Annotated in this window: 216 protein-coding genes, 6 tRNA genes and 4 pseudogenes (1 of these 226 cut by a window edge); 64 read left to right on the top strand and 162 right to left on the bottom strand. The window is 58.1% G+C overall.

All coding sequences use genetic code 11. The features are described 5' to 3' along the window. The 3 genes in view from qcrA to ctaE are tightly spaced (at most 39 nt apart) and all read right to left on the bottom strand, a layout consistent with a single transcriptional unit that may run on beyond the window. Positions 1 to 1,053: the 5' portion of a cytochrome bc1 complex Rieske iron-sulfur subunit gene (gene qcrA, locus FB472_RS01135; RefSeq protein ID WP_141989293.1), read on the bottom strand. 24 nt of this gene lie to the left of the window's left edge; 1,053 of the gene's 1,077 nt are visible here — the first part of the coding sequence; it begins with the start codon at positions 1,051 to 1,053; its stop codon lies off the left edge, out of view. Positions 1,054 to 1,092: 39 nt separating this feature from the next. After that, a complete protein-coding gene (qcrC, locus tag FB472_RS01130) occupies positions 1,093 to 1,902 on the bottom strand; it encodes a cytochrome bc1 complex diheme cytochrome c subunit (RefSeq protein ID WP_141989292.1) in 810 nt (269 codons plus the stop codon). 17 nt (positions 1,903 to 1,919) lie between these two features. Further along, positions 1,920 to 2,555, bottom strand: coding sequence for an aa3-type cytochrome oxidase subunit III (gene ctaE, locus FB472_RS01125; protein ID WP_141989291.1), 636 nt, complete (start codon positions 2,553 to 2,555; stop codon positions 1,920 to 1,922). A 77-nt stretch (positions 2,556 to 2,632) separates the two neighbouring features. Between ctaE and trpD the strand changes: the two genes are divergently transcribed. Continuing rightward, positions 2,633 to 3,685 carry an anthranilate phosphoribosyltransferase gene (gene trpD, locus FB472_RS01120; protein WP_141989290.1) on the top strand — a complete coding sequence of 351 codons (1,053 nt, stop codon included), beginning with the start codon at positions 2,633 to 2,635 and terminating at the stop codon, positions 3,683 to 3,685. Here trpD and FB472_RS01115 read toward each other — a convergent pair. Together FB472_RS01115 and FB472_RS01110 are read right to left on the bottom strand one after the other, a co-directional pair. Further along, positions 3,682 to 4,275, bottom strand: a pseudogene (locus FB472_RS01115) (FGGY-family carbohydrate kinase); the annotation flags it as partial. The gene trpD and the pseudogene FB472_RS01115 sit on opposite strands and share 4 nt — an antisense overlap. Before the next feature lie 190 nt (positions 4,276 to 4,465). Beyond that, positions 4,466 to 4,837 carry a YchJ family protein gene (locus tag FB472_RS01110; protein WP_035898093.1) on the bottom strand — a complete coding sequence of 124 codons (372 nt, stop codon included), beginning with the start codon at positions 4,835 to 4,837 and terminating at the stop codon, positions 4,466 to 4,468. A 109-nt stretch (positions 4,838 to 4,946) separates the two neighbouring features. Between FB472_RS01110 and FB472_RS01105 the strand changes: the two genes are divergently transcribed. Further along, complete coding sequence (locus FB472_RS01105) at positions 4,947 to 5,882, top strand: universal stress protein (RefSeq protein ID WP_141989289.1); 936 nt, start codon at positions 4,947 to 4,949, stop codon at positions 5,880 to 5,882. Here the strand turns inward: FB472_RS01105 and FB472_RS01100 are convergent. The 3 genes from FB472_RS01100 to FB472_RS01090 form a co-directional block, all read right to left on the bottom strand. After that, on the bottom strand, positions 5,879 to 6,187 hold the full coding sequence (locus tag FB472_RS01100) for a transcriptional regulator (RefSeq protein ID WP_141989288.1): 309 nt from the start codon (positions 6,185 to 6,187) through the stop codon (positions 5,879 to 5,881). The genes FB472_RS01105 and FB472_RS01100 overlap by 4 nt on opposite strands. After that, positions 6,184 to 7,083, bottom strand: coding sequence for a hypothetical protein (locus FB472_RS01095; RefSeq protein ID WP_141989287.1), 900 nt, complete (start codon positions 7,081 to 7,083; stop codon positions 6,184 to 6,186). The genes FB472_RS01100 and FB472_RS01095 overlap by 4 nt, the downstream gene beginning before the upstream one ends. Positions 7,084 to 7,204: 121 nt before the next feature. After that, complete coding sequence (locus FB472_RS01090) at positions 7,205 to 7,423, bottom strand: hypothetical protein (RefSeq protein ID WP_141989286.1); 219 nt, start codon at positions 7,421 to 7,423, stop codon at positions 7,205 to 7,207. A gap of 116 nt (positions 7,424 to 7,539) precedes the next feature. On the opposite strand from FB472_RS01090, the gene FB472_RS01085 reads away from it, so the two are divergent. Together FB472_RS01085 and FB472_RS14275 are read left to right on the top strand one after the other, a co-directional pair. Then, on the top strand, positions 7,540 to 8,208 hold the full coding sequence (locus tag FB472_RS01085) for an SDR family oxidoreductase (RefSeq protein ID WP_141989285.1): 669 nt from the start codon (positions 7,540 to 7,542) through the stop codon (positions 8,206 to 8,208). 136 nt (positions 8,209 to 8,344) lie between these two features. After that, a complete protein-coding gene (locus tag FB472_RS14275; protein WP_246078003.1) occupies positions 8,345 to 9,550 on the top strand; it encodes an FAD-dependent oxidoreductase in 1,206 nt (401 codons plus the stop codon). Positions 9,551 to 9,684: 134 nt separating this feature from the next. Here FB472_RS14275 and FB472_RS01075 read toward each other — a convergent pair whose 3' ends face one another. Then, entirely contained in the window at positions 9,685 to 10,137 is a 453-nt protein-coding gene (locus tag FB472_RS01075; RefSeq protein ID WP_141989283.1) for an NUDIX hydrolase, read from the bottom strand. Positions 10,138 to 10,147: 10 nt separating this feature from the next. Then, positions 10,148 to 10,924, bottom strand: a complete 777-nt coding sequence (locus FB472_RS01070) for an SDR family oxidoreductase (RefSeq protein ID WP_141989282.1) — start codon at positions 10,922 to 10,924, stop codon at positions 10,148 to 10,150. A gap of 54 nt (positions 10,925 to 10,978) precedes the next feature. Between FB472_RS01070 and FB472_RS01065 the strand changes: the two genes are divergently transcribed. The 4 genes from FB472_RS01065 (at position 10,979) to FB472_RS01050 (ending at position 13,812) form a co-directional block, all read left to right on the top strand. Beyond that, entirely contained in the window at positions 10,979 to 11,635 is a 657-nt protein-coding gene (locus FB472_RS01065; protein WP_246078002.1) for an NfeD family protein, read from the top strand. Then, positions 11,632 to 12,546 (top strand): SPFH domain-containing protein, encoded by a 915-nt coding sequence (locus FB472_RS01060; RefSeq protein ID WP_141989281.1) that lies wholly within the window; start codon positions 11,632 to 11,634, stop codon positions 12,544 to 12,546. The genes FB472_RS01065 and FB472_RS01060 overlap by 4 nt, the downstream gene beginning before the upstream one ends. Then, complete coding sequence (locus tag FB472_RS01055; RefSeq protein WP_141989280.1) at positions 12,521 to 13,303, top strand: glycerophosphodiester phosphodiesterase family protein; 783 nt, start codon at positions 12,521 to 12,523, stop codon at positions 13,301 to 13,303. The genes FB472_RS01060 and FB472_RS01055 overlap by 26 nt, the downstream gene beginning before the upstream one ends. Before the next feature lie 143 nt (positions 13,304 to 13,446). Beyond that, positions 13,447 to 13,812 (top strand): RNA polymerase-binding protein RbpA, encoded by a 366-nt coding sequence (locus tag FB472_RS01050; protein ID WP_021810229.1) that lies wholly within the window; start codon positions 13,447 to 13,449, stop codon positions 13,810 to 13,812. Here the strand turns inward: FB472_RS01050 and FB472_RS01045 are convergent. The 11 genes from FB472_RS01045 to FB472_RS00990 form a co-directional block, all read right to left on the bottom strand. Beyond that, a complete protein-coding gene (locus FB472_RS01045) occupies positions 13,809 to 14,534 on the bottom strand; it encodes a polyprenol monophosphomannose synthase (protein WP_141989279.1) in 726 nt (241 codons plus the stop codon). The two genes, FB472_RS01050 and FB472_RS01045, sit on opposite strands and share 4 nt — an antisense overlap. Continuing rightward, positions 14,527 to 16,092 carry an apolipoprotein N-acyltransferase gene (lnt, locus tag FB472_RS01040; RefSeq protein WP_141991401.1) on the bottom strand — a complete coding sequence of 522 codons (1,566 nt, stop codon included), beginning with the start codon at positions 16,090 to 16,092 and terminating at the stop codon, positions 14,527 to 14,529. The genes FB472_RS01045 and lnt overlap by 8 nt, the downstream gene beginning before the upstream one ends. Before the next feature lie 12 nt (positions 16,093 to 16,104). Next, complete coding sequence (locus FB472_RS01035) at positions 16,105 to 18,537, bottom strand: DEAD/DEAH box helicase (protein ID WP_141989278.1); 2,433 nt, start codon at positions 18,535 to 18,537, stop codon at positions 16,105 to 16,107. Positions 18,538 to 18,577: 40 nt separating this feature from the next. Continuing rightward, on the bottom strand, positions 18,578 to 19,336 hold the full coding sequence (gene tatC, locus FB472_RS01030) for a twin-arginine translocase subunit TatC (protein WP_021810233.1): 759 nt from the start codon (positions 19,334 to 19,336) through the stop codon (positions 18,578 to 18,580). 51 nt (positions 19,337 to 19,387) lie between these two features. Beyond that, on the bottom strand, positions 19,388 to 19,660 hold the full coding sequence (tatA, locus tag FB472_RS01025) for a Sec-independent protein translocase subunit TatA (RefSeq protein WP_141989277.1): 273 nt from the start codon (positions 19,658 to 19,660) through the stop codon (positions 19,388 to 19,390). Between the two features lie 449 nt (positions 19,661 to 20,109). After that, a complete protein-coding gene (locus FB472_RS01015; protein ID WP_141989275.1) occupies positions 20,110 to 20,457 on the bottom strand; it encodes a hypothetical protein in 348 nt (115 codons plus the stop codon). Then, complete coding sequence (locus FB472_RS01010; RefSeq protein ID WP_141989274.1) at positions 20,454 to 21,449, bottom strand: helix-turn-helix transcriptional regulator; 996 nt, start codon at positions 21,447 to 21,449, stop codon at positions 20,454 to 20,456. The genes FB472_RS01015 and FB472_RS01010 overlap by 4 nt, the downstream gene beginning before the upstream one ends. Beyond that, positions 21,442 to 22,425 carry a helix-turn-helix transcriptional regulator gene (locus FB472_RS01005; RefSeq protein ID WP_141989273.1) on the bottom strand — a complete coding sequence of 328 codons (984 nt, stop codon included), beginning with the start codon at positions 22,423 to 22,425 and terminating at the stop codon, positions 21,442 to 21,444. The genes FB472_RS01010 and FB472_RS01005 overlap by 8 nt, the downstream gene beginning before the upstream one ends. A 48-nt stretch (positions 22,426 to 22,473) precedes the next feature. Continuing rightward, positions 22,474 to 23,475 carry an FKBP-type peptidyl-prolyl cis-trans isomerase gene (locus FB472_RS01000; RefSeq protein WP_246078001.1) on the bottom strand — a complete coding sequence of 334 codons (1,002 nt, stop codon included), beginning with the start codon at positions 23,473 to 23,475 and terminating at the stop codon, positions 22,474 to 22,476. Between the two features lie 10 nt (positions 23,476 to 23,485). Further along, positions 23,486 to 24,472, bottom strand: coding sequence for a tRNA (adenine-N1)-methyltransferase (locus FB472_RS00995; RefSeq protein WP_141989272.1), 987 nt, complete (start codon positions 24,470 to 24,472; stop codon positions 23,486 to 23,488). Continuing rightward, positions 24,469 to 25,140, bottom strand: coding sequence for an HAD family hydrolase (locus FB472_RS00990; RefSeq protein WP_215730360.1), 672 nt, complete (start codon positions 25,138 to 25,140; stop codon positions 24,469 to 24,471). Before FB472_RS00990 ends, FB472_RS00995 begins: the two co-directional genes overlap by 4 nt. A 65-nt stretch (positions 25,141 to 25,205) precedes the next feature. Between FB472_RS00990 and FB472_RS00985 the strand changes: the two genes are divergently transcribed. After that, positions 25,206 to 26,156, top strand: coding sequence for a proteasome assembly chaperone family protein (locus tag FB472_RS00985; RefSeq protein ID WP_141989271.1), 951 nt, complete (start codon positions 25,206 to 25,208; stop codon positions 26,154 to 26,156). 53 nt (positions 26,157 to 26,209) lie between these two features. Here the strand turns inward: FB472_RS00985 and FB472_RS00980 are convergent, their stop codons facing one another. Both FB472_RS00980 and FB472_RS00975 read right to left on the bottom strand, forming a co-directional pair. Continuing rightward, entirely contained in the window at positions 26,210 to 27,061 is an 852-nt protein-coding gene (locus FB472_RS00980; RefSeq protein ID WP_141989270.1) for an undecaprenyl-diphosphate phosphatase, read from the bottom strand. 24 nt (positions 27,062 to 27,085) lie between these two features. Then, complete coding sequence (locus FB472_RS00975; RefSeq protein ID WP_141989269.1) at positions 27,086 to 28,417, bottom strand: M20/M25/M40 family metallo-hydrolase; 1,332 nt, start codon at positions 28,415 to 28,417, stop codon at positions 27,086 to 27,088. Between the two features lie 152 nt (positions 28,418 to 28,569). Between FB472_RS00975 and FB472_RS00970 the strand changes: the two genes are divergently transcribed. The 3 genes from FB472_RS00970 to FB472_RS00960 all read left to right on the top strand — a co-directional run bounded on the left by FB472_RS00970 (position 28,570) and on the right by FB472_RS00960 (position 31,163). Then, a tRNA-Leu gene (locus FB472_RS00970) sits at positions 28,570 to 28,653 on the top strand. Between the two features lie 206 nt (positions 28,654 to 28,859). Continuing rightward, a complete protein-coding gene (locus FB472_RS00965) occupies positions 28,860 to 29,426 on the top strand; it encodes a PadR family transcriptional regulator (protein ID WP_141989268.1) in 567 nt (188 codons plus the stop codon). A gap of 36 nt (positions 29,427 to 29,462) precedes the next feature. After that, complete coding sequence (locus FB472_RS00960) at positions 29,463 to 31,163, top strand: ABC1 kinase family protein (protein ID WP_141989267.1); 1,701 nt, start codon at positions 29,463 to 29,465, stop codon at positions 31,161 to 31,163. A gap of 41 nt (positions 31,164 to 31,204) precedes the next feature. On the opposite strand, the gene FB472_RS00955 is transcribed toward FB472_RS00960, so the two are convergent. From FB472_RS00955 to FB472_RS00945, 3 genes are all read right to left on the bottom strand, one after another. Further along, positions 31,205 to 31,921 carry an endonuclease/exonuclease/phosphatase family protein gene (locus tag FB472_RS00955; RefSeq protein WP_141991398.1) on the bottom strand — a complete coding sequence of 239 codons (717 nt, stop codon included), beginning with the start codon at positions 31,919 to 31,921 and terminating at the stop codon, positions 31,205 to 31,207. 38 nt (positions 31,922 to 31,959) lie between these two features. Continuing rightward, a complete protein-coding gene (locus tag FB472_RS00950; RefSeq protein ID WP_425467197.1) occupies positions 31,960 to 33,228 on the bottom strand; it encodes an APC family permease in 1,269 nt (422 codons plus the stop codon). Between the two features lie 99 nt (positions 33,229 to 33,327). Next, positions 33,328 to 34,281: a J domain-containing protein gene (locus FB472_RS00945; RefSeq protein ID WP_141989266.1), complete on the bottom strand. Its 954-nt coding sequence runs from the start codon at positions 34,279 to 34,281 to the stop codon at positions 33,328 to 33,330. 122 nt (positions 34,282 to 34,403) lie between these two features. Here FB472_RS00945 and FB472_RS00940 point away from each other — a divergent pair, with 122 nt between their 5' ends. Continuing rightward, entirely contained in the window at positions 34,404 to 34,901 is a 498-nt protein-coding gene (locus tag FB472_RS00940) for a glutathione peroxidase (RefSeq protein WP_141989265.1), read from the top strand. Then, a complete protein-coding gene (locus FB472_RS00935; RefSeq protein WP_141989264.1) occupies positions 34,898 to 35,182 on the top strand; it encodes a GNAT family N-acetyltransferase in 285 nt (94 codons plus the stop codon). The genes FB472_RS00940 and FB472_RS00935 overlap by 4 nt, the downstream gene beginning before the upstream one ends. A 21-nt stretch (positions 35,183 to 35,203) precedes the next feature. Here the strand turns inward: FB472_RS00935 and FB472_RS00930 are convergent, their stop codons facing one another. The 3 genes from FB472_RS00930 to FB472_RS00920 are packed head-to-tail and all read right to left on the bottom strand — an operon-like array spanning position 35,204 to position 37,900. Then, positions 35,204 to 35,524 (bottom strand): hypothetical protein, encoded by a 321-nt coding sequence (locus FB472_RS00930; protein ID WP_141989263.1) that lies wholly within the window; start codon positions 35,522 to 35,524, stop codon positions 35,204 to 35,206. A gap of 49 nt (positions 35,525 to 35,573) precedes the next feature. Further along, complete coding sequence (locus FB472_RS00925) at positions 35,574 to 37,145, bottom strand: transporter (RefSeq protein ID WP_141989262.1); 1,572 nt, start codon at positions 37,143 to 37,145, stop codon at positions 35,574 to 35,576. Next, the gene (locus FB472_RS00920) at positions 37,127 to 37,900 is read right to left on the bottom strand and encodes an ABC transporter ATP-binding protein (protein WP_141989261.1); all 774 of its coding nucleotides are present in this window, start codon (positions 37,898 to 37,900) and stop codon (positions 37,127 to 37,129) included. The genes FB472_RS00925 and FB472_RS00920 overlap by 19 nt, the downstream gene beginning before the upstream one ends. A 126-nt stretch (positions 37,901 to 38,026) precedes the next feature. On the opposite strand from FB472_RS00920, the pseudogene FB472_RS00915 reads away from it, so the two are divergent. Both FB472_RS00915 and FB472_RS00910 read left to right on the top strand, forming a co-directional pair. Next, positions 38,027 to 38,488, top strand: a pseudogene (locus FB472_RS00915) (RNase H family protein); the annotation flags it as partial. Positions 38,489 to 38,614: 126 nt separating this feature from the next. Then, entirely contained in the window at positions 38,615 to 39,367 is a 753-nt protein-coding gene (locus tag FB472_RS00910) for a ZIP family metal transporter (protein WP_141989259.1), read from the top strand. A 20-nt stretch (positions 39,368 to 39,387) separates the two neighbouring features. Here the strand turns inward: FB472_RS00910 and FB472_RS00905 are convergent, their stop codons facing one another. From FB472_RS00905 to FB472_RS00890, 4 genes are all read right to left on the bottom strand, one after another. Continuing rightward, positions 39,388 to 40,686: a M18 family aminopeptidase gene (locus FB472_RS00905; RefSeq protein WP_141989258.1), complete on the bottom strand. Its 1,299-nt coding sequence runs from the start codon at positions 40,684 to 40,686 to the stop codon at positions 39,388 to 39,390. A gap of 53 nt (positions 40,687 to 40,739) precedes the next feature. Further along, positions 40,740 to 42,059: a GNAT family N-acetyltransferase gene (locus FB472_RS00900; RefSeq protein WP_141989257.1), complete on the bottom strand. Its 1,320-nt coding sequence runs from the start codon at positions 42,057 to 42,059 to the stop codon at positions 40,740 to 40,742. A gap of 21 nt (positions 42,060 to 42,080) precedes the next feature. After that, complete coding sequence (locus FB472_RS00895; protein ID WP_246077999.1) at positions 42,081 to 42,680, bottom strand: DarT ssDNA thymidine ADP-ribosyltransferase family protein; 600 nt, start codon at positions 42,678 to 42,680, stop codon at positions 42,081 to 42,083. Positions 42,681 to 43,032: 352 nt separating this feature from the next. Continuing rightward, entirely contained in the window at positions 43,033 to 43,395 is a 363-nt protein-coding gene (locus FB472_RS00890; RefSeq protein WP_215730458.1) for a DUF5997 family protein, read from the bottom strand. Between the two features lie 37 nt (positions 43,396 to 43,432). On the opposite strand from FB472_RS00890, the gene FB472_RS00885 reads away from it, so the two are divergent. Continuing rightward, a complete protein-coding gene (locus FB472_RS00885; RefSeq protein ID WP_141989254.1) occupies positions 43,433 to 44,152 on the top strand; it encodes a LysR family transcriptional regulator substrate-binding protein in 720 nt (239 codons plus the stop codon). Here the strand turns inward: FB472_RS00885 and FB472_RS00880 are convergent, their stop codons facing one another. The 3 genes from FB472_RS00880 to FB472_RS00870 all read right to left on the bottom strand — a co-directional run bounded on the left by FB472_RS00880 (position 44,153) and on the right by FB472_RS00870 (position 46,898). Continuing rightward, entirely contained in the window at positions 44,153 to 44,875 is a 723-nt protein-coding gene (locus FB472_RS00880) for an SGNH/GDSL hydrolase family protein (RefSeq protein WP_141989253.1), read from the bottom strand. A gap of 152 nt (positions 44,876 to 45,027) precedes the next feature. Next, positions 45,028 to 45,879, bottom strand: coding sequence for an ABC transporter permease (locus FB472_RS00875; RefSeq protein WP_141989252.1), 852 nt, complete (start codon positions 45,877 to 45,879; stop codon positions 45,028 to 45,030). Further along, the gene (locus FB472_RS00870) at positions 45,876 to 46,898 is read right to left on the bottom strand and encodes a daunorubicin resistance protein DrrA family ABC transporter ATP-binding protein (protein WP_035898279.1); all 1,023 of its coding nucleotides are present in this window, start codon (positions 46,896 to 46,898) and stop codon (positions 45,876 to 45,878) included. The genes FB472_RS00875 and FB472_RS00870 overlap by 4 nt, the downstream gene beginning before the upstream one ends. A 225-nt stretch (positions 46,899 to 47,123) precedes the next feature. Here FB472_RS00870 and FB472_RS00865 point away from each other — a divergent pair, with 225 nt between their 5' ends. The 4 genes from FB472_RS00865 to FB472_RS00850 all read left to right on the top strand — a co-directional run bounded on the left by FB472_RS00865 (position 47,124) and on the right by FB472_RS00850 (position 53,241). Further along, positions 47,124 to 47,798 (top strand): hypothetical protein, encoded by a 675-nt coding sequence (locus tag FB472_RS00865; RefSeq protein WP_246077998.1) that lies wholly within the window; start codon positions 47,124 to 47,126, stop codon positions 47,796 to 47,798. 38 nt (positions 47,799 to 47,836) lie between these two features. Beyond that, the gene (locus tag FB472_RS00860) at positions 47,837 to 49,411 is read left to right on the top strand and encodes a DNA polymerase Y family protein (RefSeq protein WP_246077997.1); all 1,575 of its coding nucleotides are present in this window, start codon (positions 47,837 to 47,839) and stop codon (positions 49,409 to 49,411) included. A 27-nt stretch (positions 49,412 to 49,438) separates the two neighbouring features. Then, positions 49,439 to 52,882, top strand: coding sequence for an error-prone DNA polymerase (locus tag FB472_RS00855; protein WP_141989249.1), 3,444 nt, complete (start codon positions 49,439 to 49,441; stop codon positions 52,880 to 52,882). A gap of 155 nt (positions 52,883 to 53,037) precedes the next feature. Next, positions 53,038 to 53,241 (top strand): cold-shock protein, encoded by a 204-nt coding sequence (locus tag FB472_RS00850; protein ID WP_009772173.1) that lies wholly within the window; start codon positions 53,038 to 53,040, stop codon positions 53,239 to 53,241. An 83-nt stretch (positions 53,242 to 53,324) separates the two neighbouring features. Here FB472_RS00850 and FB472_RS00845 read toward each other — a convergent pair whose 3' ends face one another. The 3 genes from FB472_RS00845 to FB472_RS00835 all read right to left on the bottom strand — a co-directional run bounded on the left by FB472_RS00845 (position 53,325) and on the right by FB472_RS00835 (position 56,786). After that, positions 53,325 to 55,094 (bottom strand): DEAD/DEAH box helicase, encoded by a 1,770-nt coding sequence (locus tag FB472_RS00845; protein WP_141989248.1) that lies wholly within the window; start codon positions 55,092 to 55,094, stop codon positions 53,325 to 53,327. 83 nt (positions 55,095 to 55,177) lie between these two features. Then, entirely contained in the window at positions 55,178 to 56,425 is a 1,248-nt protein-coding gene (dinB, locus tag FB472_RS00840; RefSeq protein WP_141989247.1) for a DNA polymerase IV, read from the bottom strand. 103 nt (positions 56,426 to 56,528) lie between these two features. Next, positions 56,529 to 56,786, bottom strand: coding sequence for a GlsB/YeaQ/YmgE family stress response membrane protein (locus FB472_RS00835; protein ID WP_141989246.1), 258 nt, complete (start codon positions 56,784 to 56,786; stop codon positions 56,529 to 56,531). 157 nt (positions 56,787 to 56,943) lie between these two features. Here FB472_RS00835 and FB472_RS00830 point away from each other — a divergent pair, with 157 nt between their 5' ends. After that, positions 56,944 to 57,705: an SGNH/GDSL hydrolase family protein gene (locus FB472_RS00830; RefSeq protein WP_141989245.1), complete on the top strand. Its 762-nt coding sequence runs from the start codon at positions 56,944 to 56,946 to the stop codon at positions 57,703 to 57,705. 72 nt (positions 57,706 to 57,777) lie between these two features. Here the strand turns inward: FB472_RS00830 and FB472_RS00825 are convergent, their stop codons facing one another. The 3 genes from FB472_RS00825 to FB472_RS00815 all read right to left on the bottom strand — a co-directional run bounded on the left by FB472_RS00825 (position 57,778) and on the right by FB472_RS00815 (position 61,060). Beyond that, positions 57,778 to 58,884, bottom strand: a complete 1,107-nt coding sequence (locus FB472_RS00825) for a fatty acid desaturase family protein (protein WP_141989244.1) — start codon at positions 58,882 to 58,884, stop codon at positions 57,778 to 57,780. A gap of 110 nt (positions 58,885 to 58,994) precedes the next feature. After that, on the bottom strand, positions 58,995 to 60,221 hold the full coding sequence (locus FB472_RS00820; RefSeq protein ID WP_141989243.1) for a D-alanyl-D-alanine carboxypeptidase family protein: 1,227 nt from the start codon (positions 60,219 to 60,221) through the stop codon (positions 58,995 to 58,997). Positions 60,222 to 60,256: 35 nt separating this feature from the next. Continuing rightward, the gene (locus FB472_RS00815) at positions 60,257 to 61,060 is read right to left on the bottom strand and encodes a TrmH family RNA methyltransferase (RefSeq protein WP_141991396.1); all 804 of its coding nucleotides are present in this window, start codon (positions 61,058 to 61,060) and stop codon (positions 60,257 to 60,259) included. Positions 61,061 to 61,141: 81 nt separating this feature from the next. On the opposite strand from FB472_RS00815, the gene FB472_RS00810 reads away from it, so the two are divergent. Beyond that, positions 61,142 to 61,972: a Sir2 family NAD-dependent protein deacetylase gene (locus tag FB472_RS00810; RefSeq protein WP_141989242.1), complete on the top strand. Its 831-nt coding sequence runs from the start codon at positions 61,142 to 61,144 to the stop codon at positions 61,970 to 61,972. A gap of 14 nt (positions 61,973 to 61,986) precedes the next feature. After that, on the top strand, positions 61,987 to 62,619 hold the full coding sequence (locus tag FB472_RS00805) for a histidine phosphatase family protein (RefSeq protein WP_141989241.1): 633 nt from the start codon (positions 61,987 to 61,989) through the stop codon (positions 62,617 to 62,619). A 25-nt stretch (positions 62,620 to 62,644) separates the two neighbouring features. Here the strand turns inward: FB472_RS00805 and FB472_RS00800 are convergent, their stop codons facing one another. Both FB472_RS00800 and FB472_RS00795 read right to left on the bottom strand, forming a co-directional pair. Continuing rightward, entirely contained in the window at positions 62,645 to 63,733 is a 1,089-nt protein-coding gene (locus tag FB472_RS00800) for a glycosyltransferase family 4 protein (protein WP_141989240.1), read from the bottom strand. Further along, entirely contained in the window at positions 63,730 to 64,641 is a 912-nt protein-coding gene (locus FB472_RS00795) for an alpha/beta fold hydrolase (RefSeq protein ID WP_141989239.1), read from the bottom strand. Before FB472_RS00795 ends, FB472_RS00800 begins: the two co-directional genes overlap by 4 nt. A 130-nt stretch (positions 64,642 to 64,771) precedes the next feature. Here FB472_RS00795 and FB472_RS00790 point away from each other — a divergent pair, with 130 nt between their 5' ends. Then, positions 64,772 to 65,470 (top strand): 3'-5' exonuclease, encoded by a 699-nt coding sequence (locus FB472_RS00790; RefSeq protein ID WP_141989238.1) that lies wholly within the window; start codon positions 64,772 to 64,774, stop codon positions 65,468 to 65,470. A 60-nt stretch (positions 65,471 to 65,530) separates the two neighbouring features. Here FB472_RS00790 and FB472_RS00785 read toward each other — a convergent pair whose 3' ends face one another. Continuing rightward, entirely contained in the window at positions 65,531 to 65,782 is a 252-nt protein-coding gene (locus FB472_RS00785; protein ID WP_035898171.1) for a type B 50S ribosomal protein L31, read from the bottom strand. A 73-nt stretch (positions 65,783 to 65,855) separates the two neighbouring features. Next, complete coding sequence (locus FB472_RS00780; RefSeq protein WP_141989237.1) at positions 65,856 to 66,638, bottom strand: ABC transporter ATP-binding protein; 783 nt, start codon at positions 66,636 to 66,638, stop codon at positions 65,856 to 65,858. A gap of 138 nt (positions 66,639 to 66,776) precedes the next feature. Between FB472_RS00780 and serB the strand changes: the two genes are divergently transcribed. Continuing rightward, positions 66,777 to 67,421 (top strand): phosphoserine phosphatase SerB, encoded by a 645-nt coding sequence (serB, locus tag FB472_RS00775; protein WP_141989236.1) that lies wholly within the window; start codon positions 66,777 to 66,779, stop codon positions 67,419 to 67,421. An 11-nt stretch (positions 67,422 to 67,432) separates the two neighbouring features. Here serB and FB472_RS00770 read toward each other — a convergent pair whose 3' ends face one another. Continuing rightward, on the bottom strand, positions 67,433 to 68,155 hold the full coding sequence (locus FB472_RS00770; protein WP_141989235.1) for a beta-ketoacyl-ACP reductase: 723 nt from the start codon (positions 68,153 to 68,155) through the stop codon (positions 67,433 to 67,435). A 73-nt stretch (positions 68,156 to 68,228) separates the two neighbouring features. On the opposite strand from FB472_RS00770, the gene FB472_RS00765 reads away from it, so the two are divergent. After that, positions 68,229 to 68,531, top strand: a complete 303-nt coding sequence (locus FB472_RS00765) for a DUF3099 domain-containing protein (protein ID WP_141989234.1) — start codon at positions 68,229 to 68,231, stop codon at positions 68,529 to 68,531. Positions 68,532 to 68,766: 235 nt separating this feature from the next. Continuing rightward, entirely contained in the window at positions 68,767 to 69,603 is an 837-nt protein-coding gene (locus FB472_RS00755) for an SURF1 family cytochrome oxidase biogenesis protein (RefSeq protein WP_141989232.1), read from the top strand. Between the two features lie 10 nt (positions 69,604 to 69,613). Here the strand turns inward: FB472_RS00755 and FB472_RS00750 are convergent, their stop codons facing one another. From FB472_RS00750 to sufB, 6 genes are all read right to left on the bottom strand, one after another. Continuing rightward, complete coding sequence (locus tag FB472_RS00750; protein ID WP_141989231.1) at positions 69,614 to 71,212, bottom strand: ABC-F family ATP-binding cassette domain-containing protein; 1,599 nt, start codon at positions 71,210 to 71,212, stop codon at positions 69,614 to 69,616. Between the two features lie 146 nt (positions 71,213 to 71,358). Continuing rightward, entirely contained in the window at positions 71,359 to 71,688 is a 330-nt protein-coding gene (locus FB472_RS00745; RefSeq protein WP_021810290.1) for a metal-sulfur cluster assembly factor, read from the bottom strand. Between the two features lie 4 nt (positions 71,689 to 71,692). Next, complete coding sequence (gene sufC / locus FB472_RS00740; RefSeq protein WP_021810291.1) at positions 71,693 to 72,457, bottom strand: Fe-S cluster assembly ATPase SufC; 765 nt, start codon at positions 72,455 to 72,457, stop codon at positions 71,693 to 71,695. 36 nt (positions 72,458 to 72,493) lie between these two features. Then, positions 72,494 to 72,829, bottom strand: coding sequence for a non-heme iron oxygenase ferredoxin subunit (locus FB472_RS00735; protein WP_021810292.1), 336 nt, complete (start codon positions 72,827 to 72,829; stop codon positions 72,494 to 72,496). After that, positions 72,826 to 74,013, bottom strand: a complete 1,188-nt coding sequence (sufD, locus tag FB472_RS00730; RefSeq protein ID WP_141989230.1) for a Fe-S cluster assembly protein SufD — start codon at positions 74,011 to 74,013, stop codon at positions 72,826 to 72,828. The genes FB472_RS00735 and sufD overlap by 4 nt, the downstream gene beginning before the upstream one ends. Then, complete coding sequence (gene sufB / locus FB472_RS00725) at positions 74,014 to 75,432, bottom strand: Fe-S cluster assembly protein SufB (protein ID WP_141989229.1); 1,419 nt, start codon at positions 75,430 to 75,432, stop codon at positions 74,014 to 74,016. A gap of 247 nt (positions 75,433 to 75,679) precedes the next feature. On the opposite strand from sufB, the gene FB472_RS00720 reads away from it, so the two are divergent. Continuing rightward, positions 75,680 to 76,621, top strand: a complete 942-nt coding sequence (locus tag FB472_RS00720; RefSeq protein WP_141989228.1) for a COX15/CtaA family protein — start codon at positions 75,680 to 75,682, stop codon at positions 76,619 to 76,621. A gap of 14 nt (positions 76,622 to 76,635) precedes the next feature. Here the strand turns inward: FB472_RS00720 and FB472_RS00715 are convergent, their stop codons facing one another. Further along, complete coding sequence (locus FB472_RS00715; RefSeq protein WP_141989227.1) at positions 76,636 to 77,556, bottom strand: heme o synthase; 921 nt, start codon at positions 77,554 to 77,556, stop codon at positions 76,636 to 76,638. Between the two features lie 244 nt (positions 77,557 to 77,800). Here FB472_RS00715 and tkt point away from each other — a divergent pair, with 244 nt between their 5' ends. The 6 genes from tkt to pgl are packed head-to-tail and all read left to right on the top strand — an operon-like array spanning position 77,801 to position 85,973. After that, complete coding sequence (gene tkt / locus FB472_RS00710) at positions 77,801 to 79,894, top strand: transketolase (protein WP_141989226.1); 2,094 nt, start codon at positions 77,801 to 77,803, stop codon at positions 79,892 to 79,894. A 23-nt stretch (positions 79,895 to 79,917) separates the two neighbouring features. Further along, on the top strand, positions 79,918 to 81,030 hold the full coding sequence (gene tal, locus FB472_RS00705; protein WP_141989225.1) for a transaldolase: 1,113 nt from the start codon (positions 79,918 to 79,920) through the stop codon (positions 81,028 to 81,030). Beyond that, positions 81,027 to 82,625, top strand: a complete 1,599-nt coding sequence (locus tag FB472_RS00700) for a glucose-6-phosphate isomerase (protein WP_141989224.1) — start codon at positions 81,027 to 81,029, stop codon at positions 82,623 to 82,625. The genes tal and FB472_RS00700 overlap by 4 nt, the downstream gene beginning before the upstream one ends. 35 nt (positions 82,626 to 82,660) lie before the next feature. Beyond that, positions 82,661 to 84,202 carry a glucose-6-phosphate dehydrogenase gene (gene zwf / locus FB472_RS00695; protein WP_141989223.1) on the top strand — a complete coding sequence of 514 codons (1,542 nt, stop codon included), beginning with the start codon at positions 82,661 to 82,663 and terminating at the stop codon, positions 84,200 to 84,202. Further along, positions 84,199 to 85,170 (top strand): glucose-6-phosphate dehydrogenase assembly protein OpcA, encoded by a 972-nt coding sequence (locus FB472_RS00690; protein WP_141989222.1) that lies wholly within the window; start codon positions 84,199 to 84,201, stop codon positions 85,168 to 85,170. The genes zwf and FB472_RS00690 overlap by 4 nt, the downstream gene beginning before the upstream one ends. Further along, complete coding sequence (gene pgl / locus FB472_RS00685; RefSeq protein WP_141989221.1) at positions 85,170 to 85,973, top strand: 6-phosphogluconolactonase; 804 nt, start codon at positions 85,170 to 85,172, stop codon at positions 85,971 to 85,973. The genes FB472_RS00690 and pgl overlap by 1 nt, the downstream gene beginning before the upstream one ends. Before the next feature lie 84 nt (positions 85,974 to 86,057). Here the strand turns inward: pgl and FB472_RS00680 are convergent, their stop codons facing one another. From FB472_RS00680 to uvrA, 10 genes are all read right to left on the bottom strand, one after another. Then, positions 86,058 to 86,420, bottom strand: coding sequence for an RNA polymerase-binding protein RbpA (locus FB472_RS00680; protein ID WP_141989220.1), 363 nt, complete (start codon positions 86,418 to 86,420; stop codon positions 86,058 to 86,060). 32 nt (positions 86,421 to 86,452) lie between these two features. After that, positions 86,453 to 86,701, bottom strand: coding sequence for a preprotein translocase subunit SecG (gene secG, locus FB472_RS00675; RefSeq protein ID WP_010202547.1), 249 nt, complete (start codon positions 86,699 to 86,701; stop codon positions 86,453 to 86,455). Between the two features lie 46 nt (positions 86,702 to 86,747). Continuing rightward, entirely contained in the window at positions 86,748 to 87,545 is a 798-nt protein-coding gene (gene tpiA / locus FB472_RS00670; protein WP_141989219.1) for a triose-phosphate isomerase, read from the bottom strand. Beyond that, the gene (locus FB472_RS00665) at positions 87,533 to 88,750 is read right to left on the bottom strand and encodes a phosphoglycerate kinase (protein ID WP_141989218.1); all 1,218 of its coding nucleotides are present in this window, start codon (positions 88,748 to 88,750) and stop codon (positions 87,533 to 87,535) included. Before FB472_RS00665 ends, tpiA begins: the two co-directional genes overlap by 13 nt. Positions 88,751 to 88,760: 10 nt before the next feature. Continuing rightward, positions 88,761 to 89,765 carry a type I glyceraldehyde-3-phosphate dehydrogenase gene (gap, locus tag FB472_RS00660; RefSeq protein WP_021810306.1) on the bottom strand — a complete coding sequence of 335 codons (1,005 nt, stop codon included), beginning with the start codon at positions 89,763 to 89,765 and terminating at the stop codon, positions 88,761 to 88,763. 108 nt (positions 89,766 to 89,873) lie between these two features. Then, the gene (locus FB472_RS00655; RefSeq protein ID WP_141989217.1) at positions 89,874 to 90,500 is read right to left on the bottom strand and encodes a superoxide dismutase; all 627 of its coding nucleotides are present in this window, start codon (positions 90,498 to 90,500) and stop codon (positions 89,874 to 89,876) included. A 108-nt stretch (positions 90,501 to 90,608) separates the two neighbouring features. Continuing rightward, positions 90,609 to 91,589 (bottom strand): DNA-binding protein WhiA, encoded by a 981-nt coding sequence (gene whiA / locus FB472_RS00650; RefSeq protein WP_141989216.1) that lies wholly within the window; start codon positions 91,587 to 91,589, stop codon positions 90,609 to 90,611. Positions 91,590 to 91,634: 45 nt separating this feature from the next. Further along, positions 91,635 to 92,510, bottom strand: coding sequence for an RNase adapter RapZ (gene rapZ / locus FB472_RS00645; RefSeq protein ID WP_141989215.1), 876 nt, complete (start codon positions 92,508 to 92,510; stop codon positions 91,635 to 91,637). Between the two features lie 12 nt (positions 92,511 to 92,522). Continuing rightward, entirely contained in the window at positions 92,523 to 94,451 is a 1,929-nt protein-coding gene (gene uvrC, locus FB472_RS00640; protein WP_141989214.1) for an excinuclease ABC subunit UvrC, read from the bottom strand. Positions 94,452 to 94,521: 70 nt separating this feature from the next. After that, on the bottom strand, positions 94,522 to 97,395 hold the full coding sequence (gene uvrA, locus FB472_RS00635; protein WP_141989213.1) for an excinuclease ABC subunit UvrA: 2,874 nt from the start codon (positions 97,393 to 97,395) through the stop codon (positions 94,522 to 94,524). An 82-nt stretch (positions 97,396 to 97,477) separates the two neighbouring features. Between uvrA and FB472_RS00630 the strand changes: the two genes are divergently transcribed. Beyond that, positions 97,478 to 98,515, top strand: coding sequence for a glycosyltransferase (locus tag FB472_RS00630; protein ID WP_246077996.1), 1,038 nt, complete (start codon positions 97,478 to 97,480; stop codon positions 98,513 to 98,515). Between the two features lie 10 nt (positions 98,516 to 98,525). Here the strand turns inward: FB472_RS00630 and uvrB are convergent, their stop codons facing one another. Then, positions 98,526 to 100,598 (bottom strand): excinuclease ABC subunit UvrB, encoded by a 2,073-nt coding sequence (gene uvrB / locus FB472_RS00625; protein ID WP_141989211.1) that lies wholly within the window; start codon positions 100,596 to 100,598, stop codon positions 98,526 to 98,528. 34 nt (positions 100,599 to 100,632) lie between these two features. Further along, the gene (coaE, locus tag FB472_RS00620; protein ID WP_021810315.1) at positions 100,633 to 101,250 is read right to left on the bottom strand and encodes a dephospho-CoA kinase; all 618 of its coding nucleotides are present in this window, start codon (positions 101,248 to 101,250) and stop codon (positions 100,633 to 100,635) included. 39 nt (positions 101,251 to 101,289) lie between these two features. Here coaE and FB472_RS00615 point away from each other — a divergent pair, with 39 nt between their 5' ends. Then, positions 101,290 to 101,913 carry a DUF4126 domain-containing protein gene (locus FB472_RS00615; RefSeq protein WP_141989210.1) on the top strand — a complete coding sequence of 208 codons (624 nt, stop codon included), beginning with the start codon at positions 101,290 to 101,292 and terminating at the stop codon, positions 101,911 to 101,913. A 53-nt stretch (positions 101,914 to 101,966) separates the two neighbouring features. Here the strand turns inward: FB472_RS00615 and rpsA are convergent, their stop codons facing one another. From rpsA to polA, 3 genes are all read right to left on the bottom strand, one after another. Then, positions 101,967 to 103,430 carry a 30S ribosomal protein S1 gene (gene rpsA / locus FB472_RS00610; RefSeq protein WP_021810317.1) on the bottom strand — a complete coding sequence of 488 codons (1,464 nt, stop codon included), beginning with the start codon at positions 103,428 to 103,430 and terminating at the stop codon, positions 101,967 to 101,969. Between the two features lie 197 nt (positions 103,431 to 103,627). After that, complete coding sequence (locus FB472_RS00605) at positions 103,628 to 103,894, bottom strand: HPr family phosphocarrier protein (RefSeq protein WP_141989209.1); 267 nt, start codon at positions 103,892 to 103,894, stop codon at positions 103,628 to 103,630. Positions 103,895 to 103,943: 49 nt separating this feature from the next. Next, a complete protein-coding gene (gene polA, locus FB472_RS00600; RefSeq protein WP_141989208.1) occupies positions 103,944 to 106,610 on the bottom strand; it encodes a DNA polymerase I in 2,667 nt (888 codons plus the stop codon). A 59-nt stretch (positions 106,611 to 106,669) separates the two neighbouring features. On the opposite strand from polA, the gene FB472_RS00595 reads away from it, so the two are divergent. Next, complete coding sequence (locus tag FB472_RS00595; RefSeq protein WP_141989207.1) at positions 106,670 to 107,101, top strand: hotdog fold thioesterase; 432 nt, start codon at positions 106,670 to 106,672, stop codon at positions 107,099 to 107,101. A gap of 20 nt (positions 107,102 to 107,121) precedes the next feature. Here FB472_RS00595 and FB472_RS00590 read toward each other — a convergent pair whose 3' ends face one another. Further along, on the bottom strand, positions 107,122 to 107,727 hold the full coding sequence (locus tag FB472_RS00590; RefSeq protein WP_141989206.1) for an ANTAR domain-containing response regulator: 606 nt from the start codon (positions 107,725 to 107,727) through the stop codon (positions 107,122 to 107,124). Between the two features lie 39 nt (positions 107,728 to 107,766). On the opposite strand from FB472_RS00590, the gene FB472_RS00585 reads away from it, so the two are divergent. After that, a tRNA-Leu gene (locus FB472_RS00585) sits at positions 107,767 to 107,849 on the top strand. A gap of 78 nt (positions 107,850 to 107,927) precedes the next feature. Here FB472_RS00585 and pyk read toward each other — a convergent pair. The 44 genes from pyk to FB472_RS00365 form a co-directional block, all read right to left on the bottom strand. Next, positions 107,928 to 109,379, bottom strand: coding sequence for a pyruvate kinase (gene pyk, locus FB472_RS00580; protein ID WP_141989205.1), 1,452 nt, complete (start codon positions 109,377 to 109,379; stop codon positions 107,928 to 107,930). A gap of 52 nt (positions 109,380 to 109,431) precedes the next feature. Then, entirely contained in the window at positions 109,432 to 110,889 is a 1,458-nt protein-coding gene (locus FB472_RS00575; RefSeq protein WP_141989204.1) for a glutamate synthase subunit beta, read from the bottom strand. Continuing rightward, complete coding sequence (gene gltB / locus FB472_RS00570) at positions 110,882 to 115,456, bottom strand: glutamate synthase large subunit (RefSeq protein ID WP_141989203.1); 4,575 nt, start codon at positions 115,454 to 115,456, stop codon at positions 110,882 to 110,884. Before gltB ends, FB472_RS00575 begins: the two co-directional genes overlap by 8 nt. 104 nt (positions 115,457 to 115,560) lie before the next feature. Further along, positions 115,561 to 116,610 carry a prolipoprotein diacylglyceryl transferase gene (gene lgt, locus FB472_RS00565; protein WP_215730456.1) on the bottom strand — a complete coding sequence of 350 codons (1,050 nt, stop codon included), beginning with the start codon at positions 116,608 to 116,610 and terminating at the stop codon, positions 115,561 to 115,563. A 33-nt stretch (positions 116,611 to 116,643) separates the two neighbouring features. Further along, positions 116,644 to 117,426: a tryptophan synthase subunit alpha gene (gene trpA, locus FB472_RS00560; protein WP_141989202.1), complete on the bottom strand. Its 783-nt coding sequence runs from the start codon at positions 117,424 to 117,426 to the stop codon at positions 116,644 to 116,646. Then, on the bottom strand, positions 117,426 to 118,649 hold the full coding sequence (gene trpB / locus FB472_RS00555; protein ID WP_021810794.1) for a tryptophan synthase subunit beta: 1,224 nt from the start codon (positions 118,647 to 118,649) through the stop codon (positions 117,426 to 117,428). The genes trpA and trpB overlap by 1 nt, the downstream gene beginning before the upstream one ends. After that, positions 118,649 to 119,419, bottom strand: a complete 771-nt coding sequence (gene trpC / locus FB472_RS00550; RefSeq protein WP_141989201.1) for an indole-3-glycerol phosphate synthase TrpC — start codon at positions 119,417 to 119,419, stop codon at positions 118,649 to 118,651. The genes trpB and trpC overlap by 1 nt, the downstream gene beginning before the upstream one ends. 1 nt (position 119,420) lies before the next feature. Then, complete coding sequence (locus FB472_RS00545) at positions 119,421 to 119,651, bottom strand: DUF6704 family protein (RefSeq protein WP_141989200.1); 231 nt, start codon at positions 119,649 to 119,651, stop codon at positions 119,421 to 119,423. Between the two features lie 59 nt (positions 119,652 to 119,710). Beyond that, on the bottom strand, positions 119,711 to 120,280 hold the full coding sequence (locus tag FB472_RS00540) for a Trp biosynthesis-associated membrane protein (protein WP_141989199.1): 570 nt from the start codon (positions 120,278 to 120,280) through the stop codon (positions 119,711 to 119,713). After that, positions 120,277 to 121,803, bottom strand: coding sequence for an anthranilate synthase component I (locus FB472_RS00535; RefSeq protein WP_141989198.1), 1,527 nt, complete (start codon positions 121,801 to 121,803; stop codon positions 120,277 to 120,279). Before FB472_RS00535 ends, FB472_RS00540 begins: the two co-directional genes overlap by 4 nt. Next, a complete protein-coding gene (gene hisI, locus FB472_RS00530) occupies positions 121,796 to 122,173 on the bottom strand; it encodes a phosphoribosyl-AMP cyclohydrolase (RefSeq protein ID WP_141989197.1) in 378 nt (125 codons plus the stop codon). Before hisI ends, FB472_RS00535 begins: the two co-directional genes overlap by 8 nt. Beyond that, a complete protein-coding gene (gene hisF, locus FB472_RS00525) occupies positions 122,170 to 122,922 on the bottom strand; it encodes an imidazole glycerol phosphate synthase subunit HisF (protein ID WP_021810788.1) in 753 nt (250 codons plus the stop codon). Before hisF ends, hisI begins: the two co-directional genes overlap by 4 nt. 2 nt (positions 122,923 to 122,924) lie before the next feature. Further along, a complete protein-coding gene (gene hisG, locus FB472_RS00520; RefSeq protein WP_035898708.1) occupies positions 122,925 to 123,767 on the bottom strand; it encodes an ATP phosphoribosyltransferase in 843 nt (280 codons plus the stop codon). 43 nt (positions 123,768 to 123,810) lie between these two features. Next, positions 123,811 to 124,074, bottom strand: a complete 264-nt coding sequence (locus FB472_RS00515) for a phosphoribosyl-ATP diphosphatase (protein WP_021810786.1) — start codon at positions 124,072 to 124,074, stop codon at positions 123,811 to 123,813. A gap of 59 nt (positions 124,075 to 124,133) precedes the next feature. Further along, positions 124,134 to 124,508, bottom strand: a complete 375-nt coding sequence (locus FB472_RS00510; protein WP_021810785.1) for an FKBP-type peptidyl-prolyl cis-trans isomerase — start codon at positions 124,506 to 124,508, stop codon at positions 124,134 to 124,136. A gap of 36 nt (positions 124,509 to 124,544) precedes the next feature. Beyond that, positions 124,545 to 125,207: a ribulose-phosphate 3-epimerase gene (gene rpe, locus FB472_RS00505; RefSeq protein ID WP_141989196.1), complete on the bottom strand. Its 663-nt coding sequence runs from the start codon at positions 125,205 to 125,207 to the stop codon at positions 124,545 to 124,547. 13 nt (positions 125,208 to 125,220) lie between these two features. Next, positions 125,221 to 126,585 (bottom strand): RsmB/NOP family class I SAM-dependent RNA methyltransferase, encoded by a 1,365-nt coding sequence (locus FB472_RS00500; protein WP_141989195.1) that lies wholly within the window; start codon positions 126,583 to 126,585, stop codon positions 125,221 to 125,223. Next, a complete protein-coding gene (gene fmt / locus FB472_RS00495) occupies positions 126,582 to 127,502 on the bottom strand; it encodes a methionyl-tRNA formyltransferase (RefSeq protein WP_141991394.1) in 921 nt (306 codons plus the stop codon). Before fmt ends, FB472_RS00500 begins: the two co-directional genes overlap by 4 nt. 54 nt (positions 127,503 to 127,556) lie before the next feature. Next, positions 127,557 to 129,563: a primosomal protein N' family DNA-binding protein gene (locus tag FB472_RS00490; protein WP_141989194.1), complete on the bottom strand. Its 2,007-nt coding sequence runs from the start codon at positions 129,561 to 129,563 to the stop codon at positions 127,557 to 127,559. Positions 129,564 to 129,565: 2 nt separating this feature from the next. Beyond that, positions 129,566 to 130,762 (bottom strand): methionine adenosyltransferase, encoded by a 1,197-nt coding sequence (gene metK / locus FB472_RS00485; RefSeq protein ID WP_021809642.1) that lies wholly within the window; start codon positions 130,760 to 130,762, stop codon positions 129,566 to 129,568. Between the two features lie 29 nt (positions 130,763 to 130,791). Then, the gene (coaBC, locus tag FB472_RS00480) at positions 130,792 to 131,991 is read right to left on the bottom strand and encodes a bifunctional phosphopantothenoylcysteine decarboxylase/phosphopantothenate--cysteine ligase CoaBC (protein WP_141989193.1); all 1,200 of its coding nucleotides are present in this window, start codon (positions 131,989 to 131,991) and stop codon (positions 130,792 to 130,794) included. A gap of 11 nt (positions 131,992 to 132,002) precedes the next feature. Further along, positions 132,003 to 132,263, bottom strand: coding sequence for a DNA-directed RNA polymerase subunit omega (gene rpoZ / locus FB472_RS00475; protein ID WP_010202629.1), 261 nt, complete (start codon positions 132,261 to 132,263; stop codon positions 132,003 to 132,005). Further along, positions 132,256 to 133,185 (bottom strand): guanylate kinase, encoded by a 930-nt coding sequence (gene gmk / locus FB472_RS00470; protein ID WP_141989192.1) that lies wholly within the window; start codon positions 133,183 to 133,185, stop codon positions 132,256 to 132,258. Before gmk ends, rpoZ begins: the two co-directional genes overlap by 8 nt. Then, entirely contained in the window at positions 133,185 to 134,027 is an 843-nt protein-coding gene (gene pyrF / locus FB472_RS00465) for an orotidine-5'-phosphate decarboxylase (RefSeq protein ID WP_141989191.1), read from the bottom strand. The genes gmk and pyrF overlap by 1 nt, the downstream gene beginning before the upstream one ends. Then, complete coding sequence (gene carB / locus FB472_RS00460; RefSeq protein WP_141989190.1) at positions 134,020 to 137,334, bottom strand: carbamoyl-phosphate synthase large subunit; 3,315 nt, start codon at positions 137,332 to 137,334, stop codon at positions 134,020 to 134,022. The genes pyrF and carB overlap by 8 nt, the downstream gene beginning before the upstream one ends. After that, positions 137,334 to 138,473: a glutamine-hydrolyzing carbamoyl-phosphate synthase small subunit gene (gene carA / locus FB472_RS00455; RefSeq protein WP_141989189.1), complete on the bottom strand. Its 1,140-nt coding sequence runs from the start codon at positions 138,471 to 138,473 to the stop codon at positions 137,334 to 137,336. Before carA ends, carB begins: the two co-directional genes overlap by 1 nt. Beyond that, complete coding sequence (locus FB472_RS00450) at positions 138,473 to 138,964, bottom strand: PH-like domain-containing protein (protein WP_141989188.1); 492 nt, start codon at positions 138,962 to 138,964, stop codon at positions 138,473 to 138,475. Before FB472_RS00450 ends, carA begins: the two co-directional genes overlap by 1 nt. Beyond that, the gene (locus FB472_RS00445) at positions 138,957 to 140,282 is read right to left on the bottom strand and encodes a dihydroorotase (protein WP_141989187.1); all 1,326 of its coding nucleotides are present in this window, start codon (positions 140,280 to 140,282) and stop codon (positions 138,957 to 138,959) included. Before FB472_RS00445 ends, FB472_RS00450 begins: the two co-directional genes overlap by 8 nt. A 58-nt stretch (positions 140,283 to 140,340) precedes the next feature. Continuing rightward, entirely contained in the window at positions 140,341 to 141,288 is a 948-nt protein-coding gene (locus tag FB472_RS00440; protein WP_141989186.1) for an aspartate carbamoyltransferase catalytic subunit, read from the bottom strand. Beyond that, positions 141,285 to 141,812 carry a bifunctional pyr operon transcriptional regulator/uracil phosphoribosyltransferase PyrR gene (pyrR, locus tag FB472_RS00435; RefSeq protein WP_141989185.1) on the bottom strand — a complete coding sequence of 176 codons (528 nt, stop codon included), beginning with the start codon at positions 141,810 to 141,812 and terminating at the stop codon, positions 141,285 to 141,287. Before pyrR ends, FB472_RS00440 begins: the two co-directional genes overlap by 4 nt. A 94-nt stretch (positions 141,813 to 141,906) precedes the next feature. Further along, positions 141,907 to 142,320 (bottom strand): transcription antitermination factor NusB, encoded by a 414-nt coding sequence (gene nusB / locus FB472_RS00430; protein ID WP_141989184.1) that lies wholly within the window; start codon positions 142,318 to 142,320, stop codon positions 141,907 to 141,909. After that, a complete protein-coding gene (efp, locus tag FB472_RS00425; RefSeq protein ID WP_021809653.1) occupies positions 142,321 to 142,884 on the bottom strand; it encodes an elongation factor P in 564 nt (187 codons plus the stop codon). A gap of 71 nt (positions 142,885 to 142,955) precedes the next feature. Beyond that, positions 142,956 to 143,411, bottom strand: coding sequence for a type II 3-dehydroquinate dehydratase (locus FB472_RS00420; protein ID WP_141989183.1), 456 nt, complete (start codon positions 143,409 to 143,411; stop codon positions 142,956 to 142,958). Positions 143,412 to 143,438: 27 nt separating this feature from the next. Next, on the bottom strand, positions 143,439 to 144,518 hold the full coding sequence (gene aroB / locus FB472_RS00415; RefSeq protein WP_021809655.1) for a 3-dehydroquinate synthase: 1,080 nt from the start codon (positions 144,516 to 144,518) through the stop codon (positions 143,439 to 143,441). Further along, positions 144,515 to 145,024 (bottom strand): shikimate kinase, encoded by a 510-nt coding sequence (locus tag FB472_RS00410; protein WP_141989182.1) that lies wholly within the window; start codon positions 145,022 to 145,024, stop codon positions 144,515 to 144,517. Before FB472_RS00410 ends, aroB begins: the two co-directional genes overlap by 4 nt. Next, positions 145,014 to 146,219, bottom strand: coding sequence for a chorismate synthase (aroC, locus tag FB472_RS00405; protein ID WP_141989181.1), 1,206 nt, complete (start codon positions 146,217 to 146,219; stop codon positions 145,014 to 145,016). Before aroC ends, FB472_RS00410 begins: the two co-directional genes overlap by 11 nt. 67 nt (positions 146,220 to 146,286) lie before the next feature. Beyond that, positions 146,287 to 147,174, bottom strand: a complete 888-nt coding sequence (locus tag FB472_RS00400; RefSeq protein ID WP_281283031.1) for a shikimate dehydrogenase — start codon at positions 147,172 to 147,174, stop codon at positions 146,287 to 146,289. Continuing rightward, on the bottom strand, positions 147,171 to 148,586 hold the full coding sequence (gene mltG, locus FB472_RS00395; protein WP_141989179.1) for an endolytic transglycosylase MltG: 1,416 nt from the start codon (positions 148,584 to 148,586) through the stop codon (positions 147,171 to 147,173). The genes FB472_RS00400 and mltG overlap by 4 nt, the downstream gene beginning before the upstream one ends. Before the next feature lie 3 nt (positions 148,587 to 148,589). Then, positions 148,590 to 149,051, bottom strand: a complete 462-nt coding sequence (gene ruvX, locus FB472_RS00390; protein ID WP_141989178.1) for a Holliday junction resolvase RuvX — start codon at positions 149,049 to 149,051, stop codon at positions 148,590 to 148,592. A 3-nt stretch (positions 149,052 to 149,054) separates the two neighbouring features. Then, on the bottom strand, positions 149,055 to 151,709 hold the full coding sequence (alaS, locus tag FB472_RS00385; RefSeq protein WP_141989177.1) for an alanine--tRNA ligase: 2,655 nt from the start codon (positions 151,707 to 151,709) through the stop codon (positions 149,055 to 149,057). A gap of 46 nt (positions 151,710 to 151,755) precedes the next feature. Then, positions 151,756 to 151,983: a hypothetical protein gene (locus FB472_RS00380; protein ID WP_141989176.1), complete on the bottom strand. Its 228-nt coding sequence runs from the start codon at positions 151,981 to 151,983 to the stop codon at positions 151,756 to 151,758. A 69-nt stretch (positions 151,984 to 152,052) separates the two neighbouring features. Further along, positions 152,053 to 152,415, bottom strand: a complete 363-nt coding sequence (locus FB472_RS00375; protein WP_141989175.1) for a DUF948 domain-containing protein — start codon at positions 152,413 to 152,415, stop codon at positions 152,053 to 152,055. Positions 152,416 to 152,528: 113 nt separating this feature from the next. Next, complete coding sequence (rpsD, locus tag FB472_RS00370) at positions 152,529 to 153,158, bottom strand: 30S ribosomal protein S4 (protein ID WP_035897798.1); 630 nt, start codon at positions 153,156 to 153,158, stop codon at positions 152,529 to 152,531. Between the two features lie 252 nt (positions 153,159 to 153,410). After that, positions 153,411 to 154,742 (bottom strand): replication-associated recombination protein A, encoded by a 1,332-nt coding sequence (locus FB472_RS00365; protein ID WP_141989174.1) that lies wholly within the window; start codon positions 154,740 to 154,742, stop codon positions 153,411 to 153,413. A 152-nt stretch (positions 154,743 to 154,894) separates the two neighbouring features. On the opposite strand from FB472_RS00365, the gene FB472_RS00360 reads away from it, so the two are divergent. The 3 genes from FB472_RS00360 (at position 154,895) to FB472_RS00350 (ending at position 157,674) form a co-directional block, all read left to right on the top strand. Then, on the top strand, positions 154,895 to 155,689 hold the full coding sequence (locus tag FB472_RS00360; RefSeq protein WP_141989173.1) for a peptidylprolyl isomerase: 795 nt from the start codon (positions 154,895 to 154,897) through the stop codon (positions 155,687 to 155,689). An 85-nt stretch (positions 155,690 to 155,774) separates the two neighbouring features. After that, positions 155,775 to 157,004, top strand: a complete 1,230-nt coding sequence (locus tag FB472_RS00355; protein WP_141989172.1) for a DUF349 domain-containing protein — start codon at positions 155,775 to 155,777, stop codon at positions 157,002 to 157,004. An 82-nt stretch (positions 157,005 to 157,086) separates the two neighbouring features. After that, a complete protein-coding gene (locus FB472_RS00350) occupies positions 157,087 to 157,674 on the top strand; it encodes a hypothetical protein (protein ID WP_141989171.1) in 588 nt (195 codons plus the stop codon). Here the strand turns inward: FB472_RS00350 and FB472_RS00345 are convergent. The 26 genes from FB472_RS00345 to FB472_RS00220 all read right to left on the bottom strand — a co-directional run bounded on the left by FB472_RS00345 (position 157,671) and on the right by FB472_RS00220 (position 183,757). Further along, positions 157,671 to 159,917 (bottom strand): RelA/SpoT family protein, encoded by a 2,247-nt coding sequence (locus FB472_RS00345; protein ID WP_141989170.1) that lies wholly within the window; start codon positions 159,915 to 159,917, stop codon positions 157,671 to 157,673. The two genes, FB472_RS00350 and FB472_RS00345, sit on opposite strands and share 4 nt — an antisense overlap. 112 nt (positions 159,918 to 160,029) lie before the next feature. After that, positions 160,030 to 161,046, bottom strand: a complete 1,017-nt coding sequence (gene secF, locus FB472_RS00340) for a protein translocase subunit SecF (RefSeq protein WP_141989169.1) — start codon at positions 161,044 to 161,046, stop codon at positions 160,030 to 160,032. Continuing rightward, positions 161,046 to 162,791, bottom strand: coding sequence for a protein translocase subunit SecD (gene secD, locus FB472_RS00335; RefSeq protein WP_141989168.1), 1,746 nt, complete (start codon positions 162,789 to 162,791; stop codon positions 161,046 to 161,048). The genes secF and secD overlap by 1 nt, the downstream gene beginning before the upstream one ends. Positions 162,792 to 162,882: 91 nt before the next feature. Further along, positions 162,883 to 163,320 (bottom strand): preprotein translocase subunit YajC, encoded by a 438-nt coding sequence (locus tag FB472_RS00330; protein WP_141989167.1) that lies wholly within the window; start codon positions 163,318 to 163,320, stop codon positions 162,883 to 162,885. Between the two features lie 64 nt (positions 163,321 to 163,384). After that, positions 163,385 to 164,416 (bottom strand): Holliday junction branch migration DNA helicase RuvB, encoded by a 1,032-nt coding sequence (gene ruvB / locus FB472_RS00325; RefSeq protein WP_141989166.1) that lies wholly within the window; start codon positions 164,414 to 164,416, stop codon positions 163,385 to 163,387. Beyond that, positions 164,413 to 165,033, bottom strand: coding sequence for a Holliday junction branch migration protein RuvA (gene ruvA, locus FB472_RS00320; protein ID WP_141989165.1), 621 nt, complete (start codon positions 165,031 to 165,033; stop codon positions 164,413 to 164,415). The genes ruvB and ruvA overlap by 4 nt, the downstream gene beginning before the upstream one ends. Continuing rightward, positions 165,030 to 165,635 (bottom strand): crossover junction endodeoxyribonuclease RuvC, encoded by a 606-nt coding sequence (gene ruvC / locus FB472_RS00315; protein WP_141989164.1) that lies wholly within the window; start codon positions 165,633 to 165,635, stop codon positions 165,030 to 165,032. Before ruvC ends, ruvA begins: the two co-directional genes overlap by 4 nt. Positions 165,636 to 165,638: 3 nt before the next feature. After that, positions 165,639 to 166,397, bottom strand: coding sequence for a YebC/PmpR family DNA-binding transcriptional regulator (locus tag FB472_RS00310; RefSeq protein WP_021809676.1), 759 nt, complete (start codon positions 166,395 to 166,397; stop codon positions 165,639 to 165,641). Between the two features lie 50 nt (positions 166,398 to 166,447). After that, positions 166,448 to 167,062 (bottom strand): hypothetical protein, encoded by a 615-nt coding sequence (locus tag FB472_RS00305; protein WP_141989163.1) that lies wholly within the window; start codon positions 167,060 to 167,062, stop codon positions 166,448 to 166,450. 18 nt (positions 167,063 to 167,080) lie between these two features. Beyond that, a complete protein-coding gene (pdxT, locus tag FB472_RS00300) occupies positions 167,081 to 167,695 on the bottom strand; it encodes a pyridoxal 5'-phosphate synthase glutaminase subunit PdxT (protein ID WP_141989162.1) in 615 nt (204 codons plus the stop codon). Next, the gene (pdxS, locus tag FB472_RS00295) at positions 167,685 to 168,587 is read right to left on the bottom strand and encodes a pyridoxal 5'-phosphate synthase lyase subunit PdxS (protein ID WP_141989161.1); all 903 of its coding nucleotides are present in this window, start codon (positions 168,585 to 168,587) and stop codon (positions 167,685 to 167,687) included. Before pdxS ends, pdxT begins: the two co-directional genes overlap by 11 nt. A 50-nt stretch (positions 168,588 to 168,637) precedes the next feature. Then, positions 168,638 to 169,201 (bottom strand): HIT family protein, encoded by a 564-nt coding sequence (locus tag FB472_RS00290; protein WP_141989160.1) that lies wholly within the window; start codon positions 169,199 to 169,201, stop codon positions 168,638 to 168,640. 3 nt (positions 169,202 to 169,204) lie between these two features. Further along, entirely contained in the window at positions 169,205 to 171,166 is a 1,962-nt protein-coding gene (thrS, locus tag FB472_RS00285; protein ID WP_141989159.1) for a threonine--tRNA ligase, read from the bottom strand. Further along, on the bottom strand, positions 171,163 to 171,810 hold the full coding sequence (locus FB472_RS00280) for a hypothetical protein (protein ID WP_141989158.1): 648 nt from the start codon (positions 171,808 to 171,810) through the stop codon (positions 171,163 to 171,165). The genes thrS and FB472_RS00280 overlap by 4 nt, the downstream gene beginning before the upstream one ends. A gap of 353 nt (positions 171,811 to 172,163) precedes the next feature. Further along, a complete protein-coding gene (locus FB472_RS14265) occupies positions 172,164 to 172,514 on the bottom strand; it encodes a glycosyltransferase family 2 protein (protein ID WP_246077994.1) in 351 nt (116 codons plus the stop codon). 451 nt (positions 172,515 to 172,965) lie between these two features. After that, positions 172,966 to 173,289, bottom strand: a complete 324-nt coding sequence (locus tag FB472_RS00270) for a hypothetical protein (RefSeq protein WP_021809687.1) — start codon at positions 173,287 to 173,289, stop codon at positions 172,966 to 172,968. A 196-nt stretch (positions 173,290 to 173,485) separates the two neighbouring features. After that, on the bottom strand, positions 173,486 to 174,973 hold the full coding sequence (locus tag FB472_RS00265) for an NAD-dependent succinate-semialdehyde dehydrogenase (RefSeq protein ID WP_141989157.1): 1,488 nt from the start codon (positions 174,971 to 174,973) through the stop codon (positions 173,486 to 173,488). Next, positions 174,970 to 176,163 carry an iron-containing alcohol dehydrogenase family protein gene (locus FB472_RS00260; protein ID WP_021809689.1) on the bottom strand — a complete coding sequence of 398 codons (1,194 nt, stop codon included), beginning with the start codon at positions 176,161 to 176,163 and terminating at the stop codon, positions 174,970 to 174,972. The genes FB472_RS00265 and FB472_RS00260 overlap by 4 nt, the downstream gene beginning before the upstream one ends. Then, positions 176,160 to 177,113, bottom strand: a complete 954-nt coding sequence (locus FB472_RS00255) for an NAD(P)-dependent oxidoreductase (RefSeq protein WP_084528236.1) — start codon at positions 177,111 to 177,113, stop codon at positions 176,160 to 176,162. Before FB472_RS00255 ends, FB472_RS00260 begins: the two co-directional genes overlap by 4 nt. Beyond that, positions 177,110 to 178,618, bottom strand: a complete 1,509-nt coding sequence (locus tag FB472_RS00250) for an aldehyde dehydrogenase (protein WP_141989156.1) — start codon at positions 178,616 to 178,618, stop codon at positions 177,110 to 177,112. Before FB472_RS00250 ends, FB472_RS00255 begins: the two co-directional genes overlap by 4 nt. A gap of 31 nt (positions 178,619 to 178,649) precedes the next feature. After that, the gene (locus FB472_RS00245) at positions 178,650 to 179,756 is read right to left on the bottom strand and encodes a mandelate racemase/muconate lactonizing enzyme family protein (protein WP_021809692.1); all 1,107 of its coding nucleotides are present in this window, start codon (positions 179,754 to 179,756) and stop codon (positions 178,650 to 178,652) included. 3 nt (positions 179,757 to 179,759) lie between these two features. Beyond that, entirely contained in the window at positions 179,760 to 180,269 is a 510-nt protein-coding gene (fae, locus tag FB472_RS00240) for a formaldehyde-activating enzyme (protein WP_021809693.1), read from the bottom strand. Next, positions 180,269 to 181,201, bottom strand: a complete 933-nt coding sequence (locus FB472_RS00235) for a glycine betaine ABC transporter substrate-binding protein (RefSeq protein WP_021809694.1) — start codon at positions 181,199 to 181,201, stop codon at positions 180,269 to 180,271. Before FB472_RS00235 ends, fae begins: the two co-directional genes overlap by 1 nt. A gap of 66 nt (positions 181,202 to 181,267) precedes the next feature. Further along, positions 181,268 to 182,059 carry an ABC transporter permease gene (locus tag FB472_RS00230; protein ID WP_035897772.1) on the bottom strand — a complete coding sequence of 264 codons (792 nt, stop codon included), beginning with the start codon at positions 182,057 to 182,059 and terminating at the stop codon, positions 181,268 to 181,270. Next, positions 182,056 to 183,099: an ABC transporter ATP-binding protein gene (locus FB472_RS00225; protein WP_021809696.1), complete on the bottom strand. Its 1,044-nt coding sequence runs from the start codon at positions 183,097 to 183,099 to the stop codon at positions 182,056 to 182,058. The genes FB472_RS00230 and FB472_RS00225 overlap by 4 nt, the downstream gene beginning before the upstream one ends. Then, positions 183,092 to 183,757, bottom strand: a complete 666-nt coding sequence (locus FB472_RS00220; protein WP_141989154.1) for an ABC transporter permease — start codon at positions 183,755 to 183,757, stop codon at positions 183,092 to 183,094. The genes FB472_RS00225 and FB472_RS00220 overlap by 8 nt, the downstream gene beginning before the upstream one ends. A 130-nt stretch (positions 183,758 to 183,887) precedes the next feature. On the opposite strand from FB472_RS00220, the gene FB472_RS00215 reads away from it, so the two are divergent. From FB472_RS00215 to FB472_RS00185, 6 genes and pseudogenes are all read left to right on the top strand, one after another. Further along, positions 183,888 to 184,751 carry an IclR family transcriptional regulator gene (locus FB472_RS00215; RefSeq protein ID WP_141989153.1) on the top strand — a complete coding sequence of 288 codons (864 nt, stop codon included), beginning with the start codon at positions 183,888 to 183,890 and terminating at the stop codon, positions 184,749 to 184,751. Positions 184,752 to 185,005: 254 nt separating this feature from the next. Continuing rightward, positions 185,006 to 186,316, top strand: a complete 1,311-nt coding sequence (locus FB472_RS00210; RefSeq protein WP_170192002.1) for a tyrosine-type recombinase/integrase — start codon at positions 185,006 to 185,008, stop codon at positions 186,314 to 186,316. 70 nt (positions 186,317 to 186,386) lie between these two features. After that, positions 186,387 to 186,770: a hypothetical protein gene (locus FB472_RS00205; RefSeq protein ID WP_141989151.1), complete on the top strand. Its 384-nt coding sequence runs from the start codon at positions 186,387 to 186,389 to the stop codon at positions 186,768 to 186,770. A gap of 86 nt (positions 186,771 to 186,856) precedes the next feature. Then, positions 186,857 to 187,753, top strand: coding sequence for a restriction endonuclease (locus tag FB472_RS00200; RefSeq protein ID WP_141989150.1), 897 nt, complete (start codon positions 186,857 to 186,859; stop codon positions 187,751 to 187,753). A 324-nt stretch (positions 187,754 to 188,077) separates the two neighbouring features. Beyond that, positions 188,078 to 189,231: pseudogene (locus tag FB472_RS00195) on the top strand (IS3 family transposase). Between the two features lie 816 nt (positions 189,232 to 190,047). Then, the gene (locus FB472_RS00185; protein ID WP_141989149.1) at positions 190,048 to 190,476 is read left to right on the top strand and encodes a hypothetical protein; all 429 of its coding nucleotides are present in this window, start codon (positions 190,048 to 190,050) and stop codon (positions 190,474 to 190,476) included. A 1,354-nt stretch (positions 190,477 to 191,830) separates the two neighbouring features. On the opposite strand, the gene FB472_RS00180 is transcribed toward FB472_RS00185, so the two are convergent. Further along, complete coding sequence (locus FB472_RS00180) at positions 191,831 to 192,922, bottom strand: hypothetical protein (RefSeq protein ID WP_141989148.1); 1,092 nt, start codon at positions 192,920 to 192,922, stop codon at positions 191,831 to 191,833. Next, a complete protein-coding gene (locus FB472_RS00175) occupies positions 192,922 to 193,935 on the bottom strand; it encodes a helix-turn-helix domain-containing protein (protein ID WP_141989147.1) in 1,014 nt (337 codons plus the stop codon). The genes FB472_RS00180 and FB472_RS00175 overlap by 1 nt, the downstream gene beginning before the upstream one ends. A gap of 138 nt (positions 193,936 to 194,073) precedes the next feature. On the opposite strand from FB472_RS00175, the gene FB472_RS00170 reads away from it, so the two are divergent. The 4 genes from FB472_RS00170 to FB472_RS00155 all read left to right on the top strand — a co-directional run bounded on the left by FB472_RS00170 (position 194,074) and on the right by FB472_RS00155 (position 197,251). Continuing rightward, entirely contained in the window at positions 194,074 to 194,895 is an 822-nt protein-coding gene (locus FB472_RS00170; protein WP_141989146.1) for a P-loop NTPase family protein, read from the top strand. Next, positions 194,892 to 195,749, top strand: a complete 858-nt coding sequence (locus FB472_RS00165; RefSeq protein ID WP_141989145.1) for a DNA-processing protein DprA — start codon at positions 194,892 to 194,894, stop codon at positions 195,747 to 195,749. The genes FB472_RS00170 and FB472_RS00165 overlap by 4 nt, the downstream gene beginning before the upstream one ends. Positions 195,750 to 195,895: 146 nt before the next feature. Next, positions 195,896 to 196,711: an abortive infection family protein gene (locus tag FB472_RS00160; protein ID WP_141989144.1), complete on the top strand. Its 816-nt coding sequence runs from the start codon at positions 195,896 to 195,898 to the stop codon at positions 196,709 to 196,711. Between the two features lie 324 nt (positions 196,712 to 197,035). Further along, on the top strand, positions 197,036 to 197,251 hold the full coding sequence (locus FB472_RS00155; RefSeq protein WP_141989143.1) for a hypothetical protein: 216 nt from the start codon (positions 197,036 to 197,038) through the stop codon (positions 197,249 to 197,251). Between the two features lie 607 nt (positions 197,252 to 197,858). Here the strand turns inward: FB472_RS00155 and FB472_RS00150 are convergent. The 5 genes from FB472_RS00150 to FB472_RS00140 all read right to left on the bottom strand — a co-directional run bounded on the left by FB472_RS00150 (position 197,859) and on the right by FB472_RS00140 (position 201,954). Beyond that, positions 197,859 to 198,200, bottom strand: coding sequence for a hypothetical protein (locus FB472_RS00150; RefSeq protein WP_141989142.1), 342 nt, complete (start codon positions 198,198 to 198,200; stop codon positions 197,859 to 197,861). A gap of 439 nt (positions 198,201 to 198,639) precedes the next feature. Continuing rightward, entirely contained in the window at positions 198,640 to 199,344 is a 705-nt protein-coding gene (locus FB472_RS14600) for an HNH endonuclease (protein ID WP_425467192.1), read from the bottom strand. Between the two features lie 704 nt (positions 199,345 to 200,048). Beyond that, positions 200,049 to 200,180: a hypothetical protein gene (locus tag FB472_RS14465; RefSeq protein ID WP_281283026.1), complete on the bottom strand. Its 132-nt coding sequence runs from the start codon at positions 200,178 to 200,180 to the stop codon at positions 200,049 to 200,051. A 140-nt stretch (positions 200,181 to 200,320) separates the two neighbouring features. Then, on the bottom strand, positions 200,321 to 201,634 hold the full coding sequence (locus FB472_RS00145; RefSeq protein WP_141989141.1) for a type II toxin-antitoxin system HipA family toxin: 1,314 nt from the start codon (positions 201,632 to 201,634) through the stop codon (positions 200,321 to 200,323). Then, the gene (locus FB472_RS00140; protein ID WP_141991393.1) at positions 201,634 to 201,954 is read right to left on the bottom strand and encodes a helix-turn-helix domain-containing protein; all 321 of its coding nucleotides are present in this window, start codon (positions 201,952 to 201,954) and stop codon (positions 201,634 to 201,636) included. The genes FB472_RS00145 and FB472_RS00140 overlap by 1 nt, the downstream gene beginning before the upstream one ends. A gap of 388 nt (positions 201,955 to 202,342) precedes the next feature. On the opposite strand from FB472_RS00140, the pseudogene tmk reads away from it, so the two are divergent. Then, positions 202,343 to 202,846 (top strand): annotated as a pseudogene (gene tmk, locus FB472_RS00135) (dTMP kinase); the annotation flags it as partial. Positions 202,847 to 203,038: 192 nt separating this feature from the next. On the opposite strand, the gene FB472_RS00130 reads toward tmk, so the two are convergent. From FB472_RS00130 to FB472_RS00105, 5 genes are all read right to left on the bottom strand, one after another. Beyond that, positions 203,039 to 203,338: a helix-turn-helix domain-containing protein gene (locus tag FB472_RS00130; protein WP_246077993.1), complete on the bottom strand. Its 300-nt coding sequence runs from the start codon at positions 203,336 to 203,338 to the stop codon at positions 203,039 to 203,041. A gap of 2,555 nt (positions 203,339 to 205,893) precedes the next feature. After that, positions 205,894 to 209,013 (bottom strand): type I restriction endonuclease subunit R, encoded by a 3,120-nt coding sequence (locus FB472_RS00125; protein WP_141989139.1) that lies wholly within the window; start codon positions 209,011 to 209,013, stop codon positions 205,894 to 205,896. Continuing rightward, complete coding sequence (locus FB472_RS00120; RefSeq protein WP_141989138.1) at positions 209,013 to 210,329, bottom strand: restriction endonuclease subunit S; 1,317 nt, start codon at positions 210,327 to 210,329, stop codon at positions 209,013 to 209,015. The genes FB472_RS00125 and FB472_RS00120 overlap by 1 nt, the downstream gene beginning before the upstream one ends. Then, positions 210,326 to 212,281, bottom strand: a complete 1,956-nt coding sequence (locus FB472_RS00115) for a type I restriction-modification system subunit M (RefSeq protein ID WP_141989137.1) — start codon at positions 212,279 to 212,281, stop codon at positions 210,326 to 210,328. Before FB472_RS00115 ends, FB472_RS00120 begins: the two co-directional genes overlap by 4 nt. A 524-nt stretch (positions 212,282 to 212,805) precedes the next feature. Further along, complete coding sequence (locus tag FB472_RS00105) at positions 212,806 to 213,336, bottom strand: helix-turn-helix domain-containing protein (RefSeq protein ID WP_141989136.1); 531 nt, start codon at positions 213,334 to 213,336, stop codon at positions 212,806 to 212,808. Between the two features lie 67 nt (positions 213,337 to 213,403). Here FB472_RS00105 and FB472_RS00100 point away from each other — a divergent pair, with 67 nt between their 5' ends. Further along, positions 213,404 to 213,622 (top strand): helix-turn-helix domain-containing protein, encoded by a 219-nt coding sequence (locus FB472_RS00100; RefSeq protein ID WP_141989135.1) that lies wholly within the window; start codon positions 213,404 to 213,406, stop codon positions 213,620 to 213,622. Between the two features lie 95 nt (positions 213,623 to 213,717). Here FB472_RS00100 and FB472_RS00095 read toward each other — a convergent pair whose 3' ends face one another. From FB472_RS00095 to FB472_RS00075, 5 genes are all read right to left on the bottom strand, one after another. Next, entirely contained in the window at positions 213,718 to 214,314 is a 597-nt protein-coding gene (locus FB472_RS00095) for a DUF6036 family nucleotidyltransferase (RefSeq protein WP_141989134.1), read from the bottom strand. Next, positions 214,311 to 214,721 carry a hypothetical protein gene (locus FB472_RS00090; protein WP_141989133.1) on the bottom strand — a complete coding sequence of 137 codons (411 nt, stop codon included), beginning with the start codon at positions 214,719 to 214,721 and terminating at the stop codon, positions 214,311 to 214,313. Before FB472_RS00090 ends, FB472_RS00095 begins: the two co-directional genes overlap by 4 nt. 267 nt (positions 214,722 to 214,988) lie before the next feature. Beyond that, positions 214,989 to 215,060, bottom strand: a tRNA-Val gene (locus FB472_RS00085). Between the two features lie 29 nt (positions 215,061 to 215,089). Beyond that, positions 215,090 to 215,160: transfer RNA gene (locus FB472_RS00080), tRNA-Cys, on the bottom strand. A gap of 40 nt (positions 215,161 to 215,200) precedes the next feature. Beyond that, positions 215,201 to 215,272, bottom strand: a tRNA-Gly gene (locus tag FB472_RS00075). A 116-nt stretch (positions 215,273 to 215,388) separates the two neighbouring features. Here FB472_RS00075 and FB472_RS00070 point away from each other — a divergent pair. Then, positions 215,389 to 215,461 (top strand) — tRNA-Val (locus FB472_RS00070). A 519-nt stretch (positions 215,462 to 215,980) separates the two neighbouring features. Next, positions 215,981 to 216,385, top strand: a complete 405-nt coding sequence (locus FB472_RS00065; protein WP_141989132.1) for a hypothetical protein — start codon at positions 215,981 to 215,983, stop codon at positions 216,383 to 216,385. Between the two features lie 61 nt (positions 216,386 to 216,446). Here FB472_RS00065 and FB472_RS00060 read toward each other — a convergent pair whose 3' ends face one another. Together FB472_RS00060 and FB472_RS00055 are read right to left on the bottom strand one after the other, a co-directional pair. Beyond that, complete coding sequence (locus FB472_RS00060; protein WP_141989131.1) at positions 216,447 to 217,415, bottom strand: bile acid:sodium symporter; 969 nt, start codon at positions 217,413 to 217,415, stop codon at positions 216,447 to 216,449. Next, positions 217,412 to 219,154, bottom strand: coding sequence for an AMP-binding protein (locus FB472_RS00055; protein WP_141989130.1), 1,743 nt, complete (start codon positions 219,152 to 219,154; stop codon positions 217,412 to 217,414). The genes FB472_RS00060 and FB472_RS00055 overlap by 4 nt, the downstream gene beginning before the upstream one ends. Positions 219,155 to 219,317: 163 nt before the next feature. On the opposite strand from FB472_RS00055, the gene FB472_RS13935 reads away from it, so the two are divergent. Continuing rightward, positions 219,318 to 219,491 (top strand): hypothetical protein, encoded by a 174-nt coding sequence (locus FB472_RS13935; protein WP_021809703.1) that lies wholly within the window; start codon positions 219,318 to 219,320, stop codon positions 219,489 to 219,491. Positions 219,492 to 219,729: 238 nt separating this feature from the next. After that, the gene (locus tag FB472_RS00050; protein ID WP_141989129.1) at positions 219,730 to 220,560 is read left to right on the top strand and encodes an EI24 domain-containing protein; all 831 of its coding nucleotides are present in this window, start codon (positions 219,730 to 219,732) and stop codon (positions 220,558 to 220,560) included. Here the strand turns inward: FB472_RS00050 and FB472_RS00045 are convergent. Together FB472_RS00045 and zapE are read right to left on the bottom strand one after the other, a co-directional pair. Then, positions 220,483 to 221,547, bottom strand: a complete 1,065-nt coding sequence (locus FB472_RS00045) for an ammonium transporter (protein ID WP_246077991.1) — start codon at positions 221,545 to 221,547, stop codon at positions 220,483 to 220,485. The two genes, FB472_RS00050 and FB472_RS00045, sit on opposite strands and share 78 nt — an antisense overlap. A gap of 104 nt (positions 221,548 to 221,651) precedes the next feature. Then, positions 221,652 to 222,662 carry a cell division protein ZapE gene (zapE, locus tag FB472_RS00040; protein ID WP_141989127.1) on the bottom strand — a complete coding sequence of 337 codons (1,011 nt, stop codon included), beginning with the start codon at positions 222,660 to 222,662 and terminating at the stop codon, positions 221,652 to 221,654. Between the two features lie 140 nt (positions 222,663 to 222,802). Here zapE and FB472_RS00035 point away from each other — a divergent pair, with 140 nt between their 5' ends. Together FB472_RS00035 and FB472_RS00030 are read left to right on the top strand one after the other, a co-directional pair. Next, complete coding sequence (locus FB472_RS00035; RefSeq protein ID WP_141989126.1) at positions 222,803 to 223,702, top strand: sulfurtransferase; 900 nt, start codon at positions 222,803 to 222,805, stop codon at positions 223,700 to 223,702. A gap of 9 nt (positions 223,703 to 223,711) precedes the next feature. Next, positions 223,712 to 224,149, top strand: coding sequence for a SufE family protein (locus FB472_RS00030; RefSeq protein WP_141989125.1), 438 nt, complete (start codon positions 223,712 to 223,714; stop codon positions 224,147 to 224,149). Here FB472_RS00030 and FB472_RS00025 read toward each other — a convergent pair. Beyond that, positions 224,142 to 225,356, bottom strand: a complete 1,215-nt coding sequence (locus FB472_RS00025; RefSeq protein WP_141989124.1) for an alpha/beta hydrolase family protein — start codon at positions 225,354 to 225,356, stop codon at positions 224,142 to 224,144. The two genes, FB472_RS00030 and FB472_RS00025, sit on opposite strands and share 8 nt — an antisense overlap. 79 nt (positions 225,357 to 225,435) lie before the next feature. On the opposite strand from FB472_RS00025, the gene FB472_RS00020 reads away from it, so the two are divergent. The 4 genes from FB472_RS00020 to FB472_RS00005 all read left to right on the top strand — a co-directional run bounded on the left by FB472_RS00020 (position 225,436) and on the right by FB472_RS00005 (position 230,681). Further along, entirely contained in the window at positions 225,436 to 226,032 is a 597-nt protein-coding gene (locus tag FB472_RS00020) for a DUF3000 domain-containing protein (protein WP_141989123.1), read from the top strand. Continuing rightward, the gene (locus FB472_RS00015) at positions 226,025 to 227,281 is read left to right on the top strand and encodes an HRDC domain-containing protein (protein WP_141989122.1); all 1,257 of its coding nucleotides are present in this window, start codon (positions 226,025 to 226,027) and stop codon (positions 227,279 to 227,281) included. Before FB472_RS00020 ends, FB472_RS00015 begins: the two co-directional genes overlap by 8 nt. 77 nt (positions 227,282 to 227,358) lie before the next feature. After that, the gene (locus FB472_RS00010; RefSeq protein ID WP_141989121.1) at positions 227,359 to 228,555 is read left to right on the top strand and encodes a thiolase family protein; all 1,197 of its coding nucleotides are present in this window, start codon (positions 227,359 to 227,361) and stop codon (positions 228,553 to 228,555) included. Positions 228,556 to 228,557: 2 nt separating this feature from the next. Next, positions 228,558 to 230,681 (top strand): 3-hydroxyacyl-CoA dehydrogenase NAD-binding domain-containing protein, encoded by a 2,124-nt coding sequence (locus FB472_RS00005; RefSeq protein ID WP_141989120.1) that lies wholly within the window; start codon positions 228,558 to 228,560, stop codon positions 230,679 to 230,681. The last annotated feature ends 5 nt before the right edge of the window (positions 230,682 to 230,686 follow it).

Here is a 230,686-nt window from a genome sequence, read left to right as displayed (position 1 = left end):
CGGTCCGACGGGCTCCATGAAGTCGCTGGTAGCGATGAGGTAGCCCTCTGAGTCGACCGAAATCGGCAATTGAGGAAGTGGACGTTTTGCGGGTCCAAAGATCACCGCTGCTTCGCGCTTGATGTCGAACTGCGACTGATGGCACGGGCACAGCAGGTGGTGGGTCTGTTGCTCATAGAGAGCAACCGGGCAACCCACGTGGGTACAAATTTTGGAGTAAGCGACAATTCCATCGTAGCTCCAGTTTTCGCGGCCTTCAGAAATTTCCAACTCTTGTGGCTTGAGGCGCACGAGAAGAACAGCAGCTTTCGCTTTCTCTTCGATGCGGTGCTCAGAGTCGTTGAGACCTTCGGGAATCACTTGGAAAGCGGAGCCGAGGGTAAGGTCGGAAGCCTTAATCGGGGTACCGCTGGGGTCGCGGGTGAGGCGCATACCAGGTTCCCAAAATGTGTACTTAAGGAGGCCAACCGGGTCTTCGGCGGGCGCGAGGTCGCGGAAGAGGGCGATTGCCGGCAGCGGGGTAACAACTAGAGCCCCGATGAGGGTGTTGCGCAGGAGCGTACGACGGCCGAAACCAGATTCTTTGTTTCCGAGCGTGAACACCTCGATTGCCTTGGCGCGGGTCTCTTCACTGCCGCGGGTACCGTGACGCTGCTCAACGAGGTCGTGACCTTCCATGAGCGATTTAGCCCAATGGACAGCACCGATACCAATGCCGAGCAATCCGAGCGAAATTCCGAGACCGAGGAATAGCGTGTTGTTGCGCACCGATTGCATGTTTCCCGGCTCAATCGGGAACACGATGTAGGCAACGACAGCCAGCACGCTTCCGATGATGGAAACGAAGAACAGCGCGGACACACGTCGTTCTTGCTGCTTATCGACTTTGGGGTCGAGATCCGTCACGCGTGGGCGGTACGGCGGGAACCCGGGGTTGAGTAGTTCGGCGGTTGGGACGACAGCGGTACCGGCACTGTGTGCAGGTGCTCTATTCTGCGCGACGTCCGTACCCGCAGCCGTGCTGCCGGCGGTATCGCCGTGGTCGTCTGCCATTCTTATCCCTTCAACCGTCCGCTGTGTAGCGGCCGCTAACTAGTTTGACTTAGCCGTGAGCCAGACCGTGATCGCCACGAGCGCGCCCAGACCGAAAATCCAGATGAACAAGCCCTCGGAGACGGGCCCGAGTGAACCGAGGGTGAATCCACCTACGGAAGGTGTCTCGTCCAGGTACTTGAGGTACGTGATGATGTCGGCCTTCTCTTCAGGAGAGAGGTTTGCGTCATTGAATACTGGCATGTTTTGTGGCCCCGTCAGCATTGCCTCGTAGGCGTGCTTGGGAGTGACTCCGGAAAGTCCCGGCGCGTACTTTCCCTCGGTGAGTGCACCACCGGCACCCGCTACGTTGTGACACATTGCACAATTGACGCGGAAGAGCTCGGCTCCGTTGGAAACATCGCCCTCACCCGTGAGGTACATGTCAGCAGGAATTGCAGGACCGGGACCCTTTGAGGCGACGAATACGGAAAGCGCCTGAATCTGCTCTTCTGTGAACTGCACGGGCTTCTTCTCGCCCTGTGGCCCCGAGTAGGCCAGCGGCATACGACCGGTGCCCACTTGGAAGTCGGTGGATGCTGCTCCCACGCCAATCAGCATGGGCCCCTGGGTACTGCCCTCAAGGTTGAGCCCGTGACATGTCGCACAGTTTGCGGCGAAAAGTTTTCCGCCTTCTTCGACAAGAGCTTCAGCGGAGACGCTAGTCTCTGCTGTTGCGCTCGAGGTGAACAGCGCATACGCGCCGCCCGTTCCCACAAGTCCGACGACCAGTAGTGCCACAGTCGCGAGAGGATGGCGTCGCCCCGCAGATCGTGAACTGCGTGACGCGCGGACTGCCTTTGTTGCCATTACGTCTATTCCGTTTCTTATTGGAGCAGGTAGATGATTGCGAAGAGGCCGATCCAGACCGCGTCGACGAAGTGCCAGTAGTAAGAAACGACGATCGCGCTGGTCGCCTCTTTGTGGCCGAAGTTTTTGACAGCGAATCCGCGACCGATCACGAGAAGGAAGGCGATAAGCCCGCCGGCAACGTGGAGTCCGTGGAATCCGGTTGTGATGTAGAACGCTGAACCGTACGAGTCACTCGAGAGACTCACGTTCTCGGAGACCAAAACCGCGTACTCGTAAACCTGGCCCGTGACGAAGACCGCGCCCATTCCGAAGGTCAGGAAGAACCATTCCGTCATTCCCCACTTCCAAAACTGCAGGAGCTTGCCGGTGCGGTTGACTTGCATCCGTTCGGCGGCAAAGACACCAAACTGGCACGTCACTGACGAGAGCACGAGGATAACCGTGATCGTCGTCGCGAATGGCACGTTAAGCTTTTCGGTCTGCTCAGCCCACAGGCCCGGCGAAGTGGATCTGAGAGTAAAGTAAATGGCGAAAAGCCCGGCGAAGAACATCACCTCGCTTCCCAGCCACACGATGGTACCGACCGCAACAGAGTTCGGTCGTTGGACAGACTGGGCTCCGAGTGAGCGGTTGAGGGCAGCTGTGGACACATGTCTATTATGGCCGATATCTTTGGGTTCTTTTTTCAATCCCCGGCCATTCGCTCAGCATCGGTAGAATTTCCCTTATGGTCAACCCAACTTGGCAGGATATTCTCAGTTCGCTCGTCGCCGGAAACGATTTGTCGATCAGCCAAGCCGAATGGGCAATGAATTCTGTGATGAAAGGGGAGGCAACCTCTGCACAACTTGCGGGGATGCTTATTGCCCTGCGCATCAAGGGTGAAACAGTTGATGAGATTGTCGGCTTTCGCGACGCAGCACTAGCCAGTGCTGTGCCGTTGTCGGTCGATCCGATGGCACTCGACATTGTTGGCACCGGTGGTGACCCCTACGGCGCAGTACTCAATATCTCTTCCGCTGCGTCGATCATTGCTGCGGCGGGCGATGTGCCGGTGATCAAGCATGGCAATCGTGCGGCGAGTAGCAAGAGCGGAGCATCCGATGTTCTCAGTGCACTTGGCCTGAATCTTGAACTCACCCCTGATCGTGTCGCTGAGGTATTGGATGAAGTCGGGATCACTTTCGTGTACGCCGCCCTCTTCCACCCTGGGTTTGCGCACGCGGGGCCGACACGTCGCGAACTGGCGATACCCACTCTGTTCAATATTCTGGGGCCACTCTGCAACCCCGCTCGTCCTCAGGCGTCCGCGGTCGGCGTCGGTAGTCGCGAGCGCGTCAGTCTTCTCGTTGGCGTATTTCAGACGCGTGGAGCCACGGCTCTCGTTTACCGCGGCGACGATGGCATCGACAAGCTCACTACTACGGGGCACAGTCACGTGTGGGAAGTGTCGCGCGGCTTCGTGACAGAGCATGACCTTGATCCGCTGGAACTCGGGATCCCGCGCGCTCCGATTGAGGCGCTGCTGGGCAAAGACCCCGAACACAACGCACAGGTCATCCGCTCGGTCCTCGGCGGAGAAAAAACTCCCGCACGCGATGTCGTGTTGCTCAATGCCGCCGCTGGACTCGCAGCATTTGACCTCGCGAAAGATCCCGAACAGAGCCAACGACCGCTACTGGCACGGCTCCGGGAGCAGCTTGATCGCGCAGAAGACCTCGTTGATTCGGGTTCTGCCAGCGCGAAGCTCGATGAGTGGGTCGCTGCCACCAACCGTTAGTTGGTGTCGTCGTCAACCCAGTCGAGGAATTTGGAGATCGCTGTCTTCCAATTGCGGAGCAGCCGTTCATGCTCTGAGGTCTCCATTTGCGGCTCCCACCGGTCGAACCACGGGCAGGTTGAGGATGTCGGCCTGAAACTGCATGAGCGCAGAATTGACCACCATCGCGCCATCGACGCGAAGTTCGGTCATCGCTACTTCGGCATCCGAGTTGGCGGCGTCGATGACATCGCTGGTCTGGAAGGCAGTAGCTTCGAGCGTGGCGTGAGCAGTATGACCCTTGTTGGCGAAACGGGTGAGTCCGAGAATGGCTCCACGGGCATCTGGTCGCCAGTGGGGGGCAAAGAGCCCGGAGAACGCGGGTACAAAGTAGACACCGCCATTGTCGTCGACGGATGCTGCCAGAAGTTTCCGGTGCCGTACGTGTTTTTCGATTCGCCAACCTCGAAGGCAGCTTGACCAAACGCGGCAGCCTGCTGATCGCCCAGGATTCCGGCGGCGGGAACTTCTCGCAGCAGACTCGAAGTTGAGACTGTGCCGTAGGCCTCAGAGGAGCTGCGGATTTCCGGCGAGCTAGCGTTCGGAACCCCCGACACGTGACTGCTGCGGAATCTCACCGGCGGCACGACCCCAGATTATTGCGGTCTCGCGCTGGTTGGTGATGCCGACGGCGGCGATGCTGTGGCGGGTCACGTTTGCTTTGGAGAGCGCTTGCCCGATTGAGAGTATTTACTTCACCGGTTCTCCTTGGTTCTGATTCTTTGACCGTAGGCCTGTTGCTTAGGCCGCGTTCACATACAGCCAAGAGCCATTCTCCCGGACGAAACTGCTGTTCTCGTGTTGCTGATCGGCGATGCCACCGCTTCGGTAATGGGCGCGGAACTCGACGGTCCCGCGCGTATCCAGCATGCTTCCGCCGGTGTGCGCAACGATGTCTAGCCGGCACCAGCGCACCTCCGGATCGAGTTCAAGCACGGGCGGGCGAGTTGACCGATGCCACGTCTTCAGCAGGTACGCGGTGTCGCCGACGGAGTAGGCGCTATACCGCGAGCGCATGAGACGTTCAGCGGTGGGAGCGGCTGCGTCGCCGCGGTGAAAACGTCCGCAGCAGTCGTCGTAGCTTTCACCGGACTGGCAGGGGCACGCAGGCATGGTCTCAGCGTAGCCAATCGTGCGGGTGATCGTCTTTGATGGGGTCGGTCAAGTGGGTACGAGAATTCAAACATTGGTGTCCGGTCAGCAGCCGCTCTATGCTGAGGGCATGAACGGTACTGCTCGTAGGAGCCCACTCGTCGTTGTCGGCGTCGACGGATCGAATTCCTCATTGCTAGCACTGGGGTTCGCCAAGGAGTATGCACACAAACTGCATGGTCGCCTTCGCGCTGTTTCCACCTGGACCTATCCCATCTCCTATAACCCGCTGCCGGTGTCATGGTCGCCAGAGGAGGAGACCAGGTCTCAACTCAGACAAGCATCTCAGGAGGTTTTCGGAGACACCCTGCCCAACTGGTACGAATCGGTGGTTCGGGAAGGGTCCGCTGCCAGCAATCTCATCGCTGAGAGTCGCGCAGCCGACGTGCTCATTGTTGGGAGTCGAGGCCACGGCGGTTTCGCGGGCCTCCTATTGGGCTCCGTCAGCTCGCAGTGTGCGTCGCACTCACGCTGCCCTGTAATAGTCATCCACTCTGCTGACAGTGACCCGAATTACGCGAATGAAGCGGGGCAGACCGGGCTGCTCGAGTCGGCGCGCGACCGCCCTGTCGTGGTCGGGCACGATGGGTCCGCGAATGCGGATGACGCACTGGAGTGGGCGCTGAGCACAGCAGCCCAGCTGGGTGCGTCGGTCGAGGTCGTACGCACGTGGAACCTTGACCGCATCCCACCCCAATTCACCGAGGAGCATGGCTACGTACCGTCGTTCGATGAAGTAACGGCACGGGTGCGGCGCGATCTAGTGGCAGAAACTCGTGGTCTCATCGAGAGGCACCCCACCGTCGAGGTCACCCTTCGCGCGGCTTTGGCACGACCCGCAGGGGAGTTGATCGCAAGCTCACAGCGAGCCCTGATGGTAGTGGTCGGTTCGCGAGGACGTGGTGGGTTCGCCGGACTTATTCTGGGCTCAGTAAGCACCGAGTGCGTCGCACACGCCATGAGCCCCATCGTTGTCGTGCCAGCAGCTTCGCGCAGCGAAAGCTAGGTACCCGCGGGCGGGATTTCGGTAATCGCTCGGAGGGCCAGCAAATGCTGCTGATAGGCGCGGTAACCCTCTGCAGTCGCAGCGACCCAGGTCTTGGGCCTGCTGGCTGCATAGCTTTTTGTGACGGTCACGTACCCGCATTCTGCGAGATAGGCGATTGCTTTACTGAGCGTGGAGTCACCAACTTCGAGCAGAGATTTTGCTGTACTGAAATCGACTTCGTTTGTTCGTCCGAGGGCGGCCATCAATGACAGGCGAATAGGCGTGAAGAAGGCTTCATTGAGTTGATGCCGTGGATGAATCATGGGCGGGACTTGCCGCCGGGCGGGAGCACTGAAGCTGCAAGCATGAGAAGGAAAATTGCGACGCCGATAGCAATCGTGCTCGTGATCGTCAAAAAGTTCACGTGGGGTGCAAGAACCGAGACTCCAAACATAGCGCTCACAGTTAGTCCAAAGGCTATCCACTGAGCAGCACCCCACTCATATCCTGTTCTAGTCAAGCCCCAGATAGTTTGCGCGCCCAAGACGGAGACGACTACCCAAACCATCGCGATGATTGTTGCGATCGAAAAAGGAACTGGGAGCGTGCTTGATGACACCAGAGCACCGCTCGCCACTCCGATTCCCACAGTGTTCCACCGCACCGAATTGCGCAGGGCGGGTCTTGGCGTCGTGGCTGCTCCCTCTTCGCGCAAACGGCCCAAGAGTCGCGCGATGTGGGAGGCGGCGAGCACGGCGAACAGCACGATCGGCAGAAGTGGATTTACCCACCAGGGGTATTGCGTACCCGTAATGCGCAACGCTAATAAAGCAATAAAAGCAGCGACGAGGAGCGCATACGCGATCGTGGATCTACGCGTCGGACGCGTGCGAATACTGAAGTGTTCGCGTGCGCCGACGACGAGTGAGCTGTATAGCAAGACCGGGAATACAAGCAGTCCGGTCTGTGTGAAATTGAACGTGTCGGTGGTGTCGTCCGTAGTGGAGAGCGCAGGGAAGGTGGCGAGGAATACGCCGATGTAGCTCGACATGAGCGCAGCACCCCACAGTGAGAGCCAAGAAGATCCACGGGAGGGTGCGCGGCGCTTCATCTGATCCTGGACGTTGTGTTGGGCCTTGAGTTGCTCAGCCGCATCTTCCGGCGAAGGAGTTGGTGTGTTGGCGAATCTCGAGCCAGTCTTGTTACCGTCGCTTTCCATTTGGAAAGCGTAACATCCCGACGAACGGAAGCCGCAGCCAGCTTCTCTCGCACAGGCTGAACTAGATGCCTCAAGGCGCCGAATTCGGTTGTGTCAATAGGCTGGTCTGTGTGCATAGGCTCTATCCAAAGAAAACTTGCTCAGACGAGTAGAACGCCAGCGTGTAGGAGCACCAGACCACCGCTTCAATAACTGCGTCTCCGGCAGCGGGCAGCCCAATGCGCGTCTTGGTGGGGGAGAGCCAGGCGAAACACCGAATCCACGGCAGCACGCTTGCCTCCACGCTCACGCGTTGAGCCGCCACACAGCGAGCAGTCGCATTGTAACGATTGAGTGACATTTTGGCGCACTGGATCTGGATTTTCGAGTCGACATAGTGCGTCGCACATTCTCGCTCTCAGGCTAAAGCGCCGTTCACGATTCTCGTGAACGGCGAAGCTACTCGAAAGGATAATCATGAATCGCTTCCCAGATCGCGTTGTTCTCATCGCTGGTGGGGGATCCGGCCTCGGCCGTGCGGCCGCCGTGCGGCTCGCACGGGAGGGCGCAAAGCTCACACTCGTCGATATCTCCGAAACGGTTGCACGGTTCGGCCGCATCGACGGCTTCTTCAACAATGCTGGCATCGAAGGCAAGCAGAACCGCACTGAAGATTTCACCGCTGACGAGTTCGACAAGGTCGTCGCCATCAACTTGCGCGGTGTCTTCCTCGGGCTAGAAAAAGTTTTGAAAGTGATGCGCGAGCAGGGATCAGGCATGGTCGTGAACACGGCCAGTGTCGGCGGCATCCGTGGCATTGGCAACAAGTCAGGATATGCGGCCGCAAAGCATGGCGTGGTGGGATTGACCCGAAATTCTGGCATCGAATATGCGGAGCACGGCATCCGAATCAACGCGATTGCGCCCGGTGCTATTTGGACTCCCATGGTGGAGAACTCAATGAAGCAGCTCGACGCTAAGGATCCTCGCGGAGCCGCAGAGCAATTCATTCAGGGAAACCCCACCAAGCGGTTCGGTGAGGCTCCGGGGATCGCTGCGGTTGTTGCGTTCCTCCTGAGCGATGATGCGAGTTACGTCAACGCCGTAGTCCTGCCAATCGATGGTGGGCAGTCCTACAAGTACTGAGATGCTGCAGGGGGAGTGGGCAGGTGAGAGGACTGCATGGTAAATTTCCCTCATGCCTCCGGGGGATCGTTCACTGCCTAGCTTGTCCCGTCGAGATGTGCTGACGTTAACGACCGCTCTTGGCTTGGGAGGGCTCATGACTGCGTGCGGCTCCGGGGGCAACCCCGCCACCCGGCCTACCGTGCCGCGCGTGATGGTTGATGTTGTGCCCGATCCGATCGGTGTTCAGATTACGAGGTGGAGAGCAGATCCGTTCGCCCGGGGCTCGTATTCATTCCTGGCTGGTGGTGCTCAGCCGAGTGACCGAGAACTGCTGGCAGCGCCGACCGGTGGCAGGCTATTTTTTGCGGGCGAGGCAACGGACCGTGATTACCCTGCAACAGTGCACGGTGCCTTGCTATCGGGGGAGCGCGCTGCTGCTCAGATTCTGGCGCAGGGTGCGGCTTCGGCTGTTGTCGTTGGAGCAGGCGCGGCGGGTCTGGCTGCTGCTCGCCAGTTGGCGGTATCAGGGGTGGATGTGCGGGTGTTGGAAGCACGAGACCGCGTGGGTGGCCGTGTCTGGACTGACAGCAGCCTGGGGGTTCCGGTGGACCTTGGAGCATCGTGGATTCACGGGGTAAGCGGCAACCCGCTTACGACCCTCGCGAACGACATCGATGCGCCTCGGGTGCATACCGACTACGAGAATCGTGTGGTCAGGGATTCGTATGGCTACGGGGTCAACCCAACCGATTTTCCGGATGCTTTTGTGGAGGTCACGTCGATCGAACACGAATTCGCTGCGGATATTGGCGAGCTCTCGCCTGAGGCCACACACGAGGGTAGTGCGTTCGGTGGTGGGGATGTGTTGCTCCCCGACGGGTACCTTCCGGTGCTAGACGAGTTGATCGTTGGTTTCACGGTCGAGACTGGTGTGGCGGTCGACAGTGTGGACACCACCACAAGTTTTGCTGCGGTGAGCACCGCGACGAAATCATTTACAGCCGATGTCGTTCTCATCACGGTCCCTTTGGGTGTTCTCAAGGAGGGTTCGATCACCTTCACACCGCCGCTAAACGCGGAACGACGGGGTGCGATCGACCGCCTAGGAATGGGACTGCTCAACAAGGTTGTTCTTCAGTTTGATGAAATTTTTTGGGAACCTGCCGTGGATCTACTGGGCTATGTTGGCCCCGAGCGAGGTCTGTTTTCTGAATGGGTCAATGTCGCTAAATACACGGGGGAGCCAATCCTGATCGGCTTCAACGCTTCGAGTGTTGCTGAGAAACTCGAAACGCTGACGGATGACGAGATCGTTTCAGAGGCCATGATGGTCCTGCGAAATATGTATGAAGCGCGCTGAGGAGGGCGGAATCCTTCTGCGCGATCAAGAGCCAAGGCTCCAGCCCCCTCAAGCTGACATAATGTGCATTATCGGATATCTCGATGGTGTTTGAAAGAGGTCAGCTGCTGAACAGTCAGGCAGCGGACGAGTCATTAGTTCATCTGCTCGAGCTGCGCGGCAATCACACGGCCAAGCTCAGTCGGCTCAAAACGGTCGGCGGTTGCGGCGAGCTCGTCAAGTGTCCACCAGCGGTGCTCAAGAACTTCGACACGCTCATCGTCGGTCCACAGTGCGTCCGACGGCTCAAACGCATCCGTTATCGCCGTATAGAACTCGGCGTGACCAGTGTCATGGTCGGCAGCATCCCACTCAACCACGAAGTCGTGTGACCACACAGGTTGACCGAGATCCGCCAGCGCGCGGCCCGTCTCTTCCTCAAGTTCACGCACGGCAGCCGCATGATGCGACTCCCCCGCATCCACGCCGCCACCGGGCGTCAACCAGCGCGCTACGCCGCTCGTATCGGGCGCCTTTGTGAGAAAGAGAAGGAAGCGCTGCTCGCGATCGAACAGCAGCACACGGCTGGTAGCTCGGTTCACCGGCATCCGCTGCTCGCTATTTGCCGAGAAAGTCTGAGACGTCGCCAACGTAGCGGGTGTTGTTCTCGGGGATCGGATCGACGGCGGCGGAAGCAACTTCGGCCGCAAACTCACCCACGTTATATAGGCGGCCGGCAGCCTCCTTGCGCGCTTCGATTGCACCGGGGTTAGCCCGCTGCAGCAGGGTCGCCGTGATCGTTCCCTCGATCATGTCCCCCGAGACAACAACAAAGCTGATGCCCTTAGCTTCTAACTCCGGGATCAACTCGCGCAGAGCATCCTCACCAGCACGCTTGCTGAGAGCGACCGGAATGTACTCGGGCATCGTCTCAACGGTGCGGATGAAGTGGGCTTGGTGACTCGTCACAAACACAACACGCGAACCTTCATGCAGCAGTGGCAGCATCGCCGTCAAAAAATTGACCTGGGCATCACGGTTGAGCTGCATGGCGTAGTCCTCAGCCATGCCACCTTCCATGCCACCGGATGCGTTGAGAACCAGAATCTCGAGGCCACCGAATTCAGCTTGTACCGTCTCGAACAGCGCAGCGACCGAATCGCTATCGGTGAGGTCAGCACCAATAGCGATCGCCGAACCAGCTGTCTCAGTGAGCTGAGCCACCAATTTGAGGGCGCGTGCCTCCTTATTGCGGTAGTTGATCGCAACCCGTGCTCCGGCCTGCGCGAAGTAGGCGGCCGTGTCGGCACCAATCCCCCGTGATGAGCCGGTTATGAGCGCGCGGGCGCCGTCGAGTGAGTGGGCTGTCAGTGGGTTCAAAGTTTCGCTATTCACGCTACGACTTTAGCTGCCGAACTCACGCTGCGCAGAGATGTAAGTGCTAGCGTCGTGAGTGAAGATTTGTTGAACAGCGCAACGATGAAGGGCGCCGGCATAATGCTCGTTGATCTCACCCAGTACCTGTGGATTCTGTGGCTTGCTCTTGTCGTGATCTTCATCGTGATCGAAGTGTTGACGCTTGAGTTCACCTTCCTCATGATCGCCGCAGGAACACTGATCGGTGGCCTCGGGACAAATCTTCTTGGAGGACCGTGGTGGCTGCAGATCGCCCTCGCCGCGACAATATCGGGACTGCTCATTTTCACCCTCCGGCCAGTGCTTCTGATGAATCTTGAAAAGGGCGCGGACCCGGCAAAAAGCAATATCGATGCACTCTATGACCTCGGCGGACGAGTCACCGGCGCCTTCGTAGACGGAGTGGGTGAAGTCAAACTAGACAACGGTGAAACCTGGACGGCTCGTATTCATGACCGCTCCCCCGAATCCACTATTTCTCTCGGAATACGGGTTTCCGTCACGGCAATCGAAGGCGCCACCGCCGTTGTGGTGCCAGCCACAACCAGCACACCGGTGCCCGATCCACTGTCAGAAAGCGACGCGGCGACCGCAGCCCCCGGAACGACACCTCCCAAGGTACGCACCACTAAACCACGCACCACTAAACCTCGCGCGACCAATCCGTCGCCGAGAAAGGAAAAAAAGTGATTGATCCCGCTGGCTTCATAGGCCAGATTTTCGTGGTGGTACTCCTTGTAGTGCTCGCCATCTTCGTCGTTGCAACTCTGTTCCGCGCGATTCGCATTGTTCCGCAGGCACGCGCCGGTGTAGTCGAGCGCCTCGGCAAGTACCGTAAGACACTCCAGCCTGGGCTCAACATTCTCGTGCCCTTCATCGACCGGATGCTCCCACTCATCGATTTGCGCGAGCAGGTTGTTTCGTTTCCACCGCAGCCTGTCATCACCGAAGACAACCTGGTGGTATCGATCGACACCGTAGTTTTCTTTCAAGTGACTGATGCCCGAGCGGCAACCTACGAAATAGGCAACTATTTGGGAGCGGTAGAACAGCTGACCACAACAACATTGCGAAACGTTGTCGGCGGATTGAACCTTGAAGAAGCCCTCACCAGTCGCGACAACATCAATACGCAGTTGCGCGTAGTGCTCGATGAAGCGACAGGTAAGTGGGGCATTCGCGTGGGACGTGTCGAGCTTAAGGCGATCGACCCGCCCGTCTCCATCCAAGACTCCATGGAAAAGCAGATGCGCGCTGAGCGTGACCGTCGCGCGCAGATTCTTACTGCTGAGGGAACCAAACAGGCGGCGATTCTAGAGGCCGAAGGTTCGCGCCAGGCGGCGATCCTTGAAGCCGAAGGTCAGGCTAAAGCGGCGGTACTTCGTGCCGACGGTGAAGCTGCTGCGATCAAGACAGTGTTCGCGGCTATCCATGAGGGTGATCCAGACCCGAAGCTGCTTGCTTATCAATACCTGCAGACCCTGCCTAAGATTGCCAACGGTGATTCCAACAAGATGTGGATCATCCCGTCTGAACTGACGGAAGCGCTTAAAGGGATTGGTGAAGGATTCTTTAGTGGCAAGGGACCAGCCGGGCGCTAGCGCCAACTCTTCGTACCTCTCTACCGCACACCCCCGCGTGCTCGCGCACCGGGGGCTTGCAAAGGAGGCACCGGAAAATACGATGCTCGCTTTCGCGACAGCAGTAGCTGCTGGGGCTCAGTACATCGAGACAGACGTGCACTCAAGCCTTGACGGTGTGGCGGTCGTCGCGCACGACCCCAGTCTCGTGCGCGTCGCCGGCCGTGATCTCAAGGTTGAACAATTGACGATGGCCGAGCTGCGGAGAATCAACCTCGGCGATGGGCAAGGATTCTGCTCGCTGTCTGAAGCTTTAGACGCGTTTCCGGAGACGCGATTCAATATTGACGTGAAATCTGCTGGAGCAGTTGCCCCCACCGTTCATTCCATCCGAGATCTTTCGGCTACGGAACGTGTGTTGGTGACGTCGTTTGACGAAAAACGCCGTGCCGCCACAGCCCAAGAACTTCCCGGTGTCGCGAGTTCTGCATCAGCCAGGCGTTTTCTGGTGGCGTTGCTCGGAGCGAAGACAGGCGTATCCCCCGCGATGCGTCGAGCACTCAGCGGTCTCGTTGCCATTCAAGTACCCGAGAAAGCGCTAGGGTTGCGGGTGACCACTCAACGGGTAATTCAGCGTGTACACAATCTCGGACTCGAGATGCATGTGTGGACGATCAACGAACCGCAGCGAATGCGTCAATTGCTCGATCTTGGAGTCGACGGAATCGTCACAGATCGAGCAGACTTAGCCCTCGAAGTTGTGGCTTCGCGCTCCTGACCAGGTGATGCGAAATCCACAGCTAAGCAGCGGAATCGTTGTTAAAGACTGACAACTCGCTGTGAACACTGCGCGCTTGGAAGCATTCGTTCAGCAAGAGGGTTTATTACTTGTAGAAACCGCGAAATGAAGGAGGCCACACGATGGCAGATCGCAGCTTGCGCGGCATGAGACTGGGAACCCAGAGCCTACAGAGCGAAGAGGGTGTCGAGTTCTCACCGCGGAAAAAGAGCACGTATAGGGCAGCAGACGGCAACACGTTTGACGTGATGTTTTCGTCGGACGCCGAAATTCCTCAGCAGTGGCATGACGCCAAGACTGGTCAGGAAGGAACTCTCCTCGATAGCGAAGGCGAACTTGTCGAGCTTGATGAAGTCGATGTGAAGGTGCCCCGCAGCCATTGGGACATGCTTCTCGAACGACGCACGCGCCCCGAACTAGAAGAACTTCTTCAGGAGCGACTTGATTTTTTGCGGGCCCGACGCGGTCAGCAAAAGATCGGCGCCTAACGACGTACTGATTTCAGGGTCGCCGATAGCCCCCAGCCGGTGACCCTGAGCAGTGCCTCCGCAACAATCCCCGCATGCATTTTTGAACGGCCTGTGGAACGCTCGACGAAAGTGATCGGATGCTCAACCACACGGTAGCCCGCACGCTCCAAGTTCCAGGCCAGCTCCACTTGGAAGCAGTAGCCCTGCGACGAGACCCCCTCCAGGCCGAGCTCTCGTAGTGCGCTAGCCCTGAAGACTCGGTAGCCCGCAGTAAGGTCTCGGATACCTGAACCGAGGATTGCACGTGCGTAGGCGTTACCCGCTCGCGAAACACTGTGTCGAAACCACGGCCAATTCTTCACCGATCCGCCATCGACCCACCGCGACCCAATCACAAGATCGTTTCCCGCCTTGGCAAGCTTGATCATGGCGGGAAGATCTGAAGGATCATGCGACCCATCCGCGTCGATCTCGACGATATAGTCGTAGCCTCGTTCGAGAGCGAGCGTAAAACCGGCGAGATATGCCATGCCCAAGCCGTCCTTTTTCGGGCGATGAAGCACCGAAACACCGGGGTCTGCTGACGCAAGTTCATCCGCACGCTCGCCCGTGCCATCAGGACTGGAATCATCGACGACCAACACATGCGCGCGCGGCACAGCCTGCCTGAGCCGACCGACTATGGCGGCAATGTTCTCGATCTCGTTGTAAGTGGGCACAACCACGACGACGTTAGGCACGTTTTCTCCGACCGGCTAACGCTGCCACGATTAGCGCGCCGAGACCCACTCCAGACACTAGCCACTCCAACTCGCGCCCCCACACAACGGCGGGGGTGATCGTGCGGGACAACGGCACGTCTTCAATCATTGCCGCTGCGGTGTACCAGGGCAGCTCGACGATTGTGTTCCCGTCCGGAGTGATGATGGCGCTCAGGCCGACAGTTGAAATGTTAACGACACTCCGGCCGAGTTCAAGCGCACGAATCCGTGCGATAGCCAATTGCTGAGCGCTCTCGTCAGTGCGCCCAAAGTCTGCGTTGTTCGACGACGCGATGATGATCTGTGCGCCCTGCTCGATGGACTCAGTGAGTATCTGATCGTCCACGATGTCGAAACAGATATTGACGCCGACCGTTACGCCGTCTACACCGAAGACCATGTCCGTGGTGCCGATGCTGTAGTCGCGAGCGATGAGCCCGATGAGGTCCGGGGCAAACTGTGCCCAGAATTCGCGATTGGGAACATATTCGCCAAACGGAATAGGGTGGCGCTTGTCGTAGATGTCGACCACTCCCTCCCCCGGCATCCACAAAAGCTGGCTGTTGTAGACATTGCCGTCGCGTTCGGTGATGTCACCAGAGATCAGTGGTGCCCCCGCACGCTCCGTTACATAGTCAAATGCAGAAGCAGCGAAACTGTTACTCAACGGTGAAAGGTCCGTGCCACCCTCAGGCCACACCACGAGATCAAGATCTTCACCATAGAGCGGTTCCGTCGCCGTTAGTTGAGCGTCAAGTAGATCACCACGATCGCGCTTATCAAAATAGGCTGCTTTGCCATTTCCTTGCACGGCACCAACCCTGAGTGTGCCGTCAGCCACAACATTCCACGCCGGAACGGTGACGAGGAGGGTGAAGACGGCCACCGGAACCACAGCGGTGCGCAGCGCCCGCGATGCATGCTGCGATCGCTCATCGAGTGGAAGCTCTCGGTAGCGCGACCAAGAATATTCGATTGCCACCAGAGCAAGGGCGACGACGAGCACCATCACGAAGCTGACGCCCGAAATTCCCAGCCACGCGAAAAGCTCCGAAAGAGGGCTCTGAGACTGTGAGAGCGCGACACGACCCCAGGCGAAACCGCCGTAGGGCCACACGCTTGCCCAGGCTTCTCGTGCGGTCCAGAGGCCCGCTACGACAAATGCCAGCCCGATCGTGGAACCCCAGCCGACTCCGAAGGCGCGCGGCAACCAACGATAGGCAAGAGTGATCGCGAGCGTTCCCAGAGCGAAGAACAGTGCCTGAAGAATCGACAGCGCAGACATCGGGACCGGCCCCAAGAAGAGCGAAGCCCACTGAATATGGGTGAAATAGAATGCGGCACCAGCAAGAAAACCAACGAGCAGCGCGCCGCCAACGCTCCGGCCCCGCGCCGCGACAAGTACCAAAGCAATGCCGAGGAAGGTCAGCGGCCAGACATCTTTGTCCGGGAATCCAGCATCCAACACCGGCCCCGAAGCAAGTGCGACGGCAATTGCCGCCCAGAGGGGCAGCACAGCAACAGGCTTGTGGGGCATCACTTGACGAGCCTAAGCGACAGAACTGTATGCGACGATTCCGCGTCGGATGGCATCGAGCGCTTTCCGCGCGGTGCGGCCGATATCACCATCGGCGACAACAGATAGCTGGTCGAGGAGATCGATGGCTTGCTTCGTTGAGCGCACAAAGTCGCCAGCAGCCATTTCAGCGAGATCGAGGACCGAATCAAGGCTGGCACCGTTTGCCCAGCGGTACATTGAGAGTGAAAGCCCGGTTGCGAGCGGTTGGCTACCGGGAAGACGGTTGTCTCGTTCAAGATCATCGAGCTTCGCCCACAGTGTGGAGGTCTTATCGAATGCTTCGCGGAACGGCCCGCGCGGGAGATAGCGCTCGCTCGAATCGCCTTCGTCGCGACGCGGTTCATAAACGAGGGTCGTTGCCATCGCCGCCAATGACGCCGCATCGAGATCCTTCCAGAAGCCGTGACGAAGGCTCTCGGTGACGAGCAAGTCACGCTCACCATAGATGCGTCGAAGCATTCGGCCGTGCTCATTGAGTGTCATCTCACCATTCGAGCCCGGCTCGATGTACTTGAGTTGAGTCAACACATCCGTCACTCGATCAAAAACCTTTGCCACCGCACCTGTGCGGTTCTGAATTTGGCGACTCAGCTGGTCTGTCTCTCGCTTGAGACGCCACCAGCGCTCAGCCCAGCGTGCGTGAGACTCACGTTCTGGGCAGGCATGACAATCATGTTTTCGCATCTGGCGACGCAGGTCTGCAAGCTTGCGCTGGCGACGCTCACGCTCAGCCCTCTGACTCGGGTCATTCCTCGGCTGGGACTTCTTCTCAAGATCATTGAGCTCACGCCGGATGCGAGAATACTCCGCAAAGTCACCCAGATGACACTGCATCGATTTTTCGTAGCCCTCGAGCGAGTTCTTCTGAGAACGCACTTTGCGCGCCAAGTCGACAACTGCGCGATCCGCCTGGAACTGCGCGAAGCTCGACTCCAAAATTTCACGCGTGTGCTCCCTGCCGAAAAGTTCGATCAGATTGACTGCCATATTGTACGTCGGCTTAAAGCTTGAATTGAGCGGGTATGTTCGGCGCGACGCAAGCGATGCGACCGCCTGCGGGTCGAGGCCATCAACCCACTGGATTACCGAATGACCCTCGATATCGATACCTCGGCGACCCGCACGCCCAGTGAGCTGCGTGTACTCCCCCGGCGTGATCGGAACGCGTGCTTCACCATTGAACTTCTCGAGCTTCTCCAGCACTACGGTTCGGGCTGGCATATTGATGCCCAGCGCAAGAGTTTCCGTCGCGAATACGGCTTTCACGAGCTTCCTTTGGAAGAGCTCCTCCACGACCTCCTTAAAGGCGGGCAGGAGACCTGCGTGATGCGCCGCAACACCACGCTCTAAACCACTGAGCCATTCCCAATACCCTAGGACGGCAAGGTCTTCGTCGAGCAGAGTGCGACAACGCGCTTCCACGATTTCGCGGATCTCATCACGCTCCTGCACCGTCGTCAGGCGAACTCCGGCACGGAGAACCTGATTTACTGCCTGATCGCACCCCATACGACTGAAAATGAAGAAAATTGCCGGCACCAGATTTTTTGAACTGAGCATCGCGACGACGTCCGCGCGATCCATTCTGCTGCGGGCAGGTCGGCCGCCACGCGAGTCGTAGCGTGCGCCGTTCTTACGATTGCGAACGCTCTGGCTTCGACCACCGAATCGGGCCATTTGCACCAGCTCGGGATTCACCCGGTTCGTTGCGGCGAGCCCAGAGGAGTCAAAAAGGTCTACGAGCTTGCTGGCGACCAGAACATGCTGCTCCAGCGGAACCGGCCGCTCCTCTGAGACGATCACTTCAGTATCACCGCGAACTGCCTGGAGCCAATCGCCAAACTCCTCCGCGTTCGATACCGTCGCGCTGAGAGAGACCATGCGAACATCCTCCGGAAGGTGGATGATCACCTCTTCCCACACCGCACCTCGAAAGCGGTCGCCCAGGAAGTGAACCTCATCCATGACGACCGTACTGAGGTTTCGCAACAACTCTGACGAGGCGTACAGCATGTTTCGCAGCACTTCGGTCGTCATTACGACGATTCGCGCGCTCGCATTGACGTTGGTATCCCCGGTTAGCAAGCCGACATTTTCAGGACCATACTCAGCGACCAATTCTTGAAACTTCTGGTTGCTGAGTGCCTTCATCGGGGCGGTATAGAAAACTTTTGGGCCCGCGAGTTGCATGGCGCGGAAGATCGCAAATTCGGCAATGATCGTCTTGCCTGCACCGGTCGGCGCTGCAACGAGGACACTCTTGTCGTCTTCCACCACATGACAAGCCGATATCTGGAACTCGTCAAGATCAAATCGCTGGCTAGCACGAAAAGCCTCAAGAACGGGGTATCCGCGACGTTTCTTCGCAGCAGCGAAACGTTGAGCGGGAGACAGATCAGTCATTGAGTACAGCCTAAGCGGTGACGGCATTCGCAGGGGCCTCCTAAACGTCAGCGCCCAGCTCGGCCTCAACCTTCGCAGCGCGTTTAGCGGCTCGTCGGTCGTGGAGCCACGCGATAAGCGCGGCAATGAAATAGAGCACAATCATCGGGATTGCGAGCAAAAACATGGAGATCACGTCTGCCGCCGGAGTGGCGATCGCAGTAAAAACCGTGATCGTCAGAATCGCAATTCGCCAGCCCTTGAGAATCGCCTCGGCAGACAGTACGCCTACAAGGTTCAACAGAACGACAAACACGGGAACAACGAAGGCGATCCCCACCGCGAGCAATAGTTTCACGATGAAGTCGTAGTAGTATTTTGCGTTGAGATTCGAAAGATCCTGATCGCCGGCAAATCCCAGCATCAGAGTGATGATGTTGGGCATGACATACCAGCCCGCGGCACAGCCCGCCAGAAAAAGCGGAATCGCTGTCGCGAGAAACCCGACCGCATACTGCTTTTCTTTGCGCACGAGCCCCGGTACCAGAAACGCCCAGACCTGATAAAGCCAGATCGGACTTGCCGCAACGATCGCTACCGTGAACGCGATCTGCACTCGAATATCGAATGCCTGAGTAACGGCGTCGTAATTCAGTGCCGCTCCACGCCCCGTTGACTCCGCAATATTGGTAATCGGCGCACGGAGTGCACTGATGAAGAAATCAGCAAAGATGAAGCCAGCGATCGCCGTGACCAGAATTGCGATCGCCGAAATAAATAGTCTCTTCTTTAGCTCTACTAGATGTGCGCCAAGCGACATCCGCTCGTCACCCTTGGACCGCCACCTCTCGGCGCGAACTGCCATACCCGGTTAGGGCTTAGGAGGCGTAGTGCTGTTCGAATCCGCCGAATCCGTTGAGCCTGTCGTTCCGGTCGTCCCCGTCGCATCCGTCGCATCCGTCGAGTCGTTGGTTGCGGAGTCAGGGCTGTTCTCGTCTTTCATAGTCTTGACCTCGCTGCGGAAGATGCGCATTGACTGGCCAAGACTGCGGGCAAGCCCAGGAAGCTTCGGTGCACCAAAAAGCAGAAGGATGACAACCAAGAGAATGATCAGGTGCCAACCACTGAGAGCGTTGCCGAACATGGAAACTTCCTTAAAGATCGAAGGTCACGTTCACCAAGCATATCCGGCTTCGCTTTGAATTGCCGGACAGTCTTCAGCTAGTTTCTCGCTGGGCGGTCGCTCACGAACTCAACAGGGAACCAGCGGTGAGGGTGTTTGCCAAAACCCACGAGTACGTAATCTGAACGATCGGCATGCTTCGGGTGATAGAGGACCACGGCGCACTTTTTGAGCAATTCAGCGTCTCCGGCACTGACAAGAGCTTTCACCGCAAGGCGCTCGATGCCCGAGTTGTCGACGTAGCGAACCGAGATACGGGGCCTCCGCCGGCCACGATGATAAACAGTGCTCGTTCCCCGAGTTTCGGCTCCTGTCGTGAGCAAAAGTGTGCGTATCGCTCGCCTGCGCAAACGGGTAGCGACCCAGAGCAGGGTGAGAAACAAGAGACCAACTGCGAGCAACCATCCCACCTACGACCAGCTTTCAGGCCACTGTGCGGTGTGCGCATCGTGCGTGATAATTCGTTTCGCTCGAGCGATGCGACGCTCATGACGCTCGTTTTTTAGCCCAGCGCGGCGGCGCTGTTGAGCGTCGTAGTGAGCGCGAATTTCACTCATCTCTGCCAATACCGCCCTGTGTGGCGCACTCGGCGCCGCCCCGTCTATGTCTAGCGCCGTCATCTTGTCGGCGAGTGCAGAAAGGTCGTGAATAATCGCGATCGCTTGTCGGAAGAGTCTGAATGCAAAAAATATAAGCACGACCAGCAGAGCGAGCACGAGACCAACCCAAATGAGCAGCCAACCCCACCACTGGATCACAACGTTCCCTCCGAGGTTTCTGTATACCGATCTGCCCCGCACTGGGCCCACTGTGCTACCGCGTCACGAGCTTCCGCAGGCGCGACTACCGTCACAACTCCCGGGAGTCCCACAATGAGACGCTTGAGACCATGAAAGTGTGGCACGCGCACCGTCGTTCGTACCCGATCCCCCGCAACCGCTCGTTGAGCACTGCGGGCTATGTAGTCTCCCAACAGTGGGATAGCGCTCTCGACAACATCGATCGTAACCTCGATGTCTTCGGGAGACTCATCAAAGAGGGTCTCGGGGAGGTCCACATCAGCCGCGGTGTGCGTGATTGATTCCGAGGTCATAGCGGGGCTCGAGATGCGATCGAGTCGGAATGTGCGCACATCTGCGCGAGAGTGACACCAGCCTCGGACATACCAATCCGCGTCCACCGATTCAACGCGTAACGGGTCGATTCGGCGACGTTCAGACTCGCCTCGCGAATTTCTATAGTCGAACTCGATCTGCGTTCCGGCGGCCACAGACTCACGAATTAGCGCCAGAGTTTCATCGAGGGCACTCGACTCAACACCCATTGCGGTTGGCTGAGCGGATGCACCGCGCGAAAGCTTTGACATTAACGTTGCGATGGCAACACGATCAGCATGCTCTGGCAGCCCCGACAGGTACTGCAGCCCCGCAATCAGAGCGGATGCTTCGCGAGCAGAAAACCGCGGAGAGTCATCAATCGCCACCATGTGGGTGAGCACAATCTGGTCATTGTCTTCGAAATCATCCCATGCGATATCGAAAAGATCACTGTCTTGATAGGTGGCCGTTTCACCGGGGATTCCGGAGACAGCGATCAGACGCACGGCATCCCGGATCTGCTGCTCAGGAACACCAAAATGAGCAGCCGCTTCAGCCACGCTGACACGGTCACGATCCATCAAATAGGGAACGAGGGCGAGTAAATAGACCAGCTTGTCTTGTGCCCGCAATGGGTGAATTTTCTTAGCCATGGTCGGCCGCCGTTCTGGTCAAACGGGCAACAACGGCCTGTCGGAGCGCCGGAGGGGAAACCACAAGGACCTCGGGTCCGAAGCTGGCAAGCTCGTCAGCAAAGATGTTGAAATCGGTAAAATGTAGTTCAAGCTGCGTGGACGGATTAGTTGCGGTCCCCCGGCGTTTGCTCAGACGGGTTGCCGCATCAGTGCCGGGTTCAACACGGACAATAGCGACATTGGTCTGCCACACCTCATCAAGCTCAGCCAAAGCGCGCGCCGCAGCATCCACCGTGGATTCACTACACGGGTTCTTGCTCGCCCGTACCGGCCCGACAATGCGACGCAGTAGGAACGTTGTGAACCGCTCCACGGTGGGATTCTTCGCGTAAAGATGCCAACGGCCTTGATGCTGCACAAGTGCCAGCGGCGCAACGGTGCGTGGGGTTGAGGTCTGCTCCCCCGGCTTCAAATAATCGAACGTGACGTAGACGCTCTTATCGAGGGCTGAGCGCAGCGGCTCAAATGACTGCTCGCGTACGCGCAGTTGCGGGGCATAGCTCAGAACTGGCTCGGCGGTAGCAATCCCCAACGAACGCAGCTTCACGATCGCACGACGAGACTCCTCAGAGAGCGAACCCTCGCGCCACACCATCGCGGCCAACCCGAGAAGGGTCGATTCCTCGGCTGAGAAGCTGATGTCCTCGGGAAGCTCATAGTCGGCCCGCGGGATGCGATAACGCAAATTGTGGTTGTTCCCGGCCTGTTCAGGCGACTCAATTGTTTCTAGTGGTACACCGAGCTCGCGGATATCATCCTTATCGCGCTCAAATTGACGTTCGAGGTTTGAATTATCGCCAGAATGCACGAAACGTTGACGGTACCCCTGCACTGTCGAGAGGATCTCGCTCTTGGTCAGGCCACCCTCAGAAGACAGCAGGGCAAGAACCAAGCTAAACAGTCGTTCCTCGTTGGGAACTTTGGCTACTGGCACGAGTCAAATCCTATGTCTCTGACACCCGGCCGTGTCGTGATGGAAAAATTACTGCTCTTGGATTCCAAGAATGTCGAGAACAAAGACCAGAGTTGAGCCGCTGGCCACGCCCTCTGGCTCAGTTCCTGGGGCGAATCCAACATCCGGAGGAAGCACAACAAGCACCTGTGAACCCACAGTCTGACCGATCAGAGCTTCGGCAAGACCGGGAGGAAGTCCACGTTCAGACTTCTCACTGCTCGCCGCGGGATAGGTTCCGGGAACACCACCGTCTTCCCAGCTGTTGGTGAATGTCATCTCGGCATCCCACTCGATGGCGCTAACGTGCATCACCACCAGATCGTCTTCTGCGACAGTCTGGCCTGAGCCAGCCTTAAGCTTCGCAATTGTGAGCTCTGTGGGCGCGTCCGTGCCGGGGAAAGTGAACCCTGGCTGACCATTGGGCGCAAGCACTACGGCGGGGAGTCCCGCGGGGGCAACCTGATCGGCGCCATTGGCTTTGCCGGGGAAAAGGGACTCGACGTCACTGATCATCACGATTGTGTCCTCGTCGTTTAGCGGGAGCTGATTCTGGGCGATATTGTCGGCACCCAAGATTTCGCCAGCCGTGCCGACTGTCGTGATCCGTGATCCGACAGTGGCACACTGCGCAATCTCGCCGAAGCGGGGCGCACCTTCAGCAACAGAGACGCGCAAGCCGTCGGTATCGTGACCAGTAGAAATAACCTGTTCGCCGGTTTCACCGTTATAAATGGTGATCTGAAGCGTGGCGATATGACCATTACCGACCTGCTCACCGTCACCCGTGGAGATCGCCTCGCTCTCAACCCCATCGGCAATCATTGGAGTGGGGAACTCAGCCGCAGGATCGGCGCTGAAACCACCTTCCGAACTCACGAGCGCAGAGTTGGCACCGGGGGTATAAATGGGAGAACATGCGGCCACAGCGAACGGTCCGTTCGCGCATGCGCTCAACGAGACAACGATTCCGGCGCTCAAGGCCGCGATGGCAAGCTTCTGCACAAACACTCTTTTCTTCGACACAGACATCGCCAACACTCTACCGGTCTGAAGACGCGGCCTCTGCCGCAGCTTTCGCTTCACGGGCAGTTTTTCGCAAGCGCTTGGAGCTTGCGCTGCGCTCCCCCAATGCACCCGGGGTCCAGATTTCGACATCTTCGTCGCTGAAGTCGGTTTTGGATGCCCGACGCTTCAGTTCGGGCAAGACCGAACCGGGCGCCAAACGGCGTGCCGTCATCAAAAAGCCAGTGTGCGCAACCATGCGATGATCGGGACGAACCGCGAGGCCCTCGACGTGCCACCCGCGCACAATCGTTTCGTTCGAATCAGGCTCCGTAAACAAGCCGGTCGCACGGATCGCCTCGGCCACACGAGATAGCTGGGTAACGGTGGCAATGTAGCAGAGCAGGACCCCGCCGGGAGTGAGCGCGACCGCACACTCTTCGATGCACTCCCACGGCGCAAGCATGTCGAGTACTACCCGATCCACAGAACCCGCCTCAACCAATATCGGCAGCTGCTCCTGAAGATCTCCGACGGTAACTGACCAGTTGGCCGGTCTGTCACCGAGGAATGCCTCAACGTTCGACTGGGCAATCTCAGAGAACTCATCGCGGCGCTCAAAGGAACTTAGTCGGCCGCTTGCCCCAATAGCGCGCAGCAGCCACAACGACAGCGCTCCCGAACCGACGCCGGCCTCGACTACGTGAGCGCCGGGAAATATATCTGCCTGTCCAATGATTTGAGCGGCATCCTTGGGGTAGATGATTGCGGCCCCGCGTGGCATCGACATCACGAAGTCGGTGAGCAGTGGGCGCATCGCCAGATATTCGACGCCATTGGAACAGGTCACGACACTGGCATCCGGAAGACCAATGATTACCTCGTGGCTGAGCACCCCGCGATGAGTGTGAAACGCTCCCCCAGGCTCAAGCGTGACCGTGTTCAGTCGGCCTTTGGGGCCGGTGAGTTGAACCCGATCACCGATGCGGAAGGGACCGCTCTGTCGTCGAAATACGTCGCTCATCGAATAGCTACCTTTGCGTGGAGTTCTGACAGGTGTTGGAGCGTTCGGCCTTCAAGAGTGGGCCAGAGGGCATGAGTCTGGTCCGCCGGGATGTCAACCATAAACGGCACCCCCACAACGGTCGCGCCGGCCGAGAACGCCGATGCTGCACCGGGAGGTGAGTCTTCGATGGCAACACACTCCGCGATTGAGACGCCGAGTGCATTAGCGCCCTTCAGGTATGCCTCAGGGTGGGGTTTCGGATGCTCGACATCATCACCACATACGACAGCATCGAATCCAATGAATCCAAGGTTGTCGACCACGTGATGAGCCATCCGGGCAATCGACATCGTCACGAGTGCAGTGTGTATCCCCGCTTGGCGAATCTCGACCAGTAATTCGCGGGCGCCCGGGCGCCAGGGGATTCCAAACTCTTGGAGTTGGCTCATGACACGGTCAGTCAGGCGATCAACGATTGTGTGAGCATCCAGATCAACACCTTTGCTTTGCATCGCGCGCGCAGAAGTGAGAAGGCCGCTGCCAACCACTGCCAGTGCATCGTCGTGGGTCCATTCACCGCCGAAGGATTCAACAATCTCGGCTTCCGCTGACATCCAATAGGGTTCTGAGTTAATGAGGGTGCCATCCATGTCCCAAAGAACGGCAGCCGGAGTGGAGTGAGTCACAACGCACCATCGTAGTTCTATCCTTGAGGTAGTGACATTCGCAGTACTCGACCCCAAGGAGACCAGTGACTAACACCCCATTCGCGAACGGACGGCTTTTGGTCGTCGCCTTCGAGGGGTGGAACGACGCCGGAGAGGCGGCCAGTGGTGCCGTCAGATCGCTCAAGGAACAGCTAGACGTCTACCCCATCGCCGAAGTCGACCCAGAAGAATACTTTGACTACCAGTTCAATAGGCCCATCGTTGAATATGATGATGACGGCAACCGCTCATTGACCTGGCCGTCGGTCACCATCTATGGCCCTGCACGCCCGAACACGGCACGCCCGAACACAGAGCGCCGCGAGAGCATTGCCGCCGACGCTGAGTTGCAGCTGAGCGCCAACAATCAGTCAAACATCTACCTCCTCTTAGGGACCGAGCCGTCGCGATCGTGGAAAGCTTTCACACGGGACATTCTTGAAACCATTGTGGACAATGGCATCACCTCGATCGTGTTTCTCGGAGCGATGTTGGCCGATGTTCCCCACACTCGACCGATTTCAGTATTTACCTCAAGTGAGAATCCTGAGGTACGCACTGCACTCGACATCGAACGCAGCAGTTACGAGGGCCCCGTTGGGATACTTTCGGTGCTCGGTCAGGCGGCCGAGTCGGCCGGAATTTCTACGATGTCGATTTGGGCATCCGTACCTCACTATGTGCACACTGCGCCATCGCCCAAGGCGACTCTGGCAATCGTTGACAAGCTTGAAGAGATTGTGGATGTCGTGATTCCCCGCGGCGACTTAGTGAGCGACGCAAGCGACTGGGAAACGGGGATCGACGCCCTCGCCGGCGAAGACGACGACATGTCGTCCTACATCGAGCAACTGGAACGGGCACGTGACACCGTGGACTCCCCCGAAGCAAGTGGCGAAGCGATCGCCCAAGAGTTTGAGAAGTACCTCCGCCGGGACGATGACAAGCCCGATCAGGGTTCCGCCGGCGACGAGCCCTGGCGTGGCAAAGACTGAACAACACCCCAGAACATATGTCGTGACTTGCGGGAGCTAGGGGCCGTTACAAGCTAGGTCGGCTGGATGACGTTCGTTGCGAGCAAGACGTAGAGCACTGCACCCAACAGCACGCGATAGATCACAAACGGCAAGAATGAGCGCTTCTCGATGTAGCGCATCAACGCAGCGATAACCGCGTAACCGACAACGAAAGCGATGACCGTGGCTACCGCGGTCTGTGCATAAGTGAAGGCCTGATTGGGCTCACCGAAGCTGTTAACGAGTTCGTATAGTCCGCTGCCAAACACCGCAGGTACGGCCAACAAGAATCCAAAACGTGCCGCAGCAGGCCGTGTGTAACCGAGAGCGAGACCGGCCGTCATCGTAGCTCCTGATCGTGACACCCCGGGCACAAGTGCAAGCATTTGCGCCAGACCGATCGCGATACCGTGCCCGTAACTCATCTGTTCAATCGAACGCATGCGCTTTCCGAGATAGTCGGCAATTCCCAGAATGATGCCGAACACGATCAGCACGGTCGCCACCAACCAGAGCGAGCGGAACGTGGACCGAATGTACTCTTGGGCAAAATAGCCGACCAAGACGATAGGGATCGTGCCGATGATCACAAGCCACCCGAGCCGGACATCCGGATCATTGCGGCCTATCGGCTCAGGGCCTGCCGCCGTTGACTTCTGAAACTGCCTAAACCACCGGCCCAGAATCCGGGCAATGTCCTTGCGGAAGTAGAGCACCACCGCCAGTTCGGTACCAATCTGCGTAATCGCAGTGAAAGTTGCACCCGGGTCGCTCGCGGAGGGCAAAAATTCGCCCATGATGCGCAAGTGAGCGCTTGAAGATATTGGCAAGAACTCAGTGAGGCCCTGAACAAGCCCCAAAATTATGGCCTCGATAAAACCCATTGAGCGCTCCCGGTCAGCGGAAAATTAGTACTTGAGAAGCAGGTCTCCCAAGACCCGCCTGCCAAAGACTAGTGCGTCCAGTGGCACGCGTTCGTCCACGCCGTGGAACATGCCGGGAAAATCAATCTCGGGCGGCAACTGCAGGGGTGCGAAGCCGTAGCCGGTGATGTCGAGCAGCTTGAGTGCCTTGTTGTCGGTGCCGCCAGACATGAGGTACGGCAGTACCGGGGCCCCGGGGTCGAAAACACCGAGGCTGCCGATCATCGCATCGACCAGCGGACCGTCAAAGCTTGTCTCTAGGCCGATATCACGATGCATGATCTCGATCTCGATCTCCTCCGGCAGCAGCGCCCGCACCTGGGCGAGAACATCATCCTCTTCGCCAGGAAGCGTGCGGATGTCGATGAGAGCCTCAGCGACGTCAGGAATCACGTTGTGCTTGTAGCCGGCTTTCACTAGCGTCGGGTTGCTCGTTGTGCGCAACGTCGCTTGGAGGAAGCCCGAGGCGGTTCCGGTAGCGAGAATGAGTTCGTCAGGCCCGACGAGCTCTGGGTCAATCTTGAGGATGCGAGAGAGCTCAGAGATCAGGAGAGTCGTTGTCTCTGTGAGTCGTACTGGCCATTCCTGTCGGCCCAAAATCGCCACTGCTTCAGCGAGTTTGGTGACAGCGTTGTTGCTGATTACTCTCGAGCCGTGCGCCGCCATGCCACGTGCGGTGAGTTTGATCCACACCAGGGCCTTCTCGCCAGTCTGCAACAGGTAGGCGCGCTGGCCCTGGAGGTCGACCGAGTAGCCACCGACCTCACTGATCGCTTCCGTGGCGCCCGCGAAGACGTCTGCGTGCTTATCGACCATGAAATGCGAACCGAACTCGCCGCCGTTCTCCTCATCAGCGAAGAACGCGATGATGAGGTCGCGCGCTGGACGCTTTCCTGCACCCAAAATATCGCCAAGAGCAGTGATGATCATGGCATCCATGTTCTTCATGTCTACGGCGCCGCGGCCCCACAGGAGGCCGTCGCGAATGATGCCGCCGAAAGGATCAACCGACCAATTTTTGGGATCTGCTGGCACGACATCCGTGTGACCATGCAGGATCAGTGCTGGACGTTCCTTCGCATGCGGCGCTGAGGACTCCGTGTCGTAGCTGCCCTCCACACGGGCAACAACGGTGGTGCGGCCGGTCGCGGCATCAAAATATTGGGTGGTCAGACCCATCTCCTCGAGCAGTGCGCCCAAATACTCGGCAGCATCAGTCTCGCCGTTAGAGCGACCCTCACCGTAGTTTGTGGTGTCAAAGCGAATGAGATCTTGGGCGATGTGAGCGGTGCGCTCGAGGGAGGGCTCAGAAGTCATAAGCCCACGCTAGCCGTCTGACCGGGAAATTTCTGGATGCCACGGATTACTGGCAGCGACCGCACGCACCGAGATCGGCGCTTTCGTGTTTTCCCCTTCGAATTTGGTGCTACTCTCTTATTTCGGCGGTGCTTTTGTAGCGCCGCCGATGCGCGCGGATGGCGGAATTGGTAGACGCGCTAGCTTGAGGTGCTAGTGCCCGTTAGGGCGTGGGGGTTCAAGTCCCCCTTCGCGCACAGCGATGATTCGGACATATGAATCGGTAGTTGAGAGATGAGGTCGGCAGGTCGTTTTTACGACAGCCGGCCTTTTTTCGTGGGATTTCCCAGAAATTAGCTCTGCTGTCTGTTCGCTGGGTATCTCGCTGATCGATTACTAACGATGTATCGTTGAGTATCGGCAGGGCCGCTCGTGCCCCGCACCCACAGAGTGGAGGATCAGCATGAACAACGCATTCGGAACCAGTGGACGAAACTCTCGCCGCCCGTTCGCAGACGCATTCGACAACGCAGGCCAAGGCCTCTGGGACTCTTTTGACAAGATGCGCTCAGACCTCGAACGACGGGTAGCCCCGCGGATGGGACGAGGCGATGTTCGCGTCGCCATTCTCCATCTTCTCGCCGAAGAATCCATGCACGGCTACCAAATCATTCACGAAATTGAGAAGCGCAGCAACGGCGCGTGGAAACCGAGTCCCGGTTCGGTCTACCCCACTCTGCAGTTGCTCGCAGACGAAGGTCTCATCGAAGCTCATCAAGCGGAAGGTAAAAAGACTTACACCCTCACCGAAAAAGGGCACGAGGAAGCTAAATCTAACCGTCCCGCCCCATGGGAAGATTCTGCTTCGCGTGACTCCTCACGTCCCACCGCACTCCCCCGCGCAGCCGCAAAACTCGCCGAAGCTGTGGTGCCGATCATGCGCAACGGTAACGCTGAGCAACTTGACGAGGCCATCAGCATCATCGATGATGCGCGGCGTAAGCTGTACGCAATCCTCGCCCAGGACTAAGCGGATGAGCCGCCCCGTCGGCACTAGGGAGAATTGATGTCCGACACCCGACAGCTGCGTGCCCGCTATCGACGGATTCTGCGCTTCGCTGCCCGGTATATGGTCCTTGAATGGTGGTTCGAGCTTGTGCTGCCCCGTTTCGGGCTCGAGCGCATTGCCGCACGACGTCGGCTTGGTCGCGCTGCCCACATCGCTCGACACTTCCATACCCTAGCGATCGATCTCGGCGGGCTCATGATTAAGGTCGGACAGTTTATGTCGTCGCGCCTTGACGTGCTTCCTGTCGAAATCACCAGTGAGCTTGAAGGTTTGCAGGATGAGGTTCCGGCGGTCGATTTTGTTCTCATCCGGGAGAGCGCCGAGCGCGAACTCGGTCTGACCCTTGAGCGCGCTTTCGAATTCTTCGATCCGTCACCGATCGCTGCAGCATCCTTTGGTCAGGTCCACAGAGCCCGACTCACTCCAGCTGACGCTGCTGACGTCGGATTTAGCGATGTCGTCGTCAAAGTTCAACGACCAGGAATTTCGGACATCATCGACGTCGATCTCGCGGCGCTGCGGAAGGTCTCGCGCTGGCTCAGCCGCGTGCGATTTATCTCCCGCCGCGTCGACCTTCCGGCGCTGCTAGAAGAGTTCGCAATCATCAGCCTGCGCGAGATCGACTACCTCAACGAGGGCAGTAACGCCGAGCGTTTCTCGACGAATTTTGCCGGTGATCCTCGCGTCCAGGCGCCCGCCGTTGTTTGGGAGCGCACGACGCGACGAATCCTTACCCTCGCAGACGCGACGGCAATCAAAATCAACGATAAGCGGCGACTGGAGGCTGCAGGGATCGACCCCGCAGCTGTCGCGGATGAGCTCTCACGCGCCATGTTTGAACAATTGTTCATGCACCGCTTCTTCCATGCCGACCCCCACCCCGGCAATATTTTCGTCACGCCGTCGGACCCCAACCGGGCTGACACCTCTACCCCGGACTGGACACTCACTTTCATTGACTTTGGGATGATGGGTGAAGTTCCCGAGAACCTGAGCCGTGGACTGCAGCGACTTATTATTGCCGCCGCCGCGCGGGACGCCCCCGGTCTCGTAGCCAGCGTGCGCGACATGGGGGTGCTGCTTCGCTCTGCCGAAACTGCACCCCTCGAACGCGCGATGGGGGAACTGTTTGATCGCTTTGGCGGTATGGGCTTTACCGAACTTCAGCAGGTCGACCCCCAAGAGTTCAGAGCCTTTGGCAACGAATTCAGCGAAGTTGTGCGCACCATGCCGTTCCAGCTTCCCGAAAACTTTCTGCTCATCATCCGTGCAGTTTCGGTGACGTCGGGAGTTGCTAGCAATCTCGACTCCGGGTACAACGTTTGGACAGCAATCGAACCCTTCGCACAGCGTCTCGCTAGGGACGAGGGTGGCGGTACTGCACGAGAGTTTGCCAAGCAAGCATTATCGTCTGCGGGATTGCTGCTTCGCCTGCCGCAACAGCTAGAGAGCGTGGCGACGCTCATGCAGCGCGGCCAGCTCGCCGTGGAGACACCGGGAGCAGACAAGCGGCTCCGCATGATCGAACAGCTTGTTCGCCGAACACTCTCCGCAGTTCTCTTTGTCGGGCTCCTTCTTGGCGGAATCCTGTTACACCCCACGGAGCCGATCTTGGGTCTTGTGCTGATGATCAGCGCGGCAGCCCCCTTGGCTCATGCCCTATTTGCCGGGCTGTTCAGCCGGACTCGCTTGTTTTAGCTTCGAACGCTCGCTGGCTGACAGCCGGCAGCGCAGGCCCGTCAGCTCGCGAGAGGATCGGCTGACAGCGTCGAATGGTGAAAATTCGTGGTGCCGTATTCTGCCGTCACCAGAATAGGCAAATGGTCGGAAGACCCACGAGTGAGCGTTTCGACACCCTCAATTGTGAAACCCTGCGACGTAACAAAATCAAAATGACCTCGAAAAAATTTGTAGTTTGTGTACGTTCTGCGATCGCTGAGCGATAGGTCGTATCCAGTCTTCTTGACCCGCTGGCTTAGTCCATCTTTGAACAGCGGGTAGTTGTAGTCGCCCACCATGAGAATCGGTGAACCCAACCCCAAGGTCTGCAAGCGTTCGTGGGCCGCCTTAATCTGGTTGCGACGCAACGAGTTGAGCGCGGTGAGCGGAGCAGCGTGAAAAGACGCAAGTACCAACTCGTGTCCGGAGTCACGATCGACTAGTCGCGAGCCAACCAGTCGTTCCGTGGTTGGTGTGAAGACTCGATCGTGAAGCGACTTCTTGAGCTCAAAAGATTGACTGGCGGTCTGCTCGAAGCGATCGCGTCGATAGTAGACCGCGAGCCCCAGCCGGTTGTTTTTGGTTGAATCGGCTAAGTGCAGGTCACCAATCGCCGTCGGAAGCTCAGCGGCTTCAACTTCTTGAAGGCACAGCGCATCGACGTCCGGGGTTTGTGCAAGAGCGGCCAACTCGGTCGCGGCTCTATTTTTGCGGAGGTTGTAGCTAATTACACGAATCACGAATCCAAATACCTCTTCCTTAAGAGAGAACAAGCCTATGCGCCGTTGTCGGAAAGTGTGTGCGATTGTCGATTAGACAACAAACGCACAGGGATTCCTAGGATCAGGATGAACACCCCAGCCACAACCCCGGCAACCGGAACCGTGACGATCAGCACCAAGCATCCGGTGGCCCCAAGCACATTAACAAATCTTGGCACTCGTCGCTGTGCCGCAGGTTGTGTGAACGCCGAGATGTTTGCCACGAAGTAGTACAACAAAACCCCAAACGACGAGAAAGCGATCGCTCCCCGAAGGTCAGCAACCAGCACAACCACAATCACGGTTGCGGCGAGCACCAGCTCTGCACGGTATGGCACCGCATAGCGGGGATGCACGGCGCCAAGCCAGCGGGGAACATCGCTGTTCCGCGACATCGCGAATGTTGTGCGGCCAATTCCCGCCATGAGTGCGAGAAGAGCGCCCAGCGAGGCGACACCGGCGGTAATCGCCACGAGACCGGATGCCGCACCCCAGCCAGCAGCATCCAACACGTCGGCGATGGGAGCTCGTGAACGTGCCAAACCATCGGCGCCCAACACGGAGAGCATCATGATGCCCAGCGCCAGGTAGAGTGCCGCGGTGAGGGCCAGAGCGATCATGATCGCTCGAGGGATCGTACGGCGAGGATTAATGACCTCTTCGCCCAGGGTGGCAACCCGCGCGTAACCGGCGAATGCGAAGAACAGCACTCCCGCGGATTGAAGAATTCCGTAAAGACCGGTGTCTCCACCAATGACGACAGGGTGCGAAGAAGTCGATCCAGAGCTGATCGCGATGATCAGAACCGCGACGAGCACAGCAACAACGAACAACACAATCAATTTCGTCGCCAGCGCAGTACGTTTCACCCCGAGAAGATTCACAATCGTCAGGCCAACAACGGCGGCAATGGCGAAGGGCTTGTCCCAACCATCAGGGGCAACATACGCGGCAAATACGAGCGCCATTGCAGCGCAACTGGCTGTCTTGCCAACAAGAAACGACCAGCCAGCGAAGTAGCCCCACCACGGGCCCAATTGTGCTCGACCGTAAGCGTAGGTGCCCCCGGCAACCGGATGCACCGCCGCCAGTTGTGCAGACGCTGCGGCGTTACACCACGCAACGACCGCAGCAATCGCGAGACCGATGATTAGGCTGACACCAGCGGCTTGGGCGGCAGGCACAAAAGCGGCAAACACGCCAGCGCCAATCATTGATCCAAGACCGATCATGGTCGCATCGAACGTATTCAGCCGCCGAGAGAGCATCGGGCCGGTCTTCACCTGTCCAGCGTACTCGCCGCTCGACTGCGCCGTGGCAGAGAACAGCACTCCTAGGTGAACGCTGCCCGACACCCGGAAGAACTTTCTTCACGACACCTGCTATTCGACGAAGGCGATTCCGCTGCTGAGCCGCGTGCGAACATCGAAGAGTTCATTGCCGCCGATGTGGCGGTTGCGAGTTGCTTCTGGTCCGGTGCGCAAAAAGTGCGCCAGCACACTCTGGCGGACAACGACCGCAGGCGTCCCCCGAACAGTGCCGAGCGATTCTTGTGGTTGTGCCAGGGCGTCGTCAGGAACAATGATCACGAGACAGGTGAACGCGACCTTGAGCTGACGGCTGAGTGCTTTGGCTCGCGATGCCAGCTCATGCATGGGCTTCTCTGGTTGAATATCGGGACCAGTGAGTTCACCACGACGCACCTTCACGGGCCCGCCAAAATCTTCCGAAAGCATGGCAAAAAGCCCGGTAGGACCCAGTGCTACATGATCAATTTTGCGATCGGGCGTGCCCGTAGCGACATCGTGCCATACAGTAAACCCAATTCCGAGCGTGCTCACCGTGCGTGCTGTGGCTTCTTCGGCGAGAGCATCAGCCAGTGTTCGGCGAATCTCGCGCGGTGCATCGCGGACGAGAGTCGGATCGTAGGGATCGTCCAGACTGACACCGCGGCCAACCCACTCGCGCATGCTGTCGAGAAAACGCTCCCGACGCCATCCACCCGGATGTCCGTACGCTCGGGCGCGAGGGCGGGAGTCTTCACGATTTTTGGAGGAACCCCGAGCAGCGAACGGCGAGCCAGCTGAACGGGCCGAGCTCGAACCTAGATCACTCGAACCTGAAGCAAAACCCGCATCGTAGCGGCGTCGTTTTTCCGTGGTACCGACGCGCTCCCAAGCATGCTGGACCGCAGCGAAACGCGCAGGATCTCCCCCCGTATCAGGATGGGTCTCACGAAGCGCCCGACGGAACGCCTTCTTCAGCTCCGCATCGGTAGCCGTGGCCGCTACGCCGAGAACCGTATAGGCGCTCGAAGACAAGGGGCTATCGGGCATGAACTCGCTTTCGCTGGGTGGCAGAGGCACTGATCGGGTGAAAGATCAACACTACCGAACCTCGCTGACAACATTCCGGAGGTCGTCGGCGAGTGCTCAGGATGTGGGCGTAGCGTGGCGACGTGACTGAACTCCGCGACATCCCACTGACCACTATTGATGGCAACGAAACCTCTCTCGCAGATTTTCGGGACAAGGTTGTTCTGATCGTGAACGTAGCTTCACGATGCGGGCTCGCACCCCAGTATGAGCAGCTCGAACAGCTGCAAAAAACCTATGGAGACCGTGGGTTTGCTGTCTTGGGCTTCCCGAGCAATCAGTTCTTACAAGAGCTGAGCACCGAGGGTGCAATTGCGAAATACTGCTCGACGACGTGGGGTGTCACCTTCCCCATGTTTGAAAAAGTAAAAATTAACGGCAGGTCCACACACCCCCTGTACGCAGAACTGAAGAAGACGCCGGATAGCGCGGGCAAAGCGGGTCGTGTCGCGTGGAACTTTGAGAAGTTTTTGGTGTTGCCCAACAACGAGGTGAAGCGTTTTCGGCCGACGACGGTTCCGGATGATCCCGCTATCGTTAGCGCCATCGAATCTGCTCTCCCGGATAGGGTGAGCAGATGACGACACAATTAGTTCACGAAGCCGATTCGAATCGTTATGTGATGAATGTTGACGGCAGTCTTGTTGCCGTGGCGGACTATCGCTCAAATGACACGTCGATTTCGTTCACCCACACCTTTACAGAGCCGGCGCAGCGGGGCAAAGGCTACGCGGCGGAACTGATCACGTTCGCAATCGATGATGTCGAATCGAGCTCCACGAAAAAAGTGATTCCGGTGTGCTGGTATGTCGCCGAGTGGTTCGAAGCTCATCCGGAACGCGCGGAGCTGCTCTCTCGATAACAACTCACAGCGCCGCTTACCTCACAGCGCCGCCCAGCTCGCCGCCGCAATCGTAACAACTGAACCCAGCCCAACGAACGCGATCATGAGGAAACACGCAGCGATAATTCGCAACCGTCGCCTGTGGCTGGCCACGGTGAACCTCACGATGAACATTGCGGCGTAGAGGCCAACAATCGCCGCAATAGAACCCCAGGCCAGGCCGTGTGGGGCCACTGTTTCGAGCACTATAAGTACAGCGATCGCGATACCAGAGAAAAGCCCACCGATAATGAGCCAACTTGTACCTGAGGCTGTAGTCAGCGCTGGCTGGTTGCTAAGCCGAGTGGGATCGTAACTCATATTGCGACGCTACCCCGTTTAGCTGTGCACAGTGTCAGGGCGCGAATTGCTACTTCTGTCGCTGAAGCTGAACAAGCAATTCGGCGCCATGGTCATCAAGAATTTTTCCGCCCCAGTGCACACCAATGGCCAATAATCCCGCGCCCTTCCCTGCCCCGATGACCAGCGCCAACCAGCCGAGTATGGGTTGGTCGGTGGCAAAGCTGAGCAGGGCTAGAACCATCTCCGGCAGAGCCAAAATGGCGAGTGCCGACCAGGATGCGACCATCGACAGCATCAGGGTAAACCCTCCGCCCGGCCGTGACTTGAACGGATTGTCGCCGGGTGCGGGCACTGAGAAAGCGAAGCGTCCCGAAATCAGAGACGAGAGCGCAAAACCTGTCAACAGTAGCCCAAGAGAAATCCCTAAGAGCCCGGCGAGGCGCTCCCAACTGTCGCTCACCCAGATACTGGCCACGGTCAGAATGATCGTAGTTGGTAGAGCAAAAACTGATAACGCTAACACTCTCCCCCAACGATCATCTCGGCCGCTGACACCTGTCTGCAGATGCAAAGTAAAGGCAGTGTTGTCATAGGAAACGTCCGTGTAGATCGACATTCCGAGGAGCACCGCGACGATCGGGCCGACAAAGAGCAACCCGGTGAGGTCTCCGCTGGCACCACTGTAGAAAAAAACCAGCGCCGGCACTAGGGGGATACTGATCAACGATTGGGTGTAGCGCGGGTCCCGAGCCCAGTAGGTGAGTGCGCGTGCCGCCACAGCACCACTCGGAGTGCCGGGGAAGACTGTGAACCATCCGAGGCCACGGTGAGACCCACCGGCTGAGGTCGTGCGGCCGGGTCGTTCAAGCGCGCGATCTAGAGCCCAACGCCAAACCAATACTGAGATGGCGAGTGTCGCAAGCCCAATGAGGGCGTGCAGCGCCGCGTGGCCGGGGTTCCCGAGAGCGAGATCACCGGGGACGGCCCAAATGGCTCCTAGAGGAGTCCATGCCACTACCCCCGCGACTGTCGGGAACAGGTCAGAGAATTCACGGAATAGGGAAGAGACTCCCAAAATTGCTGGCCCCAACAGGACCAGCGGGATTATCACGAGCACGGTTTTCGCTTCACGCGCACGACGACCGCTGGAGACCCGCGCTGTCAGTGCTGCCAGCATCCGGGAACCAACGATGCAGGTAGCTGCTCCTACCGCGCCACACGCAATAGCAACGACGGCGATTAGCGGAGTTTGCCACCACACGAGACCGGTAGCGATGGCGATGAGCGTTGTTACAACACCGGGAACACCGAGAAGCCCGCTGACGCCGAGAGCGAGAACGAGGGTGTTGATGGGGATGGGGAACGTGGCAAGTTTGGAGGGTTCGACAGTCTCGTCAACGCCCGAACTGAGCAACGGCAACACTGTCCACCCGAGCACGAGCACAGCACCCCCGAGGACGCTTATGCTCCGACCAACTTCGGTGGGGATAAAACTAATGCTGAAGAGCCCTGCGATAACCAAAACGAGAAGAATTAGCGCGTAGAAGACACCCAGAATCACGGCGACTGCCTGCCAAGGACTTCGCGTGAGTCCGTTGATGAGGAGCCTAAAACGCAACCTTACGAGATGCGCAACCATTCTGGGCCCTTTCCGTGACGTCGTCCACCGACCAGCTCGACAAAGCGGTCTTCGAGACTTGAATCTCCCCGTACGTCGTCGGTAGTCCCGGATGCCAGAACACGTCCGTCCGCGATGACGGCGACGTGGTCGCACATGCGTTGCACGAGATCCATCGCATGACTCGAGACGATCACTGTTCCACCGGACTCAACGAACCCGTGCAAGATGTTACGGATGTTTGCGCCCGAAACCGGATCAACCGACTCAAAGGGTTCGTCGAGTACGAGCACTTGAGGCGCGTGGATGAGAGCACAAGCAAGCGCAATTTTCTTTGTCATTCCGGCCGAATAGTCGACAACCAGTGTTCCGCTGGCGGCCTCAAGATCAAATAAATCGAGAAGATCGGCGGCACGTTCTGCAACCACCGACCGTTCCATACCGCTCAGTAAGCCAGCATAGGTGACCAGTTGCAGCCCGGTGAGCCGGTCAAACAGTCGCACCCCGTCGCTCAATACGCCGATATGTCTCTTAGATTCGACGAGATTCGTCCAGACATCGAGGCCGTGAACCGAAACGGTCCCAGCGTCGGGTCGAAGGAGGCCCGTTGCCATGGACAATGTTGTGGTCTTTCCTGCCCCATTCGGGCCCACAAGGCCGAAAAACGAACCGCTCGGAACAACGAGGTCAACGGAGTTGACGGCAAGTTTCTCGCCGAACCGTTTGGTGAGTCCACTGATTTCGAGGGCGGGGGATGAAACTTTGATATTTGGCACAGTCCCAGCCTAAAACCGATTTGTGCTCAGTGAGTGCAGGTCGTCAGAATTTGTGATGACTGGCAGCTACTAGAGTCGAAGTGCATCATGCATCAGGCGCTATGCACGCACCACCGAAGGGTTGACATGACGATTATTGCCGCTGCTGACGGGTCTGCATTGGGAAATCCTGGTCCCGCGGGTTGGGCCTGGTACATCGATGAAGACACCTGGGCTGCAGGTGGATGGGACCATGCCACAAACAATCAGGGCGAGCTCATGGCGGTACTTCAGCTGTTTCGATCCACGGCACACAGTGACGAAGACCTGCTTATTTTGTGCGACAGCCAATACGTGATCAATTCTGTGACCAAGTGGATGCCGGGCTGGAAAAGAAAAGGGTGGCGTAAGGGTGACGGCAAGCCAGTGATGAATGTCGATCTCCTGAGGCAGATCGACGAGGCGACCATCGGGAGACACTATCGATTCGAGTGGGTACGAGGCCACGTCGGTCATCCTCTCAACGAAGCGGCAGACGTCCGTGCGCGCGCTGCAGCGGAAGCTTTTCAGCGAGGTCGCGTTTGTCCGGCAGGGCCGGGCTATCCCGGCGGATCTGTCGGTGATGTCAGCCGTGGTGCGACACACTTAAATGGAGCAGCCGATGGAGCCACTCCCCTGTTCTAGTTCCGCTTTTCACTAGCCGATCTGGCTCACCGCTGCCGAAAGGACTGAAAAATGCCCGACTTTCTTCTTGCCGGTGGTGCTGCGTTCGCATCGGGGAGCATGCTCGTTGTCGGGGCACTGGTCTCGTGGTTTGTGAGAGTCCCCGCATCCGTTACTGCCGGAATCATGGCATTCGGAGCCGGGGTGCTGCTGTCAACGCTCGCCTATGAGCTCGTGCAAGAAGCCAATGATGGTGGCGGTGTTCTGGCGACCATCGCAGGCTGCCTTGCCGGGGCCATACTTTATGTCATCGCAGACGCCGTTCTTGCGCGATATGGCGCACAGCACCGCAAGCGCTCGACAGCAGTGCAATCTTCTGAAGAGGAGAAGCAGGGGAGCGGAACAGCGATTGCAATTGGCGCGCTATTCGATGGTATCCCTGAGTCTTTGGTGCTTGGTCTCAGCGTCGTAGCCACGGGGGGCGTGAGCATGCCACTTCTCGTCGCTTTCGGACTCTCGAATCTTCCCGAAGGGCTCTCCGCTACGGCGGGGATGAAGCAATCGGGCCGCTCGGCTCGATACGTATTCGCTGTCTGGGGTGGCATCGCGATCGCGAGCGGTATTGCAGCGATGATCGGCACTGTCGCCCTAACAAGTGCGAGTGGGCCTGCCGTGGCTTTTGTCACCACGATCGCCGCCGGAGCAATTCTTGCAATGCTGTCGAACACGATGATTCCTGAAGCGTTTGCACGCGATCGAACGATCACTGGGTTGATTGTTACCGTGGGTTTTTTGACTGCGTTCGCGCTTCACGAGCTCGCATAGTCTTCAGCCTGAGAGATGCTCTACGCTGGCGAAAAGAATGCGGCGATTGCACTGCTGAGTGCAATCGGGTCGGCTACCCCGCACAGTTCACGCGCGGAATGCATCGATAGCAGTGGCAAACCAACATCGATAGTGCGGATGCCCAGACGTGTTGCGGTGATGGGACCAATCGTCGAGCCACAGGGCATGTCGTTGTTGGAGACAAACTCTTGGTACTCAACACCCGCTTGGCGACAGGCTCGAGCCCACTCGGCGGCGCCCACACCGTCGGTTGCGTAGCGTTGGTTGGCATTGATTTTGAGCAGTGGTCCGCCGCCTAGCCAAGGCCTATTCGCAGGGTCGTGTCGGTCTGGATAATTCGGATGCGCAGCATGACCTGCATCAGACGAAAGGCACCACGACTCGGCGACTGCCCGCATCCGATCAGTATCGGATCCTCCGAGACCAGCACCAATGCGTGCAAGAAGATCAGCCAAAAAGGGCCCGGCCGCACCGGAGCGCGTCGCCGACCCCACTTCTTCATGATCGAAAGCTACGAATACTGGAATGTGGTCAAGCTTGGTCGTCAGACCGATGAGGGCGACAAGTCCGGCATGAACCGACGACAGGTTATCGAGCCTGCCAGAAGCAAACAGCTTCTCGTCCAGTCCGAACACCGCAGGTGCGGCAGTATCGGCAACGACGATGTCGTAGCCGTCAACGTCTGCAGCAGCGCGTTTCACTGAGTCGGAAGATAATAACGATGCCAGGTGCTGAAGCAGATCTGCATCGCCTGCCTCACCCAGGCCAAGAACCGGGTTCATATGCATCTGACGTTTGAGCGTCAACCCATCGTTGACCTTGCGGTCGAGATGCACTGCGAGTTGCGGAAAGCGCAACAACGGACCTGTGCGAACTAGCGCTGTAGTGCCATCGCTGAAGGCGATTCGTCCTGCCAGCTCAAGCTCGCGATCGAGCCAAGAATTAAGCAGTGGGCCACCGTACACTTCTACGCCGGCCTGCAACATCCCTTCGCTGCCCGTGGTCGGCTTTGGTTTGAGCTTGAAGCTCGGGGAATCGGTATGCGCACCCAAAATGCGGAACGCCGTCGTTGCCGTTGCTTTTGTTGGCTGGATCCACGCTGCAATCGCGCCGTCCCGAATAACGAAGTACTTTGCTGCCTTGCGGGTTCGAGCGCCGTTCCAATCGTCAGCTTCCTGCAATTCGTTAAATCCAGCACTGCGAAGTCGGCGTGCTGCCTCCTCCACCGCATGGAACGATGATGGGGATGCGGTAACAAAGTGGGCAAGATCATGAACGTGGTTGAGAGCGGCAGTCATAGCTCAATTCTCGCACTGTTCGGTGAGCACCAAACCGACCGAGTCTGTTCTTGTTAGAACCACACACTCAGCCACGGGGTAGTTGGTGAATGGAAAACTCGTTCAAGAGTGACGGCGGCGTTGGCAGTGTTTTCTCGGACCTGACCGGAGGCCACAAGAGAACTTACGGTCACTCCCCCGAGGTAGAGAGAACTCAGCGCGCTAACCGAGAGCTCCACCACCGCTGCTTCTGCAGGAAAATCATCGATGCTAGTGACATGGGGTAACCCTGCTTTGTCCGTCTCCAACAGAAAATTGCCCTGAGCAAATCCCAAGCCGTCAGTGACCGCAAAACCGATCACGGCAGAACCTGAATAGTGTCGCGCGCTAAGAGCAACAGGGACATCGAGAATACGCAGCCACAGATGATCGACCGGGGTGGCGGTTACGGCGCGCCTGTCCGACAACTGCCACAAAAGTGGTTCATCAACAGAGCGAAGTTCTGCCCTGACTTCTCGCACCAGATCCACTTCGAGCACATAGCGCCAGAGGGCTGTGTAGGCGTCAGCATTTTCCGCGAGAAGGTAATCGACTGTCAGCTTATGATTTGTTAGATCGATTCCTCCACCAGTCACTCGGTAGACCACAAAACCACGAGGTGTGCCATTGTCATCGTCGTACCTGACGATGCGGGTCTTCTTCGTGTACTCCTCGTCGCCGGGCACCAACCCCGAAATCTGGTCCCATCGCATCGACCAAACTTTTATCTGTCCCGGGGTAAACCTGCGGATGCGTTCAAAGATTTCGGGAGCCTGATCGATGAATTCATCGGCCGAAACATGTTGAACCGTGCCAACACGTTCAGAGGATAAGAAAGTCGCGCGCTGTGTATCGATTGAGAGGTCGGAGGCGAATACAGCAGGGCCAAAACCAAAACGGGCATAAATTGTTGATTCGGAAACCGTGAGTATTGCCATCGGTAGCCCCATGTCTGCGGCCGAACGCAACTCACCCTCAAGGAGGGAACGCGCGATACCTCGACGCCGGTGAGTGGGAGAGACCGTGACGGAGCTAATTGCCCACGCGTCGATACTGAGACCGCCGGGAACCGTCAACTGCTCCGCCCATGAGCTGGTTGTTGCTACGGGGATGTTTGGTGCCGTCAAGCTTTCGTCCCACACACCAACCGTGCGCCGATACGTTACTCCGGCAAAGTTCGAATCGACCTGCTCGTTCGACAGTGTCGGACCGTGAAAACCACGAGAATCCGCCTGAAGCCAGTTGGCGAAAGCCGCCCGGTTAGAAACGTCAACTAGCCCATAGTGCAATCTATTTTTAGCGAGAGATGCCGCCGATGTCTCATCGACCGGGTGCTGAGCGAAATCGTTCGTCATGCACCAACGTTACCGCGAACTCTACTGAATGAACCATGGCGGATAGACTGCCACTTTCGTTGGAAACGAGGCTGCATCGAGCAATCGTTTCACGCGATCCCGCGATCGGTCGCTTGCGACACCGACGAGTTGAACTTCGTCGAACGCGAATGATCCGTGGATCAGAACCTCGGCATCGTCGGTGAGTTCGTCAGCGCGCAGGTTTCCCAACATGCGCGTCTTAGTGTCATCGTCTTCGGCGAACCTGGTGAGACTTGCTGCCGCGTCGCCGTCGGCAAGAACGGCGTTGTCCCCGAGTGCTCGAATAGTCGTGACCAAGAACACAAAATCTGTCGCCGAAGCAGTGCGCGCAGCATCTGACCATCGGGGCGTGACTGCGCCATCACGAAGTTCACGCCAGGCATTCGATTCGGGAACAAGGCTGAAAGGCACGTAGCGATCGACTGCCTCCCCCGTGCTGAGCGACGCGGTTCCGCGAAGCTCCCGAGTAAGGGGTGAACTGACATCCAAGATCGGAGTCTCAATCTGGGCTGCCGCTACGAGCTGACCTGTGCGCAGGATGTTCTCGAGATTACTGATGTGCGTGACGTGATAAACCCGCTGGTCGGCCAGTACCGGCACTTTGTTAGCTGACGCTCGTGGCGCTCCAGGAACACGCTTCGCACGCGACGTGGACGTAGCACGTGTTAGTGGCTTGGCAGGGGCAGCCTTAGGGAAACAGGAATCGCATAATTGACCGTCGAAACCGTGGATGCACTCAGTGCCACTCATTGGGTCCTCTCTTCGGAGTTCAGAAATGACCCCCGTATCCAAGGTACGGCAATTATTGACGCTGTACTGCCCAATGCTGGCACCTTCACTCGAGGCCACAGCGCAGGTGGACGGGTCTAATACACGCTCAACGTTGCATCTACGCGCGGCCGCGGTCTCACGTGCGCGTTTATCATCTTCAACGGCGCCAGAGAATCTGGCGCTACTTACCGGCTGCTTTCGTGGCGCGCTCCGATTTGATTCGTGCGTTTTCTTCATTGACTGCGGCGTGTACCGAACGTTCTGCAACAAGCCACTGAGGCATCTCAACAAGCAAAGATTTGATCTCTGCGGTAGTCATCACGTCAGGCGCTCCTGCACGCGCCAACCCTGAAGTGGAGACTCCCAGTTTTTGTGCCACGACCTGTCGAGGATGCGGGCCTTCACGTCGAAGCTGTGCCAACCATTCAGGCTGAGACTCCAACAGGGTTGCTAGTTCCTCCCGACTGATTTCAGAATCACGAAAATCCTGGGGGGTTGCTGGAAGGTAAATACCAAGTTTCTTGGCTGCTGTCGCGGGCTTCATGGTCTGAACTGGCACGACCCAAGACTAACCTGAACACATGCCTTCCTCATTCACTGTCGCCTTTGTTCTCGGCGCGACGCCGGGAAAATGGGCGCGGGTGTGGAATGAACGCCTCGTCGATGTCCCGCTCAACCTTGTCGCGTGCGAGCAAGAGGAAGCGCTCACTATGCTGCGCAGTGGTGCCGCGGATGCGGCGCTCATCCGACTCCCCATCGATCGCGATCTAGACAGTAATCGACCGCTTGCCGCAATTCCCCTCTATACAGAACGGGCAGTGGTAGTTCTCCCCAAAGGGCACGCTCTTGAGAGAAGCGACTCGGTGTCGATTGCGCAGCTAAACGATGAGAACACCCTTGCAGGCGACTGGCGGGAAGCGACCGAACTTGTTGCGGCGAATGTTGGGGTGGCGGTAATGCCGCAATCGGTAGCACGGGCGCTCATGCGCCGAGACGTTACAGCAGAGTTGGTGGATGGTGGCCCAGAATGGCAGGTCGCTCTTACGTGGCGCGATGGATCGGTGGATCCCCACGTCGAAGAATTCATTGGCATTGTTCGTGGGCGTACAGCCCGGAGTTCCCGGGGTACGGCAACCGGCGGAGAGTCAGGGCTCACCGTGACAGAAGCCGCTCCCGCTAAGGCAATCGGAAAGAAGAAAACCCGACAGGAGCGAACTGCACCGCTCGGTAAAACCTCGCAGGGAAAAGTGCGACGCCCAGCGCGTGCGGGCAAACGCCAGTCACAGAAACGTGGGAAGTAACTAAACGTCGCCGCGAGGGTGGGGGCGCCCTTGTAGTCCTTGCGCAATATCGGGCGCGATTTGTTCCGCCCACACGCGATAACTTTCCCGCCCCTGTACCGCCTCTGCGTCTTGTGGTTGTGGCGCAAAGTGAATTTGGTGAACACGGTCTTGTCGGTGTGTCAGCTTCTCAATCTCGCCGTTGTACGCAGTCGTCAGCCTCAAGAGATGGTGCCGATAGGCTCCGATGAAATGAGACATTTTAGGCGCCGTGCAGTTGACGATAAAGAGTTGAGTGTTCGGCTCAGCGTTTGCGAGCACAGAATCAACGAGTTCGCTCATTCCGCGCCCCCACCTTCGAGAGGGTAGGAAGCAGAGCAGGTCAAAGGTCCCCAGGGACAGCACCACCGCATCCAGTCCCTTCAGAGCTTCAGGCGTCAATCGAGACTTCGCCATTGTGGTGGTCATGCGTGGACAGGCAAGGGTGGCGACCTCAACGCCACGACCGGTGAGACTCGCGATCGAGCGAGCAAGCGAGCCACCAAGTGCGAGAGCATTCGAAGCAACCCCGTACCCGACAACGATGCCTGACCCAGACACAAGAACTTTCAACGGGTCGGGTCCACCAACGACAATGGGAGATCCTGACTCCGGAATGGGAAGCCCCCGCCACGAACGTGGAGACGTGTATAGCCACAGAAGCATGAACGGCTTCATGACGACATGTCCAAGGGCGGCGAACATCTCTCGAACTCCGTTTCGGGCAATATCGGAGGCGTCGCCCGGTGTAGTACGACGAGGGAACCCCGCGGGAGGGTCGCCCTAACTGCGGATTATAACACCGCGATCATCGCTTTTCCATAAAAGAAATCAGCACAAGTACTGCCCTCTTGTTTCTACCGCGTGCTGATGCTCGCAAATTTTCGCACTGCCAGCGGAACAAAAATCGCAAGAATCAGGACGATTCCGATGAGCACCGTAAGCACCGGATGCTGCTGTGACCAGACTTCTGACTGCGCCGACCCGGCCGGGGCGTTACCAAAAAGCTCGCGAGCAGCTTGAACGAGAGCGGAGACCGGGTTGAGTTCGGCAAAAACTCGCAGTGGCCCCGGTAGCGTTTCCGCCGGCACGAATGCGTTCGAGATAAATGTCAGGGGAAAGAGAACCAAGAACGAAACGTTATTGATGACTTCAGGGCTGCGCACGCTCATACCGATGAAGGCCATTACCCAAGAGAGTGCGTAAGCGAAGAGTAAAAGAAGAGCGATCGCTGCGAGAGCCTCCAGTGGGCTCGAGTTGATACGCCACCCCACAATGAGACCCGTGGTCATCATCACGACCATCGAAATCGAGTTGATGAGAAGATCGCCGTTAGTGCGCCCCACTAACACGGCAGATGAGCTCATCGGCAGCGTGCGAAAGCGGTCAATGATGCCATCTTTGAGATCTTGAGCCATTGCTGAGCCGGAATAGGTGGAGCCGAAGACAACGGTCTGCGCAAAGATGCCCGCCATGATGAACTCGGTGTAGGTACTGCCAGGAATATCGATCACCCCGGCATAAACGTAAGTAAATAACAGCACAAACATGATGGGCTGCAGTGTCGTGAACACCAAGATATCGGGAACCCGTTTGATCTTGATGAGGTTGCGGCGAGTGGTGATCCAGCCATCATTGAGCCACGCCATGAATGGTGACGATGACGGTGCGGACGTCTGCCGCATCGTCTCGTGAACGGAAGTCGTCATTGCTGTGCCTTCTGTGCCGATGCTGTTTTCTTGGATGATGATGAGCCGTTATTCTCGGCGTCATCGATACTTGCGGTGTGCCCCGTGAGTGTCAAAAACACGTCGTCAAGTGTTGGTCTGCGCATTCCGGCGTCATAAAGCTGCACACCTCGATTAGCGAACTCGCTGAGAATAAGCTGCAGAGCGGCGGGAGCGTCTTCTGCGTTAACCGTTAGTCCGCGACCGTCAAGGCTCACGGCAGGTTCAGTTGTGCCGAAACGCGTGAGAATTTCACGGGCGACAGCCGAGTCATCCTTAGAAACAAGGCTCACCTCCACCCGCTGCCCGCCGATCGAGGCTTTGAGTTCATCGGAGGTGCCTTTAGCGATGACTTTGCCGTCATCGATCACCGAGATGCTGTCGGCAAGCTGGTCGGCCTCTTCGAGGTACTGGGTAGTGAGAAGAACTGTTGTGCCCTCCCCCACCAGCGTGGTGATGATTTCCCACATTCCGATGCGGCTGCGCGGATCAAGACCAGTAGTGGGTTCATCGAGAAAAAGAACCGGGGGTCGCATCACCAGGGCGCCAGCGAGGTCAATACGTCGTCGCATACCACCAGAAAAACCCTTAACCGGACGATTTTGCGCCTCAGTGAGGTCGAAGATGGTGATGAGTTCACGGGCACGTTCACGCGACTGCCGCGCGCCCAAGTGATAGAGGCGCCCAACCATGTCGAGATTTTCAAAGCCGGTGAGATTTTCATCTACAGCAGCGTATTGACCAGACACCCCAATCATTGGTCGGATGCGCTCGGGCGACGCGATCACATCGATTCCATCAATTGTGGCACTGCCCGAATCGGGGCGGACAAGGGTGGTGAGCACTTTGACCGTTGTCGTCTTTCCTGCGCCATTGGGACCAAGAAGGGCTGTGACGGTGCCTTGAGGAACGACAAGATCGAGGCCATCGAGAGCATGCACGACAGCGGCCCCTTTGGGCGTGTAAGTCTTCTTGAGGTCCACGGTTTCGATAAAAGTCACGAGGTAAAGGTAAAGCATGCGTGCGACATCGCAAAGACACGCCGACGGATGTCACACGCAATTGACACAATCGAACATATGTTCGAATATAGACAAGTGTCCCCTGTCTCCACTCAAGCCTCTTCAGCAGCCGCTGAAGCGCTACCGAGCGTGCCTTCGACCCAGAAGAGGCAGGCTGGGGCAGCCGCCGACCGGGTAGCCGAACTACAATCTCGCATCAGTCAAATGCAGTCGCGAACGCTGAACGCAAAACTGATCCCCACCCATCCCGCTATCGGGCAGCTTTTACCCGGTGGTGGTTTGCAACAGGGCAACGTTTACTCCATCGACAAATCCATGATGTTGCTAATGGCGCTGCTCGCACCACCATCGGCAGCAGGATCATGGTGCGCCGTTATTGGGGTGCCGGAGTTCGGCATAGAAGCTGCTGCACGGTTCGGGGTTGACCTTGAACGATTGGTACTGGTTCCCCGTCCGGGTGATCAGTGGCTGGCGGTTACTGCCGCGATCGCGGATGTGGTCGAGGTGGTGGTCATGCGGCCGCCTGCGCGCGCATCAGATTCTGCGGTGGCCAGGCTGGCTTCACGGCTCCGGCAGCGCAAATCCACCTTGCTCATGATGGGTTCCTGGCCCCAAAGCGAGGCAATGGTGTCCTTGGGCGAAAGCCGATGGCATGGCATCGGTGCGGGTCACGGGCACCTGGCAGCCCGCGAGGTAACAGTCATCGTCACGAGCAAGAGTACTTCCCGACCTCGCAGTGCACGATTGTGGCTGCCCGACTCGTCAGAAAATGTTCGGGCCTACGGCGATCATGAGAGAGCCAAACCTGAGCTGACTGTACTGCCTGAGCTAACTGCGCTTCCCGAAATAGTTGTGCAGGCTCAGCGGGTGTCGGCGTGACCTCGGCATCGCACTCTGGGGCGCGTCCACTACCGCACTTGCCTCCCCCCGAGTCCCTCCCCCGCATACTTGTGCTGTGGTGCCCCGATTGGCCGGTAGTTGCCGCCAGGCAGTACGAAAAGCTATCGGATGATGCACCCTTGGTGCTCACCGAAAAGGGTCTTATTTTTGCGGCCTCCGCCTCTGCCAGAGCCGAGGGCATAACTCGCGGGTTGAGGTTGCGAGAGGCTCAGTCAAGATTTCCCGCAGTTATTGACCGGGTTTACGATTCTGCTCTCGATAGTCGCGCATTCGAACCGATCATTACTGCAGTAGAAGAGCTGATTCCGGGTGTCCAACTTCTTCGCCCCGGAATGTGCGCTGTGCGAGTGCGTGGCGCCGCACAATATTACGGCGGTGAAAAAGCTGCAGCCCTAACAATCATTGATCGAGTTAACGAGATCGCTGCTCCGAATGCGCGGGTGGGAATTGCTGATGCCCTTTTTACTGCGGTGCATGCTGCGCGCAGCACGGTGGGTGCGAATCTGCGGTCTCGCTCTGCACATGCACGAATCGTTCCCGGTGGGAGCTCTGCAGAGTTTTTGGCACCATTACCGATCGCCTTGCTTGATGAGCCGCAGATCGTGAGGCTGCTGATAAAACTGGGCGTCTCTACTCTGGGCGATTTTTCCCAACTGCAGTACACCGATGTGCGCACTCGCTTCGGGGAACTCGGTGCCCGACTACATTCCTTAGCGAGGGGTCGTGATCCTCAGGCCTTTATCGCACGTACCCCTCCGCGTGATCTCGACGTGGTCATCGATTTTGAGCCTGCGTTAGATCGAGTCGATCAGGTTGCGTTTGGTGTTCGAAGCCGAGTCGATGATTTTATTGAGGCACTGGTTCGTGCTCAGCTGGTTGCTACGGCGATTCGCATCGAGCTTGATTCTGAGTCTGGTGAGACTGCAGAACGGGTGTGGTTGCATCCACGATCATTTTCCCCCACCGATGTTGTCGATCGGGTCCGTTGGCAAGTGCAGGGTTCCCACTTGGTCGAAGCAGGGTTGAGCTCGGCAATCAGCCGTGTGCGCATTGTGCCCGAAACGGTAGATGCAATTGGCAATCACGAAACGGGATTATGGGGGTCGGGGCTTGAGCCCCGCATTCACCACGGTCTCTCGCGAGTGCAGAGCATGCTCGGGCACGGCGCAGTGCTCGTTCCCAGCGTGCAGGGTGGGCGCACACTGCAGTCACGACAGCAGCTCACTGCGTGGGGGGATCGCAGCATCGGCGAGCGTTCTGCAGAGCGTCCATGGCCCGGCGCACTTCCGGCTCCCCTGCCGGGAACAGTTTTTTCATCACGCCATGCTGTGCACGTTTTCGCCCACGATGGCAGCCCGATTTCGGTGGATGACCGCGGACACGTTGCTGCAGCGCCGGCACGCTTCGCAACCAGCGATTCACGCTCGCGCACGCTCACAGCATGGGCAGGGCCGTGGCCCATCACTGAACGCTGGTGGCAATCGGAGTCATCCGGCACATCGTGGCGTTTTCAAGCCGTCGATGACACCGGATGTGCCTGGTTGCTGGTGCTCGATGGTGGCGGCTGGTGGGCCGAAGCGAGATACGACTAATGGACATTCGACGAGCGGGTGAGCGTCATGGCCTGGTCTAATCCGCCGATTCCATGGCACCAGTTGGAGCGCACCCTGTCGGGCTTCGGCTCGGTAACGCCCATGGGTGAGGCTGGTGATGGTCGCGCTAGGTCACTAGTGTCGAGCAAACGCGCTCCCTATGTTGCACCGAGCCAGCCTCCGAATGCCCCGGAGACAGCGTTAGCATCCGCTGATGAGGTCGTGCCCTATGCCGAGCTGCATGCTCACTCAAGTTTTAGTTTTCTTGATGGTGCGAGCATGCCAGAAAAGCTGGCAGAAGAGGCCTCTCGTTTGGGGCTTACCGCTCTGGCTCTCACCGACCATGACGGGTTGTACGGCATTGTGCGCATGGCCGAGGCTGCTGCCGAGTTAGGCCTCTCTACTCTGTTTGGGGCGGAGCTTTCTTTAGGGCTTACCGGGCCACAGTCGGGTAACGCCGACCCCGAGGGTGACCACCTGCTTGTGCTTGCTCGTAAAGAGGAGGGATATCACCGGCTGGCACTGGCTATTACGCGTGCCCAGCTCGCGGGCGGAGAAAAGGGACGCCCGCAGTACGACCTACACAATTTGGCGGAGCTGGCAGGGGGTCACTGGTTTGTGCTCACGGGATGCCGCAAAGGAGCAGTGCGTCGAGCTCTCTGTGGTGCACAATCCAATTCAGCACCCACCCATGAAGCGATGATCGCGGCCGGCCATGCGCTCGATCAACTCTGTAAAAATTTTGGCAACGAGTCGGTGATTGTTGAGCTTTTTGATCAGGGCCATCCCCTTGACTCTGCGTGCAACGATGCCCTGTACTCTCTTGCTACCCAGCGCGGACTACGCGTGGTTGCTACCTCTAATGCGCACTATGCAACACCGCACCAACATCATTTGCATTCGGCTATCTCTGCCGTGCGTGCCCGGCGCAGTCTCGACGAGATGGATGGCTGGCTCCCCGCGGCAGGCACAGCGCACTTGAGGTCGGGGGCTGAGATGGCTGCCCGCTTTGCGCGTTATTCCGGTGCAGTGGCCGCGACGGTTGACGTGGCGAAGGAGGCTGCGTTCGAGCTGCGACAGGCGAAACCAGCTCTTCCTGATCAGGAGGTTCCCGCGGGTCATACACCGGCGAGTTGGCTCCGTGAATTGACGTGGGCGGGAGTCGCTGACCGTGCGATCGAACTCTCTGACGTGAATCGGGCGCGCATCCAGCGGGAGCTTGACGTAATCGAGGAGAAGAGTTTTGCCGGCTATTTTTTGATCGTGCACGACATTGTGTCGTTTGCTCGCGGCCGTGGAATCTTGTGCCAGGGTCGCGGATCGGCGGCAAGCTCGGTGGTCTGTTACCTCCTCAAGATCACAGCGGTTGATCCGATTCGGTACAAGCTCCCCTTTGAACGGTTCATTTCGGCGATGCGAGAGGAAGAGCCCGATATCGATGTTGATTTCGATTCGGAGCGTCGCGAGGAGGTCATCCAGTACGTCTTTGAACGGTACGGCCGCGAAAATGCTGCTCAGGTGGCCAACGTCATTCAATACCGTCCCCGATTTGCCGTGCGAGATATGGCAAAAGCACTGGGCTACAGCGCGGGTCAGCAAGATGCGTGGTCGAAGCAAATGGAGCGGTGGGGTTCTGAGATTTCAGGTATTGACCACGACATCCCCGATGCTGTGGTGCAGCTCGCGCAACAGGTGATGAAGTTTCCCCGTCACTTAGGTATCCACTCGGGCGGAATGGTTCTGACTCAGCGCCCGGTGGGTGAGGTGGTGCCGATTGAGCATGCGCGCAAAGAGAAGCGCACGGTGGTGCAGTGGGATAAAGATGACTGTGCGTGGATGGGGTTGGTCAAGTTTGACCTGCTCGGCCTCGGCATGCTTTCGGCGTTGCAGTACAGCTTTGATCTGGTTGATGTGGCGCTGGGCGAACGCTGGGATCTCGCAACGATCCCCGCCGAAGAGCAGGGAGTCTATGACCAACTGTGTCGAGCAGATGCTGTTGGTGTTTTTCAGGTAGAAAGTCGCGCCCAAATGGGGCTGCTGCCGCGCCTGCAACCGCGCGAGTTCTACCACTTGGTGGTCGAGATTGCGCTGGTGCGTCCCGGCCCCATCCAGGGCGGAGCCGTGCACCCCTATGTGCGCCGCAAGATGGGCGCTGAGCCGATCACCTATCTGCACCCGAATCTGGTCGAGCCCCTTGAACGCACACTCGGCGTGCCGATCTTTCAAGAGCAGTTGATGCAGATCGCTGTGGCCGTGGGTGGGTGCTCTGCAGATGATGCCGATTTGCTCCGGCGCGCTATGGGCTCTAAGCGAGGAATTGAGCGCATCGACAAGCTACGGTCAAAGCTCTATGCGGGAATGGCCACCAATGGAATTGTGGGTACAGATGCTGACCGCATCTACGAAAGCATTCAGGCTTTTGCCGGTTTTGGGTTTGCGGAAAGCCATGCACTGAGCTTTGGTCTGCTCGTGTATGCCAGTGCGTGGATTCGGCTGCACTACCCGGCGGCGTTTCTTGCAGCTTTGCTGCGTGCTCAACCGATGGGGTTTTATTCTCCGCAGTCTCTGGTGGCGGATGCCCGACGACACGGCGTGCAGGTGCGGGGTCCAGATATCCAGCGTTCAGCAATTTTTGCTGGGCTTGAGCAGCTTTCTCAGAGCACAGCCCCCACCGGCAACGATCACTGTCGCGATCATGAGCAACCTCCCGTGGGCCTGTTTGATCGTTCTGCCCATTTTGATACTGACGATCACCGCAGGGATGGTGCGTTCGCTGTGCGCCTTGGTCTGGACGAGGTAAAGGGCATTGGCACTGCGGTCGCGGAGAAAATTGTGGCGGAACGCGAGTCCGGTGATTTCGTTTCGATGAATGACCTCGTTCGTCGTGTGGGGCTCACCACAAAACAGTTGGAAACGTTAGCTGCAGCAGGTGCTTTCGAGAGTTTGGGGCTCACACGTCGAGAGGCACTGTGGAATGCGGGCAATGCGGCTCATGACCGTGAAGAGTATTTGCCGAACAGCATGGTGGTTGTTCAGCCACCGCTATTTTCGTTGGCAACCGAAGTTGATGATCTGATGGCTGATCTGTGGACAACAGGAATTTCTCCAGAGAGTCATCCGATAGCTCATCTGCGAGACGCACTGAATAGCCGCGGTGTGCTCTCTGCTGCTGATCTCATTGTTGCCGAGTCAGGGCGTCGTATTGAAATTGCTGGGGTGGTCACCCATCGGCAACGCCCCGCTACCGCCAGCGGGATCACTTTTCTGAATATCGAGGATGAGACCGGTCTCATCAACGTAATCTGCAGTGTTGGCGTGTGGGGGAGGTACCGACGGATTGCGCGCGACAGCTCTGCCCTCATTGTTCGAGGCATTCTGGAGAGATCTGCGGAGGGCGTGATTAACGTGATCGCCGATCGTTTCGAACCGTTTTCTGGGCTCCCCCGCACTCACTCACGTGATTTCCAGTAGGAACTATTTCATTACCGTTATGTGAATTTTTCGAAATGGATGGTACATGCAGCCCTGTACTGCTATAGCCTTATGGAATCGTTCATGTTCTATACAAGGCATGGATGCGGCCTCGACTGTCGGGGCCTGAAAGAACGCTCCTGGAGGAGTTTTAAATGGCACTAGGTACCGTCAAGTGGTTCAACGCAGAAAAGGGCTTTGGCTTCATCGCCCCCGAGGATGGAAGTCCTGATGTGTTCGCCCACTACTCAGCCATCGCAACAAATGGCTACAAGTCGCTCGACGAAAACCAAAAGGTTGAGTTTGACATCACACAGGGTCCCAAGGGACCCCAGGCGGAGAACATCCGCCCCATCTGATCTTGATAGTTCAGTAACGAAAACGCCCCGGTCCGATACCGGGGCGTTTTCTTGTTAACCGAAGCTAGTTTTGGTGCCCGCTGTTAGGAGTGCATGCTCTTGCTGAGGTAGTCGATACGGGTCTGCAACTGAGTTACTGTCGCCTGCGCCACAGCGGGACCACCACACACACGGCGGAGTTCGGCGTGGATGAGCCCGTGTGGTTCGTTCTGAAGCTTTGCGCGGCGGCCTACCAAGTTATTAAGCAGTGTTCGCTGTTCTTTAAGCGTGCGGTACAGCGGCTGTGGCTGGTCGGCCTTCGGCCTGCCTTCAGCGCGACGGGACTGACGCTTCTGGCGCTGCAACAACAATTCGCGCACCTGTTCGGGCTCCAAGATGCCGGGCAGGCCAATGAAATCAAGTTCCTCATCGCTGCCCGTTTCGGCGGCAAAGCCGAACTCATTGCCGTCAAAGAGCACCCGATCAAAGTTTGCATCTGACTCGAGGGCCTGCCAGATGAATTCATCGGCCAGTTCGTCGCTGGTTTTCTCTTCACGATTCTCACTATCGAGCAGGTTGTCGTCCAGAAGCTCATCCTCGGCGCTCTCACGATCAAGTGCATGATCACGTTCCTGTTCAAGCTTCTCGGCAAGAAGCATCAGCGACGGCACACTGGGCAAAAAGATCGAGGCTGTTTCACCACGACGACGCACCCGTACAAAACGACCAACTGCTTGCGCGAAATACAGCGGTGTGGATGCCGAGGTTGCGTACACACCGACGGCGAGTCGGGGAACGTCTACACCCTCTGACACCATCCGCACGGCCACCATCCACCGGCTGTCATCCGTGGCAAACTTCTCGATGCGCGCCGACGATTCTTTCTCGTCAGAGAGCACGATCGTTGCCGACTCCCCCGTAATTTCTTTGATGAGAGCGGCATATGCTCGGGCGGCCAGCTGATCGGTGGCGATAACGAGTCCGCCGGCATCCGGGATGGAATGCCGCACCTCGCTGAGTCGACGGTCGGCAGCTCTGAGTACTGACGGCATCCATTCGCCCTGTGGGTCCAGTGCTGTTCGCCACGCCTGTGAGGTGACGTCTTTGGTGTCGCCCTCACCGAGGCGCGCCTCCATTTCGTCGCCCATTTTTGTGCGCCAGCGCATCTTGCCCGCGTAGACCATAAACATGACGGGGCGAACGACGCCGTCGGAGAGCGCGCGACCGTAGCCATAGCTGTAGTCAGTGACCGAGGTGCGGATGCCCTCGCTGTCGGGAGCGTAAGTGACGAACGGTATCGGAGCGGTGTCGCTGCGAAACGGGGTCCCGGTGAGCGAAAGCCGACGTGTTGCGCGACCGAAAGCTTGATGAATTGCGTCACCCCAACTGAGGGAATCTCCCCCGTGGTGAACTTCATCGAGAATTACGAGCGTGCGGGCCGAATCAGTGATTTTTTGGTGAAGAGCCGCCTTCATAGCGACCTGCGCATAGGTGACGGCAAGGCCGTTAAATCGACGGCCTCCCCAGGCGTCACCGTTCGAGAATCCTGGGTTAAGTCGCAGTCCGACCCGCGCTGCCGCGTCGGCCCACTGTCGTTTGAGGTGGTCGGTGGGGGCGACGACCGTTACCCGATCGACGACACGTCGGGCAATAAGCTCCACCGCGAGACGCAGGGCGAACGTAGTTTTGCCCGCACCGGGGGTAGCGGCGGCGAGAAAGTCTTGTGGCTCCCGTTCGAAGTACAGGTCGAGGGCTTCAGCCTGCCAGGCACGCAGTTTAGCGGCGGTCCCTCTGGCTGCTCGCTCCGGATACGACGGTGAGAGATGTTCTGCCGCAAACGTGCCCACGGTGGGGCTAGGCAATGGAGTACTCACTTGATAAGACTTTACCGTTTCTCACTGACAGTGTCGGTTCGGGGGCGGAGTTTCGTAGCGGTGGCGTAGCTGAGCTGCGCCACCTAGTCGCGCTGTCCTAATCGTGGTCGCTCGGAACGTTCCGCACCCAACAGGCGCGCCGGACCGATTGCGCCCCGGCCGAAGCGTGCCGACGCTGCCTCCATCGCCTCTTCGGCGTCTCGCCAGCCATCGGTCGTGTCCCACAGACTTATCATCGTGCCGCCGGGCTCCACGAGTTGTTCGCCCCGCACCCCGACCAGGCGTACTGGGCGACCTTCTGCCACAAAATCGTCGTAGATTGCTCGCACAGTTTCGTACAGGGTGCGGCCAAGATCGGTGGGCTCGGGAAGTGTGCGTGAACGGGTCACCGTGCTGAAGTCTTCGAACCGTAATTTCAGAACCACGGTGCGAGCGAGCATGCTGGCGGCCCGCAGCCGGATCGCAACTTTCGCTGAGAGTCTTAACAACTCCCGGCGAATCTCGTCGGAGTCAAGAACATCGTACTCGAAGGTCGTCTCGTGCCCCATACTTTTCTCAGCCGGACGCTCGTGAACCTCGCGCGGGTCGTTGCCCCACGCCAAATTATGAAGCTTGACGGCCCCGGCTTCCCCCACCGCTCGAGTCAAAGTGGTGCGATCGGCATGGGCAATATCGGCGATCGTGGAGAAACCTCTCTGTTGGAGGGTTTCGGCAGTTTTGCCGCCGACTCCCCACAGCGCCGATATCGGCAGGGGGTGAAGAAATTCGGTGGTCTTATCAGCGGGTATTACCAGCAGCCCATCTGGCTTTGACAGGCCCGAGGCAACCTTGGCTACATATTTGGATGCTGCAGCACCCACTGAGCACACCAAACCAGTCTCGGCGAGCACCCGCGCGCGCAGAAGCGTTGCCACCTGCATGGGCGAGCCATAGATAGCGCGGGCGCCAGCGACATCCAGAAATGCCTCATCAATGCCGAGCCGCTCAACCTTGGGGGTGAGTTCATCACAGATCTCAAATACTCTGGTCGAGAAGTACTGGTAGCGCTCGAAGTGGGGTTCGAGCACGATTGCTCGTGGGCAACGGCGGAGTGCCAGCGCCATCGGCATGGCTGAGTTCACGCCATACTTACGTGCTTCGTAGGTGGCCGCGGTCACCACGGAGCGCGTTGAATTGTGGCCAACGATTACCGGTTTGCCCACGAGCTCAGGATGATCGAGAAGTTCGACCGAGGCGAAGAAGGCGTCCATGTCGACGTGCAGGATGGTGGCGGTACTGTCGTCGACGTCTGGTGCGGAAACATACCGCGTCAGCCCGTCTTGTTTACCCATGCCCTTATTGTCTCAGGTGCCTCCGACGTTAGAGACGCCGGCACCCGCGTTAATAGCAAAGGGCGACCCACCGAAGTGCGCCGCCCTTATTGCCGCAAAGGAGTTATCGTTTTGATCCTCGTGTGACCAGTCCGTAGATGAACAGGACGAGAACTGCGCCGCCGATTGCGACTAACCAGGTTTCGATGGAGAAGAAGTTTTTGAGGCCTACGTCGAAGAGCTCGCCTCCGATAAATCCACCGACAAGTGCTCCAACGACACCGAGGAGGAGTGTTGCGATCCAACCGCCAGCTTGGCGTCCAGGCAAGATTGCCTTAGCGATGGCTCCGGCGATTAGTCCCAGTACAATCCAACCAATGATTCCCGTTGTGTGTTCTCCAAACGGTTGATAAGAGGTTTCCTGTGTGAAAACCGTTAATTATATGATCACGTAACCCGTACAGGGGTCAAAGACATTCAGGTTTCTTACAGCAAACGCTCGGGTTGGTTAGACTGCAAATCTGAGGCAAGCTAGGCAAATGCAAGAACTTTATCCGTGGACCCGATATGTAGCGATCGGTGACTCATTTACCGAGGGAATTGGCGACCCCGAGCCCGACTCCCCCGGCGGAAACCGAGGCTGGGCGGATCGCGTTGCAGAGGTTCTCGGTCATTCCACAGAGGGCTTCGCTTATGCAAACCTAGCCATCCGTGGACGGCTGTTAAGCCAGGTGCACAGCGAGCAGCTTGAGCCGGCTCTGGAGCTGAGGCCCGATCTCATTAGCGTCTCGGCGGGAGGCAATGACATCATCCGTCCCGGCTCGAACCCTGACGAGGTCGCCCACCGGGTCGAGGCGCTTGTGGCAGAACTGCGCAGGGACGATGCGACCGTTGTTCTGTTTACCGGACCTGATATCGGCATGACACCGGTGCTTAACCGAATGCGCGGCAAGGTAGCGATCTATAACGAAAATATCCGCGCGATTGCGCAACGCCACGATGCGGTGGTCGCTGACATGTGGTCGTTGCGAGAATTGTCCGATTCACGCATGTGGGCACCGGATCGCCTCCACTTCTCGGCGATCGGCCACCACACCGTTGCCCGCATGGTGCTGAAGTCCTTGAACGTTTCCAACGAGCTCGAACCTTTTCGGCCCGAACCTTTACCGCCCCGTCGCTGGCGGGAGGCGAGGGTTGAAGACATCGGCTGGGCTCGTGAGCACCTCATGCCTTGGGTACTTCGCCGAGTTCGCCATCAGTCATCCGGTGATAACGTTTCGCCGAAACGCCCGGGGTTCTGAGTACGACAGCAAACGCTGAAGGGCCCCCACCAGATCTGGTGGGGGCCCTTCAGCGTTGATTACCAACGGTTGTTAGCCGGCGTAGCCCGCGCGTCCTGCCGCTGGGCAATCGAAGGGATCGCCATCAGCGCCGAGACCGACTTCGTTGAGGTGACGAATCACGATGCCGTACGACGTGAAAAGACTTACTTCGGTGTACTTGATGTTCTTCGTCTTGCAATATTCCTTGACCATTTCGGCTGCACGACGCAAATGAGGTCGCGGCATGGTCGGGAACAGGTGGTGCTCGATCTGGTAGTTGAGGCCACCCATGAAATGGTTCATGAAATGACCGCTGCGGATGTTGCGACTCGTGAGCACCTGGCGACGAAGGTAATCGACCTTCGAGTCCTTCGGCAGCATCGGCATTCCCTTGTGGTTGGGAGCGAAGGAAGCACCCATGTAGAGGCCGAAGACACCCATCTGAACGGCAAGGAAGGCGAATCCCATTCCTACGGGCAAGAACGTGAAGACAACGGCGAGATAGCCCACATTTCGTAGCAGCAGGAGCACGATTTCTAGTGAACGCTTCTCAACCTTCTTCTTCGGGTTGAAGACCTCTTGGAACGCGTGCGAATGAAGGTTGAAGCCCTCTAGGAGAAGAGCGGGAAAAAATAGGTAGCCCTGGCGGTGGGCCATGAACTTAGTGATTCCTTTAAGACCCGTTGCCTTGTCCTTCTGAAAAATAATGAAGTCGGTTTCGATGTCGGGGTCTTTATCGACGGTGTTGGGGTTTGCGTGGTGACGCGAGTGCTTGTTCATCCACCAGGCGTAGCTAATGCCAACGACGAGATCCGCCAGAATGCGGCCAAGGGTGTCGTTGAGCTTGCTTGAATCAAACACCTGACGGTGAGCCAACTCGTGAGTGATGAAGGCGTACTGAGTAAAAAGGACACCCATGGCTGCGGCAATGAGCAGCACGTACCAGGTTCCCGCGAGCAACGCGAAGCCAAACCATGCTGCGGTCATGGCGAGGGTAATAGCCACGAAGGTGATGACGTAAAAACTTCGACTGCGTCGGAGAAGGCCAGCTTCACGAACGGTGCGCAGCAGTGCAGCAAATTCACTAATGGGATTGCCGATGCCGCGCGGACCAGTTTTGATCACACGTGCGGAATCGGCCGAGAGGGAACTGCTCACGGGGCCTCAGAACTTTTGAATGACTTCCCAGCCATGTCAAACTCGAGCGGCTGCTCTGGATGCGATCCACCCTATCGCGAGAGGCTGGGAGCCCCGTGTCTATTAAGGCTCTAAAACAAACTCTGTGGGTTTGTGAGTCTCCACCAAGGCCCAGGGTCACCAATTTCGTCACTAAACTCCAGCGGAATTTTCAGTGAGTCCGTGCCGATGCGAACGCGAACAACGCCCGCGCTATCACCGGCTTCGGTCAGAGAAACCGGATCGGCATCCACCGTCACTGTGATGGTGTCCTCCCCCCACACCACACGGGTTACCGTTTCAGAAACTACTGCGCTGGTATCGTCGCCCCACGGCGTGTCGTACTCCGCAAACTCCTCTCCGGCACTGGCAAGAGTCACCGTCGAATAGCCAGCGATCGCATCCGCAATGAGTGATCGGATCGCACGTGCGATCGCCGGATGATCGGGCCCACCAACCACAGCCCCGACGAGAGTTTTCATCTCGCCACCAACTTCGACATCGGTGGAGAAGAGAAGGCATGCCCAATCGTCATCGAGCGTGCCCGTCTTGATACCGTCAACGCCGTCAATTCCCAGCAATTGGTTGCGATTACTCACTGTTCCTAGGCCGGGAACTTCTGCCGACGGTGTTGACACAATTGCGGCGACGACCGGGCTATCGACGACAAGGCGAGCAAGTTTTGTCAGATCTCGGGCTGTACTTCGGTTGGTTTCTTGAATTCCGGATGCCTCAGTCAGTACCGTATCGTCGAGTTCGTTGGCGCTCAGCCACGCGTTCGCCGCAGCCACAAATACCTCGTCGGAACCGTAAGCCCACCGCGCGAGGGACTGGGCGTAGTTGTTGGCAGAGGCGAGCAGTACGACGTTCATGACATCGCGCTGCGACAGAGTTTGTCCGTCAAAAACCGGCCACACGAGGCCGAACCGCGCCTGTTGTGTGGAGTAGTAGTCGAGATCGGCTGGCCCGAACGTGATCGTGGGGCCCGCTTCATCCACCCCTAGCGGCTTCGCGTCGAGCACCACAAGAGCCGTGATGACCTTGGTGATCGAAGCGATAGGGAGGGCCTCCTCGCTGCCGGCGTGAGCCAACACACCTGGCCGTTCGATAGCGGCGATCGCTGAAGCTCCGTAGTTCGGAAAAGCGAGTTGCGGCGCTGGGAGTTGCGGCGCCACTGGCGTAATAACAGTTGCCGCCACTTCGCCGAGCGGTGCCAGTAGCGTCAGCGGAAGGTAGAAGGTCGCGGCCAGTGCTACCCCGACCCCCGCGAACACGGCGATGCGTCGACGACGAAAGATTTGGCGTTGAGTCAGCGGCACCGCATAACGCTAACAGTTTGATCGTCGCCAAGCGGCTAACGAACACGAAGGGTGTACATACCAACCGCACTCGCCGCTGCCACATTTAGCGAGTCAACGCCGTGCATCATCGGTATTCTCACGACGCTATCAGCCACGTCAATCGTTTGACTCGAGAGCCCGTCACCCTCCGTTCCGAGAATGAGGGCAACGCGTTCCGGAGCCTGTGCCGCGAACGTGTCGAGATCGACGGAGTCATCACTCAGTGCGAGCGCTGCGAGGTGAAAACCGGCCGCTTTCAGCTGCTGGGCGTCCGCCGGCCAGTGCGGAATCCTCGTCCAAGGCACCTGAAGAACGGTGCCCATACTCACGCGAACACTGCGCCGGTAGAGCGGATCGGCGCAGCGCGGACTGATCAGAACAGCATCTGCTCCAAGCGCAGCAGCGGAACGGAACACCGCACCCACATTTGTGTGATCAACAATGTCCTCCAGGATCACGATCCGACGAGCATCCTCTATCAGCTCCGAAACCGGGCGCAATGGTGGTCGATGCATCGATGCCAGTGCCCCACGGTGAAGGTTGAACCCCGTGAGCTGTTCAAGCAATCCTGATTCCCCCACATACACGGGAGTGTCGCTTGACCCTAATAACTCTGCGACATTATCGAGCCACTGTTCGAGCACAAGAACGGCCCGCGGAACGTGTCCAGCCCGAAGAGCCCGGGCAATAACTTTCGAGGACTCCGCAATGTACAGACCGCCCTCCGGCTCGGTGCGCCGCCTCAGGGCCACATCGGTGAGGTTAGCGAAGTCGCTCAATCGCGGATCGGAGAGATCGGTCACCCGAAAGACATTCACCATGTTTTCCCAAATTCATCAATTCATGGACACAAGCACGCACTCGGCAATTGTGCTGCCGACAGTGTCTACGCTTAAGGAGTGCAGACACCCAACAACGGCAGTGAACTCGACCGTGCTGCAGAGCTCCTCGACGGCAAGCTCATCAGTGTGCTGACCGGTGCTGGGATCAGCACCGACTCCGGCATACCTGATTATCGCGGGGAGGGTGCATCAGTGCGTAATCCTATGACGTTTCAACAGTTTCAGAGCAGTGAAAGCTTCCGTCAACGGTACTGGGCTGGCAGCCACCTGGGGTGGAAAAGATTTGCGGCCTCCGCACCGAATGGTGGACATAGCGCACTGGCCGAATTCGAGCGGCGTGGACTGAGCAACGGGATCATTACTCAGAACGTTGACGGGCTGCACTTGAGGGCAGGATCCAAGCGTGTCGTGGATGTGCACGGCAGCATCGACCGAGCCCGGTGCCTTCAGTGCGGCCAATATTTCGCCCGCACCCCACTGGCTCACAAGATCGCTGCACTGAATCCCTGGCTCGAAGAGTCTGATTCGCACACGCTCAATCCCGATGGCGATGCAGAAGTTCACGATATCGACTCGTTTGTGATCCCCGAATGCACGGTGTGCGCCGGCATGCTGAAGCCGGATGTCGTGTTCTTTGGCGAATTTGTACCAACCCGAAAATTTCAACTCGCTTCGTCACTCGTGGATCAATCGGAAGCACTCATCGTTGCAGGCTCATCGCTCGTGGTGAACTCTGGCATCCGCCTCGTTGAACGAGCGCTGCGCAAGAATATACCGCTGATCATCATTAACCGTGGCGAAACGAAGGCTGATCGGCGGGCCGACCTTAAGCTTGACGGTGGAGCATCCGCAATTTTGGAAGGGTTGCTCGATCGTCTTCCCCGCTGATCGAATGGAGCTGTGTGTTCATTTACCTGGTGCGTCACGGTGAAACCGATTGGAACCGTGAACGACGTGTTCAGGGTTCCACCGACATCCCACTCAATGAGACCGGGCGTGAACAAGCGGCAAACACTGGCAGGTTACTTGCGCGTCGACACTGGGACGGGATCTTCACAAGCCCGCTCTCCCGCGCACGGCAGACGGCTGAGATCATCGCGGCAGAAGTCGGGCTGTCGGCACCAATCGCTGTTCCCGCGCTCGCAGAGCGCAACTACGGTGAAGCCGAGGGACGCACGGGCACTGAGCTTGACGCTCTTTATCCCGGCAATATAAACGTTCCGGGTCGTGAATCCCGCGATTCAGTGGTCGCGCGCGTGGTGCCGGCACTGGTGGAACTAGCCGAAGCGCACCATGGGGAGTTCATAATCGTCGTGGTCCACGGTGGGGTTATTGCCTCGGTTTTAGCGGCAGTGTCGCCCGAAAGGCCGCGAGCTCCAATCGTCAATGGCTCGGTGCATAGCTTTCGCCATGATGATGGGGCACTCCAACTGATCAATTTTGATGACCCAATCGAAGTGGAGTCAGAGATCACGGGTGCTGCGACCTTCGATGCTCAGAATCCCATCGCGCATCGAGAAGCGTCTGGTCTTTAGCCTCTCGGCGCCGCGCGAGTCGCGGCTACCTTCTGGCGCGAGATTTGCGGCGCTCTACGACGGCATCCGTGAGCACGTCCAATAGTCCGGCGGCACCCTTCGCCCAAGTGAATTCCTCGGATCGGGTGCGTGCGGCTGTTGAGCGCGACTGCCACACTGCGGGATCTGCGAGTGTTTTCACCTCACGGGCAAGTGCGGCGGGATCATCCGGATCGAAAAATCCCCCCGCAGGGCCTGATATTTCTCGAAAAATCGGGATGTCACTCAGCAACACCGGAGTGCCCAGCACCATCGCCTCAACCTGCGGAAGACCGAACCCTTCATCGCGCGATGCGCTCACCAGCGCGGTCGCCCGTGACAGAGTTTCGGTGTACACCTCATCGCTGGCTCCATCGTGAAAGATCAGGCTTGACTCGGGTGCCAGCGCGGTCAATCGAGCCCTCACCGCATCATCGGCTCGACTCATAAGGTGCAGCGTATAACCGGGGAGATCATGAAGCGCTCGCGCGATCAACTCAACGTTCTTATAGGGCATATAGGAGCCCATGTACACGAGTTCGCGCGACGTGGGCACCGTGCGAACGGTGTACCGAGCTGGGCTGTCGGTGCCCAGACTGACCACGGAGATCGGCTTCGTCGTCAGCCGATGCTCGCGCATTTGATCGCGAGTCGTATGCGCGTCAGTGACATGCGCATCAGCCCTGTTGAGCAGCCCACGCTGGAATGCCCACGTGAGGTGGTAGATGCGCCACATCACTCGAACTGCCCACGGAAGGTTGTGAGGAGGCGCGGGATGCTTGTAATAGATGAGATCGTGCACGGTAGTAACGAGAGCGTATTTGCGCCCGTACGGCCCCATGGTTTGCATGGGGGTGAACACGACGTCGGGATTGAGCTTATTCACCTGAAACGCAACGAAAGGCTCACTGGCAGCGGTTGGCGACGTTGCCAGCTCCCAGGGGAGGTCAGGCAGCAGGTCAAGTTGTCGCCTATCAGAAATGAGCATGGTCACCGGGTGCAGTTTGCTCAGTTCTTCGACGAGCCGCGATCCATAGCGGCTAATGCCATCGTGTCTGCCGATGCGTGTGTAGCGGCAATCAAAAACGATCTTCATGTGGCCGGCTCCGTAACGGTCCCCGCGTTGAGGAACCCGACTATTAGCTCGGCCGCTTCTCGCGGCCGTTCATAGTGAATCAGATGCCCGACGTTGTCGAAAAGTTCGAGTCTGGCTTGGGCGAAAAGAGCGACGAGACGCTGCTGCGCCGGCACCGGGCTGATCGGATCGTTTCGTGCCCCGATGAGCAGCGTCGGCACGGCAATCTGCTCGGCGAACATGCTCACATCCGACCCAATGGATGCTTCGAAACCCTCAAGGAGACTATCCCGGTTCGCGTAGCTACTGAAATGTGCATGGTGCTGTTGATGAATCCAGCGGCGAAGCTCAGAATCGTGAGTTTTCACCATTGCAAGGCTCATCACCCGCACCACAAGCCAGTTGCTCAGCAGCGGTGCGCCAAGTGCATGGGGAAGCGCTCGCGCAAGTCGGTAAAACCCGAGGGTGATTTTGCTGAGGATCGCATTGGGGCCCGCGAGTGCCGGAGCGGCGATCGGGTTGACCAGGATGATCTGGGGCGTAGAGAGCCCGCCGGCAATGGCTGCCGAAACCACAATTGACCCAAAGGAGTGGCCGAGCAAGACTGCGCGACCGCTGAGCCCCAACGCCCCCACGAATGCTTGCAACCACATCGCGTACCCGCTGATGTCGTGCGCGTGGCCGTTGAGAGGCGCAGATTCACCGAATCCCGGAATATCAGGACTAACGATGCGGATGCCGCGGATATGTGCACACACCGCGTCGAGGCCGTGGTGGTCGCCTCGAAACCCGTGAACAAGCACGAGCACTGTTTCCGCTTCGGCGGGACCGTATTCCCAGTACTGCGTTGGGGCCCCGAGAACGTCAATGGTTGAACGTCTCGCCGGGTTGTCCGTGAGCAGTGCTCCGTACGGGGATGCGGGTCTCATTCGGTCAATTCTAGGCAGTCATTTCCCTGTTGCTGACATCCGTCTGGCCGCGTTGCGGACGCGCGGTTCTTACTCGACAGTGTCCGCGAGCCGCGTTACGGCTGTCAGTGCGTCGGCCTACGCTAAGTTCATGGGCATCTCGGGCACGTTAGCAACTTTCGATCTTGAAACTACCGGCGTCGACGTCGAAACTAGCCGCATTGTTTCTGCGTGTATTGCATTCGTCGATCCGTCGGGTGCAGTCGTATCGCGTTGGGATTGGCTGGCCGACCCTGGGGTGGAGATTCCGGCGGGGGCAGCAGCTATTCATGGGATATCGACCGAACGAGCTCGTGCTGAGGGTCGCCAAGCCGCGATTGTTGTGGCAGAAATTGTGCAAACCCTCAAGGTAACCTGTGCCCTTGGTATGCCGTTGGTCGTTTATAACGCACCCTACGATCTTTCGCTCCTTGATCGGGAATGCCGCAGGCACTCGATTAATAGCCTTGTGGAGCCTTACGTCGTAATTGACCCCCTGGTGATTGACAAGGCTGTTGATCGTTATCGCCGCGGGAAGCGGACTCTTGAGGTGACGGCAGGCCTCTACGGCGTGTCCCTTGATGACGCCCACGATGCAGGCTCTGATGCAATTGCTGCCGCCCGGGTGGCCCATGCGCTTGTGGCGAAGTACACCGACGAGCTCAGCATTCCATTCGCCGAGCTCCATGATCGCCAACGGCAGTGGTACGCCGACCAGGCGGCCAGCTTTCAGGACTACATGAGGTCATCGAAAGGCGATCACAACTTTGTCGCAAACAGTGAATGGCCCGTGCGATCGTTTCCTCAGTAGCGGGTTAATGAGTGATGGCGACCGGGCAACCGGTCGCCATCACTAAAAAAGTGGTTGTTGCTAGTTGCCGAAGCCCTTGTAACGGTTCTTGAACTTCTCTACGCGACCAGCAGAGTCCATGATGCGCTGCTTACCCGTGTAGAACGGGTGTGACTCAGAAGAAATCTCGACGTCGATCACCGGGTAGGTATTGCCATCTTCCCACTCGATCGTCTTCTGGCTCGTCACCGTTGAACGAGTAAGGAACGTGGTGCCCGACGCGAGGTCGCGAAAAACGATGGGCATGTACGTGGGGTGAGTCTCGGACTTCATTGGATTTCCCTGGGTTCTGGAGTAAAAAAGACAAAGGCGGTCACGCGGACCGACACACAAGCCTAGCAGAGGTTCACGCGGCTCGTGCAGTGTAGCGACCCGCGTTCTTGCTGATCACTAGTTCCAGCCCAAAAGCCTCGCTCAAATTTTCTGAGGTTACGACTTCGTCGATCATGCCGGCGCTGTGCACGGTGCCCTTTGTCATCACCAGCGCGTGCGTAAACCCGGGCGGAATCTCTTCTACATGGTGAGTGACCATGACAATTGCCGGGGCGCTCTCCGACTGCGCATACCCACTCAGCAACTGAACAAGCTCCTCTCGAGCCCCGAGGTCGAGACTTGCCGCCGGCTCATCCAGCAACAAGAGTTCTGGGTCGGTCATGACTGAACGAGCAATCTGAACGCGCTTCTGTTCACCGTCGCTGAGATCCCCGAATCGACGTTCCTCTAGAGGTAAGAGGCTCCACTCTGCGAGCACACGACGCGCGCGACGCAGGTCAACCTTCTCGTACTGCTCGTTCCAGCGGCCAGTAACCGAATATGCCGCGGTAAGAACAACGTCGATGACCCTCTCGTTGTTCGGCACTCGGCGGGCAAGTGCTGTAGAAGAAAACCCGATCCTCGGTCGAACGTCGAAAACATCGGCCGAACCAAGTGTGCTCTCAAGCACAACAACCTCACCGGAACTGGGGTGGATCTGTGCCGCCGCTAACTGCAACAGCGTTGTCTTGCCTGCGCCGTTGGGGCCCAAGATAACCCACCGATCCGATGCTTGCGCGCTCCACGAAATCGAGTCGAGAATCGTGGAACCGTTGCGAGTAACGGATACGTCGGTAAAGGTGAGAACACTAGCCATGATCACCTATCCTATTCGCTCAAGCCACAGCGCGTGTGCTCCCTTTGACGACCCCGATAGCTTGAGGACCCCGATAGTCTGGCGTGTGGCGTGGTGTGATGTGGATTGACCACGGTAGTCGCCGTCACAGGAAAGGTTATGCCGTTGTCAACGTTCCTCGTTGTGCTCGATGTTGATTCCACTCTGATCGAGAACGAAGCAATTGAGTTGCTTGCGGCTCACGCGGGCTCTGAACCCGAAGTCGCCGAGATCACCGCTAAGGCAATGAATGGCGAGCTCGACTTCGAGCAGAGCTTGCGCGCGCGGGTCGCAACACTTGAAGGCCTTCCCGAAAGGGTTTTGGGCGAGAGTGGGCGCCAGATCCGCGTGACGCGCGGAGCGGAAGAAATGATTGCCACCGTCGTCGCAGCCGGCGGGCGTGTCGGTGCCGTGTCCGGCGGGTTTCACGAACTCCTCGATCCCGTGGCCCGCAAACTCGGGTTGAGTTACGCCCGAGCCAATCGACTCGAGGTCGTCAATGGGATACTGACGGGCAAGCTGATCGGAGCCATCATCGATTCCCGGGCCAAGGCTGATGCGCTTCGCGAGTGGGCCAACGACTCCGGCACTCCCCTGTCTGGCACTATCGCCGTGGGTGACGGTGCCAACGACCTGCTCATGATGAAAGCAGCCGCGCTCTCGGTCGGAATAACCGCTAAACCGATCGTTCGAGCCAACGCTGATGTACACATCGACACGCGAGACTTGAGCGCCCTGTTGCCGTTGCTCGGGCTTCGGGGCTAGCGAGCTGAGGGTCAGTGGCCCATCCCGAGACCGCCGTCAACGGGGATTACGGCACCGGAAATGTAGGCGGCATCGTCACTCGCCAGCCACACTATTGCCTTCGCGACTTCCGCGGGCTGCGCAAACCGACTGGCGGGGATTTGCTTGAGGTATGCATTCTGTTGCTCGGCGGGGAGGGCAGCGGTCATGTCGGTCTCTATGAAGCCGGGGGCGACGACGTTTGCCGTGATACCGCGACTCCCCAGCTCGCGGGTGAGCGAACGGGCTAGTCCAATGAGACCACTCTTCGAAGCGGAGTAGTTGACCTGCCCGGCAGATCCAAGGAGGCCAACAACGCTCGAGACCAAAATTATGCGGCCGAAGCGCGCCTTCATCATGCCTTTCGACGCCCTCTTGACAACACGGAAAGCGCCGGAAAGATTGGTATCGACCACTTGCGTGAAATCATCGTCGCTCATTCGCATAAGCAACATGTCTCGGGTAATTCCTGCGTTTGCCACAACAACTTCAATGGGCCCAAGCTTGGACTCGACCTCCGTAAAAGCGGCATCGACGCTGACTGGTTCGGTGACGTCCGCGATAACTGTGAGGGTGCCTTCTGGACCGGAACCCGAGCGCGCAGTGACGGCGACCTTATACCCCTGCGCCACAAACTCTTCCGCGATGGCCCGGCCAATACCGCGGTTGCCTCCGGTGACTAAAACGATCCGTGATTCGGGTGCTGTGCGACTCATAGTTCCCAGCATATAGTCGTAAACAGCGGCGTAGTCTTTAGTGAAACGATCCCTAGGCGACCTGAGAAAGCCCATGAATAGTCCTGAGTCCATCACGTCTCTCCCCGAACGGCCTCAAGATGAGCGCCGCCGGCGTGAAGTCAACTACCTGATCGCGATGAGCATCCGTGTTATCTGTGTAATCCTCTGTCTCTTCGTCACAGGGTGGTGGCTCGTGTTGCCTATCTTGGGCGCAATTGTATTGCCCTGGGTTGCGGTCGTTCTCGCGAGCGTTACGACGCAACGACCGGGCATGCTGAACGCACCGGAACAACTAGCTGTGGGCTCGATTAGCTCCCCCACTGTGCCTAGGCGCCCTGATAGGCCCAATTGGTGATTGGCGAGAGCGGTCCGGCGGCATCACGGTGCTCGCGAGCAGGCTGTTTAGCGGATGCTCGATGGAACGTCAATTGGCGCAATCCCCGCATTCATGGCCCGGATCGGGTCAAAATTTGGGTGGCGTGTGACGATCACGTTGACTATCTCAGTGAATACCTCAGAACCCGGGCATTTCCCGTGATCGTTAGTGATTGGGAAATTCCGGCCACGATCGTCCCGGACGGAAACACGCAATGAAAAAGTGGCGTTTTGCTTTCTCGCGGCGGTGGTTTGGCTATTTGGCGCTCGTTCTCGCTTTCGCGATCGGCTGCGTATTTCTCTCTCAGTGGCAGTTCGACCGCAGAGAGGAGGCTGCTACCGAGGTCGCGCGTATCAGCGAGAATTGGCAGGCCGAGCCTCAGCAGCTCGAAAGTGTTATGCCGGATCTCGAGAACTTTGATGACGATAACAAGTGGATGCCGGTCACCATCAGTGGGGAGTACCTGGCCTCCAAACAACTCCTTGTTCGCGGCCGCCCCTACTCAGGGCAACCCGGATTCGAAGTACTGGTACCGTTTCAGCTCAACAGCGGCCGTGTAATCGTGGTGGATCGCGGCTGGGTCCCAGCGGGAAACAGCCAAGATGCTCCGGATGCGGTGCCCGCTCCCCCAACAGGTCAAATCGACGCCGTGGTGCGCCTCAAACCGAGCGAGCCGACCGTTCAGGGGCGCTCCGCCCCGGATGGTCAAGTGGCGACCATACATCTACCCACCGTTGAACAGATGCTCGATAGGCCAACCTACGTTGGCGGATTTGGCCTGTTGGCGTCGGAATCGCCCGGCGTGGCTGACATGCCAATCGCCTATCCGAAACCTCTGCTCGATGAGGGTGCACACCTGTCGTACGCGTTCCAGTGGGTCGCGTTTGGGGTGCTCGCATTTATTGGGCTCGGATGGGCAATCCGGCAGGAATACCGACTGATCAATGAAGCCGATCCCGTCGAGCGGAAGCGTGCCGAAAAACGCAAGCGCAAAACCGAAGAACGCGGTCCTACCGATGCGCAAATCGAAGACGCCATTATCGACGCGTAGCTGTTCCTAGCTATGACAGCGAAATGAGTTCTGCGTAATCCTTGTTCCAATGGTCTTCAATGCCGTCAGGGAGAATCAGAACTCGTTCAGGATTGAGAGCCTCTACGGCGCCCTCATCGTGGCTTACCAGTACAACGGCTCCCTTGTAGTTTGCCAGTGCACCTAAGATCTCTTCCCGGCTTGCGGGGTCCAAGTTGTTTGTCGGCTCATCGAGCAGAAGCACGTTCGCGCCACTCACTACGATCATTGCCAAAGCGAGTCGAGTCTTCTCCCCACCGGACAGAACACCCGCAGGCTTTGCTGAGTCGTCACCGGTGAAGAGGAACGAACCAAGCACTCGACGCGCCTCCATCTCAGTAATGTGCGGCGACGAAGAGACCATGTTTTCAAGCACAGAACGCTTGACATCAATGGTTTCGTGTTCTTGGGCGTAGTATCCAACGCGGAGTCCGTGGCCAGGTTCGATGCGCCCAGTATCCGGCTCATCGACGCCAGCAAGCATGCGTAAAAGGGTGGTCTTTCCGGCACCGTTGAATCCCAGAATCACCACTTTGGAACCACGATCGATTGCAAGGTCTACCGAGGTGAATATCTCCAACGAACCGTAGCTCTTGCTGAGATTGTGGCCCATGAGAGGCGTTCGCCCACACGGGGCGGGTTCGGGAAAGCGCAGAGCCGCCACCCGGTCGGTCGTTCGCACATCGTCAAGACCGGCAAGCAGCTTTTCTGCGCGTGCCACCATCTGGTGAGCTGACGCGGCTTTCGACGCCTTCGCGCCAAATCTCGCGGCCTGTGCCTGCAGCGTGCTGGCCTTCTTCTCTGCGTTTGCACGCTCCTTTTTGCGGCGCTCTTCATCAGACTGGCGCTGGCGCAGGTAGTGCTTCCAGCCCATGTTGTACTGATCAATCTGCTGACGGTTGCCGTCCAGATAGAAGACCTTATTCACGGTATCTTCAACAAGTTCGACATCGTGACTGATGACGATAAGGCCACCGGAGAAGTTCTTCAAGAATTCTCGTAGCCACACCACCGAATCGGCATCGAGGTGGTTTGTCGGCTCGTCGAGGAGCATCGTGTCAGCGCCTGAGAACAGGATTCGCGCAAGTTCGATGCGGCGACGTTGACCACCGGATAGCGTCGACAGTGGTTGGTCGAGGATGCGGTCTGGCAGACTCAGATTGCTAGCAATCGATGCCGCTTCGGCTTCGGCTGCGTACCCGCCCAGTGAAAGAAAACGGTCGTCCAACTTGCTGTAGCGATCCATCGCGGCGGTGCTGACGGCAGGATCGCTGCTTCCCATCTCGTCTTGAGCTTGGCGCATCTTCAGAACGATGCTCCCCAAGCCGCGAGCATCGAGAATGCGGGTGCGAGCGAGGTCCTCCGGGTTTCCTGAGCGGGGGTCTTGCGGCAGGTAGCCGATTTCGCCGGTGCGCTCGATAGCCCCGCCTGTTGCTTCAAGCTCACCAGCAAGCGTTTTGGTGAGGGTAGTCTTTCCCGCGCCGTTGCGCCCGACCAAGCCGATTTTATCGCCGCGATCTACACGGAAGTTGACATCCTGCATCAGCATGCGTTCGCCAACGCGCAACTCGAGATCATGCACAGCAAGCACGTCAAAACATCCAAATCTTGGGGTAGGGGTTTACGGGCAACATCACCAACCAGCTAGTCTACTTCCTAGCGTTGGCTGCTCGGCCCCAATGCGGTGACACGTTCAGGCATCCCGCACAGCGACGACGCTAAAGGGCGCGAGATATCCTAAATGGAGAAGCCGAGCGCACGCATCATGTCGCGACCGTCATCGGTAATTTTTTCTGGCCCCCACGGTGGCATCCACACCCAGTTGATACGGAATGCTTCTACAACATTGTCGAGACACTGAGCGATCTGCTCTTCGATCACGTCGGTCAGCGGGCATCCCGCTGATGTGAGAGTCATGCTGATGATGAGCGCATTGTTCTCGGGATCCCAGCTCAGGTCGTAGATAAGACCGAGATCCACAATGTTGACGCCGAGCTCGGGGTCGATGACATCTTTTAGCGCCTCTTCAACTTCATCGAAGAGGGCGGGGGCCAGAACTGTAGACATACGCTTAGGCTACGCTCGTGTCGGTCAAAAATCGATCGTAGCCTTCGTTTTCTAGGCGATCTGCGAGTTCAGGACCACCCTGTTCAGCGATACGACCGTCGACGAAAACGTGAACGAAATCGGGCTTGATGTAGCGCAAAATACGGGTGTAGTGGGTGATCAAAAGCAGCCCGAGACCGGTCGACTCGTGCGCACGGTTTACGCCCTCAGAGACGATTTTGAGAGCATCAACGTCGAGCCCTGAGTCGGTCTCGTCCAAAATTGCGAAGCGCGGCTTCAGAAGCTCAAGCTGCAGGATTTCGTTGCGCTTCTTCTCGCCACCAGAGAAACCCTCATTCACGTTCCGGTCGGAGAAAGATTTTTCCATCCGCAGTGCCTTCATCGACGCGTTTACCTCTTTGATCCACGGGCGAAGTGCGGGTGCCTCGCCACTCAGCGCGGTCTTGGCGGTGCGGAGGAAGTCTGCAACCTTGACCCCGGGAATCTCCACGGGATACTGCATTGCCAAAAAGAGCCCAGCGCGTGCACGCTCGTCAATGCTCATATCGAGCACCTCTTCGCCGTCGAGCGTCACAGACCCACTCTCGACGTGGTACTTCGGGTGACCGGCAATTGTGTAAGCGAGAGTGGACTTACCCGAACCATTGGGGCCCATGATGGCGTGGATCTCACCCTGGTCGATCGTAAGGTCAACTCCGTTGAGGATGCTCTTGGTTCCTTGCTCGGTTTCAACGCTAACGTGCAAGTCTTTGACTGCGAGTACTGACATGTGTTTCTTTCCTTAATGGTCTCGGGAGGAGGGCGTTTAGCCCTCGATAGCGACGGTGAGTTCGGGATCGATGTGAACCCCACCATCGTCGTCGATCTTCACTACAAAGACCGGTACAGGTTCGTAGGCTGGCAGGCTCAATGGTTTTCCCGTGTCGAGGGAGAATCGCGAACCGTGTGCCCAGCATTCGATTGCTCCGTCTTCGACGAAACCCTCTGAGAGGGAAATATCTCCATGGGTGCAGGTGTCGCCGATCGCGTGCACCGCCCCGGCAGAGTCCTTAACAATCGCAATTGCGGTGCCATCGAGTTCGACCCGGTGCGCCTTGTTCGGCTCCAGTTCCTCGATTGCGCAAACTCGCTGGGCGGTCACGAGAGGGTCCCTTCGAGCTCGGATTCAATAGCGGCGTGGAGACGTGCTTCGAGCTTTTCATCCCCGACCTTGTGAACGATCTCCGCGAGGAATCCGATCACGACGAGACGACGTGCCTCCGATTCTGAGATGCCGCGTGCCTGCAGGTAGAAGAGCTGTTCATCGTCGAAACGTCCGGTAGCACTTGCGTGCCCGGCTCCTTGGATATCACCGGTTTCGATCTCCAAGTTTGGAATCGAATCTGCTCGGGTACCTTCGGTGAGCACCAGGTTGCGGTTCTGCTCATAGCTGTCGGTTCCGGTGCCGCCGCTGCCAATGAGAACGTCGCCGACCCACACCGTGCGCGCTCCGTCACCCTGAAGTGCGCCCTTATAGTTGACTCGACCGCGCGTGTGCGCTGCTTTGTGGTGAAGGTACACGCGCTGCTCGAGATGCTGGCCCTTGTCTGCAAAGTACAGACCGTTCAGCTCGCCGTCTGACCCTTCTCCTGAGAGATGCACAGACGGGTTCACACGCACCACTTTGCCACCGAGTGACACGATCGTGTGCTTCAGGTTGGCGTCGCGCCCGACCTGAACGAAATGGCTTGCCAAGTGAACGGCCTCGTCGTCCCAGTCCTGAACGCTGACAACGTTGAGGCTCGCGCCCTCCTCCACGACGATCTCAACGTTCTCGCTGAGAAGAGCGGCACCCGCCGAATCAATGATGATAGTGCTGTTGCTGTGCGGTTGCGCCGTAATTACGGTGTGCGCGCCGCGGGCGCCACTCCCCAAATCAGTGCGATTCAAGCGCAGAGTTACGTGCTCCTCGCCGGACACCGTGATCGCTAGCGCATGCTCAAAACTCGACCACGCATTTGCGGATGCGCGGTCTTCTGGCGCGCCCGCCGACGCAATTTTCTTGTCGTCACGCGGTACCCACTCAATCAGGATGCCGTCGGGGACCTCAGCTTCGAAAGGATATTGCGTGCCGTCAAGCGCATCGTCGAGCAAAACCGTAATGAGCTTTATTGGTGTGAGTTTCCAGTCGGCCTCGATGCCAGTGATCGGAGCAAAATCAGCGTGGTCAAAAGACTTGGGGCGAGCTGAGCGCGTTTGAACGGGAACGAAGTTCTTGTCTTCGGCATCCCATCCACCATCGCCGTGAGCTTTGAGTCCATGTTGTTCTGGTGTGACAAGGGTCATTTAGCCGACGGATCCTTCCATGCTCAGTTCGATGAGCTTATTGAGTTCGAAGGCATACTCCATAGGCAGTTCACGCGCGATGGGCTCAATGAATCCTCGAACAATCATTGCCATCGCTTCGTCTTCTTCCATTCCGCGTGATTGCAGGTAGAAGAGCTGCTCTGCACTGACCTTGGAGACGGTAGCTTCGTGACCGAGTTGAACGTCATCCACCCGAATGTCGATGGACGGGTAAGTGTCAGACCGCGAAATTGTGTCAACCAAGAGAGCGTCACATCGGACAGTGTTCGCAGAGTGGTGAGCCTTCTCATCAACCCGCACTTCCCCGCGATAACCGGCACGGCCACCACCACGCGCAACTGACTTGGAGACGATCGACGACGTCGTGTATGGCGCCATATGGATCATTTTTGCGCCGGCATCTTGGTGCTGACCAGGTCCCGCAAAGGCCACAGAGAGTGTCTCACCCTTGGCGTGCTCGCCGACGAGGTAGATAGACGGATACTTCATCGTGACCTTGGAACCGATGTTTCCGTCGATCCACTCCATGGTCGCGCCCTCGTGCGCGATTGCGCGCTTCGTTACCAAGTTATAAACGTTATTCGACCAGTTTTGAATCGTCGTGTAGCGAACTCGCGCGTTCTTCTTCACGATGATCTCGACGACGGCGGAGTGAAGCGAGTCGGACTTGTAAATGGGTGCCGTGCACCCCTCGATGTAGTGCACGTACGAGCCCTCATCAGCAATGATCAGGGTGCGCTCAAATTGCCCCATGTTCTCAGTGTTGATGCGAAAGTACGCCTGCAGAGGAATTTCGACGTGAACGCCCTTAGGAACGTAAACAAAGGATCCACCCGACCAGACGGCGGTGTTCAACGCGGCGAACTTGTTGTCGCCAGCGGGAATCACCGAGCCGAAGTATTCGTCGAAGAACTCTGGGTGCTCACGAAGTGCCGTATCGGTGTCCATGAAGATGACGCCCTGAGCCTCAAGCTCGGCGTTGATGGAGTGAAAGACAACCTCAGATTCGTACTGAGCGGCCACACCAGACACGAGACGATTGCGCTCCGCCTCCGGAATCCCCAACTTCTCGTAGGTATCGCGAATGTCGGCCGGAAGGTCTTCCCACGTCTGAGCCTGCTTCTCAGTGGAACGGACGAAGTACTTAATGTTGTCGAAGTCGATGCCCGAGAGATCTGCGCCCCACTTCGGCATCGGCTTGCGGCCGAATAACTCCAACCCTTTGAGACGCTTCTTCAGCATTGACTCGGGTTCATTTTTCAAAGTTGAGATGTCACGGACAACCTCTTCGTTGATTCCTCGTCGTGCGGAGGCTCCCGCAACGTCGGAGTCAGCCCAGCCAAACTCATACTGGCCCAAGCCATTGAGTTCTGGGCGATCAATCAGCACATCAGACATCGGTACCTCGTTTCTTGCCCCTATCAACCAAGGTGGCTGCTTGGGAATTCCGCCGCACAGAACATTGCCGGGATTGTTTCGTGAGGTTCACATGCGCGGTGGCGAAAAAACTGCGCCGGCGAACTTAGACTGAAACAGGACAAGCAAGGTTTTATCTCGCTGTCATCATTGACTTCCCGGCATGGGCTGTGTTCCTGAACACAGATCATTCTACAGACTGAAGCCCGAAATAACAGGAGGTGCGGCTGTGAACGCCGTTATCGCACGATTGCCCTACTACGTAAGCACACGGGTGCGTTTTTTTGCCGTGACATCTTTAGTGCTTCAGATTGTGATCGTCGCCACCGGCGGTGCGGTACGGCTCACCGGATCAGGCCTCGGATGCCCGACGTGGCCCCTCTGCACCGATGCTTCCCTCATCGCGACCCCGGAGATGGGACTGCACGGCGTCATCGAATTCGGCAACCGTTTGTTGTCGATCATCGTCGGTTTTGTTGCGATTCTGATGGTTGTGATGCTGATCCGCCTCCGCCGTGAACGTCGCGATCTGATGACACTCGCACTCGTGGTGTTGGGCGGAACGGTACTGCAAGGACTCATCGGAGGGCTCTCGGTGCGAGTGCAACTCGACCCGAATATTGTCGGCGTTCACTTTGCGATCTCTGCGATCCTCGTCGCGGTCAGTGCTGCACTCGTCTACAAGGTGTGGACTGGCTCCAGCAGCGACCGGCTAGAAGTCTCGCAGCCAATCGTTATTCTGACCCACGTGACAAGCTTCCTCGTCGCTGTGACAGTCGTTGCCGGAATTCTCACCACCGGAGCCGGCCCGCATTCCGGCGACGATGGCTCAGCGCGAAATGGTCTCGATGCCAGCATCCTGCAGCACGTTCATAGCTGGCCAGGTTACGCACTTGTCGCAGCGACTCTTGTTCTGGTCATTTCGCTTGCCCTGAAGGGACACCGCAGAATCATGAATTTTGCGATTCTGCTGCTCACCCTTGAGGTCGTTCAAGCAGTCGTTGGGATCATTCAGTCACGCACGGGGCTGCCGATCTTGCTCGTCGGCATCCACATGGTTCTTGCGTGCGCCATCGCTGCAGCGATGGTGGTTGTCGTGCTCTCCCTCCGCTCGCCCGCCCCGCAAACAAACGACGTCGTTGCGGACGAACGCGAACTAGCACATCGGTAAATCGTCGAGCGGGCCTAGAACGGAAGCAGTGGGTCTAAGCCGACTGCGAGAAAAACAAGCGTCAAGTAACTGATTGAGCTGTGGAACACGCGCATTGCCTTGACTTCCCCGTGACGGATCGCGGTCGAGTAAAGCCGGTGGGACTCAATGATGAACCATGCGCCACTGCCGGCAGCAACGACGGTATAGACAATCCCCATACCGGCAACGGGCACGAGCAGCAGTGAGCATGCGACTGTGGCCCAGGCGTACAGGATGACCTGCAGGCCGACGGCTGCTCGGCCGCGAACAACAGCGAGCATCGGCACGCCAACAGATTGGTAATCCGCCCGATACTTCATTGACAGCGGCCAGTAGTGCGGGGGCGTCCAAAGAAACACAACCGCAAAGAGTACAAAGGCCGCCCATGAGAGATCCCCGGTTACTGCGGCCCAACCGATGAGAACGGGCATGCAGCCAGCGATTCCCCCCCAAATGATGTTCTGTGGGGTGCGGCGCTTGAGAAGAAGCGTGTACACCACCACGTAAAAGAGGATCGCAAAAAGCGACAGTCCCGCAGCTAGCCAGTTAGTCAACAGTCCCAGCCACAGCACGGAGCCGACGCCAGAGAGCCACGCAAAGAGCAGTGCTTCACGGTCAGTCAGCTCTCCAGTAACGAGCGGGCGATGCTTCGTGCGCGCCATCACGCGATCGATATCACGATCGATGTAGCAGTTGAACGCATTTGCTGAGGAAGCGCTCAGGATCCCCCCAACAAGAGTGGCCAAAACAAGCCAAAGATTCGGGATTCCGTTGGCGGCGAGCACCATGACCGGAACGGTCGTGACCAGCAACAGCTCGATCACTCTCGGCTTGGTGAGTGCCACATAAGCGCGAAGTTTTCGGAGGATGCGGATGCGATCGTTCTGCGTTCGGGTTTCTAGAGTGACATCCATACCTACGATTCTAAGCTGTTGGGAAAATTGCGTCGAACGCGAACGTGATCGTCACGGCGACGACGTTCATCGTCATGGTTCCCTATACTTGGAGTGCCCGCCTCTCGGTGGTTTCAGACCGCTGTTGCATCCGCGCAGCGACGAAAATCCACTGACCGAGCCAATGATGTCGCGTGGCGGGCTGTTCATGTGCCCCGATCGTTCGCGGGTGGGGCACCTCGCTTGCAGAAGGGTCATCAGTCTCGTGGCAGCTTTTCACTGGGATCACATCGACAATAAAGCGGTCGATACCGCTCGAATTCTGGCCGCTGATGCTGTCGAGAAGGTGGGTAACGGACATCCCGGTACCGCGATGAGTCTGGCGCCAGCCGCGTATCTGCTGTTTCAGAAAGTCATGCGTCGCGATCCAAGCGACGACCAGTGGTTAGGGCGGGACCGCTTTATCCTCTCCGTCGGACATAGTTCGCTTACTCAGTACGTTCAGCTCTACCTTGGCGGCTACGGGCTCGAACTCGACGATCTAAAAGCGCTCCGCACGTGGGGTTCGCGGACACCCGGGCATCCTGAATTCGGTCACACCGCTGGGGTCGAAATCACCACGGGGCCACTCGGCCAGGGAATCGCCTCGTCGGTCGGGTTCGCCTATGCCGCTCGCTTCGAACGCGGTCTCTTCGACCCCGAGGCGGAAGCGGGCCAGAGCCCCTTCGATCACTTCATCTATGTCATCGCGGGTGATGGCGACCTTCAGGAGGGCGTTTCGTCGGAGGCTTCATCGTTGGCAGGTCACCAAAAACTTGGCAATCTAATCGCGATCTACGACAGCAACCAGATTTCTATTGAAGACGACACCAACATCGCCTTCACTGAGGACGTTCACCAACGCTACGAGGCCTATAACTGGCACGTTCAGGTAGTCGACTGGAAAAAGACCGGCGAGTACGTTGAAGACGTAGAAGCGCTCAGCACGGCAATCCAGAAAGCTCAGGGAGTTACCGACCAGCCGTCGCTCATTATTCTTCGCACCATCATCGGGTGGCCGGCACCGAACAAGCAGAACACCGGCAAAATTCACGGCTCCGCCCTCGGTGCAGAGGAACTTGCGGCAACCAAGCGCGAACTTGGCTTTGATCCAGAACAAAGTTTCGTCGTTGACCCCGAGGTAATCGACCACACTCGTCAGGCTGTCACCCGCGGCAAGCAGCAGCGAGAGGTATGGACCGAGAGTTTCGACAGGTGGGCTGAAGTAAACCCCGAGCGAAAGCAACTTCTCGATCGGGTGCTCTCGGGTGAACTCCCAGACGGCATCGAAGCAGCGCTGCCTGAGTTCGAGGCGGGCAAGGATGTATCTACCCGTGCAGCCAGCGGCAAGGTCCTGGGAGCGTTGGGCGGGCTGATCCCAGAACTATGGGGTGGTTCGGCTGACCTAGCGGAATCGAACTTGACGACAATCGCCGGCGGTGCGTCATTCATACCGAGCGAGCACTCCACGGGAGAATGGACCGGCAATGAGTACGGTCGGGTGTTGCACTTCGGCATCCGCGAGCATGCCATGGGCGCCATCATCAACGGAATTGTTTTGCACGGAAACACTCGGGCATTTGGCGGTACGTTCCTGATTTTCAGCGATTACATGCGTCCCGCTGTTCGTTTGGCGGCACTCATGGCTGTTCCGTCGATATTCGTCTGGACTCATGACTCCGTCGCCCTCGGTGAGGACGGCCCGACTCATCAGCCGATTGAACAGCTTGCGAGCCTGCGGATGATCCCGGGTCTCGATGTCGTGCGTCCCGCAGATGCCAACGAGACAGCCTGGGCTTGGAAGACAATCCTTGAACGCCGCAACGGCCCCGCCGGTATCGCTCTCACCCGCCAGAACGTGCCGGTGTTCGAACGCGGTGATTCTGTGGCTCACGGCGAAACGTTCGCAGCCGCATCCAATGTGGCACGGGGAGCGTACGTGCTCGCCGAGGCTGCCAACGGCTCCCCCGACGTGATTCTGATCGCGACCGGTTCAGAAGTGCAACTGGCCGTGGAAGCCCGCAAGATTCTCGCCGCTGAAGGAATTAGCGCGCGCGTTGTTTCGGCTCCCAGCCTTGAGTGGTTCCACGAGCAATCTGCAGAATATCGCGAGTCGGTACTGCCCTCTGCCGTGCGCGCTCGTGTATCGGTTGAAGCAGGCCTGGCCGTCGGCTGGCGCGAGTACGTTGGAGACTCGGGTCGCAGTGTCTCGATAGAGCACTTCGGCGCGTCCGCGGATTACAAGACTCTGTTCCGTGAGTTTGGCATCACCACCGAGGCCGTAGTGGCCGCCGCACGCGATTCTCTGGATGCCGTCTAGGCCATCCGACAAAGGAAAGAAAAATGACTAACGAATCCCCAACCGCTGCGCTCTCCAATCTCGGAGTGAGCATCTGGCTCGACGACCTCTCGCGCGAGCGGATCAACTCGGGCGGCCTCGAGGCCCTCATTGACTCTCGCAATATTGTTGGGATCACCACGAACCCCACGATTTTTGCAACTGCTTTGGCCAAGGGTGAAGCGTATGACGAGCAGGTAGCCGTACTCGCTTCTGAGGGCAAGACCGTAACAGAAGCGGTATTCGAGATCACTACTGACGATGTCGCGGCAGCGAGCGATATCTTCCGGCCGGTTTACGATGCGACCGGCGGCCGAGACGGTCGCGTGTCTATTGAGGTCGAGCCCGGCTTGGCGCACGATTCAGCGGGAACGATCGTACAGGCGAAGCAGCTCTGGGCGAAGGTCAACCGCGAGAATGCGATGATCAAGATCCCCGCGACCGTCGAAGGACTTGAGGCGATCACCGAGACGATAGCCGCTGGCATCAGCGTCAATGTCACGCTCATTTTCAGCCTCGCTCGCCACCGTGAAGTGATCGATGCCTACCTGAGCGGTCTCGAGAAAGCGAAGATTGCGGGTCACGACCTGTCTAAAATTCACTCGGTCGCATCATTCTTCGTGTCCCGTGTGGACACCGAAATTGACAAACGGCTCGATGCTCTCGGCACCGACGACGCTAAGGCGCTCAAGAGCAAAGCTGGCGTTGCAAACGCGCGCCTCGCCTACCAAGTTTACGAGTCTGCATTTGCCACCGACCGCGCTCAAACTCTGATCGCTGCGGGCGCCAATAAGCAGCGTCCGCTGTGGGCTTCGACCGGAGTCAAGGATCCCAGCTTGCCTGACACCCTGTACGTCACGGAGCTTGCTGTTGATGAGACCGTCAACACGATGCCCGAGAAAACTCTGGAGGCGACGTTCGATCACGGCGTGATCACCCACGAGCAGGTCACTGCTAACTACGCCGCTGCAAACTTCACGCTCGATGCACTGACCGCGCTGGGCATTCCCTACGACGAGGTCACCGTGCTCCTTGAAAAGGAAGGCGTGGAGAAGTTCATCGTGTCATGGAATGAACTACTCGACACCGTTTCGGCAGCGCTCGAGGCAGCAAAATGAGTGTTAAGGTCGCCGTCTCCGGTGCCGCAGCCCATGCTGTCGACCGGGTTGTTCCGCAGCTCGTCAGCGATTTAGTTGCTAGTCGCATCACCGGTGGCGATCCGACACTCTGGGGCCCAGAAGCTGAAGAGGAGTCGGCAAAGCGACTCGGGTGGGTCGAAGCAGTTTCGGTCGGCCGTCCCCTCGTCGATGACATCTACGCACTCCGAGACAAGCTGCGCGCTGACGGCATAGACCATTTTGTGCTCGGCGGAATGGGCGGATCTTCGCTCGCCCCTGAGGTGATTACACGGACCTATGGCGTCGAACTTACCGTGTTGGACTCTACTGATCCGGCCCAGGTGCTGAGTGCACTCGGTGATCGGCTCGCGACCACTGCCGTCGTAATCTCTTCCAAGTCAGGCTCCACGCTGGAGACAGATTCTCAGAAGCGAATCTACGAGAAATATTTCACTGATGCTGGGATTGATCCCCGCGAACGAATCGTCGTCGTAACCGATCCCGGGTCCCCCTTGGATTCTGCCGCGCGGGCGGCCGGGTATCGCGTCTTCACTGCAGACCCCAATGTCGGCGGACGATATTCCGCACTAACCGCATTCGGCCTGGTACCGTCTGGGCTCGCCGGGGTAGACCTCGACGGGCTGCTCGATGAGGCGGAAGCTGTCATGGTTGAGCTTGCCGTAGACGATCATCACAATCCGGGGCTGATCTTGGGTGCTGCAATCGCTGGCACCGACCCCCTGAAAGACAAACTCGGCATCGTTGCCGACGGAACGCACATTGTGGGCTTTGGTGATTGGGCAGAACAGCTCATCGCGGAGTCCACCGGCAAGCTGGGTAAAGGAATTCTCCCGGTTGTTTTGCGGCCAGACTCCCCCGAGATCGCTGAGAATCTTGACGACCTTCAAGTGGTTCGACTCGTTGGCGATTGGGACGACACAAAGAGTGTCATTGACGGAGAAATCGAGATTGCGGGCTCGCTCGGCGCACAGCTGCTGCTCTGGGAGTACGCCACGGTTGTCGCTGGTCGCATCCTCGGAATTAACCCGTTTGACCAGCCCGATGTTGAAGCGGCGAAGGTCGCCGCCCGTGACCTGATCGATAATCCCACTGCGCTGCAGGCTCCAACGTTTACCGTCGGAGACATCGATGTGCGCGGTTCCGATGAAGTTGTGGCTGACAGCAGCGATCTTGCCGGGGTGATTTCCTCACTTCTTTCCTATTTGGATGACGACGGTTACGTAGCGATCCAGGCTTACGCTGATCGCGTTGCGTACCCTGAATTGGCAGAGCTTCGTGAGCGCATCGCCGCACGGGCGAAACGCCCCGTCACCTTCGGGTGGGGGCCTCGGTTCTTGCACTCCACCGGACAGTTCCACAAGGGCGGGCCCGCCGTTGGTGTGTTCTTACAGATCATTGCGGCTGACGAGATCGACCTGCAAATTCCCGATCGTCCCTTCACTTTTGGGCAATTCATCCGCGCTCAAGCCGCAGGGGATGCGAGCGTACTCGCCGAGCACGGTCGTCCTGTCTTGAGCTTGACTGTCCCAAACCCGAAGGTTTCGTTGCCGTTGCTGCTCGATGCGATGGGATAATGATCAGACGTTCGTGCTGGATTTAGAGGAGAAGTATGCCCCCCGTTGAAATCAGCGCCGACGTCAACCCGCTCCGCCTGAGTTCGGACCGTAGGCTAAACCGTATTGCTGGCCCCAGCGGGCTTGTGATTTTTGGTGTGACCGGTGACTTGTCCCGCAAAAAGTTGATGCCAGCCGTTTACGACCTCGCCAATCGCGGGCTGCTTCCGCCAGGCTTTGGACTCGTGGGCTTCGCGCGACGAGACTGGCAAGATCAAGATTTCGAAAAGGTCGTTCATGACGCGGTAAAGCAGTATGCGCGAACTCCCTTCGATGAAGACGTCTGGAAACAACTCACTCAAGGAATCCGTTTTGTCCAGGGTGAATTCGACGACGCTGCCGCATTCGAACGCTTGAAGTCAACGCTGGATGAGCTCGATCGTGATCGTGGCACTATGGGCAACCACGCCTTTTACCTCTCGATTCCGCCCAAGTCCTTCCCGCAGGTCACCGAGCAACTGCGCAACTCTGGCTTAGCGAAACAGACTAATGGCCAGTGGCGTCGAGTAGTCATCGAGAAGCCGTTCGGCAGCGACTTGACGACGGCCCGCGAGCTCAACGACGTGGTCGAGTCAGTGTTTCCCCCAGACAGCGTCTTTAGAATCGACCACTACCTCGGCAAAGAAACAGTGCAGAATATTCTGGCCTTGCGGTTCGCCAATCAACTCTACGAACCACTGTGGAATTCCCACCACGTCGATCATGTTCAGATCACAATGGCGGAAGACATTGGAGTTGGTGGCCGGGCTGGTTACTACGATGGAATCGGTGCAGCCCGTGACGTCATCCAAAACCACCTCTTGCAGCTTCTTGCACTGACCGCGATGGAAGAGCCGGTGTCTTTTGATGCTGCGGATCTCCGCGCCGAGAAGGAAAAAGTGCTCTCGGCCGTTCGCCTGCCACACGATCTCTCCAAGCACACCGCCCGTGGCCAGTACACCGGCGGTTGGCAGGGCGGCGAAAAAGTAGAAGGCTTCCTTGACGAAGAGGGCATGAACCCTAAATCAACCACGGAAACCTATGCTGCAATTCGTTTGGACATCGGCACGCGACGCTGGGCGGGCGTACCGTTCTACCTGCGCGCCGGTAAACGACTCGGGCGCCGGGTCACCGAAATCGCCGTCGTGTTCAAACGTGCGCCGCAGTATCTGTTCGAAGAAAGCCGCACGTCAGCTTTGGGCCAGAACGCGCTCGTCATTCGCGTGCAACCTGACGAGGGAGTAACAATTCGTTTCGGCTCCAAGGTTCCCGGCGCTGAGATGCACGTGCGCGATGTCACCATGGATTTCGGCTACGGACATGCGTTCACCGAAGCGAGCCCGGAAGCCTATGAGCGACTGCTCCTCGATGTACTACTCGGTGACCCTCCGCTGTTTCCCCGTCACGAAGAGGTGGAGCTGAGTTGGAAGATTCTTGACCCCATCGAGGAATTCTGGGAAACGCAGGGTGCACCGGAGCAGTATCGCCCGGGCACGTGGGGCCCGAAGTCTGCAGATGACCTGATGGAGCGCGACGGACGAGTCTGGAGACGACCATGATCGTTGATCTGCCAAACACTACATCGGCGAAGATATCGAAGGCACTCGTCCGCATCCGCGAAGACGGCGGTGCTGTTGCATTGGGCCGCGTGCTGACCTTGGTGATCGCCACAGAACTGGGAAACGAAGAAGAGGCGATCGCTGCCGCCAATGATGCCTCACGTGAACATCCGATGCGCGTGCTGGTTGTCTCGACCAGTACCTCCGAATTAGAGCGCACACGCGAATCGCGAGTCGACGCTCAGATTCGTGTCGGTGGCGATGCGGGCGCGAGCGAGGTGGTCGTGGTCACCGCATACGGGGACGCTGCCCTCGATCAAGAAAGTCTGATCACCGGTCTGCTGTTGCCGGATGCACCAGTCGTCGCTTGGTGGCCCGGTGAGGCTCCAGCAAACGCCTCCGAGTCCCCCTTGGGACGGATCGCTCAGCGTCGCATCACCGACGCAGCGGCCAGTGTTCGACCGCTCAATGCGATGCACAGAATGTGTGAAACATACGTTCCTGGCGATACCGACTTCGCGTGGACTCGACTTACCCTCTGGCGCGCTCAACTTGCCGCCGTTCTCGACCAGCCACCCTTCGAACCAATCAGCGCAGTATCAGTGAGTGGTGCTGCCGACTCACCATCTACGCTGCTATTAGCCGCCTGGTTGCAGATGCAGCTTCACGTGGAAGTCTCACTGCTCGTCGCCGAAGGTTCACCCGTACCGACCGGAATTCACTCGGTCATTTTGGAACGGAATTCGGGCACCATCACCTTGGAACGGAATCTTGCGAGCATCGCAACACTGACGCAACCGAATCAACCAGTCCACGACATCTCGATGCCGCGGCGGAGCTTGCGCGACTGCCTCGCAGAAGAACTACGACGTCTGGACCCCGACAGCCTCTTCGGCGACGTTGTTCGCCGCGGGGTGAGTGGGATGGCGGACACAAACCCGGGCGCCCTAACGAAAGCGACCAACTAGTGAGCAACGAACGCCGAGCAATTGTCCATTCGTCCAAACCAGAACTCGCTCATGCGGTGGCTGAACGGTTTCTCAACAAAGTGCCTCAGATTATCGCGGAATTTGATGAGGCAACAATTGTGCTGACCGGTGGCACCATGGGGCAGGCTGTACTCGACGCAATCAATAGTTCCCCGAAACGTGATGCGGTAGATTGGTCTCGGGTGAATTTCTGGTGGGGTGACGAACGTTGGTTACCGGCGAGAGATGGCGAGCGCAATGATGTGCAAGCCCGTGCAGCACTGCTCGACCACGTGGCCGTCGACCCCGAACGTGTGCATTCCTTTGCGGCTTCAGACTCAGGACTGGGCTTGGATGATGCAGCTGCAGCATATTCGCACGAACTCGCACAACATTCCACACGCTTCGGCACCTATCCGCACTTTGACATTGTTTTTTTGGGCGTCGGGCCGGATGGACATATTGCCTCGCTTTTTCCGGAACGTGAAGGCATTCGCGAGACCGAGCGCACGGTCATCGCTGTTCGCAATTCCCCGAAGCCTCCAGATGAGCGATTGAGTTTGACCCTTCCCGTGCTGAACTCATCGGTGCGTATCTGGGCGGTAGTCGCCGGCAGTGACAAGGCTTCCGCTCTGGGCCTGACACTTGCGGGGGCAAGCTACAACGAGGTTCCCGCCGCGGGTCTCGAGGGCCGCCGAAAGACACTGTTTTTCGTTGACTCTGAAGCAGCGGCTCAGGTTCCGGACTCTTTGATCGATCCCGGACAGTTTTGGACCAGCGCTGACTCGACCGACGAGCATTAGTCACCGCCAGCGTGGTGCATTCCACGGCTTAAATAGCTAGCGGCCCCGACAGATTCAGTTGGGGCCACCACCTGTCAATGCCTGCTAGGAAGTTACGGTTCCGCGACGAGTGCGAAGCTGGAGAAGCGCCTCTTCAAGCAACTCAGCAGCCTCTTCATCGCTGCGACGCTCTTTCACGTATGCAAGATGGGTTTTGTAGGGAGCGAGCTTCGCGACCGTCGGCGGATTCTCCTTGTCTCGCCCTGCGGGGAGGCCTGATGAGGGAGAGTCGATCGTCTCAGGTATTTCCTCTTCGGGGAGGTTGGCTGCAAAAGAGCGAACTGTTTCGTTGCCGAGTGCATCCCAGTAAGAAACTCGAACACGCTCAGCATGAAAGCCACGATCTTGTTCGCCCATGGGACCCGCACCAACGCGCGACCCGCGAATTGCACTACCGCCTGATACCACTGTGTTCCCTTGTCTAGTGAGGATGAAGGTTTCTAAGCGCCGTCAAACTTGGTAATGAGCCCCAGCACGACGATGCAACTGATCCATACCACACCGAGGATCACGGTGATGCGGTTCAGGTTGCGCTCGGCAACTCCCGAAGCACCGAGGTTGGACGTTACTCCCCCGCCGAACATATCGGAGAGGCCTCCACCGCGACCGCGGTGGAGCAGGATGAGAAGTGTGAGCAGCAGACTCGTAATACCGAGCAGTACCTGCAACACAACCTGGAGAATTTCCACAAAAAACCTTTCGAACAGGCCGTACAGGCCTCGAACAGTATAACGTCTAGGTGCCGACGTGCTTGGAGAAGCGCGAAATGCTTGCAAATTCCGCAACCTCAAGGCTCGCGCCACCGACGAGTGCGCCGTCAATATTGGGCTCCCTCATCAAACTAGCAATGTTCGCCGACTTTACCGAACCGCCGTACAGGATTCGGGTTGCTGCGGCTACATTCTCTCCAACTACCTCTGCAAGAGTCTCGCGGAGGCGCCCGGCGACCTGCTCGGCCTGTTCAGGTGTGGCCGCCTTTCCTGAGCCGATCGCCCACACCGGCTCGTACGCAACGACGATCTCCGGTTCACCAGAGATTCCTGCGAGCCCGGCCTTGAGTTGGGCGACAGGAACAGCGCTCGGCCCGTGCTGTTCGAGGTCATCGGCAGTTTCTCCAACGCATAGGACGGGAACAAGCCCGTGCCTAATCGCTGCGGTAACTTTTCTTGAGAGCTGCTCATCTGTCTCTCCATGCATCGTGCGACGCTCGGAGTGACCGACCAAAACGTAACGACAATCGAGCGAGGAGAGAAAGGCCCCCGAAATCTCCCCCGTATACGCGCCTGAATCGTGTTCGGATAGGTCTTGACCGCCGAAACGCACCCTGAGCTTGTCTGCTGCGACGAGCGTCTGCACGGAGCGTAAATCAGTGAACGGGGGGAACACGACAACTTCAGCACCATCGGAACCAAAATCGTGATTTGCATCCTTGAGGGTCCATGCTAATTTCTGCACGAAAGCAATGGACTGAAGATGGTCGAGATTCATCTTCCAGTTTCCGGCGATCAATGGAACACGCTTTAGCTTTGCCATCCGAGTACCTCCAGTCCGGGTAGTGGCTTACCTTCGAGAAATTCGAGGCTGGCTCCACCGCCCGTAGAAATGTGACCAAACTGGTCGTCGTCAAACCCTAACGCCCGCACCGCGGCCGCCGAGTCGCCGCCGCCGACGACTCCAAACCCGTCGGTCTCGGCAAGTGCCTTGGCTATTGCTTCAGTACCCGCAGCAAATGCCGGGAATTCAAAGACTCCCATCGGTCCGTTCCAGAATACCGTCTTGGATGATCTCACGACCTCCGCGAATCGTGCCGCAGTGTCGGGCCCAATGTCGAGGCCAATTCCGCCGGACCCAAATTCGGTATTCTCGATCTGATCGGCAGCAGCTACCTCATGAGCCGCGTCAGCACCGAAAGCTTCGGCTACAACCACATCGGTGGGGAGGATGATCTCCACACCGAGCTCTCGCGCCTGTTCTAAATACCGAGTAACCGTATCTAGCTGCTCCGTCTCAAGCAAGCTCGCCCCGACCTTGTGTCCCTGAGCCGCAAGAAAAGTGAAAAGCATGCCGCCACCAACCAGGAGCGAATCAACTCGGGGAAGCAGAGAGCCGATGACGTCGAGTTTGTCGGAGACCTTGGAGCCTCCCAGAACGACTGTGTACGGCCGCTCTGGGGTAACCATTAGTCGCTCGAGTACGTCAAGTTCGGTCTCGATAAGCAAACCGGCAGCACTTGGCAAGATCTTTGCAAGCTCAAACACGCTTGCCTGCTTGCGGTGAACTACACCGAAACCGTCAGAGACAAACACATCGCCGAAACGAGCAAGTTGTGACGCAAACTCTTCGCGTTCTGTCTCTGACTTGGAGGTTTCACCGGGATTGAACCTCAAATTCTCTAGCAGCGCTATCCCACAGTCTGCGAGTTCTGCAACAGCCTGTTCTGCGGAATCGCCAACGGTGTCCTCGGCGAAGGCGACAGCCTTTCCGAGAAGCTCCGAAAGCCGGTGGGCGACTGGCTCTAGACTGTAATGCGCCTTCGGTTCACCGCCGGGACGGCCGAGATGCGAAACAACGACGACTCGAGCGCCCTTATTAAGGAGCATATTCAGGGTCGGCAGGGACGCACGGATGCGACCATCGTCGGTGATCTGTCCATCTTTCAGAGGAACATTAAGGTCACAGCGCACGATGACCCGTTTTCCACGAAGATCTGGAAGTGCTGAAAGAGTTCTAAAGCTCATTTTCGTGGGGTTAGAGTCGATCGCCGACGTACTCAGCGATATCGACGAGGCGGCTAGAGTAACCCCACTCGTTGTCGTACCACGATGCGACCTTCACTTGATTGCCGATGACCTTAGTGAGCCCGGCATCAAAGATCGACGAATGGGGGTCGCCGACGATATCGCTCGATACGATCTCGTCTTCGGTGTACTTGAGGATGCCCTTAAGCGGACCCTCAGCTGCAGCCTTGTACGCTGCATTTACCTGTTCGACCGTAACCTCGGAAGACGTAGTAATCGTCAGGTCGGTGATCGATCCAGTGATCACGGGAACGCGCAGCGCGTAGCCATCCAGCTTGCCGACTAGCTCGGGAATCACCACGCCGAGAGCCTTTGCAGCACCGGTCGAGGTGGGGATCACGTTCTGCGCAGCAGCGCGGGCTCGGCGCAAGTCCCTGTGCGGCCCGTCCTGGAGATTCTGATCAGAGGTGTACGCGTGAACCGTTGTCATGAATCCGGAATCAATTCCGAAACTATCCATGAACACTTTTGCTAGCGGTGCGAGGCAGTTGGTAGTGCACGATGCGTTTGAAATGATGTTATGCACGGTGGGGTCGTAGTCGCCCTCGTTGACACCGAGTACGACAGTTGCCACTCCATGACCCGTTGCCGGAGCGGAAACAATCACTTTCTTAGCTCCGGCGGTGATGTGCTTGGAGGCGTCGACTGACTTCGTGAAGTGGCCGGTTGACTCGATTACAATGTCGACACCCAGCTCGCCCCACGGAAGATTTGCGGGGTCGCGCTCAGCAAAGACCTTAATCGCAGTTCCGTTAACAACGATCTGATCGTCATCAAAAGTTACCTCGGCATCGAGACGGCCGGTGATCGTGTCGTACTTGAGGAGATGCGCGAGAGTCTCGTTGTCTGTCAAATCGTTGACCGCGACGATTTCGATGTTGCTGTTGGCCGAGGCCGCTCGAAAGAAGTTGCGACCGATTCGACCGAAACCATTAATACCGATTTTTACGCTCACTGTTGCTCCAGAAAATCAGGCGTCTAGGACGCGTCGTACTGTAGTGGTGGGGTAATACATTTAGCGGAGACAGGACTTAAGCCGGGGCCTAACCCGGCCACGATGCCGCTACGAGAGTAGCAGCAGACCGTTTGTCTTTGAGCGCGCGGCGCTGAAGCGGTCTTGAACGTTGGCCCAGTCAACGATGTTCCAGAACGCCTTGACGTAGTCAGCACGGACATTCTTGTAGTCGAGGTAGTACGCGTGCTCCCAGACATCAAGCATCAGCAGCGGCACGATTCCTGCGGGAAGGTTGCCCTGCTGGTCGAAGAACTGCACAATGATCAAGCGCTCACCAATGGAGTCCCAGGCGAGCACTGCCCACCCAGACCCTTGGACGCCCAGCGCAGTTGCAGTGAAGTGCGCGGTGAATTTGTCGAATGATCCGAAATGATCGTTGATCGCGCTCTGGAGATCACCTGTTGGCTTGTCTCCCCCGTTCGGTGACATGTTCGTCCAGAAAACCGAGTGGTTAACGTGTCCACCGAGGTTGAAAGCGAGATCCTTTTCAAGCTTGTTTACGTTGGAAAGATCTCCAGAATCCCGAGCTTCTGCAAGGCCCGAGATCGCCGCATTTGCGCCAGTAACGTAGGCCTGATGATGCTTGCTGTGGTGCAACTCCATGATCGTGGCGCTGATACTCGGCTCAAGCGCCGAGTAATCGTATGAAAGTTCGGGAAGGGTGTATTCAGCCATCGGAAGTCCTCCTAGAATCGTGAATCCTGCGCGGCTGGCAAGCCACGCAGGCGGGATACTTCCAGTCTAACCACGTACGTCGGAGACTCGCGTCGTCTGCCAGGAACGCTATGCTTCCTCCATCTCAGATGGCAAGTTTGCATCCGTTCCTGCCACCCCAAGATCGCTCGCTCGCTTATCGGCCATTGCCAAGAGTCGTCGAATGCGGCCGGCGACGGCATCTTTGGTCATCGGAGGGTCAGCGTGGTGTCCAAGCTCATCCAAGCTTGAATCGCGATGGCTTAGACGAAGTTCGCCAGCGTAGCGAAGATGCTTGGGAACGTCGTCGCCCAAGATCTCCAGTGCGCGCTCGACACGCGAGCAAGCGGCGACTGCCGCCTGAGCCGAACGACGCAGGTTCGCATCATCAAAATTCACCAGACGGTTTGCTGTTGCTCGAACCTCTCGGCGCTGACGCAACTCATTCCAGCTAATGACGGTGGTCTCGGCGCCCATGATGGTGAGCATCGTACTGATCGCTTCGCCATCGCGAACAACAACCCGGTGTACACCCCGAACTTCGCGAGCTTTTGCTGCGACACGAAGTCGGCCAGCAGCGCCGACAAGCGCCATCGCTGCTTCGTTTCCCGGACACGTGACCTCGAGTGCCGCCGATCGACCAGGGTCGGTGAGCGAGCCTGCCGCGAGAAAAGCACCCCGCCAGACAGCAGCAAGTTCGCCGCGCCCTCCTGTCGTTACACGGTTTGGCAGACCGCGTATGGGTCGCCGCCGCGCATCGAGCAAACCTGTTTGGCGTGCCAGGGTTTCTCCCCCATCGAGAACCCGGACGAGAAGACTGTTGGAGCGCCGCCCGCCAGATGACGCAACACGAGATACTTCGGATCGCACCCCATAGAGTTCAGCAATATCGCGGCGTACTCGACGCGTAAGAAGTTCGGTTTCCAGCTCAGACTCAACGGCAATACGTCCAGAGATCAGATGCAGTCCGCCCGAGAAACGCAAGATTGTTGCAAGTTCAGCAGCACGCTCGGTCGTCTTGCCCACCTGAATTCGTGCCAACTCGTCTTTGACTTCAGCAGTTAGTCCCACTAACTGGCCTTCCTTCCACGGTGGCGGTCTTCATGGATGAGTAATCTACTCTCGTCCGCGATCCCGATGTTTGATATTGACAGCAACTCCGGGCAAGCCGCTCAAAATAGCTGAAAGTTCTTCTGCAATCGCCACTGATCGATGTTTTCCACCGGTACAGCCGATCGCGATCGTTGCGTGCCGCTTATTCTCACGCTGGTAGCCCGCAAAAACGGGTTCAAGCGCTCGCGCATAGTCTGCGACAAACTCTTGGGCTCCCGCTGCTCCGACCACATACGCTCGCACGCGCTCATCGAGGCCATCTAGGGCCTTGAGCTCGGGAACCCAAAAAGGATTCGGCAAGAACCTGCAATCAGCCACCATATCGGCATCAGCGGGAAGTCCATATTTAAACCCGAAGCTCTCGATAGTAATACGTAGGCCCGCGTCATTCTCTGTAGCGAACTTCTCGACGATCGTCGTTGCGAGCTGGTGAATGTTGAGATCGGTGGTGTCTATGATGATGTCGCTGCTGGAGCGAATTTCGGCCATCCGGATACGTTCCGCAGCAATTCCATCGAGTGGTGTGCCGTCATCCTGAAGTGGGTGCGGTCGTCTTACCTGCTCAAAACGGCGCACTAATGCCGCGTCTTCGGCGTCAAGAAATAGAACCCTCAGCGAGGTTGATGCGCGAAGCGACTGGATTGCGTCTTGGGCATCTGAGAATCGCTTGCCGCCGCGGACATCGATGATCGCAGCCACTCGAGGCAACGAGTCACCCGCACGATGAGCGAGGTCCACCAGGGGAAGCAACATTTGGGGAGGAAGATTATCAACCACGTACCAGCCAAGATCTTCTAGCGTGTTTCCTACAGTCGATCTGCCGGCACCTGACATACCGGTCACGATGAGCATCTCTTGCTGTTCGGTAACGGGTTCCATGGTAATCCAAGACTACCCGAGGTCGGGTCGTGTGAGCTTCTCAACGATTGCCGCGGCAGTTGAGGCGCCAACTCCAGGAACCTGAATAATCTCCTCAACCGAGGCAGTTCTCAGTCGCGCCACAGATCCAAAATGCTGAAGAATCGCTTTAATTCGCGCTGGACCTAGGCCCGGAACTGTCACGAGAACCGAAGAGACATCTCGAGATCGACGCTGCCGCTGGTGGGCGATTGCGAAACGATGGGCCTCATCTCTCAACCGCTGGATGAGGAAAAGAGCATCACTATTGCGCGGAAGGATAACCGGGAAATCAGAGTTGGGCAACCAAATCTCTTCGAGCCGTTTCGCAATTCCTGCGAGTTGAATACCGGATACGCCAGACTCTTCGAGCGCCCGTTGCGCAGCTGACACCTGAGGCTGGCCCCCGTCCACCAATAGAAGTTGGGGTGGATAGGCGAACTTGGCCGAAGCCGCAGGTGGCTCAACAGCGTCGACCTGCATCTCCTCGTTCGTGCCCACTAGCAACTCCGCGGCGGCAGCATCCGGGACCGCGGAGCCTGCCGCAAGGTACGCGAGCCGACGCTTGAGAACTTGATAAATCGAGTCAGTGTCATCAGTGGTTTCACCGATATTGAAGCGCCGATAGTGCTGTTTTTTGGGCAGGCCATCCTCAAAGACCACCATAGAGGCAACGACATTTGTGCCCGAGAGATGGGAAACATCGAAGCACTCCATGCGCAAAGGCGCTTCGGTCATGCCCAAAGCCTCCTGAATATCGGCCAACGCTTGCGACCGTGCGACAAAATCGCCACTGCGTTTTGACTTATACAGCAGCAAAGCGTTCTTTGCGTTGGTTTCGACGGTCTGTGCCAAGGCTGCCTTCTCGCCGCGTTGAGCAACGCGCAATCTCACTCGGGCGCCTAGCCTCCGGCGTTGAGCCAACCACTCCTCCAGCACTGTGCTGTCCTCCGGCAGAGCAGGAACAAGAACATCCCGAGGAGGAGATGTGTCGTCATAAGCATTCTGAAGTACCGACTCGACGAGCCCGCCAAGATCGACATCAAGTTCTTTGTCGACAACCCAGCCACGAACCCCGCGAATCCGGCCACCGCGCACCACGAACTGTTGCACGGCTGCCGCAAGCTCGTCATGAGCAATCCCGAAAAAGTCTGCGTCGACATCGTCCGAAAGAACGATCTGGTTCTTCGCTAGGGCGGTCTCCATCGCGCCGATTTGGTCCCGATAGCGGGCGGCAGACTCGTAATCTTGGGTTGCCGCTGAGCGGGCCATCCGTTCACGGATCGATTTGAGCATCCGCGAGTCGTTGCCTGCCATGAACGAGGCAAAGTCGAGTGCAATCGATTTGTGTTCCTCAAGAGTGACGCGCCCAACACACGGTGCAGCACACTTTCCGATGTCCCCCAGAAGGCACGGTCGACCTGTTTGCTGGGCCCGCTTGTACACCGACTGTGAACAGCTGCGCATCGGAAAAGCCTTGAGCATGACATCGACGGTGTCGCGGATGGCCCACGCTCGAGAGTATGGACCGAAGTAGCGAGCATTCGGTAGATTGCGATTTCGCGTTACCAGCACGCGAGGTACGTCATCCCCCATCGTTATCGCAAGGTACGGATAGGACTTATCGTCTTTGTATTGAACGTTGAAGGGCGGGTCGAACTCTTTGATCCAGGTGTATTCGAGTTGCAGCGCTTCGAAATCATTGCCGACAATTGTCCATTCGACATTCGTGGCGGAGAGCACCATGCGGCGAGTTCGTTCGTGCAAGGACGACAACGGCGCAAAGTAGTTGCTGAGCCGAGAACGTAGGTTCTTCGCTTTGCCAACATAAAGCACGCGCGCGCGTTCGTCAGTGAAACGGTAGACACCGGGCTGCGCAGGAATGTCGGCCGCACGTGGGCGCCAACTGACCGTCTCAGCCATCCGACTCCCCTTTGCTTTTCACCCGGTTATCGCTTACGCTGCGATACCGAAGACATCGACACCACTCAGACTAGACACGGTTTCCACTGAGCACCTCTGCGAGAAACTGGCCGGTGTGGCTGTCCTTCGCCTTTGCGAGTTTTTCTGGCGTGCCCGTGAACAACAACTCGCCCCCGCCAGCACCACCTTCGGGTCCGAGGTCGATGATCCAATCTGCAGACTTGATCACATCAAGATTATGTTCGATAACAATGACAGTATTTCCCTTGTCAACTAGCCCATTGAGCACCAAGAGCAGTTTGCGTACATCCTCGAAATGTAGACCCGTTGTTGGCTCGTCGAGCACATAGATGCTGCGCCCCATCGATCGTTTCTGCAGTTCCGTGGCAAGCTTGACTCGCTGCGCCTCCCCACCAGACAGTGTCGTGGCACTTTGACCGAGTCGCACATAGCCAAGCCCAACCTCTTCCAGCGTCTTGAGATAGCGGTGAATGCTCGAAATAGCTTCGAAGAACTCAGCAGCTTCACTAATCGGCATGTCGAGCACTTCGGCAATGTTCTTCGACTTGTATTTCACCGCGAGCGTGTCGCGGTTATAACGAGCACCGCCACAGACTTCGCAGGCCACATAAACGTCGGGCAGGAAGTTCATCTCAATCTTGATTGTTCCATCACCGGAGCAGTTCTCGCAGCGGCCACCCTTCACATTGAAACTGAAGCGTCCGGGAAGATAGCCGCGAGCTTTGGCATCCGCCGTCTCTGTAAAAAGCGTACGAATTTTGTCGAAAACACCCGTATACGTTGCTGGGTTTGACCGCGGAGTGCGACCGATGGGGTTCTGGTCAACATGCACCACCTTGTCGAGGTTCTCGAGCCCAGTGACCCGAGTGTGTTTACCCGGGATCTGTCGGGCACCGTTGAGCTCGTTCGCGAGTACCTTGTAAAGAATGTCGTTCACAAGGCTTGATTTGCCGGATCCGCTCACGCCCGTCACGGCGGTAAACGTGCCGAGCGGAAATTTTGCCGTCACGTTCTTGAGGTTATTTGCTCGTGCCCCCTCGACAACGACCTGCCGTTCGCGATCAATCGTTCGACGCTTCTTGGGAGTCTCAATAGCTTTACGACCCGAAAGGTAGTCCGCGGTGATCGACTTCGTATTCTTCAGTAAGTCGACATACGACCCCGAGTGAACAACCTCACCACCGTGTTCACCTGCACCCGGACCAATGTCAACGATCCAGTCTGCGGTGCGGATGGTGTCTTCGTCATGCTCGACGACAATAAGGGTATTACCGAGATTCTTCAGTTTGACGAGGGTCTCGATCAATCGACGATTGTCTCGCTGGTGAAGACCGATGCTGGGCTCGTCGAGGACATAGAGAACGCCAGTGAGACCAGAACCGATCTGGGTTGCTAAGCGGATGCGCTGGGCTTCACCACCACTCAGGGTGGCCGCTGCTCGCGCGAGGTTGAGGTAGCTCAAGCCGACCTCGACCAGGAACTCCAGCCGAAGTCGAATCTCGCGCAGTACCTGGGCGGCGATGCGTGCATCACGCTCCGAGAGAGTGACGCCGTTCATGAAGCCATAAGCATCGATGAGGCTCAACTCACAAATATCTGAAATGCTGCGGTCAGCTACGGTCACCGCGAGCACTTCAGGCTTGAGCCGCTTACCCTGGCACACGGGACACGGAATTTCACGCAGATAGGCGGCATGACGCTGACGCTGAACGTCAGTCTCAGCCTCCAGGTACTTGCGCTCGATGTACGGGATTACCCCTTCGAAGCCGGTCGAGTACTTCATCTCTCGGCCGTAACGGTTCTTCCACTTCACCGAAACCTTGAAATTGTTGCCCGTGAGGATCGCGTCGCGAACATCTTCGGGGAGCTCGCCCCACGGGGTATCGAGCGAAAAATCGAGATCGTTGGCTAAGCCGCCAAGAAGTTTCTCAAAATAGTTGTAGAGGCCCTTACCTGAGTTCGCCCACGGCAGGATTGCGCCCTCGGACAGGCTCACCGAGTCGTCGGCGATGAGAAGGTCGGGGTCGATCGACATACGCGTACCCAGACCCGAGCACTCGGGGCAGGCGCCGAACGGTGCGTTGAACGAGAACGTTCGTGGCTCAATTTCGGTGAGCTGGACGGGGTGGTTATTCGGGCAGGACAACTTCTCTGAGAACGATCGCCACGCGGCATTCCCCTCTTCGTCTACGAAATTAATTGCGACGGTTCCATCGGTCAGTCGCAGCGCCGTTTCAAGCGAGTCAGTGAGACGCGTAAGGATGTCATCACTGGCAACGAGGCGGTCAACAACCACAGAAATGTCGTGCTTGTACTGCTTTTTGAGCTTGGGCGGATCACTCAACTGAACGACCTCACCGTCAACGATTGCTCGTGAGTATCCACTCGACGCAAGCTCTGCGAAGAGGTCGACGAACTCGCCCTTCTTCTGCGAAACAACGGGGCTGACCACTTGATACCGGGTGCCGCTGTCTAACTTCATGAGCTGATCCGCGATCTGCTGCACCGACTGGCGCTCGATTTTTTCGCCACACACAGCGCAGTGCGGAACGCCGATACGTGCCCATAAGAGGCGCATGTAATCGTAAATCTCAGTGATCGTGCCTACGGTCGAACGCGGGTTACGGTTCGTCGATTTTTGGTCGATGGATACTGCCGGGCTCAAGCCCTCAATGAAGTCAACATCTGGGCGGTCGACCTGACCGAGAAATTGGCGCGCGTATGCAGAGAGAGACTCAACGTAGCGGCGCTGTCCTTCAGCGAAGATCGTATCGAAGGCGAGGCTCGACTTGCCAGACCCGGAGAGTCCGGTAAATACGACAAGAGAGTTGCGGGGTATTTCGAGGTCAACATTCTTGAGATTGTGGACTCGAGCGCCGCGGACGCTGAGGTGAGAATTGGGTATCGACTGTGGTGTAGTCACTCTTACTATTCTACGGAGAACACTGACATTGGCTGAACGTTTGCCGCGTGCACGCCATAATGAGCAGATGCACATTGCGCACGTGACAAGCTTTTACTCACTGTCGGCGCTCACGCCCTCAAGCGCGGTTCGCGCACGCGGTATCGCCTACCGATCGGCGGGACACGAGTTCTCGGTAATTGTGCCAGGTACGGTGTCAGCTGTCACCTGGACCGAATACGGCACTGTGATCACTGTTGCTGCGCGTCGAGCCGCGCTTCGCCGGGGATTTGTTCCCATCCCCCTCGCGATTCGTCGCGCGATTGATCGGCTAGTGCCTGACCGCCTTGAGGTGGCAGATCGCCTCAGCTTTCGTCAGCTAGGAGTGTGGGCGCGCGAAAATCAGGTGCCAGCTGTGCTTTTTGCTGAAGAGATTCCCGCTGATTGGTTCACCGATGGAGCACTCGCCTCCTACGACATAGTGGTGCACAACTCCCGGACTGAAGAGTCCTCGCCTGCTCGGACAGCGGAAAATAAAGCGGCTGCGATACCCCAGGGCGTTGACATTGAAATCTTCACCCCGCTGCGCCACAACCCTGCACTGCGGGATAGGAGTGGCGCTGAACTGGTTGTGGTGTGTGCAGCTCCGCTCACTGTTGCCGGAGCGATGTCAAGCGCCCTTGAGGCAACACGACGGCTTGCCGCGCAGGGTCATGACGTGCACTTGGTGGTGGTCGGTGATGGTCCACTCCGTTCTCGGCTCGAGCGAAGCGCTAGCGGACTCCCCGTTTTATTTCTCAGCGCACAGGATCTCTCGCTCGCGGAGCGCGCTGAAGTCTTTGCGACCGCTGACTTCGCGCTCGTGACGATGGGCGGAACGGCCGGTCATGGTTTGGCACTGGAAGCCCTCGCATCCGGCACCCCGGTCATTGCAAGCGGTCCCGCTCAGCACCCTATCGATTTTTGTTTCGGTGGCGGTCTGAGCACCGACTCCGATCCGGCTCACATCGCGAACGCAATCGTTTCACTCGCCATGAACTCTGTAGAAAGCCGCAGACTCGCTGCACGTCAAAGTTCGCTGCCCTTCGACGCCATGCCCCTAAACCGAGCGATGATCGCACTCCACGAATCGCTCGAATAATAGACGGTCACTAACGCAAGTGACCAGCCTGTTCCATCTGGCGGAGCTCCTTCTTAAGATCTTGCACTTCGTCACGCAATCGCGCCGCCAGTTCGAACTTTAATTCGGATGCTGCCTGCAGCATCTGCTCGTTGAGATCCGAGATGATCTGCTCCAGATCGTTTCCGCCGGCCGCCGCAATGCCCTCGCGCGCAAGGTGGGGAGTCGGTGCGCGCTTCTTGCCATCGCGCGTACGCGTGGAGAGTAGCTCGGCGGTATCCGCGCCCTCGCGGAGAAGTGCGTCAGTGATGTCGGCAATTTTTTTTCGGAGCGGCTGCGGATCGATGCCATGTTCGGTGTTGTAAGCCACTTGCTTCTCGCGGCGCCGATCAGTTTCGTCGATCGCAAACTGCATCGAACGGGTGACGACATCGGCGTACATGTGAACCTCGCCGGAGACGTTTCGGGCTGCACGACCGATGGTCTGAATGAGCGAGGTCGATGAGCGCAAGAAGCCCTCCTTGTCGGCATCCAGAATTGCAACGAGCGAAACTTCAGGAAGATCAAGTCCCTCGCGAAGCAGGTTAATTCCCACGAGCACATCGTAGACACCCTGGCGAAGCTCCGTCAGGAGCTCGACGCGACGCAACGTATCGACGTCAGCATGCAGATAGCGCACTCGCACACCATGCTCTGAGAGGAACTCGGTGAGTTCCTCCGCCATTTTTTTCGTGAGCGTCGTAACGAGGATCCGCTCATTCTTTTCAACTCGGGAAGTAATCTGCTCAAGAAGGTCGTCGATTTGCCCTTTCGAGGGTTTGACGACGATTTGTGGGTCGATCAGACCGGTCGGCCTGATCACCTGCTCAACAATTGAGTCAGTGATTCCGAGCTCATACTTGCCCGGTGTAGCCGAGAGGTAGACCTTTTGCCCCACGCGTTCTAAGAACTCTTCCCACTTGAGCGGCCGGTTGTCGAGTGCGCTCGGCAGCCGAAAACCGTGCTCAACAAGCGTGCGCTTTCGCGAAGCATCACCCTCGTACATGGCGCCAATCTGTGGAACTGTGACATGAGATTCGTCAATCACCACAAGGAAGTCTTCGGGAAAATAGTCGAGGAGGCAACTCGGTGGCTCGCCCGGTTTACGACCATCCATATGGAGCGAATAGTTTTCGATACCGTTACAGAATCCGATCTGCTCCATCATCTCGATGTCGAACGTCGTGCGCATTCTCAGACGTTGGGCTTCGAGTAGCTTGCCTTGACGCTCCAGCACTCCCAGACGATCAGCTAACTCGTCTTGGATCGACACGATCGCGGTCTTGATCGTTTCGGGGCTGGCGGAGTAATGAGTACCTGGGAAAACAGACACAGCATCCATTTTTTTGACGATGTCGCCGGTGAGCGGATGAAGCGAGTACAGCGCCTCAATCTCATCGCCAAACATCTCGATGCGAATTGCCAGCTCTTCGTACACCGGGATGATCTCGATCGTGTCGCCACGCACACGAAAGTTGCCCCGTGAGAAGTCGTAATCATTGCGCTGGTACTGCATACCCACAAATTTGCGGATGAGCGTCTCGCGATCGATGCGCATGCCGACTTGGAGAGCGATCATGGCCTCAAGGTAGGACTCTGCAGCACCCAGGCCGTAGATGCTGGACACCGTGGAAACAACGACCGTGTCGCGGCGACTCAGCAACGAGTTGGTTGTCGAGTGCCGAAGACGTTCAACCTCGGCGTTGATCGACGAATCCTTCTCAATGAATGTATCCGTCTGCGGAATGTACGCTTCGGGCTGGTAGTAGTCGTAGTAGGAGACAAAGTATTCGACTGCATTGTTCGGCATGAGGTCACGAAACTCGTTCGTTAACTGCGCCGCGAGCGTCTTGTTGTGCGACATGATCAGAGTTGGGCGCTGCACCTGTTCGATCAGCCACGCAGTGGTTGCTGACTTTCCGGTACCGGTGGCGCCGAGAAGTACGATGTCGGTCTCGCCCGCCGTAACTCTCTGCGCGAGTTCGCGGATCGCCTGTGGCTGATCTCCGGAGGGTGAGTACTCGCTGATCACCTCAAACGGACGCACTGAGCGAGTTGGCTGCATCTCTCAATTCTAGGCATGAGTGCTGACAACGCGATCAGAGCCGCGGATGCAACCGATCCGTAATGGCAGACCAAACACCATCGGCGCGATGCTGAGTCTCAGCAAGTGAAGCGTTCGCATCGATCACGAAGTCGGCCACCGCGCGGCGCTCGCGCGACGTTGCTTGGGAAGCTACTCGGCCTTCCGCCTCATTCCTGGCCATTCCGCGGTGGTCGATCAGTCGCTGGACTCGCACGTGTCGCTCAGCCTCCACCGTCACAACAAACTTAAAGCGCTCCAAGGACTGGCCCGACTCTACGAGCAGCGGAATGTCGTAGACAATGATCGCTGCGGGATCACGGCTCTCGGCTTCGTCGAAGCGCTCGCGAGCTAGACGGCTGATCGCAGGATGGGTAATGCCATTCAGGGCTTCCCTCGCGTCGCTGTCACCAAAAATTAGAGCACCGAGAGCGGAACGATTCAGAGTTCCGTCGTCAGAAACCACCTCGGCGCCAAATCGTTGCGAGATCTCGCTGAGTACCGGTGAACCGACCGCCACAACTTCCCGCGCCAACGCATCCGCATCGACCACCACAGCGCCCTGCTCGCGCCACCGTTGGGCAACCGTGGATTTACCTGACGCGATGCCGCCGGTGAGCGCTACTAAATGCATCCCCCAATGCTAGCCTCAGCGTAGTGAAAGGAACTCCGGATGCTTGAGGTGCTCACCGGTAGCGGACTGGCTATCGCAGCTGGGTTGAATGCCTATATTCCGCTGCTCATCTTGGGTCTGGCTGGTCGACTTTTCGAATTCGTAGAGTTACCGGCGGCGTGGGTCTGGCTCGAGAATCCCTGGGTACTGGCAATTCTGGGAGTCCTGCTGGTTATTGAGGTCATTGCCGACAAAGTACCCGTGGTGGACTCAATCAACGACTGGATTCAGACGCTAGTGCGCCCGGCGGCCGGTGGCATCGCGTTCGGAACAGGCGCCGCTTCTGAGACAGCCGTGGTCACCGACCCCGCAGCCTTTTTCTCATCAAACGCATGGGTCCCAGTGGCTATCGGCGCCGTTCTGGCCCTGGGGACTCATCTAGCCAAGATGCTCGCCCGCCCCGCCCTCAACGCGGCAACGGCCGGCGCCGCGGCGCCGGTGGTCAGTGCTGCTGAAGACATCACCAGTGTGCTGCTGAGCTTTATGGCTCTGATCGCGCCCGTAGTCGGAATTATCGCGCTTCTCGGACTGATCGTCATCATCGTGCGGCGTATTCGGCGTATTCGGCGTATTCGGCGTTCTCGGCGCACAGGCGCCTCCTTGCACGCGCAAACAGGCGTTTAACGGACTGTGGCCAGCCTCCCAAAGGAGACTGGCCGCAGAGGTTCAGCGAGAAATTAGTTGTTGCTCAACTTCTCGCGCAGAGCGGCGAGAGTCTCGTCGTCTGCAAGGGTTCCGGCTCCTGCACTGGCAGCAGCTTCGTCGTTCGAGAACGAGGATGCCCCGGCGGGTGCGCTGCTGATCGACTCTTCCTGAATCGCGGCGGCGGCAACCTGCTTCTTGTGCTGTTCCCAACGCGCCTGAGCGGCAGCGTAGTCAAGCTCCCACTTTTCGCGCTGCGACTCGAAGCCCTCTTTCCATTCGTTGGTCTCAGGGTCGAATCCATCGGGGTACTTGTAGTTGCCCTGGTCGTCATACTCGGTAAGCATTCCGTAGAGTGCCGGGTCGAACTCGGTACCCTCGGGGTCAACACCGTCGTTGGCCTGCTTGAGGCTCAACGAGATGCGGCGACGCTCAAGGTCGATGTCGATGACCTTGACGAATACCTCGTCGCCAACCGAGACAACCTGCTCTGCGAGCTCAACGTGCTTGCCCGACAGTTCAGAGATGTGCACGAGACCCTCGATGCCGTCTGCGACGCGAACGAACGCACCGAACGGAACGAGCTTGGTGACCTTACCGGGCGCGACCTGTCCGATTGCGTGGGTGCGGGCAAATACCTGCCATGGGTCTTCCTGAGTTGCTTTGAGTGACAGCGACACGCGCTCGCGCTCGAGGTCAACTTCAAGGATCTCAACGGTTACTTCTTGACCAACTTCAACAACTTCTGAAGCGTGCTCGATGTGCTTCCACGAGAGCTCAGAAACGTGAACGAGACCGTCGACGCCGCCGAGGTCAACGAACGCACCGAAGTTAACGATCGAGGAAACGACACCCTTGCGAACTTGACCCTTGGCCAGGTTGTTGAGGAACGAGGTGCGGCTAGCCGACTGGGTCTCTTCAAGAAGGGCGCGACGCGAGAGCACAACGTTGTTGCGGTTCTTGTCGAGTTCGAGGATCTTGGCTTCGATCTCCTGGCCGAGGTAAGGCGTGAGGTCACGAACGCGACGCAGCTCGATGAGCGATGCGGGGAGAAATCCACGAAGTCCGATGTCGACGATGAGCCCACCCTTGACGACCTCGATGACCGAACCGGTGACAACGCCATCCGATTCCTTGATCAGTTCAACGTCGCCCCACGCACGCTCGTACTGTGCGCGCTTCTTCGACAGGATGAGCCGGCCTTCTTTGTCTTCTTTTTGAAGAACGAGTGCCTCAACGGTGTCACCGACATTGACAACCTCAGTGGGATCAACGTCGTGCTTGATGGAAAGTTCGCGGGAGGGAATTACGCCCTCGGTCTTGTAACCGACGTCGAGGAGGACCTCGTCACGATCGATTTTTACGACGGTACCTTCGATAAGGTCACCATCGTTGAAGAACTTCAGTGTCTTTTCGACCGCGGCGAGGAAATCTTCAGCAGATCCAATGTCATTGATGGCGACCTGCTTGGGCGCCTTGTCGGTCGTTGCGATTGTCATGTAGTAGTTGCTCCGGTATGGGTCGCGCTTCGAAAAGCGCACAATTGGGCCAACGGCGAAGTGTAATGTGTGTTCGCCGGAGGCAGGCGGATATGAAGTCGCGATTGCGACACTCCAGCCTAACGCCTCACGAGCCAGAGAACCAACCACAACGCACTGAGTCGCTCACTCGCTTCAATGACCCGTGAGTCGTTCAACTAGTGGTCTAGTTCGCTCTCAAGAAGTTGCGAGAGGGAATCGAGCGCGGCTTCGGCACCCTCGTCATCGCAGATTAGCGTCACTGAGTCGCCACAATTAATTCCCAACGAAAGCACGCTCAGAATGCTGGCCGCGTTCACAGTCTTACCTGATGAGTCAGTGAGCCTCACTGCCAGGCCAGTGGCTTTTGCGGCATGGGTAAAGATCGACGCAGGTCGAGCATGTAGCCCAACTTTTGATCCGATCGTGATCGTTCTCCTCGACATATACGCTCCTTCATGGCGGTGACCAGTCCGATCCGGTGAATCGATGCGTTCAGTGCGCTGCGGAATCCCAGTTGTGACCGGTTCCTAGTTGAACATCCAGCGGAACCGAAAGACTCGCTGCACCGGACATTCGCTGATGCACAATCGTCGTCATCTGCTCAAGTTCTCCGTTAGCGATTTCAAACACGAGTTCATCATGCACCTGGAGCAGCATTCGCGATTCAAGCGCCTCGCTTCGAATGTCGGCATCAATCCGAATCATGGCGATTTTGAGGATGTCTGCGGCAGAACCTTGGATTGGCGAATTAAGAGCTTGACGCTCGGCGTTGTCCCGCAACACACGATTTTTCGAGTTGAGATCACCGAACGGGCGGCGTCGACCAAAGATCGTAGTCGTGTACCCATCGGCACGGGCCTGCTCGACAACGTTGCGAAGATAGTCGCGTACCGCGCCGAATCGAGCAAAGTAGTCAGTCATCAAAGCTTTAGCTTCGCTGGTTTCGATGCGCAGCTGCTTGCTGAGTCCGAATGCGCTGAGTCCGTAGGCCAACCCGTACGACATTGCTTTGACCTTCGTGCGCATCTCGGCAGTAACGTCGGCGGGCTCGACACCGAAGATGCGAGAGCCTACGAAGCGGTGGAGATCTTCACCCTCGTTGAACGCCTGAATCAACCCCTCGTCTCCTGACAGATGGGCCATGATACGCATTTCGATCTGCGAGTAGTCGGCGGTCAGCAGCGTGTCATAGCCTGCCCCCGCCTCGAATGCGGAGCGGATCTGTCGCCCCGTAGCCGTCTTGATCGGCACGTTTTGCAGGTTCGGATCATTCGACGCGATGCGCCCCGTACTAGACCCGGCCTGCTCGTAGGTGGTGTGAACGCGACCGGAAGCATCGATTGCCTTTTCGATCCCGGTGATGATTTGGGCGAGTTTCGTGGCATCTCGATGCTTGAGAAGGAGGTCGAGGAACGGGTGCGGCGCTTGTTCTTGAAGGTCGGCCAAGCTCGCGGCATCCGTTGAGTATCCGGTCTTGTTCGCCCGCGTTTTCGGCATCTCCAGCTGAGTGAACAGCACCTCTTGAAGTTGCTTGGGGCTGCCCAGGTTAATTTCGCGACCAATCACATCAAACGCGTTGCGCGCGACCTCACTGGCAGTCTCGTTTAACGATGTGCTGAGGTCATTCAGCAACTGCCGGTTGACGGCGATACCGGTGCGTTCCATTTGTGCGAATACCGGAACGAGCGGCATCTCAATGTCAGTGAGTACACCGCGCGAGCCTTCATCGAGGCGCTCGGTCAGGTAGTGCGCCAGACGAACGACGTACCAAGACAGGGTCGCCGGGCTGAGCGATTCCGTCTCGGGAACAAGCTGGTTGGGGTCACTCTGCTCGACTGTTTCACCAAGATAGTTGTACACCTGCGCTTCTAGCTCTTCGGGCTTGCCGCTGGGCTTCAAAACCCACGCCGCGAGCATCGTGTCGAAGGTGATTCCCGCAATGTCGAGACCATTGGCCCCAGCAATCTTGAGTTGCGCCTTTGCCGAGTGCATTAGCTTGGGCGCATCGCTACCCAGCCAAGTGGTGAGCGCCTCGTAGTCGGGTCGGTCAGCGGCCCACGGTACAAAAGCGGTTTCGGTTGCTGTTGCAAGGCCAAGCCCTGTGACGGCGCCATCGATGGACGCGATCGTGAGACCGAGTGGCCTCGTACCGTTCACACTGTTCGTCTCGATCCACTTGGCCAGCTCTTCATCGACCATCGTGCGCACGACCGGAACGGCTCTTGGACTGTCTGGCGTCGAGGAGGTTGCAGGATCATCACCGCGCTCAGTCGCGGCAATTTTGAGAACACGTTGCAAAAGCGTCTTAAATTGCAGGCGGTCGAAGACCTCCTGGACAGCAGCTTCATCGATCGGGCGCCGATCAAGATCAGCAACTTTCACGGGCAGCTCAACATCGGTAAGCAGATGGTTGAGCTTGCGATTGCGTACAGCGCGATCCATCTGATCGCGAAGGTTCTGCCCCACGACGCCCTTAATTTCCTTGGCGTGCGCAAGAACCTCATCCAAAGATCCGTAAAGGTTGATCCACTTAACAGCGGTCTTCTCCCCCACCTTGTCGACACCGATGAGGTTGTCGCTAGTTTCACCAACGAGGGCAGCAACATCAGGGTATTGGTGAGGTTCGACGCCGTAGCGTTCAAAAACTGCGTCGCGATCGTAGCGTTTCAGCTCTGAGACGCCGCGTGCATTGGGGTAGAGCAGCAGCACATCATCGTTAACCATCTGGATGGCATCGCGGTCACCCGAGACGACCAGCACACGATAGCCGCTCGTGGCCCCTTCGTTCGCTAGGGTGGCGAGGATGTCGTCAGCTTCGTAGTCTTCTTTGCTCAGCGTTTGCACACCCATCGCCTTTAGTGCTTCTTCAAGCAGCGGGATCTGGCCGACAAACTCGGGGGGTGTTTCGCCGCGTGTGCCCTTATATTCGGGGTATTCCCGAGTGCGAAACGAGTAGCGCGAGATATCGAAAGCGACCGCAAGATGCGTCGGTTTCTCATTCTGCAGCAGCGATATGAGCATCGACAAGAAGCCGTGGATGGCGTTGGTGTGCTGCCCATCACGGTTCTGAAAACTGTCCACCGGCAGTGCGTAAAACGCACGAAAGGCCAACGAATGGCCGTCAATGATCATGAGAGTAGGCTTCTGGGTATCCGACACGCAGCCAGCCTAGCCGTGGCGGCCGACAGCCAAAACGACTTTATGCGAAGGGCCCCTCTGTGAAGTATCCCGATGACCTTGATCCTGAACTCGTGGCACGTCTCGTTGAGTCAGGGGGAGGCACGCTCACCAGAAAGATGGGCATCGAATTCTTAGAGTTGGGAGCCGATCGTTCGGTGGCGACCATGCCGGTCGAGGGCAACACCCAGGTGATAGGCATCCTGCACGGTGGCGCCCACGTGGTGCTCGGCGAGTCGCTCGGGTCGATTTCGTCAGCGATTCACGCTGGCCCAGGCCGGATCGCGATGGGCATTGAGGTCAATGCCACCCACACACGCGCTGTGAGCTCTGGCATCGTGACAGCTACCTGCACCGCAATCGCGCTGAGTCGCACTCTGGCGACCCACGAGATTGTCGTTCGTGATGAAGAGGGACGTCGGCTATCCACTGTGCGGATTACGAACATCCTGAAGGACCGCCCCGCCCCATAGGCCGGCAGCGCAGTCGTGGGCTACTTCTTGGCGCTGAGCTGGTCGATGATTGCTTGCGAGACGTCGTGCATTGTCAGGCGACGATCCATGGATGCCTTCTGAATCCAGCGGAACGCGTCGGGTTCGCTGAGCCCCATCTTCTCGTTCAGCAGTCCCTTAGCGCGATCGACAAGCTTGCGGGTCTCAAAACGTTCGACGAGGTCGCTGACCTCAGCTTCGAGAGTAATGATCTGGGCGTGACGGCTCAGCGCAATTTCGATCGCAGGCAACAGGTCGCTCGGTGTAAACGGCTTGACCACGTAGGCCAGTGCGCCAGCCTCTGAGGCACGCTGGACAAGCTCTTTCTGGCTGAACGCCGTCAGGAGTACTACTGGGGCGATATGGTTGGCGCTCAACCGCTCAGCGGCAGAAATGCCGTCAAGTCGCGGCATCTTGACATCCATGATGACCACGTCCGGGCGCAGTTCTGTGGCCAAAGCCACCGCAGTCTCACCGTCACCGGCTTCACCGACCACCTCGTAACCGGCATCGCGGAGGATCTCGACAATGTCCATGCGGATGAGCGACTCGTCTTCGGCAACGACGACGCGGCGAGGAGCAGTTTGATTGGTGTTTTGGTCAGTCACGGAGCCAATCCTACGGTATTCTATTCAGCGTTGTAGTCAGCCGGATTGGCGGAATGGTAGACGCGGAGCACTCAAAATGCTTTGTTCGAAAGGACGTGTGGGTTCGAGTCCCACATCCGGCACGTAAATGGACTGGCCTACGGCGGTTCCAGCGTCGAACGTATGGGTTCGCGCCGCCACCGCCGTCACTAAGCAATGAGCTAGCCCTGCTTTGTCGCCCAGACGGGTGCCTTAGCGTTGATCGCATCCCCGATGGTGTGCACGCGAAGGTCGTTGGTGGATCCAGCGATCCCCGGAGGGGAACCGGAAATTACGACGACCTTGTCGCCGATCTCAGCAAGCTTCTTATCAAGAAGAATCTGGTCGACCTGGCGGTACATCTCGTCCGTGTGGGTAACACGCTCAACAACGAACGATTCGATACCCCAGATCAGGGTCATGCGGCGCTGAATATCCGGATTCGGAGTGAACGCTTTCATCGGAATTCGGAACCGCAACCGCGACATTCGACGTGCTGAGTCGCCCGACTCGGTGAACACACACACGAACTTGGCCTCCACGAACGAAGCGACCTCCGCGGCCGCCAAAGTAATTGCGCCGCCCTGCGTCTTGGGAGTAGTTCCCAACTCGGCAATACGGTCAAGTCCGTGCTCCTCGGTGGACTCGACGATCTTAGCCATCGTTTGAACCGTGATGACGGGGTACTCCCCCACGCTGGTTTCGCCACTGAGCATGACGGCGTCAGCGCCATCCAGAATCGCGTTGGCAACGTCGGAGGTCTCAGCACGCGTGGGCACAGGGCTCGAGATCATCGACTCGAGCATCTGAGTCGCGACAATGACCGGCTTCGCCATTCGACGAGCCAACTCAACAGTGCGCTTTTGCACAATCGGCACGGCCTCAAGGGGAAGCTCCACACCGAGGTCTCCGCGCGCAACCATGATCGAGTCGAAGGCGTCAATGATCGCTTCGAGATGATCAACGGCCTGTGGCTTCTCGATCTTGGCGATGACAGGAACGCGACGACCCACTTCATCCATGATCTCGTGAACACGCACAATGTCTTCTGCATTGCGCACGAATGACAGAGCAATCAGGTCAGCGCCCAACTTGAGGCCCCAGCGGAGGTCGTCCTCATCTTTCTCCGAGAGGGCAGGAACGTTCACCGCGACACCGGGAAGGTTGATTCCCTTGTTGTTCGAGACAGCGCCAGCGACAACAACTTCAGTTGTCACAACCGTGTCGGTCGAGCTCACCACCTTGACCTTAACCTTGCCATCGTCGATCAATAGGAAGTCTCCGGGAGCGACATCCTGCGGCAGTCCTTTGAAGGTCGTTCCACACATCTCGCGGTTGCCGATGATGTCCTCGGTGGTGATCTTGAAAACGTCACCGACAGCGAGTTCGTACGGACCGTTCTCGAACTTCCCCAGACGAATTTTGGGACCCTGGAGGTCAACCATCACGGCAACAGCACGGCCTGAGTCCTGGGCGGCGCGGCGCACATTGGCATACACCTCTTCGTGAACCGCATAGGTTCCATGACTGAGGTTCATTCGAGCAACATCGACACCTGCATCGATGATTGCCCTGATGTTCTCGTAGCTCGACGTAGCCGGGCCGAGTGTCGCGACGATTTTTGCGCGTCTCATAACTTCCTTTGACGAATCAGTGGTGGTTGAACGGGTGGTGGTGGAGGTGCCGCTAGACGGTCATACCGCGGTCTGTGGGTGACACGGGGAAGGGCAATTGTGTGTCCCCCTCAAGGTAGCGATCTACGGCCGATGCCGCAGCCCTGCCTTCCGCAATGGCCCACACGATCAACGATTGGCCGCGACCAGCATCCCCGACAACATACACGCCAGGCGTTTCGCTTCGGTAGTCGGCATCGCGGGCTAGGTTTCCTTGATCATCCGCGGCCAACGGCAGTTGAGTATCGAGGGTGCCAGTCTCAGGACCGGTGAATCCCAGAGCAAGAAGAACGAGATCAGCGGGAATCTCGCGCTCGGTGCCAGCTTTCGGCACACGGCGTCCATCAACAAACTCCGTTTCTGCAACCTTGATCGCGCGCACTTCGCCGACCGAGTTGGTAACGAATTCGACCGTCGAGGCCAGATAGAGCCGTTCCCCGCCCTCCTCGTGCGCGCTCATCACCTCAAAAAGAGTGGGTGTCAGCGGCCACGGTTGGTGTTCGGGGCGGTCTGGCGGGGGCTGAACGCCAATCGCCAAATTTGTCACCGAGAGTGCGCCCTGCCGGTGGGCAGTACCGATGCAGTCGGCGCCGGTATCACCACCACCGAGAACGACCACGTGCTTGCCATCGGCGGTTATCTGCTCGCCGACGGAATCGCCCGCCACAACGCGGTTTGACTGTACGAGGTATTCCATCGCAAAATGCACGCCGAGAGAGTTCCGGCCAGGGATCGGGAGATCACGCGGCACCGTCGCACCAGTGGCAACAACGACGACGTCATACCGCGCACGCAGATCATTCCAGGAGATATCGACCCCGATGGTGACACCTGCACGAAAACGAGTTCCCTCAGCCTGCATTTGGGCCAAGCGCAACTCAATATGGCGCTTTTCCATTTTGAAATCCGGGATGCCGTAGCGAAGGAGCCCACCAATGCGATCCTCGCGCTCAAACACGGCGACCGTGTGGCCGGCACGTGTCAATTGTTGGGCCGCAGCCAACCCTGCGGGACCGGAGCCAACGACGGCGACGGTTTTGCCGGTTAACCGGCCGGGTGGGTTGGGGGTCACGTTGCCGTCAGCGAACGCCTGATCGATGATCGAAACTTCGACCTGTTTGATGGTGACCGCGGGCTGGTTGATGCCCAGAACGCAGGAACTCTCACACGGTGCCGGACACAAGCGGCCCGTGAACTCCGGAAAATTGTTCGTCGCGTGCAAGCGCTCGATCGCTTCGGCGTTCTCCCCACGCCGCACGAGATCGTTCCACTCGGGAATGAGGTTACCCAGAGGACAACCCTGATGACAGAACGGAACGCCACAATCCATGCAGCGGCCAGCCTGTCGTGCCAGCTGACCCGACTCCTGCTGCTGATAAACCTCTTTGTAGTCCATCAGGCGCAGGCTTACCGGGCGCCGCTTCGGAAGTTCGCGCTCTTGTACTTTAAGAAATCCCTTCGGATCAGCCACCGGTAACCTCCTTAATTCGCGCCCACGTAACGTCCCCGTCAGGGTCGAGCCCCTCGGCCACTGCTGTGGCACGGGTCTGAATCACCGCCGCAAAATCACGTGGTGTGATCTTCGTAAACTGCTCGGCCGTGGCAGCCATATCGGCCAACATGCCCTCAGCGACCACCGACCCTGTTTCTTCGAAGTGACGTTCGAGCAGGTCTTTTACGATTTCAACGTCGGCACTACCAAGCTCAGACAGCACTAACTCGCCAGTGCTCAGAGATTCACGATTGATTCGTTCTTCGCGCAACTCGTGAACGTAGGCGGTACCGCCCGACATTCCTGCACCCAGGTTGCGGCCGCTTGCGCCGAGAATCAGCACAAGGCCACCCGTCATGTATTCGAGCGCGTGGTCGCCGACACCTTCAGCAACAGCGGTAGCGCCCGAGTTTCGCACCATGAAACGCTCGCCAACTTTGCCGCGTATGAAAATACTGCCACTGGTAGCCCCATAACCAATCACGTTGCCAGCTATGACATTGTGTTCCGCTGCAAACACACTTGACAGATCGGGTCGCACAACGATCGATCCGCCCGACAGCCCCTTGCCAACATAATCGTTGCTATCCCCGTAGAGCTTCAGCGAAATGCCCGCAGGGACGAATGCTCCCAGCGATTGACCCGCGGAACCGTGCAGAGTAATCCTGATGGTGTCAGTGGGGAGACCATGTTCGCCGTGACGCACCGTGACCTCATGCCCGAGCATCGTGCCGACAGCGCGGTCGGTGTTGCGTACCGGAATTTCGATCTGCACGGCCGTTTTGTTGATCAGGGCGTCCTGACTCAACGTGATGAGTTGTTGATCGAAGTGCTCGTCCAGTTCATGATCTTGCGCCACCGATTGGGTGCGAGGCGCATCCTCGCCAAACACGGGGCCATCAAACACTGGGCTCAAATCGAGCCCATCGGACTTCCAGTGCGAAATTGCGCGATTCACATCAAGCAGCTCACTATGCCCGATCGCTTCTTCCAGTGTACGAAAGCCCAGCTCCGCCAAATACTCGCGGACCTCCTGGGCTATGAACTCGAAGAAATTGACCACAAACTCTGGCTTGCCACTGAACCGTTGGCGAAGTTCAGGGTTTTGCGTTGCAACGCCCACCGGGCAGGTATCAAGGTGGCAGACCCGCATCAGGATGCAGCCGGAAACCACGAGAGGAGCAGTCGCGAATCCATATTCTTCTGCACCAAGTAGCGCGCCAATGATTACATCGCGACCCGTCTTCATCTGACCATCAACCTGCACAACCACACGGTCGCGCATCCCGTTGAGCATAAGAGTCTGCTGCGTCTCGGCCAAACCGATCTCCCACGGCGTGCCCGCATGCTTAAGCGAGTTGAGTGGGCTCGCACCGGTCCCACCATCATGGCCCGACACCAGCACCACATCTGCTTTGGCCTTCGCGACACCGGCCGCAACAGCTCCAATGCCCTTCTGGCTGACCAGCTTCACGTGCACCCGAGCGGTCGGATTTGATCGCTTGAGATCAAAAATGAGCTGCTTCAGATCCTCGATGGAATAGATATCGTGGTGTGGCGGCGGAGAAATAAGGCCAACACCCGGTGTGCCGTATCGCGTACGGGCGATCCAGGGATACACCTTGTTGGCGGGCAACTGACCCCCCTCACCCGGCTTCGCGCCCTGAGCCATCTTGATCTGAATGTCATCAGCATGGGTCAAATACATGCTCGTTACGCCGAAACGGCCGGATGCGACCTGCTTGATCGCGCTGCGGCGAGTGGGGTCAAGCAGTCTCTCGATATCCTCACCGCCCTCACCAGTGTTTGAGCGCGCACCGAGCTGATTCATCGCGATCGCCAAAGTTTCGTGCACTTCTTGACTGATCGATCCGTAGCTCATGGCTCCCGTGCTGAACCGCTTCACAATGCTTGCAACCGATTCCACTTCCTCGATCGGCACGGGCTCCCGGCCGTCCATGTTGAACTTAAACAGACCGCGGAGCGTCATCAGGTTCTCTGCCTGCTCGTCGACCTTGGACGTGTACTCCCGAAAAATGTCGTACCGACGCGTTCGTGTTGAGTGCTGCAGTTTAAAAACAGTTTCAGGGTTGAAAAGGTGGGGAGGCCCGTCTCGACGCCACTGATATTCACCACCCGTGTTCAGTCGTTCGTGAATTGTCGACGCGCGATCCTCGGGGTACGCAGCAGTATGGCGTGCAGCATTCTCGCGCGCAATTGCGTCGAGACCCACTCCACCCAGGATGCTCTTTGTTCCCGTGAAGTACTGGTCAACAAACGCCTGCGAAAGCCCGACAGCTTCGAAAGCCTGTGCGCCCGCATAGGAACTCACGACGGAAATACCCATCTTGGACATGATCTTCAATACCCCCTTGCCGAGGGCTGTAATCAGGTTGCGAACCGCTTTCTCTGCGCTGACATCAGTGATGGTGCCATTGCGCACAAGCTCTTCAGCGGTTTCCATCGCCAGATAAGGGTTGATCGCGGATGCACCATAGCCGACCAGCAGCGCAACATGGTGAACCTCGCGAACATCACCGGTCTCAACAAGCAGACCAACCTTCATGCGTTCTTGTTGGCGGATGAGGTGATGATGCACTGTCGCCAGCATCAGCAATGACGGAATTGGCGCCAGATCTTTGTTGGAGTCACGATCCGACAACACGATGAACTCTGCACCCTCATCGATCGCGGCGTCCGCTTCCGCACACATCGCGGCCAGTCGCGCCTCCATTGCCGTGGGACCGGCATCCACTCGATAGAGGCCCTTGATCGTCTTGGCGAGACGGCTGCCCGGATGCGGCTCGATGTGCTGGATCTTTGCCAACTCATCATTGTCGATGACCGGGAACGGCAAAGCGATTTGTTTGGCGTGTTCGGGCGTCGCCGCCAGCAGGTTGCGCTGCGGGCCGACTCCCAAACGCATCGACGTAACAATAGCCTCACGGATGGAATCGAGCGGGGGGTTGGTGACCTGAGCGAACTGTTGCGTGAAGTAATCAAAAAGAAGTCGGGGACGCTCAGAAAGAACGGCAATCGGGGTATCAGAGCCCATTGCCCCGAGCGGCTCCGCACCGAGTCGTGACATGGGCTCGATGAGAATACGGACCTCTTCCTCGGTGTATCCAAAGGTGCGCTGACGCCGGGTAACCGATGCCGGAGTGTGAACGATGTGCTCGCGTTCGGGGAGTTCGTCGAGCGCGATACGACCGCTCTCTAACCATTCGGCCCACGGCTGTGAGGCTGCCAATTCTGCCTTAATCTCATCGTCTTCGATCAGTCGTCCCGCTTGGGTGTCGACCAAGAACATTTTGCCTGGGCGCAGGCGCCCCTTGCGAACGACACGGGTGGGTTCAATATCGAAAACACCGATCTCACTGGCGAGAATGACCAGCCCATCATCGGTGACAAGGTAGCGCCCCGGGCGCAAACCGTTGCGATCGAGTGTTGCTCCGACCAGCGAACCGTCGGTGAAAACAAGGGCTGCGGGCCCGTCCCACGGCTCCATGAGCATGGAATGGTACTCATAAAACGCACGACGGCGCGGATCCGCGTCGACCTGATTCTCATACGCCTCCGGAACCATCATCATCATCGCGTGTGGCAGTGGCCGACCAGCGAGATTGAGGAGTTCAACGACTTCATCAAACGATGCGGAGTCACTGGCACCGGGTGTGTTCACCGGGAGAATGTCGTCAATATTGCCGAAGACTGCTGACTCAAGTTGCGACTGCCGCGCACGCATCCAGTTGCGGTTACCCTGCACGGTGTTAATTTCACCGTTGTGCGCGACCATACGGAATGGTTGGGCCAGTGGCCACGACGGGAACGTATTCGTCGAATAACGCGAATGGACGAGCGCAAGCTTTGAGGCGAACCGCGCATCTGAAAGGTCGGGGTAGAACGGCTCCAGCTGCAGCGTCGTCACCATCCCCTTGTAGGTGATGGTGCGGCACGAAAGCGACGGGAAGTACACGTGGAGTTCGCGTTCAGAACGCTTACGGAGGCGATAGGTCTGACGATCAAGATGGATGCCGCGAAGCGTGCCCTTCAGATCAACCCGTTTAGATTGTACGAATAGTTGCTCGAATGCGGGCATGGCATCGCGGGCGAGCGTGCCCAATTCGTCGGGCACGATAGGCACTTCGCGCCAGCCCAATACCGTGAGACTCTCTTCTTCCGCTAGCTTTTCGATGCCGGCCTTGACGTCGTTGCGCTCCACTGTTTCGCGAGGAAGAAAAGCGATACCGACCGCATAACGGCCATCACTGGGCAGATCGAAATCGACCACATCACGGAAGAACGCATCGGGAATCTGCGTCATGATGCCCGCACCATCACCGGTGCCCGCATCCGAACCCACCGCTCCACGATGTTCCAAGTTTCGCAGTGCCTCGAGAGCGGTCGCGATAATGTCATGCCCGGGCGTACCCCGAAGAGTTGCCACCATCGCGAGACCACACGCATCTTTTTCGTGCGCAGGATCGTACAGGCCTGTAGCTGCGGGGATCGAACTAAAGCGTTCAAAGGGTGGGGTAACAGCCATGCTGTACCGTCCTCACGTATTACTAGTGCGGAGAGGGACTTCTCTGGCCCAGAGGTGTTTCAGTACCCGATTGAGGCCTGATGGATGTGGCCGCTTGTGGCGGACTACTTCGAAGCAGTGACGGGAGCGGACTCCTCGGCAGCGCTGGCGACAATGTCATGCTCCGAATAGGTGTCTTCAGAGTTTACAGCACCATCGGCAGTCCACCTGTGACCATCGACGTAAGCGCTGCGTTCAACACCAACGTGACGACGTGACTGAACGATGAACAAAATCACACCGAGAGCCACCGTGAGGATCGCTCCCCAGACGTTAACGCGAAGTCCAAAATAGACCTCGGTCGGATCGATACGGATTGACTCAAACCAGACACGACCGATGCCGTACCAGATCATATACAGGGCCCAAACTTTACCCCACTGAAGCCGAATGGGACCGGTCGCGGTAAACGTTGGCACGGTGAGACCGAGTACCTGCTTTTTGACGAAACCAAACTGACGCTCCATCGTGAGGAGAAAGACGATGCCAACGACGTTCCAGATCATTTCGTAGAGGAAAGTGGGGTGAAAGAGCGTGTCAGCGGGCAACCCGACCGGGATAACCGGATTTGTGGCGTCAATCTCGAGACCCCACGGGAGGTTAGTCGGCTGCCCAAACAGTTCCTGGTTAAAGTAGTTTCCGAGGCGACCAATGGCCTGCGCGAGGAGGATGGCGGGAGCGAGGGCATCCGCAAAGCTCCAAAATCGGATACCCGTCATTCGGGCACCAATGTAGGCACCGACGGCGCCACCGATCAGCGAGCCAAAGATGGCGTTGCCGCCGTTCCAAATGCGGATGATCTCCCACGGGTCGGCGCCCTCGAAGAAGTAGTCGCCCGGGTGCGTGAATACGTGGTACAAACGCGCCCCCACAAGACCAAGCGGGACCGCCCAGATGACGATGTCGATAACGATTCCTGGCTCGGCACCGTGACGCGTTAGGCGACGCGAGGTCAACCAGGCTGCCGCAACGATACCCACCATGATGCAAATCGCGTAGGTACGGATGACGATTGCTTGGCTCGGGTCGAGACCCAAACCACTCAGCCACTGCCCGAAGGGAATAGTGACTAACGTCACCCACGACTCGGGCGGGCTAGGGATGCTGAAGGGCACAACTGACAAGACGGTCACCTTTCTGGACTGCGACTAGGCAAGCGTACCGGTCGAAAGCAATGCTGCCGTTTTTGCCACTGCACTCACACCCCCGGTAGCCAACGCGCTCACGAAAACTGAGCCGACGATCGCACCATCGGCGTAGCGAAGAACCTCGCGCACCTGATCGGCGGTAGAAATACCCAGACCAACACAGGCGCTCGTCGAGCCGGCAGCGCGCAAGCGAGCAACGAGCATCTTTGCAGCGGTATCAACATCTGACCTCGCCCCCGTGATCCCCATGGTCGAAACGGCGTAGACGAAACCGGTGCTGGCCCCTACCGCCCTGACCAATCGCGCGTCGCTCGACGAGGGCGCCGCCAAGAATACCCGATCGAGGCTTGTGCGCTGTGATGCCGCAATCCAGTCAGCGGCCTCATCACTCACCAGGTCGGGCGTGATGATTCCCGCTCCCCCAGCCGCCACCAGTTCATCAGCAAAACGGTCAACACCGAACTGCATGATGGGATTCCAGTAACTCATCATGAGCACCGGAACTGAAACACGCGACGTGATCTGGGCGACCGCGTCGAAACCATCCTGAAGTCGAAAGCCGTTTGCTAACGCCTGCTGGGTCGCCTTCTGAATAGCCGGGCCATCCATGACCGGATCAGAGTATGGCAGCCCAAGCTCAATAACATCGACCCCATTCTCGGCAAGAGCGACCGCTGCATCGATGCTGTCAGCAATCGTAGGGAACCCTACCGGCAGATAACCGACAAGAGCGCCTGAGCGGTCTCGATTCGCATTCGCAATCGTTTGTTCGACAGCGCCCATCACTTCTCCTCCACGGAAGCTTCAGCGGCAGCCGAGTCGATCAATTCGAAGTACTCAGCCGCAGTTTCCATGTCTTTGTCGCCACGTCCGCTGAGGTTAACGAGGATGACACCATCAGGCCCAAGCTCTTTGCCAAGCGTTATGGTGCCGGCAAGTGCGTGCGCCGTTTCAATCGCCGGGATGATTCCCTCGGTGCGGCTCAACAAGCGCAGCGCATCCATCGCTTCAGCGTCGGTGATCGGCAGATAGGTCGCACGCCCAATGTCTTTCAGCCACGAATGCTCAGGGCCGACGCCCGGATAATCAAGGCCGGCAGAGATCGAATGAGATTCCACAGTTTGGCCATCATCATCTTGCAGTAGGTAGGTGCGCGCACCATGAAGAACACCGGGCCGGCCACGTGTCAGGGTTGCGGCGTGACGGTCCGTGAGGTGGCCGTCCCCTGCAGCCTCGAAACCGTACAGCAGAACCTCGGGGTCATCAAGGAATGCGTGGAAGATTCCCATAGCATTGCTGCCCCCGCCGACACAGGCCACAACGGCGGTGGGAAGAGCTCCCGTGAGTGCAAGTACCTGCTCTCGAGCCTCGTCGCCGATGACCTTGTGAAAATCGCGCACCATGACGGGGAACGGGTGTGGGCCAGCAACGGTGCCTAAAAGGTAGTGTGTATCGTCGACGTTGGCGACCCAATCGCGTAGCGCATCGTTGATGGCGTCTTTGAGGGTTCGTGATCCTGTCTTAACCGGGATGACTTCGGCGCCAAGAAGACGCATACGCGCGACATTCAAGGCTTGACGCTCTGTATCTACCTCGCCCATGTACACCACACAGGACATGCCAAACAACGCCGCAGCGGTGGCAGTGGCCACGCCGTGTTGGCCCGCACCCGTCTCAGCGATGAGTCGAGTCTTGCCGAGTCGACGAGCAACCAACGCCTGGCCGAGAACGTTGTTGATCTTGTGCGAGCCCGTGTGATTGAGGTCTTCGCGCTTCAGAATAATGCGCGCACCTCCCGCATGCTCTGCGAAGCGGGGAACTTCGGTAATGATCGACGGACGGCCCGTGTAGCTGGCGTGAAGTTCTGCGAGTTCCGCAACAAACGATGGGTCATTCTTCGCGTCGTTAAAGGCGGCATCGAGCTCATCGAGAGCCGCAATCAGCGACTCCGGAACGAAACGTCCGCCAAACTCACCAAAATAGGGGCCTAATTCATCTCTCAACATCAACAGTCCAAAAAGTCTTGCAGCGTGGCAATGGGATCGCCGGTTACCAGTGCTTCGCCGACAAGAACTACGTCAGCACCGGCCTTGCGATAGTGGGCAACATCCGCGGCAGTTTTCACTGCAGATTCAGCGATCCGGATGACGCCGCTGGGAATCTGGTCAGCTAATTCGCCAAACAGGTTCTGGTCGAGTTCGAACGTACTCAGGTCGCGCGCATTGACACCAACGAGGCTGGCCCCAACATCTAAAGCCCGGGACACCTCATTCCCAGAGTGCGCCTCAACCAGTGGAGTCATACCGAGTTCACGAGTGAGGTTGTACAGAGTCTCAAGCGTCTGCTGATCGAGTGCGGCAACGATGAGCAGCACTAGATCAGCACCGGCAGCACGAGCCTCGAACACCTGATATGGCTCAGCGATGAAATCCTTACGGAGCACGGGAAGCCGCACCACAGACTTCACCGAAATGAGATCGTCGAGCGAACCACCGAATTGACGTTGCTCAGTCAACACACTGATTGCGCTCGCACCCCCGGTTTGGTACGACAATGCGAGCGATGCAGGATCGTCGATCTCGGCCAGCGAACCCCGCGAAGGGCTTGAGCGCTTAATTTCCGCAATGATGTGCACGGACTCGCGCGGCGATAGCGCAGCCAGAGCATCCAGGGCAGGCAGAGCTTCAGCCGCAGATCGCTCGACATCGGAAAGGCTGACACTTTCGCGTCGAACGGCGGCATCTTCAAGCGCGCCGTCAACTAAGTCGGAGAGCACTCTAGTTGTGGGGTTTCGCGGTGATCTTGTCTCCACCGACACCGTAACCGAGCGTGCGGAGAGCAAATCCGACGAGCAGACCGACAACAACGAGGCCAGCCGAGGCAAATACCAGCCACGCCACATTGAACCAAAAAGCGAGCGTTCCAATCGTGAACGCGACCAACATGATGACAACGGCGATCCACGCCGCCGGAGAGGTTCCGTGGCCGGGGTCAGTATCAGTACTCATCAGGCTCCATTCTTTACTGATCTTAAATTCTAGCGGGAGTAACACAGGAAGGATGCCACTCACTCGACGGTAGGGTCGATGCCTCTGCTCTGCGCGTCCCATTGCGATGCAGGGTCATCGGCGACTACCGCGCTGGTGCGGTCATACTTTTTCGTCGGACCCGGCCAACGGTGCGCTGTGAAAGTTGCAAAGAGACCAACGACAACGATGAGGCCGCCGGCGATCACCGCGGGAGTTGGCCATCCACTGGCGGTGACGGACTCGACGAGACCGCGAAGAGAGTTGATTCCGCTGATGCCGGTGGCATCGGTTATCACAGCGCCGGAAGCCAGCAGCGGGTCGACTAGCGCCGCCTGGGCTACGGCGACAATAATGGCGCCAACAATCGCCGCCAGAACGCCAAGGACTCGCCGCACCACAAGCGAAGAAAGACTGAGCGCCGCAACCAGCGCAAAAATCGACAACGCGAGCGCTGCGAGCGAACCGGCAGCATCACTGCCGAGCACATCGATGGTTGAGCCATCGTTCACCATGACCGTGAACCACGACTGCGTCCACGACAACATCACCACTGCAGCGAGCAGGACCAGACCGGCCAGAACGATCGATCGCGAGCGTGTGAGGATCATGAAATCAACCGTCGCATCGCATTTGCCACTGCGACTGCACGCAACGGGGCCGCGGCCTTATTCTTAGCCTCTTGATGTTCGGCAGCGGGATCGGAATCAGCGACAAGCCCTGCTCCGGCTTGAACACGAGCGACCCCATCCACAATAGTGACAGTGCGAATGGCGATAGCAAGGTCTGCATCCCCAGCAAAGTCGAAGTACCCGACCACTCCCCCATAGACACCACGTTGTGCGGGTTCGAGTTCGTCAATGATTTCCAGAGCGCGCGGCTTAGGTGCGCCGGAAAGTGTGCCGGCGGGGAACGTTGCGCGAAAAACATCGACCGCTGACGCACCGTCAGAGAGGCTGCCCTCAACCGACGAAACCAAGTGCATGATGTGGCTGAATCGCTCGACCTGCATGAACTCAGTCACCGCGACGCTGCCCGGTGTGCAGACTTTCAGAAGATCGTTGCGAGCCAGGTCAACCAGCATCAGGTGTTCTGCACGCTCTTTCCTGTCGGCGAGCAGCTCTTCAGCGAGTTCTAGGTCGCGTTCAGTATCGGAGCCCCGGGGACGGGATCCGGCGATCGGGTGCATGTGAACCCGTTGTTGAGACACCTTAACGAGCGCTTCAGGACTGGCCCCCACAATCGAATATGGTCGACCATCGACGTCGACAAGAGACAGCAGATACATGTAAGGAGAAGGATTGAGCGTGCGCAGCACTCGATAGACATCAAGGGGGCTGGCGCTAATTTCGTGGTCGAAGCGCTGAGAGATTACGACCTGGAAAACATCCCCCTCCCGGATGAATTCCTTGGAGCGAGCGATCGCAGTCGCGTACTGCGCGGGGGTCGTGCGCGCATGCGGTTCGGGTTCAATCTCGATGTCAACCTCGGCGAGAAAGGCCTCTGTCGGCCTCGAGAGTCCCTCCTGCAAGACATCCAGCCGTGATTGTGCTTCGTTCCACAGTGTGGCCTCGTCACGGTGCCCATCGTTCAGGGTCGTCGAAATGAGAAGAACTGTTCCGTTCTGATGATCAAGGACCACGAGATCGGAAACAAAACTCAGCGCCTGGCTGGGAACGTCAAAATCGGCCGGCGGAGCATCCGGAAGATTCTCTAGTTCGCGGACAGCCTCCCACCCGATAAAACCGACGAGCCCTCCCGTCAAAGGCGGATGCCCGGCAACCCGCGGAGTCTTCCACCGTTCGTTGAGGTGAGCGAGTGCGTCTAACGGCGCGTTGGGACAATTGTCTCCCAACACACGCTCCCGCGAAAGACCGTAGTTAATCCACTCAACGCTGCCACCATGCTGGGTGAGAACACCGAAGCTTGCTACTCCAACGAAAGAGAATCGCGACCAAATCCCACCCTGTCCCGCCGACTCAAGCAGAAACGTTCCCGGCTTGGCTTGGGCAAGCTTGCGGTACACCCCAACCGGAGTCTCACCATCAGCAAAAATCTGTCGGATCACCGGGACAACGCGATTTCCCTCGGTGATGAGACGCTCGAACTCTGCTCGGCCCGTCGTACTATTCATCGGAGCGCCCCTGAAACGGAACGAGGGGGTGCACATCGAAACAGGACTGGGCCCCGGTGTGACACGCCGGCCCCACCTGCTCAACACCCACTAGAAGCGCATCACGATCACAGTCCAACGCGGCGGTGCGAACGTACTGGCGATGCCCACTCGTATCACCTTTGCGCCAGAGCTCTTGGCGGCTGCGACTGTAGAAAGTCACTCGACCCTCGGTGAGCGTGCGGGTCAGAGCTTCAGCGTTCATGTACCCCAGCATCAATACCTCTTTGGTATCCCACTGCTGAATAATTACCGGAAGCAACCCGTCGGCGGCAAATTGAACCCTCTTGAGCACGTCGCTCATAGTTGCGGAGGTCAGCTCGTTGCTCATCGGATCACCAACCCGTGATCTCGGAGAGACGCTTTCACATCGCCAACCGTCAATTCACGATTGTGGAACACGGATGCTGCCAGCACGGCATCCGCACCGGCTTCGATTGCGGGCGCAAAATGTTCGACCGCGCCAGCACCACCGCTAGCGATGACAGGGACCGTAGCGAACGCGCTGATCGCTGAGACCAACTCGAGGTCAAAGCCCTGCTTTGTTCCATCGGCATCGATGGAGTTGATCAGCAGTTCGCCTGCGCCACGTTCCATCACCTCTCGCGCCCAGTCAAGCGCATCATGGGCCGTTTCGGTGCGCCCCCCATGGGTTGTCACGATCCAACCGTCTCCACGACGCTTGATATCAAGACTCAGCACCAATACCTGTGAACCGAACCGTCGTGCGATGTCGTCAATTAGTTGCGGACGGGCGAGTGCGGCGCTGTTCACCCCCACTTTGTCTGCACCGTGCGCGAGCAGCCGGGAGACGTCATCGGGCTCTCGAACGCCGCCACCCACGGTGAGGGGAATAAAGATCTGTTCTGCCGCAGATTGCACAACGTCGTACATTGTTGCCCGACCTTCGACGGTGGCGGTGACGTCAAGGAAAGTGACCTCGTCAGCGCCCTGCTCGTAGTACATGCGCGCGAGCTCAACGGGGTTCCCTGCGTCGCGGAGATCCCGAAAATTGACGCCCTTCACAACGCGACCGTCGGCGACGTCGAGGCACGGGATGACTCGGACAGCGACAGCCATTGCTAAATCCTCGCCGCATGAATGGTGCTGACCAGTATCGCCCGCGCGCCAACCGCGTAGAGCTCATCCATCACCTGATTGGTGTCCGCTCGTCTCACCATCGACCGGACAGCAACCCAATCCGGATCGTGGAGGGGCGAAACGGTTGGGCTCTCGATGCCCGGCGTCACCCGGGTCGCTGACTCGAGAAGTCGCACAGGAACGTCGTAGTCAATCAGCACAAACTGCCGAGCAACCATCACACCGTGGAGGCGGCGCTGAAGAGTTTCAACGCTATCGTTTGCGGCCGATGGTGAACTGATAAGTACGGCATCCGAGTCGAGGATGACCGGGCCGAAGATCTCAAGCCCCTGCGCACGAAGCGTTGAGCCCGTCGACACGACATCGGCGATCGCATCAGCCACTCCCAGATTGATCGCGGATTCAACGGCTCCGTCGAGGCTTACCAGCTCGGCTTGCACTCCGTGACGTTCCAAAAAGGTGCCGACAAGGCCCGCGTAGCTTGTTGCAACGCGTACTCCTCGGAGATCGGCAAGTTCAGTAAAACGTCCGGGAATGCCGGCAAAACGAAAGGTCGATTTTCCGAAGTCGAGGCTCGCAATTTCTACCGCCGGTGATTGCGAGTCCAGGAGCAGATCGCGGCCTGTTATGCCCACATCGAGGGCGCCCGATCCTACATACGTTGCAATGTCCCGGGGGCGGAGGTAAAAGAATTCAACGCCGTTACGGTCATCCCGCACATTTAGCGCGCGAGGATCACGACGGCCAACGTAGCCCGCCTCGAGAAGCATTTCAGAGGCGATCTCGCTCAGTGAACCCTTGTTGGGCACGGCAACTCTTAGCATGTCAACTCTCAGTCAGATCGCGCAGAAAAATGGTGGGATGGCGTCACAGATGTCGCCACACATCCTCCAAAGTGAGTCCCTTGGCAAGCATCAGAACCTGAAGGTGATAGATCAGTTGCGAAATCTCTTCGGCAGTTTCTTCATCAGACTGGAACTCGGCCGCCATCCACACTTCGGCAGCCTCTTCAACGATCTTTTTCCCGATCGCGTGAACACCCGCATCGAGCAGGGCCACTGATCCCGAACCTGCCGGACGTTCAACCGCTTTACGGCTAAGTTCTGCAAAAAGTGCGTCGAAGTCTTTCACACGTCAAGGGTACCGCCCCTAGGGGCGGACCCGTGACGTGGGTGAAACCAGGTTTCTGACTATTTGGTGCCGAGAAGATCGATCACAAAGGTCAAAGTACGACCGGATAGCTGGTGTCCGCCACCGGCGGGACCGTAGGCAAGGTGCGGTGGGCAGATGAGCTGACGACGGCCGCCAACCTTCATGCCCGGAATGCCCTCTTGCCAACCGCTGATGAGTGACGTGAGGGGGAAGTTGATGGACTGGCCCCGGCTCCACGATGAATCGAATTCTTCGCCGGTTTCAAAATCGACGCCCAAGTAATGCACGTCAACGGTCGCGCCTGCCGTTGCCTCAGCTCCGGTTCCTTCTTCTATATCAATGACAACGAGCTCGCTGGGTGCTGCACCCTCATAAAACTCGACTTCTGGCTTGGTCTTTCCTGAATCGCTCATGCCACTAGTCAACCAGACGGGAAAGCACAGAGGCAATTAATGGCGGTGCGCGAGTGCGCGCTCACGTAATTCGGTCACTCGCAGGGAAGGATCGGCGCCGCGGTAAACAGCGGATCCCGCCACAAAGGTGTCCGCGCCGGCCGCCGCGGCAATCTCAATCGTGCGTTCGTCAATACCGCCGTCGACCTCAAGCCACACGTCGAGGCCCCGCTTGTCGACGAGTTCACGCAATTGGCGGAGCTTCGGCATTGTCTCGTCCATGAAACTCTGACCCCCAAAGCCGGGTTCCACGGTCATCACGAGCACCAGATCGAATTCCTCAAGAAGTTCGAGATACGGCCCGATAGGGGTACCGGGCTTCACCGCAACACCCGCACGCGTTCCCTGTGCCCTGAGTGCGCGCGCCAGAGCAACCGGATCCACCGCAGCTTCGGCATGGAATGTCACAGCGAACGCGCCCAGATCGGCGTACTCCGGCGCCCAACGCTCAGGATTATCAATCATGAGGTGCACGTCGAGTGGCACGGTTGAGACCTGCTGAATGCGCTCAGTCATCTGCAACCCAAAAGTGAGGTTGGACACAAAATGATTGTCCATGATGTCGACGTGCACGAGATCAGCATTCGAGATCCGCGAAATATCACGTTCAAGATTGACAAAATCGGCGGCAAGGATGCTGGGGCTAATGCGTACGGACATACCGCGAGCCTACCTAGGCGTCCGCTTTCACGAGCAACTGGATGAACATTGCGTCCGTTCCATGGCGGTGGGGCCACAACTGCACGTGACTGGCTTCGGGCAAGTCGAGTTCGTGGATGGCGATCTGCTGCAGTACCGCCGGCGTATCCATTTTCGAAACACGAGGAACCTTGCGAAGAACGGAACCTACGATCGCCTTAGTTTCGGCCGCATGGGGGGAGCAGGTGACGTATGCCAGCACTCCACCCGGCTTTAACGCATCCAGTGCAGAGCGAAGGAGCGCCGTCTGCAGTACACCAAGCTGCGCCACATCACTCGGCTGCTTTCGCCACCGCGCTTCGGGGCGACGACGTAGCGCACCCAACCCCGTACACGGCGCGTCTAGCAGAATACGGTCGAACTCTCCCGGATGCTCGTTGCCAATGACTGCACCATCTTTCTCCCAGACCTCGGGAGGGGCATCAAACACGGCAAGAGCATTGCGCACGAGTTTCGCCCGCGCAGGAATGAGTTCATTAGCCGTCAGTTGAGCGCCTCCCGCCAGGGCTTCCGCGGCGAGCAACGCGGCCTTACCACCGGGGCCAGCACACATGTCGAGCCACGACTCCCCCGGAACAATCGGACGGGCTCGGCTCAGCGCCAGCGCGGCCAACTGTGAGCCCTCATCCTGAACGCGGGCGCGTCCCGACGCGACCGCGGCGTTCTCACCCGGATCGCCTTCCCGAAGCGTGCCCCCCACCGGCGAATACTCGGCAACAGTCACACCGATCTTTTCGACAGCCGCGAATCCTGGCAACGCGGCAACCGAAACGCGGGCGGGAACATTGTCTGCCGCCAACAAGCCCTCAAGCTCAGCTTCACGGCCCTCGGCAACCAACACCTGACGGAATGCACGAGTTACCCACAGTGGATGCGAATACGCCACTGCGAGGGCCTCTTCGCCCGACGCAGCCGCGCCAATGACTCGCTCGCGCCAGACATCGGGTTCATGCTTCGTTATCGCCCGCAGAACAGCGTTAACGAAGCCGACAGCGGAGCGCGACCCGATCGTCTTCGCTAGTCGAACCGACTCATCAACCGCGGCATGAGAAGGAATCCGCATCGACAACAATTGGTGAGTCGCCAACCGCAACACATCGAGCACCGGCGGATCAATCTTCGACACCACCCGGCCGGCCGCCTGCTCGATTACGGCATCGTAATATCCCTGCATGCGCAGCGTTCCATAGGTGAGCTCCGTCGCGAGACCAGCATCAGCGGTCGACAATTTCGCGCGCTCGAGGTACACCGGCAACAGCAGGTTGGCATACGCATCCGACTCGCGCACCGCCATGATGACATCCAACGCCACTCGACGGGCTGACTGTGCGTAGCTCACGAAGCCACCACCTCTGATTCTGAAGTAAGGCCACGCCACCAGGCTGCGGCATCCATTTCTTTACGCCCCTCAGGGTGAACCCGGAGCAGCTCGATCGGTAGTGTGGCGGTGCCAACAAATACTTGCTTGCCGACCAACTCGATGAGACCCACGCGCATGGTTGGGGTCTCGCAGGCAATTGCCGCATCCAGAATTTTGAGTCGTTTGCCGTCGACCTGAGTCGAGGCGCCCGGCTCGGGAGTAACTCCACGGATGCGGTTGTGCACCGCGTCGGCAGGCTGTGACCAAACGATGCGGCCGTCATCCAAGGACAGTTTCGGGGCGAGAGTGACCTCTCCCGACTGCGGCACAGCCCGAGCAGTTCCCTCGCAGAGAGAGTCGACCACATCGGCAAGCAATGCCGCCCCCGAAATGGAAAGTTGGCTCAGTAGCGCGCCAGCAGTCTGCTGGGCACCAATCGGTTCCGTCATCGTGGCAAAAATATTGCCGGCGTCGAGTTGCTCCACCAGCTGAAAAACGGTGGCCCCTGAGACCGTATCGCCCGCCATGATGGCCCGCTGAACCGGTGCAGCACCACGCCACTGAGGCAAAAGCGAGAAGTGGAGGTTGATCCATCCCAGTCGTGGAATTGCGAGCACACTCTTGGGCACTAACCCGCCATAGGCGACGATCACGCCAAGATCAACATCGAGCGCCGCAATCGCCCCACTGGCCGCGGAATCGAGGCGGTTCGCCCGCACCACCTCGATTCCTGCGCGCTCGGCTCGCTGGGCAACCGGAGTCGCCGTCATCACACGACGGCGGCCCTGCGCAGAATCGGTGCGTGTCAGCACCGCGACCACATCATGGTCGCTCGCCACCAGTGTCTCGAGACTGGGAACAGCAACCTCGGGGCTACCGGCAAAGAGAAGTCGCAACGAAGTCATCCCCCAATTCTCTCGTGAAACTGCGCGCGATTTCGCACGATCCGACTACAGGTCAACAAAGGGCTCGAGATCGTCAAGGTGAACACGCAGGCCAGGGGCAGGCTGACTGGCTCGTGGCATCCCCGGTTTGCGATTGCTTCGCGACACGGTCGTCGCCGCAACAACCAGAGCTTTCAGCTGCTGGGCGACTGCTCTGCCATTGTTGTAGTCGAAACGGATGATCGTTCGAACCACGCCATCGGGAAGGTCCACGGGCCCCAGCACGTCGAGAGGGTCAACCGGCAACTTTTGCACCGCGTCTGACACAAGATGATCCTTGCCGGTGAGTGTGGCGACACGAATCGCTGGCGGAAACCGAAGCTCGCGGCGGTCGGCAAGTTCCGCACTGGCAAAATCTTCTTGGCGCCACGTCACGAGCGCGGTCGCTAGTGATCCGCCAACCCCAACGATCACCGCGGGCGCGCCGTCGGCCGCTAAAGCGATGGCATTCGACCACCAGCGGAGGCAATCCTCAGAGACCCGCAAACTTTCCCGCCCCAGCATGCCCGCGCCATCAAGAAGCAGCACAGCACGATAACCCCCGGCAGCGACCGGTTCAGCTCCCCGGGTGGCGATCACGAGGGAGGGCTCCGATGAGACTGTCGTCACCTGATGTTCGCCGTCGGCGACGATCACGCGGTAGCCAGGAAAAGCGCGACCAAGCTCGTCCGCGGTACGCGCACTGCCGGAGCCAACCATGCGAAGACGCGTCCCTTCGCATTCGCGACACCGCCACTTCACCGCCAACGCTCCGCACCAGACACAGCTCGGGGTGGAGGACGCAGAGCGTTGCGCCAGGGGGCCGGCGCAGGTTGTGCAGCGCGCGGTCTGTGAACACTCTGCACACGCCAGTCTTGGCGCGTAACCGGGGCGGGAAACTTGCACGAGCACCGGGCCTTCATCCAGACCCGCACGTGCGGCCTTCCACGCTGACGAGGGGATGCGCGCAATCGCGGCGAGCCGATCCTGACTGACTTGATTCGCAGAAGGAATAACTTTCGGCGGACGAATCCCGCCCGGACTCAGAGCGGCAAGCCATCCGACCTCAACAAGGCGCTGCACCTCCGTGCTGCGTGAATGGCTCACAAACACCAGCGCGCACTGCTGTTGCTCTTGACGGAGTAGCGCAGCGTCTCGTGTGTGGATGTACGGCGATAGGTTTTCGCTATACAGGGGATCTCCGTCATCCCATATCGCGATGAGGCCCAGATTCGATGCGGGCGCGTAGACCGCTGAACGGTTACCGATGATCACGTAGGGACCGCCATCGTGCGTCCGCAGGAAGTTTCCGTAGCGACGTTGGACGCTCTGACGTGCATCAAGACGAAGAGTTCGATCCTCCGGTGTGAAAGCAGCCACGGCAGCTTCGAGCTGTTCCTGATCGCGAAAGTCGGGAGTAGCAAGAATTGCGGTCAATCCCTGCGCGAGTGTTTGGGAGGCCAGTTCAGCCATGGTCACAGCCCAGCGACCAACCCAGGTGCCGGGCGTGACTTCAACCACCCCGGTGGGAGCGGCCATCGCGGCACGCTTGTTGTCGGCCAGAAGGGTGGCGATCGAGGTGGCATCGAAATAGGTGACAGGAACTGGCGCGCCGGGCTGCTCCGGAGAGGAATGCTCCGGAGATGGCTGCTCGGTAGCAGTCGACTCCAGAGCGGCGAGAGACTTCTCGGCCCGGGCGTGTCTCTTGGGGATTCCTAGGCGTAAGACATCGGCGGCATTTCCTGCGGCCCGATCCGCCGCAGTGCGCGCAAGAGTCCAGATTTCTGGAGCGAGCACGGGGAAGCCAGAAATGACAGAGTCGAGTTCGCTCAGCTTGCCCGCATAGTCAACAGTGTCGGTAAGTTCAACGATCCATCCCTCGACGAGACGGCCGAGAGTCTTCAGCGGAACTTTAACGCGAACGCCAGCCTGCGCGTCACCACGAAGCCTTTCAGGAATCGCGTAGTCGAAGAGCCTATCGAGTTGCGGCAGCGGGGAGTCAATGAGCACCCGTGCGATGGATGCTTCGGTCATCGTTAGAGTCCAGCGGCCCTGCGAAGAGCCTCAACGCGGTCGAGTCGTTCCCACGTGAACTCGGGCAGCTCACGACCGAAGTGACCATACGTGGCCGTCTTTGCGTAGATGGGGCGCAGAAGATCTAGATCGCGGATGATGGCGCCGGGTCGCAGATCAAACACCTCATCGATCGCACCGAGAATGGCTTCATCAGAAACGTGTCCCGTGCCAAAAGTCTCCACATAAAGGCTGACCGGTGCAGCGCGACCGATGGCGTACGCGATTTGGATTTCGAGGCGATCGGCTAGCCCCGCAGCTACCGCGTTTTTAGCAACCCAGCGCATGGCGTAGGTTGCCGAACGATCGACCTTTGAGGGGTCTTTGCCACTGAACGCTCCGCCACCGTGACGCGATGCTCCCCCATAGGTATCCACGATCACCTTGCGCCCGGTAACACCGGCATCACCCTGCGGACCACCAATTTCAAAACGGCCACTCGGGTTCACGATCGCCTGCAGGTTCGACAGATCGAGACCCGAGCTCTCGGCGATCGGGCGAACAACAAGCTCCTCAATTTCCTTTCGCAAGTGAGCGGTCGAAATATGGGGCGAATGCTGCGTCGACAAAACAACGGTCTCGATGCTGCGCGGTATCGAACCTTCGTAGCCGACCGTCACCTGAGTTTTGCCATCCGGTCGCAGGTAATCGACAAGGCCAAGTTTGCGAACCTCTGCGAGGCGCTCGGCCATCCGGTGCGCGAACCACACCGGAGCCGGCATCAATTGCGGGGTTTCGATGGTGGCGTAACCAAACATTACGCCCTGATCGCCGGCACCGAGAATGTCGAGCTCATCGCTCGACTGGCCCTCGCGCGTCTCGAGTGCGACATCGACACCCTGCGCAATATCGGGCGACTGTGCTCCGATCGAGACCGAGACCCCACAGGAACGACCATCAAAGCCGACGGCCGAAGAGTTGTACCCGATTTCAGAAATTCGATCTCGAACGATAGCGGGGATATCGGCGTAGCCGGATGTCGTGACCTCGCCCGCAACATGCACAAGACCGGTCGTAACGAGGGTTTCTACCGCGACGCGCGCATTGGGGTCTTCCGCAAGCAGAGCATCCAAGATGCTGTCACTGATCTGGTCGCAAATCTTGTCGGGGTGTCCCTCGGTAACAGACTCCGAGGTGAAGGTTCGCAGGGGCGAAGTCATAAGCCGTCTCCGGTAGTGATGAATGGATGTCAGCGGGCTGCGAACACAAGATCCAGAATGCGGTGGGCCACCGACAACTTGCTTCCGCTTGCCTCGCCCACTCTATCGCCGGCCGTATCAATCACGATGACAGTGTTACCGTCCGAGGCGAACCCTTCGGTCCAGCCCACGCGGTTGAGGACAAGAAAATCACAACCCTTTCGTGAGATCTTGGCGCGACCGAGTTGCAGCAGTGTCTCGTCGTCGGGTTCGGTCTCGGCCGCAAACCCCACAATCACCTGGTCGCGAGCACGGTTGGTCGAGATCTGACGCAGAATGTCGGGGTTCTCTTGAAGCCGAAGTTCTAGGGTGTTTGAATCGCTGCTCTTCTTGATCTTGGTGGGGGCAATCTCCGTGGGTCGGTAGTCAGCGACAGCAGCGGCCATAACTACGAGATCTGCGGTGGCCACTTCAGCATCAACAGCCATCTGCAGCTCAAGTGTCGTTCCCACCTCGACGACTCGGGCTCCGAGCGGCGGTGCGACCTCAAGGTTGGCCCCGATAAGAATTACGGTTGCGCCACGCGCGATAGCAGCTTCGGCTACGGCGACGCCCTGCTTACCGCTGGAACGATTGCCAATAAAGCGTACGGGGTCAAGAGGCTCCCGAGTGCCACCGGCGGTAACGAGAACAGTGCGACCAACGAGATCGCGCTTAGACATCACGATATCGAGGGCTGCGGCAACAATCTCGCTGGGTTCGGCCATTCGACCCGGTCCACTGTCACGCCCCGTCAAGGGCCCAGATCCCGGACCAATAGTGTGGATGCCCCGGGAGCGAAGCGTGTCAACATTGGCCATAGTGGCGACGTTCTGCCACATCTCGGTGTGCATCGCCGGTGCAATGAGAATCGGCGCGGTGCTCGCCAAAATAGTGTTGCCCAAGAAATCACTGGCTTGCCCCGTTGCCATTTTGGCGATCGTGTTTGCGGTCGCCGGGGCGACAATAATCAGATCAGCCGCCTTGCCCACAGCAACATGGCGCACCTCGTCGACACCCTCGTAAATATCGGTGTTGACGGGGTTGCGACTTACCGCTTCCAGCGTCGGCAGTCCGATGAAGCGAAGAGCGTTGGTCGTGGCAACAACGTGAACGTCGTGCCCGGCAAGCACAAGTTGGCGCACAACCGTCACCGCTTTGTAGGCAGCGATTCCGCCAGTGATTCCGACGACGACGTTGAGCGCGGCCATCGAACTAGGTTCTATTCGCCGCTGAGGCGCTTGAGTTCGAGCTTGTTCTCGTTGATCTCGTGCAGGGCAACCGAGAGGGGCTTGTCTTCGATCGTGGAGTCGACCAGCGGCCCAACGTTGTCGAACAGGCTTCCCTCGTGAAGGTCTGCGTAGTAGTCATTGATCTGACGCGCGCGCTTGGAGGCGAAGATTACGAGCTGGTACTTGGAGTCAACCTTCGACAGTAGTTCGTCGATGGGGGGATCAATGATGCCCGAGTTCTTGTCAGCCATGGGAGTGCTCCTTGGAGTCGGAAGTGGTCGCGCCAGCGGGCGCATCCATCAATTCTACGACTTCTTTGGCCGCTTGGCTTACTTCTGTGTTGACGACCTTCACATCGAACTCTTCTTGAGCCGCCAATTCGACCTTTGCGGTCTCCAATCGGCGGGCCTGTTCGGCGGCGTCTTCGGTGCCCCGGCCGATCAATCGACGCACCAATTCTTCCCAGCTCGGCGGCAGCAAAAAGACCAGAAGGGCTTCGGGCATGACACTACGCACTGAGCGAGCTCCCTGAAGGTCAATTTCGAGAAGCACGCGCTTTCCTTCAGCGAGGGCAGCATCAATCGGCGGGCGTGGCGTGCCGTAACGGTAGGAGTTGTGCACAACCGCCCACTCGAGAAGCTCGTTGCGAGACACCATCTCATCGAACTTGTCGTCGCTGACGAAGTAGTAGTGCACCCCGTCAACTTCTCCGGGCCGCGGCTTTCTGGTCGTTGCCGAGACGCTGAGGAGGACATCCGGATGGTTATCCCGAATGAAGCTCGAAACGGTCCCCTTGCCGACGGCAGTGGGGCCAGCCAAGACGACGAGGCGTGTCGGCTCTGGGCCCTGGCGATCGGCAAGGTAGTCAGCGAGTCGATCACGTTGCTTGCGACCAAGCCCGCCGACACGTTTGCGTTCCGCGATCGCCAGCTGGTTCATTACCGCCTCTACCCGCGTCGGTCCGAGCGAGGGCACGCTCAGTAGGAGCTCACGCACCAGCAGTCGTGCTTCTGCACTCTCCGGTGTCGACCACGCCGTGCGCGCGACACTCAGTGCGGTGCGTGTGCGCTCGGCGACTTCACGTTTCACCGACGCCCTGGCACGTCGAGCAGCAATTGCCGCTCGCGATGCAGCGGCACGATCCACCTCAGGGGGTTGGGGACGAGGCACCATCAGCGCACCTGCTCGCGGAGTTGTGATCGCAATGAGCGAAGCTCTGAAGGAATTTGACTCGACCCCTCCTGGAGAACGCTACGAGACACGGTGACAATGGTGTTAGCGACCGCCGCACCGTAGAGCTCACGAGCCTGCTCGACCTGAGCCCCCTGAGCGCCAAACCCCGGGGCCAGCACGGGAACGTCGATCAAATCTTCGGCGAGCAGCCCGTAGTCGGCAACATTTACGGTCGCACCAACGACAACACCAAAAGACCCGAGGCCGCTCTCAGAATTCAGAGCACGAACGTCGTGCACAACGCTTGCCGCGACCGTAGAGCCGTCATGTTCACCCTCGACAATTCGGGCAGTCTGAATACTGCGAGCGGCGAGATTAGAGGTCGCCGCCAAAACGAAAATTCCCTTACCCGCCGTGCGTGCTAGCTCGACCGGCCCAGACAACTCCGAAACGCCCTGATACGCCACGGCGGTCATCGCATCTGCCTCCAGAGCCGAACCAGGAGTAAGCCAGGCCTGGCCATAAGCATCGACGGAGGACGAAAGATCGCCGCGCTTGACATCGGCTATCACGAGGAGCCCAGCGGAGCGTGCCAAAGCGAAAGACTCCTCGAGAACCGCGTAGCCGGCGGATCCGAAGCGCTCGAAGAAGGCTACCTGCGGTTTGATCATTCCGACGTTGCCTGCTGCGGCATCCACCGTGCGCAGGGCAAATTCTCGAACGCCGTGAACGTCGTTCGAGAGCCCCCAGGCTTCGAGCAGAAACGGATGCGGGTCAATGCCAAGACAGACTCCGCCGAACTCCTCAAACGTCGCCGAGAGTCGAGCAGCAAAACTAGGCATTGCGGGCCACCTTTTCTAGTTCTGCCGCGCGGTCAAGAGCGTAATCCTGAAGCGAGCGCACATCGAAACCATCCTGAATCGCCTCAAAGGCAGCTACGGCGGCGGCCAGTTGCGCGATGGTGGTGAAGATGGGCTTGTCAGCGGCGACCGTGGCGGTACGGATTTCGTACCCATCGGCACGGGCACTTCGTCCACTGGGCGTATTGATGACAACATCCACTTTTCCGGCATTAATCAGCTCGACAATCGAGGGCTCCTCGGCGTCAGCTTCTTGCCCCATGAAGTATTTGCGCACCACCTGGGCTTCGATGCCATTGCGCGCCAAGATCTCGGCCGTGCCGTCGGTAGCAAGAATCGTGAACCCCAGCTGGCTGAGACGCAGCACCGGCAAAATCACCGCACGCTTATCGCGATCGGCCACGGAAACGAATACCGTGCCGCTATCAGGTAATCCCCCGTAGGCCGCTTCCTGGCTCTTGGCGAACGCTTTGGGAAAGTTTGAATCGATGCCCATAACTTCGCCGGTGGAACGCATCTCCGGGCCGAGTACAGAATCAACAACGTTGCCATCAACCGTGCGGAACCGCTTGAAGGGAAGCACCGCCTCTTTCACCGACACGGGAGAGGTGGACGGTACTTGGCTTCCGTCGAGTGCCGGCAAAAGGCCGCTGTCGACCAGGGAACGGATGCTGGAGCCCACCATCACGAGGGCCGCGGCTTTCGCCAGTGGAATGCCGAGAGCTTTCGATACAAACGGCACGGTGCGGCTCGCCCGCGGGTTGGCTTCAAGCACGTAGAGGATGCCCTGGCCGATAGCGAACTGCACATTCAGTAGTCCGCGCACTCCCACACCCTCGGCAATTGCGAGCGTTGCTTCACGAACACGCTTGAGTACATCGCGCCCGAGCGTCACCGGAGGCAGCGTGCAGGCGGAGTCACCCGAGTGGATGCCCGCCTCTTCGATGTGCTCCATGATTCCGCCGACATACAGTTCAGTGCCGTCGTAGAGTGCGTCGATGTCGATCTCGATGGCGTCATCCAAGAACCGGTCAACCAGCAGTGGAGATTTCCCGGAAATCACCACGGTGTCGCGAACGCGCTCGAAATAGTCAGCGAGAGCGTCGGTGTCGTAGACGATTTCCATGCCGCGCCCGCCGAGAACATGGGAGGGGCGAACGAGAACCGGGTAGCCAATTGATTCTGCGATGCCGATCGCTTCTGCCTGATCGGTGGCAGTGCCATTCTTGGGCGCCAGAAGGCCAGCATTGTCAAGGATCGCAGAAAATAGTCCGCGTTCCTCAGCGAGATCAATTGCTTCGGGAGTTGTGCCCAGAATCGGGATGCCCGCGTCTTTCAAGCCCTGCGCGAGCCCGAGAGCAGTCTGGCCGCCGAGCTGAACGATGACGCCCATCAGTTCACCGCTGGTGCTCTCCGCGTGGATGATCTCCAGCACGTCTTCCAGCGTGAGCGGTTCGAAGTACAGGCGATCGCTGGTGTCGTAGTCGGTCGACACCGTCTCTGGGTTGCAGTTGATCATGATCGTCTCGAAGCCAGCATCTGACAGAGCGAACGACGCCTGTACGCAGGAGTAGTCGAATTCGATACCCTGACCGATGCGGTTCGGGCCTGAACCCAGAATGATGACCTTCTGCTTATCGCTCGGCACCACCTCGGTTTCGGAATCGTAGCTTGAGTAGTGGTACGGCGTGAGGGCCGGGAATTCACCCGCACACGTGTCGACGGTTTTGAAGACGGGGCGCACCTCGAGGCTCCAGCGCAGGTCACGAACCTCCTCTTCCGTCACGCCGCGAATGTCAGCGATCTGGAGATCGCTGAAGCCGTGATTCTTCACGTGAGTTAGCAGCGCGGCGCTCAACTCGGGAGCATCGGCAATGTCGGCTGCCACTTCATTGATCAAAGCAATCTGGTCGATGAACCACGGATCAATCTTGGTGGCCTCGAAGATCTCCTCGGTAGTGGCCCCGGCCCTCATCGCCTGCTGCACCGAAATGATGCGGCCATCGGTGGCAACCGATGAGAGCTTCAGCAACTCAGCCTTGTCGCCAACTTCGCCGTTCCAGTGAAAGCTCGAGTCGCGTTTTTCCAGCGACCGAAGCGCCTTCTGCAATGCGGTCGAATAGTTGCGACCGATCGCCATGGCCTCCCCCACCGACTTCATCGTGGTCGTCAGACGCGTGTCGGCCGCCGGAAACTTTTCGAACGCGAAACGCGGAACCTTGACGACGACATAGTCGAGGGTGGGTTCAAAGCTTGCCGGGGTGACCTTCGTAATGTCGTTCGGGATTTCGTCAAGCCGGTAACCGATCGCCAACTTCGCCGCGATCTTGGCAATGGGAAACCCCGTGGCCTTGGAGGCCAACGCGCTCGAACGAGACACCCGCGGGTTCATCTCAATGACAATGACACGCCCATCGGCGGGGTCGATGGCGAATTGGATGTTGCATCCGCCGGTATCAACGCCGACAGCACGAATAATGTCGATACCAATGTTGCGCAGGTTCTGGTACTCACGATCGGTCAGCGTCAGCGCCGGAGCAACCGTGATCGAATCGCCCGTGTGAACACCAACGGGGTCAACGTTCTCTATCGAACAGACGACCACAGTGTTGTCAGCTGTATCCCGCATGAGTTCGAGCTCATACTCCTTCCAGCCCAGAATGCTCTCTTCGAGAAGCACCGAAGTGGTGGGGCTCTGGTGCAGGCCGTCGGCGACCATCCGCACAAGCTCTTCGCGGGTGTAAGCAAAGCCAGACCCGAGCCCGCCCATCGTGAACGAGGGGCGAATCACCAGCGGATACCCGAGATCTTCAGCGAAATCGACCGCCTCGGCAACCGTCGTAGCGATGTGAGACTTCGCGACATCCGCACCACAATCAAGCACGAGTTGCTTGAAGATCTGACGGTCCTCACCCTTGTTGATGGCCTCAAGGTTGGCACCGATCAGTTCAACGTTGTACTTCTCAAGAATGCCGTGAGAATCGAGCTCGATAGCGGCATTCAGGGCTGTTTGACCGCCGAGAGTCGGCAGCAGCGCGTCTGGACGCTCCTTGGCAATGATCGTCTCAATGACCTCCCAGGTGATGGGCTCAACGTAGGTTGCGTCAGCAAAGTCGGGGTCAGTCATGATCGTGGCCGGGTTTGAATTCACGAGGATGACACGGATTCCCTCCTGGCGCAGCACGCGACAGGCTTGGGTGCCCGAGTAGTCGAACTCCGCCGCCTGGCCGATGACGATCGGACCGGAACCGATAACGAGTACCGATGAAATGTCTTGTCTCTTGGGCATTACTTGCTGTCCTTTGCGTTCTCGAGAACGAGGTCGCGGAACCTATCGAAAAGATAGTTGGCATCGTGCGGGCCCGAGGCCGCTTCGGGGTGATACTGCACGGAGAAGGCAGGGATATCGAGTGCACGGAGGCCCTCGACGACATTGTCATTGAGATTGACGTGACTCACTTCGACGCGCCCAAAGCCGGCGGGTGACTGACTGATTTCGCCGACCGGCGCATCAACCGCAAAGCCATGGTTGTGCGAAGTGATTTCGGTACGCAGGGTCTGCACGTCGATAACAGGCTGGTTGATTCCGCGGTGGCCGAACGGCAGCTTGTAGGTGCCATATCCGAGTGCCCGACCCAATAGTTGGTTGCCAAAACAGATACCGAAGAAGGGCAGCCCTCGCTTCAGCACCTGAGTCAAGAGCGCAACGTGAGCGTCAGATGCTGACGGGTCCCCGGGGCCATTGGAATAGAAGACAGCCACCGGGTCGATAGCGAGCAGTTCTTCGAACGTCACCGTCTGCGGCAGAACGTGAACCTCGAACCCGCGTTCAGCGAGATAGTTGACTGTCGACGTCTTGACGCCAAGGTCAAGCACAGCGAGACGCCCAATGCTGGCGACCGTCGAGGCCACGAGATAGGCAACCGAAGTGGAGACTTCGGATGACAAGCTCCGACCTGCCATCTGGGTTTCTGCTCGCACTGCCGCAAGTTGCTCATCATCGCTGAGGTCGTTCTCAGTGCCAGAAAAAATTCCGCCGCGCATCGAACCGGCGTCGCGCAGGCGCCGCGTAATCGCCCGAGTATCAACACCGCTGATACCGACGATGCCCTGCTCGGTGAGCTGATCATCCAAAGAACCTTCGGCACGATAGTTGGAGACGATGCGACTGGCATCTCGGATCACGAAGCCTGAGACCCAGATGCGGTTCGACTCTGGATCTTCAGAATTGACGCCGGTGTTGCCGATGTGCGGCGCCGTCATCACAACAATTTGTCCCGCGTAACTGGGGTCGGTGATGGTCTCTTGATAACCAGTCATTCCGGTTGCGAACACCACTTCGCCAACTCGCTTGCCCTTGGCACCGTAGGCCTGGCCGCGATAGCGCGCGCCATCCTCTAGTACAAGTACTGCTGCTTCGAAAGTCATTAAGACTGCCTTTCATTGCCAATGACACCCTGGAGAGCCCGTTCACAGGCCTCGGGGTCGTCCATACGAAAATAGCTATCGACTGGCGTGCCATCGAGAGTCCACTCGATAACCTGCAGTCCGTTTTGTTCGACCACACGGTCGATAGTCCATGTTGCGCGCACAATCCCGCGCACGTCATCGCGCGGAATCCACAGGTCACGCTCCCCGTTGCGGAACACGGCAACACCGCCATCGTGCACTTCGATGGCGCAATTGCCGCGGAACCCCAGAGTGTGCACGGCAACCCTGTTCAGCTGATCACCGGCGAGCGTTGTCGAGACGTACTTTCCACTCAAACTGGGATGTCCGCTGGCAAGGTCTGCGGGTAGCTGCAGCGGCAGACCGATGTGAAATTGGCGGCGTTTGCGCGCATACCAACCGGCAACCATCAGGCCGAGGAGCAGCACCATGATGCCGATCGCAATCAGCAGCGAAACATCTTTAGGCATGGTGAGACTCCCCCGCTGCTAACCGCGCGCTGTGGGCGACCTCGTCAGAATCGACGACATCGCCATCCCGCACGGTTTCGTAGCCATTGTGGATAGTGTTCATGACTCGGCCGGGCAGCGAACGCCCCAAATATGGTGAGTTTGTGCTCTTGCCGCGCAAGGATTCTGTGCTGAAAGTCGACCTCGCGCTCGGGTCAATGAGTACCAAATTTGCCGCAGACCCGGGCGTGAAAGGGGCGTCATAACCGTTGAGACGCCCGATGTGTGCCGGGGTTTGCGAAAAAACACGCGCGACATCCGCCCAGGTCAAATGACCGGTGTCGACGACTGCCTCTTGCACGACGTTCAGGGCAGACTCGAGGCCCACCATCCCAAACGCAGCCTCAGCCCACGAACACTCTTTGGCCTCGGGGGGATGCGGTGCATGGTCAGTGGCCACGATGTCGATGGTTCCGTCGGCCAAGGCCGCACGCAGGGCACGAACATCTTCGTCACGGCGAAGAGGAGGATTCACTTTGAATCGCGCGTCGTAACCGCGCACCAGTTCATCCGTCAGCAGCAAGTGGTGGGGGGTGACCTCCGCCGTCACAGCGATACCGCGAGCCTTCGCCCAGCGGATGACATCGACGGATCCCGCGGTTGAGAGGTGGCAAATATGGAGTCGGGCGCCCACATGCTCGGCGAGCAGAACATCGCGGGCGATAATCGACTCTTCTGCGACCGCTGGCCATCCAGCAAGGCCGAGTTCGCTCGACACAGCCCCCTCGTTCATTTGGGCATCCACCGTGAGGGTTGGTTCCTGCGCGTGCTGAGCCACGACTCCGTCAAACGTCTTCACATATTCGAGGGCGCGGCGCATGAGCAGGGCATTGTGCACGCACTTGCCATCATCGGAGAAAACTCGCACTCGCGCCCGCGAGTTCGCCATTGCGCCGATCTCAGAGAGTTTCGTTCCGCCTAGCCCCTCGGTAACGGCACCGATGGGTCGCACCGTCGCGAAACCGTGCGTATCGCCCAAGGACTGCACCTGCTCCACCACACCAGCCGTGTCTTGCACCGGCATTGTATTGGCCATCGCAAAGACGGCGGTGAATCCGCCCATGGCGGCGGCACGACTACCCGAGAGCACTGTTTCGCTCTGTTCGAAGCCTGGCTCGCGCAAATGGGCGTGCAGATCCACGAGCCCAGGTAGTGCCTGCAACCCCGAGGCATCGATGGTGCGATCGGCGGAGCTAGCGTCAGTGAAGACACCACGGTCTATCGTGAAATCTGCGCGCTTGCCCGACGGCAAAGTTGCATTGATAATTCGGATGCTCACGAGAGTCCTCTTCTCTGGGTTGATGAGTGTTCGCGCACAGCGGGAGCAGCTGCTGCGCTCACCGCTCTACAGCTCCGGACAGTAAGTGATAAAGCACCGACATTCGCACTGAGACCCCATTAGCTACCTGTTCGAGCACTGTCGACTGCGGCGAATCTGCGGCTGCAGCCGAGATTTCGAGGCCGCGGTTCATCGGCCCAGGGTGCATCACTATGCTACTTGCTGGCAGAGCCCGCATTCGTTCATCATTGAGCCCCCACTGCTTGGAATATTCGCGCGCATTGGGGAAGAACGCGGCCGCCATCCGCTCACTCTGAACCCGCAACATCATGACCACGTCGGGGCGTTGAGTGATGGCATGGTCTAGGTCATAGCCCACAGCAACAGGCCAGCCGCTCAGATTAACCGGCAACAGGGTCGCCGGGGCAACCAGGCTGACTGTCGCACCCAGCGTCGTTAAGAGCCAGACGTTTGAGCGCGCAACGCGCGAGTGCACAATGTCGCCAACGATCGTGACACTCACCCCTTCGAGGTCGCGCCCTCGCGCCGCAGAGCCGTGCAGCCGACGACGAATCGTGAAGGCATCAAGCAGAGCCTGAGTGGGATGCTCGTGGGTGCCGTCACCCGCATTCACAATGCCAGCGTCAATCCAGCCGCTGTCAGCAAGAGTCTTGGGTGCTCCCGAAGCCCAATGCCGCACGACCACCGCATCGGCGCCCATCGCCGCAAGCGTTTGAGCAGTGTCCTTGAGGTTCTCCCCCTTGGAAACGCTCGAACCCTTTGCGGCAAAGTTGATCACGTCGGCGCTGAGCCGTTTCGCGGCAGCTTCAAAAGAAATGCGGGTGCGTGTTGAATCCTCAAAGAAAAGATTGATGACCGTCTTGCCGCGCAGCGTTGGCAGCTTTTTGACCTCGCGCTCGCTGACCGCAGCCATATCTTCAGCAACGTCGAGAATCGCGATCGCTGCCTCGCGGGGCAGGCCCTGTGTCGTAAGGAGGTGTCTCATCCGATCGTCACCTCGTCGACTCCGTCGATCTCCTTGAGGCGCACATTGATGCGTTCGCTCACCGAGCTGGGAAGGTTTTTGCCCACAAAGTCAGCACGAATAGGAAACTCCCGATGGCCACGGTCGACAAGCACTGCCAATCGCACCGCGCGCGGACGGCCCAGATCGCCGAGCGCATCAAGTGCGGCGCGAATAGTTCTCCCGGAATACAGCACATCGTCAACGAGTACGACAGTTTTACCGTCAATGCCACCGGCGGGAATGTCGGTTGGGCCAGTGGCCCGCGTCGGATTCTGGGCGAGATCGTCACGATACATCGTTACATCGAGCGCGCCAGCAGAAATCACCACGGAATCCACCGACTGGATGATGGCCGCAACGCGCCGGGCCAGCGTGACGCCTCGCGTCGGGACACCCAAAATCACTAGGTCGTCTGAACCACGGTTCGACTCAAGAATTTCGTGCGAGATTCGTGTCAACGCCCGGGTGATATCAGCATGCTGAAGCACAGTGCTTGCAGTCATTCTGACCTCCTTCCCCGTCTCTCTGGACGGAACTTAAAGGAAATCTGTTTCTCCGACTATAGCGCCCCGGCACTCGGCGCGAGATGAAGCCCAACTATTCGTTGCTGGCGGCAATCCGGCCGAGCAGACCATTAATAAACCCGGCGGAATCTTCGGTGGAGTGAATCTTTGCCGACTCCACTGCCTCCGAGATTGCGACACCGGCAGGAATCTCGTCGTTGTACAAGATTTCCCACAGTCCGATGCGCAGCAGTGCGCGGTCAACAGCGGGCATCCGGTTGAGGGGCCACCCCTGGGAATAGGTTTCGATCAATTCATCGATCTCATCACCGTGCTCAGTGATACCCACAACGATCTGTTGGGCGTAGGCCCACGACGTCGCGCGCGCGGGATGCGACATAGCTCGTGACGACTCGGTTGCGAGCGCCTGATTGATACTTTCGCCCCGAACATCGGCACCATACATAAGGTCAAGAGCGCGCTTACGCGCCTTGCTACGTGCCCCCACTTAGTCGTTCACGCGACCGAGGTAGCCACCGTCGCGGGTATCAACCTTGACCCGGGTTCCCTGCTCGAGAAACAACGGAACCTGGATCTGGTACCCAGTCTCGACCGTTGCAGGCTTGCTGCCACCCGTGGAGCGGTCTCCCTGAAGCCCTGGCTCGGTGTACGTAATTTCTAGCACTACGGATGCCGGCAATTCCACATAGAGCGGCTCACTATTGTGCAGCGCGATGGTCACATTCTGGTTCTCAAGCATGAAGTTTGCGGCATCGCCGACCGCTGCAGCGCTGAGCGTGATCTGGTCGTAATCGCTCGTGTTCATGAACACGAAGTTCTCGCCATCCTTGTACAGGTACTGGAAGTCAGATCGGTCAACCGTCTCCGTTTCGATCTTCGCGCCAGCGTTGAAGGTACGGTCAACGGTCTTACCGGTGCGCACATTTTTCACCTTGGTGCGAACGAACGCTCCGCCCTTGCCCGGCTTGACGTGTTGGAACTCGATTACGGTCCACAATCCACCGTCCATATTGAGAACGACGCCGTTCTTGATGTCAGCGGTAGAGGCCATACGAAAATCCGTTTCTGTTGACGAGCACAAGCGCCATTCAATCGCGAACGCGACAAATGCGACGGTCGAGTCTAACTGAGACGCCGGGCAACTGCGTCGAGGCCGAGAATATAAGAGTCGAAACCGAACCCTGCGATCACACCGGTGGCAACGCCAGAGATCACACTGGTATGGCGAAACTGCTCGCGTGCATGCGGATTCGTGATGTGAACCTCGATGAGCGTGAGCCCGGCACTGGTGACCTGAGCCGCGGCATCCCGCAACGCGTAAGAATAATGAGTGAACGCGGCAGGGTTCATAATCACCGGCGATGAGGAGTCGACGGCGTTATGCAACCATGCAATGAGTTCGGTTTCACTGTCAGTCTGCCGAAATTCAAGCGAAAAATCGCTCGCATTCGCCAGACCTGCTGCGTGAGCTTCGAGAGCGGCGCGCAGCTCAACGAGTGTTCCCCCGCCATAGACGTCAGGTTCCCTGCTTCCCAGGCGGCCCAGGTTGGGGCCGTTGAGGACAAATACGGTAGTCACCGTTCCACTCTAGCGAGGCAACTCCCGCTAGACCCCAACTTCTTGGTAAGCCGAGTACAGCATCGCTTCGTCTGGGCCATTGAGCATTGACGTGCGCCCCACAGCGTCGAGTACGACAAAGCGGATCATCCCAGCTCGCGCCTTCTTATCCCGCTGCATCGTGGCAAGCAGTGTGTTCCACCGACCGAGAGGGTAATCGACAGGCAAGCTCAGCGACTGCAAAATACTGCGATGACGGTCAACGACCTCAGAACTCAGCGAACCAGCGAGGTGGGCCAGTTCCGCAGCGAAAACCATCCCCACCGACACCGCAGCACCATGACGCCACCGGTAACGCTCAGCATGTTCGATTGCGTGACCGAGCGTGTGACCGTAGTTCAAGATTTCTCGAAGACCTGTTTCGGTGAAGTCTTCGCCGACGACCCGAGCCTTAAGACCAATCGACAGCTCAACCACCCGACGAAACTCATCGCTGCGGGGGTCGGTGACCTTATCAACATCCGCCTCAATGATGTCAAGAATTTCGGGCACACTGATGAAACCGCACTTCACGATCTCCGCGAAACCCGCCAACATCTCATTACGAGGCAGATCCTCAAGCACATCAAAGTCGGCAACGACAGCACTGGGTGCATAAAATGCGCCGACAAGGTTCTTTCCCTCGGCGGTATTGATACCGGTCTTTCCGCCGACCGCAGCATCCACCATCCCCGCCACGGTCGTTGGGCACTGGATGAGTCTGACACCGCGCAACCATGTTGCCGCAACAAAGCCTGCAAGATCAGTCGCTGCCCCGCCACCGAACCCGACCACCGCGTCGGTGCGCGTGAAGTCAGTCCGCCCCATAATCTGCCAACAGAACGCGGCGACTTCGATGCGCTTAGCATCTTCGGCATCCGGAACTTCAGCCAACAGCACTTCATACCGTTCTGAAAGCGACTCGCGAAGCGCGTTTGCACGAGCTCCCAGCGTCGCCGGGTGAATGATGAGCACCTTGGCAACACGCTCGCCGAGTTGTTCATGGAGCTTCGGCAGCAGTCCACGGCCGACCAAAACGTCATAGGGGCTTACGCCCGGTACCGGAATAACAGTGGTTTCCATCGTCATTGTTGTTGACTTCCTAGCCAGTCGGCGATTTCCCGCGCAACCTTTTCCATCGGCATAAGCGATGTATCGATAGTGAGAGACGACAATTCGTCGTAGAGAGGGCGGCGCTCACGGACGAGCTTCTCCCACTCATCGGCATTCTTAGCAAGTGGGCGGCTACTTCCTGCAATCCGAAGCCGGGCGGTTGCTTTCGACATCGTCAATTGCACGACTCGGTGGGATGCAAGGTCTACACGCGTCTCGAGATTGAGCACTGCGCCCCCACCCAACGTCACAACCGCGGGCTGGAGAAGGGCATCGGCCACTGCTTCGCGCTCACGTTCGCGAAAATACTCCTCACCAAACTCAGCAAACAGCTCAGAGATCGGGCCATGGGACGCAACCACGACCTTGTCGGTGTCGATCAAAGGAGCATCCAGAATTTTCGCAAGTCTCTTGCCCGCTCGTGTTTTGCCCGAACCCGGTGCCCCAATAATGACAACAATCGCTCCCCCATCATTGATCATAGGCAGCCCTAGCCGTCTGCAGCGCGTCAGGAATAGCGGCCAAATATGAATTAAGGTTGCGCTTGGTCTCACCGAGCGAGTCGCCCCCGAACTTCTCAAGGACAGAATTGGCCAGCGTGAGAGCGACCATGGCTTCGGCGACAACTCCGGCAGCCGGGACGGCACATACGTCTGACCGTTGATGATGCGCGACTGCCGCTGCACCCGTGGCAATATCGACCGTGCGAAGGGCACGCGGAACGGTCGAAATGGGTTTCATCGCGGCACGAACGCGGAGCACCGTACCCGTGCTCATTCCTCCCTCGATGCCGCCCGCGCGATCGCTCTCGCGGGAAATTCCGCTGGCCGAGTGCACAAGCTCATCATGCGCGACAGAGCCTCGGCGAGTTGCCGTTTCAAAGCCATCACCGACTTCAACGCCCTTAATTGCTTGGATGCCCATGAGCGCGGCAGATAGTTGGCCATCGAGCCTGCGGTCCCAGTGAGTGTATGACCCAAGCCCGGGCGGTAACCCATAGGCCAGAACCTCTACGATGCCACCAAGAGTGTCGCCGTCTTCATGAGCTCGATCAACTTCGGCAACCATGCGCTGAGATGTCTCAAGGTCGAAGCAGCGCAGCAAATCAGCGTCGAGGGTCGCAACATCTCCAGGCTTCGGTAGCGCACTATTCTCCGGTGCGCGTACGGTTCCGATGGAGAGTGTGTGACTAACAAGGCCAATACCGAGACCATCGAGAAAGGCGCGGGCTATAGCACCGAGCGCTACCCGTGCGGCTGTTTCACGGGCACTAGCTCGCTCAAGAACATTGCGGGCCTCAGAAAAGTCGTATTTTTGCATGCCAGTGAGATCAGCGTGTCCCGGGCGAGGTCGAGTCAACGCTGCCCCGCGCCCCTTGGGCAAGGTTTCCGGATCGATCGGGACTGGACTCATGACGTCAACCCAGCGTGGCCACTCCGTATTGCCGATGCGCAGGGCGATCGGGCTACCCATGGTGGCGCCAAAACGAATTCCGCCGCTCAGCGTCAGTTCGTCTTGCTCAAACTTCATCCGGGCACCACGACCGTAGCCGAGCGTGCGGCGCACCAGATCTGCCTGAATCTGTTCAGGAGAAATAGGAACGCCAGAGGGCATCCCCTCAAGGATTGCGACTAATTCTGGACCGTGCGATTCACCGGCCGTTAACCATCGAAGCATGCATCAATCCTCCCACAGGAGCGACAGATACTCTTTCCCCTCACGCACATACTCCGCCCGGGTCCGACTAGGGGTGGTCGGTGCTGTCAAGACGCCCGATCGCAGCACGCATCGCATCGATAGCATCGGCTTCGCGAACCAGAGGCACCTCCGGCGTGCCAGCAGCAAAAATACGTACTTGAGCGATGGCCTGATTGATCAGAAGGTCGTAACCCGAAATCACGGTACCGCAGACCGCCATCCAACTCTTCGCAATCTCACTGGGCCACGGGTCGTAAGCAACATCGAACAGGGCAGCGGCACTGCGCACTGTCACGCTGAACTCCACGTCCATTGCGCCGCCGGGTACGGTAGAGATAATCGCCGAAGGATTCTCCAAAGACGACGGTGAGTCCTTCCACTGTCGCACCAGAACCTGAACTCCGAGAGCTTCGCCCAGCTCTTTCAGGGGTTCTGCCTTTGTCGGAGTGCGTGCGAATATTTCTATCCGGGTCGCACCCAAACGAACGGATGCCACAAGCAAGGAGGCCGCGGTGGCTCCAGCTCCCAAAATCCACACCGACTCTAGGCGCGAGAGCCCTGCGTCGAGAAAACTGCGCACTGCACCTTCGACATCAGTGTTGTATCCCCGGAGACCGTCATCCGTCACCACAACGGTATTAGCACCTCCGACGAGTTCGACGAGTGGATCAACCCAGTCGAGCAACGGGACAACGTCGCGTTTGAGGGGCATTGTGAGGGACATCCCGCGCCACCGCTCATCCAGCGAGTTGAGGAAAGTCGGGAGAGACTCCCCGGACAATTCGATGGCGTCATACTCCCAGTCGAATCCGAGAGTCGCGTACGCGGCGCTGTGAATGATCGGGCTCAAAGAATGCGATATCGGTGACCCAAGAACAGCGAGCCTAGTGCGGGACCGACCGGGGGCTGATCGCGACGTCCCTGAGTCGCTCAACAGTAGCTCGCATTTTCTTCACTCGCTTCACACCAGTCATAGAGCTGCTGGGCAGATTCTTCGTGAGCGTCCACATTCGTATTGAACACAGTTTCGCCAGTCGCCAGGTTGACGGTGACAAAGTAGACCCACTCTCCGGCAGCAGGATTCAGTGCGGCGTCGATCGCGATTTCTCCGGGCAAACCGATTGGTCCGACCGGCAGGCCGAGATTCGCATAGGTGTTGTAGGGGTTGCTGGCATCATCTCGTTCTGCTTGATCCGTCCAAACCGTGTGCAGGTTTCCGGTGCCATAAGCGACGGTGGCATCCGATTGCAGAAGCATGCCGTCATCGAGGCGGTTATAGAATACTCGCGAGATCTTATAGAAGTCTTCGGTATTGGGGCCCGCTTCGCGCTGCACGAGCGATGCCATTGTCAGAACGCGGAATCGGTCTTCTTCGGCGACTCCGGCGGCATCCAGTCTCTCGAACATCGTGTTGACCATCTTGTCGAGCACGGCATAAGCATCCTGCCCTCCATCGAGATCGTAGGTCGCGGGGAAAAGGTAACCTTCGAGACTCGGAGCCTCCGCAGGCAGCCCAAAATGGTCGAGATCTTCGGATGCAGCCTGCAACTCAGCAAGTGGAATGCCGGTGGTTTCGGCGATGATCTCAAGCGCGTTCGGGAGAATCGTGCCCTCAGTAATCAAAAGACGGTCGGTGACCTTGCTCGCAGGGTCGAGGAGGGCATCTAGAGCCGACTGAGCACTCATCTCACCCTGTAATGCATAGTTGCCGGGGTAGAATGCTGGACCGCTCTCTTGAGTAAGCAGCAGATCGTAGAACGCATCAAAACTCATCGTCACGCCGATATCGTGCAGGCTGCGTGCAATGTCAGACCCGATGTCACCGGAATTCACGGTGAAGATGATTTCTTCACCGTTACCTGCGCCTTCGAAATCGTTTGTCAGTTCCCAGCCGAAAACCTCCCGAATCTGCTCTTCGTAGGTGGCCCAGGCGTAGGTTGCTACCGCACCCCCCGCTAGCGCCAAAAGAAGAATGGGGAGCCCGATGATGAGCCAGAGCCGACGCTTTCGGCGTGGCGGGCGTGGCGGTTCTGATGAGTCACCTGTCGGTGCAAGGGCGGCAAAAGGTGCAGCAGGCGCATCAGGTGCAGGCAACGGGGACGCTGAGGCTGAGGCATTAGTAGCTCCCGATCGAGCGGAGCGTGATTCGCGAGCAGCCTCTGCCTCTCGGGCCTCACGGCGGGTCATCGGCTGTTCGGGATCAGCTGCACTGCTCTCCGGGTCATTCGCGGCAGCGCCGTAATCGACGGTCGCGGCGTCATCAGAACCTGCTGGTCGAGCCAGCTTCGGATCAGGCGTATCTGCCTGTTCTTGGAAAATGTCTTCCCATTTCGGTTCATCAGCCATAGTTCAGGATCCTAGCGTCGGTTCAACAAGCTCTCCGGGCGGCCGCGCTGCCGAATGCTCAAAGTCAAGGGCGTGTTGCAAAATTATAACGGCAGCCACCTGATCTACGACCGAGCGAGAGTTTTTCGCAGTGCGGCCGGAGGCCCGCAGCGCAGAATTGGCACTCATCGTCGTCATCCGCTCGTCAACGAGTCGAACAGGCAGCGACGAGTTGTCGGCGAGCAGCTGCGCAAATTCGCGAGCGTCACCGGTGGAGGCGGTATCTCGTCCCGACAGCGCAATCGGGAGGCCAACTATGAACTCCATCGCGCCACAGGACGCCGCGAGATCAACAATCCTCTGCACGCTATTGTCTGCGCGTTGAACCGTTTCTACGGGAGTCGCAATCATTCCGTGCTGATCGCTGCGGGCAACTCCCACGCGCACTTTTCCGACGTCGACGCCGATTCTCGTGCCTGCACGCATCGGTTATGCCGATAGCGAGGAGCCTATGAGGGCAAGCGCATCGGGGATGGAGGCGGAGTTCGTGCCACCACCCTGAGCGATGTCAGGCTTACCCCCACCGCCACCACCGAGCACACCCGCAGCAGCCTTGGCTAGAGCCCCCGCCGCAAAACCCTGGGAGCGGGACGCATCATTTGTTGCCACGATTACCGCCGGTTTGTCGCCGATCGTCGCGGCAAGAGCCACCACTGCCGCCTCGGAGCCGAGTCGCTCGCGAACGGATTGCACGAGCCCGCGCAGGTCATCCGTCGAGGGAAGTTCCCCCACGTTCTCGATGACTGCCCTGACAGTGCCAATCTTCCGCGACGTTTCGACTAGCGCGGGCACGCGTTGCGACAGCTGGCCAGCTTCGAGTTGAGCAATCTTTCGCTCGGCCGACTTCAGGTTCGCTAACAGTTCGGCGACGCGGTCGGGTAGTTGCTCCCGTGGCGTCTTCAAATTGGTGGTCAGTTCCGACACAATTGCCCGCTCAGCAGCGAAGTTGCGGAACGCATTCATCCCCACCAGCGATTCAACACGCCGATTGGATGACCCGACCGACGACTCTCCCACCAACGAGATCAATCCGATTTCGGCTGAGCGTCCGACGTGGGTGCCAGCGCAGAGCTCGAGGGACCACGGACCGCCGATTTCTACAACGCGAACCGTGTCGCCATATTTTTCACCAAAGAGCGCCATCGCGCCCAACTCTCTGGCATCATCCAAAGCCATAATTCGAGTCGTGACCTCAAGGTTGTCGCGCACAGCGGTGTTCGCAACCTCCTCGATCTCAGACTTAGTCTCCGAGGACAGCGCTTGCGACCACGAGAAGTCCAGCCTCATGTAGCCGGCCTTGTTGTAGGAACCAGACTGATGGGCATCGTTGCCTAGGATTTGACGGAGCGCAGCATGGATGACGTGGGTCGCCGAATGCGCCTGAGTCGCCCCGCGACGCCACTCAGCGTCAACCAGCGCTGCCGCCGGATCACCGACTCCCACTTCGCCCGAGGTCACCTCAACCTTGTGGCTGATTAGCCCCTTTACGGGCCGCTGCACGTCCAGTACTTCTAGGTGGTAGCTGGCACCGACTATCGCGCCGGCATCTGCCTCTTGACCACCAGATTCGGCATAAAGGGAGGTTTCGGCAAGAATAATTTCAGCGATCTGGCCAGATACCGCACGCGACACCGAGACGCCATCGACAATGATTCCGATCACGCTCGACTCTGTTTCGAGCGTGTCATAACCGGTAAAGGTTGTCTGCCCCACCGCGCGAAATGCGCCGTAGACCGAGAGGTCAGCGAGGAACTGTTTTTTAGAGCCCGCGTCTGCTTTGGCACGATCACGCTGCTGCTTCATGAGGGTGTCAAATGCGTGACGATCCACTGACAGTCCAGCTTCTGCCGCCATTTCGAGGGTGAGATCGATCGGGAATCCGAAGGTGTCATGGAGGAGAAATGCGGTATCACTGGAGAGCTGTGAGGCGCCGGATTCTTTTGTCTGTTCGACAGCGGTATCGAGAATTGTGGTGCCGCTGGCGAGTGTTCGCATGAAGGTGTCTTCTTCAGCCAGCACCACACGCGAGATGCGATCGTAGTCTTTTTCGACCTCGGGGTAGGCAGCCTTCATCGCATCGCGTGATTCTGGGAACAGTTCAGCGAAGGTGGTGCCCTCAACTCCCAGCAAGCGCATCGCGCGCACTGTGCGGCGCAGGAGCCTTCGTAAAACGTATCCGCGACCCTCGTTGCTCGGTGTGACACCGTCCGCGATGAGCATGAGACTTGAGCGCACGTGGTCGGCAACGACTCGCAGCCGAACGTCTGCTTCGTGATCCACTCCGTAGGTGCGACCAGAGAGTTCTGCCGCTTTATCAAGCACCGGTCGCACCTGATCGATTTCGTACATGTTCTCGACGCCCTGCTTGAGAAATGCGACGCGTTCCAGTCCCATGCCAGTGTCGATGTTTTGCTTAGGGAGTTCGCCTAGGATCGAGAAATCTTTGCCGCTGCCCTCTCCGCGGAGGTACTGCATGAAGACGAGGTTCCAGATCTCAACGTAGCGATCATCATCGGTGGCTGGCCCACCATCTGCACCGTACTCGGGGCCCCGGTCGAAAAAGATTTCGGAGCATGGACCGGCGGGACCAGGTTGACCCGTCGACCAGTAGTTGGTGTCCATACCCAATCGCTGGATGCGTTCGTCTGGAAGTCCTGCGGTTTCTTTCCAGTAGGCGACAGCATCGTCGTCATCTTCGTACACCGTCACCCAGAGATCTTCGGGACGAAAACCAAGCCCGCCATCGCTCTCGGGGAGGGTAAGGAATTCCCAGGCGAACTGGATAGCTTCCTTCTTAAAGTAGTCGCCGAAAGAAAAGTTTCCATTCATCTGAAAGAACGTTCCGTGACGAGGCGTCTTGCCCACTTCTTCGATGTCAAGAGTGCGGATGCATTTCTGCACACTCGTGGCACGGTCAAACGGCGCCGGTACCAGCCCGGTGAGATACGGCACGAAAGGAACCATGCCTGCGACCGTAAAGAGAAGCGAGGGGTCGTCGCTGACAAGCGACGCTGAAGGGACGACCGCGTGTCCACGCTCGCCAAAGTAGGTCAGCCAACGATTTTGTATTTCTGCGGTCTGCATGGGATCCCCGGGAATTCAATAATGCGGCCCGAGGGCCCTGATTGTCTTACTTAGAACGCTGTGCGAAATCCGAAAGTGCGTCCTCGGCATCGCCGACTGCCGCGCGAAGCTCAGCCTCGCGTTCGCGATAGCCGTCAACCACAGCGCCGGTGAATTCGCGGGCCTTGCTGTCAATATCGGAGAAGAATCGCTCGCCTTCAGGGGTCTTGGCAACCTGATGTGCTGCCACGAAACCAACGGCAATACCTACTACGAAAAGAACTGCGCCTTTCATATTTTTCTCCTTCAGATTGGGGTGCACGAGCGGTACGTGAACCGTTCTAGCTTAGGTGGTTTGGACGATTCAGCGACGGCGCTTCGGGCGGATGCTCAGCACTGCCACGCGCACGGCTGCGCTGAATCCCGCTATCTTGATTAGCGGACCCCCCACGGTCGCCGCTGCCAGCGCTACCAGTGCGGAGACGTTGCCGGTAGTTTCTTCGACATTGCGAGTGATCGCGTCCACTCGCGCCAACTGCCGATTGGTCTCAGAAATGGTGGAGGTAGCCTCGGTCAGCATGGGGTCTAGGTTTTCGCTCACCCCGCGGATCGCTGAGCTTGTCTCGTCGAATACCCGCCCCAGTTTGAGCAGGGGCACAGCGAGCAACCCCACGAGAATTGCGAACACTCCTGCCGCGATGAGCCCCGCGATATCTCCGCCAGTCATGGCTACTCCGATCAGTCTCAAAAAGTCTTGGTTACACGCTATTCGACAATCACACCAAATGGCACCGAACGCGAAAAAGGCCGGGGCGTAAGCCCCGGCCCTTGCCACGTTAGCTAGCGTGCTGCGTAGTACTCAACAACGAGCTGAACTTCACAGGTCACAGGAACTTCGGCGCGCTTCGGGCGACGCACGAGGCGTGCCTGCAGCTTGTCGATTTCTACCTCAAGGTAGCCAGGAGTCTTCGGAAGCACATCCACGTGTCCGCCAGCGGCGGCGACCTGAAAGATTTCCATGCCTTCGCTGCGAGCCTTGACGTGCATCAGTTGTCCCGGCTTGACGCGGAACGACGGGCGGTCAACGAGCTGCCCGTCGACCAAGATGTGGCGGTGAACGATCATCTGACGAGCCTGAGCGGTCGTGCGGGCGATCGCTGAACGAACGATCAGGGCATCGAGACGCATTTCGAGCTGCTCAACCAAGTTCTCACCGGTAAGGCCAGCGGTCTTGCGAGCTTCTTCGAACTGAATCTTCAGCTGAGCTTCACGAATTCCGTACTGGGCGCGTAGACGCTGCTTTTCGCGCAGACGAACAGCGTAGTCACTGTCCTGCTTGCGCTTGGTGCGGCCGTGCTCACCCGGAGCATAGGGGCGCTTTTCGAGGTACTTGGCGGCCTTCGGCGTCAGGGCAATGCCCAGTGCGCGCGAGAGGCGAGTCTTGCTACGGGTACGTGACTTAGTAGACACAGGATCCTTTTCGATTGATTCAAGTAAGAACATTCCAGTGATTACTCGCACGCGAACGCGCGTACGCAACACACCAGAAGAAAGTAGAGGGATGGCCCAATGGAGACTGGTCGGCTACAGACCTTGCTCCGCGATATTCGGTTTCATTGCAGCCGCGCGCCAAAACCGTATCGATGGGACGCATAACTCTAACACGGCAAGGCTATAGACGACACGAAAAGCCACGCTCCACGTGCCATTACCGGCAGTCCACTAGCCCCCGTTGATGATTTCGCGCAACTTCGCCAAACGCGCTGAGACGTCCCGCTCGTTTCCGTTGTTCGTCGGGGTGTAGTACTGGGTGCCCTTCAGCACATCAGGCAGGTACTGCTGCGTGACAACACCGAACTCCGAATCATGGGAGTACCGGTACCCCTTTCCATGACCTAAACGCTTCGCCCCAGGATAATGTGCGTCACGAAGGGGCATGGGCACACGACCAATCTTTCCTGCGCGAACGTCGGCGATTGCCGCATCCAACGCCGTGTAGGCAGCATTCGATTTAGGCGCCGTCGCAAGATAGACGACAGCCTCCGCTAACGGAATACGACCTTCTGGCATCCCGATCAGTTGGACAGCATCAGCAGCAGCAACAGCGACCACCAGCGCGTGGGGGTCAGCAATTCCGACATCCTCTGCAGCGCTGATGATGATGCGCCGTGCGATATAGCGCGAATCTTCGCCCGCCTCGATCATCCGTGCCAGATAGTGCAGTGCCGCATCAACGTCGGATCCCCGCACCGACTTGATGAACGCACTAACGACGTCATAGTGCTCATCACCCTGACGGTCATAGCGCAGCAGGGCGCGATCAACCGCGTTTGCGACGTGCTCTGCTGTGACCACGACAGGCGTTTGGGGGTGCTCATCGTTTGCTGCCGAGACCGCAGATGCCTCAAGAGCCGTGAGGGCGCGACGCGCATCGCCCGAAGACAGCCGCACGAGAAGTGCACGAGCCTCTGGCTCAAGCACGACCGCACCCTTTAACCCGCGGGCGTCGCTCACCGCACGGTCAACCAACTCCCCCAGGTCGTCATCGTCGAGCTCGTTGAGAGTGAGAAGGAGTGATCGCGACAGCAACGGTGAAATTATCGAGAAGGAAGGGTTCTCGGTCGTCGCTGCGATGAGGATCACCCAACCATTTTCGACACCCGGCAGCAATGCATCCTGCTGCGCTTTCGTGAATCGGTGAATCTCATCAAGAAAGAGCACCGTAGACACGCCGTAGAGGTCGCGCGCTGAGAGCGCCTGCTCCATCGTCTGGCGAACATCTTTCACCCCAGCCGTAACCGCCGACAGCTCAACAAACTTGCGCTGTGAACCACGCGCTATTGCCTTGGCAATCGTGGTTTTTCCGGTGCCAGGAGGACCCCACAGAATGATGGATGCCGACCCATGACTACCCTCGGTGTCTGACGCGAGGCTCATCAGGGGGGAGCCGCGCTGCAGCAGGTGCTTCTGGCCGACGATCTCCTCGAGAAACAGCGGACGCATGCGCACGGCAAGCGGCGTGGCGCCGCTGTGAAGAGTCGCGGAATCATCCATGGTTCAATCGTAATCGCCTCGACTGACCGCAGGCACGACGCACGACCTCCACTCCACGTCTCCGCAGCGTTTGGTTGAGATTCGTGCGAGACCGTAAGGTTCAGTGTGGCGTTTCTACTACCGCGGCGCTGTCCGCGAGTCTTCAAGGAGTAATGGTGGCATCGAGCAAGAAGCATTCACGCGAGCAACGCGAAGCACGGGAACGCCTGCGCCACTACTCTGCCCGCACGGTTGTTCATGAAAAAACGCTCGCACGGCGCAAGCGAGACAACATTCTCGCGATCAGCATTGGGCTCATCGTGATCGCCCTGGTTTCTGCAGCGCAGGTGTTCTACTTCAGTTCTGGTCCTGGCGCACCCGAACCCGCTCCGTCGTTTACACCGGAGCCATCCGCATCAGCGCAAGAGAACGTGGGTGACGTCCCGGATGTGTCTGTCGCCGAAGCCCGAACTTGGACCGGCGAGCTCAGCCTCAACGATGTGACACTCGGAATCGAACTTGATGGAGCTGGCGCACCCCAAGCAGTCGCATCGATCGTCGACTCCATAGCGAACAACTACTACGTCGGCAAATTCTGTCACCGCCTCGTAAAAACGGAAAAAGTCGGCCTGATCCAGTGCGGCTCCCTCGACGGAACAGGGGCAAGCGAGCCCGGCTACGCTTACGGACCCATCGAGAATGCCGGAGTTGGCGGATTCTATCCAGCCGGAACAATCGCTGTGGCCCGCAGCGGTGACGACGCATTCTCCAACGGGCGGCAGTTCTTCATCGTCTTTGATGATGCAACAATCCCCGACGATGCCGCCGGTGGTTACAGCATTGTTGGCACGGTCGTTTCTGGTCTCGATGCGTTGCAGTCAGAGATCACCGACGGTGGCGTTGCCGACGATGCAGAAGACGGGGTTCCTGTGATTGAGACCAGCATCACGCGCTTCACGATCCAGTAACAGCGGCAACGACACTAGGCACGGTTGTTCTAAGCTTGGGTTCACCCGGGCAGCGGCTTCCGGCATAACCAGCAAGGTGAAGTAATTGGCTACACAGGAGCAAAACGAGTGGGGACGCGTCGATGAGACGGGTACCGTATTTGTACGGGAAGCAGAAGGCGAACGTGCAGTCGGACAATACCCTGATGGAACCCCCGAAGAAGCTTTGGCCTACTTCACCCGCAAGTATCACGAATTAGCAGGCCAAGTAACGCTACTTGAACAGCGCGTCAAGAACGGCGCACCGGCAGCAGACGTCTCGAAAACGATTCGTACCCTTAGCGAGTCAATTGCAACCGCCAATGCCGTCGGCGATCTCCCCGCTCTCCACGCCCGAGTCGAAGCTCTCAGTGGCTCCGTCACGAAACTGACGGAAAAGCAGAGCGAAGAGGCGAAGATTGCACTCGGCGAAGCAATCGCGACCCGCACCGCGCTCGTCGTTGAGGCCGAGACTCTCGCCGCAGCCGACCCCGCCAAGGCGCAGTGGAAACAGGTAACTGCCCAAATGGATGAAATCTTTGCACGGTGGAAGGCGCATCAAACCGATGGTCCTCGCCTGCCGAAGGCAGAAGCGAACGAACTCTGGAAGCGCTTCCGTGCCGCCAGAAGCACCATTGACACTCACCGACGCGCGTTCTTCGCCGAGCTCGATACCGCTCACAAGCAGGCGCGCGCCGAGAAGCAAGCGCTTGTTGATGAAGCTGAGGCTCTCATCTCCCAGGGTGCCGACGCCATTCCCACCTACCGTCGTCTGCTCGATCGCTGGAAGGCCGCTGGCCGGGCCGGCAAGAAATTCGACGACGCGCTGTGGGCGAAGTTCAAGCAAGCCGGTGATGTGCTCTACTCGGCGAAGTCAGAAATCGACGCCCGAGACACTGTTGAATTCACCGCTAACTGGGAACTCAAGAAGGCTCTTCTTGATGAGGCGGAGCCTCTCTTGACTGCCACTGACCGTGCTCAGGCTAAAAAGACCCTCATGTCAGTTCAGAAACGCTGGGATGACATTGGTAAAGTTCCGCGTGACAAGATCAAGGTCGCAGAAGAGCGGCTGCGAAAGATCGAGACTGCGGTTCGCAAGCTAGACGAGGACCACTGGAACAAGAGCAATCCGGAACGTCAAGAACGTTCCGAAGGGTTCCTGGGTCAGCTCAACGACGTTATCGCCAAACTTGAGGCGGAACTCGCCGCAGCGCGGACCACTGGCGATGCTAAGAAGATCGCAGCGGCTCAAGATGCTCTTGATGCGCGGAAGGCGTGGCTGAGCGCGGTCAAGTAGCCAACTGTCCACAAGCCAGCAGTTTGTCCACTGAATCGCTGCGACGCGACTGCTGACGCAAGGATAGCGGCACGATGGAGCAATGACACCACGATTGCCATCAGTGCTTAGCGCTGTTGATCTCCCGCTCGCCGAACTGCAGTGCGCAGCCCTTGACGGGGAGCTCTACGCGTTAGATCAGTGCTTTTGTGCCATAGACGAGTTCGAAACCACCCACTTGCGTGCTCGCGCACTCGGTGTTGTGCTCGATTCTCGAATAATTGCCGAACGCATGAGCGCGGCTTGGGTCTGGGGTGCGGTGATCACTCCCCCACGTCGACATCAGCTGTGTGTCGCGATTGGGGCGCGCACGCGACCCCATCCGAGCCTCAACGCCACACTGCGCGAAGTCGTGATCGCCTCAGATGAGATCGACACGGTGTCAAACGTCAGCGTCACTTCGCGACTCCGAACAGTGCTCGACCTGCTGAGATTCAGCGAAAATTTCAGCATCCGTGAGACTTCTGCGGTCATCGCGCTGATGAAGGACGGCAAACTCGATCACGCAACATGCTCAGACGCACTCTCGGCACGAAGAAACCTGCCGCAGAAACGCGTCGCTCTTGAGCGCCTGGCACTCATCCCTACGGCGACTATGCAGACAGCGGCCGTGCAGACGATAGCAAACTAGCCGCTGTTGACCCGGTACACGTCGTAGACCGCGTCAACTCGTCTCACGGCGTTGAGAACACGATCAAGATGGGTTGTGTCTCCCATCTCGAAGACGAACTTGCTGATCGCCAGGCGATCAGTGGATGTATTCACGGTTGCGGAAAGAATATTGACGTGCGTTTCACTCAACACCTTCGTGATATCTGATAGCAGTCCAGCGCGATCAAGTGCCTCCACCTGAATTTGCACAAGAAAGAGACTCTTCGAAGTGGGGGCCCACTCCACATCAATCATGCGCTCAGGCTCATCGAGCAATGACTGAACGTTCCGGCAATCAGAACGGTGAACGGAGACACCAGCACCGCGCGTAACAAAACCCGCAACCGTGTCGCCAGGGACAGGGGTGCAGCAACGAGCCAGTTTGACCAAGATATCGGGCGCACCGCGCACCAGAATTCCCGAGTCTGAATGCTTGAAAGGACGAAGCTTTCCCTGCGCCGGAAAAGTAAGCTCGCCGTCGTCTTCGTCGGTGCCTGAACTGAGCGACGCAACAAGCTTCTCAATCACCGACTGTGTCGATACATGCCCCTCGCCGACTGCCGCGTACAGCGCTGATACGTCTTCATACCGCATCGTTGCCGCAAGATCAGCGAAGGACTCATGATTCATGAGCTTTTGCAGCGGCATGTTCTGCTTGCGCATCGCTCGCGCGATCGCGTCCTTGCCCTGCTCAATCGCTTCATCGCGTCGCTCTTTTGTGAACCACGCCCGAATCTTGTTGCGGGCTCTCGTGCTCTTGACGAAACCCAGCCAGTCTTGGCTGGGTGCGGCATCCGGACTCTTAGAAGTGAACACCTCAACTGAGTCGCCGCTTGTCAGTTCACTCTCTAGTGGAACGAGGCGACCATTGACTTTGGCGCCCATGGTGCGGTGACCAATCTCAGTGTGCACGGCGTAGGCAAAGTCGACCGGTGTGGCCCCAGCAGGGAGTCCGATGACCTTTCCTTGCGGGGTGAACACGTAGACCTCTTTGGCACCAATCTCGAACCGCAACGATTCAAGGAACTCGCCGGGGTCAGATGTCTCTGCCTGCCAGTCGGTAATGTGAGCAAGCCACGCCATGTCGCTATCGACCGGTCCGCTCTCAACAATTTTGCCGGCACTTCGATCCTTATACTTCCAATGTGCCGCAACGCCGAATTCAGCCCGGTGATGCATCTCGTTCGTTCGAATCTGGAGCTCTACCGCACGCCCCTGGGGGCCAATCACGGTTGTGTGGAGCGACTGATAGAGATTGAATTTGGGCGTCGCGATATAGTCTTTGAATCGCCCGGGAATCGGGTTCCACCTAGCGTGAATTGAGCCAAGCACCGCATAGCAGTCACGCACAGAGTTCACCAAAACCCGGATGCCGACGAGATCGTAGATCTCATCAAATTCGCGGCCACGCACAATCATCTTTTGGTAGATCGAGTAGTGCTGCTTCGGTCTCCCTGCCACAGATCCCTTGATGCGAGCGGTCTTGAGATCATCACTGACTGAGGCAATGACCTCTTTCAGAAATTCGTCACGCATGGGCGTGCGCTTGGTCACAAGACTTTCTATCTCGACATAGATTTTCGGATGCAGCACAGCGAACGAGAGATCTTCGAGCTCGATTTTGATCGCTTGGATTCCGAGTCGATGTGCCAGTGGCGCATAGATTTCGAGTGTCTCTTGCGCCTTACGAGAAGCTGACTCCCTCGGCACGAATCCCCACGTTCGCGCATTGTGAAGTCGGTCGGCCAGCTTGATGACGAGAACACGGATATCTTTCGACATCGCAACAATCATCTTGCGAACAGTTTCTGCCTGCGCACTGTCGCCGTACTTGATCTTATCGAGCTTCGTTACCCCATCGACCAGCATGGCGATTTCGTCACCAAACTCGACCCGCAACTCATCGAGTGAGTACTCCGTGTCTTCGACGGTGTCATGCAGCAGGGCTGCTGCGATCGTTTTCTCACCGATGCCCAGTTCCGCCAGAACCTGCGCAACCGCTACCGGGTGAGTGATGTAGGGCTCGCCACTTTTGCGCTTCTGCCCGTCGTGCGCCCGGAAAGCCGCCGCATAGGCCCGCTCAATCAGCGCAAGATTCGCTTTGGGATGATTCATCTTTACCGTGCGCAGTAATTTCTCAACAGCGCCCGCAGGTTGAGCGCGAGAAAAAATCCTCGGCAACAGTGCCCGAAACGAGGCAGAAGATTGTGCTGATTCGCTCATCCCGCTACCTCCTAGATCAATTCTAAGACGTGAACGGGCACGGTGCGATAGCTAGCGCTCCTCAAGCGCGGGCTGGCCTGCGAACGCTGACAAACACGCTCGCTCATCGCGACTACTTGTTGTCCTTCTCAACCGCGCGTGCCGCCGTCAACCGCTTGGTGCGGCGAAGAATCTCCGGCTCGTTCTCACGGAACTGAGCGTAGAGCGGGGCCGCGATGAAAATGGTGGAGTAGGTGCCAACAACGATTCCGATGAACAGTGCGAGCGCAATGTCGCGCAGCGTTCCCGCACCGAGAACTAAGGCTCCGATAAAGAGGATCGCGGCGACAGGTAATGCGGCAACCACACCGGTATTGATAGACCGCACCAGTGTCTGGTTGACCGCCAGGTTCACAGACTCTGCAAAGGTACGCCGAGATTCGGAACCGTCCTCCGACGTGTTCTCGCGAATCTTGTCAAACACCACAACCGTGTCATACAGCGAGAATCCCAAGATCGTGAGGAATCCGATGACAGCGGATGGAGTAATTTCAAATCCAAAAACTCCGTAAACCCCGGCTGTGATCACGATGTCGTGGACCAACGCAATCATCGCGGCAACAGACATCTTCCAGGTGCGGAAGTAGATCGCCATCATGATGGCCGCAAGAACAATGAAAACTAGGAGCGCGCGCAGGGCCGAACCAGTGATGTCTGCACCCCACGAAGGTCCGACAAAGGATGCTGCGACTTGATCATTTTCTACGTTGAACGCGCCCGCAAGCGCATCGCGTACGGTATTCGATTCATCCGGTTCTAGTTGCTCCGTCTGCACTCTCAACGAGTTGGTCCCGACAACCGTGACCTTGGGCTCAGCATTGGCGACGACATCGATCACGGTGTCCGTCGCAAGGTTCTGTGCTTCGGCACCTGTATCGGGGTTAGCAAGGGCTTCTACCGAATCGATTTGGAATTGCGATCCACCAGTGAACTCAATGCCAAAGACATAGCCACCGCGGAGCGCCGGAACGATGATCGACACCGCCAGTATTACGGCCGCGAGGATGTACCAGATCTTGCGACGGCCGATGAAATTGACCGATAGTTCACCGGTATAGAGGTCGTTGCCGAACTTCGAGAAGCTAGCCATCAGGATTCCTTTCCAACTGAGCTGGAATCTTTGGCGGCTCCCGCCATTTCAGCAGCTTTTCGTTCAGCGATAGTTTGGCGACGCGCTGCCTCTCGACCAGCCCCCGTCGTTGCCTTGGTAGCGGCCGGCGAGCGGAACTGAGCACGACCACGATAGACAGCCCCCAGAGCTTTGGGATCGAGGCCGCTAATCGGGTGTCCACTTGCAAAGAATTTGGTTGTAGCCAGGAGCTGCAACATCGGGTGCGTAAACAGCACGACAATAAGCACGTCGATCACTGTGGTGATGCCGAGGGTCAAAGCGAACCCTCGTACGTTTCCCACAGCAAGCACGAAAAGCACAACGGCGGAAAGTAGGTTGACTGCTTTGGCTGCGAGGATGGTGCGGAGTGCGCGCTTCCACCCGAATTCGACAGCACCTGTTAGTGAGCGACCGTCGCGGAGTTCGTCTCGAATGCGCTCGAAGTACACGATGAACGAGTCGGCCGTAAAACCGATTGCCACAATTAGACCCGCAACACCGGCGAGTGACAGGCGGTAGCCGTAGCGCCACGAGAGGTACGCAATCACGAGATAGGTGAGGACTCCCGCAACAATGAGCGAAGCAACCGTGACCAGTCCAAGCAGCCGATACTGAAAGAGGGAGTAGATAACAACGAGGAGAAGGCCAACTAACCCGGCGATGATGCCCGAGTTGAGCTGATTGGTGCCGAGGGTAGCCGAGATTGTTTCATTGCTCTGGACTTCGAAGCCAATGGGCAGCGCGCCGAATTTGAGCTGGTCGGCCAGAACCTTCGCGCTGTCCTGATCGAATGACCCGGAGATCTGCGGATTGCCGCCGGTAATAATTCCCTGAGTCGTTGGCGCCGAAATCACACGGCCGTCGAGTACGATTCCGAACCGGTTACGAGGATCAGTCTCGTCGTAGCCAAAAAGTCGGGTTGTCATTGCGGCTACTTCTTCGGTGCCTGCATCGTTGAACGTGGGAAACACACCCCACTGCCCGGTGCTCACTCCCTGCGAGCTCGTGACCATTCCGCTTGTCGCATCAGTGATCGTGCTGCCCTCAACCTCGACGGGGCCAAGAATGTACTTGAATGCATCGTCAGCATCACAGGTAATCAACGGCTCATCAGAGGGCGCGACGCTAAAGTTGTCGAGCGAATTGCAGTCAAAATTCGTGTACTCGTCGAAGAGAGATTCTGTGATCCAGTTAAGGTCACTGGCATCGGTGGGGGTTGCTGTCGGTGTCGTCGCTAGCGTGGGCGCCGGCGTTGCCGTCGCTGACTCCCCGTCTGGAGTTTCTGCACCGTCCGTGGACTCGGGCGTTGGCTCAGCGGTTGAGCTAGAGGCAACCTCCGTATACAAAACCGGACGGAACTCAAGTTTGGCTGATGACTGAATTCGGTTGAGCGTCTCTTCATCGGGAACGCCGGGGATCGAAACGACGACGTTGCTCCCGCCCTGCGTTGTAACTTCTGCCTCAGCGACACCACTGGCGTCTACCCGATCACGAATAATCGAGACCGCCTGGGACAACTGTTCGCCAGAAACCGTCTGACCGCTCTCCAAGAGGGGAGCGAGCACGATTTGTGTCCCGCCCTCAAGGTCAAGAGCGAGCTTTGGAGCCCAAGATGCGGAACCAAAAATGGAGCCAGCACCAATCACAACGGTGAGCCCCACCGTGATTGTGGTGAGCCAGACGATGGCTCGCCACGCGTTTTTCACAGGGGTAGTTCTAGCCACCTATTTGACTCAGCTTTCTTCACAGAGCAGTGCAGAAGCGCACGCCGTTGGACATCCGCCCTCGGGAGGGACGACACTCAACACTAGTGGGTTACTCGGACGCCTTTTTTGACTCCGTTGAGCTCACTGGTTTCGTGTCAGAAAGCTCTCCAAATTCTGGAGCCTTCTCGGTTGTCGACTCCGCCGTAACCGCGTCACGTTCTTCAGCCTCACGGTTGGCGATCTCCATCGCTTCTTCTACGGAGCGCGGGGCACCCTCTTCAGTGGGCTCTTCAACGACAACCTTGGCAAGTGTCTGGCTGTGGACTTTGACGATGACACCCTTACTGATCTCAATCTCAGCAGAATTAGCGACAGTGTCGTTTGCAACGAGCGTTCCAAAAAGCCCGAAATTAGTCATGACCTCGACGCCGGGAAGCATCTGTCCGCGGACTTCTTCCATCTGCGCCTTCCGCTTGCGGCTGTTGCGGAACATGAAGAAGATAAGCACGCCGAGAATGGCGAGCATCGCAATAGAAAGCGGATCCATGAGGTACCTTTCGGTGGTCTGTGGGCCTGGCGCTCACGTTGAGGCGCGTGTTGAGCCAATCAAACTATAGTTCATCGCTGAATAGAGTCGAATTACGTTCAGCCATCCCAAAGTGTTCCCAGGCGGCACGAGTTGCTACCCTGCCGCGCGGTGTCCGCGTCAACAGGCCAATCCGCACGAGGAAGGGTTCGACAACTGCCTCAACGGTCTCCGCTTCTTCGCCGACCGAAACCGCGAGCGTATTGAGCCCCACCGGTCCCCCATCGAACCGGGTCAACATGGTGTGCATAACAGCACGATCGAGGCGGTCGAGACCCAATTGATCGACATCATAAAGTTCGAGTGCTGCACGAACCGCATCCCGAGAAGCGGAAACGTCATTTACCAGCGCAAAGTCGCGCACCCGACGCAGCAGCCGATTAGCAATTCGGGGCGTGCCGCGACAGCGGCCAGCAATCTCTGCAATTGCTTCGCTCCTGATCTCCAAATCCAACATCACTGCTGCGCGAACGAGCACCTGCTCGAGTTCGGATTCATCGTAAAACTCCAGATGGGCTGTGAACCCGAAACGATCGCGAAGTGGATTGGGCAGCAACCCCGACCGCGTGGTCGCTCCCACCAAGGTGAACGGCGCGATATCAAGCGGGATGGATGTCGCCCCAGCACCCTTACCGACCATGATGTCGATACGAAAGTCTTCCATCGCGAGGTAAAGCATCTCTTCTGCCGAGCGAGCCATCCGGTGGATCTCATCGATAAAGAGGACCTCTCCCGGCAAAAGGGATGACAAAACTGCAGCGAGATCGCCAGCGTGCTGAATTGCTGGTCCGCTCGACATTCGTAGGGGGCGATTGCTTTCATGAGCGACGATCATCGCTAGCGTTGTCTTGCCGAGACCGGGTGGCCCTGCGAGCAAAATGTGGTCAGCGGTGCGATTTTGCATTTCGGCGGCACGCAACAGCAGCTGAAGCTGACCACGTACTTTCTGTTGACCAACAAATTCGTCGAGAGACTTCGGCCGCAAAGCGCCCTCGAACGCTAGCTCGGCCTCCGACTCAACACCGGGGGTTGCCACTGTTTCGTCGTTGTGAGTCATGAAGTACCTGCTGTGCTTGATGGTGACCCAACGAGAACTAGTGCACGGCGCAGAATTAGTTGCGTGTTGCTCTTGTCTGCAGCGGGGGCTTCCTGGACCGCGGCCTCCGCCGCCTGTTGAGCAAGTCTCTCAGGCCAACCAAGACCCTGTAGTGCCATCGAGACACTCGCGGTCGTGGAACTGGGCACGGATGCTATCGCGCCGCGCTGGTGGGTGGCGACAAAAACCTTGCCAGCAAGATTGAGCACGATGAGCTTCGCGGTCTTCGGCCCAATTCCCGAGACTTTACGAAATGCCGAGTCATTGTCTTCGGCAACAGCACGAGCAATGTCGTCCGGGCTCAGCGCAGCAAGAACACCCATAGCGCTCTTGGGCCCCACTCCGGTAACGCCGCGCAGCAGAGCAAATACCTCGAGTTCATCGATCGTCCGAAAGCCATACAGCGAAAGATCGTCTTCACGAACGATGAGGGCCGTGTTTACCTGAGTCTCGGCACCCACGCGAACAGAACCTGCATGTTCCGGCGTAACGCTAACGGAAAGGCCTATACCCCCCACCTCAACGACAATCGAGGTGCCTCCCGCGACGAGAACGGTGCCGCGGAGCGAAGAAATCATAGTTTGAGCCTACGAGCACCCACCGACTTCTCGGCCGACCGCCACGCCTCTTGGGCTGGCGTCAGCGAAGACACGGTGGCAGTTCCGGGCTCCGACGCGCTGTCAGCGCGATCGGCGCGGGGAGCGACTCCCTTCCACGCTGCGCACACAGCTAGGGCACACGCATCCGCAGCATCCGCGGGCTTAGGAGCCTCAGCCAGGCGAAGCACACGGGCAACCATCGCACCCACCTGTTTTTTATCGGCGCCACCGTAACCGGTAATGGCAAGCTTCACCTCAGTGGGGGTGTGAAGCGTGACCGATAGCCCCCGCTGTGCCGCAACATACATGGCGACCCCACTCGCCTGGGCTGTGCCCATGACCGTGCTCACATTCAACTGGGCAAACACGCGCTCAAGGGCGAGTTGCTGCGGCGAGAATTGGGCAATGACCGCGTCAATGCTCTCACCGATTAGCCGCAACCGTTCTTCGAGCGGCATGCCCGGCGGCGTGCGGACGACACTAACGTGCACCAGAGCCGCACGCCGATCCGCGCCAACGTCGACAACTCCGATACCGCACCGCGTAAGTCCGGGATCGATCCCGATTACACGCAGCGCCATCCGTTAGTCCTCGTCGAGTTCCGCCTGCACCTCAGGCGTGATGTCGAAGTTCGAGTAGATGTTCTGAACATCATCAGACTCTTCAAGGGCCTCAATGAGGCGAAAAACCTTTCGAGCAGTGTCGACATCTACTTCGACTGTGAGATGAGGAACAAACTCGGCTTCCGACGAATCGTAGTCGATTCCGGCTGCTTGCAGAGCATCCCGCGACTGAACGAGGTGAGCCGTGTCGGTAATTACCTCAAAGCCCTCACCATGATTTTTGACCTCTTCAGCGCCCGCATCCAAGACCGCCAATAGGATGTCGTCTTCAGAGATGTCCTCAGTCTTCGTTATCGAGATGACGCCTTTGCGCTCAAAGTTGTAGGCGACGCTGCCCGGGTCAGCGAGCGAGCCACCGTTGCGGCTCATAATCGTGCGAACATCCGCTGCAGCTCGGTTCTTGTTGTCGGTAAGACACTCCACCATCAGCGCAACGCCATTGGGGCCGTAGCCTTCGTACATGATGTTGACGTACTCGACTGCATCGCCGAGCTGACCTGAGCCACGCTTGACCGCACGATCAATATTGTCGTTAGGCACCGACGTCTTCTTGGCCTTCTGGATGGCATCAACGAGAGTCGGGTTGCCTGAGAGGTCGGCTCCACCGATCTTGGCCGCCACTTCAATATTCTTGATCAGTTTCGCGAAGGCTTTCGCGCGGCGAGAATCAGTTATCGCCTTCTTGTGCTTGGTAGTTGCCCATTTAGAGTGCCCTGACATGGTTGACATTCTACCCGGCGAGACGCGCGCCTTCTGCGCGAATCCCCGCGCTAGTGCTCGACAAGGGCGCTGCGCACCCCGAGCGAACGCAACTGGAGCTGAGCAAGACGGGCGGCAGTCGCCCGATCTCCCGCCCGCCATTGAGACGCAACCTCTGACGAAATTTCGCTTAAGACCGACAGTTTTTGGGATGACAGTGCCCGAAGAGCAAGCAAATCGGTGCCACCGGGCGTACTGAGAAGGTTTTTTGCTTCGGTGGCGCGTTGCGCAAAACGAATGCGCGGCAGCAACCACAGCAGAAGGATCAGGGCGATCGGTACAACGGAAATTATCACTCCGACCGCAGTAGCGGCAGCGAGCACTGTAGCCTGCTGGCTTTGCCCCGCAGTCTCTAGCGCCGCACCGGCGTCGCTCGCTCCGTCGAAAGGTACGCGAATGCCAGTACCGATGAGCGGGACTGACCCGAGTGTGTCTCCCAGCTCGACCATGGTTGACCGGAACCCGGCGCCCGCCTGTTGCATCTGGATTCCCAGCTGCTGAAACGCGGCGATCAATTGGTACACCCACACTCCCAGTGCGATCCACACAACGATGAAAACGAGGGCGACGATGTCGCCCGTCACCTGGCGGGCCCGACGGGGCGCATAGTCTGCGTAGAGTTGCATCCATCCATGATGCAGGACTTATTTGCTAGCGCGCACTCGCGCTACAAAATACTCATGAAAACGGGTGTCGCCTGTGATCTCGGGGTGAAATGACGTGCCCATAAGCGCGCCATGCTCAACGGCAACGATCCGACCGTCATCAAGCGTTGCAAGTGCGCGAGCCCGCGGCCCTATGGACTCCACGACGGGTGCCCTGATGAACACTGCCTCTACCGGTGTCGTACCCAATTCGGGAACGCTGAGGGCGGTTTCAAACGATTCGGATTGCGAGCCGAAAGCGTTGCGTCGCACAACAATATCGAGACCGCCGAATGACTGCTGACCCGGAATTGCATCGAGCACGGTGTCGGCGAGCAGGATCAGTCCGGCGCAGGTGCCGTAGACCGGCAGCCCATGGGCAATCGCCGCTTTTATGGGCTCAGCAAGCCCGTAAAGGCGGGATAGCTTGTCGATCACACTCGATTCGCCACCGGGGAGGATGAGCCCCGCAATGTGCTCCAACTGTCCGGGAGTTTTGACCGCTATTGCGGTTTCTCCCAGTTGTTGAAGCACCTGAAGGTGCTCACGAAAATCACCCTGGAGAGCCAGTACTCCGATAGGCCGCGGACCGACTGCTGAACTACTACCAGCCACGCTCGGAGAGACGGTGGGGAGCTGCAAGATCGGAGACGTTGATGCCGACCATGGCCTCACCGAGCCCGCGCGAAGCCTCCGCGATCACGTCGGGATCGTCGAAGAATGTCGTCGCCTTGACGATTGCTGCGGCACGCTGGATCGGGTTACCCGACTTGAATACTCCGGAGCCGACAAACACCCCATCGGCACCGAGTTGCATCATGAGGGCGGCGTCAGCGGGAGTTGCGACTCCGCCGGCCGTAAAGAGCACGACGGGGAGTTTGCCAGTCTGAGCGATCTCACGAACAAGATCGTAGGGCGCCTGAAGTTCTTTCGCCGCCACATAGAGCTCATCGGTAGTCTTTGAGCGGAGTGCGTTGATTTGACCCTTGATGGTGCGGATGTGCTTGGTCGCCTCCGAAACATCGCCGGTGCCAGCTTCGCCCTTTGAGCGAATCATGGCAGCGCCCTCCGTGATGCGCCGAAGCGCTTCACCCAGGTTCGTTGCGCCACAAACGAAGGGAACGTCGAAGTTCCACTTGTCGATGTGGTTGACATAGTCTGCGGGGCTCAACACCTCAGACTCATCGATGTAGTCCACCTTGAGCGACTGCAGAATCTGCGCCTCAACGAAGTGACCGATGCGTGCCTTAGCCATAACCGGGATCGACACGGCCTCAATGATGCCATCGATCAGGTCGGGATCACTCATGCGGGCGACTCCCCCCTGTGACCGAATATCGGCAGGAACACGCTCGAGCGCCATGACCGCAACGGCACCGGCATCTTCGGCAATCTTGGCTTGCTCAGCATTCACGACATCCATAATGACGCCGCCCTTGAGCATCTCTGCAAGCCCGCGCTTAACTCGATTGGTACCAAAGTCGTTTGATGATGTGTTCTCGCTCATAGTTACAAACCTACGGCGATACAGCTACAAAGAATGCAGCCAATTCATACTCAGTGGTTCCTCGGCCACGCCACAGCGAGTTCGTCTCGCACCTCGCCAAGAAGTCGGGGAATCGCCTTTGTACCCGCCACGATCGGAAAGAAATTCGAGTCAGTCGCCCACCGCGGAACCACATGCTGGTGCAAGTGATTCGCAATTCCGGCACCGGCCACAACACCCTGATTCATCCCAATGTTGAAACCGTGGGATCGGGAGGTTTCGCGGAGCACTCGCATCGCTGTTTGCGTGAGCGCCGCGATCTCAGCAACCTCGGCATCCGTCGCTTCGTCATAAAGCGGCACGTGGCGAAACGGGCAGACGAGCAAATGCCCGCTGTTATAGGGAAAGAGATTAAGCAACACATAGGCAGTCTTTCCGCGCGCAACAATGAGTGCCTTCTCGTCATCAAGGGTCGGTGCTATGCAGAATGGACAATCGTCGGTGTCTGGCTGAGTCTGGTCTTGGATATAGGCAATGCGGTGAGGGGTCCACAGACGCTGAAAAGAGTCGGGCACCGCCGCGAAATCCGTGCTCGACTCCCCCACAGGCAGCTCGGACCCGTCGTAATCGCGCACGGGCTAAACCTGAGCTCGCGTCGCGATCGCGTCAGTAATACGCGCAACAGCATCCGCAATGGGAATGCCGTTCTCTTGAGTGCCATCACGAAAACGGAAACTCACTGAGCCAGCAGCCTGATCCTGCTCTCCTGCGATCAACTGGAACGGAATCTTCGACTTCGTGTGGGTGCGAATCTTCTTCTGCATCCGCTCACTGGACGCATCGAGCTCGGCACGCACGCCCAAGGCCTTCAACTGGTCGATAACACCGCCCAAGTACTCCTCGTACGCCTCAGCCACGGGGATACCAACGACCTGAACCGGCGACAACCACACGGGGAACGCGCCGGCATAGTGCTCGGTAAGAACTCCAAAGAAACGCTCAATCGATCCAAACAACGCGCGATGGATCATCACCGGGCGCTGGCGCGAACCATCGGCAGCCGTGTATTCGAGATCGAATCTTTCAGGCAGGTTGAAGTCGAGCTGCACGGTAGACATCTGCCAGGTACGGCCAATGGCATCGCGGGCCTGGACCGAAATCTTGGGGCCGTAGAACGCGGCTCCGCCCGGGTCGGGCACAAGCTCGAGACCTGACTCAGCCGCTACTTCGGCGAGCGTCTGGGTTGCTTCATCCCAGGTATCGTCGTCGCCGACGTACTTCTCGGGATTCTTCGTTGACAACTCCAGGTAGAAGTCGGTGAGTCCATAGTCGCGGAGTAGCGAGAGCACGAAGTTGAGGGTGCTCGTCAACTCCTGTTTCATCCCCTCCTTGGTCGTGAAGATGTGGGCATCATCCATCGTGAGCCCGCGCACGCGAGTTAGCCCATGAATTACGCCAGACTTCTCGTTGCGGTAGACCGTACCGAATTCGAACAAACGCATCGGAAGATCGCGATAGGAGCGCCCGCTAGAACGGTAGATAAGGATATGCATGGGGCAGTTCATGGGCTTGAGGTAGTAGTCAGCCCCCTGACGAGTGATCTCGCCTTCCTCGTTGCGCGCCTCATCGAGGTGCATCGGAGGGAACATGCCGTCCTTGTACCAGCCGAGATGGCCAGACGTCTCGAACAGTGCCTCTTTGGTGATGTGGGGCGTATTGACGAACGAGTAGCCCTCTTGCAAGTGGCGCTTGCGGGAGTAATCTTCCATCTCGTGACGGATGATGCCGCCCTTGGGGTGAAACACCGCTAGTCCGGAGCCGATTTCATCGGGGAAGGAGAACAGGTCAAGCTCAGCACCGAGCTTGCGATGGTCGCGTTTGAGCGCCTCTTCCTGACGTGCTTGGTATTCGCGAAGCTCATCTTTCGTCGGCCACGCTGTACCGTAGACGCGCTGCAGCTGTTTGTTTTTTTCCGAGCCACGCCAGTATGCCGCGGCCGTGCGTGTAAGCGACCAGCCGTTACCGATCATCCGAGTGTTGGGCAGGTGCGGTCCGCGACACAGATCTTTCCAATAAACCTCGCCCGTTTTGCCATCGACGTTGTCGTAGATAGTCAACTCGGTGCCGCCGACTTCAACTGATTCGTTATCGCCGTCAGAACCGCCTTCGCCAACAGAACCCTTAATACCGATGAGCTCTAGCTTGTACGGCTCATCGGCGAGTTCCGCGCGAGCTTCGGTCTCGGTGACGACACGTCGCTGAAATCGCTGACCCTGTCGGATGATGCGATCCATCGCCTTGGTGATCGCTTTGAGATCCTCGGGAGTGAAAGGCTCTTCCACGTCGAAGTCGTAGTAGAAACCATCGGTCACTGGCGGGCCAATACCAAGCTTCGCCTCAGGATTGATCGTCTGGATCGCTTGAGCCGCAACATGCGCTGCTGAGTGGCGAAGAATGTTGAGACCGTCGGGAGAATCAATAGTTACGGCCTCGACCTCATCCGAGTCGGTCACGGTGGTGGCGAGGTCTTTCAGCTCACCGTTGACGCGCAGTGCGACGACGTTGCGGTCGGTGTACAGATCAAATCCAGTCTTACTCACAGCACAACTTTAGCGGCCATCACGATTGCGCGCCGCACACCCGTTTGGCCCAGTCTGTAGTGACTGAGCAACGGTGCGGATACTGCGGCCGCGGCCACACAGACGAGCGCGGTCGCATCGGTAAGAACCGCCACCATGAAATAGAGTCCGACGCGAAACCCCGACTCAGTGTTACCCCACGTGATGAAACGCACGATGTGCGAAAGACCCAACCCAAAGAGTAAGAGCCCGAAGAACGCCGCAAAGTTTTGTGTCGCGTTATAAAAGGAAAGGGGGTTGAGTGCGAGGGCAACCATCAGGATCACAACGGTTGACCGCGGGAAACATCGCTGCACCATGATCGCTACAAGCTTCTGCAAAAAAATGCGCGCGCTGAGCGTGCTGACCGGCGGGAAAATTTCCCCCAACCATTGAACGTATGCACGATCCCACTCGATCTGCGAAGCTCGTTCGACAAGTGCCCCATTCGGCGCCTTAGCTGAACCAAGTGACGCCACGACAACGGCGAAGAGGACGTAGGGAAACGCAAACAGACCCAGCAGTAGCCGCCGTCTCGGTGTGCGTCGAGCCCACTTATCAAGTCGGGTACGAGGCGGACGGGTCGCGATGCGAAGTACCCGGGTATTGGTCAGTGGCTCACTCATGGTTGCTCTGGCTTGTCAGGCCATGCTCCGCCTTCTCCCAGCAGTGCGGCTCCGTGGTGAGTTGCCAGAGTGCCTTGTACGACGCAATCGAGTGAAGAATTCAGTACAGCAGGTTGAGTAGTGCCCACGGCTCTAGGGCAAATGTTCCGAGCTTGAAAGGCCCCATCATAGATAGGTAGACCATGATCGAACTGCCGATAATGAAGTTGAGAAAACACAGCCACAAAAGCCAGACCGGGCAGAACTGCGCGACAAAGCCCATTGGCAACGCCAACGAGAGCACCGTCCAAATATAAAGGGGCAGCACTCCCAAGAATATGGCCGGCGTTCCTGCGATACGAAGAACAAAACCACTAAATTGCCAAAAACCAATCTCGCGAAGTAACGCCAGCGGTCGGCGCGCGTGGACCAACGTTGTCTGCATATAGCCCGTGATCCATCGACTCCGCTGCCGAATTCACCACACCGACTCGGTAGTCCAACGCGTTTGCACGGATGCCCAGGTCAACATCTTCTGTCACGTTGTAGGGGTCCCAACCTCCGAGACTTTCGAGCGCCTCGGTGCGGAAATGGTTTGACGTACCGCCGAGAGGGATCGGCAGGTCGAGCGAGTCGAGCCCAGACAACATGTAGTCGAACCAGTAGCCATACTCGAGCGAGAACATTCGTGTCAGCACATTTTCGCGGGCGTTAAAATAGTTCAATGCAGCTTGGACACACCGTCTTTTCACCACCGCGCTGAAAAGAGATGCATGCCTTATTGAGCTGATCTGATTCAGGAGTGTCCTCAGCATCGAAGATGACGAGGCGGTTTGTGGGCCAGTCGATACTTCTAAGGTTTCTGACCAGCTGAGCGACAATATTTGCTTCTTTGAACACCGGAACAAGAAAGGTGTAGCGAGGCAACTAGTCATCACTGAGGGCTTCCACTTCACTCTGTGACACACGCTCGACGAGATCAACGCGCGCACCGCGCGAAGAGATGAAAATTTGAATGCAGTGCCCGCAAGAAAGACGAGACTTGTGATCGCGATTATCGTGATAATCCTCGTGATTGGCCACAAAATGAGCGCGACGACCGAAGACATCGAGAATCGCATGCCAAATTTGCGCGGACGTTGCGGCGACAAAGACCACGTCGCGGCCAAGGGCCTCTCAAATCCGTTGGCTGCGCTCGTCATCCGGCACACGCGCCGTGGCTACGAGAGCTCGACCACCGGCAAGCTCCCGCAGCGGCATCCAGTTCTCTGCAATATAAAGCTGGCCACTGCACTGCCTCGCGAATTCACCATCGATCTCGCACATCACCGCACGTTTGATGTCCCAGGCGCGCGAAATTACATCGACGAGAGTCGCATCATCTAGGTAGCCCCGACTGGCCAGAGTTTGATCAATGTGCATACCAGAGCGGGCCTTAACTGCGCGAGCCTCGACGATCTGCTCAGCCGTTGCCAGCCCCTCGTCGAGCAAGAGTTGCACAAACGCTTCGCTCTGCTAGGACGGCTCTGTCAAATGCTTCGTCTAGACATCGTTGTCCATCGAGAGCACTTGTGGCTATGCCACGCGGGAAACGTGGGCCATCGGTCGCACCCCAATCAAAGGGGTCAGCAAAGTCGCTAGGTCAACAATCGCTACGAGGTAGCCGAGCCGACTATTCGACCGCGCAAACCACTCACTAGACGACGTCGGTGAAGGGATCAGCGATTCCGACGTAGCGTGTTTCGAGATATTCATCGATTCCCTCAAAGCCACCTTCTCGTCCGAGTCCCGACTGTTTGACTCCACCGAACGGCGCTGCCGGGTTAGAGACCATTCCTGTATTGAGTCCGAACATCCCTACTTCCAATTCTTCGGCGAGTCGCAGGCCGCGGTTGAGGTCACGGGTGAACGCGTAGGCAACCAAGCCATATTCGGTCGCATTGGCCAAGCGAATCGCTTCGGCTTCATCGACGAAAGTTGTGATCGGCGCAACCGGTCCAAAGATTTCCTCAGACAGGATGCGCGCATTCGCAGGAACGTTCGTCAGCACCGTCGGTGCATAGTAGTAGCCAGGCCCATCAATTGCGTGCCCGCCCACTACCGCAGTCGCGCCCTCAGCCAACGCAGACTCGACGAGCTCATGAACCTTACTGCGAGTGTGTTCGTCGACCAGCGGTCCGACCTTCGACTCCGGTTCCGTGCCCCGAGCGACTGTCATCGTGCCCACACGCTGAGCAAACTTCTCCGAGAACTGCTCCGCTACCGATTCGTGAACCAAAAAACGGTTCGCGGCGGTGCATGCCTCTCCTCCATTGCGCAGCTTCGCGACGAGTGCACCCTCAACAGCACGGTCTATGTCTGCATCCTCGAATATCAGGAACGGAGCGTTGCCACCGAGTTCCATCGAGACCCGAAGAACTTGGTCAGCAGCATCGGCGATGAGTCGACGCCCAACTTCAGTAGATCCGGTGAAGGAAAGCTTACGGAGTCGCGAATCCTTTATGAGCGGCCCCGTGACTGCAGCAGCTTTGCGCGTCGGGATCACGTTGAGAACCCCAGCCGGAAGACCAGCTTCTTGCATTACCTGGGCGAAGAGCAACGCCGTTAGCGGAGTCAGGGTTGCAGGCTTTAGCACCATCGTGCAACCCGCCGCGATTGCCGGAGCGATTTTGCGGGTCGCCATCGCAAGCGGAAAGTTCCATGGGGTGATGAACAAGCAAGGCCCGACCGGACGCTTCATGACGATCAACCGGCTACTGCCGTCGGGTGACTGAGCGTATCGACCAGAAATTCGCGCAGTCTCCTCGGAGAACCACCGCAAGAATTCAGCCCCGTAGGCAACTTCGCCGCGTGCCTCCGCAAGCGGCTTTCCCATCTCCAACGTCATCAACAAGGCAAAGTCCGCCGCGCGTGCGGTCACTGCCTCAAAGCCGCGGCGAAGAATCTCGGCGCGTTCTCGTGGAGCCGTTCTTGACCACCCCCGCTGCGCGGCATCCGCGGCCGCAAGAGCGTCTTGCCCGTCTTCAGGCGTCGCGCTCGCAATCGACAGCAGTACCTCGCCGGTCGACGGATCGTTAACATCGAGGGATCCACCGTCGCTCGCCGAGCGCCACTCGCCATTAATGAGCAGGTCAGTCGGTACGACTGCGAGCAGCTCGCGTTCTCGCTCAACCGAGATTTTCATAGAGACTCCTTGAGTACAGACAGAACATCTTCGAAAGTGGGAAATACAGGATTGTTTGCCGTCACGGCATCGGCAAGGGTGTCCCGGGCAAGGGATTCCAGCGCGCTCTCGGTCACCCCGAACTGGCTGAGAGAGCCGCCAAGCCCCACCTCGACAGCGAGGCTGCAGATTCGCTCGACGGCGGCATCTGCGTTGACCGCTTCGCTCGCGTTCGTATCGGCGACGCCCAGCGCAAACCCCACTCGTGCAAGCCGGTCTTCTCGGTGCTGCCGGTTGAAGCGAAGCACTGCGCGCATCACAAGTGCGAGGGCGAAACCATGAGGAATATTGAACTGACCACCGAGAGGATGCGCAACACCGTGCACCAACCCCAACCCCGTGTGCGAGAAGCCGACACCGACAACGTGACTAGCAAACAACAACTCGCTGCGCGCCTCAATATCCGTTCCGTCAGCCACGGCACGGGGAAGATAGGTCGCGACCGTCGAAATAGTTTGCAGGGCGATCCCGTCAGAATATGGATTCGCTCGAATGGACAGGTACGACTCCAGTGCGTGGGTCAGCGCATCGAACCCGGTCGCCGCGGTTGCGAAGGCTGGCAGCCCGACGGTGAGTTCTGGATCCAGAATCGCCGCCTTCGCCAGCGCAGATTCGTGCCCAACATAAAATTTTCGATGGCCAACGACATCAGTAATAACACCGAACGCGTTTACCTCGGCGCCCGTACCTGAAGTTGTCGGTACGGCGACGATCGGGAGTGCTTCGTTAGCGAACAGCGTTGAACAATCGAGGTGCATTCCCCGTTCCGGATTCACTGCTCCGATTGCAATACCCTTGGCAGCGTCTAATGACGAGCCACCACCCACCGCGACAATCGCATCCGCGTGAACCGACACGGCGAGATCGCTGCCATCGTTCAGGTTGATCGTCGTGGGATTTGGGGTCACATCGCCGTAGACGGCCACGACGATCCCGGCGGCCTCAAGCGACGCTCGAACAGCGGCGACGATATACGATGTCGCCAAAAACGGGTCAGTGACGATAAGCGCAGACTTCGATCCCAGCGATGCCGCAACTGCTCCGACCTCGGAGACTCGGCCACGCCCAAAATGGCTGATTGGCTTCGGATCGAGCGTGAGAGACAGTTCTGCCATTGGTGTGGGCAGCGGCGCCAGCATCGCGCCGCTCACACCACCACCTCCAGCTGTGGCTCACGGCGAAGAGGTGTGCCGATGAGGTCCTCATAGAGCTTCACGGGGGACATTTCCCCTGCGAGGTCACCGTATTGGGCTTTCGCACGACGGAATACCTGTTCGACGACGGCTGAAAGCTCCGTCGGTACTCCGACAGAACGAGCCAAATCCATCGACAGGCCGAGGTCTTTGCACGCCAAGGCAATCGCGAATCCCTCGTCGTAGTCCCCATAGTCGAGGATCGCGAGTACATCGTTTTGCACGAAGTTGCTGTTCGCAGGACTCGCGACGATCGATGCGCGAAGCACTTCGAGATTCACACCAGCTCTCACACCCACAGCAAGCACTTCCGCTGTCGCGACGAGGTGAGAGAACCATAATTGATTGATCATCAATTTTACAGCGTATCCAGTCCCAGCGGGACCGACATGCAGAATCCGCTCTGGGTCCCCCATCGCCTCAAACACAGGACGAAGCCGAACTACATCCTCGGCCTCTCCCCCAATGAATATTTGGAGCATCCCGCTGAAAGCCCCCACGGACATTCCACTCACTGGAGCATCCAAAATATGAAGATTGCGGGCTGCGTGTCGAGCGCGAACACCCTCTGCGACTTCTGGCACCGAGGTCGACATATCAATCCAAGTACCGCCATCGGCCATCCCCACTAATAGACCGTCTGGGCCATTGACGACCACATCCACATGGCGTGGCGTGGGAAGCATCGTGATCACGAGGTCGCTTGATGCCGCCACCTCTGCGGGCGTGTTCGCCCAAATCGCACCGTGGGCAAGCAGCTCAGTTGCGGCTTCTTGACGGATGTCGTTGACGACTAGCGGGTAGCCGGCGGCTTGCAGGTTTCGGGTCATACCCGATCCCATGTTTCCGAGCCCAATGAATCCGACCGTGGGCAAAGTCGAGTGCATGGTGTTGCTGCTTTCTCTCATGATTGTGTCTCGAGCGAGTCGTCGCCGAGGTTGATCCAGGTGGTTTTTAGTGCGGTGTAGGAATCGAGCGCGTGCAAAGAGCGGTCGCGACCTGATCCGGAATTCTTGAAACCGCCGAAGGGTGTAATCACGTCTGCAGCGTCATAAGTGTTGATCCACACGGTTCCCGCCCGCAGCCGCTGGGCTGCACGATGCGCGACAGTGATGTCAGCAGTCCATACGCTCGCGGCGAGGCCATACGCAGACTCATTTGCCACGCGCACGGCCTCGAAAGCACCGCTAACCGTAGTGACTGACAGCGCGGGGCCAAAAATTTCTTCCTGCCCGACACGGCCAGCATTATCAACTCCATCGAATACCGTCGGCTCAACATAGAAGCCATCGACAACGCCGACAGGATGCTGACGTTCGCCACCGTGCACCGTCGCGCCTTCGCTACGAGCCACGTCGACATAGCCGAGCACGCGATCGAGTTGCACCTCACTCGCAATGGCACCGATTTGCGTCGACTCGTCTAAGGGATCGCCCAAGGTCAGGCTTGCGCCCACTGCCAACACGCGCTCCACCAACTCATCGTGCACTTTCTCATCAACGATCAATCGGCTACCTCCGTGACAGGTTTGCCCTGCGTTGTAGAAGATTCCCCAGGCAATGGCAGATGCAGCAGCCTCGAGATTTTCGGCATCCGAAAGTACGATCTGGGGTGACTTTCCACCGAGTTCAAGCGCGACCTGTTTGCCGTTGGAGTCTCCTGCATAGCGCAGAAATGCGCGACCAACCGCGGGTGATCCGGTGAACGTCACCTTGTCCACGAGCGGATGCATTCCCAGAGCTCTGCCGGCCACAGCGCCGAGACCGGGAACCACATTGAATACTCCGTCGGGAATTCCTGCCTCCGAGGCCAGCTCTGCCAGCTTAAGCGCCGACAGACTTGTCAATTCAGCGGGTTTAAGCACGACCGAGTTGCCTGTAGCCAGTGCGGGAGCAACTTTCCACGCCGTGATAATGAGTGGATAATTCCACGGCACAACTGCGCCGATTACTCCGAGGGGCTCGCGCGTGACCAATGCCAACGCATTCTGCGGGGTCGGAGCTACCTCGTCGTAGACCTTGTCGATTGACTCGGCATACCAGCGAAAAACGCGAGCAGCCGTTGGCACATCCGCACTGCGGGCATCCGAAATAGGATGACCGGAATCCAGTGACTCTAAGAGTGCAAGTTCATCAAGATTCTCCAGCATCAGCTCCGACAGCCTCAGCAGTACGCGTGCCCGATGGCTTCGATCGGCACGCGACCATGAGCCAGCATCGAAGGCACGCGATGCCGCCACAACCGCTGCATCGACGTCCTCTTCACCGGCGGCGCTGACCGAAAGGATCACGGCTCCGTTCCGCGGCGCTATGCTCTCGAAGCTCGAGCCATCGAGAGCCGAACGGAACGATCCATCGATGAAGAGTTGTGTCCGTGGCTTCAGCGCGGCTGCTGCATCGATCCAATTATTCATAAAGCGTGTATCCATTCTCGTGGTGAAGCAACTAATCGACTGTGAAACGAGACACAGCATCCCAGTCGACCTCGACCCCAAGGCCGGGGCGTTGAGGCACGATCAGGTCACCATGGCTATCGATATGGAGCGGATTCATAAAGAAATCGCGCCGTTCTGGCGTCCATCCGGGAGGGTCGTAGGGAAACTCTAGGTACGGTCCAGCATCGACCCCGGCAGCAACATGAAGGTTCGCCAGAAGGCCAAGCCCGTTACTCCAAGTGTGGGGTGTGAATAGGCGATGTCGCAGGTTTGCCGACTCCGCGACCTGACGGGCCCGATACATTCCTACAGCGAGAGCAACATCGGGTTGGTAAATATCGAAAGCATCGGCTTCAATCAATGCCATCATCTCAGGCGCACTACGAACCATCTCGCCCCCCGAAATCTGGAGTCCCGTTGATTGCCGCACGCGCTGAGCACCGGCAACATCAACCTGTGGCAGCGGCTCCTCAAGCCACAAGACACCCAGGTCATGCAGTTCGGCAGCAAGATTCTGCACCTTAGCCAACGGCAGTGCCGCAGTGATATCTCCCGACATCCGCCACATCTGGTTAAGGTCAACCATCAGATCAAAATCATCCCCGACCGCCTCACGCGCGGCACGAACCGAGCTCACACCCTCCGCGATTCTGTCACGTGCAATGCGGATTTTCATCGCCTTGAAACCGCGCTCTTTCGCGGCAACGGCTGATTCAGCGCGAGCCGCAGGCGGCTTCAGCTCTCCACTAGAGGCATACGCCGGCAGCCGGTCACGTGCGCCGCCAAACAGAACGCTGACGGGCAGCCCTGAGACCTGCCCAATGATGTCCCACAACGCTGCTTCAAGCGGCCAGTAGCGTCCGCCGTGAAAGTTGATCGTCTCGATACGACGAACTTGATTGAGAATCTGCATCGGATCTGTGCCGATGAACAGGTGCTCGTAGGCTGCAAATCCGTCCATGGTGTCACCCGAGCCGTACCCGGTGATGCCCTCATCCGTTTTTACCGCGACGAGTGTTGCGGTGAACTCAATGCGCGGGTTAGGGTCCCAGGCCGCATTGAAGGGCGGATCAAGCGGCAGTCGTAGCCGAGTGAGGGAGATTGACGTGATCTTCATCGGTCAGACTTTCGGAGTATAAAAAGGGTTGGTAGGTGAATGTCGGGCGGAGAGCACTGCATCTGTCGACGGGAGCGAATCCCGTCCGTTCAAGAGAGCAGTCCGAACCGACTCACGGTTGTTGCGGTACACGATGTCAGCATCGTCGGCGGCGGGATTTACCCAGACTGCAGCAATAACCACGTGGGTGTCTGCTTGCCCTGGCGTTATCACTCCGTCGGCAAGCGCATCCGCAACACCGGCAGCGATTCCTGCTTGCGCCGGGCCCCAAATATTGAGTCCGTGTGCATCGGATGCCGGGGCAGCCTTTGTAACGAATAACGTCAGTGGTTTGACCGGCAACGATGGCCGCAAAACGGCCATGAACGGCACGTGTCCTGCGCTGGGTGTGGCGAGAGCTGTCGCCCACGCCACACCCGTTGGTCCATCGCGGTGGCCGAACACTGTGTTGACGTGAGCTGCATTGACACCGTCGCCAATGAAACTCTCGCCGATTTGAACGGCCTGCGACATTAGATAAGGCCCTGTTCAGTGAGCCAGTCGGTCGCTACATCTTCGGGGTCTTCGCCGTCAACATCGACAAGAGCGTTCAGCTTCTGCATTTGTTCGGTAGTGAGCAGGGGCGAAATAAGGTCGATGACGTCGGCGATCTCGGGGTACTCGTCAAGGGTTGCTTGGCTCAGAGTGAAGGCCCCCTGGTATGCGGGGAAGAATTGTGCATCATCTTCCATCACCACGAGGTCGAGGGCGGGAATGCGTCCATCAGTCTGAAACACTTCACCGAAGTTGCAGTCGTCACCCTTTTGCGTTGCGGTGTAGATCACACCGGTGTCGAGAAGAGCAACGCTCGAGTCGGGAATGTCGAGACCATAGGCTGCTTTGAGTCCGGGCCAGCCATCATCGCGGGTCGAAAACTCGCTCTCGATACAAAACGTTTGCTCTGATTTCGGCAGCGCTGCAATATCACTCAGAGTCTTCACTCCAAGCTCGGCTGCCTTTTCTGCTCGAATTGCGAAGGCATACGTGTTGTTGAGCGGCGCAGGATTCAACCAGGCGATTCCGTTGGCAGCGTCAGCTTCTTTCGTCGCTTCGAACTGCGCTTCGGTGCCCTGCACCGGCGAGGTATTTCCGTTGTACGTGATCCACGAGGTTCCGGTGTACTCCCAGTAGCCGATGAACTCATCATTCTCGAGAGCTTGACGGACATTGGCTGACCCGACCAGCTTCGTGTTTGCTTCGGTGTTGGCACCGTAAGCGTTCAGCAGTTGGCTGGTGATGTGGGCGAGGATAAATTGCTCCGAAAAGTCTTTTGCGCCGACATCTCCGGTAAGTCCGTCCAGTTCAGTTCCTTGGCTGCCTGACGTGGTCTCAGCGGAGGAGCACGCCGTGAGGGCGAGCATTCCGGCCGCAGCAATGGCGACGATTGGCAGAATTCTCTTGTTCATAGTTTCTCCTGATGGTGTTGGTTGATTGCTGTAGTTGGGTAACAAAGCCAGGTTGCTGTGGTGGTGTTAAACACCGCGGGGCGTGAGGAAATCTTCGGCCAAGCTCGCAACCCAGTCGATAAGTAGGGCGATGCAGGCGACGAGCACCGCGCCGACCACGAGCACCGGATAGCGCTGCAGTTTGAGGCCGTTGACGATCATGTCACCGAGTCCACCGGCATTAATAAAGGTCGCAATTGTGGCAACTCCGACGGCGAAGACGAGAGCGGTGCGCAGCCCCGCAAGAATGACCGGAACGGCGAGCGGAAGTTCGATGCGGAAGAGTACTTGACGCGGTGTCATACCCATTCCGCGCGCTGATTCTCTGACGCTGACGTCGACCTGTTGAATGCCGATCATCGTGTTTCGCAGAACCGGAAGGAAGGCGTAGATCACGAGCGCCGTCAGCGCGGTCGTAAAGCCAGTTTGCCAAACAATCGCGAGAAGGATCACGACGCCGACGGCGGGGGTCGCTTGGCCGATATTGGCCAGCGTGAGCACGACGCCCTTGAGGATTTTGGACTTGGTCTTGGCTAGCACCGTTCCCAGGGGAATTGCCAGCACTGCCACGAGTCCTGATGCGGAAACTGCCAAAAGGAGGTGTTCTCTGACCCGCAACACGATGTACGGCCAGTTCAGGGTGCGCTCTTCAATCGAGTCGAGCTGCAGTACTGAGACCCACGCGAGTAGACCGGCAAGGATAACCACGACAACCAGCGGAGTCACAAAACGCTTCCACGTCCAAAAACGCTGGTGAAATGCGCTCGCGTCCGTAGCAGACACTGTTGCTAAGAATTGGGTCTCCGTGGTGACGGTCATAGTGCACTCGCAGAGGATGCACTAGCGCCCAGAACCTCGACCCCGAGCGTTGCAGAAATACTCGCGACGGTTAGCGAACCGACTGCACGTCCATCGCCTAAGACGACGTTGACGAGCGGAGCCCCAGTAACGATGAGCAGGTCGAGTGCGTCCCGAAGATTACGTGCGGCATCGATGGTTGGAGTGCCGCTGGCTGAGGATGCTGCCCCCAACTTCGCCTCGGTCGCGGGGATCAATACCAAGCGCTTGAGGGCAGCACCACTACCAATGAAGGAAGATACGTAGTCGTTCGCGGGCGCCGCGAGAATCTTCGCTGGAGTATCGAACTGTTCGATCTGACTGCGTTCGCTCAACACCGCAATACGGTCTCCCAGCAGAACGGCTTCATCAAAATCATGGGTAACGAAGATAATCGTCTTGCCGATGGTCGCTTGTAGGTGCAAAAATTCTGCCTGAAGTTTTTCGCGCGTGATGGGATCGGTTGCTCCAAATGGCTCATCCATCAGCATCACTGGGGGGTCAGCGGCCAATGCGCGGGCTACGCCTACGCGTTGTTGTTGACCGCCCGAAAGCTGCTTGGGGTACCGGCCGGAAAACTCGCGAGCGTCTAACTGCACCGTCTCGAGTAGTTCATCCACCCGGTCAGAAATCTTCTTTTTAGACCAACCGAGCAGCTTCGGGACAACGCCAATGTTCTCGGCGATCGTCATGTGAGGAAAAAGGCCAACCTGTTGAATCACATAGCCGATGTGGCGTCGAAGTTCGTTCGGATCCAGAGAGAGTACATCGCGTCCGTCAATCGCAATTGATCCCGAGGTTGGTTCAATGATCCGGTTGATCATCTTCATCGTTGTTGTCTTACCGCAACCGCTTGGTCCAACAAACATGATGAGCTCGCCAGGAGAGACATTCATAGAAAACTGGTCGACGGCGGGAGTGACCTGTCCCGGGTACGTCTTCACCACGTTATCAAGGGCGATAGAAACGCCGGTGGTCTTGTCGGGAATCGCGGTGACACCGGTGGAAGTTGATTCAGGCACGGAGACCCCTCGAGGTTGTATAGCGGGTAATGAGAACAAAAAGCGCATCGACGATGAGCGCCAAAAGAATCACACCCAACGTCCCCGTCAAAGCAAGGTTGAGAGCATTCTTAGATCCCAGCGACGAGAGACCCTGAAAGATGTATTGTCCAAGTCCGGGGCCGGCAACGTACGCGGCGATTGCCGCGATACCGATGGTGAGCTGTGCGGCGACGCGGACGCCGGTCAGGATGATCGGCCAGGCGATCGGCAGCTGAATCGAGATCAGAATTCGCAGGTTGCTCATTCCTACGCCGCGAGCGGATTCCATGATCTCGGGTGCCACATCGCGAAGGCCGACGACGGTATTCCTGACTATCGGCAGCAGCGAGTAAAACACTAACGACAAGACTGTCGGGGTCCAGCCAAGGCCAAAAATGGGGGTGATCAGTGCGAGCAGGGCGAGTGACGGAATTGTCAGCGCAACACCGGCGGACGCGATGGCAATTGATCGCGGCACTGGCCGATTCCATACAAGAAAACCGATCAGAACGCCGACCAGCGTCGCGATGATCAATGAGATCGCAACAACAGAAATGTGCTCAAGTACGAGTTCGAGAATATCGTCCCATCGTCGACCCCAGAAGATGAAGAGTCCGTCAAGGTCGAACGGTGTCATGGGCAGGTGCTCCTCTCATCGTCGAGAACGCGCTATTGACGGCTAATACCGTTGGACTGACAGTAAGGGGTTGTTGATAATTAGCGCAACTTCGGTTGTTCACATGTCAACCAAACGCTATGCTCGTGCAATGAATGAGTTGGCTCTGCCAGTGAAGAGGCGCAATTCCTCCGGGCTCCGGCGCGACCTTGAGTTGCTTGAGGCACTCAGCACTCAAGAAGCAGTCTCAGCTCAGGGGCTCGGAGTGGTGCGCCTCGCCGAGATCTCAAACAGGGATAAGGGGCAAGTCTCGCGGACCCTCGCAACGCTCGCCGACGCGGGACTTGTCTCACGCGATCCGTACACTCTCGCCTACCGACTAGGTCATCAGCTTTATGCAATGGCCGCCCGCACCGCGGAAGCGCAGCTCGCCCACATCGCGGTGCCATTTCTCCGCAGAATAGTTTCAGCAACGCACGAGACCACTCACCTCTGCGTTCTGCGCGGCGGAAGTGTCCTCACCCTGTCGAGCGAGTTGAGCGAGTACGCGTTCCGTGGACTCGGTTGGGAGGGTGTTAGTACCTCAATCTGGCGAACATCCGCTGGTCGCGTACTAGTCAGCACCTGGGGCAATACAGAACTCAGTCGGGTGTTCGAAACGAATACAAATCGTGCACTCGTCACGTCTCCCATTCCTCAGATTGGCAGCGCAACACGTGGTGACAGCGTGCCAGCATCCAACCTCAAAGTCACGAATGCCACGAGTCTCGTCCGCGAGATCGAACTTATCCGCTCACAGGGTTATGCAACGGTAGATGAGGAATTCGAAATTGGTGTCGTAGGGGTGTCGGCCCCCGTCTATGACTTTCGGGGGAATCTCGTTGCGGCGCTCAATATCAGCGCACCAAAAGCTCGCCTCGGTGGGCACCTTGATGAAGCAGGTATCTTCGTCGCCCGGGTAGCGAAGGACTTCTCTGCCACACTCGCATGCTCCGACAAGAGAACCCCTGCCTGACTCGAGGTGTGACTCTCGGTTAAACGAAAAAGCCCGGCTACTGCCGGACTTTTTCGAGTGAGCGATACTGGGATCGAACCAGATTATCCGATACTGGGTGGTCAGCAATCTCGTGGGAAATATGTCAAACTTGGGCTTGTTTACGGGGTTTATGAAAAACCGTAGCGACACTGGGGATTTCTAGTGGACATAGTTCCCGATGAGATAACGCTTTTTTAGTGCTTAACTCAACGGCCCACCCTTGAGAGGCCATGATGGCTGGATCAGCTCCACCCGCCGAAAATACGCCACCTGCGAAGAAGCGCAAGAAGCGTGAATCCTTCGGAACTGTTCGAGAATCATCAAGCAAGCGCTACGTCGCCTCCTACATGGGCCCTGATGGTAAACGATACCGGGGACCCAAAAGCTACCCAACCAAGTCGGAAGCTCGCGCCTGGCTTGCCCGCGTCAGAGTCCTGCTCGACAGCGGTGACTGGAACTACGCATCCGCCTCTGCTGACGGTGCAGCCAAAGCAGGGCGAGCAGAAGTCTTGGGTCCGTATGCTGAAAAGTGGGTTATGGCGCGGGTGAAGACAGATGGTGGCGAACTTGCGCCACGAACCCGGAAAGACTACCTGAGCATGGTCAGGAGACTGCTCCCTCCGCTGTCCGAGCAGCGCATCGCAATGATCACCCCAACCGACGTCCGGGAATGGAATAAGGCGCAGCGCGCTACCGGCAAAGTCACGCAATCAGCCCGCGTCTACACGGTGCTGCGTTCGATCATGGACCAGGCAGTCCACGACGGGATTATCCAGGTCTCCCCCTGCAAAGTAAGAGGAGCCGGCAACGCCGTCACCGGAGTTGAGGTGAAGCCACCCACAGCCACAGAACTCAAAACGATTTTGGAAGTCATCGACCCCAGATTCAAGGCGATGGTCGTCCTCGGTGCGTGGGCTGCTCTGCGGTTCGGTGAGATCACCGAGCTGCGCCGCAAGGACATCCTCATCGTCGATGAAGGAACAGCCAAACGACCTCGGACAACCATCTATGTAGATGTCTCCCGCGGTGTCACCCATGTTGCCGGTGAGGGATTCATTCTCCGACCGCCAAAGTCCAAAGCCGGTATCCGTATCGTGCCGCTCCCACCCCACGTCAACGACATCGTCCTCGACCATCTCCGCGACCGAGTCGGTGAAGACCCAGAATCTCTGGTCTACGAAGCGATGACGGGAGGGGGTCTTCATCTTGCCGCGTCAACCTGGACCGACTACTGGTATCCAGCCAGAGAAGCCGCCGGACGCGGCGACCTCCACTTCCATGCACTCAGGCACTTCGGCGCCACCGCATTCGCCCAAACCGGAGCGACAATTAAAGAACTCCAAGACCGCCTCGGCCACACCACCGCCAACGTCGCAATGCGCTATCAGCACACCACCGGCCGCAGTGCCGAACTCGCCGCGAAGATGAGTGAACACTTCGGTGGAGAAAAGGCCGACGAGACAGGTGGCAAGAAGAAGGATAAGAAATCTCCAAAGACCAATAAGGGCAAGGGAGACGATAAGAAGAGCCCGAAAACCAAGTAGCAAAAATTCGACGGGGCCAACCGGATCAGCGCGTATGCGTTTGGTCCCGTCGCCGCACCCCATACCGACCATGACCACAGATTCCCGAACCCCCGCCGGACAACCCACCGGCGGCCAGTTTGCCGCACAAGGTCGCGACGAAGCTCTCATTGAACTCGCGGCCGCGATCGGCCCGCCCGCCTGCCGAGTCTGTGGCTCGTCCGAGGACGTTGAGGAACAGATGAACTTTGTAATGCATCCATTGTTGTCGGCAGCGAGCAGTGCGGTGAATGCCGCGGAATCTTCAACGAGGACGAAGACGGATTCGATGGCACATTCGTTGGCTGGTCCGACCGGGCTGATCACCCCTGGCGCTCCGAATTTAGTGAGCGGATGCGAGTCAACAGCATCGGCACGCGTGTCCACATTGATGACCACGGTGATGTTCTCCTGGGCGAAGACGATCCGGGCATGAGCTAGCTTCGACCATGCACGATCTACTTTTCGACAGTCGCTCACCTATAGTTTGTATCAAGGTTTATTGCGATTGAGCGGGAGTGGATGAATAGACAAATTGGTGATCTCGCGATTCGAATCGCTGCCGACGATCCATCGATCACGCTCGACGACCTCGAATTCGTCGTGAATAAGGCTGCCACTGCTCTTGCGCCATTCGTAGTGGAAGGGCTCTTCATAGGCGACTCCCCTCTTTACGGCGGGATGCCTGAAGAAGTCGAGTCCATTGGCGAGAACTTAGTCGGCGCGCTCACTCTCATTACGGGCATCGATGACGACGAAGCTTTCGTTGAGCGTCTCCACAATCTCTACATGAGTAGGCTCTTCATCGCAGGAACGGATTTTCTAAGAAAACCAATCTTCTCGACGCCGCTGCCAAAGGGAATTTCCGCGAGGAAGCTGGAACAAGAACGGCGGCTCGTCGAGCGTGAGCGGCAGCAAGAGGCTGCAGCAGAAAAGCTTGCAGCGAAGTTGCAGCCGATTTGGGATGCGGCGGAAGCCCGGGCAATTGACACTGTCGGAGCACTCATGCCTGCACCACCGTTAGATGGCAGGTATCCAGCGCCCGCTCCCCAGCCGTACGGTGTGTCGCCTCGGGGTGCAGAGGTATGGGCGGCAGAGATGCTTCGGTGGCTTTCCCAAGAAGACGCGGTAGTTACTCAAGCGAGTGGAGATGGCGGCGTCGATGTAATCACCGATAAATACGCGGTGAGCGTCAAAAACTATTCTGGAACAGTTCCCATCGAAGAAGTTCGCGAAATTCTCGGCGTTGGCGTCGTAATGGAATTGGCACCAATGTTGTTCACGAGCGGTTCGTTGACTCCCGCCGCTTTAGAATTTTCAGAACTCGCACGAATGCCCGTCTTTCGCTACATCGTTGAGACTGCGGAAGTTCTCGCACTCAATTCTCAAGCGCAGACGCTGCTCGAAACTGGTTTCTAAAGCATAAGAAATCGAGCGGGGCATGAGAGACCCTGCTCGTAGTTCTTTTTTGCGTAGGCGTCGACTTATTGCAAACCGTCTACAGATGAGCGTATCTAAGTTTGGCCCGTACTTAGCAATGACATCGACTCCTGACATCGGATGAAGATCCTAGTGAAGGTCTAGACGGGCATAGGTTCCCCTTGCAGTCCGCCTACCTGCCCACCTCACAATTCCTATGCACGACAAGGGTCTGCTGTTGGTTCAGTTGACTGGTTGACGTGCCCCACGGTTTAGTTACCCGGAACGGTGTGTGGATCGGGCTCTCTTTGAGAGGCTTCTTCCATGCCCAGACCGTTTCCCGCTGAATTTCGTATACGAGCTGTCGCGCTCGTTCGTGCCGGTAAGCCGATCACTACCGCTGCCGTCGAGTTGGGGGTGAGCGCGGCGGCAATCCACGCCTGGGTTCGCCAAGACCAGATCGATCGAGGGGAACGGCCCGGAATAACGACGCCGGAGAGCATGGAGTCGGCGAAGGCGAAGAAACGGATCCGCCAGCTGGAAACAGAGGTCGAGATTCTGAAGGTCGCAGCGAAGCTGCTTGGGGAGGATCGTCCGGCCCCAAAAGGATTCACCCGGTAGTCGACGCTCTTATTGAAGCCGGCTACCGGGCCAAAGTTTGCTGCCGGCTTCTTGGTGTCAGCAGCCCCGGCTACTACCGATATCGGAACCGGCCGCTGTCAGCTACGCAGATGAGGCGGCAGTGGCTGACGGGATTGATCCGCGAAGTTCACACGGCGTCCCGGCAAACCTATGGTTCGAGGCGAGTTCATGCTGAACTCACCCTTGGCATGGGCGTTCGGGTCAGTGAGCGGCTCGTCGCCGTGCTGATGAGCCAGGCCCAGATTGCCGGGCTTCCCGGGTCGGCGAAGGTGAAGCGGCTGCACGGCGTCGCGACCGCTGATGATCTCGTCCATCGCAAGTTTCATCGGCTCTCACCGAACGAGCTCTGGGTCACCGAAATCACGGATCATCCGACAAGAGAAGGGAAAATCTACTGCTGCGCCGTGATGGACACCTTCTCCCGGAAGATCGTCGGCTGGTCGATCGACAACGCGCAAGACTCGAACCTCGTCGTCAACGCCCTCGACATGGCAATCAAGAACCGTCAACCCGTCGCCGGCGGAATCGTGCACGCTGATCACGGTGTCCAATTCACCGCCTGGGCGTTCACGAACAAGATCCGAGCTTCAGGCCTGATGCCCTCATTTGGAACCATCGGCGATTGCTACGACAACTCCATGATGGAATCGTTCTGGTCATCGATGCAGATCGAACTGCTGAACCGGAAGAAATGGCGCACCCGTCTCGACCTGGCGAACGCGATATTCGACTACATCGAGATCTTCTACAACCGCCAACGCCGCCATTCTCAGCTCGGATATTCAACCCCTATCGAGCACGAGCTACGCTTCAATCAAACATCCATCCCCGCCTGACCTTCAGACCCGAACGGGTAACCAGGCCGTGGGGCACGTCAGGTTTTGTTTGGGGTTTTAGGCCGTGTGAGCGGCCTCTGTGTTGCTCATCTCGGATTCGGACGCGGTTAGTCGATGGGCCCGCTTTCGGTTTAGTTGATGCCTGGACCTGACCTATGGTCCGGTCAAGCTGGAAACAAAACCATAGGTCAGGTCAGGTCAGGCTAGAGCGAACTGATATTTTGACTGTGCACACTTCAGAGCAAGGGCCAATGATCGAAGTTCAGGTGAAAACTGCGAACTACGTCGGGGGAAATACGAATTGGCCTCTCTCCACTAAGTCGCAACAGCCGGAACTCAGCACCCGGGAATGGTTCGTGATGGTAGTTCTGCCAGCTGCACCGTTTCAGATTCCGCGAAGTTTTATTGTTCCTCGGAATCATGTTGCAGCCGCTGCCTGGTTAGCTCATGTGCACTGGTTGACAGAGCCTGATGCTCAGCCGGGAACACGTAATGCTGGGCCGAGCAGGTCTCGCGTGAACGTCGACGGGTGGGCTCGGTACGAAGATCGCTGGGATCTACTTCTGTCTCCCACCACCGATTGCCCTGTGGTGCTACCGAAATGGATGCAAAATGCATCACTACTCGACAGAGTTGCTCGCAACCCGAACTACTCGTGGCAGCACCCGTGGCGGGACGCTCCCCCTACGTGGAGTTCGAGAGCATTTCTTGCGGAGCGAATCTAGCTTTGATCTTGTCGATCCTGACTGCAACGGAGGCGAGCTCGCGACTCGCATTGGGTGCGCGAGAAGAACTCACTAGCGCTAGGCTCGCCACATGAATCGCCTTCTAGTTCTGACCTCCGTTTCCTCCGTAATGCTGCTGGCAGGGTGCACGACTGTATCGCCGGACCCCGAAGTTACTGGAACGGTGGCGTCATCGGCAGCAGCAGGAGCGACCACTATCCAGGAAGTTTGGGCAAAAATTGGCTGTGACGACGATGGAAGACTTGATGTCAGCGCCCCGAACCCTCCAGTCGATCACACCGGGATGTGCACACCATACGAGGGCGGGGAGCTTGTGTTCTTCTACCAACTTCCCTCCGCGGACGAAGCCGCAGATTGGCTCAGGTCTGGAAAGTTGGAGATCGGCGCGAGGGATGCCGTCTTTACAGATGGCGCTGTGGTGATCTTAGCGACCGACGCTAGCTCGGCACAGAAATTCGGCGAGCTCTTTATTCCGCAAAGTAGCGTAAAGCAAGATTGAGCGAGCCTGCTTATCCTCTATTGCAGACTGAGCTGAGCAGCAATCGAATTGCCTTCGAGCGGACGTTCTCGATTGGCTGAAAGGCGCCATCGATCCAAGGTCGTTCACCGGCGGGCTGCGCCTCTCAGGTGCTAAATGACGCTGCGACCGCTACTTCTCAATCCTCTGCGAATTATTGCTCCACATTGCCGCCATGGAATGCGGTCGCATCGAACGACCCCTGTCTGCTGGTCGCCAATTCGATCGCGAGATGACCCGGTTGAATCTGCTGGCGCGACGTAACTACATGACCGTAAAGCCCCGATACGAACGTTCGTCAGTTAGGCAGAGCGGGCGGGCGCCGGGGTGTCGTGGGAATGCTTCACGCTGCAAGGTCTTCTTTGGTTCCCGACCGGAAAAGTCGATGAGTGTGTGTCCGGCAAGGTTGCGAGACGCAACCATGTCGCGGCTACGCACTGAAGCTCACCATGAGGGGCCGGGTTCTGGCGGCAGCGAGGTGCCGCGAGCGAGATGTGGATCCTGCACGATTTACCGGGCGATCCTGCTTATCTCCTGTAAGAGGACGACTCTGATTGCAGACGGTAGCTCATCCCCCTCTCGATCCGCTCGCGATTTTCGCCTACTCTTTAGTGACCACAAAAGTGATTGCCGCGTAGTATATGGCCATACAAACAAGCATGGCGAGAGCAACATGTTCAGGACTCGAATACGCCTACTCGCTGCTGTCCGCGGAGTTGTTTCAAAGCAATGGCATGAAGGCGAGATTCGATGCATCAGGTCTACTTAACGGCAGGATGGAGGCCTCGTGTGGGTCAACTCTGAGTTGGTTGCTGATCGACAAGTGATTCAGGCGATGACTGCAAAGGTGCGAGGAGTCAGCGCTAGTCTCTTGTTCTCAGTTGATGTACTAGAACACGCGTCGCGACAGTCGCGAGGAGCTGGCGCATTCGTTTCTGTGGGGCAGTTGCTTGCAGCTTTTGAAGAGACCGATTTTGATTCACCACCTGCTAGAGGGCAATTGTGGCTCTCGGGCTTTGCCGAAGACCAGGACCGGTGTGTGCCCTCGATCGCTCCGCCGGTGACGGTTTGCGGGGCTCGCATCAACGCGGGCTCGTGGGGAGCTGGGCTTTCGCGGGCCAGCAAGTTCGCCGGATACACCGAGAGAACCGTAGTGCTAAGAACAGAGCCTCGTGAATCTTCCGCCGCTTTACTTGAGGCTTCCTTCTACGGCGTCGGTTTAGTCGTGGGTGAAGGGGTAAACGAAACAATATTGGCGGCGCCGGCGCCGTTCGAACCGGAGCGGTTCTCGCTGGCCTCATGGTTGTTCGCCGAGCAGGTCTACCGCGAGTGGCTCTTATCGCAGTGAATCGAACTTTTCCCAGGAGCTCAGGTAGTCGTCTTTTATTGGACGGCCGATCTGCGTGGCGAGAGTGGCGTTGGCGGCCATAGTCTCTTCCCGGGCGTTCCGCCACCATGCTCGTGGGTTGCTTGGGTCGACCCGATCCCAAAGTTCTGTAAGGACGGACGCTGAATGTAGTGCTGCGTCCCGCTTTTGTTCGGCGCTGTCGGTAATGAACCGGTCGATCGGGCGTCCATCACAAATCACACAAGAGCAGTTGGGTGCTGGAGTCGATTGGTAGTACGAGGTGTGGAGAACGCTGCCGCGAACGTATCGGAGCATGGAGCCGACTAAGACATGGGGTGTCCGGTCAGTGGGGTTGCTGGACCAAGACTTTTGGTCGGGCGGTGTAAACCGTCGAAGGGAGGGGATCGAGCCGATGCTGGCGCCTGAAGCGCCATGCGCGTATGCGTCGAAGCCGGCGATGTCGGTCCGGTGAGCGAACAGACCGGGCACGGCCGTGAACAATTGGCGGTATCCGCGCAGCGCCCACTGGGTGCCGAGCGGAGATTGGTTGTGGGCGAATCCGATAAGAACCGGCAGTAATGACGTTTTCAGGACTGCGATAACGAAGTTGATGTGCTCTGTACGCAGCCAGCTCGCATCAAGAGAAAGAACAAGTGCGGTGTCGTCACGCTCGATCAGATTCGCGCGTCGGACAACTTCTCGAAGGGTCTCGTTCTCCGCGACAGGGATGTATCCAGTAGGGAGAAGGGCAACGTCTGCCCCTGCATCGCGTTGCCGCTGGAGAACGTCTTCTAAGGTGTCCTCGAAAAGTGCACCCGGCTCTGATAGAACGAAGGGTTCAATCGCAGTAGAGGTGCAAGTGCTTAGCGTGCGAGGCTCGGCGATCAGGAGTGCGTTTGGGTGGGCATGACGGAGGTGGTTCAGTTTGGTGAGCCCGACAGCCCCCGTGATGATCATGCCTGTGTCGCCGAGTCCCGCGGCAGCGGCGGGGAAAGCGTGTCCGCTAACAACGGTGAGTAGGCGGCTGTCGAGTAGGTCTCGCGCGGTCCGGGTTGAACGTGTCGGGTTTGCGGTTGTCATTAGCGGTGCTCCAGAAATCGGGTTTTTAGTTCGTTTTCCGTCATCCACGCGGCGGTAGCGAGTTCGTCGATCGTTCTGCCTTCTGCGAGGCGTTGGTCGAGCAGGTCATGGATGAGCCTCGGTTCGTGGACGGGCAATTCCACCGGCTCACGTTTCTTCATCCCACTCGAAGACATGTAGATATTGAAATTCTTGTACTGGTTGTCGCTCATGAGGCTAAGATCGCGAGCTCGTCGTGCGAGTGCCGCAATGGAGACGCCCCAACGCCGTTTTAAGGCGGCGAGATTCTTGAGTGAAACGTCAGAGAGTTCGGATCTGATGGTCGCCGCCGGCATGAGGAACTCTGAGGCGAACTGGTCCGCCTCAGACTCCTGTTCGATCGTCGGAAGTTCATGCATAACCGCGTGGCCGATTTCATGGGCCATGGTGAAGCGCTGGCGATCCGCGGGCGCGTGGTCGGCGAGGAATATCACGGGCGCACCACCGGCTGGCCATGTTGCGATGGCGTCCAGACGCAAGGTCTGCATGTCGTGGATGACTACGAGGATCCCATGGCTCTCGGCGACCGCAACCAAGTCATCGATTGGCCCGGTACCCAGCTTCCACCTACTGCGTAAGCGGCGCGCGATGTCGCTAGGGGTATACATGTCATCGTCTGGGAGGGGATCCCTTTCCAGCGTGAGCGAGGGGAGGTCTCCGCCCAAAAGCGATGAGACCTGGCTTTGGAGCAGCGCGGATTCGGCGCGAAGCCGCTTGTCCGCCTTTATTGGCAGCGAGGCCAACTTTCGATGGAAAATGCGGGCATCATGGGAAATGTTAACGCCAAATATCCCTGGGCGAACCCCGAGTGCCTCGGCCAGAACGCGAGCCTTCTCCGAATCAAGCGGGACTGCACCCGCCTCCAACTTGGAGAGGAAACCCTGTGTGATTCCAGCGGCAACGGCCAAGTCCTTTTGGCTGAGCCCGCGCGCGACTCGGATGGTACCCAGTGTTGCGCCTGTGGAATCGATCATGATTGACAACCTACACGAAGTGCCGACATTTATCTAATAAAATATTCCTAAATTCATTCCAAGTTGTGGTTTTGTCGCCCCAATGGCCGATGTCGATGGTCAGCGATAGCCTTATCCCAATGAAGGGAGCGATTGCCGATGGCTGATATCGACTGGGGAGCGCTCCTGCCTCCGTTCACGCCCGATCAACGTGGCGGAAAGCTCGACCACTTCCAGATCGCAACGATGGAGTGGGTCCAAGGAGAGTTCCTCCTTCTCTGCGGCCCGAACGAGGTGGCCGACCAGATTAGGCAATCCGCTGGAGGTTTCTGCGGTGAGGCTAGGTTGGATCGAGAGACCAAGAAAACGTTCACCCACGGAATCTACTTCCCTAATGGTGTCCCTACTTTCATTACGGACTTGGCGGAGCTGCTCCAGAATTGCCTGAGTATCCCCTCACCTGATCAAGTCGATCATGCGATGGCTCTCGACTGGTATAACCAGCCCAACGATGACGGAGAGATCGTTAAGACCGAAGCGGGGTATTGGATTTGGACCACCAAGTATGCCTCGCATCCGGAATACAACAACTCGAAACACTCGCGCCGGCAAATCATCACTGCTCTAGTCGATTTCATCGCACGCCATCCACTATTCGCGTCAGCAAGCGCGATAGTCACCGCACCTGGGCACAATGCCGATGGTCAAGGCTTCGGGGAGGTATTGGCGAGAGAAGTCGCGAATCGAGCTGGGATTCCTTTTGTAGAGTCGACATCACCGGGACCGCGTCCTGCCCAGAAGGAGACGCCGCAAGACTTAAGCGACATCTTCACGGTTGCGAGTCCGCTGGCTGGCACGATCATCGTGCTGGACGACGTTTTCCACACGGGCGGTAGCGCGACTGGCGCCGCCGCCGCCGCTCGCCGGGCAGGCGCTGCGACCGTATTACTGTTGGTAGTGGCTAGGACCATCCGAAAATGATGACTGCAACTAAGACGTTAATCCACGCGCTCGCAGCCTTCGAATCCCTTCGAAGCCCCGGCAGGATCGCCTCTGCCCTTCGTTCAGGCGGGGACGGTGCTCTTCAGGACGCGTTCGAGGAATTGGACAGCGCGACCAGAACCGATGTCGAAGCCAAGGCCAAGATGATGGAGCGTGACGGTATTGGGGCGGTGATTTTCGGTGCGGAGGATTTCCCCAAATCGCTGGTCCATGACGGCAAACCCCTCATGCCGATCCTCTTCTACAAAGGCAACAAAGATCTGCTCTACGCCGACGGGGTTGGTATGTGCGGTTCTCGTCACGTCTCTCCGCAGGGCCTCAGCGCTGCGGAGCGTTGCGGGGTGGCCGTCAGCCAACACGATCTGACCATCATTTCTGGGTACGCCCAAGGAGTCGACGCTGCCACTCACCTCGCGGCCCTTCGGAGTGGTGGGCGAACGGTGATTGCGTTGGCCGAGGGGATCGACCACTTTCGAATAAAGCGAGAGTTCACTAGCGACTTCGATTCAAAACGCACACTAGTGCTATCCCAATTCGCGCCGACGCAAACTTGGCAAGCGTACGCGGCGATGGCCCGAAACGCCATTATCTACGGTCTATCAAAGGCCCTCGTTGTAATCGAGGCCGGTGAAAAAGGAGGTACCTTGGCTGCCGGCGAAGGAGCAATGAAGCTCGGTCGTCCGGTTTTTGTTGTCGACTTCGGCGACCGCACCCCCGAGGGAAACAAGAAGCTATTGCTGCAAGGCGCCACCGCGATTGCAACTCCAAAGGAATTGCAAGAAGCCCTTGCCAATGTGGCGGACGAACCCGATACGAACCTCTCCTTGTTCTAGTCGCGTGTGGCTACCGCACGTCGAGTGGCGCTCGCGAATTCAAAAGCCCTTGAGGGAGCGCTAACCATTGACGCCGCGTATCCAACTACGCTGTTCCGGCATATGCAAGTGCACTGGTAAGCGCGTGTTTCGGGCAAACCGAACGAATGAGAAAATCCGCAGGTGAGGGAAGGATCGTACAGGCTGTCGTCAAAGCGATCGGAGCCACTTTTGACCGCAGCAGCTGGATGGAGTTGGGCCTCATCACTGGGAAACTCGACTACATCACCTCGCATGCGCGTCTCTTGCGCAGCTTGGACTGGGGGGACGGCGACTACTTATCGCACGTCATTGAGACTGTTCCGGTCATCCTGGGGAAGACGCGAACCAAGCAAAGCCAGTGGCCCTATGGCTTTGTGAACCTCTCTTTGGTCGAGGACTATTTGCACCTGGAAGACTTCCTGCAACGAGAAGAGCCCGTGTTGTACGGTGAGCTATATGCAGGCGAGGCACATACGATCGTTGACGAGCTTCAGGTTACTTCACAGGAGCTAGAGCTTGAGTACGTCGAAATTCATGCCGGACGGATTCGTCGCGGACTACGCGATGACCCCGAGCTTGCAATCGGCGCGTCAAAGGAACTTCTGAAGACGGTACTCAAGGCGATTCTCGGGCTACATGGGAATGGCGCTGAAACCAAGGTCGACATTCCCAAGCTAGTCGAGGACGTCAATGCGCGTCTTGGTTTGGATGCGACTGGTCATCGCGGTGCCGAACATGGTGCCGAGCAGCGGCGAAAACTGTTTGGCTCTCTGAGTTCGATTGTCTCTTCTACCGCAGAGTTGCGGAATGCGGGATTCGGCACCGGGAACGGCGGCGTTCAAAGGCCCGAACTCGATGTCGCCACGGCACACCTCGTTGTATCGTCAGCAGTAGCGCTCGCCACCTTCTATTTGGAAGCTTATTCAGCAGAAGAATCGTGAGACAGCGGCCGACTCAGGCGGGCCGAGCTAGTTTGCCACTTGCTCTTTGCTGCATTCCGAGCTGCCGAATGCGAGTAATGGACGGGCGTCGAGATGCAGTCTCCCAACAATCCTGACCAACTCCGGTAGCGAATGACTGCGGATATTAAATGACGGTCGGTGCATCAGTCTCATAAGAGTTGAGAATAATCTCAACTAGCTTGAGAACTGACATCCGGCCAACGCGAGAACGAGTGTAGCTGCCAATGACCCTGCGGCTGCCGCGCACAGCTAATCCGCCAGGCGCCCCAATCGGCGTGCCTCCACCGACAGAAAGAATGACCAATGGGACATCCACGCTGGCCCGGCGTCAATGAGAAGACTGGCGACCCCTCCTACGACAACGTCAGTCGTCAGCTCAACACGAAGCTGCACAAGCTGGTTCAACGCAAACTCCGTCAGGTCAATGTGGTCGGCCGTCGCCGGAAGAAGTATCTGATGACCGGCGACCTCATCGAACCCATCTTCGATGGCATCGACTGGAACAACCGCCGGCGGTAGCCGCAGCCCGTCCGTGCGTCCACGCAAAAACCCGGCGGCGATAGCCGACGGTTGCCCTCGCGGCGGTAGCCGAAGCCTGGCCCGAACATTATCTGCGCTGGTGTCTCGCCCATATTAAGAGCTCGGCGCCGGGGCGCCTCGCGTGACTCCGTCTTGTCTTCCTGTATGCATCGTGATGTCTGCTTGGTTGCTGCGCAACTGTTTCGGGGAGCAACCTGTCGTGCAACGAGATGTCACCATGGACCGTTGAGGTCGATGGGGGCGTCGAAGTTGTGCGACAGGTTGCGACTTGTGTGGGGCTCTCTTCGTTCGCCCGCTTCGCGGCGGTGTGTGGTTCTGTGTGGGGCGTGTTGTTTGCTGGGTGCTCGCTGCGCTCGCCCCGCTGCGCGTGTGTCTCTGTCCGGAGGTCGTGATGGGGCGTGATGTCTGCTGGGTGCTCGCTGCGCTCGCCCCCGCTTCGCGTGTGTTTCGGTGTGTCTGTCGGTTCGCCGCAACATGTCTGCTGTTCCACCTCCACCGGTCTGTGTTCATTTAAGTGGACGGTCGTCTATTTTTGTGGACTCCCCCTGTTCCGTTGCGCAACGGTGCGGAGCCTCTTTGTCGACGCCTAGTTCTGGGTGGGGTTTCCCTGCCGGGGGCGGCCTTCGGCATCGGTGGGGTTGTGTGGGCTACGCAACGAATCGTGGTCGCCACGTTGACGTTTCGTTGACCAGGTAAGGGTGACGTCATGTAGTTCATGTGGGGTCACCAGACCGGTCAGGCAGATGAGCCAATGGGTGACATCGGCGGGAGCATGTGGGGTTACCAGACCGGTGACCGTCACATCGGAGAACACCGGACCACCGGCGAACGCAGTGAGCGCACGCAGTGCCAGTTCCGTAGCGAAGTCGACGAGTGAGCGCAGCGAACCCGGGACGACAACGGAACGAGGATGCGAAGCAGCCTCCACAGAGATACATCGACGTAACGATGTCCCGCAGTTTATTGACCAAAATGGGCGAAGCCTTGGTTATACGGAGGGAGATCGGAGCGGCGGCGGGTGACGGCTTGGGGGTTTTGCGGGGCTGGGAAATGACCTTCATGGCCCATTTTGCGGCGTATTCCGAGCCCTTTGGGGGAGAAAAATCCGTCGCACATGGGACGCCTGCGTGCAGGCATTAATGTTCAGGACTGTGTCTGTAATTGCCGACGAAATCAAGCACCCAGAATGCTGCGCATTCGTCGGCAGCTCAACGGCTTTGTGAAGGTAGTGGGCGCGTCAGTTGCGCAGACTGCAATGTCCTGCTTTCGCTGCGGAATCAGCATTATGTGTCGCACCAAAGCGCGCCTCCGCGTCTTTTCCGAACCAATTTCAACCGCTGACATCTTCGCCTAGTTAGGCAACACTTTTACAGTTCCTCTGCATTGAAAGTGAGATCAAGCTTGACGCCCCAGTCGTGAAACCCCGACCTACTTATGCCGACTCTCGATAGTGCCTCGACCGAGGAGACGCCCGACTTCCTGAAGGCTCGGACAGCGAGGACCTGTCTGAATCGAAAGTCACGGTGCGTTTGCGCTGCCGCACGAAGTGCTTCCCGTTTCGCGGCGAGACGAAGCCGCTCCCTGTCACTGAAATTTGTCGAGGGCGTGTTGTACCTCGCCTTTAGCGTCGAGCTCGACACCGCCCAGCTATCACGCAAAAGTTGGTGGTGGGGGTCGACTGTTCGAAGTGCGTTTTGCAGGATTTTGATGCGATTCAAAAGGACTCCGCGTGCACCCGCCTCGATGGTGTTCATGAAAGAGCTGATTTCCGCTAGATGACTAATTTTGACGCACGCCCGATTTCCACAAAGATGATGAATGCTCTCTAGATCCGAGAGTTTGCCTACAAAAGACCGGGAGGCCCAAAAATGCAGCCGATGCGTGAAGCACCTCGAAGAGTCCCGTCCGACAAAACCGTAGCCGGCTGGCACGCGAGCACCTGTCCAAATCCAGCAGGAGTCCTCGCTTTCGTCGATGGCGCAGCGAGCTCGAATAGTTGCTGTGAGAAGAGCTGCATCCCTATTTATTACGGCTCTACGTATTGGCCCGTATCGGCCTTTGTTTTTATGCATGCAAGGGTTGTGCGCGGCATCAAATTGAAGTTGGCTCCTGCGGTCTGAATTGCCGCGCACAGGGTGATCGGTGCGGAAAATATCGGTGCCGAATGCTGATGGGAGACACACAAATGACGTCGGAACGACAAGCCCCCGCGAACAATCCATTGATTCGGATCAGCAAGAGTCGATCAGAACTGGTTTGGCCAGACGGCAGCCGACGCACGTTCCGTACACCTGCGATTGAGCAAGCTCAGAAGACGCTCAACCTGGTCATGAGCGTTCCCAAGCTAGGCCCACGAGCTTCGCCCGAGCAGATTCAGAATCGCGCCGATGACATTTTTGAAGCCCGCACGCAGCTCGGGCATGCCGTCCGCTCATTTGTCAGTTCAAACCAAGGAGACCTGCATTCCTTCTCCTATCAAAGCCTTTAACATGACAACTTCAGCATTGCGCTCATGGCGTGCTGCGCGAATAGGTAAGGTCTGGACCTGCTTGCTTATGGAGGGCTCGCGGCAGCTTACTGCGCCGATAACTTGCGCAACTATGTTCAAGTAGCGGCTTATGTTGCAACCGTCAACGCCCTCTGCCTGCCGACGAAACGGCCGGTGGCAACCTAATCTCCGTCCAACTGTCGATGATGAATCGCTGGTACACGGTTGTGTCGTCCAATATTGGCGGTCCCCTGGTGCCGATCGCAACTTCAGCGATGTCCGTCGGTTTCATGCCGCGCCCCCGGTTGTGCGCATGTCGTCAATTCGGCTTCGGCCGGCGTTGTTGTTGTACGGATCTGCCGCATCGACGATGATGCCCTCAACCTCCAACACCGCGAGCACAGCAAACAGTGAGTCCATACGCGCGGTGCCGGTGCCGGTGCCGTTCTCAATATTTCGAGGCGTTTAGCGGGTAATGAATGACCGCCCAGACGGAACCCCGGAAACGACGACCCCTCCCCGCCGAACCGAGCACTGAGACTAACTAAGTGGTGTTGGGTTTAGGGGCGGACTGGCTTCTTCCGGGCCGACGCGACCTCACGGTGGTCCTTCGCGACGAGATCCGTGACAGCCGCAGGCAGCCCGGCTTCGACAGCAAACTGCGGCCAGGAGTGCACCGCATCATTCACCTCACCGATAATCGACGCGGCTCGCTCGATGCCGTGCCGTTCAGCGAAGGTCAGAAAGTCCTTCCGTTGAATCCTGCCGAACTCACCGTTGACGCTCATCAGGTGCTGGTGGGTCCACTCTCCGTCCGGGTTAAAAGCATGGGTGATGTCATACGCCGGCGCGATGGACCACTGCCCGGACTGGTCCATCAGGAAGCCGAAGTTCTTCGTGTGATCATCGCAGTTCGCTGCGACGACGTTGAAGACCATCCGGCGGAACGCTTCGGTCCGCGCGTCGAGTCCGAGGTCGAGCTCACCGATCGATCCCTGGTACTGGGCGTAGTCGTGTGTGCCGGTGGCGTTGAAGTCGAGGATGGAGATCCCGCACAGCGACTGGGTGTGCAGCTTCTGACGATCTGACGTTCGGTCGAAGCGTTTGGTCATGAAATGCGCTCGACCGTTCTCTTCGAGTAGCCGCGTTTCCGTCATCGTGATGCCGGCGGCTCGCGCCATCTTAGAATAGGCGTACTCGATGCGGCCGTAGTTTGCGCCGGCTCCGAGCTGATAATCGAGGCCAACTCCGTCGAATTTCAGCAGCCACGCTTCGAAGCCCTCGGCAGGGAGTACATGGCCCGGCCTGATCTCCTGCGTGGCGGAGTTGAAGTTGACGACCGCTTTCGCCCGGGCGCCGCCGGCGCTGGTTCCGACGGTGATGATCTGTTGGAGCGCCCGCTCGGACTCACTGTCAGAGGTCAACGTTCCGGCGACAGCATCGCGCGCGCTTTGCACAAGCATCTGCATGTCGAGGGCGCTCGGCGGTAGGTCCTTCGCGCCGGTGTCGGGACGGAACTCAAGCGCGCCGAGCCCGCGGTCTCCGAGGTAGGCGAGGCGGTCGAGAGCGGTGATGCTTGACGTCGGTACGCCCTCGCGCGAAAGCCACGCGTCGATGATCCCGTTGCCGAACTTGTCGGGCAATGCGTCCGCGATCGACGGCGGGAGGCCTTGGAACGTCTCCAACGGCAGGCCCGGGAAGGTGTACTGGCGGCGGGAGGTCGGCATGTGGATTGGCGATATCTCGATACCGGATCTCACCCACGCCGGGTCGTACTCAAAAACGTAGGCGTTCCGGGTCCGGCCGGGGGCGAGAGCCCCGACTGTCCGGCCCCAGGCGATCACTTCGATCAGCCCCGTTGGCACGAACGCCATCAGGCGTCCGTCCTGCGCCGGGCCCGCTGGTGGGGCTTCGGCTCGCGCCGCTGCTGACGGAGCATCTCGATCGGGCTGATCTCCCCGCCGGTATCATCGAGAGTGTCGAGCCAGTCGGTGCGGTCTAGCGCACGGGTGACCTTCACAATCGTTTTGAGAGTCGAGCCAGCACCCGTTTCGAGGTTTCGGACCGCGCCCCTACTGATTGATGCCATTGTGGCTAACGTCTCCTGGTCGAGACCCCGCTGGATGCGAAGCGCGCGGAACTGCTCGCCGATGCCGGTCTCCCACTCGTCGGTTGTTCGCTGGCTAATATTCATAATTGTGACCATTATACGATGTTTGGGATTTAATGGTCAATATTATGGTCAAGGACAAACGCGCCGCCTGTCAGTGTGGCCTGAACAATTCGGATGACCTCGCGCGCGGCGGGAAGATATTTCCACCACAGGATGGTGCCTGGACCGAAAGCGATCGTGAGTGCGACGCTCCGCACAAGCGGCGGGACCGCAGCAGCCCCAGAGTTCCCTGTACCACCACCGAATGCCCGGAACCGACAACCACCCGTGCGGATCCCCACCACATAGAACCCCCATGGAACCCCACCCCCGGACTCTTCATCACCTTTGAGGGCAGCGACGGCGTTGAAAAACCGCCCACGCCGACGCAGCACAGCAGCTACTCAACGAACTCGGTGCGGAAACGCTTCGCACCCGCGAACCTGCCGGCACCGAAATTGGTGACCAAATCCGCGAACATGTTCTGCGTTCCGGCGGTTACATCGACCCACAAGCCGAAGCCCTACTATTCGCCGCCGATCGAGCCCAGAACATCAACACGCACGTCGCGCCCGCACTGACCCGCGGTGTCACCGTCCTCCAAGAGAGATACATCGACTCATCGGTGGCATGGACCGAAGCCACCCAGATACTCAACCCACGCGAGGTCCGCGACCTCGGCATGTGGGCGGCATCGGGGTTGCTTCCCGACCTCACTATCCTCCTCGACGTCACCGCCGAATTCGCAGTCGCACAATCCCACAGCTCAGGCGACGAAGCCGAAAAACATGAATTCCATCAGCAGCTCCGCAACAGTTTTCTCAGTATCGCCCGACGGGATCCGCAGAGGTTCCTGGTCGTTGACGCCGAGCAACCATTCGCCGAGGTGAAAGCCATCATCGCTGATCGACTTATGCTGCGTTTCACCGCGTAGACAACCCCTTGTCCAACTTGCCGGCGGTCGCCTTCCTGCCGAACGACTAACTCTGAGTTAATAGTTGCCTCAACCAGCTCCCCGTCATCGAGAACACACCGGCCCGAATCGGGATCCGCAGTCCATCAGGTCCGGGATCCGCAACTCAAGTGGCGGCCAGCAGCATCCCTGCTTCGATGATGTCCGCTGATTTCATATGGTGCCGCCGGCGCTGAGAATGTCGTCAATTCGACTTCGACCGGCGTTGTTGTTGTACGGATCTGCCGCGTCGACGACGGTGCCGTCAACTCCCAAAATCATGAGAACGGCGAACAGCGAGTCCATACGTGCGGTGCCGGTGCCGTTCTCGATGTTCCGAAGCGTTTGGCGGGTAATGAATGCCCGCTCGGCAACCTGCACCGCGCTCATACCGTTGACCTTGCGCCACCGTCGGATGTTAGCGCCGAAGTCTCTCAGGAGTCGTTTCTGCTGGGATGAAGCACGCTGAACCACGGGAACCCCTTTCTGATAGTCACAAGTGCCATGATATGCCATATTGGAATCTATAGCTATCATCTGGTGTCATAATTTCGGATCAGCAATTGGCTAATACTCGGTGTGAGCCTGCCGCTCCACCGCTGTGCAAATACTGTCGGTCACGCTGGTCATTATCTGGCAAAAAGTCGATAACGCACAGCGACAGCGACGTTAGGCTACGCTGCTGAGCTCCTCGGTCCAGTCGACGTCCTCCTGACCCGAGGATGCGGCATCCGCCGCCCCACTAATTAGGTGATGTTGAACTAGACATGTGCGGCGGGTTCAACCCGGTCCAGGCGGATGTCACTCAGTTCCACCGCCGGCCCACCACACACGCTGACCGCCCTGACCCGCAGGGCTACCACCCGGCGTCAAAACATCCTCACAGCCGCTCTGCCGGCGCCTGCCAGAGCGGCTCCACCCACCGTGGGAATCACCCACCCGAAGGGGTTTTATCCGGTCCCCAAATGGTGACAAAACGACCCCTGCCGCTAGGTCAAAATGAAGCCATCTGACGACCGCGTTAAGGGCTCTCGGCGGCGCCGATTCGGAGGCTGGAATCCCGGTGGTTTCGGGGTGGTTTCGAGGTGTGGAAATAGGGGTTTGATCAGGCTGGAAAGTGTGCCCTAGTGGCAGGGTGGGGATCGGTGTGGTGGGGGCGTTCTGGGCATGATAATTGTTCCGCATCCGGGGGTGATCTAACGTTTTTGGCCCGCATTTTTGTACCCCGGTTGCCGCCCTTGGGGACGAAAATCTGTACCAGAAGGTGCCATTCGGGGCCAGGAACTGACCTCTTGGAGGTGTTTTCGGGGGAAATTTCGTCGATCGGTCGACCCTTTTGGGGAAGATCTTGCATCGGCGTCGACCGTTTGGGGAAGATTTCGGTCACCTCCGGTCGACGTTCGAGAGCTTCGGAGAGCAAAAAATCGTCGGAATGTGTTTTTGGCGATGAGCACCAATTTGGGCCAAAAACCCAAGGTCAAATAAAAATCACCGGGATTCCGCGGAAGTTGCCGAAAATCTGTACTCGACTACTTTCCTTGTACCAGATTGGGTTTGGTACAGAAGTGCCCAGTTGTTTGCTGGGAAGGGGGCCCTCTACTACTACTTGTACCTTTGTACTTAAGAGAGATATATACACTACGAGGCAGAGGGTATATATATATAGGGGCCTAGGTATCCATATATATCAATAGGTTTTCTCTCTATAGGGGTACTGTGCAAACCTGGTACACGAGTACAGACCCGTTTTGGGCCCAAAATCCTATATAAACACTGGGAACTTCTGTACCAAACCCAATCTGGTACAGAAAAAGCAACCTGGTACAGCCCAAATCCGTACCCCGATGCCACGCACAGAGGTTTTGTGCGCTCAAGTCATCCGTCAGGCGAGTCCGAAAATCGCGATGTCCCCGACACCGTCCCCGGCACCATAATCGACCAATGGATTGAGGCTGCCGCAGGTGTCCTGTCAGCCTCCGGCCAGACCCATTTTATGCACATCGATTTCGCCAGAATCGCGTTCCGCCAGGATGGTGTTCCCAACATCCTCAGCACTCAGTTTTCAGCCTCCCCTGCCGGGGCTCTGCGAGCAGAGAATCCGCACCCCATTCGTCGCGCCAATCATCATCCGGACACTGCTTCGCGGAGCCCACAGGATCAGACCCAGACCGTCATCACCGGCCGGCCAGATTCTCGCGGCGGTGGACGGCGGGGCTTCATCTCCGGGCCCCGCCTCATCCAGCTTGTGAAGCGCCGCAACACCCTCTCACCTTCGTGGCCAATGATGAAAACTGGTTCTAGCACTCGAACGAGGACACCCGCCCGCGAGCACTTTCTGTCGACACGTTCGCTGGCCGCACCAACCCCGCGTTCCCGACGGACTGGACTCGTGACGGCTTCGGCAAAAAATTGTTTCGCGAATTCTTCCGAGCCTCCGGTTTTCGCCGCATATCCATCTCAGTGAAGGCGCCTCGACTCCCCCGCGAGGCGAAAACAACCTGAGAGGAAGCACGCGATGAACCGAAAGCTATTACAGCCCATGCCCCGACAACTCAACGCAGATTGCACGACAGACCATGCCCCAATCTCGCCGCCTAACGCCATCAGTTCGCTTCTAAGACGATGGAAACGACGCATCGCGTCTCAACTGCTCCGCTCCTCAAATCGAGTGCTCACGGCGCTTGTGCGGGCGTTGAGCGAAAGGGCGCGAAATTCTACCGAGCACGTGGAGACTGGCTGGCCCTCAATCTTCAGGCTCCGCCTCAGGACGATTCACGCCCTGTTCGCCAAGAGGAATCTGGGTCGACCGGTCTCACTCCACGGTGGCGTACACGCTGGGCGTGCCAGCCTGACAAGAGTGCACCCTCCCAATCAAAGCTTCACAAAACCGGGACATCGGTCAGTCCGAAAGGTTTTTCGAAGGGGCCCTCCCCCACCCCACACGACCCCGCATCACTTAGAGGTCGTGCCCGAAGAGCGCGGTTATGCTTCATCCGAGCCGCCGAATTCTGCCTCTATCCCAGGGATGGTTATGCTGCCGTTCCCCCACCGTGCTTGTTGTAGAATTCCCGCGCAAGTAGTTCAAGAATCGTCTTCTGGATGTTCTTGCTGCCCAGGACTTGCTCACTCATTGACTGAAAATTGGTGTCCGACTCAATCACAGCATTTTGGAATGCGGCGCCTAGGTCGGGGCTTCCCATAAATTGTTCGAAGCTATTTGCTTTGGCTTGCTCCCGCAGCGTGTTGTTCTCATCGAACTTCCCGCCGAGGTAGCCCGTAAAGCCGAGCATGTCATTGTCGGTGAGGCCGTCGCCTTCGAACAGGGTGTTCATCATGTCAATGATCTCCTGCATCCGCACGAGCTCCGGGTCTTTCGCGGCCCCTGAACCGGCACCTTTGAACCCCGACAACGGGTCGCCATCTCCGGATAGTTGGAGGTTCTCGGCCTCTCCCGGGGGCAAGCTGTAGTGGGTGAGGTCGACCCCGGCGAGGTCGACGCCGCGGTCGGGGTTCGGGTCACCTATCAGCGGCACTAGTAGCCGGTAGAAGATGGATCGTTTCTCTAGCCCAACGTCGTGGAAGTTGACGATTTGGGCGAGGAAGTCGTAGGCGCGAATGAATGCGTTCACGTCGGCGCGGAACAGTTCCAGCTCTTCGACTCGTGTTGTGTCTCCGGCTTTAAGCGCGTTCGTGTATTGGACGGAGAAGCGTTGCTGTGCTGGGGTCAGCCACTTCGAGTAAGCGTTGTTGCCTTCATCGCGCACATACGCTGCGGCAGCCCCGTCGACCTCAGATTCTTCATAGATGACGGCCTGGTCGAGTTTGGCGCGCAGTGCATGGATGAGGTTCGGGTCGGAGTTGTCGGCCAAACTTGCCGACCTGTAATACGTCTGGAACGCAGCCAGAATCTCGGCTGGTTCATTCACGAAGTCCAGCACGAATGTCTGGTCCTTGCCTGTCGCCATCCGATTGAGTCTCGACAGCGTCTGTACGGCTGTGACGCCGGAAAGTTTCTTGTCCACATACATGGCCACGAGCAGCGGCTGGTCGAAGCCGGTCTGGAATTTGTTGGCCACAAGCATCACCTGGAATTCTTCGGTGGCGAACGCTTGCGGCAGGCTCCGGCCCCGCAGCCCCGGGTTCAGGGTGACCTCGGTCACAGAGCTCTCGCCCACATCCGGGTCGGCAATCTCGCGAGAGAACGCGACCAGAGCGGCCATGCCTGCATAGCCGCGTTTGGCGACGTAGGCGTCGAAGGCGCGTTTGTAACGTACGGCTTCGAGCCGGCTACCAGTGACGACCATCGCTTTGGCTTGCCCGTTCAGACGCCAAGCGACGTTGTCGCGGAAGTGCTCGACGACGATCGCAACTTTCTGCGCAATGTTGTGCGGATGTAGCCGCACCCACCTCATTAGTTCTTTGGACGCCTCAGTCCGATCCACTAACGGATCTGCCGCCGCAATGGCGGACACAGGTGTTGTGTCGTCATACTCGCGGCCGTTGTGGGCAAGCTTGAACGCCAACATATAAGGCGTGTAATTCTTCAGCACATCGAGAATGAACTTCTCCTCGATCGCCTGCTGCATCGTGTACACATGGAAGGCGTGCGGCAGGCCATCGTCACCGCGCCGGCCGAACAGCTCCAACGTCTTCCCTTTGGGGGTGGCGGTGTAGGCGAAGAAGCTGATGTTCTTCGTCTCAGCCTTCTCTTCCATCTCGGCGGCAAGCACGGCCTCAATGTCAATGTCGCCACCATCCTCAACCGAGGCAAGTTCTTCCGGGGAGAGCACATGCTTCAGCTTTGCCGACGTACTGCCAGTCTGCGAAGAATGGGCTTCATCGGCAATGATCGCGAAACTACGACCGACCAAGGCGCCTGAGGTGCGGATGGCTTTGAGCGCGTGCGGGAAAGTTTGAATCGTGACGATGATGATCTGCGCGCGGTCAGTCAACGCTTTTGTCAACGCGGTCGATTTCGAATCGCTACCACCACGGGTGATCGGCACCACCACACCTGATTTGTGGTCGATCTGATAAATCGCATCCTGCAACTGATCATCAAGCACAGTGCGGTCGGTGACGACAATCACCGAATCGAAGACCTTGTTCCCGGCGTCATTGTGCAGGGAAGACAACTGGTGGGCAGTCCAGGCGATCGAGTTGGTCTTGCCTGAGCCGGCGCTGTGCTGGATCAGGTAACGATGTCCCGGACCTTCCTCCCGCGCTGCGGCCACCAGACGCGTCACAGACTCCCACTGGTGGTAACGAGGGAACAGCAGCGACTGGGTCACCGTCACCTCACCGGTGACCGGATCGGTCTTCTTCTCAGTGGCAGCGTGGAGGAACTTGCCGATGATCTCCAACCACGCATCGCGTTGCAGCACCCGCTCCCACAGGTAGGCGCTCGGCGACCCGTTCGGGTTGGCCGGGTTTCCTTTGCCACCGTCGTTGCCCATATTGAATGGCAGAAAGCGCGTCGCCGCCCCGTCGAGGCGGGTAGTCATCCACACCTCAGTATTGGAGACAGCGAAGTGCACTAGCGCCCGAGTGCCAAAGCCCAGCAGTGGTTCGGTCTTCTTAGTGGAGGGGTCCCGCGGTGTGCGGTCCTTCTTGTATTGGATGACTGCGTCCTCGACCGACTGGGTAAAGTCAGTCTTGACCTCCATCGTCGCCACCGGCAGACCATTGACGAAGAACACCAGGTCGATCGACTTTTTCGCGTTCGATGTTGAGTAGTGAACCTGCCGCATCACCCGCAGCCGCACCTGACCATATCGTTCAAGGGTTGCCGGATTGAGGTTCTGCGCGGGCTTGAACTGGCAGAGGTCAAACGATGTCGCCACATCCTTGAAGCCATGCCGCAACACGTTCAGGGTGCCACCACCCTGCGCGAACGGACGCTCCAATGTTTGGACCAACACCTTGAGTAACTGGGCTTCCGCTTTCGCGCGAACCGCAGGCGGGTCGGATGCCTTAACCTTCTGGTCATACGCGTCCGGCTGAGTGGTCTGCAACCACCACAGCACATCCTCCGGGAACACAGCGAGCTGCGGGTCATAGCCGGCGTCATCAGCTGAATACTCCCACCCGTTCGCGCTCAAGTGGGCGCAGAGTTCGTCTTCGAACCAGTACTCGTTGTGCTTGCCCATCAGGACAGTCCCCTCACATCGATCTTCCCGGTTACCGCGGCACTGATCAATGCTTGTCTACGTTCCTTGAGCACGACGATCATCTCGCGCGCTTTCGCCGACAGCCCGTCGATCTGCGAAGTCTCGCGGTCAAGATACGTGACGATCTCAGCCTGTTCGTCCGCCGTGGGCAAAGCGACTTGAAAATTATCCAGTTGATCCGGACTCATATGAGGAACGCTGACGCCCGTAAAGATCGGTGCCAAATAGTCCCTGAATTCTGGGCCTGAGAGCAAATATTCAATAAAGCAGGCGCTGGTTCCGCGTCGAGGTCGAATACGTGCCACGCGCTGCAATAGAAGTGCCGGAAGATCCTCAGATTGGACTCGGGCCACCCGAGTTCCTGCCGAAACGATTGGTCTATCTAAGCCGAGAATCAGGTCGTCCTCGTGGAGGTGGTAGTCCGAGTAGGCGTCAGCTTCTGCGCGCGGCCAGTAGGCGACTTCACCCCAGGCAAGACGCCCAGGACTCACGTTGATCCCACGCAGGAGGCGAATGTCGTTTTCGTCGGACGAGTAGTCATCGCTCTTGAACGGAAATCCGGTTAGTACATCCGTGATGTATTGAAGTCTCTGCACCACCCAATTGGAAGGAACTTCACCAAGCCAACTGACGCCGGAGGTTTTCATCGGCGCATCCGGGTCAAGCCCCTTGGTGACTGCGTGGCTGATGACGGCCTGCCGCCGCTCCGCCAGCGTCTCGATCAGTTGTTGCTGCTTACCGATTATCGCGTCGATTTTTCCCGTGTGGTTGTCGAGATAGTTTGCGATCTGCTCTTGTTCGGCTCGCGGCGGCATCACAACAGGAAGATGCTTGACATCATCGAACTTCATCGACTGCCTTAGGCCCCCGCCCATCGAGTAGAAGACTTTTTGGGCGTCATACTCACGCATGAGGTAAGCGAAATACCTCGGGTGATGATGCAGCGGCTTCACTGCGAGGTAGGCAGATGTGATGATGCCTGTTTCCTGCACAAGCGCCGACCGAAGACTCCGCTTGTCGTTCTGCAAGTCAGTGAGTCTAAACACCATGTCGAACGGGTGGACGATCTGATAAGTCGCAAACGACTCGGGGAGCAAACCGTCGTTCGAATTCATGTCCTTCCGAACGATATTTCCATAGCTAAGCGATAGCAGGTTGTCTTCTGTCAGGCTTGCGTTCTTTTCACGACGCACACGAACAGCCGCAAAGAATGGCTGCACCTCCCAACCCAGCGGTATCCTCCCAACCCATTCGATCCCTGAGTCCTCATGCGCCGGGTAAGGCTTGAGCGTCATGCCTCCACCTCGTTTAGCAGCTCCGTGATCTCACGGACCAGCTTATTGAGATCCGCATCGATCTCTTCGAGCGGACGCGGAAGCACATATTGATAGAAGTGACGAGTGAATGGAATCTCGTAGCCGGTCTTGGTTTTGGATTCGTCGATCCAGGCATCTGGGACGTGAGGGAGTACTTCGCGGGCGAAGTAGCTTTGGATGTCTTCGCTCAGAGGAACATTCTCGGTGTCGCGGGCATCCGTGTCTGGCAGTGGGCTGCCCTTACTGTCAGTCACAACCGCCGCGGTTTTGTCGCGCTCGGAGAGCCCCGCGATGAACGCTTTGAGTTGAGGGGCGGTGAGAGTAACGCCAGCGCGTGCGAGGAACTTTTTGGCCTGCTTGGCAAACCCCGTTTGATCTGAAGTCGGGATGGATTCGAGACTGTCGCGAGCGGCCTCGTTAACAAGCGAGGCACGATCTGTGTCCGGGAGCTTCGCCAGCGACCTGGCCGCGAGGGCGACTTCGACGCGCTCTGGTGTGAGCGTCCAGTTCAGGCGCAGTGGACGCTCGACCGTAATTGTGCGGTAGCCAAAGTTCTGGTTTTTGAAGGTCTTGGAAACATCCGATTCTTCGGCAGCGCCATAAAGGTTGACTATCGCGTCGATGTCGTTGGAGCCAAGCTCCTTACGTTTCGATCCCAATGATTTGCGCATCTTCTGTGAGAACCCGGTTCCGTCGATGAGCTGCACGGTGCCACGGCGTTCGGGGCGTTTGTCGTTGTCGATAATCCACACGTAGGTGGCAATACCGGTGTTGTAGAACATGTCTGTGGGGAGCGCGACGATTGCTTCCAACAGATCGTTTTCCAACAGGTAACGGCGAATCTCTGACTCCCCCGACCCTGCACCTCCGGTGAACAGCGGCGAGCCGTTAAGCACGATTCCTGCACGGCCCCCGCCCTTAGCCTTCGGCCGCAGCTTCTTCACAAGGTGCAACAGGAAGAGCAGCGACCCGTCGGATACACGGGGAAGTCCGGGGCCGAACCGACCGTTGAAGCCTTGCTGCTCATGTTCTTTAAGCACGGCAGGTTTCTGCTTATTCCAGTCCACTCCGAACGGTGGGTTGGAAAGGCAGTAGTCGAACGTTTCCCCAATCAAACCGTCGTCGGTGAGGGTGTCACCGTGAATAATATGGTTGATATCTTGGCCCTTGATGACCAGATCTGCTTTACAGATCGCGTATGACTCCCCGTTGATTTCCTGGCCATACATGACCAGGCGAGCGTCAGGATTGTGTTCCAGAAGGTACTCATCCGCCACAGACAACATTCCACCGGTGCCCGCAGTCGGGTCATAGATAGAACGCACGACACCTTTCTCGCTGAGTGCCTCGTCATCCGCGATGAACAGCAACGACACCATCAACCTGATCACTTCGCGCGGGGTGAAATGCTCCCCTGCGGTCTCGTTGGAATTCTCCGCGAACTTGCGGATGAGTTCCTCGAACATGAGACCCATCTCGATGTTCGACACCCGGTTCGGGTGCAGGTCGACCGCACTGAATTTCTGAGTCAGCAGAAACAGCAGATCCTCTGCGTCAAGCTTCTCTACCTGATCCGCAAACCCAAAACGGTCAAAGATGTCTCGCACGTTATCGGAGAAGCCGAGCAAATAATCCGTGAGATTCGCCTTGATGCCGGCCGGGTCACCCATCAGCGATTGCAAAGTGAAAGCGGACGTGTTGTAGAAGCTCTGTCCGGACGCCTTTGCCATGAACACGGATGCGGCGGGTGAGTCGCCGCGCTTAGCCGCCTCATCCAGCACTGCTTGCTTCGTCGACTCCAGCACCGCATCGAGGCGGCGCAGGATAGTGAACGGGAGCACAATCGCGCCATACTGATGAGGCTTATAAGGTCCGCGGAGCAGGTCAGCGATCGACCAGATGAAGTTGGCGTTGTTCTGCTGCTGTGACATGCGTGTGGTTGCTACTTTCCGCGGGAGTCGCGCCGTCATCTACGACGCTTCCTCGACTCTATTGGGCTTGAGCGACATTACGAAGAGTGGACCCGGCGATGCGCGTGACCTCCTGCTCGGACAAATAGCCAACCTGAGGAGCTTGACCCGGCAAAGCGAGACGCGGCGCCAGCGTCGCACACAATATCGGCAGACAACCCAAGCTCAGCTTCACCGTTTGAGCACTCGACAGCAGGCCCTCAGAAGAGGAGTGAAGAAATATGGACGACGGCGAAAACGTTGGTGGCTGCGCCGTACCAGTCGATCCGATGGACCTGCTTCAGTGCGACTCCTGCCAGTAGGCAGCTAGCGCGACAGAAAAGACCCCGACCGGCATTGAGCTGGTCGGGGTCTTTTGCTTTGCCCTGTGGGTGGTCGAGTAGCCCGAAGCTCAGATGCGGGTAGCCTCAGATCGTGGAGGATGACGCGCCTAACTGTCTCGGCTGCATGCGCCGCCTTGAAGTCGCCAGATCCGGCGAACGCCCTTACTGGTTATGTGCCGGATGTGGGCTTGTGGTGCTGTGCTGAGAGGCAACGTCCAGCCATGCGACCTCGTCACCTAGAAGGCCCGAGGATCGAAGCCATGCCGGCATGGGTGCACTCACCGCATCAAGTCGGAATTCAATAACCTGCGCAAGCGCCGCATCCCATCGACGATGCTCGGTGGACAGCGGTTGTGAGTGTGTGAGTGCAACCATTGTGGCTGCGTCGACGCGGTGCAGTCCGGCACTGAATTCTTGGAGCGCTTTCCCGGCTTCGTCTGGGCGTTGGCGGGCAAGCCATCTCCGCATTGTGATTGCTGTGTCAAGCGCTGTGAGCTCCACTGAGTCGATGGCGACCATTTGATGTCCCATTGTCGACATCAGCCTGTCGAGCGTCCTGGTGCGGGTGTCGCGGCTTCCTGACTCCACATGGGAGATGAGTGATTGGTCTGTGGACGATGCTTTCGCCAGTTCGACCTGACTCATTCCCGAGGTCAGGCGTGCGGCGCGAAGCTGGTGAGCGGTATTTGGCATCGGACCCCTTTATGGTCAATACGCCAAGAATAACAAGTGGACATGGGCGGCCGCGCATAGAGCCGACATGACTACAGCAACCCTTACCCCAGCCCCGACCGACGCGACCGAATGGATTACCGTCCAGGAAGCCGCCGAGCGATACCGATGCTCGACGAAGACGATTCGCCGCTGGATTTATGACGGACTCATCAAGGCGAAGCGCATCGGCCCCCGCCTGATTCGGATTGATGCCAACTCCCTTGAGAACATGGGCGAAACGATGGCTTACCGCGACAACGAGTAGCGGCGCTCCTCTTAACTCTTAGGGCGTTGGGCTATGCGTCGCCAATGCCTTCTAGGCTCTCGCCCAAGCATCCGCGTGTGCCGACCTGCGCGCGGTTACTGTGCGGGTGTATCTGGCAGGAATTCTTTGCGAGCGGCATAGGCGTTGGCGCGCCTGATGGCCTCTTCCGCCATCAGGCGAACCTCTCCACGGTCGTTTGGAAGGGTCATCCCGTCCTCTCCGAAAACGCCGAATGCGAGATCCACTATCTCTTCGGCATCAGTAATCCCGAGGTCGACGATAAGCCGGCTGGTGTCCTCGTGGTCTTTGACCCGGGACGCCGCGATCTTCATGGCGAGAAGTGTCCGCTTCGATGCGATCGTGACAGGGTGACCGTGAAGCATTATCTGTTTCGCTTCTACGTCACCTGCCGGGTCGAAAGCCATGAACGAGACTGCTCTGTCGTTCACCCAGTCAGGGTCAAGGTTCTTTTCCTCAGCCATCAGTGTGGCTTCCGCGAAGACTTCATCTCTCGGACGAAACAGGCCATCAACATCGGGGGTGAGCTGTTGCCGACCGAGATGCAACGCCATCGCGGCGCCACCGATTATGTAGACTTCGACTTCCACGCCTCGGGCGGCGAGGCGCTCAAGCAGCTCGCCAAGCAGCTCACGAATTTCATCGCCGTTGAGTTCACGATATTCGCCGCTCAAAGAGTGGTCCAGTCCCGCTCCCGGGTGAGGATGTTTTTGTCGCGGAAGATGTCAGGTGTGTGACTGCGGATGAAGTCTCGGAACGGCTTAGACGCACCATCGCCACCCCACAGCCATTCCGTAGGCACAGGCTTTGCGTCTGTCATCCACGCCAAAGGCATTTCCCCTCGGCGAGACATCGCGTAGGCGAAAGCGGTCGCGATCAGGGTCTCATATCGTGAGTCCCGAATCGGGTCGGGAGCTTCAAGAATAGCTTGGGGTATTTTCGAATCTGCGGATGCCTGGATGAGGCGGCTAACGGCCTCTGTCAGATGGCGGATGGCGGCAGCTTCATCACCGAGTTCCAGGGCGCGCTCAACCGTGGCGGCGGTGTCTGCCGCGGAGATAAACCTGGCCTCGGTCTTCATGTCTCCCATACTACTGATCGCCTGTCCCATATCACCTCTATGCGCGGCCATCTGCCAGTGGTGAACCCGTGCGGCATTCCGGGCGGGTTCAGGGCAGATATTGCAATCCGCTCGAAAATTTCGGGACATCAGTGGACATGGCTGGAACTGGTAAGAGACACCTGAATCCCAGGCAAAGGCTGAAACAGATAACGCCGAGATAGTGCTTAAGTGTCGAAAAGTGCCCCCGGACATGAAAAAACCCTTGATTACTCAAGGGTTTTTCAGTGAGCGATACTGGGATCGAACCAGCGACCTCTTCCGTGTCAGGGAAGCGCGCTACCGCTGCGCCAATCGCTCATGCTATTCAATTATAGATACTCACTCCGAGGTGGAGACGGGATTTGAACCCGCGTATACGGCTTTGCAGGCCGCTGCCTCGCCTCTCGGCCACTCCACCGCACATGAAAAATGTCAGCGAGGCTGACATTTCTCACTCGAGCGGATGACGAGATTCGAACTCGCGACCCTAACCTTGGCAAGGTTATGCGCTACCACTGCGCCACATCCGCATTCAGTACACGAAATAGTAAGCCTTTTTCGCGTGCTAGATGACTGTATACGAAGTCTTCGCAGAGAGCCAATTCGGTCGCGACCGCATCGAAAAGTTATGCGAAGATTGCAGTGCGGGCGATTGGCGCAGTTGGTAGCGCGCTTCCTTCACACGGAAGAGGTCATCGGTTCGAGTCCGGTATCGCCCACTCGTGAATCCGCCTGAGATTCGGGGGTTCATCTACACCCCTGAAACCACACACTCCCCTGGAACCACTCACTCTCGCTGGGGATCTTACGGGGAAAATCTCTGCACGACGCTCACCTCACATTCCTGCCAGATTCGTGGTGTTATTCGGTCACAGCCAAAATGCACGTGGCGGGGAGCTCAGCCACGCAGATTGGCTTTCTTCGCTTACCCAAGAAGCGGAAGACCCCGGAAAGCCGGCACCGGGAGCAGGTACACCACACTGCTCTTTTCAGCGCGGGACACCTCAAGGCCCTCGAAGCGCTGGGGTGACCCTACCCGCTCTCCCGGCGGGCGGCCTCCGCCACAGTGACCTGACCCTGCAACACACTCAACACAATGCGGAGTTTCTTCTCCGCCGGGATCGACAGGGGACAACTCATGATCATTCAGACCTTTCAGCTAGGTCGTGTCGCCCGTTGCATCAGCAACCAACAACCCCTGCCAACCATTCTGATGCGAGACGCGAGAACGGTCAGCGATGGCAGGCTGCCTCGAGGAGTGCATCGGAGAGGCGGGCGAGGCGACCGCCTTCGCTATGCTCGAGGGCGTGCAAGGCGCAATAAGCCTCGGTTCCCAGACCACGACCTGGGTGCGTGACGACGTCGCGTCTGGTGTACTCCCGGGTGCGCATCCGTTGACGGGTCGTGACGCCGTCGATCTCACCGGAAGCAATGTGCTCGGGCCTGTGCGAACCGATGGCCCGTGGGCACCCACCATCGTGAACCGTGGCGGGCTCACGACCGCGCGCATTGCCGAGGTGTTCGCCAGTCTTTTCGACCCCGTGCGCATCATCATCTCGGGTGCCGTGCCGGCGGCACTGGAGGCTGCACCGGCTGATGTGCTGCACATTGCGCCGGGCGCGCGCCAAGCCCTGCGCGGATGATGATGCCGAAACGACACTCGGGGCGCGGGCGTGGTCGCGCCCCGAGTGTCGTTTCGGGTAGCTAAAGGAGGCTGGGAATCTTCTGCTCAGCCGCCAGATTCGCCTTGCGAAACGCGAAGGTGACAAACGTAGCCACGATCACGATGAAGAGCGAGTACAGTGCCGGAACAATAAGGATCAACCCGATATCGGAGTTGCCGCTGAACGTCAGTAACACGATCGCGATCGCAAGTGGCCCGTTTTGGATCCCGGTCTCCAGTGCAATCGTGCGTGCATTCATCGGATGCAATCGAATGGCGCGGGCGATCAAGTATGCGACCGCGATTCCGAACAAGCCGAGGCCAATGGCCACGACGTAAGTTTGCCAGGGTGTGGAGGCGAGTAAGCCCCAATTGCGCGGCACCCAGGTGGCCATAAGGAACACGATGAAGAACAGTCCAAAGAACCCGCCCATGAGTTCCATGACTGCACCGATGTTGGCACTGAAGCGTCGGATGAGCATGCCGAGCACGACGGGCACGAGCAGAATTACAAGGGTGACTACGATATTCGTAATCGGAATCTGCAGGTCGGAATCCTCGGTGAACAGCAAACCGCCATAGAACGCCAAGACGAGTGGCGTCATGAGTATGGCCCACAGAGTCGAGTTGGTAGTCATGATGACGCTGAGGGCCAAGTTGCCCTTCGAGAAGTAGGTGAAAATGTTTGATGTCGTGCCTGCTGGTACGCACCCCATCAGTAGGGCACCGAGAGCAACCGGCGCCGCGTACTCCCGTGGAAGCTGGAACAGCAGCGTTATCACGAGAACATATGCCAGCAACGGCATGATGCCAAACTGGGTCAACCAGCCAATGACGAGTCCCCATGGGCGGCGAATCGCGAGCCGAAAGTCCCGAGGGGTCAGCCCCGCACCGAGACCAAACATGATCACAAACACGAGTCCGACGAGCAGGTTCTGCTCGAACGGGGTGACGACCTCCTGCTCATTGACCACAGTCTCGGTCAGAACGATCAGAGTTACGGCATTCATGACAGCTCCCTTCCCTGAGTCTCGATACTGGCGGTCGGTGACGTGACCGCGGTAGCGCGGAGTTCGCGGCGCAGAATCTTGCCGATCGGGCTCTTCGGTAGTTCCTCGACAAAACGCACCGATCTCGGCACCTTGTAGGCCGCAAGCGTCTCCCGGCAGTGAGCGATCACCTCAGCCTCGGTGGGAGGCGTCAGCTCCGCCACGATGTACGCCCGCACAGCTTCACCAGCCTTGTCATCGGGAATTCCCACCACGCCGACCTCGATGACACCGGACATCGCGGCGATACGCTCCTCGACCTCGTTCGGGTAGACGTTGAACCCGCTGACCAAGATCATGTCTTTCTTGCGATCGACGATCGTAAAGTAGCCGTCAGCATCCATCTCGGCAATATCGCCGGTGTGCAGCCAACCGTCGGCGAGTGAAAGTGCCGTCTCGTCGGGACGTTGCCAATAGCCGAGCATGATCTGGGGGCCGCGGGCGAGCAGTTCCCCCGGTGCGCCTACTGCGACCGGCTCACCCGCATCGTCGATGCAGCGGACGTCGGTAGACGGCACAGGAATGCCGATGCTGCCGTCTTTGCCCATGCCATCAAGAGGGTTGAAGGTGAGCACCGGCGACGACTCGGTGAGCCCGTAGCCTTCGACGATGGGCGTACCCGTCATCTCGCGCCAGCGCGTGGCCACCGACTCGTGCAGGGCCATGCCGCCAGCGGCCGAAGCGCGAAGGTGCTTCGGCGGGCTATCGGCAAACCAACGCTCGTTCATGAGGGCGTTGAATAGGGTATTCACGCCGCTCACCCACGTAATGCGGTAGTTCTCGAACGCGCGTTTGAGATTGCTCGGGGGCCGCGGAGTCGGCACCAGAATGTTGCGGGCCCCGATGTGGAAGAAGCCCAAGAGATTCACCGTGAACGCGAAAATATGGTACAGCGGCAAAGCCGTCAACACGATCTCGTGGCCGGGGCGCATGTATGTTCCACACATCGAGATCATCTGCAGCGTGTTGGCCACGAGATTTCCGTGCGAGAGCATCGCACCCTTCGACACCCCCGTCGTGCCTCCTGTGTACTGCAGGGCGGCAATGGTGTTGGCGCCTACGCCGTCCAGATAGATCGCGGCAGCGGCGGAGGTCTTGCGGGAGCGACCGGCTGCCAGGGCCGCCTGCAGACCCGTGTGATCGACGGTGATCTTCGGCAACGAACGGCTCCACCACTTCTGCACGCCGCGGATGACACCCCCGATGACCGGTGGGAAGAATTCAGAAATGCGCACGGCGATCACGGTCTCGATCGATGTCTTCGGTAGCACCTCCGGCAGCCGATCGGCAAACATGTCTATGATGACGAGCGCGCGCGCGCCAGAGTCGCTGAACTGTTGCACCATCTCTGCCGAGGTGTACAACGGGTTCGTGTTCACCAGCACGCAGCCGGCTTTGAAGACGCCAAACGCCACGACCGGGTAACTAAGTGAGTTCGGCATTTGCACCGCGACGCGGTCACCTTGATTCAGGCCAATCACCTCGCGCAGGTACGCCGCGAAGTCATCCGAGAGGGAGTCGACTTCGGCGTACGTCAGCGAACCGTTCATGCCGTTCGGCATGCACTGCGTGAAGGCAATCATGGAGGGATAAGTGGCACTGGCCGCGCTCACGAGTGCCGGTAAATGCGCGAAGGCAATGTCGCCGATCTCATGGGCGACATCGGAGGGGTAGTGCGACAGCCAGGGACGTTCGGTCATCGTTGACCTTTCACCAGGGTTCGGCCCCCGGCGGATCCGCCGACGGTGGTGAAACAACCCTATTCTAACTGGGCACGGGCCACTGCGCGAAAAGGGAAACGTGCCGCAGTTTGAGCGCGTATGGGACCACCCCCCGGAGTATTGACTCCTAAGATGTGGGGTTGTGTCTCGCGCTGGCGATATTCCGGTTGGCCAGCTCGGCAGAGAGCTCGGGGTCTCCGAGTCTGGGCTTCGCCGGTGGATGGTGCAGGCCAAGGTCGAGGAGGGTGCGCGGTCTGCGGCGTCGCGGGCTGAGTCGGCCGAGGTCGCGGCGCTGACGCGGGGGCAGCTCTCGTGACTGGCAGAACGCGCACGGGCAATGTTGGAGATCGTTCCTCGGGCGTTGTCTGGCTCCTCGCTCGGCGCTTAGATCGTTGACTGCGGAACGTGGTGCGATGAGGAACCAAAGTTCGGATCGAGTCCGCTATCGTCCACTTCTTTACCCGTAATTCTTCATGGAATCACCCAGCTCCACCCTCTAATTTCTCAGAGGAACCTGCGAGAAGCAGCCATCACGTTGCCGCTACCCTTGTGCAATGATCCGCAGGCAACTTCGCACGTCGACTCCCATCCGCGACTTCTTTCTCGGCATGGGATTCCTGTTTCGCGGGTTCCGCATTTGGGCTACGGCACCGCGTCTAATGTTCCTCGGCATGATTCCTGCGGCCATCGTTGGAGCGCTCGCAATTGTTATCTTGGGTGCTCTCATCGTTGGCATCGGACCCTTAGTGGCGTGGCTCACCCCGTTCGCGGACGAGTGGGATGAAATCCCGCGCGCGGCACTCCGCTTCGTCGCCGGCACCGCCGTAGTCTTGGGAAGCGTTCTGATCGTAGTGAATATCTATACGACAGCAACACTGATGGTTGGGGATGCTTTTTATCACAAGATTGCGGCGCACGTTGATGCGCGTCACGGTGCCCCAGAAGCGCGTGACCCGCAAGGTTTTTGGAAAGACGCCGGACGCGGTCTCAATGAGGGGCTGAGACTGCTGTTTCCAACGGTGGGACTCGCACTTCTCGTATTCGCACTCGGTTTTGTGCCGATAGCCGGAGCGGTCATTGCCGCCACCGCCGGAGCTCTGCTAGGCGGCTGGCTCTTAGTCGTTGAACTGTCCAACATTCCGTTCGAATCACGGGGCATGCATCTCACGGCACGGCGGCGATTGCTGAGAGCATCCCGAGCCAAGTCTCTTGGACTCGGCACGGCCACCTATCTTGTTTTTCTCATCCCATTTGGAGCCGTGATCGCAATGCCCGCCGCGCTGGCCGGTGCGACGCTGTTGACACGGTCACTTCTCGGCGAGAACTCGGGCGAGGTCGACTCGCGCGGCTCTGGCGGACCTGCTGAGCAACCACCAACATCCTAACGACACGGCAAACGACCAGCCAGCGGTCACGACAACACTGAGAAGTTGCTCTACAAAGATACCCGTTTGCCCGGTGAAGAGAAATCCAGAACCGGTCGCAAGTATCCCCAACGCAGTCACGCCTATGCTCCCACTGAGTAAATGGGTGTTGAGAAGAAAACGAAGCTGATTTCCCAGCGGCGAGCCTCGTCTCACGGTGAAAACACAGGCTACCGCTCCCGCCGCCAGCCCCACCACTGCTGCGGATACAGGAGTGAACAGGGGTGCTCCAGCCGTGACGGCAATCAAACCACAGACGAGACCTGCAGCAACCGACCGCAGACTGATCACCCCGTGGGCGATCAGCTGCACAACCATCCAGCCGACCGCGCCGGCACAGGCACTCACCGCACTATTGACAATTATCAAACCCGCCGCGGCATCGATAGCAAATTCAGCACCGACCAGCCACGCAATCCACGACAGCACGACAACGACTAACGAGATAGTGCCCGCTGGTACCGAGACAGACAATCGAGCACCACGGATAAGAAACTTTCGTTCCACGAGCAATACGGCAAGCATTCCGGCACCGACTGCCACACTCATGACGAGCGCGCCGCCATAGTCGATAGGGCTCAGCCCGAATGGTGTAGTGGTACCGAAGGGTTCAAACGTTCGGACCGCAATCGGGGTGAACACCGTTCCTGCCCAAATTAATGCGAACACCATACTGCGCTGAAGTGAGGCGCCTGCACTCCGAGCCACGAGGGTCACAAGGTAGCAACAAATTCCGGCCAAAAGCCCAATCGCGGGCATCATGACAGGCCTCAATAAAGATGACGCAAGCGGCGCAAGAATTGCCCAAACAACCATTCCTGGAGACGCACAGGCGAGGGATTCTAGGATCACCCGCCTCCACGGGGCCGCCGGCAGAATCTGAGCGTACAACACAATTAGCGCGCCGAGCAGCAGCGCAAGGGCAACTGTCCCAATGGTTGCGGCCACGAACACTTGCGACACTGTGAGCCTCTCGCTGATCGTTTCACTGGCCAACAAAGCGAATTCACCGGGACCGTCTAAGACCAGACCCAACTCGCGTTGCAACTGATCTAACTATTGTTTGCCGTAAGCGCGATGAGCCGAGACACGGCGCGCAAATACTTTTTGCTGTATCCACCAGCGAGCATGTCTTCAGGGAATACACCATCGAGCGGGGTCCCCTCGGCATAAATGCGAACTTGCGCGTCGTACAGCCTGTCAACGAACGCCACAAACCGGAGCGCGTCGGTCTGACTTCCAAACGGATGCACGCCGGTCAGCCCGATCGCCGAAATACCCTCGATCAGCTTCACATAACGCGAAGGGTGCACCCCAGAAAGGTGCTTCAGCACATCGTCAAATGAATCAAGAGTGACCGTGCCGGCAACGTGTGCGATCGCCGCGGCGGCATCGTCAATTGCGATGGCATGTGCTCCAGAATCCCGACGCCGATAATCGAGCCCATCGATTCGGATCGTCTCGAACTTGGCGGCAAGAGAGTCAATTTCTCTCAGAAAGTCTTGCGCCGCGAACCGACCTTCACCCAGTGCATTGGGTGGTGTGTTCGACGTTGCCGCAATCTTTGCTCCCGAGGCAACCAGCTCCGACAGCAGTCGCGAGATCAGGCGTGTGTCGCCGGGATCATCAAGTTCGAATTCATCGATGCAGACCAATGATGCGCCCTTGAGAAGCTGAACGGCTTGGGCATACCCCAGTGCACCGACGAGGGCGGTGTACTCGATAAAGGTTCCGAAATATTTTCGTCCCGCCATCTGGTGCCACAATGCGGCAAGCAAATGAGTCTTTCCGACACCGAAACCGCCGTCGAGATATACCCCCGGCTTAGCTATCGGAGCCTTCTTGGGAGAGAAAAGCCTCACCTGTTTGCTGCCGAAAGAGAAGTTTCTCATCGCCGCAACCGCAGCACCCTGAGACTGGTAATCACGGTCTGGCCGGTATGACTCAAGGGTTGCGCTGGTGAACTGGCGCGGAGGCACCAGTTCGGCGAGCATCTGCGCTCCGGTCAGCGACGGGATACGATCGACTAGACGCTCAGGAGTCGTAGGCGCAGTAGCGCTCATTCTCATCCTCGGTTATGTTTCGCAGTCTTACGGCAACGCAGTGAAATCAGGGGCGAATTCGTAATTCTCTTCAGCAAGGGACTAATCAAGCTTAGTTTGAAGCCCGCGCCAATTTTTTCCATCCACTATCGAAGGTAGATATGACTATCGAACGCGATCCAGCCCCCCAATTTCTCGAATTTTCCCACCCCGAGCGGTTGGTATCAGCCGAGTGGCTCGAGCAACGATTGGAAACCCCCGGATTGGTGGTGGTGGAATCGGATGAAGACGTTTTGCTCTATGAAACTGGTCACATCCGCGGAGCCGTCAAGATCGACTGGCACACCGATCTCAACGACCCCGTGACTCGGGACTACATTGACGGCGAGCGGTTTGCTGAGCTGATGTCGCGCTGTGGAATATCACGCGACACGACGGTAGTCATTTACGGCGATAAGACCAACTGGTGGGCTGCCTACGCGCTGTGGGTATTTACCCTCTTCGGTCACGACGATGTCCGTTTGCTCGACGGCGGCCGCGCCAAATGGGAAGCGGATGGTCGCGAGTACACCCTCGAAACTCCGACGCCAACTGCCACCGAGTACCCAATCGTCGAGCGCAATGATTCAACGATTCGCGCATTCCGCGACGACGTTCTCACGCACCTCGGCAATCCGCTTATCGATGTGCGCTCCCCTGAGGAGTACAGCGGAGAACGCACCACAGCTCCCGCCTATCCCGAGGAGGGAGCGCTGCGAGCCGGCCACATCCCCAGCGCCCAGAGTGTGCCATGGTCGAAGGCGGTTGCCGACGACGGCACGTTCCGCCCACTCAGCGAACTCGACGCGATCTACCGAAAGGGTGCTGGGCTCCAGGATGGCGACGAGATAGTCGCCTACTGCCGCATCGGGGAACGCTCAAGCCATACGTGGTTCGTTCTGAACTATCTGATGGGCTTTGATAACGTGCGCAACTATGACGGATCGTGGACAGAATGGGGCTCTTTGGTCGCCGTTCCCATCGCCACGGGCGAAGAGCCCGGCGAGGTTCCTTCGCGCTAGGCTTAAGCGATGAGTGAGCAGCAAATCCCGACCCAGTTGGCTGAAATTCGCGACGATTTTCTCGAACTTGAGCTGAAGAATCGACTTCAACTGCTTTTAGAGTTCGCCAACGAGTTACCTGAGCTTCCGGAGCGATACCGTGATCACCCAGATCTTTTCGAGCGAGTCGAAGAATGTCAGTCGCCGGTATTTATATTCATTGAGGTAGATAACGACACCGTGCAGATGTTCGCTACGGCACCTCCTGAGGCACCGACCACCCGCGGTTTCGCGTCAATTTTGGCTCAGGGACTTTCTGGGCTCAGCACCCAAGAGGTTTTAGATCTGTCTGACGAATATCCGCAATCCCTTGGCCTTGCGAAAGCGGTCAGTCCACTTCGCTTGCGCGGGATGACGGGAATGCTTGCCCGCGCGAAACGGCAGATTCGCTTGAAGAGTATTACGTAGCTGACTTGCCCGCCGAAGTGCAATCAGATCTTTCGGACAATTGGATGCGCAGCCAGCTGCGAATTGCACCAAGCCAACGGTCACTGTCGTAGTTCCAGAGCCGAGCGTGACCCGCGGTATCGAATTCTTCGTACGTGACAATGTCGGGGCGCAAAAGTGCTAGAGCTCGTGACGGTTCGACCGGAACGTAGACGTCATTTGTGCTGTGCATCAGCAGGATAGGCCGATCAAGCTCAGCTGCGCGCTGCACAAAGTTCATGGCAGCGAGATCTACCGGTCGATCGGTACCAACAAGGAGTTGTGATTGCTCGCTTGCGAGCAAAGCCTGTGTTGCGCTGCGAATTCCGGCTGGGATGCGGTTGAGCGCGCCGTGCAGTTCAATAGTCGGCCCCCAATCCACGACAGGTGAGTCGAGAACAAGACCAACAATCATGTCGCGGTTCGGTGAAAGCATGAGCGTTTGCAATACCGTTGCTCCGCCCATAGACCAGCCCATGAGGATGATCCGCGTAGCCCCAGCCGCACGCGCATAGCGCACTGCAGCATCCACATCCCGATATTCGGTCGAGCCGAGTCCGTAGCGTCCATCGGCCGACGCTGGCGCTTCCGTGTCGTTGCGATAGGAAACAGACAACGAGGTCACACCCGCGTCGTAAAACTCACCAAGTGCGCGAAGTGTCTCTGGTCTCTGCACCCCTCGTCCGTGAACATGTAGCGCCCAAACTGAGCTCGGCTGGTCTGCAGGCACTAACCATGCGGGTGCTGGGCCCAACTCGGTCGCGATTGAGACTTCGGAGAACGTGAGGTCGAGGTCGGCGGGAGTGAGATAAAACCAACCACTGGTGCGCGCATTGTCTCCAGGGGCTGGCTCGCCGATATCCACGGAGATTAGCTCTCGAGCGACCCAGTGCGCGCTCTGCGAGACCACCGCGCCGATCCGGGCGTGACCGGATTGGTCAGCAAACCACAGACTAAATCGGCCTGGTGCACGGCTATCAACCGAGGTAGACAACACAATGGTCGACTCCCCTACGGCTAGCACGCGCAACTCACTCAACGAACGACCGCCAGGAGTCACCATTCGGCGAGCAAACAGCACCGAGACTGCCGCTCCCAGTGCGAAGCCGATGGCGCCAACCGCGGCTGCACCGATTGTCACGCCGGTGAAGAAACCAATGATTGCGCGGAGGCTCTGTGAATGACGCATCCAGCCACCTCCGTCTCGCAGCCGCCAGCGTTCGGCGTGCCTCACCAGCGATCGTTCACCTAAAGCCTAATCTTCAGTCGTGCCTGATTCGCCAGCTGGACCAACACCACCCGCGGCATTCGCTTCAGCGGTTGAGTCTCTTCGTGCTGCAGTGTTGCGACCGGAGCTTGCCGTCACTGAGATAACCGCCCCGTCCCAGATCGCCCCGTGGTCCTTCGCTCTCGCTGGCGATGTCACCCCCACCAGACACGGTGAAGATTCCGATCTTGGCACTGGTCGCTTTGTTCTGCTCTACGATCCAGAAATTCCGGATGCCTGGGGCAGTGAGTTTCGGATCATTTGCTTCGCGCAAGCGCCGCTTGAATCTGAAATCGGTGTCGACCCATTCCTCAGCGAAGTGACCTGGTCCTGGCTCGTCGACGCACTAGACAGTCGCGCGGCCACCTACGATCAAGTCTCGGGCACGGCAACCCGAATCCTCTCAACCGGATTTGGTGAACTCGAATCACAGCCGGATGGCGCACAGATCGAACTGCGCGCCTCGTGGAGCCCCAAAGACGTCAACATGGCCGCACATGTGGAAGGCTGGAGTGAGTTGGTCTGCATGCTAGCCGGACTACCACCCGCAATTGAAGGAGTCACCCTGTTGTCGGCCCGTAAAGCTGGACGTGAGTAGCGCTACAGAAGGTGCAGCCCCCGAGGGCGAGTCGCCCGCCACCCAAGCCCCTCATGACCCCGTAGTCGTTATCGATGATCGGAATGCATATCTTTCCGCCGTCGCGGCCATCGCTGAGGGCCATGGCCCCATCGGTATCGACGCTGAGCGGGCCAGCGGTTACCGGTACTCACAGCGCGCCTACCTCATCCAAGTTTTTCGACGCGGCGCGGGAACGTTCTTATTTGATCCACCCGCGATCGGTGATTTTAGCGAGCTCAACGACATTGTTGCCGGCGAAGAGTGGATACTGCATGCGGCAACACAAGACCTGACCTGCCTGCGGGAGGTCGGGCTCCACCCCGCACGATTGTTCGACACAGAACTCGGCGCGCGACTTGCCGGGCTTCCCCGGGTTGGGCTCGGAACGGTCGTCGAACATTTGCTGGGCATCCATCTTGCCAAGGAGCATTCATCAGCAGACTGGTCGACTCGCCCACTGCCGCAAGCTTGGCTCGTTTATGCCGCGCTCGACGTTGAGTTGTTGGTCGATCTTCGCGAAAATCTCGGCGAACTCCTTGATTCCGCTGGCAAGCACGACATCGCTCAACAAGAATTCGACTCAGTGTTGACTCGGGATCTCAGCAATGTGCGCGCGGAACCGTGGCGTCGTCTCAGCGGGGTGCATTCGATCCGCGGTGGAAAAAATCTTGCTGTGGCACGTGAACTGTGGTTGGCTCGCGACGCCTACGCGCAAGAAGTCGACACAGCTCCTGGGCGGCTGGTTCCCGATTCGGCACTCCTTGCGGCGGCACGAGTGCTTCCGGAGACCAAGCGTGGCCTCTCAATGCTCAAGGAATTTAGTGGACGGGCCAGTCGCACCCAGATTGACCGCTGGTGGGCCGCGATTCACGCCGGATTAGCGTCACAGGATATCCCCGCATCCCGCGTTTCGAGTGATGCCCTTCCTCCTCCGCGCGTGTGGTCAGACAAGAATCCGGAGGCGGATGCTCGACTCAAAGCCGCGCGTGCGGCTATGACCGAACGGTCCGAGGAGCTCTCAATCCCGATCGAGAACCTTCTGACCCCCGACTACTTAAGACGAGTTTCCTGGACCCCTCCCGGTGACATGACGACGGAGGCTATCTCAGAAATGCTCAAGAATCTCGGAGCACGACCGTGGCAAATTGACGTTTCTGCACAGTCAATTGCGAAAGCCTTTGTCGAAGCCAACCAAACGCTGGAGGAGCCCGGCAAGACCGAGTCGTAGGAACAGTCAAAGGATTCCAACTGGCATCGGTGGCAACCTAGGATCGGTGCTACATCCGAGGATTTAGTGGAGGCATTGTGGCCAAGGAAACCGAGATTGTATTCGTAGACGGAGTCCGTACTCCGTTTGGACGTGCTGGCGAGAAGGGCATGTTCTGGAACACCAGATCTGACGATCTTGTCGTCAAGGCGATGATTGGGCTGCTGGAACGCAATCCCACGATTCCCCGGGAGCGATTCGATGAGGTAGCCATCGCTGCCACGACACAAACCGGCGACCAGGGACTCACCATCGGCCGCAGCGCAGCGCTGCTAGCTGGTCTCCCCACCTCGGTTCCTGGCTACGCTATTGATCGCATGTGTGCTGGGGCCATGACCGCCGTCACCAATGTGGCTGGCGGAATCGCTTTCGGCGCATACGACCTGACAATCGCCGGCGGCGTTGAGCACATGGGCCATCATCCAATGGGCTCGGGAGTCGACCCCAACCCCCGGTTCCTCTCCGAGAAGCTTGTCGACCCTGAAGCGCTGAACATGGGCAACACGGCTGAGAAGCTCCACGACCGCTTTCCGCACCTCACGAAGGCGCGTTCGGATGCATTCGCGTTGCGGAGCCAGCAGCGAGCAACAGCCGCCTACGAGGCCAATAACATTCAGCCCGACCTGATCCCGGTTGCCACAAAAAGCGAGGCTGGCTGGGGAATGGCAACCCGCGATGAGGGACTGCGACCCGAAACAACCCTTGAGGGACTCTCCGGGCTCAAGACTCCATTCAGACCACACGGTCGCATCACGGCGGGCAACGCATCGGGACTCAACGACGGCGCAACAGCGAGCATTATCGCGAGTGGTGATGCTGCACGCGAATTCGGTTTGAAGCCCAAGATGCGGATGGTCAGCTTCGCTTACGCCGGCGTGGAACCAGAGATTATGGGTATTGGTCCAATCCCTTCTACCGAGAAAGCGCTTCAAAAAGCGGGTCTCTCGATCAATGACATCGGTCTTTTCGAACTCAACGAAGCATTCGCCGTGCAAGTTCTGTCGCTGCTTGACCACTTCGGAATCGATGACGAAGACCCCCGCGTCAATCAGTGGGGCGGCGCCATTGCAATGGGCCACCCACTGGCATCATCAGGCGTGCGACTCATGATTCAACTTGCGGCTCAGTTCCAGCAACACCCCGAGGTGCGCTATGGCCTCACCGCAATGTGTGTCGGCCTTGGCCAAGGCGGTTCCGTTATCTGGGAAAACCCCAACTACAAGGGAGCAGAGTAACAATGACCGAGCAGTTCGCACTATTGGCCGACCTGTCCACAGACGAGGTCATCACCCATTCCTTCGTTCGGGATGTACCGCTCTCGCAGGGGCGCACGCTCGCGTTGATCACGCTCGACAACGGCAAAGACCACACCCGGCCCAACACGCTTGGCCCGGCAACCCTGCTCGAATTCGCGAAGGTTCTCGACGAGCAGAAGAGGCGAGCATCCGCAGGCGAGATCCACGGCGTGGCCGTTACCGGCAAGCCATTCATCTTTGCGGCCGGCGCTGATCTGTCGAAGGTGAGCGAGATCCCCGATCGCGAAACGGGTAAGCAGATGGCGCAGCTCGGTCACTGGTCGCTCGGAAAACTGAGCGACCTCGGCGTTCCGTCGTTCGTGTTCATCAATGGTCTCGCGCTCGGCGGCGGTGTGGAAGTTCCGCTCAATGCCGACTACCGCACGATTGATAGCTCGGTGCCCGCGCTTGCTCTTCCCGAGGTCTTCCTCGGACTCATTCCCGGTTGGGGCGGCGCATGGTTGCTGCCGAATCTGATCGGGATTGAGAACGCGCTCAAGGTCGTCATCGAAAATCCACTCAAGAACAACCGGATGCTCAAGGGGCCTGAAGCTTTTGAGCTCGGTATCGCGGATGCGATGTTCGGACCAGCCAACTTCCTTGAACATTCAATTCGCTGGGCTGATGGTGTGATCGCCGGCACTACTAAGGTGAAACGCCCCAATGAGCCGGGCAAGATCGAACGCACCGTCAAGTGGGATGTCGCGATCGGCATCGCAGAAAAGATGTTGAGTAACCGCATTGGGCGCGTTGCCAAGTCACCGTATGCTGCGCTTGCACTGCTCAAAGCCGCAAAGAACACCGACAAGAAGGCCGGGTTCGAGGCTGAAGATAACGCCCTAGCAGACATGATCTCGGGGGATCAGTTTCAGGCGAGCATCTACGCGTTCAATCTCGTTCAGAAGCGCGCGAAGCGCCCAGCAGGCGCCCCTGATAAAGAGCTCGCCCGCAAGGTGACCAAAGTTGGGGTGATCGGTGCTGGTCTCATGGCACGCCAATTTGCGCTGCTTTTTGTGCGTCGCCTGCAGGTGCCCGTTGTCATCACTGACCTCGATCAGACCGCGACCGATGCCGGCGTTACTGCGATCCACCACGAGATCGACAAGCTTCACGAAAAGGGACGACTGTCATCCGATGACACCAATCGTCTGAAGGCGTTAGTCACCGGCACCACCAACAAGGCCGACTTCGCTGACTGCGACTGGGTTATCGAAGCGATCTTCGAAGAGCTGGGCGCCAAGCAGTCCGTGTTTGCAGAGGTAGAACAGCACATTTCTGACGAAGCAATCTTGGCCACGAACACGTCATCGTTGTCAGTTGAACAGATCGGTTCACAGCTGAAGCACCCAGAGCGCCTGGTCGGTTTCCACTTCTTCAACCCGGTAGCAGTGATGCCGCTCATTGAGGTCGTCAAGACGCCGCACACCAACGACGAGACGCTGTCGACCGCCATGGTGACCGCAAAGAACCTGCGAAAAAATGCGGTCATCACGACTGATACCCCTGGTTTCGTCGTGAACCGAATTCTCGCAAAGGTGCTGGGCGAGGCGATGCACGCGGTTGACACCGGAACACCGTTTGAGGTCGTCGAGGAGTCGACTCGTCCCTTCGGGCTACCGATGACTCCGTTCGAGCTTCTTGAACTCGTGGGGCTGAAGGTCGGAGCGCACGTGCTCGATACCCACCATGCCGCATTCCCCGAACGGTTCTTCGAAAGCGAAAATCTTCACAAGCTCGCTGAGCTAGGTTTCATCTTCGACCGCGACAGTAAGGGCAAAGCAAAGGGGGTTTCGAAGAAGGCTGTCGAGATCGTTAAGGGTGGCAACTCCCCCATGACGGCGCAGGAGCTTCAGATCCGCATCGAAGACGGTCTTGCAGACGAGATTCATCGGATGCTTGAAGACAACGTCGTGGCGGCGGCAGAAGACATCGATCTGTGCCTCATTCTCGGCGCCGGTTACCCCTTCCAGATGGGCGGTGTCACGCCGTATCTCGATCGTGCTGGAGCCTCCGACCGTGCCTTCGGTACAACGTTTCACGATCCGCAAATTCGGGGAGTGCAATAACCAGC

It is taken from the genome of Rhodoglobus vestalii (assembly GCF_006788895.1).
Classification (GTDB): domain Bacteria; phylum Actinomycetota; class Actinomycetes; order Actinomycetales; family Microbacteriaceae; genus Rhodoglobus; species Rhodoglobus vestalii.
Note: the sequence above shows the minus strand (reverse complement) of the source record. Positions and strands in the feature narration are given on the sequence as shown.

Bases quoted from the DNA above. Each gene is read 5' to 3' on its own strand.
- FB472_RS00145 (WP_141989141.1), bottom strand. From the start codon at position 201,634: ATGGCGTTCGTGCCAACGGGGCTGATCGAAGTGATCGCCTGGGGCCGG.
- FB472_RS00105 (WP_141989136.1), bottom strand. From the start codon at position 213,336: ATGCCAAATACCGCTCACCAGCTTCGCGCCGCACGCCTGACCTCGGGA.
- FB472_RS01095 (WP_141989287.1), bottom strand. From the start codon at position 7,083: ATGGAAAGCGACGGTAACAAGACTGGCTCGAGATTCGCCAACACACCA.
- FB472_RS00255 (WP_084528236.1), bottom strand. From the start codon at position 177,113: ATGAGAGAAAGCAGCAACACCATGCACTCGACTTTGCCCACGGTCGGA.
- trpA (WP_141989202.1), bottom strand. From the start codon at position 117,426: ATGGGCGCTGTCGAACAAACGATTGCGAATGCGAATCGAGACCGCTCA.
- FB472_RS00060 (WP_141989131.1), bottom strand. From the start codon at position 217,415: ATGAATGCCGTAACTCTGATCGTTCTGACCGAGACTGTGGTCAATGAG.
- rpe (WP_141989196.1), bottom strand. From the start codon at position 125,207: ATGTCCGTACGCATTAGCCCCAGCATCCTTGCCGCCGATTTTGTCAAT.
- pyrF (WP_141989191.1), bottom strand. From the start codon at position 134,027: ATGCCTAGTTTTGCTGCTCGACTCTCGGCGACGTTTGAGGAGTTCGGC.
- FB472_RS00090 (WP_141989133.1), bottom strand. From the start codon at position 214,721: ATGAAGACCGAGGCCAGGTTTATCTCCGCGGCAGACACCGCCGCCACG.
- ruvX (WP_141989178.1), bottom strand. From the start codon at position 149,051: ATGCGTGCAGGCACGAGAATCGGCGTCGACGTCGGAAAAGTGCGCGTG.
- uvrB (WP_141989211.1), bottom strand. From the start codon at position 100,598: ATGCAGCCAACTCGCTCAGTGCGTCCGTTTGAGGTGATCAGCGAGTAC.
- FB472_RS00025 (WP_141989124.1), bottom strand. From the start codon at position 225,356: ATGCGTCATTCACAGAGCCTCCGCGCAATCATTGGTTTCTTCACCGGC.
- FB472_RS00540 (WP_141989199.1), bottom strand. From the start codon at position 120,280: ATGATCCTCACACGCTCGCGATCGATCGTTCTGGCCGGTCTGGTCCTG.
- FB472_RS00410 (WP_141989182.1), bottom strand. From the start codon at position 145,024: ATGATCAATGATGGGGGAGCGATTGTTGTCATTATTGGGGCACCGGGT.
- FB472_RS01100 (WP_141989288.1), bottom strand. From the start codon at position 6,187: ATGATTCATCCACGGCATCAACTCAATGAAGCCTTCTTCACGCCTATT.
- FB472_RS00780 (WP_141989237.1), bottom strand. From the start codon at position 66,638: ATGGCTAGTGTTCTCACCTTTACCGACGTATCCGTTACTCGCAACGGT.
- FB472_RS00230 (WP_035897772.1), bottom strand. From the start codon at position 182,059: ATGACCGTCACCACGGAGACCCAATTCTTAGCAACAGTGTCTGCTACG.
- pdxS (WP_141989161.1), bottom strand. From the start codon at position 168,587: ATGAGCGAGAACACATCATCAAACGACTTTGGTACCAATCGAGTTAAG.
- FB472_RS00175 (WP_141989147.1), bottom strand. From the start codon at position 193,935: ATGATCGATTCCACAGGCGCAACACTGGGTACCATCCGAGTCGCGCGC.
- FB472_RS14465 (WP_281283026.1), bottom strand. From the start codon at position 200,180: ATGGACTCACTGTTTGCTGTGCTCGCGGTGTTGGAGGTTGAGGGCATC.
- metK (WP_021809642.1), bottom strand. From the start codon at position 130,762: ATGACTTCGCCCCTGCGAACCTTCACCTCGGAGTCTGTTACCGAGGGA.
- FB472_RS00785 (WP_035898171.1), bottom strand. From the start codon at position 65,782: ATGAAGTCCGAGACTCACCCCACGTACATGCCCATCGTTTTTCGCGAC.
- FB472_RS00345 (WP_141989170.1), bottom strand. From the start codon at position 159,917: ATGAGCGAATCAGCACAATCTTCTGCCTCGTTTCGGGCACTGTTGCCG.
- FB472_RS00900 (WP_141989257.1), bottom strand. From the start codon at position 42,059: ATGACGAACGATTTCGCTCAGCACCCGGTCGATGAGACATCGGCGGCA.
- rpoZ (WP_010202629.1), bottom strand. From the start codon at position 132,263: ATGGCTGACAAGAACTCGGGCATCATTGATCCCCCCATCGACGAACTA.
- pyrR (WP_141989185.1), bottom strand. From the start codon at position 141,812: ATGACTGCAAGCACTGTGCTTCAGCATGCTGATATCACCCGGGCGTTG.
- rapZ (WP_141989215.1), bottom strand. From the start codon at position 92,510: ATGGAACCCGTTACCGAACAGCAAGAGATGCTCATCGTGACCGGTATG.
- FB472_RS00700 (WP_141989224.1), top strand. From the start codon at position 81,027: ATGAGTGTTAAGGTCGCCGTCTCCGGTGCCGCAGCCCATGCTGTCGAC.
- FB472_RS01010 (WP_141989274.1), bottom strand. From the start codon at position 21,449: ATGGCTAAGAAAATTCACCCATTGCGGGCACAAGACAAGCTGGTCTAT.
- FB472_RS00995 (WP_141989272.1), bottom strand. From the start codon at position 24,472: ATGAGCGACGTATTTCGACGACAGAGCGGTCCCTTCCGCATCGGTGAT.
- FB472_RS01035 (WP_141989278.1), bottom strand. From the start codon at position 18,537: ATGACTGATCTGTCTCCCGCTCAACGTTTCGCTGCTGCGAAGAAACGT.
- FB472_RS00535 (WP_141989198.1), bottom strand. From the start codon at position 121,803: ATGAATAGTACGACGGGCCGAGCAGAGTTCGAGCGTCTCATCACCGAG.
- FB472_RS00265 (WP_141989157.1), bottom strand. From the start codon at position 174,973: ATGAAAATCTCGGTTGAGCGAGAACGCGAGCTGCTCGCAGTCGTACCG.
- FB472_RS00795 (WP_141989239.1), bottom strand. From the start codon at position 64,641: ATGAGACCCGCATCCCCGTACGGAGCACTGCTCACGGACAACCCGGCG.
- FB472_RS00980 (WP_141989270.1), bottom strand. From the start codon at position 27,061: ATGGGTTTTATCGAGGCCATAATTTTGGGGCTTGTTCAGGGCCTCACT.
- carA (WP_141989189.1), bottom strand. From the start codon at position 138,473: ATGACTTTCGAAGCAGCAGTACTTGTACTAGAGGATGGCGCGCGCTAT.
- FB472_RS00185 (WP_141989149.1), top strand. From the start codon at position 190,048: ATGAATCGCCTTCTAGTTCTGACCTCCGTTTCCTCCGTAATGCTGCTG.
- FB472_RS00120 (WP_141989138.1), bottom strand. From the start codon at position 210,329: ATGACGCTCAAGCCTTACCCGGCGCATGAGGACTCAGGGATCGAATGG.
- FB472_RS00965 (WP_141989268.1), top strand. From the start codon at position 28,860: ATGAACAACGCATTCGGAACCAGTGGACGAAACTCTCGCCGCCCGTTC.
- FB472_RS01050 (WP_021810229.1), top strand. From the start codon at position 13,447: ATGGCAGATCGCAGCTTGCGCGGCATGAGACTGGGAACCCAGAGCCTA.
- FB472_RS00690 (WP_141989222.1), top strand. From the start codon at position 84,199: ATGATCGTTGATCTGCCAAACACTACATCGGCGAAGATATCGAAGGCA.
- FB472_RS00770 (WP_141989235.1), bottom strand. From the start codon at position 68,155: ATGAGTCGCACAGCACCCGAATCACGGATCGTTTTAGTCACCGGAGGC.
- rpsA (WP_021810317.1), bottom strand. From the start codon at position 103,430: ATGACAATCGCAACGACCGACAAGGCGCCCAAGCAGGTCGCCATCAAT.
- FB472_RS01110 (WP_035898093.1), bottom strand. From the start codon at position 4,837: ATGCCTGCGTGCCCCTGCCAGTCCGGTGAAAGCTACGACGACTGCTGC.
- FB472_RS00180 (WP_141989148.1), bottom strand. From the start codon at position 192,922: ATGACAACCGCAAACCCGACACGTTCAACCCGGACCGCGCGAGACCTA.
- FB472_RS00050 (WP_141989129.1), top strand. From the start codon at position 219,730: ATGATCCGCAGGCAACTTCGCACGTCGACTCCCATCCGCGACTTCTTT.
- FB472_RS00905 (WP_141989258.1), bottom strand. From the start codon at position 40,686: ATGACTGCCGCTCTCAACCACGTTCATGATCTTGCCCACTTTGTTACC.
- gmk (WP_141989192.1), bottom strand. From the start codon at position 133,185: ATGGTGCCTCGTCCCCAACCCCCTGAGGTGGATCGTGCCGCTGCATCG.
- tpiA (WP_141989219.1), bottom strand. From the start codon at position 87,545: ATGGCAAAGCTAAAGCGTGTTCCATTGATCGCCGGAAACTGGAAGATG.
- FB472_RS14275 (WP_246078003.1), top strand. From the start codon at position 8,345: ATGACTGCGTGCGGCTCCGGGGGCAACCCCGCCACCCGGCCTACCGTG.
- hisG (WP_035898708.1), bottom strand. From the start codon at position 123,767: ATGCTAAGAGTTGCCGTGCCCAACAAGGGTTCACTGAGCGAGATCGCC.
- FB472_RS00655 (WP_141989217.1), bottom strand. From the start codon at position 90,500: ATGGCTGAATACACCCTTCCCGAACTTTCATACGATTACTCGGCGCTT.
- FB472_RS00215 (WP_141989153.1), top strand. From the start codon at position 183,888: ATGAATGAGTTGGCTCTGCCAGTGAAGAGGCGCAATTCCTCCGGGCTC.
- gltB (WP_141989203.1), bottom strand. From the start codon at position 115,456: ATGGCTGTTACCCCACCCTTTGAACGCTTTAGTTCGATCCCCGCAGCT.
- FB472_RS00125 (WP_141989139.1), bottom strand. From the start codon at position 209,013: ATGGGCAAGCACAACGAGTACTGGTTCGAAGACGAACTCTGCGCCCAC.
- alaS (WP_141989177.1), bottom strand. From the start codon at position 151,709: ATGCAGACCGCAGAAATACAAAATCGTTGGCTGACCTACTTTGGCGAG.
- FB472_RS00280 (WP_141989158.1), bottom strand. From the start codon at position 171,810: ATGAGTGAGCCACTGACCAATACCCGGGTACTTCGCATCGCGACCCGT.
- FB472_RS00210 (WP_170192002.1), top strand. From the start codon at position 185,006: ATGGCTGGATCAGCTCCACCCGCCGAAAATACGCCACCTGCGAAGAAG.
- FB472_RS00155 (WP_141989143.1), top strand. From the start codon at position 197,036: ATGGGACATCCACGCTGGCCCGGCGTCAATGAGAAGACTGGCGACCCC.
- FB472_RS01090 (WP_141989286.1), bottom strand. From the start codon at position 7,423: ATGTCACTCAATCGTTACAATGCGACTGCTCGCTGTGTGGCGGCTCAA.
- sufD (WP_141989230.1), bottom strand. From the start codon at position 74,013: ATGACCCTTGTCACACCAGAACAACATGGACTCAAAGCTCACGGCGAT.
- mltG (WP_141989179.1), bottom strand. From the start codon at position 148,586: ATGGCTGATGAACCGAAATGGGAAGACATTTTCCAAGAACAGGCAGAT.
- FB472_RS00220 (WP_141989154.1), bottom strand. From the start codon at position 183,757: ATGACACCGTTCGACCTTGACGGACTCTTCATCTTCTGGGGTCGACGA.
- FB472_RS00745 (WP_021810290.1), bottom strand. From the start codon at position 71,688: ATGTCTACAGTTCTGGCCCCCGCCCTCTTCGATGAAGTTGAAGAGGCG.
- FB472_RS00975 (WP_141989269.1), bottom strand. From the start codon at position 28,417: ATGACTTCTGAGCCCTCCCTCGAGCGCACCGCTCACATCGCCCAAGAT.
- FB472_RS00380 (WP_141989176.1), bottom strand. From the start codon at position 151,983: ATGAAAGGCGCAGTTCTTTTCGTAGTAGGTATTGCCGTTGGTTTCGTG.
- FB472_RS00065 (WP_141989132.1), top strand. From the start codon at position 215,981: ATGGCAGGCTGCCTCGAGGAGTGCATCGGAGAGGCGGGCGAGGCGACC.
- fae (WP_021809693.1), bottom strand. From the start codon at position 180,269: ATGTCGCAGGCCGTTCAAATCGGCGAGAGTTTCATTGGCGACGGTGTC.
- FB472_RS00790 (WP_141989238.1), top strand. From the start codon at position 64,772: ATGGGCATCTCGGGCACGTTAGCAACTTTCGATCTTGAAACTACCGGC.
- FB472_RS00245 (WP_021809692.1), bottom strand. From the start codon at position 179,756: ATGAAGATCACGTCAATCTCCCTCACTCGGCTACGACTGCCGCTTGAT.
- FB472_RS00830 (WP_141989245.1), top strand. From the start codon at position 56,944: ATGCAAGAACTTTATCCGTGGACCCGATATGTAGCGATCGGTGACTCA.
- zwf (WP_141989223.1), top strand. From the start codon at position 82,661: ATGCCCCCCGTTGAAATCAGCGCCGACGTCAACCCGCTCCGCCTGAGT.
- hisI (WP_141989197.1), bottom strand. From the start codon at position 122,173: ATGAGCAACGAGCTGACCTCCGCAACTATGAGCGACGTGCTCAAGAGG.
- FB472_RS00800 (WP_141989240.1), bottom strand. From the start codon at position 63,733: ATGAAGATCGTTTTTGATTGCCGCTACACACGCATCGGCAGACACGAT.
- aroC (WP_141989181.1), bottom strand. From the start codon at position 146,219: ATGCTTCGATGGTTAACGGCCGGTGAATCGCACGGTCCAGAATTAGTC.
- FB472_RS00945 (WP_141989266.1), bottom strand. From the start codon at position 34,281: ATGCCCGATAGCCCCTTGTCTTCGAGCGCCTATACGGTTCTCGGCGTA.
- FB472_RS00615 (WP_141989210.1), top strand. From the start codon at position 101,290: ATGCTTGAGGTGCTCACCGGTAGCGGACTGGCTATCGCAGCTGGGTTG.
- FB472_RS00440 (WP_141989186.1), bottom strand. From the start codon at position 141,288: ATGAGACACCTCCTTACGACACAGGGCCTGCCCCGCGAGGCAGCGATC.
- FB472_RS00935 (WP_141989264.1), top strand. From the start codon at position 34,898: ATGACGACACAATTAGTTCACGAAGCCGATTCGAATCGTTATGTGATG.
- sufB (WP_141989229.1), bottom strand. From the start codon at position 75,432: ATGTCTGATGTGCTGATTGATCGCCCAGAACTCAATGGCTTGGGCCAG.
- FB472_RS00200 (WP_141989150.1), top strand. From the start codon at position 186,857: ATGAATAGACAAATTGGTGATCTCGCGATTCGAATCGCTGCCGACGAT.
- FB472_RS00330 (WP_141989167.1), bottom strand. From the start codon at position 163,320: ATGGATCCGCTTTCTATTGCGATGCTCGCCATTCTCGGCGTGCTTATC.
- FB472_RS00855 (WP_141989249.1), top strand. From the start codon at position 49,439: ATGGCCTGGTCTAATCCGCCGATTCCATGGCACCAGTTGGAGCGCACC.
- FB472_RS00140 (WP_141991393.1), bottom strand. From the start codon at position 201,954: ATGAATATTAGCCAGCGAACAACCGACGAGTGGGAGACCGGCATCGGC.
- ruvC (WP_141989164.1), bottom strand. From the start codon at position 165,635: ATGGCGCTGCGTGTAATCGGGATCGATCCCGGACTTACGCGGTGCGGT.
- FB472_RS00035 (WP_141989126.1), top strand. From the start codon at position 222,803: ATGACTATCGAACGCGATCCAGCCCCCCAATTTCTCGAATTTTCCCAC.
- FB472_RS00375 (WP_141989175.1), bottom strand. From the start codon at position 152,415: ATGACTGGCGGAGATATCGCGGGGCTCATCGCGGCAGGAGTGTTCGCA.
- ruvA (WP_141989165.1), bottom strand. From the start codon at position 165,033: ATGATTTCTTCGCTCCGCGGCACCGTTCTCGTCGCGGGAGGCACCTCG.
- FB472_RS00305 (WP_141989163.1), bottom strand. From the start codon at position 167,062: ATGCAACTCTACGCAGACTATGCGCCCCGTCGGGCCCGCCAGGTGACG.
- pyk (WP_141989205.1), bottom strand. From the start codon at position 109,379: ATGAGACGCGCAAAAATCGTCGCGACACTCGGCCCGGCTACGTCGAGC.
- FB472_RS00100 (WP_141989135.1), top strand. From the start codon at position 213,404: ATGACTACAGCAACCCTTACCCCAGCCCCGACCGACGCGACCGAATGG.
- tal (WP_141989225.1), top strand. From the start codon at position 79,918: ATGACTAACGAATCCCCAACCGCTGCGCTCTCCAATCTCGGAGTGAGC.
- FB472_RS00055 (WP_141989130.1), bottom strand. From the start codon at position 219,154: ATGACCGAACGTCCCTGGCTGTCGCACTACCCCTCCGATGTCGCCCAT.
- FB472_RS00765 (WP_141989234.1), top strand. From the start codon at position 68,229: ATGAATAGTCCTGAGTCCATCACGTCTCTCCCCGAACGGCCTCAAGAT.
- coaBC (WP_141989193.1), bottom strand. From the start codon at position 131,991: ATGGCCGCGCTCAACGTCGTCGTCGGAATCACTGGCGGAATCGCTGCC.
- ruvB (WP_141989166.1), bottom strand. From the start codon at position 164,416: ATGACTCACAACGACGAAACAGTGGCAACCCCCGGTGTTGAGTCGGAG.
- FB472_RS00930 (WP_141989263.1), bottom strand. From the start codon at position 35,524: ATGAGTTACGATCCCACTCGGCTTAGCAACCAGCCAGCGCTGACTACA.
- FB472_RS00605 (WP_141989209.1), bottom strand. From the start codon at position 103,894: ATGTCGAGGAGAACGATCACGATCGGATCAAAAGTTGGGCTACATGCT.
- carB (WP_141989190.1), bottom strand. From the start codon at position 137,334: ATGCCCAAGAGACAAGACATTTCATCGGTACTCGTTATCGGTTCCGGT.
- FB472_RS00490 (WP_141989194.1), bottom strand. From the start codon at position 129,563: ATGACCGAAGCATCCATCGCACGGGTGCTCATTGACTCCCCGCTGCCG.
- FB472_RS00715 (WP_141989227.1), bottom strand. From the start codon at position 77,556: ATGGATGTCACTCTAGAAACCCGAACGCAGAACGATCGCATCCGCATC.
- FB472_RS00960 (WP_141989267.1), top strand. From the start codon at position 29,463: ATGTCCGACACCCGACAGCTGCGTGCCCGCTATCGACGGATTCTGCGC.
- FB472_RS00365 (WP_141989174.1), bottom strand. From the start codon at position 154,742: ATGGATGATTCCGCGACTCTTCACAGCGGCGCCACGCCGCTTGCCGTG.
- FB472_RS00250 (WP_141989156.1), bottom strand. From the start codon at position 178,618: ATGAATAATTGGATCGATGCAGCAGCCGCGCTGAAGCCACGGACACAA.
- FB472_RS00235 (WP_021809694.1), bottom strand. From the start codon at position 181,201: ATGAACAAGAGAATTCTGCCAATCGTCGCCATTGCTGCGGCCGGAATG.
- FB472_RS00875 (WP_141989252.1), bottom strand. From the start codon at position 45,879: ATGACGACTTCCGTTCACGAGACGATGCGGCAGACGTCCGCACCGTCA.
- uvrC (WP_141989214.1), bottom strand. From the start codon at position 94,451: ATGGCTGAGACGGTCAGTTGGCGCCCACGTGCGGCCGACATTCCTGCG.
- trpB (WP_021810794.1), bottom strand. From the start codon at position 118,649: ATGTTGAGAGATGAATTAGGCCCCTATTTTGGTGAGTTTGGCGGACGT.
- FB472_RS00360 (WP_141989173.1), top strand. From the start codon at position 154,895: ATGGTGGCATCGAGCAAGAAGCATTCACGCGAGCAACGCGAAGCACGG.
- FB472_RS00165 (WP_141989145.1), top strand. From the start codon at position 194,892: ATGATGACTGCAACTAAGACGTTAATCCACGCGCTCGCAGCCTTCGAA.
- sufC (WP_021810291.1), bottom strand. From the start codon at position 72,457: ATGTCAGTACTCGCAGTCAAAGACTTGCACGTTAGCGTTGAAACCGAG.
- FB472_RS01075 (WP_141989283.1), bottom strand. From the start codon at position 10,137: ATGCCGGTGAACCGAGCTACCAGCCGTGTGCTGCTGTTCGATCGCGAG.
- FB472_RS00115 (WP_141989137.1), bottom strand. From the start codon at position 212,281: ATGTCACAGCAGCAGAACAACGCCAACTTCATCTGGTCGATCGCTGAC.
- FB472_RS00510 (WP_021810785.1), bottom strand. From the start codon at position 124,508: ATGAGCGATTCAGGAAAGACCAAGCCAGAAGTCGAGTTTTATGAGGGT.
- FB472_RS01085 (WP_141989285.1), top strand. From the start codon at position 7,540: ATGAATCGCTTCCCAGATCGCGTTGTTCTCATCGCTGGTGGGGGATCC.
- FB472_RS00450 (WP_141989188.1), bottom strand. From the start codon at position 138,964: ATGCCTAAAGATGTTTCGCTGCTGATTGCGATCGGCATCATGGTGCTG.
- tatC (WP_021810233.1), bottom strand. From the start codon at position 19,336: ATGTCGCTTGGCGCACATCTAGTAGAGCTAAAGAAGAGACTATTTATT.
- coaE (WP_021810315.1), bottom strand. From the start codon at position 101,250: ATGCATTTAGTAGCGCTCACCGGCGGCATCGCGTCAGGTAAATCCACG.
- FB472_RS14600 (WP_425467192.1), bottom strand. From the start codon at position 199,344: ATGCATAAAAACAAAGGCCGATACGGGCCAATACGTAGAGCCGTAATA.
- serB (WP_141989236.1), top strand. From the start codon at position 66,777: ATGCCGTTGTCAACGTTCCTCGTTGTGCTCGATGTTGATTCCACTCTG.
- FB472_RS01105 (WP_141989289.1), top strand. From the start codon at position 4,947: ATGAACGGTACTGCTCGTAGGAGCCCACTCGTCGTTGTCGGCGTCGAC.
- FB472_RS00160 (WP_141989144.1), top strand. From the start codon at position 195,896: ATGAGAAAATCCGCAGGTGAGGGAAGGATCGTACAGGCTGTCGTCAAA.
- hisF (WP_021810788.1), bottom strand. From the start codon at position 122,922: ATGGCTGTCGCTGTCCGAGTCATCCCGTGCCTCGACGTCGCCGACGGT.
- FB472_RS00170 (WP_141989146.1), top strand. From the start codon at position 194,074: ATGGCTGATATCGACTGGGGAGCGCTCCTGCCTCCGTTCACGCCCGAT.
- FB472_RS00545 (WP_141989200.1), bottom strand. From the start codon at position 119,651: ATGAGTACTGATACTGACCCCGGCCACGGAACCTCTCCGGCGGCGTGG.
- FB472_RS01000 (WP_246078001.1), bottom strand. From the start codon at position 23,475: ATGTCTGTGTCGAAGAAAAGAGTGTTTGTGCAGAAGCTTGCCATCGCG.
- FB472_RS00205 (WP_141989151.1), top strand. From the start codon at position 186,387: ATGACCACAGATTCCCGAACCCCCGCCGGACAACCCACCGGCGGCCAG.
- FB472_RS00925 (WP_141989262.1), bottom strand. From the start codon at position 37,145: ATGGTTGCGCATCTCGTAAGGTTGCGTTTTAGGCTCCTCATCAACGGA.
- zapE (WP_141989127.1), bottom strand. From the start codon at position 222,662: ATGAGCGCTACTGCGCCTACGACTCCTGAGCGTCTAGTCGATCGTATC.
- FB472_RS00885 (WP_141989254.1), top strand. From the start codon at position 43,433: ATGCCTTCCTCATTCACTGTCGCCTTTGTTCTCGGCGCGACGCCGGGA.
- FB472_RS00005 (WP_141989120.1), top strand. From the start codon at position 228,558: ATGACCGAGCAGTTCGCACTATTGGCCGACCTGTCCACAGACGAGGTC.
- dinB (WP_141989247.1), bottom strand. From the start codon at position 56,425: ATGGGTAAACAAGACGGGCTGACGCGGTATGTTTCCGCACCAGACGTC.
- FB472_RS00030 (WP_141989125.1), top strand. From the start codon at position 223,712: ATGAGTGAGCAGCAAATCCCGACCCAGTTGGCTGAAATTCGCGACGAT.
- FB472_RS00665 (WP_141989218.1), bottom strand. From the start codon at position 88,750: ATGAGCTTTAGAACTCTTTCAGCACTTCCAGATCTTCGTGGAAAACGG.
- efp (WP_021809653.1), bottom strand. From the start codon at position 142,884: ATGGCCTCTACCGCTGACATCAAGAACGGCGTCGTTCTCAATATGGAC.
- tatA (WP_141989277.1), bottom strand. From the start codon at position 19,660: ATGTTCGGCAACGCTCTCAGTGGTTGGCACCTGATCATTCTCTTGGTT.
- lnt (WP_141991401.1), bottom strand. From the start codon at position 16,092: ATGCCCCACAAGCCTGTTGCTGTGCTGCCCCTCTGGGCGGCAATTGCC.
- FB472_RS00350 (WP_141989171.1), top strand. From the start codon at position 157,087: ATGACACCACGATTGCCATCAGTGCTTAGCGCTGTTGATCTCCCGCTC.
- secF (WP_141989169.1), bottom strand. From the start codon at position 161,046: ATGGCTAGCTTCTCGAAGTTCGGCAACGACCTCTATACCGGTGAACTA.
- qcrC (WP_141989292.1), bottom strand. From the start codon at position 1,902: ATGGCAACAAAGGCAGTCCGCGCGTCACGCAGTTCACGATCTGCGGGG.
- FB472_RS00755 (WP_141989232.1), top strand. From the start codon at position 68,767: ATGAAAAAGTGGCGTTTTGCTTTCTCGCGGCGGTGGTTTGGCTATTTG.
- FB472_RS00865 (WP_246077998.1), top strand. From the start codon at position 47,124: ATGCAGTCGCGAACGCTGAACGCAAAACTGATCCCCACCCATCCCGCT.
- aroB (WP_021809655.1), bottom strand. From the start codon at position 144,518: ATGACGATGGAAACCACTGTTATTCCGGTACCGGGCGTAAGCCCCTAT.
- FB472_RS00890 (WP_215730458.1), bottom strand. From the start codon at position 43,395: ATGAAGCCCGCGACAGCAGCCAAGAAACTTGGTATTTACCTTCCAGCA.
- FB472_RS00850 (WP_009772173.1), top strand. From the start codon at position 53,038: ATGGCACTAGGTACCGTCAAGTGGTTCAACGCAGAAAAGGGCTTTGGC.
- FB472_RS00880 (WP_141989253.1), bottom strand. From the start codon at position 44,875: ATGTTCGCCGCCCTTGGACATGTCGTCATGAAGCCGTTCATGCTTCTG.
- FB472_RS00310 (WP_021809676.1), bottom strand. From the start codon at position 166,397: ATGTCAGGGCACTCTAAATGGGCAACTACCAAGCACAAGAAGGCGATA.
- FB472_RS00910 (WP_141989259.1), top strand. From the start codon at position 38,615: ATGCCCGACTTTCTTCTTGCCGGTGGTGCTGCGTTCGCATCGGGGAGC.
- trpD (WP_141989290.1), top strand. From the start codon at position 2,633: ATGGTCAACCCAACTTGGCAGGATATTCTCAGTTCGCTCGTCGCCGGA.